This is a genomic window from Echinicola pacifica DSM 19836 (assembly GCF_000373245.1).
GTDB classification, from domain to species: Bacteria; Bacteroidota; Bacteroidia; order Cytophagales; family Cyclobacteriaceae; genus Echinicola; species Echinicola pacifica.
Window position 1 is genome coordinate 173,015 of the sequence record NZ_KB890738.1, and the last position, 230,686, is coordinate 403,700.

The 230,686-nt window shown below is 43.2% G+C and carries 173 protein-coding genes and 3 tRNA genes (2 of these 176 cut by a window edge); 87 read left to right on the forward strand and 89 right to left on the reverse strand.

The window, feature by feature from the left end; genetic code table 11:
- From hemH to B050_RS0100820, 17 genes are all read right to left on the reverse strand, one after another.
- A protein-coding gene (hemH, locus tag B050_RS0100730) for a ferrochelatase (RefSeq protein WP_018471951.1) crosses the window boundary here: on the reverse strand, positions 1–508 show its 5' end (the start). It extends 524 nt beyond the left edge of the window; 508 of the gene's 1,032 nt are visible here — the first part of the coding sequence; the start codon lies at positions 506–508; its stop codon lies beyond the left edge, outside the window.
- A 277-nt stretch (positions 509–785) separates the two neighbouring features.
- Entirely contained in the window at positions 786–2,318 is a 1,533-nt protein-coding gene (locus B050_RS0100735; RefSeq protein ID WP_018471952.1) for a RagB/SusD family nutrient uptake outer membrane protein, read from the reverse strand.
- An 11-nt stretch (positions 2,319–2,329) separates the two neighbouring features.
- Positions 2,330–5,692, reverse strand: coding sequence for a SusC/RagA family TonB-linked outer membrane protein (locus B050_RS21915; protein WP_083923227.1), 3,363 nt, complete (start codon positions 5,690–5,692; stop codon positions 2,330–2,332).
- Between the two features lie 166 nt (positions 5,693–5,858).
- On the reverse strand, positions 5,859–6,884 hold the full coding sequence (locus tag B050_RS0100745; RefSeq protein WP_018471954.1) for a FecR family protein: 1,026 nt from the start codon (positions 6,882–6,884) through the stop codon (positions 5,859–5,861).
- Between the two features lie 417 nt (positions 6,885–7,301).
- A complete protein-coding gene (locus B050_RS0100755) occupies positions 7,302–7,946 on the reverse strand; it encodes an RNA polymerase sigma factor (protein ID WP_018471955.1) in 645 nt (214 codons plus the stop codon).
- Between the two features lie 404 nt (positions 7,947–8,350).
- A complete protein-coding gene (locus B050_RS0100760; RefSeq protein ID WP_018471956.1) occupies positions 8,351–8,839 on the reverse strand; it encodes a DUF4168 domain-containing protein in 489 nt (162 codons plus the stop codon).
- Between the two features lie 320 nt (positions 8,840–9,159).
- A complete protein-coding gene (gene trxA / locus B050_RS0100765) occupies positions 9,160–9,465 on the reverse strand; it encodes a thioredoxin (RefSeq protein WP_018471957.1) in 306 nt (101 codons plus the stop codon).
- 298 nt (positions 9,466–9,763) lie between these two features.
- The gene (locus B050_RS0100770) at positions 9,764–10,318 is read right to left on the reverse strand and encodes an OmpH family outer membrane protein (RefSeq protein WP_018471958.1); all 555 of its coding nucleotides are present in this window, start codon (positions 10,316–10,318) and stop codon (positions 9,764–9,766) included.
- Positions 10,319–10,334: 16 nt separating this feature from the next.
- The gene (locus tag B050_RS0100775) at positions 10,335–10,856 is read right to left on the reverse strand and encodes an OmpH family outer membrane protein (protein WP_018471959.1); all 522 of its coding nucleotides are present in this window, start codon (positions 10,854–10,856) and stop codon (positions 10,335–10,337) included.
- 3 nt (positions 10,857–10,859) lie between these two features.
- The gene (locus B050_RS0100780) at positions 10,860–13,556 is read right to left on the reverse strand and encodes a BamA/OMP85 family outer membrane protein (RefSeq protein WP_026235512.1); all 2,697 of its coding nucleotides are present in this window, start codon (positions 13,554–13,556) and stop codon (positions 10,860–10,862) included.
- Positions 13,557–13,562: 6 nt separating this feature from the next.
- Positions 13,563–14,300 (reverse strand): isoprenyl transferase, encoded by a 738-nt coding sequence (locus B050_RS0100785; RefSeq protein ID WP_018471961.1) that lies wholly within the window; start codon positions 14,298–14,300, stop codon positions 13,563–13,565.
- Between the two features lie 82 nt (positions 14,301–14,382).
- Positions 14,383–15,153, reverse strand: a complete 771-nt coding sequence (gene porG, locus B050_RS0100790; protein ID WP_026235513.1) for a type IX secretion system protein PorG — start codon at positions 15,151–15,153, stop codon at positions 14,383–14,385.
- Between the two features lie 74 nt (positions 15,154–15,227).
- Complete coding sequence (locus B050_RS0100795; RefSeq protein ID WP_018471963.1) at positions 15,228–16,103, reverse strand: NAD kinase; 876 nt, start codon at positions 16,101–16,103, stop codon at positions 15,228–15,230.
- A gap of 14 nt (positions 16,104–16,117) precedes the next feature.
- A complete protein-coding gene (locus B050_RS0100800) occupies positions 16,118–16,783 on the reverse strand; it encodes a CBS domain-containing protein (protein ID WP_018471964.1) in 666 nt (221 codons plus the stop codon).
- Positions 16,784–17,163: 380 nt separating this feature from the next.
- Positions 17,164–17,739, reverse strand: coding sequence for an anthranilate synthase component II (locus B050_RS0100810; RefSeq protein WP_018471965.1), 576 nt, complete (start codon positions 17,737–17,739; stop codon positions 17,164–17,166).
- The gene (locus B050_RS0100815; protein WP_026235514.1) at positions 17,723–18,268 is read right to left on the reverse strand and encodes a CvpA family protein; all 546 of its coding nucleotides are present in this window, start codon (positions 18,266–18,268) and stop codon (positions 17,723–17,725) included. Before B050_RS0100815 ends, B050_RS0100810 begins: the two co-directional genes overlap by 17 nt.
- A gap of 6 nt (positions 18,269–18,274) precedes the next feature.
- Positions 18,275–18,721: a GatB/YqeY domain-containing protein gene (locus B050_RS0100820; protein WP_018471967.1), complete on the reverse strand. Its 447-nt coding sequence runs from the start codon at positions 18,719–18,721 to the stop codon at positions 18,275–18,277.
- Between the two features lie 63 nt (positions 18,722–18,784).
- Here B050_RS0100820 and B050_RS0100825 point away from each other — a divergent pair, with 63 nt between their 5' ends.
- The 4 genes from B050_RS0100825 to B050_RS0100850 all read left to right on the forward strand — a co-directional run bounded on the left by B050_RS0100825 (position 18,785) and on the right by B050_RS0100850 (position 22,769).
- Complete coding sequence (locus tag B050_RS0100825; RefSeq protein WP_018471968.1) at positions 18,785–19,504, forward strand: pyridoxine 5'-phosphate synthase; 720 nt, start codon at positions 18,785–18,787, stop codon at positions 19,502–19,504.
- Positions 19,505–19,518: 14 nt separating this feature from the next.
- Positions 19,519–20,283 carry an alpha/beta fold hydrolase gene (locus B050_RS0100830; RefSeq protein ID WP_018471969.1) on the forward strand — a complete coding sequence of 255 codons (765 nt, stop codon included), beginning with the start codon at positions 19,519–19,521 and terminating at the stop codon, positions 20,281–20,283.
- 11 nt (positions 20,284–20,294) lie between these two features.
- Positions 20,295–21,008: an SAM-dependent methyltransferase gene (locus B050_RS0100835; protein WP_018471970.1), complete on the forward strand. Its 714-nt coding sequence runs from the start codon at positions 20,295–20,297 to the stop codon at positions 21,006–21,008.
- 1,332 nt (positions 21,009–22,340) lie between these two features.
- Entirely contained in the window at positions 22,341–22,769 is a 429-nt protein-coding gene (locus B050_RS0100850; protein ID WP_018471973.1) for a hypothetical protein, read from the forward strand.
- Between the two features lie 201 nt (positions 22,770–22,970).
- On the opposite strand, the gene B050_RS0100855 is transcribed toward B050_RS0100850, so the two are convergent.
- The 5 genes from B050_RS0100855 to B050_RS23535 form a co-directional block, all read right to left on the reverse strand.
- Positions 22,971–24,308 carry a TolC family protein gene (locus tag B050_RS0100855; RefSeq protein ID WP_018471974.1) on the reverse strand — a complete coding sequence of 446 codons (1,338 nt, stop codon included), beginning with the start codon at positions 24,306–24,308 and terminating at the stop codon, positions 22,971–22,973.
- The gene (locus B050_RS0100860) at positions 24,305–27,367 is read right to left on the reverse strand and encodes an efflux RND transporter permease subunit (RefSeq protein WP_026235515.1); all 3,063 of its coding nucleotides are present in this window, start codon (positions 27,365–27,367) and stop codon (positions 24,305–24,307) included. Before B050_RS0100860 ends, B050_RS0100855 begins: the two co-directional genes overlap by 4 nt.
- A 1-nt stretch (position 27,368) precedes the next feature.
- On the reverse strand, positions 27,369–28,448 hold the full coding sequence (locus tag B050_RS0100865; RefSeq protein ID WP_018471976.1) for an efflux RND transporter periplasmic adaptor subunit: 1,080 nt from the start codon (positions 28,446–28,448) through the stop codon (positions 27,369–27,371).
- Positions 28,449–28,835: 387 nt separating this feature from the next.
- Positions 28,836–29,879, reverse strand: coding sequence for a DUF4421 domain-containing protein (locus B050_RS0100870; protein ID WP_018471977.1), 1,044 nt, complete (start codon positions 29,877–29,879; stop codon positions 28,836–28,838).
- Between the two features lie 291 nt (positions 29,880–30,170).
- Positions 30,171–30,347 (reverse strand): hypothetical protein, encoded by a 177-nt coding sequence (locus B050_RS23535; protein ID WP_018471978.1) that lies wholly within the window; start codon positions 30,345–30,347, stop codon positions 30,171–30,173.
- A 1,037-nt stretch (positions 30,348–31,384) separates the two neighbouring features.
- On the opposite strand from B050_RS23535, the gene B050_RS0100885 reads away from it, so the two are divergent.
- Complete coding sequence (locus B050_RS0100885) at positions 31,385–32,173, forward strand: glycosyltransferase family 2 protein (protein WP_018471980.1); 789 nt, start codon at positions 31,385–31,387, stop codon at positions 32,171–32,173.
- Here the strand turns inward: B050_RS0100885 and B050_RS0100890 are convergent.
- Together B050_RS0100890 and B050_RS0100895 are read right to left on the reverse strand one after the other, a co-directional pair.
- Entirely contained in the window at positions 32,170–32,880 is a 711-nt protein-coding gene (locus B050_RS0100890; protein WP_018471981.1) for a glycosyltransferase, read from the reverse strand. The two genes, B050_RS0100885 and B050_RS0100890, sit on opposite strands and share 4 nt — an antisense overlap.
- Positions 32,881–33,117: 237 nt before the next feature.
- The gene (locus B050_RS0100895) at positions 33,118–34,320 is read right to left on the reverse strand and encodes a pyridoxal phosphate-dependent aminotransferase (protein ID WP_018471982.1); all 1,203 of its coding nucleotides are present in this window, start codon (positions 34,318–34,320) and stop codon (positions 33,118–33,120) included.
- 278 nt (positions 34,321–34,598) lie between these two features.
- On the opposite strand from B050_RS0100895, the gene B050_RS0100900 reads away from it, so the two are divergent.
- Together B050_RS0100900 and B050_RS0100905 are read left to right on the forward strand one after the other, a co-directional pair.
- Positions 34,599–35,474 carry a toxin-antitoxin system YwqK family antitoxin gene (locus B050_RS0100900; RefSeq protein WP_018471983.1) on the forward strand — a complete coding sequence of 292 codons (876 nt, stop codon included), beginning with the start codon at positions 34,599–34,601 and terminating at the stop codon, positions 35,472–35,474.
- Positions 35,475–35,559: 85 nt separating this feature from the next.
- The gene (locus tag B050_RS0100905) at positions 35,560–37,701 is read left to right on the forward strand and encodes a tetratricopeptide repeat-containing sensor histidine kinase (RefSeq protein ID WP_018471984.1); all 2,142 of its coding nucleotides are present in this window, start codon (positions 35,560–35,562) and stop codon (positions 37,699–37,701) included.
- On the opposite strand, the gene B050_RS0100910 is transcribed toward B050_RS0100905, so the two are convergent.
- Positions 37,698–38,084 carry a hypothetical protein gene (locus tag B050_RS0100910; RefSeq protein ID WP_157492479.1) on the reverse strand — a complete coding sequence of 129 codons (387 nt, stop codon included), beginning with the start codon at positions 38,082–38,084 and terminating at the stop codon, positions 37,698–37,700. The two genes, B050_RS0100905 and B050_RS0100910, sit on opposite strands and share 4 nt — an antisense overlap.
- A gap of 982 nt (positions 38,085–39,066) precedes the next feature.
- Between B050_RS0100910 and B050_RS0100920 the strand changes: the two genes are divergently transcribed.
- A complete protein-coding gene (locus tag B050_RS0100920; RefSeq protein ID WP_018471986.1) occupies positions 39,067–39,837 on the forward strand; it encodes a LytR/AlgR family response regulator transcription factor in 771 nt (256 codons plus the stop codon).
- A 274-nt stretch (positions 39,838–40,111) separates the two neighbouring features.
- Positions 40,112–41,512: an MltF family protein gene (locus B050_RS0100925; protein ID WP_018471987.1), complete on the forward strand. Its 1,401-nt coding sequence runs from the start codon at positions 40,112–40,114 to the stop codon at positions 41,510–41,512.
- A 231-nt stretch (positions 41,513–41,743) separates the two neighbouring features.
- On the opposite strand, the gene B050_RS0100935 is transcribed toward B050_RS0100925, so the two are convergent.
- The 4 genes from B050_RS0100935 to B050_RS0100950 all read right to left on the reverse strand — a co-directional run bounded on the left by B050_RS0100935 (position 41,744) and on the right by B050_RS0100950 (position 46,631).
- Positions 41,744–43,219 carry a glycine--tRNA ligase gene (locus tag B050_RS0100935; RefSeq protein WP_018471989.1) on the reverse strand — a complete coding sequence of 492 codons (1,476 nt, stop codon included), beginning with the start codon at positions 43,217–43,219 and terminating at the stop codon, positions 41,744–41,746.
- A gap of 170 nt (positions 43,220–43,389) precedes the next feature.
- Entirely contained in the window at positions 43,390–43,854 is a 465-nt protein-coding gene (locus tag B050_RS0100940; protein WP_018471990.1) for a hypothetical protein, read from the reverse strand.
- 55 nt (positions 43,855–43,909) lie between these two features.
- Entirely contained in the window at positions 43,910–44,284 is a 375-nt protein-coding gene (locus tag B050_RS0100945; RefSeq protein ID WP_018471991.1) for a hypothetical protein, read from the reverse strand.
- A 166-nt stretch (positions 44,285–44,450) separates the two neighbouring features.
- On the reverse strand, positions 44,451–46,631 hold the full coding sequence (locus B050_RS0100950; protein ID WP_052308727.1) for a S9 family peptidase: 2,181 nt from the start codon (positions 46,629–46,631) through the stop codon (positions 44,451–44,453).
- A 247-nt stretch (positions 46,632–46,878) separates the two neighbouring features.
- On the opposite strand from B050_RS0100950, the gene B050_RS0100955 reads away from it, so the two are divergent.
- Entirely contained in the window at positions 46,879–47,865 is a 987-nt protein-coding gene (locus B050_RS0100955) for a D-alanine--D-alanine ligase (protein ID WP_018471993.1), read from the forward strand.
- Between the two features lie 94 nt (positions 47,866–47,959).
- Here B050_RS0100955 and metK read toward each other — a convergent pair whose 3' ends face one another.
- Together metK and B050_RS0100965 are read right to left on the reverse strand one after the other, a co-directional pair.
- Positions 47,960–49,213: a methionine adenosyltransferase gene (metK, locus tag B050_RS0100960; protein WP_018471994.1), complete on the reverse strand. Its 1,254-nt coding sequence runs from the start codon at positions 49,211–49,213 to the stop codon at positions 47,960–47,962.
- Positions 49,214–49,465: 252 nt separating this feature from the next.
- Positions 49,466–49,822 (reverse strand): YraN family protein, encoded by a 357-nt coding sequence (locus B050_RS0100965; protein WP_026235517.1) that lies wholly within the window; start codon positions 49,820–49,822, stop codon positions 49,466–49,468.
- Positions 49,823–49,947: 125 nt separating this feature from the next.
- Here B050_RS0100965 and lipB point away from each other — a divergent pair, with 125 nt between their 5' ends.
- The 6 genes from lipB (at position 49,948) to B050_RS0100995 (ending at position 55,979) form a co-directional block, all read left to right on the forward strand.
- Positions 49,948–50,667, forward strand: coding sequence for a lipoyl(octanoyl) transferase LipB (gene lipB / locus B050_RS0100970; RefSeq protein WP_018471996.1), 720 nt, complete (start codon positions 49,948–49,950; stop codon positions 50,665–50,667).
- A gap of 99 nt (positions 50,668–50,766) precedes the next feature.
- Positions 50,767–51,168, forward strand: a complete 402-nt coding sequence (locus tag B050_RS0100975; RefSeq protein WP_026235518.1) for a hypothetical protein — start codon at positions 50,767–50,769, stop codon at positions 51,166–51,168.
- 9 nt (positions 51,169–51,177) lie between these two features.
- On the forward strand, positions 51,178–51,915 hold the full coding sequence (locus tag B050_RS0100980; RefSeq protein ID WP_018471998.1) for a 3'-5' exonuclease: 738 nt from the start codon (positions 51,178–51,180) through the stop codon (positions 51,913–51,915).
- Between the two features lie 260 nt (positions 51,916–52,175).
- On the forward strand, positions 52,176–54,347 hold the full coding sequence (rnr, locus tag B050_RS0100985; protein ID WP_018471999.1) for a ribonuclease R: 2,172 nt from the start codon (positions 52,176–52,178) through the stop codon (positions 54,345–54,347).
- The gene (locus tag B050_RS0100990; RefSeq protein ID WP_044201445.1) at positions 54,334–55,326 is read left to right on the forward strand and encodes a polyprenyl synthetase family protein; all 993 of its coding nucleotides are present in this window, start codon (positions 54,334–54,336) and stop codon (positions 55,324–55,326) included. The genes rnr and B050_RS0100990 overlap by 14 nt, the downstream gene beginning before the upstream one ends.
- 23 nt (positions 55,327–55,349) lie before the next feature.
- Entirely contained in the window at positions 55,350–55,979 is a 630-nt protein-coding gene (locus B050_RS0100995) for a rhomboid family intramembrane serine protease (protein ID WP_018472001.1), read from the forward strand.
- Between the two features lie 89 nt (positions 55,980–56,068).
- Here B050_RS0100995 and B050_RS0101000 read toward each other — a convergent pair whose 3' ends face one another.
- From B050_RS0101000 to cysS, 6 genes are all read right to left on the reverse strand, one after another.
- The gene (locus tag B050_RS0101000; RefSeq protein ID WP_018472002.1) at positions 56,069–57,121 is read right to left on the reverse strand and encodes a UDP-glucose--hexose-1-phosphate uridylyltransferase; all 1,053 of its coding nucleotides are present in this window, start codon (positions 57,119–57,121) and stop codon (positions 56,069–56,071) included.
- A 58-nt stretch (positions 57,122–57,179) separates the two neighbouring features.
- The gene (locus B050_RS0101005; protein WP_018472003.1) at positions 57,180–58,331 is read right to left on the reverse strand and encodes a galactokinase; all 1,152 of its coding nucleotides are present in this window, start codon (positions 58,329–58,331) and stop codon (positions 57,180–57,182) included.
- 95 nt (positions 58,332–58,426) lie between these two features.
- Positions 58,427–59,497: an aldose epimerase family protein gene (locus tag B050_RS0101010; RefSeq protein WP_018472004.1), complete on the reverse strand. Its 1,071-nt coding sequence runs from the start codon at positions 59,495–59,497 to the stop codon at positions 58,427–58,429.
- Positions 59,498–59,857: 360 nt separating this feature from the next.
- Positions 59,858–60,895 (reverse strand): LacI family DNA-binding transcriptional regulator, encoded by a 1,038-nt coding sequence (locus tag B050_RS0101020; protein ID WP_018472006.1) that lies wholly within the window; start codon positions 60,893–60,895, stop codon positions 59,858–59,860.
- Between the two features lie 82 nt (positions 60,896–60,977).
- Positions 60,978–61,964: a M28 family peptidase gene (locus B050_RS0101025; RefSeq protein ID WP_018472007.1), complete on the reverse strand. Its 987-nt coding sequence runs from the start codon at positions 61,962–61,964 to the stop codon at positions 60,978–60,980.
- Positions 61,954–63,447, reverse strand: a complete 1,494-nt coding sequence (cysS, locus tag B050_RS0101030; protein ID WP_018472008.1) for a cysteine--tRNA ligase — start codon at positions 63,445–63,447, stop codon at positions 61,954–61,956. The genes B050_RS0101025 and cysS overlap by 11 nt, the downstream gene beginning before the upstream one ends.
- Before the next feature lie 710 nt (positions 63,448–64,157).
- On the opposite strand from cysS, the gene B050_RS0101035 reads away from it, so the two are divergent.
- The 4 genes from B050_RS0101035 to B050_RS0101055 all read left to right on the forward strand — a co-directional run bounded on the left by B050_RS0101035 (position 64,158) and on the right by B050_RS0101055 (position 69,736).
- Positions 64,158–64,628 (forward strand): ribosome maturation factor RimP, encoded by a 471-nt coding sequence (locus B050_RS0101035; RefSeq protein ID WP_018472009.1) that lies wholly within the window; start codon positions 64,158–64,160, stop codon positions 64,626–64,628.
- Between the two features lie 5 nt (positions 64,629–64,633).
- On the forward strand, positions 64,634–65,881 hold the full coding sequence (gene nusA / locus B050_RS0101040; protein ID WP_026235519.1) for a transcription termination factor NusA: 1,248 nt from the start codon (positions 64,634–64,636) through the stop codon (positions 65,879–65,881).
- A 78-nt stretch (positions 65,882–65,959) separates the two neighbouring features.
- Positions 65,960–68,977: a translation initiation factor IF-2 gene (infB, locus tag B050_RS0101045; RefSeq protein WP_018472011.1), complete on the forward strand. Its 3,018-nt coding sequence runs from the start codon at positions 65,960–65,962 to the stop codon at positions 68,975–68,977.
- Between the two features lie 525 nt (positions 68,978–69,502).
- Positions 69,503–69,736 (forward strand): hypothetical protein, encoded by a 234-nt coding sequence (locus tag B050_RS0101055; protein WP_018472013.1) that lies wholly within the window; start codon positions 69,503–69,505, stop codon positions 69,734–69,736.
- A 49-nt stretch (positions 69,737–69,785) separates the two neighbouring features.
- Here the strand turns inward: B050_RS0101055 and B050_RS0101060 are convergent, their stop codons facing one another.
- Together B050_RS0101060 and B050_RS0101065 are read right to left on the reverse strand one after the other, a co-directional pair.
- Positions 69,786–70,991: a THUMP-like domain-containing protein gene (locus B050_RS0101060; RefSeq protein WP_018472014.1), complete on the reverse strand. Its 1,206-nt coding sequence runs from the start codon at positions 70,989–70,991 to the stop codon at positions 69,786–69,788.
- 3 nt (positions 70,992–70,994) lie between these two features.
- Positions 70,995–71,984 carry an aspartate-semialdehyde dehydrogenase gene (locus B050_RS0101065; protein ID WP_018472015.1) on the reverse strand — a complete coding sequence of 330 codons (990 nt, stop codon included), beginning with the start codon at positions 71,982–71,984 and terminating at the stop codon, positions 70,995–70,997.
- Positions 71,985–72,188: 204 nt separating this feature from the next.
- Here B050_RS0101065 and B050_RS21920 point away from each other — a divergent pair, with 204 nt between their 5' ends.
- Complete coding sequence (locus B050_RS21920; RefSeq protein ID WP_169336236.1) at positions 72,189–74,390, forward strand: lamin tail domain-containing protein; 2,202 nt, start codon at positions 72,189–72,191, stop codon at positions 74,388–74,390.
- An 88-nt stretch (positions 74,391–74,478) separates the two neighbouring features.
- Here the strand turns inward: B050_RS21920 and B050_RS0101075 are convergent, their stop codons facing one another.
- Complete coding sequence (locus B050_RS0101075) at positions 74,479–75,576, reverse strand: isoaspartyl peptidase/L-asparaginase family protein (RefSeq protein WP_189458057.1); 1,098 nt, start codon at positions 75,574–75,576, stop codon at positions 74,479–74,481.
- A 191-nt stretch (positions 75,577–75,767) separates the two neighbouring features.
- Here B050_RS0101075 and B050_RS0101080 point away from each other — a divergent pair, with 191 nt between their 5' ends.
- From B050_RS0101080 to B050_RS0101100, 5 genes are all read left to right on the forward strand, one after another.
- On the forward strand, positions 75,768–76,151 hold the full coding sequence (locus B050_RS0101080; RefSeq protein ID WP_018472018.1) for a TraR/DksA family transcriptional regulator: 384 nt from the start codon (positions 75,768–75,770) through the stop codon (positions 76,149–76,151).
- Between the two features lie 2 nt (positions 76,152–76,153).
- Positions 76,154–76,714: an SMC-Scp complex subunit ScpB gene (scpB, locus tag B050_RS0101085; protein WP_026235520.1), complete on the forward strand. Its 561-nt coding sequence runs from the start codon at positions 76,154–76,156 to the stop codon at positions 76,712–76,714.
- 130 nt (positions 76,715–76,844) lie between these two features.
- Positions 76,845–78,002 carry a pseudouridine synthase gene (locus B050_RS0101090; RefSeq protein ID WP_018472020.1) on the forward strand — a complete coding sequence of 386 codons (1,158 nt, stop codon included), beginning with the start codon at positions 76,845–76,847 and terminating at the stop codon, positions 78,000–78,002.
- 247 nt (positions 78,003–78,249) lie between these two features.
- Entirely contained in the window at positions 78,250–78,531 is a 282-nt protein-coding gene (locus tag B050_RS0101095; RefSeq protein ID WP_018472021.1) for a DUF427 domain-containing protein, read from the forward strand.
- Positions 78,532–78,540: 9 nt separating this feature from the next.
- On the forward strand, positions 78,541–79,914 hold the full coding sequence (locus B050_RS0101100; protein ID WP_018472022.1) for a mercuric reductase: 1,374 nt from the start codon (positions 78,541–78,543) through the stop codon (positions 79,912–79,914).
- 76 nt (positions 79,915–79,990) lie between these two features.
- On the opposite strand, the gene B050_RS0101105 is transcribed toward B050_RS0101100, so the two are convergent.
- The 5 genes from B050_RS0101105 to B050_RS0101125 form a co-directional block, all read right to left on the reverse strand.
- Positions 79,991–80,461: a DUF4252 domain-containing protein gene (locus B050_RS0101105; protein ID WP_018472023.1), complete on the reverse strand. Its 471-nt coding sequence runs from the start codon at positions 80,459–80,461 to the stop codon at positions 79,991–79,993.
- 60 nt (positions 80,462–80,521) lie between these two features.
- On the reverse strand, positions 80,522–81,055 hold the full coding sequence (locus B050_RS0101110) for a DUF4252 domain-containing protein (RefSeq protein ID WP_026235522.1): 534 nt from the start codon (positions 81,053–81,055) through the stop codon (positions 80,522–80,524).
- On the reverse strand, positions 81,052–81,495 hold the full coding sequence (locus B050_RS0101115; RefSeq protein WP_018472025.1) for a hypothetical protein: 444 nt from the start codon (positions 81,493–81,495) through the stop codon (positions 81,052–81,054). Before B050_RS0101115 ends, B050_RS0101110 begins: the two co-directional genes overlap by 4 nt.
- Positions 81,492–81,983 (reverse strand): RNA polymerase sigma factor, encoded by a 492-nt coding sequence (locus B050_RS0101120; RefSeq protein WP_018472026.1) that lies wholly within the window; start codon positions 81,981–81,983, stop codon positions 81,492–81,494. Before B050_RS0101120 ends, B050_RS0101115 begins: the two co-directional genes overlap by 4 nt.
- Before the next feature lie 545 nt (positions 81,984–82,528).
- Positions 82,529–82,601 (reverse strand) — tRNA-Phe (locus B050_RS0101125).
- 101 nt (positions 82,602–82,702) lie between these two features.
- On the opposite strand from B050_RS0101125, the gene B050_RS0101130 reads away from it, so the two are divergent.
- The 6 genes from B050_RS0101130 to B050_RS0101160 all read left to right on the forward strand — a co-directional run bounded on the left by B050_RS0101130 (position 82,703) and on the right by B050_RS0101160 (position 90,362).
- Positions 82,703–84,037: a 4Fe-4S dicluster domain-containing protein gene (locus tag B050_RS0101130; RefSeq protein ID WP_026235523.1), complete on the forward strand. Its 1,335-nt coding sequence runs from the start codon at positions 82,703–82,705 to the stop codon at positions 84,035–84,037.
- 36 nt (positions 84,038–84,073) lie between these two features.
- Entirely contained in the window at positions 84,074–84,865 is a 792-nt protein-coding gene (locus B050_RS0101135) for a (Fe-S)-binding protein (RefSeq protein WP_018472028.1), read from the forward strand.
- Between the two features lie 317 nt (positions 84,866–85,182).
- Positions 85,183–85,671 (forward strand): hypothetical protein, encoded by a 489-nt coding sequence (locus B050_RS0101145; protein WP_018472030.1) that lies wholly within the window; start codon positions 85,183–85,185, stop codon positions 85,669–85,671.
- Between the two features lie 54 nt (positions 85,672–85,725).
- Positions 85,726–87,648: an OmpA family protein gene (locus B050_RS0101150; protein WP_018472031.1), complete on the forward strand. Its 1,923-nt coding sequence runs from the start codon at positions 85,726–85,728 to the stop codon at positions 87,646–87,648.
- A 164-nt stretch (positions 87,649–87,812) separates the two neighbouring features.
- Positions 87,813–88,976 carry an AIR synthase related protein gene (locus B050_RS0101155; protein ID WP_018472032.1) on the forward strand — a complete coding sequence of 388 codons (1,164 nt, stop codon included), beginning with the start codon at positions 87,813–87,815 and terminating at the stop codon, positions 88,974–88,976.
- Positions 88,977–89,090: 114 nt separating this feature from the next.
- Positions 89,091–90,362: a neutral/alkaline non-lysosomal ceramidase N-terminal domain-containing protein gene (locus B050_RS0101160; RefSeq protein ID WP_018472033.1), complete on the forward strand. Its 1,272-nt coding sequence runs from the start codon at positions 89,091–89,093 to the stop codon at positions 90,360–90,362.
- Positions 90,363–90,588: 226 nt separating this feature from the next.
- On the opposite strand, the gene B050_RS0101165 is transcribed toward B050_RS0101160, so the two are convergent.
- The gene (locus B050_RS0101165) at positions 90,589–91,227 is read right to left on the reverse strand and encodes a class I SAM-dependent methyltransferase (protein WP_018472034.1); all 639 of its coding nucleotides are present in this window, start codon (positions 91,225–91,227) and stop codon (positions 90,589–90,591) included.
- Between the two features lie 539 nt (positions 91,228–91,766).
- Between B050_RS0101165 and B050_RS0101175 the strand changes: the two genes are divergently transcribed.
- On the forward strand, positions 91,767–93,128 hold the full coding sequence (locus B050_RS0101175) for an acyl-CoA dehydrogenase family protein (protein ID WP_018472036.1): 1,362 nt from the start codon (positions 91,767–91,769) through the stop codon (positions 93,126–93,128).
- A 6-nt stretch (positions 93,129–93,134) separates the two neighbouring features.
- Here the strand turns inward: B050_RS0101175 and B050_RS0101180 are convergent, their stop codons facing one another.
- Entirely contained in the window at positions 93,135–93,983 is an 849-nt protein-coding gene (locus B050_RS0101180; protein ID WP_157492480.1) for a hypothetical protein, read from the reverse strand.
- A gap of 94 nt (positions 93,984–94,077) precedes the next feature.
- Here B050_RS0101180 and B050_RS0101185 point away from each other — a divergent pair, with 94 nt between their 5' ends.
- The gene (locus B050_RS0101185; protein WP_018472038.1) at positions 94,078–94,713 is read left to right on the forward strand and encodes a GDSL-type esterase/lipase family protein; all 636 of its coding nucleotides are present in this window, start codon (positions 94,078–94,080) and stop codon (positions 94,711–94,713) included.
- A gap of 284 nt (positions 94,714–94,997) precedes the next feature.
- On the opposite strand, the gene gcvP is transcribed toward B050_RS0101185, so the two are convergent.
- Positions 94,998–97,895, reverse strand: coding sequence for an aminomethyl-transferring glycine dehydrogenase (gcvP, locus tag B050_RS0101190; RefSeq protein ID WP_018472039.1), 2,898 nt, complete (start codon positions 97,893–97,895; stop codon positions 94,998–95,000).
- Positions 97,896–98,094: 199 nt separating this feature from the next.
- Here gcvP and B050_RS0101195 point away from each other — a divergent pair, with 199 nt between their 5' ends.
- From B050_RS0101195 to B050_RS0101220, 5 genes are all read left to right on the forward strand, one after another.
- Positions 98,095–99,591, forward strand: coding sequence for a M28 family peptidase (locus tag B050_RS0101195; protein WP_018472040.1), 1,497 nt, complete (start codon positions 98,095–98,097; stop codon positions 99,589–99,591).
- 688 nt (positions 99,592–100,279) lie between these two features.
- Positions 100,280–100,759, forward strand: coding sequence for a peroxiredoxin family protein (locus tag B050_RS0101205; protein WP_018472042.1), 480 nt, complete (start codon positions 100,280–100,282; stop codon positions 100,757–100,759).
- Complete coding sequence (locus tag B050_RS0101210; RefSeq protein ID WP_018472043.1) at positions 100,756–101,025, forward strand: GNAT family N-acetyltransferase; 270 nt, start codon at positions 100,756–100,758, stop codon at positions 101,023–101,025. Before B050_RS0101205 ends, B050_RS0101210 begins: the two co-directional genes overlap by 4 nt.
- A gap of 12 nt (positions 101,026–101,037) precedes the next feature.
- Positions 101,038–101,451, forward strand: coding sequence for a DM13 domain-containing protein (locus B050_RS22780; protein WP_018472044.1), 414 nt, complete (start codon positions 101,038–101,040; stop codon positions 101,449–101,451).
- 83 nt (positions 101,452–101,534) lie between these two features.
- A complete protein-coding gene (locus tag B050_RS0101220; protein ID WP_018472045.1) occupies positions 101,535–101,978 on the forward strand; it encodes a hypothetical protein in 444 nt (147 codons plus the stop codon).
- 96 nt (positions 101,979–102,074) lie between these two features.
- On the opposite strand, the gene B050_RS0101225 is transcribed toward B050_RS0101220, so the two are convergent.
- Positions 102,075–103,436 carry a DEAD/DEAH box helicase gene (locus B050_RS0101225; protein WP_018472046.1) on the reverse strand — a complete coding sequence of 454 codons (1,362 nt, stop codon included), beginning with the start codon at positions 103,434–103,436 and terminating at the stop codon, positions 102,075–102,077.
- Positions 103,437–103,509: 73 nt separating this feature from the next.
- Between B050_RS0101225 and B050_RS0101230 the strand changes: the two genes are divergently transcribed.
- The 5 genes from B050_RS0101230 to B050_RS0101255 all read left to right on the forward strand — a co-directional run bounded on the left by B050_RS0101230 (position 103,510) and on the right by B050_RS0101255 (position 109,828).
- Positions 103,510–104,853, forward strand: a complete 1,344-nt coding sequence (locus B050_RS0101230; RefSeq protein WP_157492481.1) for a dihydroorotase — start codon at positions 103,510–103,512, stop codon at positions 104,851–104,853.
- An 85-nt stretch (positions 104,854–104,938) separates the two neighbouring features.
- Positions 104,939–105,014: transfer RNA gene (locus B050_RS0101235), tRNA-His, on the forward strand.
- A 391-nt stretch (positions 105,015–105,405) separates the two neighbouring features.
- Entirely contained in the window at positions 105,406–107,322 is a 1,917-nt protein-coding gene (locus B050_RS0101245) for an amylo-alpha-1,6-glucosidase (protein WP_018472049.1), read from the forward strand.
- 11 nt (positions 107,323–107,333) lie between these two features.
- Positions 107,334–108,623: a glycosyltransferase family 4 protein gene (locus B050_RS0101250; RefSeq protein WP_018472050.1), complete on the forward strand. Its 1,290-nt coding sequence runs from the start codon at positions 107,334–107,336 to the stop codon at positions 108,621–108,623.
- Positions 108,620–109,828, forward strand: a complete 1,209-nt coding sequence (locus B050_RS0101255; RefSeq protein WP_018472051.1) for a glycoside hydrolase family 57 protein — start codon at positions 108,620–108,622, stop codon at positions 109,826–109,828. The genes B050_RS0101250 and B050_RS0101255 overlap by 4 nt, the downstream gene beginning before the upstream one ends.
- Positions 109,829–110,290: 462 nt before the next feature.
- Here B050_RS0101255 and clpB read toward each other — a convergent pair whose 3' ends face one another.
- Entirely contained in the window at positions 110,291–112,906 is a 2,616-nt protein-coding gene (gene clpB / locus B050_RS0101260; RefSeq protein ID WP_018472052.1) for an ATP-dependent chaperone ClpB, read from the reverse strand.
- A 417-nt stretch (positions 112,907–113,323) separates the two neighbouring features.
- Between clpB and rlmN the strand changes: the two genes are divergently transcribed.
- Both rlmN and B050_RS0101270 read left to right on the forward strand, forming a co-directional pair.
- Positions 113,324–114,382: a 23S rRNA (adenine(2503)-C(2))-methyltransferase RlmN gene (gene rlmN / locus B050_RS0101265; protein WP_018472053.1), complete on the forward strand. Its 1,059-nt coding sequence runs from the start codon at positions 113,324–113,326 to the stop codon at positions 114,380–114,382.
- 140 nt (positions 114,383–114,522) lie between these two features.
- The gene (locus B050_RS0101270; protein WP_018472054.1) at positions 114,523–114,993 is read left to right on the forward strand and encodes an outer membrane beta-barrel protein; all 471 of its coding nucleotides are present in this window, start codon (positions 114,523–114,525) and stop codon (positions 114,991–114,993) included.
- A 222-nt stretch (positions 114,994–115,215) separates the two neighbouring features.
- On the opposite strand, the gene murQ is transcribed toward B050_RS0101270, so the two are convergent.
- The 7 genes from murQ to B050_RS0101305 all read right to left on the reverse strand — a co-directional run bounded on the left by murQ (position 115,216) and on the right by B050_RS0101305 (position 122,103).
- Positions 115,216–116,019, reverse strand: coding sequence for an N-acetylmuramic acid 6-phosphate etherase (murQ, locus tag B050_RS0101275; protein ID WP_018472055.1), 804 nt, complete (start codon positions 116,017–116,019; stop codon positions 115,216–115,218).
- Positions 116,016–116,858: a hypothetical protein gene (locus B050_RS0101280; protein WP_018472056.1), complete on the reverse strand. Its 843-nt coding sequence runs from the start codon at positions 116,856–116,858 to the stop codon at positions 116,016–116,018. Before B050_RS0101280 ends, murQ begins: the two co-directional genes overlap by 4 nt.
- A 4-nt stretch (positions 116,859–116,862) precedes the next feature.
- On the reverse strand, positions 116,863–117,090 hold the full coding sequence (locus tag B050_RS0101285) for a cytochrome b5 domain-containing protein (RefSeq protein WP_018472057.1): 228 nt from the start codon (positions 117,088–117,090) through the stop codon (positions 116,863–116,865).
- 3 nt (positions 117,091–117,093) lie between these two features.
- A complete protein-coding gene (locus B050_RS0101290) occupies positions 117,094–118,245 on the reverse strand; it encodes a formimidoylglutamase (RefSeq protein ID WP_018472058.1) in 1,152 nt (383 codons plus the stop codon).
- Positions 118,246–118,672: 427 nt separating this feature from the next.
- Positions 118,673–119,977 (reverse strand): NADH:ubiquinone reductase (Na(+)-transporting) subunit F, encoded by a 1,305-nt coding sequence (gene nqrF / locus B050_RS0101295; protein ID WP_026235527.1) that lies wholly within the window; start codon positions 119,975–119,977, stop codon positions 118,673–118,675.
- Positions 119,978–120,106: 129 nt separating this feature from the next.
- Positions 120,107–120,949, reverse strand: coding sequence for an acetyl-CoA carboxylase, carboxyltransferase subunit beta (gene accD / locus B050_RS0101300; RefSeq protein WP_018472060.1), 843 nt, complete (start codon positions 120,947–120,949; stop codon positions 120,107–120,109).
- A 104-nt stretch (positions 120,950–121,053) separates the two neighbouring features.
- Positions 121,054–122,103, reverse strand: coding sequence for a mechanosensitive ion channel family protein (locus B050_RS0101305; protein ID WP_018472061.1), 1,050 nt, complete (start codon positions 122,101–122,103; stop codon positions 121,054–121,056).
- Between the two features lie 212 nt (positions 122,104–122,315).
- On the opposite strand from B050_RS0101305, the gene B050_RS0101310 reads away from it, so the two are divergent.
- On the forward strand, positions 122,316–123,956 hold the full coding sequence (locus B050_RS0101310; RefSeq protein ID WP_018472062.1) for a carbon starvation CstA family protein: 1,641 nt from the start codon (positions 122,316–122,318) through the stop codon (positions 123,954–123,956).
- Between the two features lie 76 nt (positions 123,957–124,032).
- Complete coding sequence (locus B050_RS0101315) at positions 124,033–124,827, forward strand: zinc metalloprotease (RefSeq protein WP_052308728.1); 795 nt, start codon at positions 124,033–124,035, stop codon at positions 124,825–124,827.
- Between the two features lie 157 nt (positions 124,828–124,984).
- Here the strand turns inward: B050_RS0101315 and B050_RS0101320 are convergent, their stop codons facing one another.
- The 7 genes from B050_RS0101320 to B050_RS0101350 all read right to left on the reverse strand — a co-directional run bounded on the left by B050_RS0101320 (position 124,985) and on the right by B050_RS0101350 (position 134,308).
- Positions 124,985–125,179 carry a hypothetical protein gene (locus B050_RS0101320; RefSeq protein WP_157492482.1) on the reverse strand — a complete coding sequence of 65 codons (195 nt, stop codon included), beginning with the start codon at positions 125,177–125,179 and terminating at the stop codon, positions 124,985–124,987.
- A gap of 583 nt (positions 125,180–125,762) precedes the next feature.
- A complete protein-coding gene (gene recQ / locus B050_RS0101325; RefSeq protein ID WP_018472065.1) occupies positions 125,763–127,895 on the reverse strand; it encodes a DNA helicase RecQ in 2,133 nt (710 codons plus the stop codon).
- Between the two features lie 363 nt (positions 127,896–128,258).
- Positions 128,259–129,758 carry a T9SS type A sorting domain-containing protein gene (locus tag B050_RS22785; RefSeq protein WP_018472066.1) on the reverse strand — a complete coding sequence of 500 codons (1,500 nt, stop codon included), beginning with the start codon at positions 129,756–129,758 and terminating at the stop codon, positions 128,259–128,261.
- Positions 129,759–130,286: 528 nt separating this feature from the next.
- Complete coding sequence (locus B050_RS0101335) at positions 130,287–131,207, reverse strand: rhomboid family intramembrane serine protease (protein WP_018472067.1); 921 nt, start codon at positions 131,205–131,207, stop codon at positions 130,287–130,289.
- Positions 131,208–131,209: 2 nt separating this feature from the next.
- Entirely contained in the window at positions 131,210–132,001 is a 792-nt protein-coding gene (locus B050_RS0101340) for a rhomboid family intramembrane serine protease (RefSeq protein WP_026235528.1), read from the reverse strand.
- A gap of 5 nt (positions 132,002–132,006) precedes the next feature.
- Complete coding sequence (gene mutL / locus B050_RS0101345) at positions 132,007–133,899, reverse strand: DNA mismatch repair endonuclease MutL (protein WP_018472069.1); 1,893 nt, start codon at positions 133,897–133,899, stop codon at positions 132,007–132,009.
- Positions 133,892–134,308: a hypothetical protein gene (locus tag B050_RS0101350; RefSeq protein ID WP_026235529.1), complete on the reverse strand. Its 417-nt coding sequence runs from the start codon at positions 134,306–134,308 to the stop codon at positions 133,892–133,894. Before B050_RS0101350 ends, mutL begins: the two co-directional genes overlap by 8 nt.
- 184 nt (positions 134,309–134,492) lie before the next feature.
- On the opposite strand from B050_RS0101350, the gene B050_RS0101355 reads away from it, so the two are divergent.
- The 10 genes from B050_RS0101355 to B050_RS0101405 all read left to right on the forward strand — a co-directional run bounded on the left by B050_RS0101355 (position 134,493) and on the right by B050_RS0101405 (position 152,801).
- Positions 134,493–137,459: a glycoside hydrolase family 3 N-terminal domain-containing protein gene (locus tag B050_RS0101355; RefSeq protein ID WP_018472071.1), complete on the forward strand. Its 2,967-nt coding sequence runs from the start codon at positions 134,493–134,495 to the stop codon at positions 137,457–137,459.
- 88 nt (positions 137,460–137,547) lie between these two features.
- A complete protein-coding gene (gene bshA, locus B050_RS0101360) occupies positions 137,548–138,687 on the forward strand; it encodes an N-acetyl-alpha-D-glucosaminyl L-malate synthase BshA (protein WP_018472072.1) in 1,140 nt (379 codons plus the stop codon).
- A gap of 154 nt (positions 138,688–138,841) precedes the next feature.
- A complete protein-coding gene (locus B050_RS0101365) occupies positions 138,842–139,471 on the forward strand; it encodes a sterol desaturase family protein (RefSeq protein WP_018472073.1) in 630 nt (209 codons plus the stop codon).
- Positions 139,472–140,071: 600 nt separating this feature from the next.
- The gene (locus B050_RS0101370) at positions 140,072–140,893 is read left to right on the forward strand and encodes an NAD-dependent epimerase/dehydratase family protein (protein WP_018472074.1); all 822 of its coding nucleotides are present in this window, start codon (positions 140,072–140,074) and stop codon (positions 140,891–140,893) included.
- A gap of 242 nt (positions 140,894–141,135) precedes the next feature.
- Entirely contained in the window at positions 141,136–143,925 is a 2,790-nt protein-coding gene (locus B050_RS0101375; RefSeq protein WP_018472075.1) for a 2-oxoglutarate dehydrogenase E1 component, read from the forward strand.
- A gap of 115 nt (positions 143,926–144,040) precedes the next feature.
- On the forward strand, positions 144,041–145,597 hold the full coding sequence (gene odhB, locus B050_RS0101380; RefSeq protein ID WP_018472076.1) for a 2-oxoglutarate dehydrogenase complex dihydrolipoyllysine-residue succinyltransferase: 1,557 nt from the start codon (positions 144,041–144,043) through the stop codon (positions 145,595–145,597).
- A 165-nt stretch (positions 145,598–145,762) separates the two neighbouring features.
- On the forward strand, positions 145,763–147,163 hold the full coding sequence (gene lpdA, locus B050_RS0101385; RefSeq protein WP_018472077.1) for a dihydrolipoyl dehydrogenase: 1,401 nt from the start codon (positions 145,763–145,765) through the stop codon (positions 147,161–147,163).
- A gap of 399 nt (positions 147,164–147,562) precedes the next feature.
- Positions 147,563–149,194: an LVIVD repeat-containing protein gene (locus tag B050_RS0101390; protein WP_026235530.1), complete on the forward strand. Its 1,632-nt coding sequence runs from the start codon at positions 147,563–147,565 to the stop codon at positions 149,192–149,194.
- A 509-nt stretch (positions 149,195–149,703) separates the two neighbouring features.
- The gene (carB, locus tag B050_RS0101400; RefSeq protein ID WP_018472080.1) at positions 149,704–152,523 is read left to right on the forward strand and encodes a carbamoyl-phosphate synthase large subunit; all 2,820 of its coding nucleotides are present in this window, start codon (positions 149,704–149,706) and stop codon (positions 152,521–152,523) included.
- Positions 152,524–152,546: 23 nt separating this feature from the next.
- Entirely contained in the window at positions 152,547–152,801 is a 255-nt protein-coding gene (locus B050_RS0101405) for a DUF4834 family protein (protein WP_018472081.1), read from the forward strand.
- A gap of 109 nt (positions 152,802–152,910) precedes the next feature.
- Here the strand turns inward: B050_RS0101405 and B050_RS0101410 are convergent, their stop codons facing one another.
- The 4 genes from B050_RS0101410 to B050_RS0101435 all read right to left on the reverse strand — a co-directional run bounded on the left by B050_RS0101410 (position 152,911) and on the right by B050_RS0101435 (position 161,203).
- The gene (locus B050_RS0101410; RefSeq protein ID WP_018472082.1) at positions 152,911–153,909 is read right to left on the reverse strand and encodes an acyl-ACP desaturase; all 999 of its coding nucleotides are present in this window, start codon (positions 153,907–153,909) and stop codon (positions 152,911–152,913) included.
- Between the two features lie 940 nt (positions 153,910–154,849).
- Entirely contained in the window at positions 154,850–156,295 is a 1,446-nt protein-coding gene (locus B050_RS0101420; protein WP_018472084.1) for a SusD/RagB family nutrient-binding outer membrane lipoprotein, read from the reverse strand.
- Between the two features lie 11 nt (positions 156,296–156,306).
- On the reverse strand, positions 156,307–159,588 hold the full coding sequence (locus B050_RS0101425; protein ID WP_026235531.1) for a SusC/RagA family TonB-linked outer membrane protein: 3,282 nt from the start codon (positions 159,586–159,588) through the stop codon (positions 156,307–156,309).
- A gap of 724 nt (positions 159,589–160,312) precedes the next feature.
- Positions 160,313–161,203 carry an SMP-30/gluconolactonase/LRE family protein gene (locus tag B050_RS0101435; protein WP_026235532.1) on the reverse strand — a complete coding sequence of 297 codons (891 nt, stop codon included), beginning with the start codon at positions 161,201–161,203 and terminating at the stop codon, positions 160,313–160,315.
- Positions 161,204–161,536: 333 nt separating this feature from the next.
- On the opposite strand from B050_RS0101435, the gene B050_RS0101440 reads away from it, so the two are divergent.
- The gene (locus B050_RS0101440; RefSeq protein WP_018472088.1) at positions 161,537–162,790 is read left to right on the forward strand and encodes a dipeptidase; all 1,254 of its coding nucleotides are present in this window, start codon (positions 161,537–161,539) and stop codon (positions 162,788–162,790) included.
- Between the two features lie 55 nt (positions 162,791–162,845).
- Here the strand turns inward: B050_RS0101440 and B050_RS0101445 are convergent, their stop codons facing one another.
- On the reverse strand, positions 162,846–164,438 hold the full coding sequence (locus B050_RS0101445; RefSeq protein WP_157492483.1) for a M1 family metallopeptidase: 1,593 nt from the start codon (positions 164,436–164,438) through the stop codon (positions 162,846–162,848).
- Between the two features lie 405 nt (positions 164,439–164,843).
- Between B050_RS0101445 and B050_RS0101450 the strand changes: the two genes are divergently transcribed.
- Genes B050_RS0101450 through B050_RS0101460 form a run of 3 tightly spaced genes read left to right on the forward strand, consistent with a single transcriptional unit; the run spans position 164,844 to position 168,676 of the window.
- Entirely contained in the window at positions 164,844–166,217 is a 1,374-nt protein-coding gene (locus B050_RS0101450; protein ID WP_018472090.1) for a hypothetical protein, read from the forward strand.
- Positions 166,218–166,229: 12 nt separating this feature from the next.
- Positions 166,230–167,813 (forward strand): BCCT family transporter, encoded by a 1,584-nt coding sequence (locus tag B050_RS0101455; protein ID WP_018472091.1) that lies wholly within the window; start codon positions 166,230–166,232, stop codon positions 167,811–167,813.
- Positions 167,814–167,815: 2 nt separating this feature from the next.
- Complete coding sequence (locus tag B050_RS0101460) at positions 167,816–168,676, forward strand: universal stress protein (RefSeq protein ID WP_018472092.1); 861 nt, start codon at positions 167,816–167,818, stop codon at positions 168,674–168,676.
- A gap of 109 nt (positions 168,677–168,785) precedes the next feature.
- On the opposite strand, the gene B050_RS0101465 is transcribed toward B050_RS0101460, so the two are convergent.
- Both B050_RS0101465 and B050_RS0101470 read right to left on the reverse strand, forming a co-directional pair.
- Positions 168,786–169,226 (reverse strand): UPF0158 family protein, encoded by a 441-nt coding sequence (locus B050_RS0101465; protein WP_018472093.1) that lies wholly within the window; start codon positions 169,224–169,226, stop codon positions 168,786–168,788.
- Between the two features lie 156 nt (positions 169,227–169,382).
- Positions 169,383–171,074: a PAS domain-containing protein gene (locus B050_RS0101470; protein WP_018472094.1), complete on the reverse strand. Its 1,692-nt coding sequence runs from the start codon at positions 171,072–171,074 to the stop codon at positions 169,383–169,385.
- A 1,108-nt stretch (positions 171,075–172,182) separates the two neighbouring features.
- Between B050_RS0101470 and B050_RS0101475 the strand changes: the two genes are divergently transcribed.
- Together B050_RS0101475 and B050_RS22790 are read left to right on the forward strand one after the other, a co-directional pair.
- Positions 172,183–173,352, forward strand: a complete 1,170-nt coding sequence (locus tag B050_RS0101475; RefSeq protein ID WP_018472095.1) for a hypothetical protein — start codon at positions 172,183–172,185, stop codon at positions 173,350–173,352.
- 278 nt (positions 173,353–173,630) lie between these two features.
- A complete protein-coding gene (locus tag B050_RS22790; protein WP_018472096.1) occupies positions 173,631–175,526 on the forward strand; it encodes a glycine-rich domain-containing protein in 1,896 nt (631 codons plus the stop codon).
- A gap of 44 nt (positions 175,527–175,570) precedes the next feature.
- On the opposite strand, the gene B050_RS0101485 is transcribed toward B050_RS22790, so the two are convergent.
- Positions 175,571–176,248, reverse strand: coding sequence for a SprT-like domain-containing protein (locus tag B050_RS0101485; RefSeq protein WP_018472097.1), 678 nt, complete (start codon positions 176,246–176,248; stop codon positions 175,571–175,573).
- Between the two features lie 313 nt (positions 176,249–176,561).
- On the opposite strand from B050_RS0101485, the gene rpsU reads away from it, so the two are divergent.
- From rpsU to B050_RS0101510, 5 genes are all read left to right on the forward strand, one after another.
- A complete protein-coding gene (rpsU, locus tag B050_RS0101490; protein ID WP_018472098.1) occupies positions 176,562–176,756 on the forward strand; it encodes a 30S ribosomal protein S21 in 195 nt (64 codons plus the stop codon).
- Between the two features lie 55 nt (positions 176,757–176,811).
- Positions 176,812–177,696: a tyrosine-type recombinase/integrase gene (locus tag B050_RS0101495; RefSeq protein WP_026235534.1), complete on the forward strand. Its 885-nt coding sequence runs from the start codon at positions 176,812–176,814 to the stop codon at positions 177,694–177,696.
- Between the two features lie 39 nt (positions 177,697–177,735).
- On the forward strand, positions 177,736–178,041 hold the full coding sequence (gene hpf / locus B050_RS0101500) for a ribosome hibernation-promoting factor, HPF/YfiA family (protein ID WP_018472100.1): 306 nt from the start codon (positions 177,736–177,738) through the stop codon (positions 178,039–178,041).
- Positions 178,042–178,174: 133 nt separating this feature from the next.
- Entirely contained in the window at positions 178,175–178,891 is a 717-nt protein-coding gene (locus tag B050_RS0101505; protein WP_018472101.1) for a phosphatase PAP2 family protein, read from the forward strand.
- Between the two features lie 212 nt (positions 178,892–179,103).
- Complete coding sequence (locus B050_RS0101510; RefSeq protein ID WP_018472102.1) at positions 179,104–180,615, forward strand: ArnT family glycosyltransferase; 1,512 nt, start codon at positions 179,104–179,106, stop codon at positions 180,613–180,615.
- A gap of 266 nt (positions 180,616–180,881) precedes the next feature.
- Here B050_RS0101510 and B050_RS0101520 read toward each other — a convergent pair whose 3' ends face one another.
- Positions 180,882–182,483 carry an ArnT family glycosyltransferase gene (locus B050_RS0101520; RefSeq protein ID WP_018472104.1) on the reverse strand — a complete coding sequence of 534 codons (1,602 nt, stop codon included), beginning with the start codon at positions 182,481–182,483 and terminating at the stop codon, positions 180,882–180,884.
- 122 nt (positions 182,484–182,605) lie between these two features.
- Here B050_RS0101520 and B050_RS0101525 point away from each other — a divergent pair, with 122 nt between their 5' ends.
- Together B050_RS0101525 and B050_RS21945 are read left to right on the forward strand one after the other, a co-directional pair.
- On the forward strand, positions 182,606–183,547 hold the full coding sequence (locus B050_RS0101525; protein WP_018472105.1) for a glycosyltransferase family 2 protein: 942 nt from the start codon (positions 182,606–182,608) through the stop codon (positions 183,545–183,547).
- Complete coding sequence (locus B050_RS21945) at positions 183,540–184,406, forward strand: lysylphosphatidylglycerol synthase transmembrane domain-containing protein (RefSeq protein WP_018472106.1); 867 nt, start codon at positions 183,540–183,542, stop codon at positions 184,404–184,406. The genes B050_RS0101525 and B050_RS21945 overlap by 8 nt, the downstream gene beginning before the upstream one ends.
- Positions 184,407–184,547: 141 nt before the next feature.
- On the opposite strand, the gene chrA is transcribed toward B050_RS21945, so the two are convergent.
- A complete protein-coding gene (gene chrA / locus B050_RS0101535) occupies positions 184,548–185,759 on the reverse strand; it encodes a chromate efflux transporter (RefSeq protein WP_018472107.1) in 1,212 nt (403 codons plus the stop codon).
- Positions 185,760–185,765: 6 nt separating this feature from the next.
- The gene (locus B050_RS0101540; RefSeq protein WP_018472108.1) at positions 185,766–186,746 is read right to left on the reverse strand and encodes an isopenicillin N synthase family dioxygenase; all 981 of its coding nucleotides are present in this window, start codon (positions 186,744–186,746) and stop codon (positions 185,766–185,768) included.
- A gap of 81 nt (positions 186,747–186,827) precedes the next feature.
- On the opposite strand from B050_RS0101540, the gene B050_RS0101545 reads away from it, so the two are divergent.
- The 13 genes from B050_RS0101545 to B050_RS0101610 all read left to right on the forward strand — a co-directional run bounded on the left by B050_RS0101545 (position 186,828) and on the right by B050_RS0101610 (position 204,158).
- Complete coding sequence (locus tag B050_RS0101545; RefSeq protein WP_018472109.1) at positions 186,828–187,595, forward strand: hypothetical protein; 768 nt, start codon at positions 186,828–186,830, stop codon at positions 187,593–187,595.
- 819 nt (positions 187,596–188,414) lie between these two features.
- Positions 188,415–190,256 carry a transcription termination factor Rho gene (gene rho / locus B050_RS0101555; protein WP_018472111.1) on the forward strand — a complete coding sequence of 614 codons (1,842 nt, stop codon included), beginning with the start codon at positions 188,415–188,417 and terminating at the stop codon, positions 190,254–190,256.
- 486 nt (positions 190,257–190,742) lie between these two features.
- A complete protein-coding gene (locus tag B050_RS0101560) occupies positions 190,743–193,298 on the forward strand; it encodes a hypothetical protein (RefSeq protein WP_157492484.1) in 2,556 nt (851 codons plus the stop codon).
- Positions 193,299–193,530: 232 nt separating this feature from the next.
- Positions 193,531–193,603, forward strand: a tRNA-Met gene (locus B050_RS0101565).
- Positions 193,604–194,122: 519 nt separating this feature from the next.
- Positions 194,123–194,308, forward strand: coding sequence for a phage integrase N-terminal SAM-like domain-containing protein (locus B050_RS23775; protein WP_052308729.1), 186 nt, complete (start codon positions 194,123–194,125; stop codon positions 194,306–194,308).
- Position 194,309: 1 nt separating this feature from the next.
- Positions 194,310–194,828 carry a tyrosine-type recombinase/integrase gene (locus B050_RS22800; protein WP_308428716.1) on the forward strand — a complete coding sequence of 173 codons (519 nt, stop codon included), beginning with the start codon at positions 194,310–194,312 and terminating at the stop codon, positions 194,826–194,828.
- 224 nt (positions 194,829–195,052) lie between these two features.
- Positions 195,053–195,259, forward strand: a complete 207-nt coding sequence (locus B050_RS0101575) for a helix-turn-helix transcriptional regulator (RefSeq protein ID WP_229802433.1) — start codon at positions 195,053–195,055, stop codon at positions 195,257–195,259.
- Positions 195,260–196,465, forward strand: a complete 1,206-nt coding sequence (locus B050_RS0101580) for a DNA cytosine methyltransferase (protein WP_018472114.1) — start codon at positions 195,260–195,262, stop codon at positions 196,463–196,465.
- The gene (locus B050_RS0101585; protein WP_018472115.1) at positions 196,465–198,753 is read left to right on the forward strand and encodes a sensor histidine kinase; all 2,289 of its coding nucleotides are present in this window, start codon (positions 196,465–196,467) and stop codon (positions 198,751–198,753) included. Before B050_RS0101580 ends, B050_RS0101585 begins: the two co-directional genes overlap by 1 nt.
- 1,649 nt (positions 198,754–200,402) lie before the next feature.
- Positions 200,403–201,242, forward strand: a complete 840-nt coding sequence (locus B050_RS0101595) for an SDR family NAD(P)-dependent oxidoreductase (protein ID WP_018472117.1) — start codon at positions 200,403–200,405, stop codon at positions 201,240–201,242.
- A gap of 1 nt (position 201,243) precedes the next feature.
- Positions 201,244–202,155 carry a helix-turn-helix domain-containing protein gene (locus tag B050_RS0101600; RefSeq protein ID WP_018472118.1) on the forward strand — a complete coding sequence of 304 codons (912 nt, stop codon included), beginning with the start codon at positions 201,244–201,246 and terminating at the stop codon, positions 202,153–202,155.
- Positions 202,156–202,328: 173 nt separating this feature from the next.
- Complete coding sequence (locus tag B050_RS0101605; RefSeq protein WP_018472119.1) at positions 202,329–203,228, forward strand: NmrA family NAD(P)-binding protein; 900 nt, start codon at positions 202,329–202,331, stop codon at positions 203,226–203,228.
- 9 nt (positions 203,229–203,237) lie between these two features.
- Positions 203,238–204,158: a helix-turn-helix domain-containing protein gene (locus B050_RS0101610; RefSeq protein WP_026235535.1), complete on the forward strand. Its 921-nt coding sequence runs from the start codon at positions 203,238–203,240 to the stop codon at positions 204,156–204,158.
- A 165-nt stretch (positions 204,159–204,323) separates the two neighbouring features.
- Here the strand turns inward: B050_RS0101610 and B050_RS23720 are convergent, their stop codons facing one another.
- The 8 genes from B050_RS23720 to B050_RS0101650 form a co-directional block, all read right to left on the reverse strand.
- Entirely contained in the window at positions 204,324–204,452 is a 129-nt protein-coding gene (locus B050_RS23720) for a hypothetical protein (protein WP_262485344.1), read from the reverse strand.
- A gap of 9 nt (positions 204,453–204,461) precedes the next feature.
- Positions 204,462–205,514 carry a bile acid:sodium symporter family protein gene (locus B050_RS0101620; RefSeq protein ID WP_018472122.1) on the reverse strand — a complete coding sequence of 351 codons (1,053 nt, stop codon included), beginning with the start codon at positions 205,512–205,514 and terminating at the stop codon, positions 204,462–204,464.
- Entirely contained in the window at positions 205,511–208,615 is a 3,105-nt protein-coding gene (locus B050_RS0101625) for an efflux RND transporter permease subunit (protein WP_018472123.1), read from the reverse strand. The genes B050_RS0101620 and B050_RS0101625 overlap by 4 nt, the downstream gene beginning before the upstream one ends.
- A gap of 4 nt (positions 208,616–208,619) precedes the next feature.
- Positions 208,620–209,726 (reverse strand): efflux RND transporter periplasmic adaptor subunit, encoded by a 1,107-nt coding sequence (locus B050_RS0101630; RefSeq protein WP_018472124.1) that lies wholly within the window; start codon positions 209,724–209,726, stop codon positions 208,620–208,622.
- A gap of 3 nt (positions 209,727–209,729) precedes the next feature.
- Positions 209,730–211,043 carry a TolC family protein gene (locus B050_RS21955; protein ID WP_018472125.1) on the reverse strand — a complete coding sequence of 438 codons (1,314 nt, stop codon included), beginning with the start codon at positions 211,041–211,043 and terminating at the stop codon, positions 209,730–209,732.
- A 66-nt stretch (positions 211,044–211,109) separates the two neighbouring features.
- Positions 211,110–212,489 (reverse strand): HAMP domain-containing sensor histidine kinase, encoded by a 1,380-nt coding sequence (locus tag B050_RS0101640; protein WP_018472126.1) that lies wholly within the window; start codon positions 212,487–212,489, stop codon positions 211,110–211,112.
- Positions 212,486–213,163, reverse strand: coding sequence for a response regulator transcription factor (locus B050_RS0101645; RefSeq protein ID WP_018472127.1), 678 nt, complete (start codon positions 213,161–213,163; stop codon positions 212,486–212,488). The genes B050_RS0101640 and B050_RS0101645 overlap by 4 nt, the downstream gene beginning before the upstream one ends.
- Before the next feature lie 345 nt (positions 213,164–213,508).
- On the reverse strand, positions 213,509–214,084 hold the full coding sequence (locus B050_RS0101650; protein ID WP_018472128.1) for a DUF6933 domain-containing protein: 576 nt from the start codon (positions 214,082–214,084) through the stop codon (positions 213,509–213,511).
- Between the two features lie 277 nt (positions 214,085–214,361).
- Between B050_RS0101650 and B050_RS0101655 the strand changes: the two genes are divergently transcribed.
- Positions 214,362–216,779 carry an alpha-L-rhamnosidase gene (locus B050_RS0101655; RefSeq protein WP_018472129.1) on the forward strand — a complete coding sequence of 806 codons (2,418 nt, stop codon included), beginning with the start codon at positions 214,362–214,364 and terminating at the stop codon, positions 216,777–216,779.
- Between the two features lie 521 nt (positions 216,780–217,300).
- Complete coding sequence (locus B050_RS0101660) at positions 217,301–218,191, forward strand: phospholipase A (RefSeq protein ID WP_026235536.1); 891 nt, start codon at positions 217,301–217,303, stop codon at positions 218,189–218,191.
- Between the two features lie 75 nt (positions 218,192–218,266).
- Here the strand turns inward: B050_RS0101660 and B050_RS0101665 are convergent, their stop codons facing one another.
- A complete protein-coding gene (locus B050_RS0101665; RefSeq protein WP_018472132.1) occupies positions 218,267–219,544 on the reverse strand; it encodes a chloride channel protein in 1,278 nt (425 codons plus the stop codon).
- 526 nt (positions 219,545–220,070) lie between these two features.
- Here B050_RS0101665 and B050_RS0101670 point away from each other — a divergent pair.
- Positions 220,071–221,294 carry a porin family protein gene (locus B050_RS0101670; RefSeq protein WP_018472133.1) on the forward strand — a complete coding sequence of 408 codons (1,224 nt, stop codon included), beginning with the start codon at positions 220,071–220,073 and terminating at the stop codon, positions 221,292–221,294.
- Positions 221,295–221,596: 302 nt separating this feature from the next.
- Here the strand turns inward: B050_RS0101670 and B050_RS0101675 are convergent, their stop codons facing one another.
- The 5 genes from B050_RS0101675 to B050_RS0101695 form a co-directional block, all read right to left on the reverse strand.
- Entirely contained in the window at positions 221,597–222,754 is a 1,158-nt protein-coding gene (locus tag B050_RS0101675; protein WP_018472134.1) for a glycosyl hydrolase family 28-related protein, read from the reverse strand.
- A 276-nt stretch (positions 222,755–223,030) separates the two neighbouring features.
- Complete coding sequence (locus tag B050_RS0101680; RefSeq protein ID WP_169336238.1) at positions 223,031–224,554, reverse strand: DUF4955 domain-containing protein; 1,524 nt, start codon at positions 224,552–224,554, stop codon at positions 223,031–223,033.
- Positions 224,555–224,613: 59 nt separating this feature from the next.
- Positions 224,614–226,179 carry a sulfatase family protein gene (locus B050_RS0101685; protein WP_018472136.1) on the reverse strand — a complete coding sequence of 522 codons (1,566 nt, stop codon included), beginning with the start codon at positions 226,177–226,179 and terminating at the stop codon, positions 224,614–224,616.
- A gap of 87 nt (positions 226,180–226,266) precedes the next feature.
- Positions 226,267–227,898: a RagB/SusD family nutrient uptake outer membrane protein gene (locus B050_RS0101690; RefSeq protein WP_169336239.1), complete on the reverse strand. Its 1,632-nt coding sequence runs from the start codon at positions 227,896–227,898 to the stop codon at positions 226,267–226,269.
- Between the two features lie 26 nt (positions 227,899–227,924).
- Positions 227,925–230,686, reverse strand: the 3' portion of a protein-coding gene (locus B050_RS0101695) for a SusC/RagA family TonB-linked outer membrane protein (RefSeq protein WP_083923228.1). It continues 400 nt past the right edge of the window; 2,762 of the gene's 3,162 nt are visible here — the last part of the coding sequence; its start codon lies off the right edge, out of view; it ends in the stop codon at positions 227,925–227,927.

Consider the following 230,686-nt stretch of genomic DNA (forward strand, 5'->3'; position numbering starts at 1 on the left):
ATGGATGATCCATAAATTTTGCGATATAACTCACCGAAGGTAGCACTTGCCACTTTCTGACGATCTCCATCACCTTCTGAATTACTGAACCATTGGTAGCAGAAGCGTATTGTGGGAATAGGGGAAGTACAATTATTTTTTTCACCTTGGCTTGGCGTAAGGCTTCCAGTCCTGTCTCTATACTCGGTGACTGATAGCGCATGGCGATCTCCACCTGATAGTCTGCGGGGCTTAGCTTTAGGCGCAGCTTATCCCGCAGGTCCTCCGTATGGTAAAGGAGTGGTGACCCTCGATCGGTCCACACCTTGCGGTATTCCGCCGCTGACTTAGGAGATCTAAAGGGAGCAATGATGCCGTTCACCAAAAACCATCGAGAAAGAAAAGGAATATCTATTACCCTCTCATCCATCAAAAATTCCCGTAAGTATTTTCGAACATCCGGCACTGCCGTGCTATCTGGCGTTCCCAAATTCACTAGCAATACCCCTATCTTAGCCACTTTATCCATTTATCTATCTCTTTATTAAATTACAAACCAAAAGTACAACCTATTGTTTCAAATTGCCAATTGATAAAATATTAGACTGATAGACAAACGCTATTTAATTAACCTGGATAAAATTTAAGAATAAAAAAAGTAATTATAATGGCAAAGAAAGGTGTACGGGCCTGATTGGCTGCTGTGATTCTATAGTTTCTAAAAAGTCATCCTCAAAAATAATGAAAAAGCTGCAAGCTCCTTCCTAGGAACTTGCAGCTAATAATTCATAGAATCAATTCCTAATTTAATAACCTGGATTTTGATCTAATAATGGATTTTGATCGATCTCTGTTTGAGGAATAGGCCATAAATACTGCTTCTGGTTAAAAACTCTGTGAACCCCATTAGGAGTCAGTTCCGTAATAGAGCCAGGGATTATTTCCTGTGGAATTAGGATATGAGCGACATTCCATCTTTTGATATCGAAGAATCTCAATCCTTCACCTGCCAGCTCTACTCTTCTTTCATGAGCGATCACCTTTCTCATTTCCTCCTGACTACTTACTCCGGCCACAGCAGGCATATTGATTCCTGGCCGAGCTCTTACCTCATTTACTGCTGCGAGCCCTTCAGCACTTGGACCACTAGCTTCATTTAGAGCCTCAGCGTACATCAAGAGAATATCTGCATACCTTATCAGCACCATATCCTGATCATTATTTGAGGCGGAAGATGGAGGAGTCTGATCGAGGAATAAACCTTTTTGCCAAAGGAAATTAGTAGGTTTCTCTCCAGCCTCCAAAGGCACATTATAATAGGGTCTATTTTCACCCACATGAATCACCGTAAGCTCCATGCGAGGATCCCGATTAATAAAGGGTTTTGCGGGATCATATAATGGTGAACTCTCAATGTCTTGACCATCCACACACTCAAATTCATTCACCAGGTCCCAAAGTGGAGCGCAGGAGCCCCAGTCGCCATACATACGATCGTATTCATGTCTCATATTTGGCGCTTCAAAGGCTATAGAAAACATTATTTCTGAGTTACCTTCCTGGGATGTACCATCGAAGATTCCTGCCCAATCCGAGGCGATTGAGAATGTCCCCTCGCTTATTATTTGTTGTCCAATTGCAGCCGCAGCCTCCCATTGTTGTTCGTATAGTAAAACGCGCATTTTCAAGCCTTGCGCACTTCCTCTTACAGCGCGCCCCGCATACGACTCATTCGGAAGATTCTCAATTGCCTTATCCAGATCACTAATGATATAGTTCATGGTTTCTTCACGGCTGCTCCTAGGCAGATAGGCATCACTCAAGGTCACTTCCTCAGGCACCAAAACCACTCCGCCAAACATCTGCAAGAGAGTCGCATAATGCCAAGCACGGATAAACCTAACTTCTGCGACATATTTCTCCTTTAGGGTTACATCAATTTCTGGTACTCTATCAATATTGTTTAGATAATAATTACAAATGGCAATGCCCTTATACGGGATCGAATAATAATCACGTACCACGCCGCCAGTGGTAGGGGTAATATCTCCAGACTGAGGAATATTAAAGGAACCAGGCCAACTGGCATTCCCGTACCCATCGTCACTTAAGCCATCTATTTGGGTCCGTAAACCTCCAAAGCCAATGGTATAATTACCCGTCACGAGGGTTTGGTACACCCCGGCCAAAGCATTTTTGGCATCCTCATCATTCCGCCAAAAAGTCTCTGAGGAAACCGCTGACAGGGGGTTTTTCTCCAAGAAATCCTCACAACTTTGAAAGCCAAATCCTAGCAATGCTATCAGCATCACAGCTTGTATTTTTATATATCTGTTCATGGTTTTCTACTTTAGAAGTTTATGGTAAGGCCTAGAGAGTGGATTTTGTTCTGTGGGTAATTAGCCATTGTCCCTGTGTTACTTATTCGCTCTGGGTCAAATCCATCCAAATCACTAAATGTCAACAAATTGTCCCCTGCATAATATACCCTTAGGTGATCTAAGCCTATTTTAGCTACAATAGATTGTGGCAAGGTGTATCCAATCTGAAGATTTTGTAACCTCATGAAGGAGGCATTTTTGAGATAATAGGTAGAAGGCGAATTAAATATCTGAGAGTTATCTTCACCTGCATATATAAGCGGCATCTCATTGGTCGGATTATCCGGCGTCCATCTATTTCTCCATTCTACAGAAGGTGGAGTTCCTTTATAGAAAGGAGCTGCGCCTTGGTTATTCAGGAATTTCTTTCCACCCTGTGAGCCATAAAACCTCGCCGAAAAATCAAAGGCTTTATATTGTAGCCCAAAATTGAAGTTATAAGTAAATGCTGGAAATGAGCCCGAGATGTGTACCCGATCATTTTGATCGATGACTCCGTCTTCATTTTGATCTTTATACTTAAGCTCCCCCGGTCTAGGCATAGGTGATTGGGTAGCAGAGGAGGCTATTTCATCCTCGCTTTGGAATATACCGATCCACTCCCACATATACCAGTCGTTATAAGGGTGACCCTCCTCATTGATCGTCACAGAACTTATCTCTCTTTCACCAAAGGAAATCAACTCATTTTTGAAAGACTGTACATTTCCTCCTACGGAGTAATTCAATTGACCCACCTGATTTCTATAATTAACCGCTACCTCAAAGCCCGTATTTCTCATCTTACCATCATTGATAATTGGCGGATTAAGGCCAATATAAGCCGGTATTTGGGCACGCCTTAGAATATTCGAGGTCTCCTTATTGAACCAATCAAAGTTTAAGGCCAATCTATCTCCGAAAAGACTTAAGTCGAAGCCTAAGTTAGTGACTGCAGTAGTTTCCCATTGAATATTTGGATTTACAAGAGCCCCAGTGGAGACTGCCGTCATTACTTCCCCATCTATGGGATAAACGCCAAATGGAAAGCTTCCATTAGCTCCGATCATCAGCACATTCTGATAGGGATAGTACCCGATATCCTGGTTGCCAAGAACCCCATGCGAACCCCTCAGTTTCAAATCAGAAAGCGCGGTAAGGTCTTGCAGAAAACCTTCCTCTGACAGTCTCCAGCCAAGAGAGACCGAAGGAAAATAGCCCCACTTATTGCCCTCCGCAAATCGCGATGAGCCATCCGCTCTGAAGTTTGCCTCCAGGAGGTATTTGTCATTGTAGGAATAATTCAACCTACTAAAGAAGGACATCATTGACCATTCTTCGGAATTGCCAGAGGTATATTGATTGGCCGCTGGGCCTGCATCGATCTCCTGTGCTGTATTGATGAAATAGGATTTTCTCCCTAAGCCTAGATTTTCATATTTATACGACTCCATCTGGTAGCCCCCTAATATCCTGAAATCATGGTTCCCTACATTCTTTTCATACGTCAAATGAGAGTATAAAACAGGGTATAGATCATTAAAAGTTTTAATATCTAAGGTGTTGGTATTCTCAATTTTGGACAGGTTGCCAGATTGGTAATTATAAGTGGAAAATTCCCCATCGAACGATTTCGTTTTATAATTATTTATGTTCAGGCCACCCTTCACTTTCCATGTCAGACCTTCTGTAAGCTTAAAGTCAATAAACGCACTGGTCTGTAACTGCAGTCCTTTTTTTGCACTTAAGACTTCATTAGCCATACCATAAGGGTTGGCTTGAAACCTATTGGCATTCACTTCTTTTTCATAGGCATTCCGTGAATATCTTCCATCAGGAAGACGAGGTGCATAGTCAGGCCCGGAAGAAAGTATGGAAGAAAAGAGGTCAAAGCCTGTATCATCGGTAATATCGTAATTAATACTAGTATTCACGCCCAACTTAATATGGTCCTTCGGCTGTGCAGTCAAGTTAATCCGTAGGTTATATTTCTCATATTGATAAGGCTTGATGGTGCCTGGCTGATTCACATATCCCAGACCTATATTAAAGGTTGTCGTTTCGCTACCTCCACTTAATCCCAGGTAGTGATTCTGGACATAGGCTGGGTTTACCATAAAATCGACCCAATTGAAGTTGGGGTAGGCAATTTCATCTGTACTGTTTTTATAGTCACTGATTTCGCTGGAGGTATATATCGGGGAGGCTCCTGCAGAATTCAAAGCTGCCTCATTGTATAGCTCCATATATTCCGCTGAGTCATAAATCAAATCAGGGAGAGTTGTTGGGCTATGCTGACCTATATTAAAGTCATAAGTAAATTTCATTTGACCCGACTTCCCTTGCTTCGTCGTCACCAGAATCACTCCATTGGCAGCACGAGAGCCATATATAGCGGCAGATGCTGCATCTTTCAATAAGGTGACCGACTCAATGTCATTTGGATTGATACCAGAAAGATTCCCTGGAATCCCATCTATAACCACTAGAGGATTTACCCCTGCCCCACTGAAAGTGCCGAAGCCTCTTACTAACATGGATACATTCTCCCCACTGGGTGCTCCAGAATTCTGGACTACCTGTAGTCCTGGCAGTAATCCCTGCAACATCGAAGAAGAGTTGGCAATTTTTCTTTTGTTCAATTGCTCATCACCAACTGTCGCTACCGCCCCAGTAAGGTTTGCTTTTTTCTGAGTACCATAGCCCACGACCACTACTTCATTCAGACCATGAAGCTCAGGCTCTAATGTCACGTTTATGATCGTTTGGGAACTTACCACAATGGTCTGCTTTTCATAGCCTAAAAAGCTAAAAACTAAGCTTGCTCCTTCAGCGACATCCAGTACAAAGCCCCCGTCGATATCAGTCACCGTTCCATTGCTGGATCCGATTTCCTTCACGGCTACTCCCGGCACAGGGTCGCCCAGCTCATCTAGTACCTTTCCAGTAATCCTTTTCATATAGTCCTCTTCCTGGCTAGGAAGTCGTACCATAGCCCTTTTCACCTCAATACTATTATTAACCTGCCGAAATTTCAATCCTAGCTGGCGACTAAGAGTAAGAAGATAGTCCTCCACAGAACCATTTTTATTACCTAGGAGGATTTTGGCATTTTTATCGATGTCCTTTAGATCGTACACAAATACAAATGCGGACTGCTTTTCCACCTCCTTAAAAAAGGAAGCTAGTTTAAGCTCCTTTTCAGTAAAAGAAACTTGCACCTCTTCAATAGATTTATACTGCCCCTTCACAGAGTTGGCAAATACAAAATTGAAAACAAGTGTCTGGATTATAAACCCATATAAGAAATACCGGGACAACATATATATTGTCTTTTGTAATTTTAATTTCATAATTTTGAAAGGTTTAGTGATTATTCATTAAGCAGCTTCTCAGGAGCATCTTCATTCCCCAATGACTTCCTCCTAGAAGCGGAAATTAAAACCAACCAGCCTATGCTGGTTGGTTTTTACTAGGGGCTATTTATCTGTATCATCATAATTATTTTGGGCGATATTTTTAAAATTTGATAGAGACCTCTTTATTCTTAATAGTATAAGTGAAATCCTCAATACTTGACATAGTCGTCAATACCGTTGACAACATCTGATTTTCAAAGGAGCCAGTAAAATTCCATGATGAAGAAGGAAGTCCTTTTTCATTTATAGAGACCCCATACCAGCGCTCCAGCTTATCTTTCACCTCTTTATAAGAGGCATTTTCGAATATCAATTTCCCCTTTCTCCATGCTAACACTTTTTCATCGTCAAATGAGGCGACCTCCATCTTCCCCGAACCAGTCACCAAGCGGTACTCCTGTCCAGGAGCCAAGGTCTCATTTTGCGTAGTCGCACGATTAGTAATCCCCACCTTACCAGTGAATAAGGATATTCTTAAGGGACTATCTTCCCAATTGGCAATATTAAATGAGGTACCCAAGGCCATGGTATTTACCTCACCAGTGTTTACTATGAATGGCTTTTCCTTATTTTCAGCCACTTCAAAAAATCCTTCTCCATGAAGTTTTACAAAACGAATAGTCGAATCAAAAGAAGTAGGGTAAGTCAAAGAACTGCCTGAATTCAGCCAAACGATGGTGCCATCTGGCAACCTGAAATTAAGCTTCTCTCCATTATTAGTGCTCTTGGAAGTCCAGGTTTGATATACTGGAGCGGGAACATTATCGACAGTATAGAATTGAAAAATGTAGGTGAAACACAAAATCCCAAGCAGGATAGCAGCCATAGTAAACCATCTGGATCTGAAATTTGGGTTTTTATCCTTGCTTTCATTAGGCGTGGAGATCTGCTCCTGCCCATCCCCTTCCTCAAGGAGCCGATTTAGCAAATCCATCTTTGTGGACTTATCAGCTTTATAAGGAATAAAATCTACCCTTTTAAGTATCTCACGGGCCATAAGCATATCCTCTCTTCTATCAGGATTTAGCTTCATCCATAATGTCCAATACCTATCCAAAATAGGAGAAGGATCATGGACCCATTTTATAAAATCCGGGTTACTTAAAAGGTCTTCAAACTTAGACATTAGCTAGCTTTATAGTTCTTGTAGAAGACAAAGAACAAGACCCCTCAAACAACGTCTAAATTTTTAATATTTTTTTTCAAATAGCCTATTGACAGATGATTTGGGATATTATTAAAAAATTCAGCCCTATTTATTGCCCTTTTAATCTCTCATAATAATACCAAGCACTGAATAAATCTTACCGCTCCAATGTGTGAGCAACTAAGCGTTGTAAAGGAATACCCTTAGTCAATAAACCGGACAAAAATGAAATCCTCGGAGGAGATAAAAGCAAATGAAAAAAATATAGTTGAGGCTGCATGGATCCTAAACAGCCCTAAAAAATGAAAATTATCCAACTAGGCTAGCACAATTCGCTGGGCTATTCAAAGCAATGCTATACTTTGATGGAGATAGCAGACCTGAGCCTCATTAACCTTAGTGGAAGGCCGAAGCAATTCCTATGATAGTAATACAGGTCATTATTTCTCTTAGGCTTTTTAAGGCTTTGTAAGCAAGGTCTCTTGCGGATTTTGGGCAAGATAAGCCCATTAACTCCTGAATTTCCACATAGCTCATTCCTTCATAAAACAGGTAAAAAATAACCTCCTTTTGCCGAGGGCTCAGTGAGTTCAATCCAAGGAGTAGCTTTTGAGCTTGTTCATTATTAAGTTGTTGATTGATCATCAATTCCTCCTGAGAAATCCCAATCTCAATAAATTGGTTAGAATCAAGGCCAGATTTTCGATTTCCCCAATTTTTCTGCTCGCGAATCAACCTCCTCTTCAAGCATCTAAATAGGTAAAACTTAATAGAATCTGTGGGACCTACTTTCGAAGCATTTTTTCTCAAATCAAAAAACACATCATGGATGGCATCTTTGGTTAAGTCATCTTTACCACATACACACATCCCAAAATTATATAAAGAATCAAAATGATCTTCATATATCCTGACAAAGGCGGCCTTGGAACCAGACTTAAATAAATCCCATAAATCCTTTTCAGAAGAATTATGAGAATTTGAAATTTTGGGCTCAATCAAAGTTTCAGTCGTAAATAAAGACTCTTCACTAACTTTCATTGTATTTCAATTAATTGACGATACAAAAACGAAATTTTTCAATCAATATCAAAATACTTATGCATCATTACGAAAAAATTTACAATTTCTTTAAACTGGACCATTTGTTATAAAAGAATTTTAAAAGGATCGCCTGTTTTAATAATGTATTCATAATACACTTTAATGGAGGAAACCGAAAATTAGCGGAGCTAAATCAAACCGGTGAGTCAAAGTGATAAAAACATCTTTCTGAATTTCAGAAAATAGCAGTTTAGGTACTTCTTTTTTTAATAGTTATGCCCTCCTCCGCCTCCAAGATCAGAGATTGGGGCATAAAAAAAGCAGGCCGAAACCTGCTTTTTTTATTCAACTATGATTTCCTGGAAAGAAACCTTAGTCGATTGCATTGCTCACTAAACACATTATTGTTGTTCTACTTTTTTGCTGATGAGTGTGTCCACTTTCGCTTTTACCTCCTGATCCTGACTATAGGCCATGGACATCTGTTGAAATTTCTCCATAGGAAGCTCTTTTTCCTTAATTACTTCCTGCGCCTGGGTTTGCATTCCCCGTTGAATATTCATGACTTTTTGCCCCGCCTTATTAAACTTGGCGATCTCTTCTGTGTCCTCAGTCGCATCAGTGATGGTCCCTCCACGCTGGGCTTGGGCTAATTCCTGAAAACGCTCCACTTCAAGTCCCTCCTCTTTTATCGCATTCATCATTTGGCCTTGAACCTCCTCCTGCATGGGAATCAAAGCCGCATTGATCTCTACAAATTTTTCGTATTCAAGGTCCGTAAAATCCGTTGTGCCGACTTCCTGGGCCTGTACATTAGTACTGAATATCAAGCCAAAACAGGCCATAACAACAGACAATGATAGAAATTTGATCTCTTTTTTAAAATTCATAATAGGTTGGTTTAGTTTTTTATCCTAATTAATACTTCATTACCTCTATAACGAACTGTGACAAGAAATATTATGCTAAAAAAGTAGGAATAATTATATTTTATAGACATCCCTGAAACTCAGGCCAAAACAGAATCTGATTATTGCTATTTATTCTCAAAAAAATAAATGTAAGCGTTAATATCAATAGGTGGATAGCGAGGCAAAATAGGATCGTACCCTTTAGGGAAGGCCATTAGAAAAATTCATTGGCTGCGGACTGAAAGATACTGTCACAAATGAAAGGTTCATTTAGAAAGGCCGCATCCGTATTCTTTAAGCTACAGGAAGCCTTTCAGGTATTTCTCCAAATCTCTTTTGGTCATCAGGCCACCTTTTCTCCATAATATCTTTCCTCGCTTGAATAGGATAAAATGCGGGATGGATCGAACGCCAAAATGTAGGGAAGCCTGCTGGTTCTTATCAATATTAATCTTAATGACTTTGATCTTACCCTCCAGCTCATCTGCTATCTGCTGGACTAAAGGGGACATGGTCTGACATGGGCCACACCAATCAGCATAAAAATCCACCAACACAGGGACATCAGAAGTCCTAATTACATCTTTAAATTTCTTCTTCGCCATTTATCTATCCTCATTTAATTCCTCAAAAATAAGCCAATACACCCTAAGTGTACTCCCCAAAACAGCGCAACTATTGGTCCAGTTCCCAATCTATTCCCTATCCAATCATTAGAGTAAGCTGATCATGTGGTATGCTAAATAGGTCCTGCACACTTAGAAAAACCTATAAGTCTCCTAGCAGCTATTCTCCTGCAACTCCCTTAGGCAGCTCTGCACTTGCACAGAGAATCGAAAATAGAAGAGGCTAAAACCAAAAAAGCCCGGCGAGCCGGGCTTTTAGATTAAGATAGTAAGTTTCTTAGTTTCCTTCTTCCGGAAGCGCCTCAGGAATTTCGATTCCTAGTTTGGCAGCCACTAGTTCGGTAAACTTATCTGCTTCTTTAGTGTAGAGCAAGATCGGAGCTTGACCAGCACTTTCAGAGAAGATGTGAGTATAGTTATTTTCCGCCGCTACAGCATTGATGGCATTAAATACCTTATTCTGTACAGGCTCCAATAACTCACCTAATTTTCTTTGGTAAGAAGACTGAGCATCTTGCTGATATTTTTGAACTTCTTGTTGTAGTTTTTGTAGCTCTTGCTCTTTAGTAGCTCGAGCTTCCTCAGTCATGGTCTGAGATGCTTGTTGATAAGCGGCTACTTCTCTTTGGAAGCTTTGGCTTTTAGTTTGAATATTGGTATCTAATTGCTTTCCATAATCCTGCATGTCAGCATCGATTTGCTGCATTTCAGGCATCAAGCTTATCAGTGCCTCCACATTAGTATAACCAATCTTTACATCCTGCTGTGCATTAGCAACAAAACCAAGGCAAAATACAGCCATAGCTGTAAGGATAATTTTCACTTTCTTCATTTGTTGTTTAATTAAGTTATTTGTTTTCTTCTATTCCTAATTCGTCAATTACGAAATCCGAATAATCATGAATCGGATTTGTATAAATCATCGATAAGTCTGCTGCTTTATCGAACATAATGCCAATACCATTCCGTTTGGCCACCTTATCAATAGCGTCAAAGATTTTTGACTGTAAAGGTGTCATCAACTCATCTTGTTTTTGGAAATACTGCCCATTTACACCGAAAGTTCTGGTATTAAATGCTCGGGCGGCTTTTTCCTGATCTCGGATCGCTTGGATACGATCCTTATACATGTCCTCAGTCAGCAGTACTTCTTCTGCTTTCAGGGCCTTGTACATCTCTGAGATTTCCTGTTCCAAATTTTGTGCCTCTTTTTTCCAGACATCCGCCTGTTTCTGAAGTTCTTCCTGGACCACTTTATAATCCGGATGCTTGTTTAAAATGTATTCAGAGTCCACAAAGCCTATTTTCTGAGCTTGCGCAGCAGAAATAAAGACCATAAACAGTAATACTATTTTAAGACTTTTTAACATCCTCTATCTAAACTGTTGACCAATTGTAAAGTGGAACATCCCTCCACTAGGTTGAAACTCACCTGGCGCTGGATCAAATCCATAACCCCAGTCAATTCCGAGCAAGCCAAAAGCAGGCATAAATATCCTTGCTCCAAACCCAGCTGACTTCTTAAGGTCATAGGGGTTAAATTCGCTATAGCTGCCCCAGTTATTTCCTGCTTCAGCAAATCCTAACAGAAATATGGTTGCTGATGGATTTGGAGAAACCAAATACCTCAGCTCCATCACGTATTTATTATAAACAATCCCACCATAAGTGGTTTCAAGTCCTGCATCTCGTTTGATCCGTCCAGGTGTGATCACTTGGTTTTCGTACCCTCTAAGCCCGATGATCTCTTGACCCAAAGAGAAGTTATTAAAGGTCATCCCATCACCACCCATTACGAATCTCTCCAATGGAATCACTCCAATCTTTTTACCATAGGATCCGAGGAAGCCCATATGGGTTCTGGCACTCACGACCATCTTGCTAGATCCAAATATAGGAGTATAGAATTTGGCATCAAACATCCACTTATGATATTCTAACCATGCATATTTCTCCTGGTCAGGAGAATCTGAATCTAAAGACTTGTTCAGTGAGGCATACGGTGGAGTGAAGTTTACACCCAGCGATATCTCTGAACCCATCCTTGGATAGATTGGACTATCCACATTGGACCTGGACACCGTGGTATTGAAGGTAAAACTCTTGGACTTCCCTGTTGGGTAGCTAAGACCAAAGTAATTACCATAATTATTAAATTCATAAAGCTGAAGCTGAAGGGAATTACTTATGCTGAAGTAATCATCCGGCCAGGTGACTCTTTTGGCAAGACCAACGGTCACCCCGGTAATCTTAAAGAATCCCGTCTCATCCCCGAAATTAGTCTGACTATAGGTATTAATCTGTCGCTGTACGGAGTGGTTAAAGCTCACGCTTAGGGCATTTGGTTTCTTGCCACCAAACCAAGGCTCGGTGAAGGAAAGGCTATAATTCTGGAAGGATCGTCCATTGGCCTGTACTCTAAGGCTTACTTTCTGACCATCCCCAACAGGTAATGGCCTCCATTTGGAGAAATCACCGATATTCTTGATGGAGAAGTTATTGAACACCAATCCGACGGTACCCACAAAACCATAGAAGCCACCCCAACCCCCAGACAATTCTATCTGATCATTTGGTCGCTCTTCCAATTGGAATACAATGTCCACCGTAGCATCCTCAAAATTAGGTCTAAGGTCTGGGTTGATAGTTTCCGGATCGAAGTACCCCACTTGTGATAGTTCTCGGATCGTTCGTACCAGAAGAGATCGATTAAATTTCTGCCCAGGCAAGATTCGGATTTCCCGCATGACCACGTGATCTGAGGTACGCTCATTTCCTTCGATGGATACGCTATTTACGGTCACTTGTGGTCCTTCGAAGATCCTCATCTCGATATCGATCGAATCCTCCGCTACGTTAACCTCATAGGCTGTAACCTGAAAAAACAGGTAGCCATCATCCTGATATAGCGAGCTGATATCATCTCCTTTGGTAGGATCATAGTTCAGTCGCTTATCTTGAAGTTCCTTATTATATATATCTCCTTTTTGGAGCCCCAATCGAGTCAGGAGCTCCTGATCATCATGGATATAGTTTCCGGTGAACGTGATATTTCTATAGTAATATTGTCTTCCTTCTTCCATTTGAAGGTCGATATTCACATTTCTTTCATCAAAAGTATATACCGAATCACTCAGGATGGTCGCATCACGATAGCCTTTGGTTTGGTAGTAGTTGATGATATTATCTTTATCGTTTCGATATTCTGTTTCATTAAACTTCGAGGAATTAAAAAAGTTAAGCTTGAAGTTTTTATTCATATACATTTTGACCTCTTCATCAGATACGGGATGAGTTTCGGTCAATGAGCTGGCGATATTTTCGGCGTCAGCATTTTTCACTCTTTCGAAGACATCTTTAAACACCCAAACACGAGCGTGTTCGTTGGTTTTCTTCATCTTCTTTTTGATTTTGCCATCGGCAATATTTTCGTTTCCTACGATGTCAATTTCATTAATCTTGACTTTGGATTTTTTATCGACTTCAAAGAGTAGCTTGACGCTATTGGGGAAGGTTTCGTCTCTTTGCTGGATGATTTTCACCTCGGTATTGAGATAGCCTTTTTCGACGAAGTATCGGACGATGCTTCTTTGAGAGCTATTGAGGACATCCTCGCGGACCACTCTACCACGGATTTGGATTTTGTCACGCAGCTCGCCTTCCTGGGTGGAGGTCACGCCGGTAAATTCGACGATGCTGAACCTAGGTCTTTCGGTAAGATCGAGGAGCAAGAAGATCTCTTCACCTTCGATTTTGGTCACTAGTATTTTGACATCACCGATGATGCCCTGAGCCCAGAGTTTCTTCAGGGCATTGGATATGGCATCACCAGGGACGGTGATATCATCTCCTACTTTCAGACCAGAAAGGGAGATGATCGCAGTTTCATCAAGAGTAGATAGCCCTACAGCTTTAATTTCAGCGATTTTATATTTTTTTGGTTTGGAATAATCCAGCTCTAAAATATCCACTGGTTTTTGCGTTGCATATTGGCTTTGCCCTAAACGAATCTGAGCATTTGCCATGCCGGCAAAAAGGATCAAGCATATAATAAGTATACTACTTCTCATTAATTTCTAAGATTTAATCTGGGCCCCAGTCTTTCCAAATCGTCTTTCCCGTTGCTGGTAATCGACGACTGCTTCGATCAGGTGCTCTTTTCTAAAATCTGGCCACAACACGTCTGTAAAATACAGCTCGGTATATGCCAGTTGCCAAAGTAGAAAATTACTTATTCTCAACTCGCCGCTGGTTCTGATCAGTAATTCCGGATCAGGAAAATCAGCGGTTAATAGTTGAGAAGATACGTAATTCTCGGTAATATCCTCTACACCAATTTGCTTGTCAGCTACTTGTTTGGCAATGTCTTTAATGGTATTGGTGATTTCCCAGCGCCCGCTATAACTAAGCGCGAGGATTAAGGTAAGACCAGTATTGGAGGAGGTTTGATGAATAGCATCTTCCAACTTGGCTTTGCCCCTGCGGGGCAACATCGATATATCTCCCACCAAGGTAAGCCGTACATTATCTTTCATAAGATTTGGTACTTGGTCGGTCAGGGTTTTTACCAATAATTCCATAATGGCATTCACCTCTAGCTTAGGCCTATTCCAGTTTTCGGTAGAAAATGTATATAAGGTCAGGTACTTTACGCCTAGTTCATTGGCGCCTTCTATGGTTTCCCGCACAGCGGCAATAGCATTACGGTGGCCAAATATCCGCTTTGCTCCTTGTTCCTGAGCCCAACGTCCATTACCATCCATAATTACTGCTACGTGTTCTGGGATTCTATCCTTATCAATCGATACCTTCATTCCAATTTTTATCCTTGGCTGTTTTTTTGGAGGTACAAAAATGCCATTTCTTTTTTAATATTCTATCCCTGAGCCCAATTAATTAATAATTAAAGCATTCTATCTGGTAGAAAGAGTAGCTAAGCGTCAATCCTAAAAAATAATACCAGTCCTTATCGGCCTTATTTCCGTAATTTACCCCGTACACTATAGCATCAGGATCGTTGGGATCTACAGGAAATCTAGGAATATAGGTTTCATTTCCCTCTATTTTGTCCAGGAAATCACTAAGTGTGGGTCTAAATCCAAATTCCAGGGAAAGGAATAGCCTATCCTGAAGCTTGTACTTGACCCCTAATCCGAAAGGTATCACGGGAGTAGAAAGGGAATAGTCACCATCATCCTCAGGAGCTAGCTCCCCGGCAAAGGTCCTGCCCTCTCCAAGGAAGAAGGTATAGCCGATACCAAAGAAGCCATAGGGTGAATACCTCACCGAGGACTGTGGCGCAAGAAAATCCAGAAAATGATATTCCATCATTAAGTGACCTTCTATCAAAGTGCCTTTGAAATAAGCATCCCGAGCCGCAGCCATGGCATCCAATGGACGAACACTGTCCGCCGCATTGATCCCCGCCAGGGCTACTCCATATCTCATACTCCAGACATTGTCAAATTTTCGTCTGCCAAACAACGTGCCTTGAAGTCCAATCTGTCCCGGGTCCAACCGCCTGATGATATCACCAGAGTAAGTCGCCACCCCCAGACCTAAGCCATATTCATTATGCTTCTGCGCATATGCCTCCTGCATGCCTGTCCCAATAAAGGAAGCAAACAAACAGAAAATCATGAGTAAATGAAACTTGACTTTTTTCAAGACGCTGCAATTTATAAAGTAGTCAACGAATAAAAAACCCGCTGAAGTATCCTGGGGGTTAATTTTTGTTAAAACTAGTTCCGCATATCGAAGCCCCAATTGAGTTTTTTCCTTAAGGTATCGAAGAAACTGTAATCGTGAAACTTCACCAAACGGGCCACGAATTTCTCTCGCCGAACGGTAAGCTTCACCGAGGCATCCACAGCCGTGGATCGCGAATCTAAAGATATAAGAAACTTCTTACTCCGCCCCTCTATCGCAAAGGTAATTTCACTTTCATCCGAAACAATCATTGGCCGGACATTTAGATTATGGGGACTTACTGGAGTGATCACAAAATTCTTGGCAGCGGGAGAGATCAAAGGCCCTCCACAGCTGAGAGAGTACCCGGTAGACCCCGTCGGTGTGGCCACAATCAGCCCATCCGCCCAATAGCTATTTAGGTATTCGCCATCTATATAGGTATGCACCGTAATCATAGAGGAGGTATCCCGCTTATGAATGGTAAACTCATTCAGGCCATAAGGCACCCCATTAAATAAGGGCTGGTCTGCATCCAGATGAATCAATATTCTATCCTGAATCGTGAAGTGTCCATCAAACAACACCTGAATGGCCTTCTCGACATCCTCCTTTGCGATGGTCGCCAGGAAGCCCAGGCGGCCCGTATTGATCCCCAATATGGGCACTTCGTACTCTCCCACCATGGATACGGTGTCCAGCAAGGTACCATCTCCCCCTACAGAGATCACAAAATCCATATCTGCTAAAACCTTCCGGTCCTTAAATACAGTGAATCCGGTAGCTTCTGCCCCGGATTTCTGCATGGTCTTTGAAAAAGACTCGGTTAAGTATAATTCAGCATTATGATCATGTAAGGCATTAATCAACTGCTCTATAAATGGTACAAATTCTTTATGAAAACTGATACCATGTATGGTTATCTTCATTCAGTTATTTTTTTTTATAAATTCAAAAATCTCATCAGGTTGTCCAGTCGATCCTGCTCCTTACTCTCCTCCATCTCCTCTTGATAATGGTCAATCACCTTAAAGCCAAACCGCTCTAGGGTGGCTTTGATATGACGGAGCTCAGTCTTATCCACCTTCAGCACCACCTTGATCTTGCTATCATCCAAGGGGTCGCTGATGAGAAAGCTACTCAGCACCTTGGCATTCTCTGACTCGATTACCCGGGCTATCTCAAACAAGCTATAATCCGTCATAAACATCGAAAGCACCAACACACCTCCCTGCGCCTGAATCGCCAGCGTATCCGCAAAGGCCGCAATGGCATCTTCCAAGGTGATGACTCCATGGTATATATGGGCCTCATCCACCACCGCCACCATATTGGTATGGTACTCACTCGCCACCCGCAATACATCGTATATATGCTTCTCTTTGGATACAAAACAGGCCTCAGACTCTAAGTCCAAATCAGAAATCAAGATATCATCCTGGTTGAGGTTATAGATCATCTCCCCGGTCACTAGCCCCTTAAAAGCACCTTCCTGGACCACAGGAAGCACATCTGTACGAATTTCTTCCATCCACGACAGCGCCATCTTTACCTTATCGGTAAGTTTCAAAGGGGGAATCATATTATTGATAAATTCGTAAGCTTGCATGATTTAAAGATATTAAATAGAATTCATTATTTAAAACTATTTTCTCACTTGCTTATTGCTTGTCCAGCGAGCAAATTATAAAAGGATTTGGACAGAAATAAGGCCTTTACCATAAGCCCTTCCAGATTATTTAACCCGAATAGCCCCTGATTGGTTTAAAAATAGCAGGGTTAATAAAGCTTTACTCCAGCCGCAAAGGCCCAAGCCCGATTCCCCTGGCTTCGCCACCCTCACAAAATAGTGACATCATCTTAGCTTTATCTAGGGATGGAGATAGAAACGATACATGCCTGGGAAATTGAATTTTTATTGGGTAAGAGAATCAATTTTGCACGAAGTGCGAATAAAACTATAACTGCTCAAGGCCATAAAAGCTCGAACTAGCTATGCTGCGAAGGAATCATCCGCGCCCAATTAGCGATCAGCTCCAGCCCATACTCCGTAAGATAGGCCTCCGGATGATACTGAATGCCCACGATCGGCAGCTGGCGATGCACCATCCCCATTAGCTCCCCATCATTGGTAGCGAGAATAGGAATCAGCACCTCAGGCAAGTCCCTAAGCACCAAAGAGTGGTAGCGGGTCACGCTAAACTTCTCCGGAAGACCTTCCAACACTGGATGTGAGTAGATTCTATTGACAGAAAACACCTTGCCATGCACTGGCAGCTTTCCTCTCTGCAGCCTAGCACCAAAATGCTCTCCTATGCACTGATGTCCGAGGCATACTCCTAGTACTGGGATTTTGTCATGATAATAAGCAAATATCTCCTTCAAATGCCCTGCCTTACTCGGCGTCTCAGGTCCGGGAGAGAGGATCAATCCTGCGAAAGTCTCCGTCTTGAGCTGCTCAAGGGGGTAATCATTGCGGACAATCTTCAAGGGGAAGCCAAGCTGCTTTATATAATCGGCGAGGATATAGGAGAAAGAGTCGAAATTATCAATCAGCAGCAGCATCAGCAGAAGGGATTACCAGTTCGTTGATCCGCTCCACGGCGTCCTGGATGACGGGAGTGATGACGCTGAGTCCATCGACCAAGAATGGCGCAAAAGGCTCAATCACTGGAAAAAGGTCGGATTTACTCAGTTGTTTTTTGGGGATATCCACCCCAAAAGACCTTGCCGCCCAGATCAGAAGGCTGATCATAAAAGCCCACTTCAACAGCCCCAATAAGGCCCCGGCAAAATTGTCAAAACCACCCAGGAGGGTCAGATCAAGGGCCTTCTTCACCATATAAGCACAAATGCGAATGGTAATGGTGACCAATAAAAAAATGATCACAAAAGAAATGAAAGGCAGCATAAAAGCAAGGCTCTCCATCTGCTGGGCTAGCATCTCTGCTCCCCAGTGCATAAACTTAAAGGCAAGAATAATCCCTATAAAAAAAGCAACGATAGATAATATCCCAATAAACAGGCCACGCTTATAACCACTATAGGCGCCAATGGCCAAGAGAATCAGTATGATAATATCTATCGCGCTCACTATATATTAAGCTAGAAGCTCTTTTACTTTTTGAGAAATCATTTTACCATCTGCTTTGCCCGCTAGTCTTTTGGTGGCCTGGCCCATGACCTTCCCCATGTCCTTAGGCCCTTCGGCACCCACCTCTGCGATGATGCTTTTCAACTCGGCTTCCACTTCCTCTTCGGTAAACTGCTTAGGAAGGAATTCGCTAATCACCTCAAGCTCAGACTGCTCAGTAGCGGCAAGGTCTTCACGGTTTTGCTGCTGAAAGATCTCCAAGGAGTCCTTTCTTTGCTTCGCCGCTTTCGTCAGTAGCTTTAGCTCCTCCTCCTCGGTCATTCCCTTCTCGCTACCTTTGGTTTCCTCCAGCATAATCATGGACTTGATGGATCTGAGTGCTCTCAGCCTATCTTTATCCCTTGCGATCATAGCCTTTTTGATCTCACTTTCTACACTTTGCTTTAAACTCATTATCTTTATGTTTATGATTTTTAAGGTGTAATTTTGAACAAAATTAGAGCATAATTTAAAAAAATGACCAAACTCAGCGTAAATATTAATAAGATTGCCACATTAAGAAATGCCCGTGGCGGAAATAATCCCGATGTGACGCAAGTAGCTCTGGACGCCGAACGATTCGGTGCGGAGGGGATTACAGTACATCCAAGGCCTGACGAAAGGCATATCCGCTATGATGATGTCATGAAGCTTAAGGAGGTGGTGACCACCGAATTTAATATTGAAGGATACCCCGATGAGCGTTTTATGGAGATCATCCGTATCGTCAAACCTGCCCAAGCCACCTTGGTGCCAGATCCCCCAAATGTGCTCACCTCCAATAGTGGCTGGGACACCATAGCCCACCAGGACCGACTGAAGGATATCATTGCCGAGCTTCACGAATATGGCACACGGACCTCGATTTTTATTAATCCTGAGGTGAAATACTTCGAACCAGCAAAACTCACCGGCACCGATCGGGTGGAGCTCTACACCGAGCCCTATGCCGTGCTCTTCCCCAATGACAAGGAGCAGGCCGTGGCCCCATATATAGAAGTGGCAAAACTTGCGCAGGACCTCGGGCTTGGCCTCAATGCTGGTCATGACCTGGACCTGGATAACCTTAAATTCCTTATCCAACGCATCCCTCATATCGATGAGGTATCCATCGGTCATGCCCTAATCTGTGATGCTTTGTACTATGGCTTGGAAAATACCATTCAGATGTATCGTCGACAATTGGAGATGGACTAATCGAAATTACTCTTATGAAATTAAATTATAAAAAAGTAGGTCAGGGAGAACCACTGATCATTTTGCATGGATTATTTGGTTCTGCAGACAACTGGCTGAGCATCGCCAAGGAGCTCGAAAATGACTTTACGATGATCCTCGTGGACCAGAGAAACCATGGAGACAGCCCACATAGTGAGGATTGGACCTATGCAGCCATGGTGCAGGATCTGGCAGACCTGATGGACGAACTAGACCTGGACAAGGCGCATCTCATGGGTCACTCAATGGGTGGCAAAACCGCCATGAATTTTGCACTTGCACATCCAGAAAAGGTAAACCATCTAATCATTGCCGATATCGCTCCACGCTATTACCCTCCTCACCACCAAAGTATACTAAAAGGCCTGAATGCAGTGGATATGGAGCAGCTCTCCTCCCGCAAGCAAGCCGATGACAGCATGGCCGAATATATACCTGAAGTGGGCGTGCGGCAATTCCTATTGAAAAGCCTCGGGAGAAATGAAGAAAGGAAATTTGTGTGGAAGATCAATCTGCCAATCCTCAGCGAGAAGATCGAAAACGTGGGTGAAGAACTCCAGGCTTTGGGAAGCTTTGAAGGTAAGACGCTATTTATGCGCGGTGCCAATTCTGACTATATCCAGGATAAGGACAAGGCGGATCTCGACCAGTACTTCCCCAACCATAAACTGATCACCATCAAAGAGGCAGGTCACTGGCTTCATGCCGAACAACCTGCGGCAGTCAGCGCCACCATCAAAGCATTTCTAAATCAATAGGCTCTCAAAAAATGAAAAAAGGTAAACTGTTTCTCATCCCGACCAGCCTGGCAGAAGGCACCTCCCAAAGCATCATCAGCCCTCAGGTAAAAGAAGTAATTACGAATACGGAATACTTCCTAGCCGAAAACCTCCGAACAGGCCGAAGATTCGTCTCAGGACTTAGGCTGGGCTTAACGATCGAAAACCTATCCTTTGAGATTTTGGACAAAAAAACCAAACCCGCTCAGCTGGATATCCTGATGAAACCCCTGCACCAAGGGCACGATATGGGCGTGATGTCAGAAGCAGGATGCCCCGGTATCGCTGACCCTGGCGCAGCAGCGGTGGCTTATGCCCATCAGAAAGGCATCCAGGTCATCCCTCTGTCAGGACCTTCTTCCATGTTCCTGGCCCTCATGGGCTCCGGATTCAACGGTCAGTCTTTCGCTTTTCATGGCTATCTGCCCATAGATAAAAAATCTCGCGGCGAAGCCATCAAAAAAATAGAAGCCGAGTCCACCGCTTATCGACGCAGCCAGATTTTTATGGAAACTCCATTTCGAAATAATCACCTCTTCGAATCCTTAATGATGCATCTCCATCCAAATACGAAACTCTGTGTGGCCAGTAACCTTACCGCTGCAGATGAATTTATCCTTACCAAACCCGTTTCGGAATGGAAAAAAATGAAAATAGATCTGCATAAGATCCCGACGGTGTTTGTACTTGATACCAATTATTAATTATACAAATTATTGGCTTATAGCAATTTACATCATAAGTCAACTAATTTAATTAAATCAGTTCCTGAATCCATCTCTTTCCGCTTAATGGATAAATGAATAAAATAAGCGCAGGTATCCTATCAGAGGTACCTGCGCTTATTTATATAATCCAACAGGTAAATTCCAAGGTGAAGAGCCAAAGATTTATTTTTTTTTGCAGCGGCGAAATGGTCTATCCGTCACTAAATAAGCCAAATTGAGGTGCATTATTAAATAAATAGCCATTCATAGGATCTAACTATTTTATTAATTATAAATAGATAAGCTATTCTTGGAAGAATAGAAAATAAATAAAACCAACCTCTGCTCAGCAGTGAAAGAATAAAACCAGAATAAATTTGCCTAGTATATCCCACCCGCTATTTGGTATAAATTAGAGTTGATCCCCACTATACCACTTTTCCTCCCTCTAGCTGCTCAAATGATCAAGGCTACGCCTAGACTCAAGTCCTTATCATGCACCTTGTCTCTGAGAGCAGAGCTATGCAATATGACAGCCTTGCTCCTTTTTAGCTTCACCACTTATAAGGTGGACCCTGCGGACTGATCGTCAGATAGAAACGTGAGCCAAAACTTAACTTTTGAAAGAACTACTCTGATTCATGTATTATATGCTTCTCTTCCCTCAAAAATCGATTAGAATACTATATTAAATCGAAGCTCCTATCATAAATCCCTCAAATCCAGAAAGTGGAGCGATTCACACTAAATTATAAAGCAGCGATAGAGGCCAAGCATAGTATTTCTATGGCAAATCGCCTTTGTTAGCAATATATCCCTTCCTGTTTTCTAAACTTTGCGCAACAAACCCTCCATGGAAGTATATAAAGAACCAAAATCAAGGTAAGAAATAGTGAATATTACAGTAGTAAGTTTTTAGAATTTATCACCGAAAAAGGCCATCTCGGAGGGAGATCGAAGGAATCATACACATACATAATTAATCAATACCCGCACTTGGAACACTCATTTTGCGTATTAACTTACCCGAGGTTTTGGAGGAATGATGCGCTTAATTCCTGATTAAGTCTTCGCTGAAAAAGGTAAATTAGTACAATAGAAATTTATAAAAATTAATCAGTGGCCATACAAAAACAACCTATTTCCACGTTATAAAGCCTAAAAATCCCTGTGTTTTTTACTTGTTGCAGGTAAAAGTCATATATAAATTAGAAAATTAAAGTTTATTTTAATAACTTTCTAGGAGAAAATCAGTTAAACAACTAGTGAAATACACCCTATCACTTCTTCAGGCACCTTGGAGAGGTATCACTTTTAAATAAAAACAAAATGTCAGAAAGTAACATCACAGACAAGCAGATCCTTGATCACCTTAATTCAAAAAAAGAGGATTTAAATCAGGAATTAAAAAAGATTGAAGTCGCTATTGCAGCATTGAATGGGCTGTCTAGCCCTAAAGCGGGAAGAGCTGGCACGACAAAGAGCATCGGAAGCAAATCAAAAGGAGCCGCAAAAAAACTTCCTGCAAAGGAGGCATTTGATAAAAATGATAAGGTAGATTATAAAATCGCCTATGCATTAACTCAATTAAAAGAAGCCAATAAGGTAGAAATCATTGAGGAGATTTTAAAACAAGAACCAGAGATGGACCAGAAAAGAGCTGAAGGAAATGTAGCGGTAAGGCTTTCTTTCTTGGTTAAGAATGACATGATCCAGGCTTCTCGCTCTGGAAGAAGCTATATTTATAGTTTATATTAATAAAAAAAATAGAGTACCTCCCATGATCAGAGGTACTCTATTATTTTCCTAATGCTTTTTTTAATCGTCCCAGGAGTAATTTTAAGATTGGGCTATTCGCTATTTCCATCTGCTCCTTTATCTCTTGCTAAGTTTATTTTTCCTCAGACAATGAGGAGACTTTCCTATAATTCTAATAATACTCTCTAATCTGCTTTAGCCTTATTCCATTCCTGGCAATACAGGATCTTCATTAGTTTGATAGAAGATTCTACCCGCGAGCCTCATGAGCTCTACTTCGGCCACTTTGGTGGAATACACCGCATCGATCAATCTACTCTCAGCATTGAGGCGATTGACCTGAGCGTCTCTGAATTCCAGGTAGCTGGTAAGTCCCGACTTAAAGCGATCAAAAGCGATCGCTGTATTTTCCTCCACCACCTTATAATTAGATTGTTCGATATCGAGTCTTCTTATGCTATTTTCATAGACATTATAAGCCCGATGAAGATCCGACCGAAGCTGCACCTCATATTGATCTAAGGTATAGGCTTGGGTCTGCTGCTGCACGCGAGCCCGCTGGATCTGCCGGTTTAAGGTAAAGCCACTGAAGATATTAATCCCCACGGTGGCGCCAAAGCTATACCCCTGACGCTTATTTTGGATCAGGAATCCTGCATCGGAATTGGACACCGATTGTCGGTAATTCCCATCCAATGCGAGGTAAGGCAGCCGCTGAGCTTGCAATTCCTTATACTGCAGATAGGCCACATTTTCTTCTCTTCTATTGATAAGAAGCATCTTATTCTGACCAAAGGCATCCTCTAATAATGGGGGCAAAGTAATATCAGGATTGATCAATACTGTATCCTGAATGGCATAATTGATCTCTGCATCCACCGCCAGGAGTTCGTTCAGGTTAATCCTTGCAGTTTGGATCACCTGTTCCTGAGAGACCAACTGGGATCTATCGGCATTGAAATCCACCTCTGCGGCGAGGTATTGAGATTTAGAACTGCCACCCAGCTCATACTGGGCCTGCTCGATATCCAGTCGCTGCTGGGACAGCGCCACGGTCTCCTTCAGCACCTCATATCTATCCAGCTCGACCGAGAGTCGGTAATAAGCATTGGCGATAGAAGCCACGGTATTTTCTATGGCCACCTTGGCCTGAAGCTCTCCGATTTCAGACTGCTCGCCTAGGCGTCTTAGCGCCACCACGGCATCATATCGAAATCCATAGATACCATTAATATTAAAGTTCTCTCCAGTGGATTTCGCCCCATTGATATTTCGCGGTTCGTTTTCACTCACAAATTGCTGCTCAACGTCCTCGGTACTGGTGGTCCGCCCATAGGTGGCATCCAGAGAAGGTAGCAAAGGTCCCAATCCAAGTTTCTTATCAATCTCAGTAATCTCCTTATCCTGTAAGGCGATTTTGATATCATAATTATTTTCCAGACCCATGGTCACTGCCTGCTCGAAGGTCAAGGTCTCCTGCGCTGAGGCGGAGGCCGCACCGATCATACATCCCAAAATGGCCAAATATTGCTTTATCATACTCTCGCTACTCTTGCTGATTTTGATGTCAAATAGGAATAAACTCCCGGAATAATGAATAAGGTCAGGAAGGTGGAAAGCACCAAGCCGCCAATTACCGAAACTCCCATAGGGGTCCGGCTTTCTGCTCCTGCCCCTAAGGCCAAGGCGATCGGTAATATCCCCAGGATCGTGGATAAACTGGTCATCAAAATAGGTCTAAACCTAGCGACCGCTGCCCCAATAATGGCATCATCCACTCCCAATCCATGTGCCTTACGTTGGTTGGCAAATTCTACGATCAAGATCCCGTTTTTGGTCACCAGCCCGATCAGCATAATGATACCAATCTGACTAAAGATATTCAGGGTAAAATCTCCCAGCCATAAGGACAATAGGGCGCCAAATAAGGCCATAGGCACGGTGATCATAATGGTCAGAGGATCCATAAAACTCTCAAACTGTGCCGAAAGCACTAGATAAATGAGGATCAGGGCAAATAAGAAGGCAAAGATCAAACTATTGGAGCTTTCACGAAATTCCTTAGACACTCCCGCCACGTCTGTCGTGAAACTGTCATCCAGCACCTCTGCGGCTATTCGATCCATCTCATCCAGCCCATCGCCTATGGTATAGCCCGGCGCCAGGCCTGCCGAAACGGTAGCACTCACGAATCGATTGAAACGATACAACTGCGGCGGGGTGCTTTTTTCACGAATCTGCACCAGGTTATCCAGCTGCACCAGCTGACCATTCTCCGCTCTTACATAAAGCATGCGCAGGTTGATAGGCTCATTCCGATCTTCCTTCTGCATCTCTCCCACCACCTGATACTGCTTTCCATTCATGATGAAATAATCAAATCGCTGACCTGAATAAGACAGCTGGAGCGTCCTTGCTATCTCCTGTACAGACACTCCTATATTCCGAGCCTTATCCCGATCTATTTCAATCTCAATTTCTGGTTTAGTAAATTTCAAGTTGATATCCGAGAACTGAAATACGCTGCTCTGGCTTACCTTATCCATATAAGTAGGGATCACCTCCTTGAGCTTATCCAGGCTCTGTGCCTGTAGCACATATTGCACAGGCAAGCCTCCTCGACGATCACCGATGGACTGAGGCTGGGAAGCGAAAGCCCTTACATCGGTCTTATTCCTAAGAATCCCCGACACCCCATCAAATACATCCTGCTGACTCAGCGTCCGCTCTGCAGCATCCACTAATCGAACAATGATGAATCCGGAATTGGTGCTCGAAGTACCAAATCCCGGGGAAGTCACAGAAATCAAGCTACTCAAGACCTCCGGAGGAATGGCTTCTTTCATCTCCACTACCAGCTCATCGATCACCCGATCCATATAGTCAAAGGTCGCACCCTCCGGTCCACTCATACTGATCCGCATCTCTCCACGGTCCTCCACAGGAGCCAGCTCGGAGGGAATAGAAGTGAATAAGGCATAAATGCCAAATCCCATCAGGGCGATAATCACAAAGGACACCCATCGGATTTTCATAAACCATAATAGGGAGGCTTCATATTTTTCATTTAACCATACAAAGAAGGGCTCGGTCACATTATAAAACCAATTGTGCTTCTCACGCTTCTTTAGTAACCTGGAGCTCAGCATTGGCGTCATGGTAAGAGCCACAAAGGAGGAAATGATTACCGCTCCAGCCACCACCACTCCAAACTCCCTAAATAATCTACCCGTGGTACCACTTAAGAATATCACTGGCAAAAACACCGCTGCCAGCGCAATCGTGGTGGCCAGTACGGCGAAGAAAATCTCTTCTGCACCTTGCTCAGCCGCCTTCATAGGCTGCTCACCCTTCTCGATCTTGGCATATATATTCTCCAATACCACGATGGCATCATCCACCACCAGTCCTATCGAAAGCACGATTCCTAGCAGCGTCAGCACATTGATCGAGAAGTCCATCACATACATAATGAAGAACACCCCGACCAGGGATATAGGTATAGTAATCACCGGAATGAAAGTGGTCCTCCAATCCCGAAGGAATAAGAAGATGATCGCCACCACCAATATAAAGGCCAAGAAAATGGTTTCCTTCACCTCATCAATGGAGCCTCGGATATATTTGGTGGAATCAAAGCCAATCCCAAGCTCGATATCGTTGGGCAGGTCTTTTTTGATAAACTCTAATCTTCTGTAAAATTCATCTACAATCTCAATACTATTGGAGCCAGGCAAAGGCACGAGCACCACGCCCACCATGGGCACGCCGTCTCTTTTGAGGACGGTACGTTCGTTTAGCGGGGCCAGCTCTGCGATGCCCACATCTCTAAATCGGACTATATTATCATTGTCCTCTTTGATGATTAGGTCATTAAATTCATCAGGAGTGGATAGGCGGCTCTTGGTCCGCACAGAGAGCTCGATGGTATGCCCTTCTATTCTTCCAGAGGGAAGCTCCACATTCTCACTTTGCACCTTATTCAGCACATCCAGCGGGGTGGCACCATAGGAAGCCATCCGGATGGGGTCCATGCGCAGACGCATAGCATACTCTTTTTCTCCCCAGATCTGCACTGCGCTGACGCCGGGGATAGTTTGAAGTCTTTCTTTGAAGATATTATCGGCGATATCGGATAGCTCAAGAAGGGATTTTTTATCGCTTTTGACATTCAGAAAAACGATAGGCTGTGAATCGGCATCAGCCTTAGATACCACTGGTGGCTCGGCATCAGGAGGAAGATTCCGCTGAGCACGGGAAACTTTGTCCCGCACATCATTGGCGGCAGCTTCCATATCTGCCCCTACATCAAACTCCACCGTGATATTACTGGTGCCATCATTAGAAGTCGAAGTCAGGGATTTGATACCTGAGATGCCATTAATTGACTCTTCGAGTGGCTCGGTAATCTGTGCCTCGATCACATCGGCATTGGCACCGACATAGGAGGTCCGCACATTGATGATAGGAGGATCAACACTGGGGTACTCCCGCACCCCCAAAAAGGTCATCCCGATAATCCCAAACAAGATGATCGTCAGGGAAAACACTATGGCCAATACTGGCCGTCTGGTACTTATGGTAGATAAACTCGCCATATCAGTTCGCTTCTTTTAGCGTGACTTGCATCCCTTCTTTTGCTTGCAATACTCCTGTCGTAAGTACCAATTCTCCCGGCTTCAGGCCCTTGGTGATTTCCACCTGACTCTCTGTCCGTACTCCGATCTCCACGGTACGCTCCTCCACCAGTCCATCGGCAGAGGCCACAAAAACCTTATATCCGCTAAGCTCCGGAATCAAGGCCTCGGCGGGGATAAGCATGGCCGTCTCATTTACGGCCAAATTAAAGCTAATATTCACAAACATACCTGGAAGGAACTTTCTATCCTTGTTTTGGCTGATAGCTCTTAAGGTCATCGTCCGAGTATTGGCATCGATCACGGGCTCATAGGCATATACCTCTCCCGACTGCTTTCCTTCCGCAGTATTATTCGAAAAACTGATGGTAGAGCCTATGGTCACCAAGTTGGAATACCGCTCCGGAATAGAAAACTGAATTTTTATAGGATCAATATTGACAAGATTAGCGATCACATCGGAGGTCCCGATTACTGAGCCCACCGATACTTGCCTCAATCCAAGTACACCATCAAATGGCGCCTTGATCACTAGTTTGTCCAGCTGGGCGCTTACGAGCTTGATATCCGCAAGAGTGGTATTGTATTGGTTTAAGATAACATCATATTCCTCCTGACTGATGGCCTCCCTGGCCAGGAGCTGCTTCTGTCGGTTTTCCTGTCCTTCGTATAGCTTCTTGGTAAACTCCAAGCGGTCCAGCTGCGCGTCAAGTTCATCCTTATTCAAGGTTATCAATGGGGTTCCCTTTTTTACAAATTGTCCCTCCTCAAAGTGAATGATCTCCACCAGGCCATTCACCTCCGCTCTTAACTCCACGAATTCATTGGGCATGATATTTCCGGTGATATTGAGGTTGTTCTCTAATCGCTCAGTTTTGATCTCTATTACTTCTACAGGAAGGGCCTTGGCTGCTGATCCGGATTCTGCCATGGCTATGGGAGCAGCCTCTTCTTTGCCAATATTAAGGCGCGGATACACAAAAATCATCGCGATGACCAATACAATGGCCACCATCACTATTATCTTGGTTGTCTTATTCATTTCCTAAATCACTAGGCTTATTATAAATGGGAATATAAATTTATCAGTTATTCCAGGCTCGCCTATATCGGCATACTCAGGGCGGTAAGGCCAGTGGCAGGGTGAATCAAAAGTAATCAGAATCCATATTCACCAAACCGACACTCCTTAAACCTTACCATTCAGCGCTATATCCTTTGTCAGGACCATTCCACTACTTAAAGTAAAGCAATTCACATTGAATAATAATAAAATAAAACACAGATGGCAAATGAATGCGATCAGTGGTATCCTATAGCAAGCTTATTGTCTATAATTAAGACTGATAATTGACAATAAACCGAAAAAATGGCAATTCCCACTCAAAAGCGAAGGCTCTTTTTAAAAAAACATCAAAAAAATGAAGTCTTACTTAAGGTAATTATAGGGGTTGATGGCATTTAGTACTTTATCTAATTTCGGCCCCGGTGCAAATCTATAAATGAAATTCAAACGGTAATTTCCAGTAACCAGGTCATTATTGAAGTCATCAGTTTTGGCTAACCTCACATTATTATACACATAGTTGGCATTGATCGCCCACTTTTTAGAATTATAGCCCGCACTGGCCTTCAGGAAGTAATTTGAGTTGACAGACCAGTTTTTTGCTTTCATCTCTCCTTCGAGTTGGGTATAATTTAGGCCCAAATTAGCGGTCGCAGATCCCATAATAAAATAATGCTGGTCAATCACCAGAGTATAGGCATAACCGATATTGGGACCAAACTCCCAAAAGGTGATCTTATCAAAATTGCGGACAGAGCCTTCCGAAAGCTGGGAGGGAATCAGGCTGCTGTCTCCTAACACCTGACCACCATACATCTCCAATCCTGCAAGTAAGGAGCCAGCAGATTTCTTCTGCCATTCCGTCTGGAGGAAAGCCGCTTTATAGGAAAATTTCTCTGCATTAAATACATACTTGACCGAGCCCCCAATCTCTCTAACCTTCATATCCGGTCGGTAATAGAAATTCTGATTCTCTAAGGCCTGAGCCCCTTCGGGTACCAAGTGATAACCCTTATAGAACTGGGCAAAACCATCTATGGCCCATTTGGAAGGATAGGCATGCACCTGCGCATCGAGGTATTTGGTTTCACCCTGCCCCTTGTCAGGATTTAGAAAACCAAAGCCATAGGCCAGGTTTAAAGTGAAGGAATTATAAGAAGCACCCACCCCCATATTAAGAGTGGAGTTGGGGCGGTATTTTAAATCTGCAAATTCTCCCGTCCGATCTTTAATGTCTAAGCCAGTATATTTCCTGGAGAAATAATACCTGCCAGTCACCAGTTCAGGAAAGCTCTCAATATAGCTGCTGTCACTAACCACCTGAGCTTTTAGGTCTTGGCCTGGAGATAATATCATTCCCATCACCACTAAAATCAATGCTCCCAATCCTATCGTATTTCCTTTCATATATCGCTTTCTTCTCAGACCCGAAAAGTATTAATTAATTAGGTCATAATACAATTTCATTCAAGAAATATTATGTAACAAAAAAGAAGCCTAAGCTTTAGGCTATGTGAATTATTATCCGATAAATCTCCACAAAGAATTTAAAGACCCTATCTCTATCAAGGGTATCTTGGATTTTATCCTTAAAGAAGTAGAATAATTGGCAAGGAATAGCCGCTCAAAAAGAAGCGTCTAATTTAAGGAATAAAGATCAGAAGGGGGAATAGAGGTGAGCGAGAAAGGTTTATATGCCTAAGCTGCTATAAAAAGCCTCATAAAGAAAAAAGTAAGTGCTCCCGATATGGTACTGGAAACCAAATACGCTTTTACAAAATATGAATTCATCCTATTCTTATAATTAAACAGAGAAAGTGTTCCCAGCAAATAGGCGGCAAACAGCAGTACGGCAGTGGTGATAGTTTGAATCATGGTCTCCTTGCATTTTAGAACTGCAAATTGGCAGAATCCTCATAGATAACAGCCTGTTTATCATTAAGTTTATGTTAACATATCACAGTGTCCCACTTAGCTCAGAAAGTAGACCTCTAATGATCGGAATCAAGTCGCTGGCATACATTTCGACTTTCTACCCCCAAGGGTAACGCTCTCTGCATAAAATAAAAATGGAAAGGCATTTTAAAACCCCTACTCCTTGTGCCTTATAATCTGGGAACATCCTGACGAAGTAATGCAGCGTGGGGTGGATAATGACATGTCGACTAAAAACGCCAAATGCCACCCTTTCGATAAGGATGGCACTTAGGTTAATTTAAAGGAGGTTTATGAAAAGTTATCCAGAAAATAACCTCCAACTTTATTACACACACTAAAAGTCCATAGTAGAAAAAGTTGCTTAATCACCCGAGACAAATGTACTAAATTAAACCTATACAAAGCAAGTAGTTCTTCCTGAAATTTTCAGATATTTTACTTGAATAATGCCAAACAATACTAAAAATGAGTAATTTTTTATCAAAAAAAAGATATATCAACCAATTATAAGGATATTTAGCCTAAAATACGGTTAAAACAATGAAACAAGACTAATATTACGCATAACGCAAGTAACATGTATTCAAAATACATTTTTAAAAACAGATCATCCATTTTATTATGGATCAAACAAATATAAAGGCTGTAAAAATATTCTCATAAATCTTCAAATATTTTATTTTTTATTCTAGACCAACCGCTCTAAAGGCCCAAAAGGCAGGGATTCTATTCTAATCCGGATCTTAATCCAACTAAAAATTCAGTTACTATTTATTCATAAAAACCATCGACCCCTGATTATATCCCAAAAGTAAGCCTACTATCAGCCCATACTACTTATCCCCTGATGATAATGAATCCCAAGCAAAGGGTATAAGCATGAAGATGGAGAAGGATAATATACTTTCTAATGAATGGAAAAGTATAGGAAAACCCTTTATATTTGGCCTAATAATTAAACTCACAAAACCATCATGAAATCACCTTCCCCACTTGTCAGCGTAGTCATTCCATGTTATAATCAGGGAAAATATCTCAAGGAAACGGTTATTTCGGTCCTAAACTCAAAGTACCGACCGCTGGAGGTGATTGTGGTCGATGACGGTTCCTCAGATGATTCTTTAGAAATTGCAAAGCAGATACAAGGTGAATTTCCAGAAATTAAGCTCATCAATCAGGAAAATGGAGGGGTATCAAACGCCCGAAATAATGGAATCGAAGCGGCTCGGGGAAGCATTATTCTGCCTCTGGATGGAGACGATCTGATTAGTGAGGAATATATCGGTGAGGCGGTGAGGGTATTAGAAGAAAAGCCGCAGGTCAAGGTTGTTTATTGTGACGGAATAAAATTTGACGAGTCCGGTCAGAAAACATGGAACCTGAAGCCTTTTGACAGGCACCAACTGGCCCTAGACAATATGATCTTTCACGCTGCGCTGTACCGCAAGGAGGACTGGAAAGCTGCCGGCAAATACTCTGAAGAGATGCGGTATATGGGCCGGGAAGACTGGGAATTTTGGATAAAGATGCTGAAAAACGAAGGAGAAGTGGAGCAACTGCCATTTACAGGCTATTATTATCGACTCACGCCTACCAGCAAACGCAAGAAAACAGCCACTTCAGAGAAGAAAAGGGAGCGGATAGCATTTCTTAATCAGCGTCATAAGGACTTTTATGATCGGGAACTCAATGGCCCCCTCCGCTTCAACCGTTCCTGGTCCAAAACCTATAATACATTCCTCAAGCTCATCGGGAAACTCTAGATTTTATCCATGCCCTTCCAGAATTTCAGGAAGTAATATTTCAGGGGATTCTTATACTTCAATTGTTTCCAGGGTCTGCTTCCATGAGGCTTATGAAGTACCGGTGTATCCATCAAGACATAGTTTTTGAAGCCCAGTTCCACGGATTTTTTGGACATAAAGGTATCATACCAGTCCTTGGCATCATCCAGGCTCATGAAGTCATAGCGTTGCAAAAACTTAGGACTAAACAGGGTACAGCAGAAGCTTAAACTCCGATTGGTATCAATCACAGGGGCCTTCACCTCCTTAAATTTCAAATAAGGAAAGTTAACTTTCTTATCATAGCCCACGGTAATGGCGCCGATAAGTCCTGCATCTGTATGCTTTTCTAGAAAATCGAGCATTTTCTCAATGGTATGATGCTCCACCGTCACATCGGACTCCACGACGAGCAGCGGAAGGCCTTGCTCTATGGCTTCCTTCTGAGCAATCTGCAGCACCAATTTATAATTTGGCGAAGGGCTGTCGGTAATATCCTCCAGGTGGACCACTTTATAGCCATGCACGCTACTATTCTCATCCAGCTGGACCTTGGTTTCTTCGGTGCTGAAGTCATTATAGATTTTATGCTCCACCGGCACGGAAGAGGCTTTGATGGCCTCAGCGGTCTCTAAGGTAGTTTCTATTGAGTTTTTTACGGGTGTAATGACAAGCGCCTTTACCATAGTCTAAAAGGATAAGGTGGTTAAGCCTAGTTTAAAGCTTAAGGATAATAAAGATACAAAGTTGATAAATTAATCCAATAACGAAACTAAAGCCAGGAGGGATTCACTGGCAGAGCACAAAAAAGTTAGAGACTTCGCAGAAACCTCTGAACTAAAGGCAGGATGAATACTGAGGGGGGAAAGCAAAAAAAAGCCCGGGCTGAAGATCATCAGCCCGGGCTCTTAGGAAGTATATGCTTAGCTAAGTTTAGCTACTGCGTCTTTGATTCTCTTCAAGGCTTCTTTCAGTTCCTCCTCAGAGGCTGCATAAGAAAGGCGCACGCAGTTTGGCGCACCAAAAGCAGCTCCTGTCACCAGGGAAACGTGAGCTTCATTGAGGATATAAAGGCAGAAATCATCTGCATCCTTAACGGATATCTCTCCTGTGGATTTACCAAAGAATGCCGTAACGTCAGGGAAGAAGTAGAATGCTCCTTCAGGGACGTGAGTTTTGATTCCTGGGATATCTCTAAGCAGTCCGAGCACCAATTCTCTTCTACTCTTATAGGCTTTCTCCATTTCTAAAGAAGGCGTCTGGTCACCAGTGATAGCTGCAAGAGCTGCACGCTGAGCGATACCAGTGCCACCAGAGGTAAATTGGCCTTGGATTTTTTCACAAGCTTTGGCCATGAATAGTGGTGCGCAGATATAACCTACTCTCCATCCTGTCATTGCATATCCTTTAGAGAAGCCATTGACGGTGATGGTACGGTCAAACATCCCCGGGATAGCCGCCATGCTGGCGTGCTGACCAGTGAAGTTGATCAATTCATAAATCTCATCAGCGATGACATAGATATTGTCATGCTTCTTCACCACATCTGCAATCGCCTCCAGTTCTTCTTTACTGAATACGGAACCGGTAGGATTACAAGGAGAAGAGTATATTACCGCCTTGGTTTTGTCGGTAATGGCCTCATCCAACTGCGCGGCAGTAGCCTTGAAATTGTTTTCTAATGTTCCTTCGATCAGGACAGGAACCCCACCAGCCAGCTTGATGATCTCAGCATAGCTAACCCAGTATGGGGAGAAGATCACGACTTCATCACCTTCGTTGATCATGCACATGAAGATATTGGCAATGGAATGCTTTGCTCCTGTAGAGAGCACAATATTTTCAGCTTTCGCATCAACGATTTTATTTTGCGACTGAAGCTTTTGAGCAATTGCTTCTCTCACATCCTGATAGCCTGGCACAGGAGAATAAGAGAAATACTTCCCTTCGTCAATCGCTGCTTTTGCAGCGTCCTGGATATGCTGAGGAGTCTTAAAGTCAGGCTCTCCCAAGCTAAGGCTGATAATGTCTATTCCTTGGCCTTTAAGCTCTCGTGCTTTTTTTGCCATAGCCAGCGTAGCTGACTCTTCCATATTAATAATACGGTCTGATAAAATACTGCTCATTTGCTTTATAATTGTTTTACTATGGTCAGTTTATTATTATTTTGCACCCTTAGTGGCCAGTCTATCCGAGAGAGCACTGCTCCTCAGACTGATGACCATTCTAATAACTGGGCAAAATTAAGGATTCTGCTTGTTAATTCTAAACCTTTCTTTTATTTAGAATATAGATTCTATAATTTCAACTATTTCCAATAAATAAGTAAGTTAATTAGGCCATTTATTGATAAATATTCCAAAAACTAAAACCTACGGAATTGCCAATCAATACTCTAAACCATATGGAACTCTCAAAAATCAACTATATAGCACTGATAGTAGTGGCATTTACCTTTATCAAAAGCAGCTGCTTGGGACAGGGTTTTGGAGAAATTTCCTCCTCTGGCTCCCGTCTGTCAGACTCTTCCGGTGTGGTCAATAGGTCATTAGTTCCTGTGACTGCACCCCTCTTATTATTTGATGATGAGAAAAGAAAGAACGAAAAGAAGGACAAGAAAAAGAAGGAGCGTAAGAACATCTATTATGGTGAGCAGACCAAAACCGCCTATGTAAGAGTGGAAGTGCAGGGAAGAAGCGAATACCAGTTGTTTCACTATACCACTCGAAACCGTATCGTCAATCCCTATATCCGCGACCTGTATTGGTATGATATCAAAGAGAGGACCGTCCGTACCTCCGGTTATACTCCAGAAGCGGGCTACCTCCTACATGGTCCCTACAAAAAGGAGCTTAACGAGGTGGTCGTGCAGGAAGGAATGTTTTATTTCGGCACCAAGCACGATCGCTGGATGACCTATGATCAGAACAATATCCTAATCAATAAGGCCAAATTTGAGGAAGGCTGGCCCAAAGATTCCAAAGTCACCTATTATAATCAAGGCGAGCAGGAAGTGGAGAAGGTCATCCCTATAGAATATGATTTAAAAGAAGGCAATTTCTTTCATTTTTATGACAATGGTAAGTTGGGAGTGATGGGAGAATACCATTATGGCGAAAAAGTGGGAACCTGGACCTGGTATTGGAATACCGAAAATGGACCGCTGGTGCGAAAGAGGGAAATTCAGTACCAGGAAGAGCCCTTCACCAAGCATTTCACCCCTTATATAAGAGCTGAATGGGACGAAGAAGGAAAGCTCATCTATCGTGATGACCGATAATCGCCTCCTCGCCAATAGTTTATCCCTCAAACCTTCACTTTTACTGGAAAATTACAGATATTAAGCAATCATTTAATTTCCCGATATGCCTTTTTTACTGTTTATGGCGTTTTTTCTTGGTTCGGCTATGGAAGTATTTCCTCAGTCCGCCCATTCTTTTTATCTCAAAACAAGCTCCTCTTCACCGTCCTATTCTCAGGATTCTCTGGCAATAGAAACCGCCATAGACCAGTCCAAGAAGCTTCATAGAAACGAGCACGATGAAGAAGAAGAATACAAACTCGCTGAGCAGGCGATCAGCCGGTCCATAGAACTGGGGGATACCCTGCTTTATGCCAAATCGCTGGATAACCTTGGGCTGCTCTACCGCTACCATCAGCGCTATGACGAGGCGGTGCCGCTACACGCAAAGGCCTATAAGCTGCTGGAAAAGCAGAAGAGCGCTAAGCTACCAAAAATGATCTATGCCAATAATGCAGGTGTCGCCAGCCGATATGGGGAGGACTTTGACATGGCGGTGTATTACTACCTGGAAGCGCTGAAAATCGCCGAGGAGGAAAATGACCTCCGCAATATCGCCATCTCCTGTAATGGCCTAGGCAATACACTCATCTACCTGCCGGGCAGGGAGGAGGATGCTTTGGCCTATTTTGAGCGATCTCTGGAGGCCGAAAACAAGCGTAATAATAGCCTGGGAGTAGCCATGAACTACCTCTCCATCGGAGATTATTTCACTGAGCAGGGCAAATATGAAAAGGCCAGAGAATACCTCGACAAATTACTAGAGATTAATATCAGCCGAAAGGATACCTTTGGTCTGGGCATCACTTATGAATATTTTGGGCAGAACTTCTTCCTGGAAGGCAAGGACCTCGATAAGGCTCAAAAGTATTTTGAACTGTCCAAAGAGCTATTTGTCAAACTAGGAGACTTACATAAGCAGGCCGACCTCACCAAACGGGAGGCAGACATCTTTCGCCAAAAGGGCCAAATCAACCTAGCCGAGGAGAACTACCTAAAAGCCTGGGAAATGGCTGAAAAAATTAAGAGTAAGGGATTGATCCAAGACGCCTCGTACTGGTTATACATCATCCATGAGCAAAGGGGCGAGCATCAAAAAGCCCTGGCCTACTTCAAAATATCAGAAAATTACCGTGATAGCCTGGCGCTGATGGATCAGGAGACGCAGATTGCGGCAATAGAAAAAAGATTTGCGATAGAGAAAAAAGAATCCCAGATCGAATTATTAGAGAAGGACAAAGACCTACAGCAAGCGCAGCTGGACAATCAGTTTAATGCACTGAAGAGCCATCGACTGGTGCTCATCCTAATGGTCATCCTGCTGTTCACGATTATTACCATCACCGTATTGCAGTTCAGAAATATAAAGGCTAAGAAAAAAGCCAATGATCTACTTATCGCACAAAATCATCGAATCAGTGAGCAAAAAGATCAAATAGAACAGGTAAATCAGCAACTGGAAGAGACCTTTGAGGAGCTGATCCAGGAGCAGCGACATAGTGAAGAAAAGCGCATTAAGCTGCTGGAAAGCAAATTTGAAAACCGCATTCAGTCCTTAGCGCTTCAATCTCTGGAGTCCCAAATGAACCCCCACTTTCTCTTCAATGGTATGAATGCGGTAAGATGGCTGGTGATGAAAAATAAAAATGAAGAAGCCAAGGAGTACATTGATACCTTTGCCCGCCTGCTAAGGATGAGCCTTACCAATAACCGAAAGAAAGCCATCAGCCTTGCCGAGGAACTGGAATCGACCAATCTCTATCTGAAAATTGAGCGACTGAGGTTTGACGGGGAGTTCACTTACCAGACCATCATCAGTCCGGAAGTCAGGACGAGACAGGTATTGGTACCACCAAAGATCCTCCAACCTGTCGTCGAAAATGCTATAAAACATGGGCTATTGCCCAGCAGAAATCCTCATAGGAAACTTATCATCGAGGTCCAATACGCAGAAGGACAGGTAACGGTCTCTGTCATAGACAATGGGCTGGGGTTCGGCAGCACGCGCTATGCCCATCATGAACCAAAACCCGATGGGACGCATTTAGGATTAAAATTGATAGAAGAGCGCTTATTGATTTTCAACCAGCAGCACGCAGATCAAGTCAGCTTCCATATAAAAGCCAACCTGGACTCAGAAGGTCAGGTTCTCGGTACCATTGCAGAAATCAAAATCTCATTCTCTGAGGCTTTTGACACCGTCTAGCTGCCCCAAAGGCGAGAAACATTCAACTGCCTACCCGTAAGAAAAGCAGGAATATCTCTAAATCTGGAGACCTTCGCCTCTTTCACTTTTAGCGGAACTGCCTTACCATCACAATCTAATAAATAGACCTGAAGTTTATCAAAGCCAGGAAAAGCATTGCCATAAAAGTATCCATGCTGAAAATCGTGCACCCTCTCGCTAGTCTCACCTTCCAAGTACAATATATAGCCTGAAAAATCTTTTTCCTGCGAAGGGCTTACCCTATACTTAAATATCTTCTGGCCAGGAATGGGCTCCACCAATACTTCGGCAATCATAGGCCCCATATTTTCCTCCAAATCTCCCTGGTTCCCTTCTACAAAATGGGCACTCCCTCTAACCATAATTCTTTCGGCCTGATTTGACTTGGGTTCGCACGAATACAGCCCCACTAAAAAAAGGAATAAGAATAAACGATTCATGATTGGTTGTGATGGAAATTATAGTTCTACAAGTAACTTTTACTTAACAAATAGAGTTCAATGAATTTCATAAACTTGATCGACGATTATTTCTGGGTTGTATTGCAAAATTTCAATGATTCCTTTTAACAAAATCCGCTCCACTTTGTTTACAAGCTTTTTAAAATTTACCTCTTTTTTTAGGCAGTACCCTCTGCCTTTTAGCAATTCACTGAGTATAAGGCATTTTATACACGGGAATGAAAAAATCTACTGCTCTGCATTGATTTTGCGCTCCTAAACCTAACCATGGCTGGAAACTAAAATATGAACAGGGTAATAGAGCTAGACACGAATGGTTGGACTTGGCGAAAGTAGTTTAAGGCAGTGGCGTAAGTCCTACTCAGAAACCATAAAGCCGAACTATACTCTTGAGAACCACAGTACAGAACACATCTTAGAGGGGATGGTCATCCATATACATAGAGCATAGTTCGGAAAAAGTGCTTTATAATCTAATGTAAACTACCTCAGGAAAGTACTATAGATCAATGATATTTCAAATAACCAAATATTACAGTGGTCTTCTAAATGAGTATTGACTGGTTTCCAGTTATTATTTGTGCCTCATATCCCTGATTTCACTTCTTCATTCTATTCGATTTTCCTTTTACTTTCAGCTAAGAAAGCCGACCCCCGTGGGCGCAGTAGCCTACAAAATCGATTGTAATGGACCATAGGCCAATTTAAAAATTGGAATTTAATGGTGAAGCACCTTAAAAACCCTAAAGTCATGCTCGAATGCCATTTAACTTAAGTATATTGTTAATTAAGTACCATTGGCAACCTGTTTAACAAATCACAGGTTGGAATTTTCCTATTTGAGCGAAAGCGATAAAACCCACAATATCAAACCCAATGACAAATGAAAGTTGGCATAATTGACGATGAGAAACACTGTATTGAGAGTTTACAATTGGAACTTGCAGGTTTAGAGGAACCTGTTGAGGTTATTTTTTGCAGCTCAAAGGTGGATGAAGGGCTTCAAAAAATCAGCGAGGAGCCTATCGACCTTTTATTTTTGGATGTTGAAATGCCGCGGGTCAATGGCTTTGAATTTCTTGATTTATTAGACAAAATCGACTTTGAGGTGGTCTTCACCACCGCCTATAGTCAATATGCGGTAAAGGCATTTAAATACCATGCCTTCGACTATCTCCTGAAGCCGGTGGCCAAGGCTGAGCTCAAAGATCTGGTCACCAAATATCAAGGAAGCCATATTGCGAAGTCCTCCGCCGAACAGCCGGAACTATTACGCTTTATCTCTTCCCTGAAAAAGGACAATATTATAAAATCAAAAATCGCGGTTCCTGTCAGTGAAGGACTGGAATTTATCAAAGTGGATGATATCCTCTATGCACAGAGTCAGAATAATTACACCATGCTTCACCTTTCGGATGGAAGCACCTTATTATTTAGCAAGACCCTAAAAGAGGCTGAAAAAACCCTGAAAAAGTATTTCTTCATGAGAATACATCAGTCCTACCTCATCAATCCCAATTATATGCGTAAGTATTTTCGGCATGATGGAGGAAGTGTAATGATGGAAAATGGTCAAACTTTACCCATCAGCCAGCGTAAGAAAGAAGAATTACTGACCTTATTTGAAGCGATCGTAAAAAATAAATCAATTTAAGCCTGCGTCCTAGTCACTCCTTCATTCCTGAAAAATAGCCGGGAAGGAAGATATTAGTTATAACCAGGAACCGATCCTTTCCCATTTGAATAATTTAGGGGCCATCGCCTATTGCCTTAGCCAAAAATATACTGTGGCAAAAGACAGTTTTGAACGATTTATATTAGGTAGATCACAGCTGTTATACAGTTAGAGACAATGTTTTGTAGAAGTGGCATAATTATAGTATAATTGGTTAATGCGCTTTTATTTATCACCGACCTAGACCTACACCATGAGATACAGACTTATACTTTTATCTGCGCTCAGCCTCCTGCTGCTGGCATGGTCCTGTAATTCGGTAGAAGAGCGCAAGAAGCCCAAGCCCCCTTTTTGGGAAAGCCCCGTCACCCTAGACCTTGAAGCCATCCAGAAAAGAGGATTTATAAGAGCTGTGGTGGACAATTCCTCCACTAGTTATTATATCTATCGGGGCCGGAGGATGGGCTATGAGTATGAACTTCTGAGAAATCTGGCTAAGCAGCTGGATGTACAGCTTAGGATAATCGTAAATAATGACATCGACAGAGCTTTTTACCTGCTCAATACTGGTCGGGCAGATATCATAGCGCTGAATCTGGTCCGGCTAGAGGAACGAGAGAAGTATGGAAATTTCACCCATAAAATAAACGCACTCTCCTCTGTGGTGGTGCAGCGCGACAATCAGAAGCCCATCACTGACATCAAAGACCTCCACAATAAGACGGTAACGGTAAGAAAATCGGCTATTTATAAAGACCTCCTTCAGGCCTGGGAAGACAGCCTGAATATCAGCATCAATATTATCGAAGAGAACAAAGGCTCGGATGAACTCGTGGATGATGTCATCCGTGAGGAGATAGAATATACCGTGGTGGATGAGGACGTGGCGCTAGTCAATAGCACCTACTATCATGAAATGAGAATGGGGCCGGAGCTGACTGATGCCACTCCCGTGGCTTGGATGGTTCGCAAAAACTCCCCTAATCTTCTCAAGTCAGTTAATAAATGGATCGATAAAGGCAAGCAATCGACTTATTTTGCCATTCTTTATGGCAAATATTTCTTAAATAAAAAGAACAGTTATCACCGCAATATCAGTCCCTTCTCCTCTATCTCTGGCGACCGTATCTCCGTCTATGATGATCTGATCAAAAAAGGCTCCGACTATCTCGGCTGGGACTGGAGGCTTCTGGCCTCTCTGGTGTATAAGGAATCAAGATTTGATACGGTGGCGACCAGCTATGCCGGAGCAAAGGGTCTGCTGCAGCTCATGCCTGTTACTCTGGAGCGATTTGGAGTCACCAACCCCAACGACCCCTATCAAAGCCTCATGGGTGGGGTGCGCTATCTAAAATACCTTGATAAATTCTGGATGGAACGAGTACCCGAAACCAACGAGCGCATCAAATTTATCCTAGCCTCCTATAATGTGGGCCATGGCCATGTCAATGACGCTTGGAGATTGTCCCTGAAATTTGGCAAAGACACCCAAAGATGGAATGACGTAGCCTATTATCTGGAGCGAAAATCCAAGCCTAAATATTATCAGGATCCGGTGGTAAGAAGTGGCTATGCCAAGGGTCACCTAGCGGTGGCTTATGTGCAGGATATCCTGAGTATCTATGAATCCTATCGAGTGCTGGTAAATCCTTAGCAAAGTCCTGCGAAGTCCGCTATTGCTTAGGATAATTTTTTACCGCATTAGAGAACCGCTCCCACTATTTTTCTTCACCAACTATGCCTCCCATTTCAAAAACGGCGATTGGTTTATGGCCAAAAAAATAGTCTCCAGCACCTCATCCTCTGCTTTCACGGGCCAGGCTCTTGGAGCCATGGACAGAGGGATTAAGTTACTGGAGACTAATAAGTCGTTTTCTGCTCGGTATTACATGCTCACTTTATCGAAGATGCCTCTGAAGCTAGTGGCTTCGGCAATCCTTCCATGAAGCTCGCTGATAGGCACACGCTCCTGCTCAGTGGTGTCACGGTGACGGATGGTCACGGTATCATCTTCGAGGGTCTGGTGATCCACAGCAATACAGAAAGGAGTTCCGATCAGGTCTTGACGCGTATATCGCTTGCCGATGGATCCCGCCTCTTCATAGATAATATTAAAGTCATATTTCAGTTTGCTGACAATTTCCTTACCTTTTTCCGGAAGTCCATCCTTTTTGGTAAGTGGAAGAATGGCTGCTTTTACTGGCGCCAGTGCCGGATGAAGTTTGAGGTAAGTTCTAGACTTTCCTTCCTCATTACTTTCCTCAGTGAAGGCATTGCAAAGGGTCATCAAGAACAGACGGTCTGCCCCAATGGAAGTTTCCACCACATAAGGGATATAGTTTTGGTTCACTTCAGGATCGAAATACTGTTGCTTCTTTTTGGAGAACTCCTGATGGCTTTTCAAGTCAAAGTCAGTGCGGGAGTGAATGCCCTCCACTTCCTTAAAGCCAAAAGGAAATTCAAATTCTATATCCATGGCAGCATTGGCATAGTGAGCCAATTTCTCATGGTCATGTGTTCTAAGCTTGTCGGCGGGAATCCCTAAGGCTTTATGCCAGCTAAGTCGAGTGGCAGCCCATGATTTATACCAATCAAGTTCTGTCCCAGGGCGAACGAAAAATTGCATTTCCATTTGTTCGAATTCCCTCATCCGGAAGATAAACTGTCGTGCTACGATTTCATTTCTGAAAGCCTTACCGATCTGAGCGATCCCAAAAGGCACCTTCATTCTAGCGGTTTTCTGCACATTGAGGAAATTCACAAAAATCCCCTGAGCGGTTTCTGGTCGCAGGTAGATGGTAGAGGAGTCTTCCGCCACAGAGCCCACCTGAGTACTAAACATCAGGTTAAACTGACGCACATCGGTCCAGTTGGTCGTGCCACTAATCGGGCAGGTGATATTTTCGTTGACGATAAGGTCTCTTACACCGTCTAAGTCTTCAGCTTCGAGGAGTTTGCCCATAGCAGAAAGAAGCTGCTGAGCTTCTTCTACTTTGCCCTCTTTCTCCATCGCAAGCGCTCGGTCTTCTATAAGAACATCGGCGCGGTACCGCTTCTTGCTGTCCTTATTATCGATCATGGGATCATTGAAACTATCCACGTGACCGGAAGCTTTCCAAGTGGTGGGATGCATAAAAATCGACGCATCGATGCCCACAATATTGTCATTTAGGCGGGTCATGGACTCCCACCAGAGTCTCTTGAGGTTATTTTTTAGCTCAACTCCATAAGCACCGTAATCATATACGGCCTGAAGTCCATCATATATTTCTGAGGAAGGATACACAAAGCCATACTCCTTAGCATGGGAGATGATATCCTTAAGTTGTGCATTTTCGGTTGGTTGATCTTTCTTTGCCATAGCCGCAAAAATAGGGAAATAGCTGGTAAGAAGGAAAATTAGACCTATGGAAAATCAAAAAATGAAGCTTTCTTCTTCCTAAGCTCCTTATAACTATTGTCAGAGCGAGAAATTACCATAGAAATGGGGTAGTTTTTGAAGGATTGAGGCATCAAAGCAGATTATTTCCCTTAGGCTGATTGACGACTTCGGTACACCATATAGCCAAGACCCAGAGTACTCAGAAAAAATATCAGTGTGGACCACTCATAGGTTCTTTTGCTGGCGGCGATGGCATCAATAGCGATATCTTTGTCAGCTAAGGCTCTCTTAAGCTTCCCGATATCCTGTTCCTGCTTCTGCGCTATAAATTTATAATCGTCTTTCTCATATTTGATTTCGGTGGTTTCAATATTCTTCAGCATTTCCAACTCATCCATAATCTGATTATCCTTCAGGACGATTCGCTCCATCCACTCATTCGTTTCCACCATATCCTTCTTGGTACGATTGCCGAATATCCCGGACTTTTGGGCTTCGGAGGACTTCCATTGCTGATGAAGCTCCTGACGTTCCTTTACTAGCTTCTGCAATTTCTCTTGGGCGGAGCTTATAAGAGGGAATAATAAGCAGCATAACAACAGTAATTTTTTCATAGGATTAGTTTTTTTTGGTCAGCCAGGGATCAAATAACGTGCCGATCACCAAGGCTCACAGTTTATACTTATCCTGTTTTTTGCGTTTGAACATCCCCTTTCTGCGCTTTTGATTGGTATAGAAATTATAAAGGTAATTTACCGCAAAAGCAGTCACGGTCAGTGGCACAAAGAAATCGGGCATCATGCGCTTGATTCCTAGCAAGATCATAAAGATGGCGATTATGGCCATTTTATAGGTAGTATGGCTTTCTGGATACGATTTGTACACTAGGATTAGGCTAAGGATTTCCACCAAAATCAAAAATAAAATCAGGTGACTAAGCATTTCCTTGCTGCTCATATCTCCTGAAAATACCGACCAGGCCGCCAAACCGGCTACCGCTACCAAACTAATCGATTGTAATGAGGTATTCAGTTTTTCTTTCATAAAGGTTGCTTTTGGGAGGTTACTGGATGAATATACTTGCTTTTGGCCATAATATCAAAAGCTAAGAGTCTCCGTCCTACTCACGGGCAGGCCTTCCAAATATATTCTACAAAAAAAGGGCGATGTAATCCATTTTACATCGCCCTTTATATATCCTTAACCTAATTTATAATTTTCTCTTGATGAAGTCAGTCATCATATTATACAGGTGCCAGGTGGTATTCCCACCATAGATCCCATGATTCCTATTCGGATAATAGAAGGTCTCAAATTGCTTATCGGCAGCGATCAGGGCATCCACCAGTGCCACCGAATTTTGGAAGTGCACATTGTCATCTCCCGTTCCATGAATCAGCAGGAAGTTGCCTTCCAGCTTATCCACATGGCTCAGTGGGCTATTGTCATCGTATCCAGAGGCATTAAGCTGAGGCGTCTGCAGGTATCTTTCGGTATAGATGGTATCATAATACCTCCAAGTGGTCACCGGTGCCACAGCTATTGCCGTCTTAAAAACATCAGCGCCCAGCATCAATGAAAGTGAAGACATATACCCACCATATGACCATCCCCAGATACCGATGCGGCTGCCGTCTATATAAGGAAGTGCGGCCAGGTAATTGGCACCAGCGATTTGATCTTGAGTTTCGAGATTCCCTAGTTGGCCGTATGTGACGTGCTTGAAGTCTCTTCCTCGTCCACCCGTACCACGATTATCCACGCATACCACGATATAGCCTTCGGAGGCAAGGTGATGATGCCAGAAATCGCGCATTCCACCCCAGGAGTTTTTCACATTCTCAGAGCCTGGACCGCCATACACATACATCAGCACCGGATACTCCTTGCCCTCATCAAAATCTGCTGGCTTGATCATATAGCCATTTAGGCGAGTGCCATCCACGGTTTCAAAGTCAAAAAACTCCTTTTTGCTCAGCGCATAGCCTTTCAGCTTTTTATTGAGCAGGGCATTATCTTCGAGCACCTTGATCAGATCACCCTTAGCCTCTTTTAGGCTCACGGTAAGGGGCGCATTGGCCGTGGAATAATAATCCACAAAATACTGATGATCCGGGCTCATATTGATCCCGTGATTTCCTTCGGCAGGGGTGAGTAAGGTCTTGCCTTTGCCGTTGAATTTCACAGCATAGAGGTTCCTATTTAGCTCAGACTGCTCAGTGGATACATAATATATTTTCTTAGCCTTTTGGTCCACTCCGATTACCTCAGTCACTTCCCAGTCACCAGAAGTCACCTGATTGATCAATTTACCGTCCTGATCATGATGATAGATATGCTTATAGCCATCCTGCTCACTCGTCCTTAGAAAGCCTTTGCCCTCTTCCAGAAACAGCAGGTTATCATTATAGTTAAGGTCCACATAGGTATCTGCCTTCTCCGTAAGGATCACTTTGCTCTTGCCAGTAGCAGCATTGGCATAAAGAAGGTCCAGCTGATTTTGAAGTCTGTTTAGACGGATAAAGGCGAGCGTATTGCTGCTTCCCGCCCAGTACATCCTGGGAAGGTATATATCCTGCTCGGCTCCGGCATCGACCAGGCGAGATTCATTCGCATTAATATCATGAATGTGAATGCTTACCTCGGCATTTTTCTCCCCTGCTTTTGGATATTTGAACTTATAATCCTGGGGATAAAGAGGCCCCCACAGTTGCATATTGTATTCAGGCACCTGGCTTTCATCGAACCGGATGAAGGCGATTTTGCTTCCATCGGGAGACCAACTAAAAGCCTGAGCCATGGAAAACTCCTCCTCATATACCCAGTCTGCGGCGCCATTGATGATATGGTTCCACTCCCCATCTTTGGTGATTTGATGGACCTCATTGTCATCTAAAGTGATATAATACAGGTCGTTGTCCATGACGAATGCCACGCGGGTATTGTCTGGAGATAAGGTGGCATAAGAGATCTTCTTGCCATCCATCAATTCCTGCGAAACCCCAGAGCTCATGTCCACCACATAAAAGATGCCTTTGGAAGACCGTCGGTAGATTGATTCCACTTCCGTGGCGATAAGGGCCTTGGACTCATCTGCATTGAAAGAATAGCTCGAGAAGTCTATTCCGAGTTTATTCCCATCAATCAGTACTGCCTCCTGCTCTCCAGTGGCCACATTCATTTTTACGACCTGGGCCTTGCCATTGTCACGCACGAGAGAAGAGTAGTACTTGCCATCCTTCATCCAGTTGATGCCATGGACGGATTTTTGACTAAAAACATTTTCTTTGAAGATGGCCTCTAAGCTCACCTTTTTTTCCTGCGCAAAAGTATCTACATACATACAGATCAATAATGCCGTCAAGGCATATATTTTAATACGTTTAACCATGTTATATATTGGATTTTATTCTGATCTTAAAGATACGTAAAATGATAGAGCCCGTATGAATTCTAAGCGCATTTTCGAAATTTTTACCCTATGCAGTCCTGTAAAGCCCGCTTTACTCAGTCTATACCCGCAAATAGGGAAGTCTCAGGGTCGGAAATAAGCCTCATACCTAAAATCTCATTAGCGCATCAAAATAAGTAAGTCGCTTCTTTTTAGTTTCTGGAAACTAGCATTTACCTTTACGCATATGAAGAAAAGAATTGCATTGGTTACAGGAGGATTCACGGGAGAATCGGTGGTTTCTCTTAAAAGTGCGGCGGTAGTCGAGCGGCATTTGGATCAGGACAAGTATGAGGTTTTCAAAATTATCATTGAGAAGACCAAATGGTTTCATCTTGCCCCTGACGGTCAGGAGCATCCTGTGGACCTCAATGATTTTTCTGTCAGCCCTCAGGGGCAAAAGATAACTTTCGACGGGGTTTTTAATATTCTCCATGGTTCGCCGGGAGAAGATGGGAAGCTCGCAGGCTACTTCGATATGCTCGGCATTCCCTACACCACCTGTGATGCCATGACCTCGGCCATCACGATGAATAAGGGCTATACTAAGGCGATCATCCAGGACATAGACCATCTTCATGTCGCCAAATCTATCCAGCTTTTCAAGAATAGTCCGGAAAACCACGATCGGGTTTTGGAGGAATTATCACTCCCCTATTTTGTCAAGCCTAATAATGGCGGAAGTAGCATCGGGATGAGCAAGGTGAAGTCAGCGGAAGAATTAGCCGAAGCCCTGGATAAAGCATTCGCCGAGGACAGCCAGGTTTTGGTGGAGGAATTTGTCTCCGGAAGGGAGTTTTCTATTGGAATATATTCCTGCCAGGGCAATATCATTGTCCTTCCGGCCACAGAAATTGTCAGTTCCAAGGAGTTTTTTGATTTTGAAGCTAAATATACGGCTGGGGTCACGGAGGAAATCACTCCAGGCAGAATGAATGAGGAGGAAATCGCAAGAGTTAACCAAATAGCTGCAAAGGTGTACCAAAAGCTTAATTGTAAGGGCGCTGTGCGAATGGATTATTTCTTGGAGCACGAATCTTCCAAGGTGTTTTTTATTGAGATCAATACCGTACCAGGTCAAACTGAAACCAGCCTCATCTCTCAACAAGTAAGGGCTATAGGAAAAGAAATAAAGGAATTTTATACGGAGATCATCGAAGAAATGTGGACATAAAAAAAGCGGCAGAAGCCGCTTTTTTTAGTTATAGCCTAGTCAAGTAAGGCCAAAGTACATTTATCTACAAACGATTGGTAAAAGATTCTCAGCCTTAGAGGCCAAACTCCTTCTTCAATCGATCCACATAGTCTAGTTTTTCCCAAGTAAACAGCTCCACATCCAAAGTAAGGGAAGTGCCGTCTGGAGAAACAAAAGTCTTCGTAACGACCTCATTTTCTCGGCCCATATGTCCGTAGGCTGCCGTTTCTTCATATATAGGGTTTCTCAATTTGAGCCTTTGCTCAATGGCATAAGGTCTCATATCGAATATTTTCTCAATTTTCTCAGCAATTTCCCCATCTTTCATAGATAGTTTTGAAGTGCCATAGGTATTGATGTATAGGCCCATAGGCTGTGCTACTCCGATGGCATAAGATACCTGCACCAGAACCTCGTCAGCAAGTCCGGCTGCCACCATATTTTTGGCTATATGCCTTGTAGCATAGGCGGCAGAGCGATCGACTTTGGAAGGATCCTTACCTGAGAAAGCGCCTCCACCATGGGCGCCTTTACCGCCATAAGTATCCACGATGATTTTCCTACCCGTGAGGCCTGCATCTCCATGAGGACCGCCGATCACGAATTTTCCCGTAGGGTTGATATGGTAGGTAATATTATCTGTAAAGAGAGCCGCAATACCTTTGCTGAGCTTAGCCTGCACCCGTGGAATTAATATTGAAATGATATCGGATTTGATCTTGGCCAGCATGGCCTCTTCCTCATCAAAATCGTCATGCTGAGTAGAGATAACGATGGCCTTGATTTTTTGAGGCACATTCTCATCACTGTATTCGATAGTCACCTGCGCTTTAGCATCTGGACGAAGGTAAGGGATATCCTTGCCTTCCCGACGAAGTGCCGATAGCTCCCTCAATAACATATGAGAGAGGTCCAAGGCCAAAGGCATATAGTTGGTCGTTTCATTAGTCGCATACCCAAACATCATACCTTGGTCACCAGCACCCTGATCTTCAGGACTGGTACGATCCACCCCCTGATTGATATCGGGAGACTGCTCATGAATAGCCGACAATACCCCGCAGGAATTACCGTCAAACATATACTCTCCTTTGGTATAACCTATCCGATTGATCACATCCCTGGCTATTTTCTGAACGTCCAAATAGGTGTCCGACTTCACTTCTCCCGCCAATACTACTTGGCCAGTTGTCACCAAGGTCTCACATGCTACCTTAGACTTTGGATCAAAAGCCAGAAAATTATCAATCAAGGCATCAGAAATCTGATCAGATATTTTGTCAGGATGTCCCTCAGAAACAGACTCTGAGGTAAATAAATAAGGCATATATCGAATTTTAATTTACATATTGAAATGGTCTGTAAAATTAAAGCATAAGCAGGAAATAAAAAACTATTACTTTGGGATTAATAATATCAGGCCTATACGCTTATTTAAGAGGTATTTATTAGGGAAAATCGGCTAAAATCGGCCTATTACACCCCAACTTTGCCCAGATTCCTTCAGGTCATAGCTACTTTCCCCTGGACTAACGCTTAAGGATAAGGGAGCAAAATAAATCAATTTTACCTCCGATAATCAATAAAAAGCATCCTGAAAATGCTTAAAACGTGTGATGTTCTTTTGATCTACATACACGCCAACGATGTCAAAACGAATGTCCTTATGCCAATCCACCTCAAATATATAATGATCAGCCGCCCGTATCACCAACTGCTGCTTACGATAATCCACAAACTCCTCTGCATAGCCAAAGCCCGTGCCACTTCTAAACTTCACCTCCACAAAAATCAATAAACCTTTGTGCTCCATGATCAAGTCAATCTCGGCATGCTTAAACCGATAATTCTGCTCCTTAAGACCATATCCCTTCGTAATCAAATATTCGGCAGCCAACTGCTCCGCCCTACTTCCGTTCTCATTATGCAGCGCCATGATTATTTTTGTTATTTTTGAAATAAATTTGTTCTTATTATAGGTAATGAATTGGCTTTGCAAGCCCTAAAGAACCTTCTTAAACGAATAAATGTTGACAATCTCAGGACAGAAAAGGCCACATCGTGAATCAAAATATCAATAAAAAAGTGAAGTTTATAGATCTCGGACAAAAAGATTATAAGGCGACCTGGGACTACCAGGAGGAATTATTTCAGGAAATTGTCGATACCAAGATCGAAAACCGAAAAAAGGGTGATGACGACCAGCAAGCCACCAAAAACTACCTATTATTCGTGGAACATCCCCATGTCTATACCATAGGAAAAAGTGGTGAATTGTCTCATTTATTATTAGATGAGAAGGCTTTGGCAGCCAAAGGGGCAACTTTCTATAAGATCAATAGGGGTGGAGACATTACCTACCATGGCCCGGGGCAACTGGTGGGTTACCCCCTGTTGGATTTGGACAATTTCTTTACTGATATCCACAAATACCTGCGGTACCTGGAGGAGGCCATCATCCTCACCCTAGCGGATTATGGCATCGCTGCGGGAAGAATCGAAGGCCTCACTGGAGTCTGGCTAGATCATATCGAGCGCAGAAGCCCGCGAAAGATCTGTGCATTGGGAGTAAAGTCAAGCCGATGGGTCACCATGCATGGCTTTGCCTTCAATATGAATGCTGATCTGGCCTACTTCAATAATATAGTGCCATGCGGCATTACTGACAAGGCCGTCACCTCATTACATATAGAACTCGGAAGGCCCGTCGATGAAGAAGAAGTAAAAGATAAAGTAAAGGCTCATTTGAAAGCCCTGTTTGAAATGGAATGGGAAGACTAATCTCATAGTCTATTCTCTGTATCGACCTTGGTTTAGTGTATATAAAGACCTTTGGGCTTAGCTGAGAAAGAGCATTTTGCAGGATTTGAATTTATTAATATGAAAAAAGACATCAACTTTCACCCGGTGACGGGTGTAAAACTTGCTATAGCAAAGACGGAGGAAAATGGATCCACTGAGTGGGGCGTATATATCATCAATCTCAACCTTATCGAGCTCTCCAATGTCATGATCACCTCCAAGGGATATGGCCTTATCGATGGGGAGGAGAAGAAGACCAGCACCCTGCGTCATATGATCACGGAGCTAGGACCTGAAAGCATGGCGAAAGTAGAGCCCATCGACCCCAATTTATTTGTGCTAAACAATGAATTTTGGGTGAGTTATTATATATTAGATCAGATATTTGACAAGAAGTTTGTCTTTGTAGAAGGCAGCATGGATGAGACCAATGTCCATCACATCCCTGAGCTGGATCTGCAAGGCGTGCTACATTCCTAACGAAAAGCTATGGCAGATTTTTTCAGTGAGCTAAAGAATATTTTATTTCTAGACCTAGAAACTGCCGCCTCCACACACCATCTGGAGGAGCTGCCGGAGCGAATGCAGGAAGAGTGGCATCTAAAAGCCTCTCGAATTTCCACTGATGAAAACATGGATGCAGCCCAGCTATATTTTGAGAAGGCAGGCATTTATGCCGAATTTGGACGGGTCATCTGCATTGGCATGGGTTATTTCTCCTATAATCCCGACCTGGACCAACTCCAATTCAGAACCAAAAGCCTGGCCTCAGCAGATGAGCATGAGATCCTCTGGGCGTTTCGGGATATTTTGGAGAAAAAAAACTGGACCTTATGTGCTCATAACGGCAAGGAATTTGATTTCCCTTATTTGTGCAGAAGAATGCTTGCGAACCGCATCCCGCTGCCTAATGTGCTGCAACTTGCAGGGAAGAAACCATGGGAATTGAAGCACCTTGACACCTTGGAGCTCTGGAAATTCGGGGATTATAAGCATTATACCCGACTGGAGTTATTGGCCTCCTTATTTGATATCCCCAGTTCGAAGGACGATATTAATGGGAGTGAAGTCAATAGGGTCTTTTATGAAGACAATAATCTCCAATCGATCCGGACTTATTGTGTAAAGGATGTGGTGGTCACGGCAAAAATATACTTGGCATTTCAAGGTCTCCCTGGCGATATGGATCTTCAGATAATCGATCTGGACACACCAGAGCAGGGCTAAGTGGCTGCTGTCGCGCACAAATAGTAAGGGTGAAATTGCACTAAAGTACAGCATTCATTGTTGTAGGACTTAGCTGGAAAGGTCAGCTGGGGTAAATTTCTCTTAGATGCTACGTTCCTCAAACCTACTCCGTATATTTGCAGCATCACCACCGCTGACCAATAGGCAAGCAGGAACCTACTCACCCAGCCTGCAAAAAATTAAAATTTTAAATAATATTCGGCTTTAAAAAGGCCTGAATCAGAAAAACATTCATTTTTATGAGCAAACAACCAAGAAAAAATAATAAAGGAAAGAAGGAAAAACCTATTTCCAATTCTGCTCAATTAGCAGATCGCATATTGAACTTTTTGGACAATAATTTTGGCGAGGAATTCGCCATCAAGCAACTTATCAGAAAACTAAATATCCGCGACAAGATCACCAAGGGTGGTGTGGAGCCAGTGCTCAATAAGCTGGTGGAAGCGGGATCGGTATCCAGGAATCCCCGAAACCATTTCTCCTCCACCAAGGCACCTGATTTTATAGAAGGCACCGTAGATTTCGTAAATCCTCGTTTTGCCTTTGTAGTGCCTGATCATAAGGCTGAAGGAGAAGAGGATATATTAGTAAAATCCCGGGATCTCAAAAACGCCCTGGATGACGACCGTGTCCGCATTCAGGTCTTCCCACAGAAGCAACATGGCCAAAAACGGGAAGGAAAAGTCTTGGAAGTGGTCAAAAGAGCCCGTGAGGAGTTTGTAGGTAGAGTAGAGATCTCTCCACGTTTTGCCTTTGTAGTCTCCGACTTCAAAAAAATGCACCATGATATATTCGTTCGTAAAGCGGACCTCAATGGCGCTCAGCATAATCAAAAAGTAATCGTCAAGATCACCGAATGGAGAGAAGACGATAAGAACCCATCAGGGAAAGTCACTCAAGTCCTGGGTGAAGCAGGAAACCACGAGGTGGAGATTCACTCCATCATGGCAGAGTTTGGTCTTCCATTTGAGTACCCCGAAGAGGTGGTGCAAGAAGCAGAGGCGATATCCGAAAAAATCCCTGAGTCAGAGATCAAAAACCGAAGGGATTTCAGAGATGTGACCACCGTCACCATTGACCCTGCAGATGCTAAGGACTTTGATGATGCCATCTCTTACCAGCGACTGGCAAACGGCAATATACAACTCGGCGTGCACATCGCAGATGTCACTCACTATGTAAAGCCAAAGACCATCCTGGAAAAAGAAGCCTATAATCGTGCTACTTCCGTCTATCTGGTGGACAGGACCATCCCTATGCTCCCTGAGAGACTCAGCAATGGCCTATGCTCATTGAGACCCAATGAGGACAAGCTCACCTTTTCATGTGTCTTTGAGATCGATGAAAATGGCGATGTACTCGATCAGTGGATTGGCAGGACGGTTATTCACTCCGACAGGCGCTTTGCTTATGAGGAAGCGCAGGAGAATATCGATAAGCAGGAAGGGGATTTTTATTCTGAACTGACCTTATTGAATAATCTTGCGAAGAAAATCCGTAAGAGAAGGTTTAAAAACGGGGCCATTAATTTTGAAACCGTAGAGGTAAAATTCAAGCTGGATGAAGATGGCACCCCTCTTGGCCTGATGATCAAGGAGCGGAAAGACATCCACAAGATGATTGAGGAATATATGCTACTAGCCAATAAGGTGGTGGCAGAATTTATCTATAATAAAAACAAAGGCAAGGACACCTTTGTTTATAGGACTCACGACCATCCTGACTTGGAACGACTGGAGACCTTCTCTAATTTTGCTAAGAAGTTTGGTCATGAGATCAATATAAATGAGGAAACCCGAATCTCCGCAACGCTAAATAAGCTAATGGAGGAGATTGTGGGTAAGCCTGAGCAGAACGTCTTGGAGCAATTGGCGATCAGAAGTATGGCCAAAGCGCGCTATACGACGGAGCCAAAAGGCCATTTTGGTTTGGCATTCAGGCATTATACACACTTCACCTCGCCGATCAGAAGGTATCCGGATATGATGGTTCACCGTCTGCTACAGCATTACCTGGATGGAGGTAAGTCCCCGGAGGAGAAAGAGTGGGAAGATAAATGTATCCATTCTTCTGAGAGGGAAAAGCGGGCGGCAGATGCCGAGCGAGCTTCCATTAAGTATAAGCAGGTAGAATTTATGGCCTTGGCAGAGGACAAAGCTTACGCTGGAATAATTTCAGGTATCACCGAATGGGGTATATTTGTAGAAATTACAGAAACCAAATGCGAAGGAATGATCCGACTGCAAGATATGCAGGATGATTATTATGAATTTGATGAGAAGCATATGCGCCTGATCGGTGCCAAAAATAAGAAAATGATAACCCTGGGTGACCAGGTAAGGGTCCGCGTAGTGAACACGGATATTGATAGAAGAACCATAGATTTGGAATTTGCAAATGACAATGACTAAAACCCATTTCAGCCATGAGCTGATGCAGCAGTTAGAACAGCACTTGGAAGGACTGTCTTACGGAGAGAATCCCAAGGAATTATATGAGCCGATTACATATATAATGAGTTTGGGGGGCAAGAGAATTCGCCCTTTACTCACGCTATTGGCTTATTCGCTATACGATAAGGACTACCAAAAAGCCCTTACGCCTGCTGCTGCAGTGGAGATCTTTCATAACTTCACCCTGGTTCATGATGATATCATGGATGCTGCTCCCCTCCGACGGGGACAGCAAACGGTGCACAAAAAGTGGAATACTAATACCGCTATTCTCTCAGGAGATGTCATGCTAGTGCGAGCCTATGAAATGCTCTCCTTTGTGCCGGAAGATAAGCTGGCCATTTGCCTGAAACTCTTTAATCAAACCGCCGCAGAGGTCTGTGAAGGACAGCAGTGGGATATGAATTTCGAGCAAAGGGAAGAAGTCTCTGAGCAGGAGTATATACAAATGATCCGCCAAAAAACCGCCGTTTTGCTAGGTTTTGCCTTGCAATATGGAGCCATACTTGGTGGCGCCTCCGTCAAAGATTCCCAGCATCTCTATGACTTTGGCGTCAATATCGGAATTGGCTTTCAGCTAAAGGATGATCTGCTGGATGTATATGCCGACAAGGCTAAATTTGGGAAACAAGTCGGTGGAGACATCCTCGCCAATAAAAAAACCTTCCTGCTGATCAAAGCCCTCGAGACTGCTCAAGGCGAGGAGCTGGACCAATTACACCATTGGCTGAATCAGCAGACTTTCCAGGCAGAAGATAAGGTGAAAGCTATCACCCAGATCTATGACAGGCTAAAGATCAAAGATATCTCCCAGGCGAAAATGGAATCCTATTTTGAACTAGGCTTCCAGCACCTTGACCAGGTGCAGGTAAATGACCATGAAGCACTCAAGGCACTCAAAGGCCTGACGCTAAATCTCATTGACCGAGAAAAATAAATTCTTCTACTTCTATTTTATTCATGGAAATCTCCGCGACCGTACTTATCATCATAATTACAGCCATCAGCACCATTATTGGATGGAAACAGCCCAATTACCTGCATGATAGCATGTTTATCCCTTACCGCATCCAAACCAATAAGGAATGGAGCCGTTTTATTCGTTCGGGTTTTATCCATAAGGATGGGATGCACCTGCTATTCAATATGATTACCTTCTACTTTTTTGGAAGGTTGGTGGAGTCCTTTTTGACCATGAAATTTGGCGCCAGCACGGGCATAATCGTCTTCGTGCTGTTTTATATCGCAGCTATCGTCATAGCGGATATTCCGACTTATCTGAAAGAGAAGGCCCACCCGGGCTACCAAGCCTTGGGTGCTTCGGGAGGCACCTCAGCGGCGGTTTTTGCCAGTATTATCCTGATGCCCATGGCTGATATCTGCCTCTTTGGCATTCTCTGCCTTCCTGGATTTATACTCGGGATTTTATTCCTTGGCTATTCAGCCTTCAAAAGTAAGCAGCAAAACGATTCCATAAATCATGACGCCCACTTGTATGGAGCCATTTTTGGAATTGCCTTTATTGTACTATTATATCCCGAGAGTCTATCCCATTTCATCGATCAAGTGGTGAAATATAGACCCTTCTGATCATGGTCAGCAGTACTCTGCCCCGGACAGTAATTATTTTCTAAGCTTTTGGGCTAAGAAATTCAGAAATGTAAAAAAAAGGGAGTCTATCAGACTCCCTTTTTTTTGTAATGTACTTTATCCTGACTCTTCAATATTTTCACGGCAGATTCAGCGGTGATATCTCTTTGTGGATTAGCTAACATTTCGTAGCCTACCATAAACTTTTTGACTGTGGCAGACCTCAACAGCGGCGGATAGAAAACCATATGCAAATCCCATTCAGGGTGCTTCTGCCCATCGGTAGGCGCCTGATGAAGCCCAGCGGAATAAGGGAAAGATACTTTAAACACATTATCATACATCACCGTCAGCTGACGGTAGGCATCGGCAAGGGCTTCCATTTGTTTCTGATCCAGCTCTGAGAGCGAACCGATAGCCACCTTAGGAGCGATCATCGCTTCAAATGGCCATACGGCCCAGAAAGGCACCAAACCTACAAAATAGTCGTTCTCAAATAATATCCTCTCGCCTTTCGCCAGCTCTTCCAGTACATAGTCCACCACCATACTACGCTTATATTTCTGGTAATAAGCAGAAAACTTCTCCTGTTTTTTGGCAGGTTCTACAGGCACGGATTCCTGAGCCCATATCTGTCCATGAGGGTGCGGATTTGAGCAGCCCATCACAGCGCCTTTATTTTCGAAAATCTGAACATAGTTGATAAAATCACGCTGTCCTAGCTCCTCATATTCCTTCTTCCATAGCGCCACCACCTTAGTGATCGCCTCCTGATCCAACTCAGGAATGGTAAGATCATGGCGTGGTGAAAAGCAGATCACCTTGCATAGCCCACGTTCGCTTTTAGCTTTAAAAAACTCCCCATCCGAAAGCTCCCCTTCGGGAATATCAGCCGTAAGCGCCCCAAAATCATTTTGGAATACAAAGCTTCCGGTATAATCAGGGTTTATCTCCCCATTGATACGGGTATTCGTGGGACATAAATAGCACTTTTCATCATATGCAGGCTTAGCAGCATCACTGGCGTCCTCCTCTTGTCCCTGCCAAGGGCGCTTCCCACGGTGGGGGGATACTTGAAGCCATTCTCCCGTAAAAGGATTATATCTGCGATGGCTATGATCTTCAAAATTAAAATCAGACATTATATTAGTATAGGTAAAATTAGGTTTGACAATTAAAAGTAAGGCTAGGCTGCTATTATCAGCTCACCCGTCTGGTGCCGTCAGTCACCGCCACCTCATAGATCTTAAGGTCTGTACCAAAGGCCTGCTTATAGGCTTCAGCGATTTGTTTTTCATATTCTTCCTTTCCAGCTTTGGTCACGAGATTGATGGTGCAGCCACCAAAACCGCCTCCCATCATCCTAGCGCCAGCCGCCAAAGCGGAGGTTTTTGCAAAGTCGGCTAAGAAATCTAGTTCCTTACAGCTCACCTCATACATCTGGGATAGCCCATCATGTGAGCCATACATCTGCTGACCAAAGCCTTTGATATCTCCTTTTTCTAATAATTCACAACCTTTAAGAAGCCGTTCGTTTTCTTCAATCACATATTTGCATCGAGTATATACCACTTGAGACACCTCTTCCTTCACCTCTTCCAACATCCCGAGGCTCACATCTCTTAGGCTATTGACGGAAGAATGCTTTTGCTGCACCGCAGCTACTCCCTCCTGACATTCCCTTCTCCGCTCATTATAGGCGGAATCTGCCAGGGAATGTTTCACCTGCGTATCGCAGAGGATGATCTGATAGTCCCCCAGATCAATCGGAAAATAACTGTACTCCAAAGAGCGACAATCCAGGCGGATGGCATGATTTTCCTTGCCCATCATGGAGGCAAATTGGTCCATGATACCGCACTGAACCCCTGCAAACTCATGCTCAGCCTTTTGGGCAAACTTAAGCATGTCTAATCGAGCCAATTCGAGGTCAAAAAGCTCACTTAAGGCCAGGCAAACGCCATTTTCTACCGCCGCCGAAGAGGAAAGTCCTGCTCCTACCGGGACATCTCCACCAAATACCAAATCAAATCCCTCCAAGGAATGTCCTGCCTGCTGTAGCTGTGCGACCACTCCCATCACATAATTACCCCAGCCTCCTTCCATACGCTCAAAATCCTCCAGATCAAAAGATAAGGATTCCTCAAAATCATAGGAAAACAAATGACATTCCTGAGTTCCATTTTTCTGCACCGCGATCACGATTTCCTTGTCAATGGCCGCAGGCAGTACAAACCCTTCATTATAGTCGGTATGCTCACCGATAAGATTGATCCTCCCCGGGGACTTCACCACGATCGGCTCTTGCTCAAATAGGGACTTAAATTTTGCTTGAATTATAGTGGGATTCATGTTATTATAATTAATGATATGCGCTTTATTTTTCTTTTACCACCGACTTGCCGGCACCAGCATCCGAAGCTCGCTCGGCGAATAACTATAGGGTATTATTCCGCAGAAAACTGGTAGCTTGTGAAGCTCTCAAATTTCTCCTGAGGCCTCAAAACTACAGATGGGAAATGCGGCTGGTTAGGGGAATCTGGAAAATGCTGTGTTTCCATGGCGATTCCTGCATGCTGAGGAAAGTTCTTGCCTTTGCCAGTCAGGCTACCATCGAAATAATTGGCAGTATATACCTGCATCCCTGGCTCAGAACTATGGACCGTCATGGTGATTCCCGTTTCTTCCGCCTTCAATTTGGCTTTTTCTTCCTCCTTACCAAAGACCAGAGTCTGATCAAGGCCATTCCCGATCTTGATCTGGGCATGGCTAGAGAAGACGGCTTCCCTTACTTTCCTAGGGGCTAGGAAATCAAATGGCGTGTCCTTTACCGATAAAATTTCACCGGTGGGAATGCTCCCCTCTATTACAGGAATATACCATGGAGCATTTACCTGCAGTTGATGATCTAGTGCGGATTGTGACAGGTCTCCGGATAAGTTGAAGTACGAGTGATTGGTGAAGTTCACCACGGTCGCCTTAGTGGTGCTAGCTTCATATTCTATTCTAAGGGCATTCCCATCCACCAAGCGATAGCGCACGGTGACCTTAAGCTCGCCAGGATAATTTTCCTCCCCGTCAGGGCTGGTGTAGTGAAATGCCACCCCATCTTCCAGTACCTCAGAGGACCATATTTTTTTGTCAAAACCTATTTCTCCTCCATGCAGGTGATGATCTCCATTAGTTTGGGCTAGCTGATAGTCTATGCCATCCAATGAAAATTTACCCTTATGAATACGATTACAGACTCTACCGACGGCACAGCCCATGAAGGCATTAGCCTTATGGTAAGCCTCAGATTTATACTCTTCAAAAGTGTCGAAGCCCAAAACCACATCGGTGAGCTTGCCAGATCGGTCTGGCACCATCAAATGGGTAACAGTGGCTCCATAATCCATAACTTTCAGGCTCATGCCAAAGTCATTGGAAATGGTAAAAAGTAAGACGTCTTCCCCCTTAGTAGTTTTACCAAAGGAGGTTTGTTGTACCTTAAGGCTAATGGGTGTTTGGGTATTCATTTATTAGGCAGTTGCTTGGTTAGTATGATAATTTCGTTGGTTTGCAATTATCAAATTAACCAATAAAAAAAGTGTAAAACAGGAAATAAATGGCCAAACTTTTAAAAAAACGTTCCCGAAAACGTTATCATTCGGCAAATTTGATAAAATATAGAAAAACCTTGGCACATGGATTACTTACCAAGCTTCTAGCAACTGCCTACTGTTCAATAGGATTTGGCGCGGCCATAATGATGCAGACCAGAGCGATATAGCTCAGTTTCACCAAGTAAGGGGAAGAATAATGTATTATTGATGAGTGGAGAAAAATGCAGGTTTTGCATCGATCATCTTCGACTAATTCCTAAAAAAAATCCGGCTTTAGCCCTTAGGCATGGCATTGTTTTTACTGGAGGAATGACGAATCACTAACTCGGTGTCTAGCACCAGGTTTTTGGGCTGAAAATCAGCTGGATTCATCAGTTGGTCGAGTAGGTTATTTGCCGCTAGACGTCCCATCTCATAGGCCGGCTGATCAACGGTACTGAGGGAAGGCTCCAGTGCATCGGAGAAAGGCATATTGGTAAACCCAACCAGTGCAATATCTTCTGGAACGGAGAGTCCCTTTGCTTTGAGGACTTTGAGCACTTCCACGGCCACAGGATCATTAAGGGCAAAAATAGCATCCGGTCTTTCTTCTTGGTCTAATAGCTCATGGGTAATCCGACGAATATCCTCATTGGTCAGGTCACTGAACTGGACATTATTATAAGGATGCTGGAGCTCGGCCTCTTCCAGTGCTTTCTGATAGCCGTCTATTCTTTTCTTGCAGATATACATTTCCTTAGGGCCGCTGATAAAGGCGATCTTTTGGCAGCCTTGCTGCAAAAGGTGCTGCACCACATTATAGGCACCTAGGCTATCATCGACGGTAACTGTGGAGACAGGGAGGTTTTCCACTATGCGGTCAAAAAGGACAAAGGGAATTTCTCGGTCAATAAGATGCTGCAGATGCTCAAAGGAGCTCGTCTCACGGGACAAAGAGATCAGGAGGCCATCCACCCTACTGGAGATCAGTGTGCGAATATCGGATTTCTCTTGCTCAAAATTCTCATTAGACTGGCAGATCATCACATTATATCCGCGTTTATAGGCGGTATCCTGAATACCACTAATATTGGAGGCAAAAAAATGAGAAGCCAGCTCTGGGACAACGATTCCGAGGGTTTTTGTTTTATTTACCCGCAGACTCTGGGCCACCACATTAGGGGTATAATTAAGCTTTTCCGCCAAGGCAAGCACTTTTTTGCGGGTCTCCAGCTTGATTTCTGGAGAATCCCGGAGTGCCCGGGAGACGGTAGAAATACTGATATTCAGCTTCAGCGCAATATCCCTAATGGTAACTTGTCCTTTTTTCATCCTATTTTCATTATTGGCTTAATGCGGCAATATCCCAGTATTTAGGAGATCCCGGCCCCCCTGGAGAGGAGGGTGAGGCAGATTATTCTTGATAAATGGTATAAAGCACCGTTTCTCCTACGGCCTTGAGGGTTCTTTTGTCAATAATATCCATATTATCCGCATGCTTATGATGATACCGTCCAAAACCAAAATCCGGTGAATAGTCGATAATATCAATCATGGGTATTTTAGCAATCTCATTTACGGCAATATGATCATCTGTAATAGCATGAGATTCGCGCATCTGAAAGAAATCACTATGGCCAATCGCATGGGCATTGTTCCATACTTTGGTGACGATATTTTTGGCATATTGCAAGGACACTCCTTCTTTATAGAATCGAGCGCCTTTGGCTCCTACCATATCGAGCAATATCCCATAATAGGCGGCATAGCCACGTTCATGAGGGTTTTTGGCCCAATATTGAGAGCCTAAACACCACCACTTGGCATCATTTCCTCCTGCTTTTGCGGACTCAGGCTTGCCGTCATCCTCCCCATCGAAGAGGATGAAATCCACTCCTACGGCAAGCTTATCTGTGCTGACGCTTATATTTCGGGCGATTTCTATTAGAACCCCCACCCCAGAGCCACCATCATTGGCCCCATCGATGGGTTCGTTGATCCTCTCAGTATCCTTATCGGCCACCCTGCGGGAATCCCAATGGGCTGCCAGGATTATACGTTTCTTTGCCGAAGGATTATAAGAAGCGATGATATTGGTAAGGTCTAGCTGCTTGCCATCATAGGCCTCAGCGGTAAACTGCTGAGCGGAGACCTCCATGCCATAGGATTTGAATTTGGCCTGCAGCCAGTCTGCGGCTTCCTTATGCTCGGGAGTATTAGGCACCCGAGGTCCAAAATCTACTTGTTTCTGAATAAATAAGTAAGCCGAATCTGCGCTGAATTCAGGCACAGGCTGAGAAGGAACTTCCACCGCCTGCTGCTGTATGCTGCTATCCTTATTACTTTCGCCACATGCTACCAGCAGCAAAAACATTGCTGCAAGGATAAGTTTATTCTTCATAAGCCCAATCTACTTTGTCTTTCATGTCTTTGACCACGATACCCATTGATTTTAGTGAGGCACGGATTTCATCGACTTTGTCGTAATCCTTGCCCAATTTAGCCTCTTGGTATAGCTTCAGAAGAAGCTCCAACAGCTGCTGCTGCTTATCTGATTTCTCTTCAAATAAACCAAGAATCTCTTCTACAAAAACGATGAAGGTCTGTATTAGTTTTTCAAAGGTTTCCTTACCAAGGGCTGCTGAACTGAGTTGTCCAGTATAAATACTATTAATTTTCTTGAGCAGGTTAAATAAGTGACCGATGGCTTGAGCGGTGTTGAAGTCATCATTCATTGCTCGGTAAGCACTATCGATACTTTTCTGCACCTGGTCCACCAGCTTTTCATCCACAGCCGTATTTTCCAGAGGCTGATATTGAAGGCTTTTGGCAATGCGCAGGCCATTTATAATTTTGATATATCCCTTCTGAGCCGCTTGGAGCGCCTCATTAGAAAAGTCCAGGGTGGACCTATAATGGGCTGTAAGAATAAAATATCGGATGGTCATCGGGGAATACGACTGGTTTAGCAGCTCATGCTTACCGGTAAATAGCTCCTGCAAGGTGATGAAATTCCCTAGGGATTTCCCCATCTTTTGACCATTGATGGTGATCATATTATTATGCATCCAGTAGTTTGCGGGATCCTGACCATGCCCCGCATTTCCTTGTGCGATTTCACATTCATGGTGCGGAAACATCAGGTCCATTCCACCACCGTGGATATCAAACTGGTTTCCGAGGTATTTGGAGCTCATGGCTGTACACTCCAGGTGCCAGCCAGGGAAGCCCATTCCCCATGGGGAGGTCCATTTCATCAGGTGCTCTGGAGCGGCATTCTTCCACAGCGCAAAATCGATAGGGTTACGCTTTTCGTCTTGCCCGTCCAAGGTCCTGCTTCCGCTCAATAGCTCTTCCACCACGCGACCAGAAAGCTTGCCATAAGGCTTCTCCTCATTGTACTTAAGCACATCAAAATACACCGAGCCATTGACCACATAGGCAAAACCCGCCTCAAGGATATCCTCGACCAGCTTAATTTGCTCAGGAATATGTCCGGTAGCGCGAGGCTCAATATTCGGTTTATTAGTATTAAGCAGATCCATATCCCGATGATAGGAATCGGTATAGTGCTGGGCTACTTCCATAGGCTCAAGCTGCTCCAACTTCGCTTTTTTGGCGATTTTATCTTCCCCTTCATCTGCATCACCTTGCAAGTGTCCTACATCCGTAATATTACGCACATAGCGCACCTTATATCCCAAATGATGCAGGTAACGGTAAACCGTGTCAAAAGTAATCGCCGGCCGGGCATGACCCAAATGCGCATCACCATATACCGTAGGTCCACACACATACATTCCCACCAAAGGTGGCTTAATCGGTTCAAAAAGTTCTTTGTCACGCTTAAGCGTGTTATAAATCTTCAGTTCTTTCGAAATCATAAAAACAAATTTAATGAAAACAGTAGGATAATAGCAGTTGATTGAAATACAAAACTATCTTTTATAATTCAAAATACATTTGATCCATGTAAAAAACTCCCCTTCCTCAAAAATAAATCCAATATGCATTCAAATATAAAGTTTCTTCACTAAACATCTAGTGAGGGCAAGAGAACAGAATCCCAAAAACTAAGGTCGTCTCCCCGAGACCATCCCCTATTTCAATCCTATTATTTGTTATGCCTAAGCAGTAATCATTATGGCTATTATGGACAATTTATTCTTAACAAAAAAGATAGAAATCAGGATCTATCACTGCATCTACTCAAAGGACAGGTCATTTGTAGGTAATTGTTTTAAGCTCAATAGGAAATTATTATCCAGGACGAAGACTTGAGGAAGGAGACTTGAGAACTTAGCAACTCATTTACAGCTTTTGAAGTGTTGATTAATAGTAATGGTGGGTTGTCGTAAGGCTTCTAAGGTATAGGATATTTTTTCCGATCCATGGTCATTTCTCAATCCATGATAATCAAAAAGGCAAAGAAGAGACAGATTATAGGATATATTGGTTAAATAAAGGCATCTGAATAATTTATTCTCAGCATCCCTACTTTTTTTACGAAAAAAAATTTATTACATTTGTATCGTATTTAGTCGTTTACAAGAGGGGACACATCGTCCCCTCTTTCATTATAGGTAAATGTAATATGAGTTTAAAGCAGACCATCGAGGAGATTGTCATCAAGCATTTGCCCGACGAGTCGCACTTTGTGGTGGAGATCATCATCAGTGAAAAGGGCCCTAAGCAGAAGATCAGTGTACTTATTGATTCGGATGAGGGCTTAAACATTGACACCTGTGCGACGGTAAGCCGGGCGGTAGGCGAGGAGTTAGAAGCCAAGGAATTGGTAGAAACGGCCTATGTGTTAGAAATATCCTCTCCTGGTCTTGACTATCCACTTACCAGCAAAAGGCAATACCAGAAGAATATAGGCAGAAACCTTGAGCTTCTTTTGGAGAATGGCGACAAACTGGAAGGGAAATTGCAGGCAGTGGGCCAAGCGGAAATCACCTTGCTAGTCAAGCAGAAGGAAAAGGGTAAAAAGGCAGTTGAGAAAGAACTCAATGTGGCTTTAGATCAAGTAAAAAAATCAATTGTACTAGTCTCTTTTAAATAAAAACAATGGATGCTAAAGTTCTGATAGATTCGTTTGCAGAATTTGCAAGATCGAAAAATGTGGATCGTCCTACGATGATACGCATCTTGGAAGATGTATTTAGAGCGATGATTCGTAAAAAATACGAAACTGACGAAAACTTTGATGTGATCATCAACGCCGATAAAGGAGACCTTGAAATATGGCGCATCAGGGAGATTGTTGACGACGATTCCGAAGATATATGGGATCACGATAAAATCAGTCACTCAGAAGCTCGCAAAATCGAGCCAGATTTTGAGATTGGAGAGGAGACTTACGAGAGGATTGAATTAGAAGATTTTGGCCGCAGAGCGGTGATGATGGCTCGACAGACCTTGATCCAGAAGATCAAGGATTTGGAGAAGGACCTATTATTCCAACAATACGAGGAGTTGGTAGGAGAGATCATCACGGCAGAGGTTTATCAGATATTGGGCAGGGAGATTCTACTTATGGATGGAGACGGCAATGAGCTTATCCTCCCTAAGGCGGAGCAGATCCAGAAGGATCGTTTCAGAAAAGGAGACACCGCCCGTGCCATCGTACATAAGGTAGAGATGGTGAATGGAAATCCAAGAATTATACTTTCAAGGACTTCACCTATATTCTTAGAAAGACTCTTTGAAAATGAAGTTCCCGAGGTATATGATGGTTTGATTACGATCAAAAAGATCGTACGAGAGCCAGGAGAGAGAGCAAAAGTGGCAGTGGAATCCTATGATGACCGCATTGATCCAGTAGGAGCTTGTGTTGGAATGAAGGGAAGCCGTATCCATGCAGTCGTTCGTGAGTTGCAGAACGAAAACATCGATGTGATCAACTATACTGACAATCTGGAGCTATATGTATCCAGAGCGTTGAGCCCTGCCAAGGTAAGTTCTATCCAAGCAAACGAAGAAGAAAAGCGACTTTCTGTATTTTTAAAGCCTGATCAAGTATCTTTGGCAATTGGTAAAGGCGGATATAACATCCGACTGGCCAGCCGTCTAGTAGGATATGAGATAGATGTATTCCGTGAGTTGTCGGGATATGAAGATGAAGAAGACGTGGATCTGTCCGAATTTTCGGATGAAATCGAAGCATGGATAATTGCAGAATTGAAAAAAACCGGTTTGGATACTGCCAAGAGTGTATTGGCACTTACAGTGGCAGACCTGACCCGAAGAACGGAACTCGAGGAAGAAACCGTCGAGGAGGTCTTCAAAATTTTGAAACAAGAGTTTGAACAGTAAATATTACCTCAAGGAATCGCAATAATTCCCTGGGGGATATATATTTACATCAAAAAAATTAGCAATAGGTTTTAGCGTATGTCAGAAGAAAAAATGATGCGATTGGGCCAGGTAGCCAGAAAACTCAACGTGGGCATTTCCACGATTGTGGATTCTATGGCGAAAAAAGGCTTTGATGTAGAGAGCAACCCCAACTCCAAAATCAGCCAGGAGCAGTTTAGCATGCTGGCCAAGGAGTTTAAGTCCTCTGCGCAGGACAAAGAGGAAGCCTCTCACCTATCGATAGGAAAACGTCATAATGAGACGTTTACTATCAAGGCAGAGTCAGAGACCATCCCCGAAGAAGCAAAAAAAGAAGAACCGGCTAAAAAGCCAGCACCTGCCCCTGAAGAAAAAAAGAAGGAGCAGCCGGATACTCCTGTGAAGGAGAATAAGATTACCTCCGAAGCTGAAAAGCTTCCTGGAATCAAGGTGCTGGGAAAAATCGATCTTGGTCAAAAAGGCCAAGCAAAGAAAGAGGAGCCTAAAGCCGAAAAGCCAGAAGCTCCCAAGGCCGAGCCTAAGCCTAAGGAAACTCCTCAGGCCGAAAAGCCCGTAGAGAAAAAGCCGGAACCTGTTGCGGAAAAACCTAAAGAAACACCTCAGGCTGTGAAGCCTCAGCAAAAAGAAGACGCTAAACCTAATACATCTCCTGAAGCTGGGAAGCCACAGGAAAATACCGCATCAAAAGATTCCTCCAAACCTAAGGAGAAACCTGCTCAAGCTGCTCCGGCAAAACCTCAAGCTAAAGAACAAAAGCCTGCTGAACCCGCTAAACCAGAAGCTAAACCTGCACCAGAAGCTAAAGAAGTAAAAATCGAAAAGCCTGATGACAGTAATAAAGTCATCTCCGCTAAGGCTGATGCACTGAAAGGCCTCACGGTATTGGGCAAAATAGAGCTTCCCAAGGACAGACCTAAGAAAAAGGCAAAACCCGTAGCCTCCTCTGATGAGCGCAATAAGGATAAGAAAAAACGTCCTCGTAAGCGTATCGATAAGCCAGGAACTGGCGGACCTGGTAGCCCTCAAGGTAATAGACCTGGAGGACCACAAGGTAACAGACCGGGAGGTGACAATAGAAATAGTGGCCCAGGAGCCCGCAAACGCCCAGTAGGTGGTGGCGCTAAAGGAAAAGGCAATAGCCGATTCCAAAAAGCTGAACCTACTCAAAAAGAAATCCAAGATCAGATCAAACAAACTCTTGCCAGACTGCAAGGCGGCGGAAGATCTGGTGGCGGCAAGAAAAACCGTCGTGATAAACAACGCGACCGTGTCAAAGATCAACAGCACGAAGGACAAGAGGAAAGCAAAATCCTTAAGGTAACTGAGTTTATCTCAGCCAATGACCTCGCTTCATTACTGGATGTAACGGTAAACGAAATCATCTCAGTATGTATGTCCCTAGGCATGTTCGTATCCATCAACCAACGTCTGGACGCAGAAGCCATCACCATTATCGCAGATGAATTCGGCTACGAAGTCGAATTCACCAAAGCAGATGAAGATGAAGAAACGACCGAAGTGGAAGATGCACCGGAAGATCTGGGACCACGTGCCCCAATCGTGACCATCATGGGTCACGTCGATCACGGTAAAACATCCTTGCTGGATTATATCAGAAGTTCTAAAGTAACCAGCGGCGAAGCAGGGGGAATCACCCAGCACATCGGCGCTTACGATGTAAGAACAGACAATGGCGACAAAATCGCCTTCCTTGATACTCCAGGTCACGAAGCCTTTACAGCAATGAGAGCCCGTGGTGCCAAAATCACCGATGTGGCCATCATCGTAATCGCAGCGGACGATAGCATCATGCCTCAGACCAAAGAAGCCATCAACCACGCTCAGGTAGCGGGCGTTCCGATGATCTTTGCGATCAATAAAGTAGATAAACCAAACGCCAACCCTAACAAGATCAAAGAGGAACTCGCTAATATGAACCTCCTGATCGAAGAATGGGGCGGTAAATATCAGTCTCAGGAAATCTCTGCAAAAACTGGCCAAGGAGTCGATGATCTCCTCGAAAAAGTATTGCTCGAAGCAGAAATCCTGGAACTAAAAGCTAATCCTGATAGAAAAGCTGTTGGTACCGTGGTGGAAGCATCACTGGACAAAGGCCGTGGATATGTATCCACCGTCATGATCCAAAACGGAACTTTGAAAATCGGCGATATCATGCTCGCAGGTCAACATTACGGTCGTGTGAAAGCGATGTTTGATCACCTTGGACAGAAAGTACAGGAAGCTGAACCTTCTACCCCCGTACAGGTGCTCGGACTAAGTGGTGCCCCTCAAGCTGGTGATATCCTCAAAGTGTACGAAACAGAAAGAGAAGCCAGAGAAATCGCCAACTCCAGAGAACAAATCAACAGGGAACAAAGTATGCGTACCAAAAAGCATATCACCCTGGATGAAATCGGAAGACGTCTGGCTATCGGTAGCTTCAAGGAACTCAATATCATCATCAAAGGTGATGTGGATGGATCCGTGGAAGCACTTTCCGATTCCCTATTGAAACTATCCAAAGATGAGGTGAGCGTAAGCATCATCCATAAAGGGGTAGGTCAGATCTCTGAATCAGATGTATTGCTTGCTTCTGCCTCTGATGCTATCATCCTAGGCTTCCAGGTAAGACCTTCTACTTCCGCTAAGAGATTGGCAGAACAAGAGGAAATCGAAATCAGACATTACTCTATCATCTACGATGCCATCAACCAGATCAAAGATGCTATTGAAGGTATGCTCGAGCCAGAATTTGAAGAATTTATCACTGGTAATATCCAGGTGCGTGAAGTATTCAAAATCTCTAAAGTGGGTACTGTAGCGGGATCCTATGTGACCGATGGATATGTAACTCGTAAAAATAAAATACGAATTATCCGAGACGGTATCGTAATCTATGACGGAGAAATCGATCAGTTGAAACGTTTCAAAGACGATGTGGCCGAAGTGAAAGCTGGTTATGAATGTGGTATCTCCATCAAAGGATTTAACGACATCAAACTGGAAGACACTATCGAAGGGTACGAAATGCGAGAAATCAAACGCAAAAAATAAAGTACTTTATATACATTCATTGGAAAGGGCAGTTTATTATATTCTGCCCTTTTTTTATTTCCAGATCCTCCGCCGCTCCACCATAGCCAGTCCCCAGCGATCATCTTTTCATCTCAGCCTCTAGGACAAGGCACCTCAATCTCCTATAACTATTACGCCCTCAATCCACAGCATAAGCTATTGCTTCTGATCACTGAGTACCTTATTTTCGTAAGCTTACTGCATAATATATTATTGCACCCTAAAAAAATATACCCAAGCCCCCTATGGCCATTGCATTGCTCCTATTATTGAAAACCCTGGCTTATACTTCTCTCATCTGTATGGTGCTGGGATATATCAAGCCTATATGGATGCTCTGGTTTCTGGATCAAAGTAATCGATGGATGGTAATCAAAATTTATGGAACATTTACCACCCTATTTTTCGTTTTATATTACTTATTAGAACACTTTCTGTTTTGAGACCTGAATAATTGGTGCTTCCACTTCAGGAGGTGGATTTGTAGAATTAAACCAATAAATAATGAAAAGTACACCAATATCCTTTAGTCATTACGATCAGCTAAAAGCCTGGGCAACGCTCGGTAAAGTCTGTGAAATCAAGTATGTAAGGAACAATCAAATGCTAAAAGCGAGCTCCAAAATCGTTGACATCAGAAATGTAAATGGTCATGAATATCTTTTTGGGGAAGACAGCCTGGTGGTGAGACTAGATCAGCTAATCGCCATCAATGGTCTCTCACTAGAACAACATTAGGAATTTTCTACCGCCCACTCCTTCCAGTGGGCTTTTATTTTGCCTGGACTTATTCATCAACTTTCCTGCAATGATAGGCTGCGGCTCTTCCATCCATAAGCGTACAAGCAATTAGGAAATCTTCCCCACCGTCTTTCAATTTATACTTCTGCTTGATCGCCTCCGCCTTCATTGGATGGTTTCGGCTAAGGACATTGACAGTGCCAGTATTAAATTTCTTTTTTAGGGATTTCTTATCCAACTTCACCTCTTCCATCACCTCAAAGACCCTTCCGGGAATACCATCGGATAGAACATCGCCTGAATAGAGATGGGTGTGAGTATGGAGTTTGGCAAGCTTATATTGCTGCGCAAAACTCTTAAAAGCTCCCGACTTGAGTATGGCAACATTAGGAATGACCAAATAGCGGCCCGGCATACCGAGGGCCACCTGAACCTCCGCTTCACTTTCGAAATCAAAGGTAAAGGGCTTAGGGTTTTGGGAGCTGAGTTCCCAGGCATAAATGGGGCAGCTTAAATCTTGTGAGGCCTCAGCCCTCCAGATCAATAGCACTTCTTTCACCTCATTTTTATGAGCGACCACATGCAGCTCGGTGATTTCCGGAAGTTCTCTAAGGGCTTCTTTCAGGTCCAGCATCGGTGAAGCCTTAATCATTACCACCTTGGCCTTTGAGCTGAGCAGGGGCCAGTGGCTGCACACGTCCGGCTCGCAATCTCCCAATCGATATAATTTCTGATTATGACCTCCACGTCTAGCTGGGTCAATATTGATAACATCAAACTGCTCCGAGCAGCCGCTTAGGAAGTCGATAGCATCGGCATTAATAGTTTGATATTTATCCGAATCCTGGGACAGTTTCGAAAAGTTATAGGTTACAATGCTCGCAAGGTCCTCCTCCCGCTCAATATAGGTAATATGTGAAAAGTCCTGGCCAAGCAGGAAAGTGTCCACCCCAAAACCGCCAGTGAGGTCAATGAGAGAATGGCCATTTACCAAGGATCTTTTAAAGTTTGCGGTCTCCTCGGAGGAGCATTGCTCCAGGGAGATTGATTTTGGAAAAATGACAGAGGGATTTGCGGCCCATAAGGGCAGCTTGGATTTGGCTCTTTGCCTGGCGGCAATTTGGCCTACGGCAAGCTTAATGTCGAAGGTATTCTTCTTCGAATGACGTAAAAGCAATTGTGCAGGATCTTCCTGAAGATGATCCTGCACAAATTGAAATAATTCTGAGGTATAGTGCTCGGTAATTGCCAAGACTTATACCATGCTATGTTCTACCAAGTATTCGGCAATCTGAACCGCATTGGTTGCAGCGCCTTTACGAAGGTTATCAGCCACCACCCACATATTTAGAGTATTGGGCTGAGACTCATCTCTTCTTAATCTACCCACGAATACCTCATCTCTTTTATGGGCATTCATCGGCATAGGATATACATTATTAGCCACATCATCCTCCACGATCACTCCTGGAGTAGCTGCCAAAATGTCCTTCACCTCCTGAAGATCAAAATCCTCCTTGAACTCAACATTCAAGGATTCAGAATGACCTCCCATCACGGGAATTCTCACTGTGGTGGCGGTCACCTGAATAGTAGGATCATTAAAAATTTTCTTGGTTTCATTGATCATCTTCATTTCCTCTTTGGTGTAGCCATTTTCCTGGAACACATCAATATGAGGCAATACATTGAGGTCAATTTTATGCGGATAGCACTTTTCACCCTCAGTGCCAGCACGCTCATCCATAAGCTGGTTTACAGCTTTGATGCCACTCCCAGTAACGGACTGATACGTGGATACCACCACTCGTTTGATACCATATCTATCTCTCAACTTACTAAGAGCAAGCACCATCTGAATGGTGGAACAGTTAGGGTTGGCGATGATGCGATCGTCTATTTTCAGATCTTTTGCGTTAATTTCAGGAACTACCAGTTTTTTTGTAGGATCCATTCTCCAGGCAGAAGAATTATCCACAACGATGGTACCTGCCTCTGCAAATTTCGGGGCCCACTCCTTAGAAGTGTCGCCACCAGCAGAGAATATAGCAATGTCTGGTTTTTCTGCTACAGCTTGAGAAAGTCCAATAACTGTAAATTCCTTACCCTTATATTCAATCTTCTTACCTGCAGACCGCTCACTGGCCACGAGTAATAATTCGTCAAAAGGGAAATCGTGCTCCGCTAGCACTTCTAGAATCTCCGAGCCCACTAGTCCAGTGGCTCCTACAACAGCTAATTTCATGATTGAAAACTTTCTATTTATTAATTTTATTGTTATTTTATTCTTTACTCCAAATCAAAAAATTTTGAAATGGATTTGAATGGGCTTGCCTCATATCTTTTACCAATCAAAAGTAAAATCTATTCGACAATCCAGTTTTTGTACCTGTTACCCTCGCCGGATAGGACGAGCACTTTTTATTCTAAGAAATTAAATTTCGAACCAATGAAAAATAAACTTCTTACTCTTCTAGTGTATTTGGCTTCGGTGATTTCCTCAGAATCCCAAGGATACGCCTCCTTAGCCTATGGCAAAATGCAAAGTACTGTTGCCTCTTTGCCAGCTATTATTTTTAGTGCCGCAAGTTACGGAAAATCATTCACTAACGAAGGAGAATACCACAAAATAAATCACGAAATCGATCCCCACAAAGGCGCTTTATCACTACTACAGGAGCAAAATCCTTTCAGCAATTCCCAAAGCCCACCTTTGGATTCCCTCCAACTGACCAAAGTGACCCTGTTGGCGGCGCAGAAAATCCTCTTATCCTTTAATCAATCCCTCGATTCTACCTTTGTGGTGATTCCAGACTCCTATACCGTCAATGGCCAGACGCCAAGTGAAGTAAACTGGGGCCAATTTAACCACCAGGTAATCCTAAGCTTGGACCAAGCCCTGCGGCCTAATGAGAATATTCAGGTCTATATAAAGGATCTCTATTCCTCTGAGGGCTTTCTTTTGACGCCAGTCCATACCTCCACTCTCCTGCGCCAAAGCAGCAGCCTAGGCTTCAAGGATCTCGTCATCAATGAGATCATGCCTGGGCCAAAATCCATCAATCCGCTGCCCTATGCTGAATATGTCGAAATCTTTAACCCCAGCAGTAAATCGATATCGCTTGGAGGATTTGTCCTCAAAAACGCCAAAAGAAATGGCCTTTTGCCTGAGGCTAGTATTGCTCCTGGCGAATACCTCATCCTCTGCCCTGTGGGATATGAAGAGGCTTTTGGGGCCTACGGCAAGGTAATTCCCATTCAGAAATGGCCCAGATATGTCAATGGTGGCGACAAGGTCTTCCTCTATGATGAATCTGGAATAGTAATCGACAGCCTGAGCTATTCCAAAAGCAGCTATCAAAGCTCAAGGCAGTACAGTGGCGGACTGAGCTTGGAAGTGGTCAATCCTTATTTCAAATGTGATCAAAGCCTGCTATTACGTGCATCCGAAGATGCAAAAAAAGGCAGTCCGGGCAAGCAAAATTCTGTATATGACAATACCCCAGATCAACGTGGCCCCATGCTCCTACAGGTCAAGGTGATCGATAGCCTTAGTCTCGAATTGGTCTTTGATGAAAATATTGCCTCCAACCTCACTTACGGAGACTATCCCATCACTCCATTCCTCGCTATCAAGTCAATTTTCTTTAAGCCGGGGAGTCAAAACCAATTATTTATTAGCCTGGAGGAACCTATAAAAGAAAAAACACTCTATAAGATCGAATTAAAAAACCTGTTTGATTGCTCAGGAAACTCCCTGCAAAAGGAATATAGCAGCCTCCCTTTCCAACGCCCCTCCATCGCCATACAAGGTGATATTATCATCAATGAGCTCCTCTTCAACCCCAGATCTGGCAGCCCAAAATTCGTGGAGATTTATAATAATTCACCAAAATTCATCAATCTCCAGGATTGGAAACTGGCCAATCTAAAAGAAGCCGAACTGGATAGTAAAAAGGTCATAAGCACGGAGACACTTATCCTTGCCCCCTTTGACTATATGGTTTTTTGCACAGACTTGGGCCTTCTATATCAGGAATATCCCAAAGGAAAGCCTGACAAATGGCTCGAGCTATCCAGCCTACCAAGCTATCCGATAGCAGGAGGTACGGTGGTAATTCTCAGCCCTGAGGAGGAGGTGGACGAGCGATTCACCTATAGTGAGGACCTTCACCATCCGCTTTTACAAGACTCAAAGGGCGTATCGCTGGAGCGAATTTCACCAATAGAACCTGCACTAAACCCAGACAACTGGCATTCGGCCTCTTCCTCTGTAGGATTTGCGAGTCCTGGTTATAAGAACAGTCACTTTATGGAAGGGGAAACCGCCGGTATGGGAATCATCATTGAGCCGAAGGTATTCCTCCCTGAGGCCGTGGGAGAGCAGCCATTCACCACTCTCAATTATATTCTGGACAAGCCAGGCTATACCGGCACCATCCGGATCTATAGCACTCAGGGCATGCTTGTACGCACCATCTGCTCCAATGCTCTATGGGGAGCTCAGGGGTTCTATACCTGGAATGGCCTGAGCGATCAGGGAGCACGGCTCCGCCCGGGATACTATGTGGTGCTTACGGAGATGGTGCATCCTTCCGGGCAAATCATCACGCTCAAAGACACAGTGGTCATAGGCAGTAAAATAAAATAAGTAGGTGACACAATTATATTTATCGTATCCGGAAAGATGATCCCACAGCCTATTCAGAGCTATAATATAGAGAATAAGGCTATGATCGCTATAAGCCTTCCTCCTCATCTCCATAGATGAAAGTTTTTGCCTCGCCCTTCTGTCGGATATATCCCCTATACATTCCTGCGGAATTAAAAGGCATAGCAATATTTCCAAAACGGTCAATGCTAATCACCCCGCCACTACCGTCCATTTCCACGAGCTGCTCCATGACCACCTCATCTGCGGCCTCAGAGAGCGATTTATTCCCATACCTCATAATGGAAGCGATCTCATGAGCGACCACATTTCTGATAAAAAATTCCCCGTGGCCCGTGGCGGAAACAGCGCAGGTGGCATTGTCAGCATAAGTACCAGCGCCAATTACCGGCACATCCCCCACGCGCCCATACCGCTTATTGGTCATCCCTCCAGTGGAGGTGGCTGCCGCTATATTGCCATGCTGGTCCAGAGCCACCGCACCCACGGTGCCGTATTTACGGTCATTAAAATAGGGGTCCTCCAGTTCTAGCTGCCGGATAGAGGAATGATCCAATTGTTGTTTTTCCGTTTCACGGATTTTCATTAGTTGCTGATATCTTTTTTCATCTCTAAAATACCCAGGATCTACAATTTCCAGATTTTGCTCGCGGGCAAACTGCTCTGCGCCGCGCCCCACCATAAATACATGAGGGCTATTGATCATCACTTGGTAAGCCCCCTGAATGGGACTTTTGACAATGGTAAGCTCGGCTACAGCGCCAGCATTTCTATCCCGCCCATCCATGATAGCGGCATCCATTTCATTACGGCCATCATGAGTAAATACAGCTCCCCTTCCGGCATTGAAAAGCGGTGAATCCTCCATGACCTGGACGGCTGCTATCACCGCTAAGGTGGCCTCACCACCATTCTCGAGCACTTCAAAGCCAGCGTTTAGGGCTTCTTCTAGTTTTTGGCGATATTCTTTTTCCTGCTCAGGCTTAAGATTTTCTCTTTTGATAGTGCCTGCCCCACCATGTATGGCCAGCGCAAAGCCCTTTAGAGAATCTTGCTGCGATAGGGGCTCCTTTTCTAATATTTCTTTTTCATTGCTTTTTGGCGAACAGCCTTGTCCAAAAACTAAAAACAACCCAATGATCCAAAACAGATATCTACCTTCCATAAAATTAAAATAAATCATTTTCAAACCTTTTCCGTAATTATACAATATAGTAAATCAGATAACTTAATAATAAAATGAACTAGCATGAATTATGCAGTTCATATTTTTTCTTTCCAAAACTCCACCTTATTTTAGGGAACTTTTTGAAAGAAGAAAATCATTTAGACATCATCATGTAACGCCGTAGAATTATGAGTCAAGAAGAGAAAACATCCTATTCCAGAGATGAATTAAAAGAGTTTGAAGAATTAATCATGAGTAAGCTGACCGTGGCGAAAGGGGAATTACTTTCTCTTAAAGAGACGTTAAGCAAAAAAAATGATAGTGGAACAGATTTCACTGCCTCCACCTCCAAATTACTGGAAGATGGTGCCGACACGCTAGAGCGTGAGAGCTTAAGTCAGCTGGCAGCGCGTCAGCAGAAATTTATCATCAATCTTGAGAATGCTTTGATCAGAATCAAGAATGGTACCTATGGTGTATGCGTGGATACTGGTAAGCTTATCGCCAAAGAAAGGCTAAAAGCAGTGCCCCATACCATGCACTCTATTGAAGCAAAACTATCAAAGAAATAAAGGTGGAATTTCTTCACAGACATATTGAAGCATTGATATTCTGTTCACCGTCTCCGTTGGGCCTGGATGAGATCCAGAAATGCCTGACGGAGATGTTTGAGTCAGAGGTACCCAAAGAGCATGTGGAAGAGGCCATCACCGATCTACAGCGGAAATATCATGAGGATGAATTCAGTTTTGCGCTAGAGCACCTAGGCAACGGCTACCAATTCCTCACTAAACCTGCCTACCAAACCAGCATCTCTATATTGCTCAAGCAGCAATCCACCAAAAGGCTGTCTGTGGCTCAGATGGAAACACTCTCCATCATCGCCTATAAGCAGCCGGTCACCAAAACAGAAATGGAGCATATCCGCGGGGTAAACTGTGACTATTCGGTGCAGAAATTACTCGAAAAGGAACTGATCACCATAAAAGGAAAGTCTGACAGCATTGGCAGACCCTTGCTATATGGCACCAGCGATAAGTTCATGGAGTATTTTGGCATCAATAGCCTAAAAGACCTTCCCCAACCCAAGGATTTCAACCCCGAAGAAAATCAGATTGGCATTGAAAAAGACTAATAAATATTTTCATTGACTTCGTATTTTAATTGAATAAGTCTGTATCTTTGCAGCCTCATTTACACGGGCATCAATTCACTAAGAATGAAGCCTTTATATAATCAAAATACAGCAGAGATGCTGCAACATTATGAAAAATCAGCGCAGAAACAGCCGGAACGATCAAAAGGACTTCTCAGGCAAGCCAAAAGAAGAAAGAAGAGATCCGAAAAGCGCCCATTCTAAAAGCCGCAGACCCGACAGCAACTTCCGCAAAGGGAAACCTGAGGACGATTCCAAAACCAGAAGAGACAGCAGCCCATCCACGGGATTCTCTCCATTAAAGAAATTCAGCAAGTCTGCAGACCATGACACTCGAAGAGATGACAGTCGCCAGGGACCAGACAACCGACGCCCGGTATATAAGGGCAGAGGAAAAGACCAGAAGCCGGTTTTTGCCTTCGAAGAGCAGGACGAACGCAGCAAAAGCAAAAAACCAACGAAATTTAAGCCTGGCAAATTCACCAAAGGTGCCTATGCTCCTCGTGAACAAAAACCAAAATACAACCTCAAAAATGTAAAGGCTGGACCTGGCCGTACAGAGGAAATCCGACTCAATAAATACATCGCCAACTCGGGAATCTGCTCCAGAAGGGATGCCGATAAACTCATAGAAAACGGCGAAATCCAGGTCAATGGCCAGGTAGTCACTGAGCTGGGCCATCGCGTAATGATTTCTGACTCGGTGATCTACCGTGGCAAGACCATCAATCCAGAGAAGCCTGTCTATGTCTTACTAAACAAGCCAAAAGACTTCATCACCACGACGGATGACCCTATGAACCGTAAGACGGTCATGCATTTGGTGGAAGGCGCTTGTGAAGAGCGAATATTCCCGGTAGGAAGATTGGATAGAAACACCACTGGACTGCTCCTGTTTACCAACGATGGTGATCTGGCGTCTAAGCTTTCGCATCCTTCTCAGAAAATCAAGAAAATCTATCAGGTTACTCTTGACCAACCGATCACCAATGTCCATGTAGAGGCGATTCAGGAAGGCCTGACACTCGAAGATGGCCTGGTACAGGTAGATGATATCCAGATTCTTTCCAAGGACAGAACTATCCTGGGTATGGAAATCCACGTTGGCAAAAACAGAATTGTAAGAAGAATATTTGCTCACCTAGGCTATGACGTGGTTCAGCTGGACCGTGTAACCTATGCAGGCCTTACCAAAAAAGACCTCTCTCGAAGCAATTGGAGATACCTTACAGAAAAAGAAGTGATCAATTTGAAGTTCTTCAAATAATCACCCATCAATAGTTACAAATCTTATAAAAGCGCTATCCATTTATTTGGGTAGCGCTTTTTTTTGCCTTCTACTCAAGATCTCCACACCTCCTTCGCCAAACAGCCCCATCCTCAGCCGAGCTTCCGGGAGATAAAACCGTGAAACTCAATAGACAATGAAGTCCTAAGGACAAAAAACATAGAATAAACAACTTAGACTACCGTATAAATCGTTAAATTAAACCATAACCTAAATCAAATAAACCATGAAAGCCACTTGGAATGGTCAGACTCTTGCGGAGTCAGACGAAACAATCATAATTGAAAACAATCATTATTTTCCGCCTACCTCTATTCAAAAAGAATTTTTCTCTTCTTCCGAGACCACCTCTTCCTGTCCTTGGAAGGGTGAGGCTAGCTATTATTCCATTACAGTGGGTGATAAGACCAACAAAGATGCCGCCTGGTATTACTTCCAGCCAAAAGAAGCGGCCAAGGAAATAAAAGGATATGTAGCTTTCTGGAAAGGCGTTGAAATAACCAAGTAAAGACACTATATGAAAAATTACGATGCTATAATCATCGGAGCAGGACAAGCAGGAATGCCACTGGCAAAGAAAATCAGCAGCAAAGGCCAGACGGTCGCCTTGATAGAGCGCCGAGCCATCGGAGGCACCTGCATAAATGACGGCTGCTCCCCCACCAAAACCATGGGAAGCTCTGCAAAAGTAGCTCATATGGTTTCCAGAGCGGGAGATTTTGGAGTAAACATAAGCGGCTACACCATCGATCAGCAAAAGATCAAAGCACGCAAGAATGAGATCATCGAACTGTTTCGTGGTGGGGCTGAGAAAAGCCTCGAAAAGCAGGATGAAATTGACATACTTTTAGGTGAAGCTTCTTTTGTGGACAATCATCATATCGACGTCGCTTTCCCAGATGAAAGTACTCAGCGCATCTATGGCAAAAGGATTTTCATTAACTCTGGTACCTCACCACGAGTTCCAGAGATCAAAGGGCTGAAAGAATCTCCTTTTTTGACCAGCACCAGTATAATGGAGCTTAACGAAACTCCCGAGCATCTGATCATCATGGGTGGCGGGTATATCGGGCTGGAATTTGCCCAGATGTTTCGCAGATTTGGCAGCAAGGTCACCATTATTGATCGGGGAGATCGACTCGTAAAGCAGGAGGATGAAGACGTCAGCGAGGAGGTTTCTAAGATCTTTCAGGAAGATGGCATCGACCTATGGTCCGATTCAGAAGTCTCTGAGGTGAGCTATAAGGACGGATACACTCTGAAAATCAAAACCTCCAAAGGCGATAAATCCATCAAAGGATCGCACCTTTTGGTGGCCGTCGGCAGAACGCCCAACATCCCCAAGGGAATAGAAAATACCAAAATTACACTTTCCAAATCAGGACATATAGAGACGGATGACTACCTCCGTACTGGCGAGAAAAAAGTCTATGCGCTAGGAGATGTAGCAGGAAGTCCCCCATTTACCCATATCGCTTACCATGACGCTCATCTGGTCTTCCAAACCCTCTATCAGGAAAAGCCTGTCTCTAAGCAGGACCGTTTGGTACCTTATTGTATGTTCATTGATCCTCAACTGGCGCGAATTGGGCTAAATGAACAGGAGGCCAAGAAAAAGCAGATCAAGTATAAGTCAGCAAAATTCCTCATGGAGCATTCCGGGCGGGCCTTAGAAACAGATCAGACCAGAGGTTTTTTCAAGGTCTTGGTGGATCCAAAATCCAAAACCATCCTTGGCGCCACCATCCTGAGTATGGACGGAGGAGAGATCATGGCAGTCTTACAGATGGCTATGCTGGGCGGCATCACCTACGACACCATTGCGAGCATGCCTATCGCCCACCCTACTCTGGCCGAAAGCCTAAACAACCTGATGATGCAGCTCGAATAAGCACATTTATCGACACAAAAAAGCCGGAATGCTATCTATAGCGTTCCGGCTTTTTATATCCCTAAAGTCCCAGTGATCAAGGCAAGGAATTAGCAATCGCCTCGCTCTCAAATTCGCCCTGAAGCTCCACGACCATATAGTCTTCCTCAGTATTCCCGATCAAAAGCACCAAGTCAGAAATAATATCATCCCCCTTGGAATAGATCAGAATCTCACTGTCCTTCTCAGACATTTCCATCATAAGCTCATAGTTTTCCCTTTTGAGCCCTTTTTGCAGCTGTTTGAAATCTGACTGAGCAGTGCTCAAGGATACCGGCAACTTAAAAAAACGCATAGCATCTACTGATTTAGTCATCGCCTTGATGCCCTGGCTATCGAAATCAAAGTCTAATCCATCCGCAAAATCAAAGAAATTCCCCGATAGATTGAGGTTAAAGAAATCCTCCTCATCCTGATATTTTTCATAGAGAGACTGTACACTCTTGCTCTGGGCATGGACTGCGCCAAAAACAAATAAACTCAAGATTAATGCAAATAAAGTCTTCATAATATATAGTATAATGTAAAGGTGTAAATTCATCTTTTCTTCCAATGGCCCAAAGGCACCTTACTCTTTCTTACCGGAGCGATAAGCATCCATCCCGGGGATATCCGTCTTTTCGGCGAGGATATTTAAATCCTGATAGGTAAAGCTCCCCAGCATACTCAATAGGGTAAACTCATTCTTACTTCCAGATAACATCAGGAGTTCTGCCACCTTCCCATTTTCCTCCCTTACCATAAATTTGAGGCTGCTTTCCTTGTCTTGCACATCCATAAGGTCCTCATACTTGTTTTTATTCAGGGTCCCCATAGCTTCGTTATACAATTTGAATCCATCGACTTTTTCACCGCTTAGGATCCGGATCCCTTTCACCTTACTGATCAGTTCCCCCAGGTCTTTGGCATCCTTATCACTATCCGTATCTGCGGAGGACTTCAAGAAGCCGCCAGCCATCTGCATCATTTTAGGGCTGATATATACCCTGGAGAATGCGTCATTCTCCATATGTTTGGAGAAGAATTTTACGATGGCATCATCCTGCGCAAACACGGCAGTGCTCATCATAACTAATACAATTATGCTTATCCATTTTTTCATTTCTCCTCCTCGTTTTTATATTTTTGATCCATATTAAACCACTCATGGGTGGTATTTAGGTATTTAATATCTTCCATTGACCTCAGTGATGAGGTTCCTTTATTCATATTCCTATGAATGAGCGCAAAGGCTTCCATGACATTGGCGTAAGCCTCCTCCTCTGCCATCCTCTTCTGCTGCTCAAAGATCAGCCAGCCAAAGGTCAAAAACACTGTCGCTACAGCTGCCACTCGAAACCACCAAATATTCTTTGACTTGAAAAAAGGCTTTTCATCCCGCACAGGCTCCACAGAGCCTATCGTTTCTAAACCTAAAAAGAACATCTTCTCCTCCTCATAGCCTTCTTGCTGAGCAAGCAGACGTCTCAGCTCCTTTTCCTCCTCCAGGGTGGTTTCACCTTCGTAATAGCGGTATAATAACTTCTCTACTCTGTCTTTCATGCTTTCCTTCTATTGACCATAAACGACTGCAATTTTTTCCTTGCTCTAAACAAATTTACCTTCACCTGCTCCACAGACAGCTCCATATACTCAGAGATCTCCTCATAGGTCAAGCCCTCCACTTCGCGCAGCTGAAACATCTCCTGCTGCTTTTGCGGCAGTTCCTTCAGAAATTGGAAGACCATCTTCACTGCTGGTGATAGATCCTGCTCCATGGCCGGGTCTAATTCTCCGACTTCCTCTTGATTTTCGAGAACCACCCATTTTTGGCGATCGCGATGCTTCTGTAAACATTGATTCTTCACCACCCGAACCATCCAGCCATGTGGATTCTCCATTTTCTGAAGAACATCTCTTTGGCCCCATGCTTTCTCAAAAGCCTCATGCACAGCATCCTCTGCTTCCTCCTTATTACGGAGCCAGAGGTATGCCATGCGGAATAGCTTCCCTCGCATGGACCAGATATATGCTTCAAAAAAAGTCTTCATTTATAGGGGTAATGATCCCAGGTATCGTTTGTTACAATTTAACTCAAAAAAATCTTTAGACTCTTAAAATCCCTAGGTCTAACCTATCTATTAAGCCTGCTCCTGACTATTCTCACAGCGTAGACCTCTTTAGGGAAAAAATGAATTCAGGTGATCTGTCTTTTTTAGCTGGCGCAAAATTGAGATTCCCCAAGGGACATTCCTCCTTCTGGTACCTAATAATATAGAACCGCATGGTAAAAAAACGGCAGCGGTCTCAGCACTATCCTGAATGGTTTCTGAGCGCTTTGTATTTTACCAGAAAAAACATCGAAGTGACCCCCCTTCGGGCAATGGCCAACTATAAAACTTCCATTTATATATCCGGGATTCAAACAAAATAGGTTAATTTTAAATTATAGTTCTAGATAGTATGCATGCGTACCATCTTCTGCAAATAAAAAATTCAACCTCAGCAAGGATAAGATGAAAGATATAAGAATATTCGGCCAAAAGGCACACAAAATAAAGGGCATAAAAAAAGCCTTGAATTTCTTCAAGGCTTGTGGTGATGAGTGGGCTCGAACCACCGACTCACGGATTTTCAGTCCGATGCTCTACCAACTGAGCTACATCACCGTTGTAAAGTGATGCAAAGGTAACCAATACTTTTTTGGATGCAAACCTTGAGATAAAAAAAATTGAAGCAAAATTAAGAGACATACATTAAATTATTCACTATGAGCATTTTACCACAGGTAATTTTTTTCCTGATTTTCTCAGTTGCTGCTTACTTCCTTTTTCAGAGAGTTAGTTACTTGAAGAGGAATATTATGCTAGGCAAAAAGGAAAAGAGGAACGATCAGGCAGAAAAGAGATGGAAGACCATGCTATTGGTGGCCTTTGGGCAGCAGAAGATGTTTAAAAGATGGGTTCCGGCATTTCTCCATTTATTGGTATATATAGGCTTTATCGTCATCAATCTGGAGGTAGCCGAGTTTATCATTGATGGATTTACGGGACAGCACAGGATTTTTGCGCCATTGCTGGGAGGGGCCTACACCGTAGCGATGAATGCTTTTGAGTTTTTGGCCGTAGGGGTGCTGGTTTCTTGTCTGATATTTTTGGTCCGTCGGAATATCACCAAGGTACCTCGCTTAAGTATGTCTGAGCTGAAAGGCTGGCCAGCGATGGACGCCAATTTGATTTTGATCATCGAAATCACTTTGATGATGGCGATCCTTAAGATGAACGCCGCAGATCAGATTCTTGCTGAGCGGGGTGTAGACCATTATTTGCCGATAGGCAACTTATTCTTCAGTGGCCTTCTCCAGCCCATCATGCGGGGATTTAGCACGGAGTTTCTGATTTTTGTGGAGCGTGCCGCATGGTGGTTCCATATCGTAGGCATATTAGCATTTGCGATTTATGTCACTTATTCCAAGCATCTTCATATTTTCCTGGCATTCCCCAATACTTGGTATAGTAATCTTAAGCCTAAAGGCGAAATGAAAAATATGCCAGAGGTCACCAATGAGGTGAATATGATGCTGGGCATCCCTTCGGAAGCAGGCGCGGAAGCTCCGGCGGAGATCGGCCGATTTGGAGCCAAGGACATCAATGACCTGAGCTGGATCAATATCATGAACGCCTACTCATGCACCGAGTGCGGTCGATGCACCGCCGAGTGCCCAGCCAATATCACAGGCAAGAAACTCTCTCCACGGAAGATCATGATGGACGTGAGAGATCGGACGGAGGAAGTCGGCAAAAGCCTGGACGCCAAAGGTGCTGGATTAGTAGATGGGAAGTCCCTGCTCGGCGACTATATCAGCCAGGAAGAGATCAATGCCTGCACCAGCTGTAATGCTTGTGTGGAAGCCTGCCCGATAAATATCGACCCCTTATCGATCATCCTCGAGATGCGCAGGTACACGGCCATGGAGGAGAGCGGCTCCCCGGCTCAGTGGAACGCCATGTTTCAAAACATGGAAACCAGCTTTTCTCCGTGGAAATTTGCCCCAACAGACCGCTTCAACTGGGCTGATAAGGTAAAGGATGAGGAAATAAAATAGTATTGAGATCAAACGTGAATTAGAAAAAACATATATATGTCAACTTATAAGGTACCTACCATGGCCGAGATGGCCGCTGCTGGCGACTCCCCTGAAGTTCTCTTTTGGGTGGGATGCGCAGGATCATTTGATGAGAGATATAAAGCCGTGACTCAGGCTTTTGTAAAAATCCTCAATAAGGTAGGCGTGAGCTTTGCAGTGCTCGGCCCAGAGGAAGCCTGCACCGGAGACCCAGCAAGAAGAGCAGGAAACGAATTCCTATTCCAGATGCAAGCCGTAGCCAATATTCAGGTAATGAATGGCTATAATATCAAGAAAGTGGTCACCGCTTGCCCTCACTGCTTCAACACCATCAAAAATGAATATCCAGCCCTTGGCGGCGACTATCAAGTCATCCACCATAGCCAATTTCTCCAGTCACTCATCAACGAGGGCAAAATCAGCTTGAAAGGCGGAGGGGAATTTAAGGGTAAAAAAATAACCTTCCACGACTCCTGCTATCTTGGCAGGGCAAACGACGTCTATGAAGCGCCAAGAGAAATCATCAAAGCCCTGGATGTGGAACTGGTGGAGATGAAAAGATGCAAAACCAAAGGCCTATGCTGTGGTGCCGGTGGAGCTCAAATGTTCAAAGAACCAGAACCGGGCAAAAAGGATATTAATGTGGAGCGGACAGAAGAGGCATTAAATACAGGTGCCACTACAATAGCCGTGGGCTGCCCATTCTGCTTGACCATGATGACTGATGGGGTGAAGAATAAGGAAAAAGAAAATGAGGTAAATGTGGTGGATTTGGCAGAACTAATCGCAAAAGACCAAGGTCTCTAGTCATGCTTACCTGCTCCAGCCTTCTTCAAATAATTACTCTCTAAGGAAAACTCATTCCTATAAATCAGGTGAAATTTCAACTCATCATATAATGAGGGTATGGGGAGTTTCTTCATTAGCTAGTCTTTAATTCGTTTGGTAAGCGGTAGGGAATACCTTCCCCCTGAGAAAACGCTGAAAAATTACTGGCTCTCTAAGCGAAGTATTAATTGGAGATAAGGGGAAAAATTAAAGAGAATAAGAATCATTTATTTATCTTTTGACGTTTTAGAATAGAAGTCTAGAAATAGCATAAATATTCCAGAAAAATATCAACTATGTATATACCATTCGAACAGTTACCGGAACGGTCTCGCATTTGGGTTTATCAATCGAATAGGAAGTTTAATGAGGAGGAACAAAGCCTCATAGAGGACCGGCTGACCGCCTTTTGCAATCAGTGGAATACCCATGGCCAGCAGATGCCTAGCTCCTTCACCATCGAATATGGTCAATTTATAATCATGGCGGTGGACGAATCAGGCTTAGGCGCTAGCGGCTGCTCCATAGACAGCTCGGTACGGACGCTGCGGGAATTGGACGAGGTCTTGCAGGCTGACTTACTGGATCAAGGTAAAATCTCTTACCTAAATGATGCAGATGTGGCCGTCATCAAATTACCTCAAATAAAGCAGGTCGTGCAAGAAGGGGAATTAAATGCAAGCACTAAAGTCTTCAATTCCCTATTGAAAACAAAGAAGGATTTGACGGACAATTGGCTCATACCAGCAAGTGAAAGTTGGTTAAACCGATATTTTAATAACTAATACTATTAAAAGTGATATATTAGAGGAAAGACTACTAGAATATTGCCTGATTGTATGATGAAAAATTATTTTCTAAGTTTCTTTTTATTCTCCCTCATCCTAGGAGGCTGCAAAAGCCTCGAACAGCAGGGAGAAAGCCAGTTTGCAGCAGGGGAATACCAATTGGCGATTGGCACTTTTTCCAAAATACTTGCTGAAAAACCTGAAAATACTCAGGCAAACTTCTATGTAGCCGAAAGCTATCGACTCTCCAACAGGATTGAGAAAGCCCTGCCTTTTTATGAAAAGCTAATTGAGGAGGAAGGAAGCTTCGAAAATCACTTCTATGCCGCTCAAAGCCTCAGGGATCAGGGCGAATATGAAAAAGCGGCCGAGGCTTACCTCGCCGCAAAGGATGTTACAAGCAGTGACTCCCTCATGAAGCTAGCCTCCACAGCTGCTAAAAACATGCAATTAGTCAGTGAAATCACCGACTATTGGCCGTACCATGAATTGGTTAATTATGAGCTTCTAAACAGTCCCGGAATTGATTATGCACCTATAGTAAGCGAAAAATTCCTTTATTTCACCAGTAGCAGAGGCGCCAGTGGGGCTTATCCTGCCACTGGTCAAGGCTATACCAAGCTGTTCAGATCTCGGGCAGACGGCATCAAGGTAGATGTGCAAAACATCCAGCCACTTCCTGAGTTCCAAAATGAGCAAAATCTAAACCAAGGGGCTATAGCCATCAGCCCTGACGGTAACACCATCATATATGCAAGAGGCAATAGTCTCAGCAAAAAAGACCTTCCAGAAGTCAACTTATTTGCCTCTTATTTCCGCGGAGGTGGATTTACAGAGCCCATTTGGCTGCCTGTCAATGAAGAAGAATATTTCTGGAACTCCACTCCGGCGTTCAGCTTGGACGGCAAAAGCCTGTATTTCGCTTCCAACCGACCGGGAGGTTATGGAGGGACAGACCTTTATAAAGCCGAAAAGCTGGCAAATGGCAGCTATGGAAACCCCGTAAACCTCGGCTCTTCTATCAATACCTCCGGCAATGAGATGTTTCCACGTCCGATGGGAGAGCAATTGTTTTTTGCCTCCGATGGACATCCGGGATTGGGTAAGCTAGACTTATTTGTAGCCGAAACGAAAGAGGGAAAGCTAAGTGTTATCAATCTTGGTAAGAATATCAATTCGAAAGGCGATGATTTTGGACTATTCTTCACCAATTACCCCAAGGAGGGTTTTATTACTTCCAATAGGGAAGGAGGCGTAGGAGATGATGATATCTATTATTTCCAGGACAATACTCCAAAACCGAAAATCGTCAATATTCTCCTGAATGTACAAACACTACAAAATACTCCTGAAGGGCAAATAGTGCTCCCAAGAACTAGGGTGGCCTTATATGACAGTACCAAAAAGGCAGTAGGCGGAGATTTCTCCAGCGAGGCCGGTAAGCTTCGCTTTACTTTATCGCCGGAATCTGACTATAGCATAGTCGCTTCAAAAAACGGATATTTTGCTAAAAGCATAAGCTATAGCACGATCGGGAAATCGCCAGCTCCAGAAGACCTGATCCAAGATGTCACTAATATCACCCTGGACACCACCATTGTGCTGGACCAGCTGGAACTTGAAAAAGCCATCGTCTTAGAAAACATATATTACGATTTGGATAAGGCTACGATCCGGCCAGATGCCGCAGTAGAACTTAACAAATTGGTGAAAATCCTGATGGATAACCCAGAGATTAAAATTGAGCTGAGCAGTCACACGGATAGTCGAGCTACAGACGCCTATAATAAGGACCTCTCTCAACGAAGAGCGGAGTCTGCCGTGAACTATCTGGTATCGCAAGGCATCGCTGCGGAGCGATTGGTAGCCAAAGGTTATGGCGAGGAGCAGCCTATCGTGGCTGAGGCCAGCACCGAAGAGGACCATCAGCGAAACCGACGAACAGAATTTAAGGTAATCGAAATCGAACAATAGTATTATTCTACCTTAATTACCTCATTGCCAAAGAGCGTGCGCCTACCTAATAGGCCACGCTCTTTGGCTATTATGCCTTCCAAGGACAACATTCATCAATATATTTTCCCAATCCTTTCCAAAATCCTTAACTTTGCCTAATTATTAACCTAGTCGATATACTGATGGACGAAAGATATATGCAGCGGGGAGTTTCTGCCTCCAAGGAAGATGTACATAATGCGATTTCCAAACTGGACAAAGGCTTGTACCCCAAGGCATTTTGCAAGATCGTGGAAGACACACTGGGCAATGACCCAGCCTATTGCAATGTCATGCATGCAGATGGCGCTGGCACCAAATCCTCCCTGGCCTACCTTTATTGGAAAGAAACCGGGGATCTATCGGTGTGGCGAGGGATCGCACAGGATGCCATCATTATGAATATCGACGACTTGCTCTGTGTGGGTGCCATCAATAATATACTGGTTTCCTCCACGATCGGAAGGAACAAAAACCTCATCCCTGGCGAAGTCATCAGCGCTATTATCAATGGCACTGAAGAAGTACTGCAAACCCTCCGTGACAATGGCGTCAATGTCGTGCTTACTGGAGGGGAGACAGCCGATGTCGGAGACCTGGTTCGTACAGTAATCGTGGACAGTACCGTCACCTGCAGAATGCGTAGAGATGAAGTCATTTCCAATGACCGTATTCAGGCTGGCGATGTCATCGTCGGGCTGTCCTCTTATGGCCAGGCCAATTATGAGACCAGCTATAATGGAGGTATGGGCAGCAATGGCCTTACTTCTGCTCGTCATGATGTCTTCAATAAAGTTCTAAAAACAAAATACCCGGAGAGTTTCGATGCTGCTGTACCTGAGGAGCTGATCTATACGGGTAAATATAATCTTACTGACCCTGCTCCAGGCACCTCAGTGGATGTGGGGAAACTAGTACTCTCTCCTACGCGTACCTATGCCCCCATTATGGTGGAAGCGCTAAAATATCTCCGTCCTCAAATACACGGTTTGGTCCATTGCAGCGGTGGTGCTCAGACCAAAGTGCTGCACTTCGTAGACGATGTACATGTCGTGAAAGACAATTTGTTTGAGACTCCCCCATTATTCAAAATCATCCAGGAGGAAAGTGGAACGAGCTGGCAGGAAATGTACAAGGTCTTCAATATGGGTCACCGTATGGAGGTTTATCTGGAAGAAAAATATGCCGAAGAAATCATGGACATTGCCGAGACCTATGGCGTAGATGCCCAGATTATCGGTAGAGTAGAGCCCCATGCTGGCAAGAAGGTCACTATCAAAAGTGAACATGGAACTTTTGAATACTAAGCATTAGGCTTCAGCCGGCTTATTTCTGCACCTAAGTGTTCTGAAATGGTAAAAAAACTCTTAACAATACTGGCCTGGATTTCAGGCCTTTTACTGTTATTGGCTCTTCTGCTAATGACTAGTGTGGATTGGGCACCAGCAGAGGACAAGGCTTATTTTAAGCACTCTCTCGCTCAGCTTCACAGCTTGGATTATGCCAGCAGCGAAGGCCAGGAATGGCTAGCAGGATGGGCAGCGGCCAATTCCACCCCACAGGAAGCCGTGGACTTGGTAGGCTATAAGCCTAGAGGTAAATATGAGTTCGTCCAAGACAGTAGCTTTGTGAAAGCCTTAGTCATTGGGAATGGAAAACAAAATTCATTGATCCTCAATTACGAATTGCTGATCGTCCATCCGGCACTATCCAAGGCCGTAAATGAAGCTATCGAAGCGGCTAAGCTTCCTCTTCAGCAGGTGTACTTTACTGGCACCCATACCCATAGTGGAATGGGGGGATATATGCCAGGCATCATGGGCAAAATTGCCTTTGGCGGCTATGATGAGAATGTCGTAAACCTGCTGGCCGAACGCTCTGTCCATGCGGCCAAAAAAGCCATTGCCGAAATGGAAGCGGTAAGCATCACCTATCAGAAACAAGAAGCCTCCCAATTTGTCGCCAATCGGTTTATTCCTGATGGCCCCATTGACCCGTATATTCGTCAGCTAATCTTCACCAAGAAAGACGGACGGAAAGGAACATTCTTTACCTATACCGCTCATGCCACCTGTCTTAACAGCCAGTTTATGGGTTTGTCTGGAGATTACCCTTATTATCTCACTCAGGAGATGAAGAATGATTTTGACTTTGCCCTATTTGCCGCAGGCACGGTAGGAAGTCATAGACCTCTCCATCAAGGTAGAGAAATCGATGATATTAAAGCCTACGCCCACCAATTAGACAGCCTGATGGAAACCTCTGCCGCTATCGGCCTGGACACGATCGAAAGTAAAACCATGTCCCTGGCGACTTTCACCCCCATACTTCCTGAAGCCAACTACCGCCTATCCGATAATATCCGCCTCCGCCCATGGGTCTTCAACAATCTATTTGGGGACACCAATGCTCATTTTGATGTGCTCCAGATCGGGAATACACTGATGATTTCCTCCAGCGGGGAGATCTCCGGCATGTTTTATCAGCACTGGGAAAAAGCCGCCAAGGCAAAAGGACTTAATCTAATCATTACCTCCTTCAATGGTGGCTATATGGGCTATATCGTGCCTGATCAATATTATAATCGCAGCTATTTTGAGGCTAGAGACATGAATTGGTTTGGCCCCTATAGTGGTTCATTTTATGATCAGATCATAAGCTCATTGATCAAAAAAACCACTGTCACTGATTAAGCAATGTAGGGCTTCATAGGTCTGATATTTTGCATCTTCACCAGGACATTAAAGAGACCTTAAGCCCCTACCACACTCCACTTAATAATTATTAAACCGCATCTTATAGTTTTTGAGCTCAAAGGAGCCCACTTCTATTTTGAGACATGACAGGAATAGACACTGCCTCGCTCTATATGCCTAGCCACCATTCATTATTAGGGACAGGTTACCTCTGGATAGAGCGTTAAGCATTTGTCTTTTGGTACAATAAGGCTTTAATCCATCCCTTCTTAAAGGACTGCTGACGCAATAAGGTATAGCCTTCGGCAAAAAAATAGTCCTCCACCTGAGGTAAATTATTCCTCGGATTTTGAGTAAATAAACGGAAGAATAGAATCATCGATTGGGTCATCCATTTTCTGCTGGCCTTATTGGTAAATTCAGCCACGAGCCATTTGACATTCTCTGAGGCCCTTTGTTCGATTGCCTGAAACAGCTTTTCTATATCCTTATCCACCAATACATCCAAAAGGTATTGAGTAATCACCAGGTCCACTCTCTCCTCGGGAAGCGCATCAAAATCTCCCTGGTGCAAAAAAATCACATTATTATGGGCATTTTCACCGGACTTGCTGATTTTCTCCTGGGCCATCTGGATCATCCTTGCGGAAGCTTCCACAAAATACACCCTTCCAGCCGAACCCGCTCTGTCGGAGATTTCCTTCAAAACACCTCCGGAACCGCCTCCTATAAATAGCACGGTATCCCCTTCATTTACCTCCTCCAAAAATGCCCTATGACTCGCAAAAAACTCTCTTCCCAGCGCCATATAGGCCAGAGAATCGTATATCCCAGCCAGCTTATCGTATAGGTTTAATTTCATTCAATTTGATTCTTTTGGGGTAAAATCCAGTTTTGATCTCAAAATAACATCTAATCTGCGAAATTTATCTTATAAAATAAGCCATGCGCAGAAAATAGGTATAAAAGAACCTCTTTGCCGAAGTTTTTAAGTTTCTCCATATACTCCTCACTTTTGCAGAATATGATATGGAATATTTTTGTATCTTAAAATCAATATTACAGGGCAAAATATACCAGTTTTGCCCCTTCATTAATATCCTAGTGACCCTGGTTCGACTGAAGATCCTGGTCAAAACAAGAGGAAACAAGGCCTTTAAAGCAATAATATTTCTTAGTGATATAAGCAATAAGAAAGCTGGAGTTTTGATGAGTATTCGTATTGACCAAATAATAAATGACTATACTTAGTGAAAATCACCTATATAAAGCCTCAACAATTCCTTTTGGCCTAATTTCTGAATGGCATAAATAATCAGGGCGAAAAATAGTATTGCTCAGTGTATAGTAATATAAACTAGGCACTGAGAATTAGAAGAAATTTATAACAACCCAAGATATATGAAAAACTTAATGCAATCATTCAGCAATATAAAATCGCTGATCAAGAGTATAGATTTTGCAAAGCTCAATGAGCTATCCCAGAAGGTAGATCTCAATGAGATGGTAGGTGTGGTATCCCAAATGAGTGAGGGCGACCTTGCCAAGATGATGAAAATGATGAAAGGCGGCAGCGGCAAGAAGCGCGAGTTGCCTGCGGTAAATGGGGATTTTTACAGTTTAGAGAGCACTTTGCAGCCCCACGAAAAGGAGATAGTGCTGAAGGTGCGGGAATTTATGGAGAAGGAAATCAGGCCCATTGCCAATGAGTACTGGAATAAGGGGCATTTCCCTATGCATATTATTCCTAAGATGGCGGAGCTAAATATTGCAGGGCTTACCTATAAGGGCTATGGCTGCCCGGGGCATTCAGCTTTGCTAGAAGGGTTTTTGGCTATGGAGATGGCGAGGGTCGATACTTCGATGTCCACCTTCTTTGGGGTGCAATCGGGTCTGGCCATGGGCTCCATCTATGTATGTGGTTCGGAAGAGCAAAAGCTGGAATGGCTCCCCAAAATGCAGAAGATGACTGTAATCGGTGCCTTTGGGCTAACTGAGCCTAAAGTGGGCTCTGGGGTAGCGGGAGGCCTTACCACCACCTGCAAGAGGGAGGGTGATGAATGGGTCATCAATGGCCAAAAGAAATGGATTGGCAATGCCACATTCTCAGACATTACCATCATCTGGGCGCGGGATTTGGACGATCAACAGGTGAAAGGTTTTATTGTGCGAAAGGACAACCCTGGATTTCATGCAGAGAAAATTGAAAATAAAATGGCCTTGAGGACTGTTCAAAATGCCTTGATCACGATGAAGGACTGCCGAGTGCCTGAAAGTGATCGCCTGCAAAATGCCAATTCCTTTAAAGACACCTCTGAGATCCTCCGCATGACCCGAGCAGGCGTGGCCTGGCAGGCAGTAGGCTGTGGACGCGGAGCATATGAGGCCGCTCTGAAATACACCAATGAGAGGGAGCAGTTTGGAAGGCCTATCGCGGGATTCCAGTTGGTGCAGGACCTACTCGTGACAATGCTGGGAGACCTTACTGCCATGCAAACCATGGTATATCGTCTATCGAAAATGCAGGATACGGGAGAGCTAAAAGATGAACACGCCTCTCTGGCCAAGGTTTTCTGTACCTTAAGAATGCGGACCATTGTGGATCATTCCCGAGAATTATTTGGAGGCAATGGCATTCTGCTTGAATATGATATTGCAAGATTTGTAGCTGATGCCGAAGCTATCTATTCCTATGAAGGCACCAAGGAGATCAACTCACTAATTGTAGGAAGAGCGATCACAGGACATAGCGCCTTTGTATAGTACTTACTAATGCACCAAAAATAAGAGAAATGGCAGGAGGTATGCAGCGTCTATCTGCCTCCTGACTTTTTCTCGACTCTCGGCCGGTTGAAAGAAAGCCCACACATGCACCAGAAACATGACCAGTAAGATCATCAAGTGGATATAATAAAAGGAATTTAATACGAAAAACAATCCAGAAAGATAGGCCAATTCCACCCACATCAAGCCCTTCAATAAGCTATGGATAACCGGCGCACCCAGTACGCTGACAATGGATCCCAAGCGATCCCTTTGATCACATTCATGATCTACATAGGACAATAGCAATAAATTAAACCATGCCATCAAAAAATACCCAAAGGCAAAATACCAAAACACTCTAGGCACACCTTCATTGACAAATCTGACCATGGGCACTAGTGTGATCCCAGCAGTATAGAATGCTGCGGTAGTGATTTCCTTCAAAATGGTTACTTTCTTGCCAAAGAACTTCAGGAAAACAATATTTCCCACGATCACCGTGCCCAAGAGCACACCAAAAGACATTAACCGTGAAAATTTAATATAGTCATAAGCCAAAAACAGTGCAGTGATAATCACTAATACCAGCCAGACTAAAAGCTTATTAAAATTCACTTGATGGAAAAGATGCCTTGCAGAGCTTGCTGGGCCGGTAATATTCCGGGCATCCATGAGATGATCAAAGGTATAAATCCCCCATACCGCCAAAGCCATCAGCATATATACCACAGGGGTAAATGACAGGTCTAGCAAATGCTGAAAGAAAAACAATCCCGCACAAGCTCCCAATACCACATCAAGTGACAACCATTGAAAATAGTTGTAGTATCTATTTAGTTTTTCGCTTTTCACAAAAGTAAATATACAATACCTAAGAGAGTTTTCGAATGATTGCATATATTTAAGCGGAATAATTTACCAGCCTTAACAAATAACCGTGATATTTATGAAAAAATTACTTTTTGGTTCCACAGCCCTCCTATTATGTTTATTTAGCTTCGTGAGTTTAGCGCAGACCAAGGTGGCCTGTGTTGGCAATAGCATCACCCAAGGCCCGGGAAGAGATAATCCAAACAGCTGGCCATTATTAATGCAGGAGGTTTTAGGAGACGCTTACGAGGTCAAAAATTTTGGTGTTAGTGGCAGAACATTATTACGAAAAGGAGATCACCCTTATTGGGAAGAACCTCAGTTCCTGGAGGTGCAGGATTTCCAGCCGGATATAGTAGTCATCAAATTAGGCACAAATGACTCCAAACCACAAAACTGGAAGCATAAAGAGGACTTTGTGCAGGACTATATCGATATGATCAATGCCTTCAAAGGACATATGCCAGAAGAAGGAGAAGTATATGTATGTATTCCGGTGCCGGTCTTCAAGGATAATTTTGGCATCACCGAAAGCGTCATGGTAGATGAGATGATGCCAATGCTCAAAGAAATCGCTAAAGCCACCAATTCAAAAATGATAAACCTCTACAAACCTTTTAAGAAACATTCGGACTGGTTTGCAGATGGCGTTCATCCCAATACGGATGGAAACCGACTGATCGCTAAGGTGGTCGCTAAGAAGATAAAATAAGAATATATCTTGTACATCAGCCCTCCTAAAGTGCATTGGCTCTAAGAGGCGATACTATTCAAGAACGAAAGACCTCGCAATGGATTCAATTATAGACGGTCTATTAATTAGTATTTTAGGCTTTTGCCACGAGTATAGATTTCCTAGCTTATAAATCACCAACATTATTTGGGCTCCTCCATTAGAGGAGCCTATTTTTATTTATAGTGATAAAATCCCTTTAACCTAAAAAAGCTGTGAACACCAGGCTCACAGCTTTTTATTATTTTCAGTATTTACACTTCTTAAGACGCTACTTCATCTTCGTATTCCTCGGTAGGGATACAGCTACACACTAGGTTTCGGTCACCATAAGCGGAGTCTATTCTCCTTACAGTAGGCCAGAATTTGCTATTGCGGACGTAGTCAAGCGGATAAATTGCCTTTTCTCTAGAATAAGGGAAGTCCCACTCATCCTGCATCACCATATTAGCGGTATGCGGAGCGTTTTTGAGAACGTTATTTTCCGGATCAGCTTTGCCATCTTCGATTTCTTTGATCTCAGCTCTGATGGAAATGAGGGCATCGCAGAATCGATCCAGCTCGGCCTTGGTTTCTGACTCCGTAGGCTCGATCATCAGGGTACCAGCCACTGGGAAAGAAACGGTAGGAGAATGGAAACCATAGTCAATAAGACGCTTAGCGATATCTTCCACTTCAATTTCCACGGCTTTGAAAGCGCGGAAATCAACGATCATCTCATGCGCTGCACGACCTTGGGTGCCGGTATATAATATTGGGAAGTACTCTTCCAAACGGGCTTTGATATAGTTGGCATTTAGAATGGCCATTTGAGTGGCATTCTTCAGGCCATCTCTGCCCATCATGGCGATATAGGCATAGGAAATTGGCAGGATGCTGGCGCTACCGAATGGAGCAGCAGAAATTGCCGAAATAGGGGTTTGTCCGCCTGTTTTGACGATAGGGTTGCCTGGCAAGAAGGGTGCTAAGTGCTTAGCTACACAGATCGGCCCCATACCTGGTCCACCGCCACCATGTGGGATGCAGAAGGTCTTATGCAAGTTTAGGTGACAGACATCAGCACCAATTACTCCTGGGCTGGTCAATCCTACCTGGGCGTTCATATTGGCACCGTCCATATATACCTGACCACCATTTTCGTGGATTATCTGGCACATTTCACGGATAGCCTCCTCAAAAACCCCATGCGTAGAAGGGTAAGTCACTAGGAAGGAAGACAGCTCTTCCTTATGTTTTTCGGCTTTAAGCTTCAGGTCCTCCATGTCGATATTGCCTCTTTCATCACATTTCACGATCACCACTTTCATCCCTGCCATGACAGCAGAGGCAGGATTGGTACCGTGAGCAGAAGAAGGGATCAAGGCGATATTTCTATGGTTTTCGCCACGACTTTCGTGATAGGCTTTGATGACCATCAGTCCAGCATATTCACCTTGTGCACCGGAGTTGGGCTGCAAGGAAGTTTCTGCAAAACCAGTAATCTCAGAAAGCCAGTTTCTAAGGTCCTGGAAGAGCTCGTAATATCCCGCCGCTTGATCCTGAGGCACGAAAGGGTGCAATTGACCAAATTCTGGCCAGGTAACAGGGATCATCTCGGCGGTAGCATTCAGTTTCATGGTACAAGAACCAAGAGAGATCATGGAATGCACTAGGGAAAGATCCCTATTCTCTAGTCTTTTGATATATCGAAGCATCTCATGCTCTGAGTGGAAGGCATTGAAAATCATATGCTCCATATAAGCGCTGCTTCTCTCCAAGCCTTCAGAAACCACGAAATCCAGCTGCTCCATAAGGGGCTTCAGGTCCACGAGGTCTGCGGCATGATGAGTAGTTTTGGCAAATACTTCAATGATTTCTTGAACATCCTCCACCGTTTTGGCTTCATCAAAGGCCAGATAAACATAGCCTTCCTCATAGCGGAAGTTCATTTCTCTGGATACGGCAAAAGCCTGAATTTTGGATTGCTGGACATCGTCCGCTTTGATCTTAATGGTATCAAAGTAATCTTTATTTTCTTGGGCAAATCCTAATTTCTCTAATCCTTGAGCGGTAAGCTTGGCCAAGCCATGGATTTTTGCAGCGATATCCTTTAGGCCTTTAGGGCCATGATATACGGCATACATCCCGGCCATCACTGCCAGCAGCACCTGAGCGGTACAGATATTAGAGGTAGCACGTTCTCTTTTGATATGTTGCTCTCGGGTCTGCAGGGCCATTCGGTAGGCTTTATTGCCATCCCGGTCCACTGAGATCCCTATTATTCTTCCTGGCACCTGGCGTTTGAAAGCCTCCTGGGTAGCAAAATAAGCGGCATGAGGACCGCCAAAGCCCATTGGGACGCCAAATCTCTGTGTGGTACCTACGACCACATCCGCCCCCATCTCACCAGGAGGGGTGAGCAGTGTCAGAGAAAGTAAATCGGCAGCAAAGGCAGTATAAACCTCATTTTCCTTCGCGGCACTTACCAGCTCCTTATAGTTTATCGCTTCTCCGTCTGCATTAGGATATTGAAGCATCACCCCATACAGTGCCGGATCGGTAAGATCCAAATCAGCGAGAGCACCTTCTACTAGCTCAATGCCAACCGGCAAAGCACGGGTTTTTAGTATTTCTTTAGTTTGGAGGAATACTTTCTCATCCACAAAAAACTTAGCGGCCTTCTTTTTGTTTTTTGGCCGAGTAGCGAAGAGCATATTCATTGCCTCAGCAGCCGCAGTACCTTCATCCAAGAGAGAGGCGTTTGCCATCTCCATACCGGTAAGATCCATGATCATGGTCTGGTAATTCACCAGAGCCTCTAGTCGCCCTTGGGCGATTTCTGCCTGATAGGGAGTATAAGCAGTGTACCAGCCAGGGTTTTCCATGACATTTCTCAGGATCACCCCTGGAGTGATGGTATCATAGTACCCCAGACCGATAAAAGATTTATAAATTTTGTTTTTTGCTGCTAGCTGACGGAAATCCCGCAGGAAGACCATTTCAGATTTAGCCGAAGGCAGATTTAAAGGCGCTTCCAGCTGAATAGCCTTGGGGATGGTTTGATCGATTAACTCATCTAAAGAAGAGGCACCAATTTTGGCGAGCATCTCTTTGACATTTTGACCTGAAGGGCCATTGTGTCGATCTTCAAACCTTACGGAGGGGGTCAAATCAATTTTCATATTCCAGATAATACGTAGTATACTTGGGTGGTAATCCTTGTTTTGTACAGTGCTGCAAAGGTATAAATTATTGACCGATAATGATTTTCTTTTTCAATATTTATACGGAATAACTAGCCTATTTGACCATTGGTTTTACTCTTTTACAAAATAATGTCTAGCTTTAAGGCCAAAATTGATTTATAACTCAAATATAGGCATGAAGAGAAACCCTATTTTGGCAACTGCCATCGGACTGATTTTATCCTGGCAAGCCACAGCACAGCAAATGCCAGTTGCTGAAAAATATGCTGGCACCATCACCGACACTGACCTAAAAGAATACCTCACTTACCTAGCTTCTGACGAGCTCGAAGGACGGGAAACAGGAGAAAAAGGCCAGAAAATGGCAGCAGAATACCTTGTAAATTTCTATAAGGAAATAGGTCTAGAAGGACCTGTGGACGGCCAATACACACAACCTTTCTCTTTGGTAAGTGTGTCCTATGGCGATATAGAACTGCGCGTGGGCAAGGACAAACTTGTTAATAATGAAGATTTTGTTTTCGTCGGAGACGGAAATATCAAGCGATCAAAATCTGAATTAATCTTCCTAGGCCTGGCCAACGAGGAAAATCTTGAGAAAATAGATGTCAAAGGTAAATTTGTGGGCCTTTGGGCAATCGGTCAGCAGGCTGGAAGCTTAATGGATAAAATCTGGGAAGCGGGTGCCGAAGGGATCATCGTGGTGACCATGGAAGGTCAAGCGAACTTTGACCGTCTAGCAAACCGATACAAATCCCTAAGTGGTAAAGGCCGTCTGGGATTCGAAAAACCAACCGAGCAAAAGCCGGTATTCCTAGTGAGCTCTGATAAGATGGCCAGCTTATTTGGCAAATCCGTAGAGGAGCTGAAAGAAGCCGCCAAAACCTCTCCTGAGTCTGTCGCTACCCAAAAAGTACGCTATAAAATCGAGAAGGAATTAGAGGAAGTCCCTACTGAAAACGTCATGGGATTCCTGCCTGGTACGGACAAGAAAGACGAAATCCTCGTGGTTTCCTCTCACTATGACCATATCGGCATCAATAGTAAAGGAGAGATAAATAATGGCGCAGATGATGATGGATCAGGTACGGTATCTGTAATGGAAATCGCACAGGCATTTGCCACCGCCGCCAAAGAAGGTAATAGCCCAAGAAGATCTGTACTTTTCCTGAATGTAACAGGCGAAGAAAAAGGCCTGTTGGGCTCTGAATACTATACGGACCACCCTATTTTCCCTCTGGAGAATACCGTCAACAATATCAATATTGATATGGTGGGAAGAATAGATTACGAATACCAAGAAGCTGAAAACCAAGACTATGTTTATGTGATCGGCTCAGATATGTTGGCTACCCAGCTTAAGACAATCATTGAATACAACAATATCACGCATACCGACCTTATCCTGGATTATAGATATGATGCTGAGGATGATCCGAACAGGTTCTACTATCGTTCTGACCATTACAACTTCGCTAAACACAATATCCCTGTGGCCTTCTTCTTCAATGGAGTACATGATGATTACCATCAGCCAACGGACACTGTGGACAAAATCGAGTTTGAATTAATGGCCAAAAGAGCCAAATTGATATTCTACACCGCATGGGACCTCGCTAATAGAGAAAAAAGAACCCCTGTGGACGGCAGCAACGACCGTGGCGAAAGATAAAGTATCCTGAGGAGGTAGGCCGAAAATTAAAAGCCTGACCCCGAAAGTAAAAAAACCGCAGATCTGTCGATTCTGCGGTTTTTTTATTTACCACCAGGCCTGCTTTAATCGCAATCGACTGAAGAGAGCCCCACATTTTTATTGCCCACAAAGATTTCTTATAACACATGATCAGCTTATAAAATGATGTTACCATCACTGTTTATTATAAAGTGAGAAATTAAGAAGATAGGGTTGCCGGTTTTCTTCTTTTAGATTTCTTAATAAGAATCCCGAAATCTGGCACTCGGAGGAGCTAAAAGCTAGAAAATTATTTTAATCATAAAAATCGGCCATTCCCCATAGTATTAGGGCATTTTGGGAATTTTAGCGTGGAGCCATTTTGCAGCCATTTTTTTTTGCGTATATGTGAGTATATGATAAATTTTTTAGCCCATGGTAATTGCTTAATTTTCATACCTAACTACCTAACAATCGTTTAATTACGCCAATAAAACCCTCATTTGGAGCTTGGTTTTTCAGGATTAAAAATTGAAATCTCATTCCAATTAGGGCCGCATAAAAAAGGCCTGGGGATCCTATATCAAGAAATCATTCACATCTCCTTTCCCATTGGCCAAAATGCATCCTACAAGCAAAAAGGACCATGCATTTAATTAAAAACCTAACTGTACAACTAACAAAGCCTATGTCAGCATCAATAAGTGCTACTGAATTTCGAATCGTGAATTGGATTGGTCCTGATGGAAATAAGCACGAGGAATACCGACTTGCGGATTATGAATCCCATTTCAAAATAATTTTCTGCTTCCAGCATTGGTGTCCTGGCTGCCACAGTGCGGGATTCCCAAACCTCCAGAAGCTATATGATACCTTTAAGAATGATCAGAAATTTATGTTCTTCGCCATCCAAACGGTTTTTGAGGGTCATAAGGTGAATAGCTTCGATAAGCTTCGCGAAAATCAGCTGAAATATAAATTACCCATTCCCTTCGGGCAAGATGAGGGTACCGCTTCCGGTCATGAATTATCCACCCTCATGCAGGATTATAAAACCAGAGGAACCCCTTGGTTCCTATTTATCGATGAAAATAACAAAGTGCTATTCTCCGATTTCCATATCAATATCGATGCAGCTTTGATCTTCCTTAAATCTAGAAAGTCATGAAAAACATAGAACTCATCCATGAACCTAATCATTCCCTATTTATTCTAGAAATCAATACGGTGTTCTCTGGTAAAATCGAGTATAATAAAAAGGGAAAAACGCTTCTTCTCAATCATTCCGAAATCCCTCCATCTCTCAGGCATCAGGGGATCGGCAAAATCCTAGTGGATGAGACCATAGCGGCGATTCAGCAGCTAGGGTACAGCTACGAGGCCCAGTGTTCCTATATAAAGTACCGATTAAGCCAACAAAACAAGCAATCCTAAACCCCTGAAAAGATGAAAATCATCGTACTATTTCTCATCCTATTATCTGCCCAATTCATGAATCAAACTCAAACTAGCTCCAAACTAACTTGGGAGGCCAGAACTTATAAGGTATTTGGCACCTGTAGCTTTGAAATGACTGATAATGGTCTTCAGCTTAATTTTCATGAGGATTTCACCACTTCTAATGGCCCGGATCTAAAGCTCGTGCTTAGCAAAGTCCCCTTGCATAAAATCGCCAATAGAGATGATGTCACCCAAGACGGTCTGGTGATCGCTCGACTTCGATCCAATAAAGGAGCTCAAAGCTATGCATTACCCGATTCCATCAATATGGGGCAATATAAAAGCTTGCTCATCCACTGCGAAGCCTATAGCGTGGTTTGGGGAGGGGTAAGCCTGCCAGACCATCTCATGGAGGAATAAATACCTCCTATATCCAAACGCCTTTTTCACTATAATGTGGACAGAAAGGCGCTGTATTAATCAAAAGAAAAACAACTATCCCTATGGACAAAATAGAAATTAAAAAAGCACTGATCGAGCTCGAAAAGAATAATTTGGATCATGCCTCCATGACTCATGAGGACTTTCTAAGTCAAAACCAATTGAAGCGTGATGATGTAATCGATTTTGATGATCGCTCTCATTATAAAGAAAGCGAAGGCCTCGCTAACAGCCTAGATCATCAGATTCACGAACATGAAGCGCATCTAAAAACATTGGAAAATATCCCCTTCACAGCGAGTACCGTGGTGGAGCCTGGGGCAGTGATTTGCCTGAATGATCGCCGGATGGTGGTGGCGGTAGCTAAGCCAAGTTTCATTTTGGGAGGGCATCATTATCTTCCCATCTCCACGGATGCACCGATTTATAAACTATTAGAGGGAAAGAAAAAAGGAGATCGTTTTAGTTTTAACGGACGGGACTTTACTATTTCGGACATCTACTAGCCCTGCAAAATATATAAAAGTAAACCAGCTATAGCCCCAGGGTAATAAGGGGCTATAGCTGGCTTTTAATGAGTATTAAGGATAGCAAAAAGGAATTTATCGTTTTCCTCCTTTTTTCTTGAGCTGATTCCTGTTCTTTTTGGCTTTGCTATTTTTATTTCCACGCACTTTTTTCTTCTCAGGATTAAAGTGAGGGTTTTTATTTTTCCGCTCTTTTTTATCGTGAAAAGCCCCCTTATAATCGGGGTCATTTTTACGTTTTTGACCATCTATCTCTCGCTCATAGCCTTGCTTCTCAGCAAATGGGGTTTCGGTAATATCCACTTCCTTAGGGATAAAAGCCTCAGGAACCTCCATCCGAATGATTTCCTGAATCTTCTCGAAGTGATATACCTCCGCCGGGTTTATGAAAGTAATGGCTTTACCTTCATGTTCCGCCCTTCCGGTACGTCCCACACGGTGCACATAATCTTCATAAATAAGAGGCACATCAAAATTCACCACATGACTGACCATACTGATGTCCAGTCCTCGAGAGGCCACATCGGTGGCCACAAGGATCCGAACCTCCCCACTCTTAAAGTCATCCACGGAATTAATCCTGGTATTCTGCCCTTTATTAGCATGAATCACCCGTATTTCCCCATGCTTCCTCCGCTCTAAGTAGAGGAAGACTTTCTCAGCTGTTTTCCGAGATTTGGTAAATACGATGACCCTATTGATGGATTCATTCTGTAACAAATAATCCAGCAGGTTAATCTTAGTTTTTATATTCGGAACGTAATACTTGGTTTGGCTTACGGTATCGGCGGTGGTGGCCTGCAATGCAATCTCTATACGCTCAGGGAATTCCAAAAACTCCTGAGAGATTTTCTCCACTCGATCCGAGAAGGTGGCTGAGAAAAGCATATTCTGACGCTTGACAGGAATCACCTCTAAGATCGAGCGGATCTGAGGCATGAAGCCCATATCCATCATCTTATCTGCCTCATCCAAGATCATGGTCTTAATATTACGAACGAAGATCTCGCCTTTACTATAAATCTCCAAAAATCTACCAGGAGTGGAGACGATTATATCAACGCCTTCTTGGATGATCTCAATTTGCGTCTTTGGGCCTAACCCTCCATAAAGAGCTACATAGCGGAGATCAGTATGTTTACCTAACTCTATTATGGCTTGTTCAATTTGAATCACAAGCTCTCTGGTGGGGGCCAGGATAAGCGCACGAGGATGATCTCCTTGTGCATATTTGACCTTCATCAATAAGGGAAGCACAAAGGCCGCGGTTTTACCTGTACCGGTCTGCGCGATGCCAAGGATATCATGCCCTGCCAAAGCCATGGGAATTGTTTTCTCCTGAATCGGAGTAGGCTTGGTATATCCCGCCTCTTTTACTGCTTCCAACAGTTGTTTGTTCAATTTAAAATTCTCGAAAGTCTGCGGGCTATCGGACATGATTTATTATTTTTAGCTTCTAATACAATTTTAAGGAACTCAAGACTCCTTCAAACTCCAATAAATGAAAGTTATGACGAAGCGTATTTTGATCACAGATGCAAATATAGTAAATGAAGGCAAGATTACCCGAGGCGATGTCTATATACAGGACGGGATGATTTTTTCCGCTGGGGCTGATCTCAAAAACTTCGAGGCTGATTTGACCATTGAGGCAAAGGGAAAATACCTATTCCCGGGCTTGATCGATGACCAGGTACACTTTCGGGAGCCGGGTCTTACGCATAAAGCCGAAATCTATACAGAGGCAAAAGCGGCTGTTGCAGGTGGGGTGACCACATTTATGGAAATGCCTAATACTGTACCACAGGCGACGACCTTAGAATTGCTAGAAGACAAGTACAAGATCGCTTCCGAAAAATCCCTAGCCAACTACTCCTTTTACCTGGGAGCGACCAATGACAACTTGGAAGAATTGCTCAAGGCTGACCCCTCAACAATTTGTGGGATCAAGGTTTTTCAGGGCTCCTCCACAGGCAATATGTTAGTGGATAACCCAGCTACGCTGGAAGGGATATTCGAGAAGTGCCATATGCTGATCGCCACTCATAGTGAGAATGACAGCATCATCAAGACCAATTTTGACAAATACTATAAGGAATACGGCGATGATATTCCGGTAAAATTCCATCCAAAAATCCGTTCGGCAGAGGCATGCTATGATGCCTCCAAGCGGGTGGTGGACCTCGCGAGGAAGCATGGTACTAAGCTTCACATCCTTCATATCAGCACTGCGAAGGAAGTATCGCTGTTTGACAACACCTTGCCACTTGAAGAAAAAAGAATCACAGCTGAGGCCTGTGTCCATCATCTATGGTTTTCTGAGGAGGATTATGAGGATAAGGGAACTTTGATCAAATGGAATCCTGCGGTAAAAACGGCTGATGACCGTGATGCCATCCTTCAGGGAGTCCTAGACGGGAATATAGATGTGATCGCCACCGACCATGCTCCGCACACCTTGGAAGAAAAGAGCAAGCCTTATACCCAAGCTCCCTCTGGCGGACCTTTGGTTCAGCATAGTTTGGTGGCCTTATTGGAGATGTACCATCAAGGCAAAATCACCTTGGAGCAGATCGTTGAAAAAGCCTGTCATAACGTGGCTATCTTATTTGAAATCGACAAGAGGGGCTTTATTCGCCCGGGATATCATGCAGATTTGGTACTGGTAGATTTGGATGATCCATGGGAAGTAAGCCGGGAGAATGTACTTTCTAAATGCGGCTGGTCGCCATTTGAAGGGCAGACCTTCCAGTCAAAAGTGAGCCATACAATTGTTTCCGGACACTTGGTGTACGAAAATGGTAAGTTTGACGAATCCCAAAAGGGGCAGAGACTTAAATTTTCCAGAAAATAATTAGATCAAAGTATTGTATATAAAAAATCAGTGTATTACATTTGCAATCCAATCAGGGATAAGACCTGATTAAATATAGATAAATGGTGGTTGTAGCTCAGTTGGTTAGAGCGCTGGTTTGTGGATCCAGAGGTCGTCGGTTCGAACCCGATCTTCCACCCCCTAAGCCCCTCAATTTTTGAGGGGCTTTTATTTTTTCATCAATACCAAGTTTATAAAACGGCACATTATTTGTCAGAAAGATTCTATCATCAAAAATATTGTAGCAATGTTTACATTATTCAAACAACGGGCAAGCATCCCCAAGACAAAGACAGTAAATTTGAAAGACATTCAGCTGTACATGGCGAAATTCGAGGAGTCACTTAGGAATTTTGAGGAGGTTCAAAAGGAAAATATTAAAACTCTTACTCGATAATAGTCCAAAATTCATATTAATGGTAAAAAGGTCATAATTTAGTGACCTTTATTTTTTTACAAACAGTTTTTCTTTTCGGAGTATTGGGGTATTTTTATAAGTCTCGTAAAAATACTTTTAAACCACAATATTCCATGAGCTACATCCACTTTGATAAGACGGAGTTAATCAACCTAAATTATTCACTGGAAAAAGAAACTATTCGCTCCAACCGGTCCGGATGCTACACCAGCACTACCATCATAGGATGTAATACCCGAAAATACCATGGATTGTTAGTGGCTCCTCAGCCACAAATCGATTCTCAGCTGCATGTACTCTTGTCCACCATCCATGAGACGGTGATCCAGAGAGGTGCAAGCTTTAACCTTGGCATTTGTAAATATCCTGGCAATTATTCCCCCAGAGGGCATAAATATTTGGAAGATTATAGCTCCGAACCCATTCCTAACCTCATGTACCGCGTCGGCGGTGTAGTGCTTCAAAAAGAAATAATCTTGGATACTACCGCTGATAGGATGATGATAAAGTACACGTTGGTCGATGCTCACTCTCCTACCAAGCTACGACTGAGTCCATTTTTGGCCTTTCGAGGCTATCATGATCTCTCAAAAGCCAATACCTACGTCAATAAAAGATACCTCCCCGTAGAACAAGGCGTGCAATTCAAACTTTATGACGCTTATTCCCCACTCTCCCTTCAACTATCCAAGAAGAATGAGTTTGTCCCTGCTCCCGACTGGTACTATAATATAGAGTATATCCGGGAAAAGGAGCGAGGCTATGAATACCTGGAAGACTTATACGTACCAGGCTACTTCGAGGTGGAGATCGAAAAAGGAGAATCCATTATCTTTTCGGCAGGACTTGAGGAAGCCACGGCTTCTTCACTTGAGAAGGCTTTTGACCGGGAGCTCAAGCGCCGAACGCCTAGAGATAATTTTGAAAACTGCCTTAAAAACTCTGCGGGGCAATTTATCAGCAAGCGAGGAGATGAAACCCGAGTCATTGCGGGATTCCCATGGTTTGGATGGTGGGGAAGGGATACTTTTATCGCCTTACCTGGCCTGACCTTGACCCAAGGCAATAATGACACCTTCCTAGAAGTCATGAATACTATGTCTAAGGACATACGGGGAGCACTATTTCCTAATGTAGGAAGCGGTGTTGCCACCAATATGAATACCCTGGATGCTCCACTCTGGTATTTCTGGGCCTGGCAGCAATATGACAAATACACTGGTGACCGTAAAACTATCACTGAGCAATACCTTCCAAAACTACGAGGCATAATAGAAGGCTTGCTTGCTGGAACTGAATTTAATATTAAGGTATTGGACAATGGGCTCCTATATGGCGGGCAGGACGGCATCGCATTGACCTGGATGGATGCAGTGACCACAGACGGTCCTGTCACTCCACGTATCGGGTGTCCAGTAGAAATCAACGCACTTTGGTATAATGCGCTATGTTATTTTTATGAGCTCACAGAAGAGTCTTTTGCCAAAGAGCTGGCCGAAAAGGTCAAACATGCTTTTGTAGAAAACTTTTGGTCAAATGATAAAAAATACCTCGCAGACGTAGTAAACGACAGGCACAAGGACTGGTCGATTCGTCCGAATATGGTATTTGCCACCTCACTCCCCTACAGCCCCCTCAACGAAAATCAAAAAGCGGCAGTCTTAGAAGTTGTAAAGACAAACCTGCTTACCACCCGAGGATTACGCACACTTGCCCCGAGCAACGCTGCATACAAGGGCTATTATCAAGGAAATCAATACCAACGCGACAATGCCTATCATCAAGGAACGGTCTGGCCATGGCTGCTGGGTCACTTTGTAGAAGGATATCTTAAGATCCATGGGAAAAGCGGCAAGAACATGATCGAAAAGTTGATCAAGGGATTTGACGATACCATGGCTCAATATGGCGTTGGAACCATCGCAGAAATCTACGATGGGGATCCGCCACACCGTCCCAAAGGGGCCATTTCACAAGCTTGGAGTATTGCGGAATTGCTTCGCATTAAGGAATTAGTCAATCACTATTAAATTTACTTTTTATGAAGGTATTAATGTTTGGATGGGAATTTCCACCTCATATCTCTGGTGGATTAGGCACGGCTTGTTATGGCCTGTTGAAAGGGATGTCGCATTATGATCATGAAGTTATTTTTGTGGTTCCAAAACTCTGGGGCGATGAAGACCCATTGGCGGATTTTGTTAATGCCAGTGATATAGAAATAGATTACCGCGAAAAGCGGTTTAAAGAAATATGGAAAAACCTGACTTATCTGGAAATAAGCTCCTTCCTCGTTCCCTACCTGGGGCCAGAGGAATTTTCGAAGTTCACAGATAAATCACTGCACGACGGTACGGATGTAGATGAAAGCATCTTCGCCAATAAGTTTTCCTTCAGTGGAAAGTATGGTAAAGACCTTATCATGGAAGTTTCCCGCTATGCTTTAGTTGCGGGACAAATCGCTAAAAACAAGGAGCACGACATCATACATGCCCATGACTGGTTGTCCTTCCCAGCGGGAATTGCAGCGAAGCGCCTCAGTGGAAAACCACTGGTGGTACATGTGCATGCCACGGAATTTGATCGCTCTGGAGAAAGTGTCAATCAAAGAGTATATGATATCGAACGATCAGGAATGGAAGAGGCGGACCATATCATCGCCGTGAGCCACCTGACCAAAAAGACCATTGTCGCGCGATACGGTATTCCTGAGGAGAAGGTGACGGTGATTCATAATGCCGTGCTGGATACTAGCATCATCTCCAGCATTGCCACGAAGAAGGTACCTGAGAAGATCGTTACTTTCTTAGGAAGAATCACCTTCCAAAAAGGACCGGAGTATTTTATAGAAGCCGCTAATAAAGTGCTGAAAATAGATGATAACGTCCGCTTCGTCATGGCGGGCTCTGGAGATTTGCTCAATAGGATGATTGACCGAGTGGCAGAACTCCGCATTGCCACCAAATTCCACTTCACCGGCTTCCTAAAAGGAGACGATGTGGACCAGATGTTTGCGATCAGTGACGTCTATGTCATGCCTTCTGTCTCTGAGCCCTTTGGGATCTCACCGCTGGAAGCCGTGAGACATAATACCCCGGTGATCATCTCCAAACAATCCGGTGTATCTGAAGTATTAACCAATGCCATCAAAATAGATTTTTGGGATATTGACGCTATGGCAGACGCAATTTTTGCACTGTTGCATTATCAGGGCATTTCCACCATGTTTCGCCAATGCGGAAGTGAGGAGCTCAAGAAAATGAAATGGGAACACGTAGCTGAAAAAATCTTTGCCCTTTACGAAAAAACCTTAACTGTAACACAACCATGAGAACCATCTGTTTTTACTTCCAAGTACATCAACCTTATAGACTAAAACCATATAGATTCTTTGACATAGGCGAGGACCACCATTATTGGGATGACTTTGCCAATAGGAGCATTATGAGAAAGGTAGCCGAAAAATGCTATCTCCCGATGAATGCCCTTTTACTGGAGCTTATCGAAAAATATCAGGGTAACTTTAAGGTTAGTTTTTCTCTCTCCGGGGTTTTTATGGACCAAATGGAGGAGTATGCTCCCGATGTCCTCGAGAGCTTCCAGAAGCTCGTGGCCACTGGCCATGCAGAACTTCTAAATGAAACTTACGCACACGCCCTGTCAGCCCTGAAAAGCAAGGAGGAGTTTCATGATATGGTCCGTGCACAGCAGGAAAAAATCAAGAAACTATTTAATGGCTATACGCCAAAAGTATTCCGTAATACCGAGCTTATTTATTCTGATCAAATAGGAGAAATGGTCTCCGAATTAGGCTATGAAGCGATTTTGACGGAAGGTGCCAAGCATATCCTAGGCTGGAAAAGCCCTAACTATGTGTACTGCAACGCCATCGAACCTAAACTTAAGGTATTGCTGAAAAACTTCCGTCTTAGTGATGATATCGCCTTTAGGTTCGGAGAAAAAGGCTGGGCTGACTGGCCTCTGACCACAGATAAATTTGTGGATTGGATCAATCAAATCCCTCAAGAAGAAGAGGTAATAAACCTATTTATGGATTATGAAACCTTCGGTGAGCACCAGTGGGCCGAAAGCGGAATATTTGAATTTATGCGTCACCTTCCTGAGGCCGTATTCCATCATTCCAATTTCACCTTCTCCACCCCATCTCAGGTAGTGGCAGAAGTACCTCCTGTAGGGAAAATCCACGTTCCAGTACCCATCTCATGGGCAGATGAAGAAAGGGATCTTACTGCCTGGCTAGGCAATGACCTCCAAGATGAAGCCTTTGACCGCCTCTATGAGCTAGAGCCTTTGGTAAGACAATCCCAGGATCCTCAGATCCAAAAAGATTGGAAATACTTGCAGACTAGTGATCACTTCTATTATATGTGTACTAAGTTCTTCTCAGATGGAGATATCCACGCTTATTTTAGCCCGTACGAAAGCCCCTATGAAGCCTTCATAAACTATATGAATGTGCTTAGTGACTTTATGCTACGTCTGAAAAAAGAGCAAAAAAATATCGTATCTGAATAAGATGCGGTAGCCAAATCAATACACCTTAACCGAAGAAGATCCCTTCTCTGGTTAAGGTTTTTTTTTAGCCCTCCGGAAATGCCCAAAAACCTTATCGGAAGGATATTAATTTTTATTCCAAATGGCTTATCGATCCATAGCCGCCATTATTTTTGTCCGCAGCCTGTACGGTGATAGCTAATGCTATTGACACTAACTCAAATACTACAATATGACCTGTGGAAACCTAGCTTACAGGCAGGGTAATCGGAGCAAGCCCTAACCTTTAGCGAAACAGTATCGGGAGGAGTCGATCAAAATCCATCAATGATGAGTGTGAAATTCAGAGGAGAAAAAAACAGTCGATGGGTGGATAAAATCATCATTCAAGCTTAATCCGCAGGTCTAATTTCCGTGCTCGGAATCCTATACAGCTACCGCTATAGTATAATAAAAGAGCCGACTTTCGCCGGCTCCTGTGATTTATTCTACCTCGACATTTTCCAAATTCTTGAAGTAAATCTGCTTATCAGCATCCAAATCCACCAATACGGCAGAATCGTTTTTGATATAGCCACTGAGTATTTGCTTAGAGAGCTCATTCAGCACAAGGCGCTGCATGGTCCGCTTCAATGGTCTTGCTCCAAACTGAGGATCAAATCCCACTTCTCCCAGATAATCCAAAACCTCCCTAGTTGCGTCGATCTCTATCCCTGCATCGGATAATCGTTGCTGTATTTCTCTCCACTGGATATCCACAATCTTTCTGGTCACCTCTCGGTTCAAAGGCTCAAACATCACGGTCTCGTCTATTCGATTGAGGAACTCGGGTCTCACCGACTGCTTCAATAGTTCATAAACCTCCGCTTTGGTATCCTCCAATATCTGCTCTTTATTCCAATCTTCAATATGCGAGAATCGCTCTTGAATCAATTGAGAACCGATATTAGTGGTCAGAATGATAATGGTGTTTTTGAAGTTTGCCACACGGCCTTTATTATCCGTCAGTCGCCCATCATCCAATACTTGCAGCAGGATATTAAACACATCCGGGTGGGCCTTTTCGATCTCATCCAGCAAGATGACTGAATAGGGTTTTCTTCTAACCGCCTCGGTCAGCTGTCCACCTTCATCGTATCCTACATAGCCTGGAGGCGCTCCTACGAGTCTGCTGACGGCATGCCGCTCCTGATATTCAGACATATCAATGCGCACCATGGCGTTATCATCATTAAATAGATAGTCAGCAAGGGCCTTGGCGAGCTCAGTCTTACCCACGCCCGTGGTTCCCATAAAGATAAACGAACCAATGGGTCGCTTAGGATCCTGGAGACCTGCACGGCTTCTCCGCACGGCGTCCGATAGGGCGGTGATAGCTTCCTCCTGGCCGGCAACTCTTTTCCCGAGCTCCTGCTCGAGATTAAGTAGCTTCTCTCGCTCACTTTCTATCATTCGAGAAAGTGGAATTCCCGTCCATTTGGCCACAACTGCCGCCACATCCTCAGCATCTACCTCTTCCTTCAATAAGGGAGATCCTTCCTGCATCTCTTTAAGCTGCTCCTTGAAAGAATCAAGCTTTTTCTCTGCCTCGGTGATTTTGCCGTAGCGTATCTCTGCCACCTTACCCAGGTCACCAGACCGCTCGGCCTGATCAGCTTCCAACTTCAGCTTATCGATACTCTCCTTCTCCCGGCGTATGCCCATGATTACCGCTTTCTCACTCTCCCATTTGGCCTTTACTGTCTGCCGCCTTTCGGAGAGCTCGGCAATCTCCTTGCTTAATACTGACTCCTTGTCTTTATTTTTTTCTCTTCGGATTGCCTCTCTTTCGATCTCTAGCTGCATGATGCGCCTATTGAGCTCATCCAGCTCCTGAGGCAATGAGTCTATCTCCATCCTTAACTTGGCCGCCGCCTCGTCCATCAGATCAATGGCTTTGTCGGGTAGGAAACGATCCGAAATATAGCGCTGGGAAAGCTCTACCGCCGAGATCACTGCATCATCTTTGATTCTCACACCATGGTGAAGCTCATATTTATCCTTGATACCTCTCAGGATCGAGATGGCATCCGCAGCATCAGGCTCATCCACGATGACCGACTGGAACCTTCTCTCAAGAGCCTTATCCTTCTCCACATACTTCTGGTATTCCTTGAGGGTCGTGGCACCTATCGCATGCAGCTCACCCCTAGCCAACGCTGGCTTCAGTAGGTTCGCGGCATCCATGGCCCCTTCACCTCCGCCACCCGCACCGATCAAGGTGTGAATCTCGTCTATAAAGAGTATAATCTGCCCATCCGAATCAGTCACCTCTTTGATCACCGCCTTTAGCCGCTCCTCAAACTCGCCTTTGTACTTTGCACCAGCCACCAATAGGCCCAAATCCAGAGATATCAAAGTCTTTGACTTAAGGTTTTCGGGCACATCACCACTCACTATCCGCTGAGCTAACCCCTCAACAATAGCCGTCTTACCCACACCTGGCTCACCCAGTAGAATGGGATTATTTTTGGTTCTTCTTGCCAAAATCTGTAAAACTCGTCTGATTTCTTCATCACGACCAATTACAGGGTCTATCTTCCCCTTCTTGGCGAGCTCATTCAGGTTTTTGGAGTACTTTTCCAAGGATCTATATTTCGCCTCAGCATTAGGATCGGTGACCTTACTGCCTTGACGTAACTCCTTGATCGCTTCTATCAGCTGTTTCTCAGAAACACCTTGGTCCTTCAGCAGCTGTGCGGTCTTATCGGACCCCGACAATATCCCCAGTAGCAGGTGCTCTATGGCGACATACTCATCCCCAAATGTGTTGAGGTAGCTCTTTGCTTTTGTCAATACCTGATTTCCTGAATTGGATAGATACGGCTGCTGACCACTTACCTTTGGAAAACTCCCTATGATCTCCTCAAGCCTCTGCTCTACTTGCTTCTTGTTTACTCCTAATTTCTTGAAGACAAAATCTACCACACTTTCATCTTCCAGGAGAATTCCCTTCAGTAAGTGCGCTGGCTCTATCGCTTGCTGCTGCTCAGCCAAACAGAGTTCGGCTGCCTTCTGAACCGCCTCCTGCGTTTTAATAGTAAATTGCTTGAAATCCATTATATCTAGTCTTTTGTTATCTAATGTGTATTAGGCTCAATTGCCATTCCTCCACATTGAATCAAAAGCTACACCAAAGGCAGTTTTTCGAGGATATAGGAAATGATGTCATAAATCCCACCTCAACAATGCTTATTTAGGACTTTTTGACAGGAATTTTGTATTTTATACCGACATTTTGCCTTGAATCCTAGCTTTCTTACCTTCCATATATATAATCTCAATTCGTAGGGGATTAATTAGTTTTAATTGAAAGGAACTGAAGTATCGGATGGCAGGGGTCTATTCATGATCCACAGAATATTAAGTGGGATAATCCCATCTATTAAAGAGGACTATATACTTAAAAGATTAGAATAGATGAAGGGCATAATATAATTTTGCTGTAAACTCAATAGTATTTTTTACCTTTGCAGGATGGAAAACGGGGAAAAGAAAGACATACGACAATTAAGCCTCAGCGATTTGGAGGATTTTTTTGTAAGTCAAGGCGACAAGAAGTTCCGAGCCAAGCAGGTTTATGAATGGCTGTGGAATAAGTCGTTGAAGAATTTTGACGATATGACCAATATTTCTTTGTCCACGAGGGAGATGCTAAAGGAAAACTTCATCATCAACCATATCCATGTGGACCTCATGCAGCATTCCACTGATGGCACGATCAAGAATGCGGTAAAACTATACGATGGTAGAATAGTGGAATCTGTCCTTATTCCCACCACTAAGAGAATCACCGCCTGTGTGTCCTCCCAGGTAGGATGCAGTTTGGATTGCAACTTCTGTGCTACTGCCAGGCTAAAAAGGATGCGGAATCTCAATCCTGATGAAATCTATGATCAGGTGGTCGCCATTAAGGAAGAGGCTGATAAATTCTTTGATCGCCCCCTCACCAATATTGTTTTCATGGGGATGGGCGAGCCACTACTTAATTATGGGAATGTGCTCGATGCCATTGACAAAATCACCTCTCCCGAGGGACTGGGCATGTCTCCGCGGAGAATCACCCTCTCCACCGTGGGCATCCCAAAGATGATCAAACGCTTGGCGGATGATGGGGTAAAATTTAACCTGGCCCTCTCCTTACACTCCGCCATCAATAGCACACGGAGCAAACTGATGCCGATCAATGATCGTAGTCCATTGGAAGAGCTCGTTGATGCGCTTAAATATTGGTATTATCATACCAAGCGTACCGTTACTTATGAATATGTGATCTGGGAAGGAATCAATGATGATGAAACTCATGCGCGCGCATTGGCGACCTTCTGTAAGCATATCCCCTCTAAGGTCAATATCATTCAGTACAATCCGATTGACGAAGGGGAGTTCCGTCAAGCCAGCCCGGAAGCTGTAGAGATGTATGTGCGTATTTTGGAAAATCAAGGAATTGTCGCTAAGGTCCGAAAATCAAGAGGTCAGGATATCGATGCCGCCTGCGGTCAATTAGCGAATAAAAATGAAGTCGCAGAAATATAACTATTTACGTATTATTTTATCTATTTTCACAACTTCTTAGTAGGGGAAACGTTTCTCAAAGGAGATTTCTTTTAGGACTTATTTTGTGCCATTCAGGTGTAAGTCCATCATTTTATGCAACAAACTAAACTTTTACCCATATGAAAAAGCTATTATTACTAGGATTATTTGCGTTCACCGTTTCATTTGCTCAAGCTCAGTCTCCAGGGGACATCCGCTTATCTGCGGGGGCTGATTATGCATTTGACTTAGAGACTTTTGGATTGAACTTTGGTGGTGAATACCTCTTCACAGACAAAATCTCCACTGCCCCGAACTTCACCATTTATTTCCCTGACGGGTATAACAGCAGTACCCTAAATGTCGATTTTCGCTATTATTTTACTGAGGATATTCTTCAGTGGTATGGCCTTTTAGGATTTACTAATAACTGGGTTACATTTGATGCTCTTGGGGTCAAATCAACCGGTAGCGCTGCTGGTGCCAATATAGGAGCTGGTGGCGTACTGAAGTTTACTGACAACCTTGCTTTCAATCCAGAATTGAAATATCAGGCGATGGACAATGGCCAATTTGTACTAAAATTTGGGGTCGTTTATTTCCTCAGATAAATACACAATCTACCATTATAACGAGAGTGAAAGACCCAAGCTCACAATGAGCTAATGCGCTCCTCTCTCGAAGGTACTCAAAAAAAAAGCAATCTACCACTCCATAGTCAGGGACTATTGAGCCATAGATTGCTTTTTTTAATGGTTGGAATTCTATTTACCCTAGCTCTGAAGGGTATTACGAGTAAAAAAATTAATATCCTACACTAAAACACAAAGTGCTTATTTTTCCAAGTCTTTTAAGGCTTCACTTACTGATCCAAATTGCAGTAATTTCTCACGGGCTACCTTTTCTTCAAGACCAGTGGCATCCATAATCATTCCTACCCCTCTCTCCACCAATTTGTGGTTTGAGAGCTGCATATTCACCATTTTATTACCTTTTACTTTGCCAAGTTTGATCATCACAGCGGTGGAGATCATATTGAGCACAAGTTTCTGTGCGGTCCCTGCTTTCATGCGAGTACTTCCAGTCACAAATTCCGGACCTACGACCACTTCTATAGGGTACTGCACTGCCTCAGCAAGTGGCGAGCCGGCATTACAAGTGATGCATCCAGTAAGCAATCCTTCTTCCCTAGCCTTCTCCACACCTCCTATGACATAAGGAGTACTTCCAGAAGCGGCAATACCGATCACTGTATCGCCTTCTTTTATTCCATTAGCTTTTAGGTCTTGCCAGGCTTGCTCGGCATCATCTTCGGCATTCTCCACGGCTTTGCGGATCGCAAGATCACCACCAGCAATAAGTCCGATCACCATATCATGAGAAACCCCATAGGTGGGAGGACATTCAGAAGCATCTAAGATTCCCAATCGACCGCTGGTGCCCGCACCAATATAAAACAGCCTACCTCCATTTTTCATTCGCACCACTATCTCCTTGATCAGGCCTTCTATCGCAGGTAAGACCTGCTGTACCGCCATGGGAACGGTCATATCTTCCTTATTGATATTGGCGATCAATTCCGCCACCTCCATGGACTCTAGGTTGTCGTAATTAGAACTGCTTTCTGTCGTTCTCATAAGTTGTTTTTGTGATATAAAGTAAGGCCCGCAATGGGGCTTTCTAAAATCAAGTGTACATGTATATTCAAATCTGCGGCCGCTTTTCGCAGAATATCACTATTATAAAAGGCTACTGAACCTACAAAACTCACTGGCTTATCCTCAAAATTGGCATAGCGCATCACGTGCATCTTAAAGAAATCCTGAAAGCTATTATAGTATAGCAAATAACAGTAAGGGTCATGAGTATGCTCTGTAATAAATCGGCAAAAACTCGCCATATACCGACCGGGAAAAGGTTTTCGATAAACGTTGTCCTGAATGATCTCAGCGGTAAGCTGGAAACGCTCAATCACTGCCTCTTTCAAGGAAGCAGGCATATCATCGTTTATAAAATCTCTGAGGAATTTTTTGCCTATATAGCCTCCTCCACCCTGATCTCCAAGAATATAACCCGGCGAAGGCCGCGAATCAATAATGTCCTTCCCGTCATAATCGCAGGAATTAGACCCCGTACCCAGGATACAGGAGATCCCCGCATCATGCCCGCAGGTGGCGCGGGCTGCGGCCAGCAAATCATGATCCACGTGAATTTCTGCTTGGCTAAAGAGGTTTTGGAGGGTTTTCACTACCCCCGCCTTATTTATAGGCGTCGAGCAGCCTGCACCGTAATAATGCACAGACTTTACATCTTCCTTTAGATTTAGCAGAAACTCATCATTAAGCTCAGTAGCCATCTCCTCAGGAGTCTGATAATAGGGATTAAACCCCACCCCTCTAAATTGGCTGACCTGTCCTTGTTCATCTATTCCTCTCCAGTCAGTCTTGCTGGATCCACTATCTGCTATTAACCTCATGTGTCTATCCTAATATTCCTACAGTTTCAAATTTCTCAAACACCTGCTCAGTATGGGGTGCATCGGCTAGCTCATCTGTCAGATCCTGTCCTGCCCAATGTTCATAATGCTTGCCATTTTTCCATAGGCGGCTATCACTCACATCGTAGATTTTGCCTAAATAGGCCACCCAAATTTCAGGTTTGTCCTGCCCATTCCTAAGAGCAAGCTGTTGTTTGCTATACGTCTTCATGGATCAGAATAATTTCAGTTGTGCATTGATCCATCGTTCAGGAATTTCACCTCTTTGGGCAGTCTGGTAGTCCTGATAACTACAAGGGATAATAGTGTCCCGCTCAAATTTCTCCTTCACATTTTGAGGGATCTCCATCCACCACTTACCACTAAGGTTACTCTTATAAAATATAATGGTGGAAGGTTTCGAGTCCAAACTCACCGTATATTTTGTATAGTCATTACTCCTGAAGGACAAGCTATCCTTGCGATGATAAAAGCCCTCCACAAAATACCATACCATGGTCGCTACGACAGAGGCGGTCTTATACCTTCTATCATCATAAGACGGCTGATAACCGTATATGCCTACGGAGCTAAGCTTCTCGTTCATCCCCGCAAACCAACATATCTGGCAGGCTTCTTCCGCAGTAAGCCCAAATGGCTGGGCATCATATGCACCGGGAGCATCTGCTGACTGGATGGCTGAAATATCAATACTCAATAAGTCGGCATTCCTAATCAATGGCTCCACTTCCTTAAACCCATCCCTTAACTGACCTAAACGTACATGATCAAAATACAATTTTTCCATGACATTTACCAGATCTCTATCAGTCAAAAAGCTTTGGTAGGCCAGCTGGGTGTAGTTAAATAGGAAGTTGGGCTGATGGAGGATGATGTTCTGAGAATGTACTTCGAAAGGTGCTCCTTCATCTTCCATATCGATTTTGGCATCGACGGTAAGCATGCTCACCAATTTCTTCATCCCCTCATAGCTAAGGTACTGACCATAATCTAGGTCATGCCCCCCACCAATATAAATGGGAAGAATCTGTTTTCTCATCAGGTCCTCGCCTATATTTTGAATGCGATTATAGGTCTCTTTAAGATCAACGCCTGGCCTTAGGTTTCCTAAATCGGCGATTTTGTAATGTGATTGCCCCTTCTTCAGGTGATATAGCTTCTTTCGTATTTCAAATGCCGCCAGCTCCATCGAATCGCCCTCCACCAAGCCACGGGTTTCCTCCAGGCCGATTAATGCGATCTGAATACCAGAGAGATCTGGAAATAGCTCCCCGTGATAGTGTATATGTTTAAAAAAGGAATTATGAGCATATTTCTGCTGCGTGATTGACTCAGGGACTGGGTCAAAAAACAATTTGAAATCCATAGGGCTAAATAATTTTTAGTATGGTCATTTCTCTCGATCAAAAGCCAGCCTCACCAGCATTGACCTACTGCGAAAAGGGACTATCTAACGATCAAAGTGACAGTAAAATTAGGTAAGCGCATCAGGGCGTAGAATTGATTGGTATAGGAGCTTCCGCTATAATGGTAAGGCCATTTGCCAAGCTTCAATACTCATATCACAGACAAATAACCCAGTCTTCACTTCTGCACTAAAACTAGCAGCCTTCTAAGCCTCAAAAGAGCTTTCCAAGGGAAAGGACGGTATCTATTCCAGATCGGCCATCCTTCTACTAATTTCAGGATGAAGAGCAAACCCACCTAATGCGCGATTCTAGGTCAAAAATAGTCAAAAAAGGAGATGGAATAAAAAAAGGCCTTGCAAATGCAAGGCCTTTTTTTGGAAAGATTTAACCACCGAAGTCATCAAATCTGATATTTTCTTTTGGTACACCCATATCATCGAGCAGCTTAAGTACCGCTGAGTTCATCAATGGAGGTCCACATAAGTAGTATTCTACCTCATCTGGCTCAGGGTGACTCTTCAGGTAGTTATCATATAATACCTGGTGAATAAATCCTACATAGCCATCGGCTTCTCTGTCTTCAAGGGACTTTTTGATTTTCCAATTGTCTTCAGGAAGAGGCTCAGATAAGCCGATATTGAAGTTGAAGTTAGGGAAATCTTTTTCTATATCTCTGAAGTGAGGAACGTAGAATAATTCTTTTTTGGATCTACCACCATACCAGTAAGAGACTTTTCGGTCGGTCTTTTCGGTGTGGAACAGGTGGAAGATATGCGATCTCAATGGAGCCATACCAGCACCACCGCCGATATAGATCATTTCTCTTTGCGTAGGGTTGATATGGAATTCACCGTAAGGTCCGGAGATGGTTACTTTATCGCCAGGTTTACGAGAGAACACATAAGAAGAACACACGCCAGGATTGACATCCATCCATTTGTTATTCGCTCTATCCCAAGGCGGGGTGGCGATACGAATGGTCAGCATCACGATATTTCCTTCTGCAGGGTGGTTAGCCATGGAGTAAGCACGGAAGAGTTCTTCGTCATTTTTCATCACGAGATCCCATAGACCAAACTTATCCCAATCGGACTGATACACATCCCCAGGGTGGTTCAGCTCAGGATGTGGATCGATTTCCATATCCTTAAAGTTTACGGTAATTACCGGAACGTCAATCTGAATATATCCACCTGATTCGAAATCCAAGGTTTCTCCTTCTGGGAGTTTAACTTTAAATTCCTTGATAAAGGTAGATACGTTATAATTGGACATTACTTCGCATTCCCATTTCTTGATACCGAAGATTTCTTCAGGGATACGAATTTTCATATCCTGCTTTACCTTCACCTGGCAAGAAAGTCTCACATTGCTCTGCTGCTCTGCGCGGCTTAGGTGACCTACTTCGGTAGGTAGCACTTCGCCACCACCTTCTTCCACGGTGCATTTGCACATGGCGCAGGTACCTCCACCACCGCAAGCGGAAGGAAGGAAGATCTTACGATTACCCAAGGTGGACAGCAGGGATGAACCTGCAGAGGTCACTAAGGGATTAGACTCATCACCGTTGATGATGATTTTCACGTCTCCTGAAGGTACCAGTTTTGACTGGGCAAACAGAAGAATGAAAACAAGTAGCAATATAATTAAAGTAAATGCTACAATTGACGTAATAATTACTGAACTCATTTAATAATGCTTTTTCTAGTTCTCTTTCAGTATTAAAATTGCCCTATAAGGGGCACACAAATATATTTAATATTCCCTAAACTCGGCCACCTATTGGCTAAATTTTACACGGAAATACCTGACAATACATTAATTGCTCAATAAATTCACCAAAGTGGTCAACTTACTCTTCAGCTGACGACGGTCCACGATGAAATCCAAAAAGCCATGCTCAAGAACAAACTCAGCGCTCTGGAAGCCTTTTGGGAGGTCTTTTCCGATGGTCTCACGAATTACGCGAGGCCCTGCAAAGCCTATTAGAGCTCCTGGCTCAGCGATATTAAAATCTCCAAGCATCGCATAGGAGGCGGTCACACCACCCGTCGTCGGATCAGTGAGCAAGGAAATATAAGGCACCCCTGCCTCACTGAGCTGAGCAAGCTTTGCGGAAGTCTTCGCCATCTGCATTAAGCTAAATCCTGCTTCCATCATCCTCGCTCCACCAGATTTGGAGATCATTAGGAATGGCACCTTGTTCTTCAAAGCGTAATCAATAGCACGGGCAATCTTCTCCCCTACCACTGAGCCCATAGATCCACCGATAAATCCAAAATCCATACAAGCCACCACCAAAGGACTTCCATTCATCTTACCATGCGCAGAACGCACAGCATCTTTGAGATTGGTCTTTGCTATAGTAGCTTCTATTCTTGAAGTATAAGGTTTGCTGTCCACAAAGTGAAGCGGATCAGCTGAGGTCATATTTTCATCCAACTCCTCAAATTCATTATCATCAAAAAGAATCTCAAAATATTCCTTCGAGCCTATTTTTACATGATAATCATCGTCCGGACAAACGTAAGAATTGCTCTTAAGCTCGCGAGTGTGAATGATATTTCCTTTTGGAGTTTTGAACCACAGCCCATCAGGCGTGTCCTTTTTCTCTTGTGTCGAGGTCTTTATACCTGCGTCTTTTCTCTTAAACCAAGCCATATGTTGAAGTTTTAAGGCTGAAAATTTCTCTTCAGGACTACAAATTTATAGGTATTATCCGGTAAATAAAACGAAATGTAGCATTCTAGTAGGAATGCCTTTATTTAAGTAGTTTCTACGCCCTCTTTCTGATTCATTACTACCCGTGTTTTTGGGAGTGATTCCGGATAATTTTGCTGAATATACGTGATCATTTCTTCCCGAACCAGACATCGCAAATCAAATGCCGTCCCACTGTCCTTTGCACTCATCAAGCAGCGCAGCTCCACCGTACTTTCTTTCACATCCGTCACCTGGAGCACCTGCACTTTCTTGTCCCATAGACTTGACTGACTTAGGGTATTCTTCAGATGCTGCCGCAGCTCCTCCACGGGGATGGTATGATCCACATATAAAAATACAGTCCCCAGAATATCGGCGGTGGTCCGCGTCCAATTCTGGAAAGGCTTCTCCAAGAAATAATAAATCGGCAACACCAACCTGCGCTGATCCCAGATACATACCACCACATAAGTGAGATTTATCTCCTCTATCTTGCCCCACTCGCCTTCCACCACCACTACATCATCTATCCTAATCGGCTGAGTAAAAGCAATCTGAAAACCCGCGAGCAAATTGGCGATCGACTTCTGCGCAGCAAGACCGATGATAATCCCCGCCACACCTGCCGAGGCAAGGATCCCCTGACCTGCCTCCCGAGCAGCCTCAAAACTCATCAATATGGCCGCTACCGCCACCACCACAATCACCACCACGACCATTTTCTGAATAAAACTCACCTGGGTATATACCCTCCTTTCCCTTAGATTATCCTCCTTAGAAAAAGAATGTGTCTCCAGAAAATAATACTTAAGCACATTTATAAAAGTCACCAGGATCCAAGCGAGGTTTATTATAAATAGCACATTGAAAATGGTGTACTTGCTGAGTACCGCCCACTCTTTTGGTGAAATAATAGGCTCCAAAATAGGAAATAGAATGAAGAATAATCCCCAGCGTAGCGCCTGACTCATGGCATTGATGGCCTTCCCGCCCGAGTGAGACTTGGGTTGATAAATCAGCTTTACCAAGGGGCGAAATAATATTCCTACAAATAAATGGCTCCCTACCAATAGCCCCAGCCCAATTAGAACAAACATTATTTTGTCATTCATCACAATTTATGGTTTAGTGGATAAAGTATTAGGCTTACTTTTGGGTTTAGTGAAAATAGTAGAAGAAAAGCGATGTCATTTGTTAAAATCATTGCTTATGATATAACAGATTAATTACATTTGTTGTTTATAAAAATCGCTGACGCAAAATAAATACCAGCCTATTCTCCTTTTATAAATTAAAGGAATTCAATTTAATATCCAAAATCACCATGAGCTTAGCCCCAATAGTTATTATTTCTGCGATTATATTGATCCTAGCCTATATTTTTTACGGAAAATATGTGTTCAAAAAATTCGATCTTAATAATAATAGGCTCACACCCTCCCATAAGCATGAAGATGGCGTAGATTACGTTCCTAGCAAGCCTATTGTGGTTCTCGGCCATCACTTTGCCTCTATTGCAGGCGCTGGCCCTATTGTGGGCCCCATCATCGCAGTGACCTTTGGGTGGATTCCAGCAGTGATATGGATCTTGGTGGGCGGCATTTTCTTCGGCGCCGTACATGATCTGGGCAGCATGGTCGCCTCCTTACGTACAGATGGCAAGTCGATTGGGACTATTATCAAAAATAATATTGGTCAGCAGGGAAAGCAGCTTTTTATGCTCTTTAGCTTCTCCACTTTGATCTTAGTCATTGCTGTGTTTGCGGATATTATTGCCAAAACCTTTATAAATACACCTGGGGTCGCTTCCGCTTCCATACTATTCATCTTCTTAGCCGTAGGCTTCGGGCTGGTCACCAAGCGCGCAGGTAATAATAAATCACTCTTTATCATCCTGACCATCGTTGGCGTCATCCTCATGTATTATTTCGTGTACCTGGGGACACTAATCCCTTTTGACCTGGACTATCAGATCTGGCTATATGTCCTTTTGGGCTATGCATTTATTGCTTCGGTGACTCCCGTTTCCTTATTGCTTCAGCCTCGTGATTACCTTAATAGCTTTTTACTTTATGGTCTGATCATCCTTGCCGTCCTAGGCGTATTGATCGCCAATCCCGAAATCAAAATGGATAATCAGGTGCATTTCAAAAGTGAAAACCTGGGTTTTCTCTTCCCCGTACTCTTTGTGACGATTGCCTGTGGAGCCATCAGTGGTTTTCATTCTTTGGTAGCATCTGGAACCACCTCTAAGCAGATCGACAAAGAAAATGACGCCAAAGTGGTGGGTTTTGGAGGAATGCTAATCGAATCCTTCCTAGCCATCGTTTCGGTGGGAGCGGTAATTGTTCTTTCGCGGGATGAGTACCAGACCGTCCTTACCAGTAAGGGCCCCGTGAGTATGTTTGCTGATGGACTCGGCAATATGATGAGCACTCTTGGCATTCCCGAGCAACTCGCGGTAAGCTTTGTGGCGCTCACCGTTTCGGCCTTTGCGCTGACCACCCTGGATACCTGCACACGCCTTGCTCGATTTACCTTCCAGGAATACTTCGAAGGAATGGAAGGCCCCGCAGCCAAAACCCTTTCTAGCAACCGCTATATCAGCACCAGCATTGTCGTCATCTTATCCATACTGCTGATCAGCTCAGGAGGATTTGCCACGCTCTGGCCATTATTTGGCTCTGCAAACCAGCTCCTTGCTGCCCTTGCCTTACTTGCCGTCGCGGTCTGGCTGATGAAGAAAAACGTCAAAGCCAATTTTGTGCTTATTCCGATGTTTTTCATGTTTGCCGTCACCCTAAGCTCCTTAGGCTTATTTGCTTGGAAAAATTTCCAGGACAATGCCTATCTTCTTGCGCTTATTGCCTCGGGGCTGTTTATACTCTCTATCGTGCTGATCATACTTGCCAGGAAAAGCCTCACCCTAAACAGCTCAGTACCAATAGGTACAAACAAAAACTAAGTTGTTCTGGATTTTGGCCTAAGCTTTGTTTAATTCTAATAATGTCCCTATTTTGGGAAATTAAACAAGGTTCCAAATGCATTTATCTACACTTAAACCACACTTTAGTAAGTTTTTTCCTAGTCTATTAATTCTATTAGTAGCTTCCATCCTCTCCGGCTGTATGAATGGCTCCGAGGTGGATGAAAGGCTGGAAAGCATCAGAGACGCCAAAAGAGCCCCTGGCACTAGTGCTAAAGAGATCCTAAGTGAAGAAAAATTCAAAAGCATCTGGCTGGAAGTCCATTATATGGAAGGTTTTCCACCAAGTGCTTCTGCCCTGTCCAATCTCGAAGACTGGATCCTAAAACATACTAACAAATCTCAAGGGCTGGAATTGACCTTGAAAGAAATTCCCGCAGCGGGTCAGGATAATTATTCTGTGACAGAGGTGAGAGAAATCGAAGACCAGAATAGAACAGCTTATAATTTTGGAAATAAGTTGGGAATGTATATCCTCATCCTTGATGGATATTACGAAAAAGATACCGATACCCAAGCAAGTCTGGGCTTTGCCTACAGGAATACCTCCATCGCCTTGATGGGCAAACGAGTAGATGAAAGGTCCGGGGGATTTGCCAAACCCGACTTAGAAACACTGGAAACTACCGTCCTGGAGCACGAATTTGGTCATCTGATGGGCTTAGTTAATCTTGGCGCCTCCATGGTGAACGAGCATGAAGATGATGACAATTCTGGCCACTGTGACAATGGCGAATGCCTGATGTATTGGGCGGTGGAGTCTAGCTATATCTATAACCACTTCGGAGGAGAAGTCCCTAAGCTTGGAGCCAACTGCCTTGCAGATCTCAAAGCGGCAGGAGGCAAATAATCTTCAGTACCTAAATTATATTTAGCCAGTCTGTGCTTTTCTGTGGTCGTGGGTCCATCAAATCCCTAATTCACCTGACCTTGTGCCTGATTACAATGAGCTTCATTTCCAATAAGCTATAATAACTCTATTCCACTTACCCCATTATTCGCTGAACTTAGCGATCAGCATACTCAAAGCAGGAAATACGTGAGACGATCCTTTTGTCCTGGGTTTCTCCAATAAAAATAATCACGGCAGTTAGAACTTTGCTCTTTTCCATCTCAGCAGCAGCATGCTCCATTGTATCCTTAGTGCTTTTCGTTCTTTCATTTTGATTTGGCCTTCGGCCAAAAGAATACTTTCCATTCATTAAGATTTTCTTATACCATCCCATCTGGATGCAAGAAACAGATTAAAATAATCGCACCAGCTTTATTATAGGCGTCCTTATGAAAATTGAGCTTTTATAAATCCTCTATTGATCATGTGGAAACAATTACAATCTATGAAAATGGCCAATAAGTTCTACAAACGCAGCACGCTTATGGTAAATAAGAAATTCAAGTAGATGCAGAAACGGCTGGATGACTGCTTATAGGAAAAAAAATTAGAGGCCTTAAAAAGTAAGTTTAAAATGGCCTCTAGATAAATCGTTAAAACACCTAAAACAAAGTGGAAAAAGTTGCTTAATCACCCTGACCCAAAGGTAGGGCTAAATATCTTTCCAAAAAATACCCCAAATTGGGTATTTTTCGAGCAAAGTTTGGCACGGCCTATCCTAAACCATCCCACTTTCCTCCATTTTTTGTTTTGTAAAAACACTTTAATCAAAATATTAACTTAAGAACCAGCACTTACTTTAAAATTATTATTCGCAAGGTAATGGAGCCTTATCTAGGCCGCAAAAAAGACTTCATCGACTTAAGGTTTCTTATCCAGCTTCAATAATAAGGTCAAAATTCCTTAGCCAAAGCCACCTTTATTTCAAAATAGCTATAGCGCTCCCCAAAATGTTCTTTTATAGGTTTCAGAAATTTTGCCTCCTGTCGTCTGGCGAACAAACGAATATTCAGCAGATCATCTTTTCCCACAAATTCCTCTTCTGCTATTTTCCCATCGACCACCAGCTTTACCAAGTGCTCTTCAATAGTCATCAGCCCCATTCCTCTTTCTTTGGCAATTTCAAATGGGTTTAAGCCATTTTTGTGAAGCATCATGGTTGCCTTAACCGTGCTACTACTTCTAGAACCGCCCTTCGAGCTAGTTTTTTTCGCCGAGCTGGCGCTTAGTTTTTTCTTTGATTTGAGCTGGTGTTTTTCAGCATAGGCTCTTATTTCTTCGATGAAGCTTGGGCCATAGCTGGCCGCCTTGGTCTTGCCCACCCCGGAGATATCCAAAAACGACTCAATATCCAAAGGTACATATGTGGCCATATCGGTAAGACTGGCATCTGAAAAAATCACATATGGAGGGACATTCTCCTCCTTTGCCAATTCATAGCGAATATTTCTTAAATGATCAAAAAGCCCTTCATCATAGGTCGATTGTTTCTTCCTATTACTTAGGGACATCTTCATGCTAAGCATAAACTTCCCCTTATTCTTCAGTGTGGACCATCCCAAAGTGGTCAGCTTAAGAGTGGGAAATTGAGTACCGGCTTCTGCCAGATAGCCCTCTCTGGCCAGTTGCTGCCCCAGAGTTTTCCAAAACTCATCTGACTTATCCTTCCCTATACCATAGACCGATAGCTGACTATGCTCCTCCTGTATCTTGGCTGACTGAGAACCTCTGAGTATAAGGACGGCATAGCCAAGACCAAAACCCTCCTTCAGCCTGACGATGGTGGATAATAGCATCTGAGCAGGAACCGTCATATCCTGTTGATTATTTTTCCCGAAGCATATATCACAATTTCCACAGTCTTCGGATTGCTGCTCTCCAAAGTATCCTAACAAATACCTCCTACGACAGACACTACTTTGGCAGAAATCTTTCATTCTGCTCAGCTTGGTAAGCATGACATCGGCATATTCCGGATTCTCAGCATTGTCCACCATACGCTGGAGGATCATATAATCCGAAAAGCTATAAAACATCAAGGCCTCACTGGGCAGCCCATCTCTTCCTGCCCGCCCCGTCTCCTGATAATAACCCTCAATATTCTGAGGCATATTCATATGCGCCACAAAGCGGACATTGGACTTATCTATCCCCATCCCAAAAGCAATGGTGGCCACCATGATCTTCACTTCATCTTTGATGAATAGCTCTTGATGTCGGGCACGCACCTCCCGATTGAGACCAGCATGGTATGGCAAAGCGGAGAGACCAGCAGCTTGCAACTTTTCGGCCATCTCATCCACATTCTTCCGTGATAGGCAGTAGATAATCCCTGAGTTACTTTGCTGGAGTTCCAGAAACTCCAGAAGCTTGTCAAATGAATTGCTCTTAGGAATAATACGATAGGTTATATTGGCCCGGTCAAAACTACTGATAAACCATTTTGGCTGGGCGAGCCCGAGCTTTTCGGCGATGTCAGTTCTGGTCTGGCGGTCTGCGGTGGCAGTCAATGCGACAAAGGGAACCTCAGGAAAGGCCTTTCGTAAATCCCCAATCATCAGGTAATCTGGTCTGAAATCATGTCCCCACTGCGACACACAGTGAGCCTCATCTATGGCCACCAAAGCCAGGTTACTATCCTTTAATTGATCTTTTAGTGGATAATTACCTCCAAACAACCGCTCAGGCGCGACATAAAGCAATTTTAATTTCCCCGAATTGATTTCCTGATTTACATATCGCTGCTCACTGGAACTCTGAGACGAATTAAGAAAAGCCGAGGGAATCCCCACCGCATTTAAAGCATCCACCTGGTCTTTCATTAGAGCGATCAAGGGGGAGATCACGAGCGTAAGCCCCTCTTTCACCATGGCGGGTATTTGGTAGCAAAGCGACTTCCCACCGCCCGTAGGCATCAGCACAATGGTGTCCTGATGAGACAATATACTATCTATGATAGATTCCTGCTGTCCGCGAAATTGATCATAACCGTAATAACTCTTAAGTATTTCCTTTGGGGTAATCATCTGCCTACTTTCATTGCTGTCCAATCGGTAAAGTTAAGGATCTTTTAGCGCTGGAGTAAATCGAAAATTGATAAAATATGACGATTATAACCTTTTAAAATTTAAGCCTGACCACCCACCTCAGACTATCAACTCAATACCAACAACTTACACCAACAATCGCCTACTACAGACCTGTGGGAAAGAGAAGGATGAAGGTGTCTTTCAGGCAATTTCATTTCAATAGCTTCCTTAGCTGAATACCTGCGGCTTCCATCCTTTAGTCTCCCTTCTTGATTCCCTGATGGGGCAAACATGCCCTTTTGCAAAGCACTTTATTTATGATTTGACTTAATCTGAAAATACTTCAGAGAAAAATCCATTTTATCTTTTGATCAATTTGAAGACCCGGTTATCATTTTCACCTCTTATATGAATGATATATATACCCGGCAATAGTCTAGCATTCCAGTCCGATAGGTCAATTGTTTGTTCATATATCACCGTTTGCTTATCATATAGAAGTGTAGAACTATTTCCTCCATACAAATAAACATGTACTGGCTTACCCAAGAAAGCTTCTAAGTGGCATTCAATGTATAGTTTATTTCCATGAGAAGGATTGGGAAATAAAACGCAGGTATTCTTCATTCGTAGAGTATTAAACTTCACAGAAACCACCTTGGTCAATTCTTCCTCCCCATCCAAGTCCACTTGGCGCACCTGATAATAACGCCTGCTTCCTATCCATGGGCTAGCATCCTCAAAAAAATATTCACTACCTATATCCGTCCAGCCTACTGCCTCCACTTTCCCTATCACCTTAAAATCATCCGCAAAATGGAGGCTTCTTAAAATCTCAAAATGGCTGGACTCCCACTCTTTAGTGGTGCTCCATCGAATATGCACCTTTTGGTCGTCCTTCAAAACGGCGGAAAAATCCTTCCAAACCACAGGCAAAATACATTGATCTTCAAAGAAACGCCCACTATGATCAACGGAGGTGCTGATCCCATCAGGAAAAGAATAACAAGTATATACAGTAACATCGTCCGCCATAATAGATGCCCCAGAACCATTGGTATCCATTTGTCCACCGACCTCCACCACACTTGCTCCGTCAGCATCACCACCTTCATCATAATCCCCAATAAAAGTAAGGCTAGAGTTACCATTCATCTCTAACGTACCATCCGTATCCGAAGCTATCACCATAGCCTCTTCTGACACCCTAAATTCCAAATCGGAATTCCCACGCACAATGATACTTGTCGTAATGAAGGAGCCGTCCACATCGATCACTGCTTTATCCAAACTATTATTGCCTGGTGTCTGGATGTCGGTGGTACCTGAGATGAGCACCCCCGAATTAGAGTCTATGGTAAGGGAGCCCCTGCTACCCATGAATAAATTGCCTGCACTTATGATAGAAGTAATATCTTCCGAGGGTAACCTACCGGGGTCCCCCACCACTGCGAAAGTGGAGCTCCCCGTAATTCGCATGGCCCCTCCTATATCCATCGTACTATTTGAACTATTCATTTGGATGGTCAAGGCAATGCCGTTGGACAGGCTTACATCTCCCGTGAATACCAGTTTACTATCATTGTCTATAAAGACACTAGTGTTGCCGGGAAAATCCATCGAGCCCGGATAGGATAAATCTTCAGGAATGGTAATTATAACCTCACAATTGGCATTTCCAGGGGGAAAGGCATTAGTCACAGGGCAGCCCCCGGGAATCTGACTGCTCGTCCAGCAGTTTCCGTCAGTCCATACTCCAGTGCATCCTGGATTGGACGAATTGTACAAATAATTTTGCGCAAAAACATGCTCCTGAATCAGGCTTGTAAATACAAGAAATAGGAGGGTTACACGAATCATTTGAACATCAAGCAGGATACAGCAAAAATTACCACCAATTGGTTATTTTGAATAAAAATAATTAAAACTCACCAATAAAATAGTTATTTCTAAGCCACTGATCATTTTATCTTGGCTGTAATGTGCCAATTCCTAAGGAATTCGACTAAAGCCATCGAAAAACCAGTCGTCATTCAAAAATCACTCAGTTCATCAATGGGACAAAAAGATATATTAGCCGAATAAATCACGGAACGTAAATCCAGCTCTGAATAAGGTTGATAATTGTATTATTATGAAGCTTTAAAAATGACTAATCACAAAATAGCCCAACGCTTATAAATTGAAATGGGCTTAGGCTATAAGTGAATCAATAAATCAACCCCTTCCAAATGCAACTGAATATATTCCGAGGCAATCCTATGCTACCTCCGACTATATGCTATCGTGGCCTTTAGCTAATTGAAAAAAAAAGAAAAACCGCTCCAGACCTGCTACACGAGCTAAGATCCAGAGCGGTATAAGGTTGATCCTTATAAAGCAGAACTTTTACTTATTCGAATATTCGAATAGTTTTCGTTTTTCTTCTTTGGACAGGCTATCATAGCCTTTATCTGCTATCTTATCGAGAATACGATCAATTTCTTCCTGGGTAGTGGCCGAATTACTGCTTGATTTTACTTCAGAGTCCTTGAGAGGCTCACTTTTATAAGGAGGATTCTTTTTTCTATAGGAGACTTTCACATTAGGTCTTCCGGCTATAATACTTTCAAAAAACCTCCCCACAGCCTGCACAGGCACTCCAAGGTCGGTTCCTTTGCGAAGCAAAATAATATAAAAATAGCCCAGCGCAGCACCACCTAAGTGAGCCAGCTCACCACCGGCATTACTTCCTGTGCTATTGGCAAAGGCAATAATGACGTAGAATATAGCAATGTATTTAATCTTCACATCCCCTAAAAGCAATAGGCGGAAGGAGGTATCTGGGCTCAGCGTGGCAGCGCCTACCACTATCGCATATACCCCTGCACTTGCGCCAAGCATCAAGGCGGCATCCCGTTGTTCGATAAAGTAGGGTGCAAAATTATACATGATTAAGTACAATAGCCCACCTGCCAGGCCCCCAAGAATATATAGATTGGCTAATTTTCTACTTCCCAAAAACTCCTGCACCATCAGCCCAAACCAATACAAAAAGAGCATATTGAAGAGGATATGAAAGAGCCCCTCATGTAAAAACATATAGGTGAAAATGGACCAAGGCTGTAGAATAAGGCGGTCCAGGGCGGCCGGCATCATGAGCTTGGACATTATCTCCTGATAAATCCCCTCTGCTCCGCCAATGGTGAGAAATACTTTCAACACTAAAAACACCAGAAACACCAGGATATTAATAGCCATAATTTTATATAGACTATTATCCTTTTGGGTAAAAGCATTCTTAAGGTAATACCAAAATCCTCCGTACATAATTAATAAAAGCTAGCTCGGTTCTTTTTCCAAAATAATACCAATACGGCACCAATAAGTAAGCCACTAAGGTGAGCAAAATGTGCCACATTATCTGCGGGATTGCTCACCACTATATTATAAACAGTATATAGACCATAAAAGGTTACCATATATTTTGCCTTGATGGGGATGGGAGGGAAGAGCAGAAACAGCTGGGTATTCGGAAACAACATCCCAAAAGCCACCAAGATCCCAAACAATGCGCCGGAGGCTCCCACCATCGGCGTATTCCCCTTATCCTGACGCACCTTGTTCATGCTATTTTTGGCCTCCTGAATATACGTTTCATTATCAGGATTACGGCTAAATTCGTCAATAAAATCATATACTGCCGAATTGTATAAATAGCTGTTTTCTGAAACAAATTTATTGAATACCTCAGGATCGGGGTCATTATAGAAGGCCTCCACTTGGGTATTGAGCTGGTTCATCTGATAAGAGGTATATCCCGCATATAGTACTCCAGAACCGATCCCGCAGACCATCCAGAGGATCAGTAATTTTTTGGGACCTAAAAACTGCTCTAGTAAAGGCCCAAAAACAAACAGTCCAAACATATTGCTAATCAGATGCCAGAGGTTGGCATGCATAAACATATACGATAAGAACTGAAAAGGCTTAAAATAACTGCTCTGAATATAATAAAGCGGAAACCACATTTGAAGCACTGGCAGCAGGTAAGATGCCACGACAAATAGGCCAACGTTGATGAGCAATAAGTTTTTGACAACGGGTGTTAAGGATCTGAACATAGATATTATTTATCGAAAAAACTCTGAATTCTATTTAAATCAAGTTTAACAAAGGTTTTGTTCCCTGAAAGTCCATAATTTGGATTTTGGCAGGCAAATAATTGTCCCACCAGGGTTTCCATTTCCTGACTATTCAGTTTTAGGCCACGTTTGATAGAGGACTTTTTGGCCAATGATCGCGCCAGATTTTCCTTGGTATCCAAGGAAAGCTCAGATTTGAAATGCTTAAATTGCTCCAACAGCCCCTCAAAAAGGGCTTTTTCATTATTAATAGAGACATCCGCGGGCACCCCCTTGATAAGAAGGGTATTCTTTCCAAATTCCTCAATCACAAAACCCAGACGGCTAAGCTCCTCATGCAGACCTACGGCCAAGGTATAATCGGCCATGCTCAAATCTATGCTTTGTGGGAATAGGCACTGCTGTGATGCTCCTCCGGAATTTTGAAGTTGACGAATATACCTTTCGTATAATATCCGCTCATGACTCGCCTGCTGATCAATAAGTAATAAGCCTGTCCCTAGCTGGGTGACGATATAGCTCAGCTCTACCTGAAAGGTACTTCCTTTAGAAGCCTTCTCTGCGGGGCTAGGTTCCACCCAATTGTGCAAAGTAGGCTCTCTTTCCACCTCATTGGCCTTGCTGCTGAAGGTCAGGGTCTCGGTGTCTGGATCTGAATTGGCATCTGAATCAGTCGCTGCTCTCATAGCCGAAGCACGTAAATCATCTACTGAGGAATCTACCCCTTCAAACATCCTCTCCCACTCAGAAGTATCCTTCTTTTTGTAAAGTGGAGAAGTGAAGGTTTTATAGCTATTCTCTCTACCGACCTCCTCCTGCTTGGCAAGATCATTTTTCCAATTTTCTGAAAAGTTCACATCCATGCTAAAATCCAGGGTGGGCACCACATTATGGGCGCCTAGAGCTTGCTTGACGCCAGCCCTTACCACCGAATAGATCGTTCGCTCATCGTCAAATTTGATTTCTGTTTTGGTCGGATGGACATTTATATCGATATGCGAAGGGTCAATTTCAAGGAAAAGCACATAAAACGGGTGCTGGTCAGCACTCATAAGCCCTTCATATGCATTGGCCACTGCATGGTGCAGGTAGTTACTTTTTATATAGCGGTTATTTACGAAGAAATACTGCTCGCCACGTGATTTCTTAGCATTCTCGGGTTTGCCGACATAGCCTTTTATCTTGACATGGGGAGAGTCCTCCTCGCAATACACCAGCTGAGATTGGTAGTTTTTGCCAAACATCCCCACAACCCTCTGGCTTAGTTTGCCAGCGCCCAATTTATAAAGCTCCATTTCATTATGCATCAGGCTAAAGCACACTTCTGGATATGACAGCGCCACGCGCTGAAACTCCTCCACGATATGCTTCATCTCCACGGGATTGGACTTGAGAAAATTCCTTCGTGCAGGCACATTAAAAAAAAGGTTTTTTACGGCGATGGAAGTTCCCACCTGGCAGACCACGGGCTCCTGCTTCTTCACTTCTGATCCTTCTATGCAGATCATGCTGCCCAGCTCCTCATCAGCAGTTCTGGTCTTCAACTCCACTTGGGCCACGGCCGCGATGGAAGCCATCGCTTCCCCTCTAAATCCAAAGGTGCGGATGGCAAATAAATCTTCTGAGCTTCGGATTTTGGAGGTGGCGTGCCGCTCAAAGCACATTCTGGCATCTGTAAGGCTCATTCCTTTGCCATTATCGATCACCTGAATAAGCATTTTCCCTGCTTCCTTCACCACCACTTGAATATCGGTCGCTCCCGCATCGACGGAGTTCTCCATGAGCTCCTTCAATGCCGAAGCCGGCCGTTGTACCACTTCACCTGCAGCAATCTGATTGGCAATCGCGTCAGGCAAAAGTTGGATAATGTCACTCATTCTTTTTTCCTTTCATTCGTATAAAAAATAAGACCGCAGCGATGCCTAATCCTATATACAATAGTATATAAAGTGCATCCGGTCCCCAATATAAATAGCCAGTAATCGTCCCTACCAACACGAGAAGGATCATTAGCCGGATCATTCCTGCACTGCTCAGCAGATCTGCAGGCTTATTGCGAATGGGGCCACCCTGTGTAAACGCCCCTCGTATAGAGGAATTACCCTTGGAACCATAAGCAGCCTCAATCTCACTCCTCCTCTCGGGAGTCAACAAACCCTCAACCTCCAGCTCCTTTTTGATTCTGGAGGTACGCTGTTCGATTTCTTCTTTGACTGGATCATAGTGCCTGGCATGTATTTCAAAGCGCATGGGCCTGGCTGTCCTAAATATTGATGGAAATTTCATGATGAAAATTAATTCAGTTATACTTTACTTACGTACATTGACATAATCAATGTTGTGGTTATGCCTAAATTAATGGACAGATGCCTGAATATTACGTATGTTTGAAGATCAATAGTAGCTATAAGCTAACTGTAATCTATACAAAGTTATTTTAAATTTTAAGCAATAAAAATTAATCAATCGCATGAATCGAAAAGTTTGGAGTATTGCCCTGATCATTGGGGCAATTTTGTGTGGGGGCATATCTTTTTCATTTACTTCTGATCGTGAGGCCATTACTAAGGACCCACTTCGCACGCAGGATGCAGAGGCGCAGCTAGCCTGGGTAGATAGTGTTTTTAATACCATGACTTTTGAGGAGCGTCTTGGGCAGCTATTTATGGTCGCTGCTTATTCTAATAAGACCGCAAGCCATAAGCAACAAATCGCTAATCTCATCAAAAATGAAAATCTTGGCGGTCTGATCTTTTTTCAAGGTGGCCCCAAAAGACAGGGAAATCTCACCAATTATTACCAATCTATCAGCAAAGTACCTCTATTCCTCGCCATGGATGCAGAGTGGGGCGTAAGCATGCGGCTAGACTCCGTCATGAAATTCCCAAAGCAAATGACCCTTGGCGCCATCCAAGAGGAAGACCTGATCTACGAAATGGGAACTGAAATTGCCCGACAATTCAAAAGCCTCGGAATGCATATCAACTTTGCACCAGTGGTGGATGTCAATTCTAATCCTGACAACCCTGTCATTGGCTATCGGTCTTTTGGAGAACAAAAGGAAAATGTCACCCGCAAGTCCGTGGCCTATATGAAGGGGCTGCAGGATCATGGGATTATGGCCAATGCTAAGCACTTCCCCGGCCATGGTGATACCGATGCCGACTCCCATTATACCACCCCCGTCATCAATAACTCCGCAGATCAGATCAAAAACATTGACTTATACCCCTATCGGAAATTGATCCAGGAGGACCTCATGAGTGTCATGGTTGCACACCTGCATATCCCCTCCCTGGGGACTAGCTCAGGCATGCCCACCACACTGAGCCCTGATGTGGTCAATCAGCTTCTAAAGAAAGACCTCGGCTTCCAAGGCCTAGTCTTCACAGATGCTCTGAATATGAAGGGAGTCAGCAGCCTGCATCCTCCCGGAGAGGTGGACTTGCTTGCCCTGATGGCGGGCAATGATGTATTGCTCTATGCAGAAGATGTACCTCGCTCCAAAAAATTGATCTTACAGGCTGTGGCCGAAGGCAAGATCAGCCAGGAGGAAATCGACCTGCGCATCAGGAAAATCCTTAAAGCGAAATATTGGGCAGGGCTGAACCACAGCCAAAAAGTGGAAACCAAGAAACTGACCCAACGACTAACGACCTACGACACTCAGGCGCTTATCGAACGGCTCTATGCAGCCTCCATGACCCTGGTCTCCAATAAGGGCGATTTCCTACCCATCAAAAATCAAGATTTGCTTAAAATGGCCTCCATCACCATTGGGGATGATGGGGAGACCTTCCGGGAATATCTGGACAAATATGGGGAGTTTAAGCATTTTAAATTAAACCAAAATAGCAATAGCCAGAACTATAAAGCCCTTGAGGAGAACCTCAGAGATTATAATACCATCGTGGTGGGTGTGATGGATGTCAGCAATAGTCCACGAAGGAAATTTGGCATCAAAGAATCAGACATGTATTTCCTCCAGGAGCTAAGCGAAAAGTATAATGTCATCACTGTTTTATTTGGCAATGCCTATGCGGCCAAATACATGGACAAGCTGCCCAACCTGCTCATTGCTTATGAAGAAAATGACTATACCGAGAAGCTGGCACCACAGGTGATCTTTGGGGCACGCCCTGTAAATGGCGCCCTTCCGGCGACGGTCAGCGATAAGCTTCCCGCAGGCCAATCCATCTCTTTGGAAGCCATTGGCAGATTAGGATATGCTGAGCCAGAGAATGAAGGCCTGAATAGCCTAAGCCTAAACGGCATTGATGAGATCGTAAACGCAGCAATCCGCCGAAAATCCACTCCTGGAGCAACGGTCCTAGTGGCCAAAAACGGTAACGTGATCTTTGAAAAGGCATATGGGTACCTAGACTATAATAATACAGAGCCTGTGACCACGCAGACCATTTATGACCTGGCCTCCATCACCAAGGTCATGGCCACCACCCAAGCCATGATGTTTCTCTCCAGCCGGGGACTGGTAGATATGAATGAGCCGATCGGGAAATACCTGCCCGAGCTGAAAGGCACCAATAAGGAAGGGCTTCTCATCAAAGATATCATGGCTCACGAATCAGGCCTGGCACCGTGGATTCCTCATTATACCAATACCATCAAGTCCGGCAACTGGGATTCCTATTATTATCATAAAGAGAAATCTGAAGGCTATGACCTGCAGATCTCCAGCCATATGTATGGCGCCAACTACCTCCCGGATAGCGTCTGGAAGTGGACGGTGGCCTCTGATTTGAGGCGCTTGCCTGCTGGAAAAAAAAAATACGATTATAAGTATTCAGATGTGGGGATGTATCTTCTTCACCGCTTGATCGAGAAGTCCGTGAATCAGCCCCTCAATGAATTCCTTGAGCAAAATTTTTATCGCCCATTGGGGATTTATTCTCTCATCTACCACCCTTTGGAGAAGTTTGAGCCTGGCCGTATCGCCCCTACCGAAAATGACCTGATCTTCCGCAAGGATCTCATCCGAGGCTATGTCCATGATCCCGGGGCAGCGATGTACGGCGGAGTGGCCGGCCACGCAGGCCTCTTTGGTACCGCCCATGATATGGCCGTGATGATGCAGCTGATGCTTCAGGGAGGAAGCTATGGCGGGGTAAACCTCATCGACAAAAACACCGTTAGTGAATTTACAAAGCGCCAATCCAAAGAAAGTCGTCGTGGCTGGGGCTGGGATAAGCCCGACCCAGAAAAGGGAAAAGGCGCCTCCGCGGGCAAATTGGCGAGCAAAAAGAGTTTTGGCCATACGGGATTTACAGGTACTGCCGTATGGGCTGATCCAGAGGAGGATCTCATTTATGTTTTTCTTTCCAATAGAGTTTATCCTAATGCCAGCAACAACTCACTGCTGAGAGATAATGTAAGGACGGATATCCACGACCTCATCTACCAGTCGATGGTAAAATGATTAAAAGTTGGGGCGATATGAACAAAAATTCCTTATGTTAGGTTATAGCTTCAACATTTGAGAAAATAAGATTTTTAATTCGAAAATCATGAAAATTGGAATTATATGTTATCCTACCTTTGGTGGGAGTGGTGTAGTGGCCACCGAATTGGGCAAAGCCCTAGCCAAAGAAGGACATCAGGTTCATTTCATCACGTATAAGCAGCCTTCCCGACTTGATTTTTTGAGTGAAAATCTATTTTATCATGAAGTAGCCATCAAGAGTTATCCTTTATTTGAGCATGCACCTTACGAGCTGGCGCTGGCCAGCAAGATGGTGAATGTGGTGAAATTTGAGAAACTCGATGTATTGCATGTTCACTATGCTATACCCCATGCTTCTGCGGCTTATATGGCTAAGCAGATCCTCAAAACACAGGGGATCACCATTCCCGTGGTCACCACACTGCACGGTACAGACATCACCTTGGTAGGCAAAGACCCCAGCTACGAGCCTGTGGTCACCTTCAGCATCAACCAGTCCGATGGCGTAACCGCTGTATCCGAAGACCTGAAACACGCTACTTACGAACTATTCGATATTCAGAAAGAAATACAAGTGATCCCTAACTTCATCGATCTGGATCGCTTCAAAAAACAAAGAAAAGAGCATTTCAAAAAAGCTATATGCCCCAATGACGAAAAACTGCTCGTCCATACTTCCAACTTCCGGAAGGTAAAAAGAGTAGAAGATGTCATCAAGGTATTTTATGAGGTGCGAAAGAAAATCCCTGCTAAACTATTGCTAGTAGGCGATGGCCCTGAGCGGGACAAAATGGAAAGACTCTGCCGCGAGCTGGGTACCTGTGAGGACACACGCTTTCTTGGCAAACTAGACGCTGTCGAGGAAGTGCTGTCTGTAGCGGATTTATTTATGATCCCCTCCGAAAAAGAAAGCTTTGGACTTGCCGCCCTGGAGGCCATGGCCTGTGAGGTCCCGGTACTGTCCTCAAATGCCGGCGGTATCCCTGAGCTAAATGTCGATGGAGAAACAGGCTATGCCTGTAATGTGGGTGATATCCCGGATATGACCACCAAGGCCCTTCACATCCTTGCAGACGAAAACCTTCCCGCCTTCAAAAAAAGAGCTTTGGAGCGAGCAAAAATGTTTGACGTTTCAAAAATCCTCCCTCTCTACGAGGACTTTTATAGAAAAACCATTCTCCAGACACGGGAACTTGCGAATTAAATGATTTATATCATTATTTACTATAAAGTATAGGCCCTTTTGAAATCAAACCGTTAAATTTGTGAGAAATTCCAAAGCAGCCCCCTGCACCGCTTTACCTAATAACATGGTAAACAGGGAATTAACAAACAATTCAATAAAATAAACGAATAGGATGAAAAAAATTGGAAGACTGGATAAACCCGATAATAACGGCTCGGCACATATGTTCCAGAATCCCATCCTGGAAAAAATGTCCAGAACTCATATAAGCATTCCAATTGTGATGTTTATGGTGATAGGTATAGTCTCTTTTTATTATGGAGTGACCACCACTACTATTCCATTAGCGACGGGCTTACTGCTCGTAGCGGTAGGATGGTTGGTATTTACATTTGTGGAATATTTTATGCACAAGCATTTCTTCCACATGATCCCAAATACTCCTTTTAAAGACAAACTGCAATACTCTGTACACGGGGTGCACCACGATTATCCAAAAGACAAAGACCGCTTAGCCATGCCACCATTTATCAGTGGCCTATATGCATGCATCTTTTATTTTGTATTTACATTAATCATGGGGCCTTATGCATTGTTTTTCCTCCCGGGATTTCTCATTGGATATGCCATGTATTTAGGGGTTCACTTTATTGTGCATGCTTTTCAGCCACCCAAAAACTTCCTGAAAGTCCTTTGGGTAAACCATGCCATACACCATTATAAAGACCCCGATGTAGCCTTTGGTGTTAGCTCACCTTTATGGGATGTGATTTTGGGTACTATGCCTAAAAAAGACAAATAATCTTTAAACCTTCTTTCTTCAGAGAGAAGGTTTTTTTTATCCATTTTTAGTGGTGTAATGGAGCCTGATTTTTAATATTTTGAAGCTTGGTATCCCATCCGATAAACAAGCTATTTTATCAATGATAAATAGCCAGTTCTATAAATACAAAACCATTAAAGAGGATGGATACAATGAAATCTAAAAATTAAATGGCTCAGCGATGCTTCAGGAAAGACCTCCATGAGGTTATATGTTGATAACAAAGAATATAATTAGGACTTCTTCCACCCCAAGGGGTTCTCATACTTCTCCGTCTAACTTTTTCTATTATACATTCGATCCAAATGGGACCAATTAATAGCTAGTTTTATAGAAACAAAGTCATTAAAGTGGAAGGATACCTTCACCTATCCACCAAGCAAATACTTATGAAAGGTTAATGGGATTTATCGTATGATGCCTTGGCCCTACTTAATGGCAATTTGCAAAGTTTTTTCTATATAGGGCAAATTCGTCATTTCTGAAGATTATGTCTAAATTCATTTTAGGAAAGAATTTAATGAATGATTAGGCCTATACATGGTTTTTTCAGCATCTTGTAATTTCACATCTTAAGTTATGAAAATAAGTATTATAGGCCTTGGTTGGCTGGGATTGCCCTTGGCAAGATCTCTGGTAGAGCAGGGTCACCACATCTTAGGAAGCACCACCTCTAATGAGAAGCATCAGCGATTGCTGGAGGTGGGCCTTGATAATGTCGTATTTCGGCTTGAGCCCCATCCGGTGGGCAGGGACTTCAACAGACTTTTTGAAGCGGAGCTTGTCATTATCAATATCCCTCCAAAAAGACGAAGTAATCCAGCCACTTTTCATCCCGAGCAAATCAAATACCTCAAATCTCTGCTGGAGCAGGCAGGAGTTAATAAGGTGATTTATACCAGCAGCACCTCCATCTACCCCGATGCTAATCAAAGCATCAATGAGGACTTTGCCTTGAACGCAGAGAATACGGGGAATATCACCATGTATCAGGCTGAAAAGCTTCTCTTGGATATTCCCGTCTTCCAGACCAGCATTATCCGATTTGGAGGCTTACTTGGGGTCGATAGAGTTCCTGGACGTTATTTTTCAGGAAAAGACAATGTGGATGGTCAGTTACCTGCCAACTATATTCACCAAGCTGACGCAGTCCGTATGATCGCACATCTTATAGAGAAAGGTCTTTGGGAAAAAGTATATAATGGAGTCTGTCCATCACATCCCGCAAAGCGAGAAATATATGAGCAGAATGCATTAGACCTAGGTTTTGCTCCGCCACGAACTTATAAGGAGAATCAGCAGTCTCCATGGAAAATAGTCGATTCGGAGGCAATATTATCCACGGGTTTTGAGTTTCTGTATCAAAGCCCTTTGGACTTTACTTATGTTGAGCCAAAATAAATATTTCTTTATTATAAAAAGTTTTTTGACTTAAAAGGGTTTTATTAGGGGATGAAATCCAAACCTCCTTTCAAATTCGACCAAAAACCAAATTTATATTAAGTATTAATCAACATAAACCATAGATAATTTCAGGGTACAATTACCAATTTATTGAAAATCAGACTAATTTGTTTATGCGAATATACGGTTTTATAAAAAATGCATAATGATATATATTTGCAAAGCGAAATAAAAAACTCATGGACAAATATTCATACATTTCCAATGCCCATGTAGCTTATATAGATGAGCTATATGACGACTACAAAAAAGACCCAGAATCTATAGACCCAAGCTGGAAAACCTTTTTCGACGGTTTTGACTTTGCGATCACCAAGTATGGTGAAGACGCAGAAGGAGGAGCTACGGCAACTTCCAGTCCTGCCCAGAATGGCGCCTTGGCAACCAAGGGAACCATCATGGACATGGAGCAGCTTCCTAAAGAAATCAAGGTACGCGCGCTGATTCACGCCTACCGCTCTCGTGCTCACCTCCGGTCAAAAACCAACCCTGTAAGAGAACGAAGAGACAGAAAAGCACTTATCGACCTAGAAGACTTTGGTCTTAGCAAGGCTGATCTGGACACCACTTTTCAGGCTGGACACGAAATAGCCATTGGCGATGCCAAGCTGAGCAAGATCCTTGACTCACTGAAGAAAATATATGAAGGCTCCATGGGATTCGAATTCTTGTATATCCGTGATCCGGAGATGCTGAATTGGCTCAAGGAGAAAATTGAAAAAGAAGCCCTTACCTTCAATCCACCGGATGAAGAAAAGAAGAGGATTTTATATAAACTGAATGAAGCGGTAGTTTTCGAAAACTTCCTTCACACCAAATATTTAGGGCAGAAGAGATTTTCACTCGAAGGTGGTGAGAGTACCATTCCATTTTTGGATGCGGTAATCAACTATTCTGCGGACTTAGGAGCGGAGGAAGTGATGATCGGCATGGCCCACCGCGGCAGGCTGAATGTCCTAGCCAATGTAATGGGCAAAACCTATGAGCAGATTTTCTCAGAATTTGAAGGTACTGCCAAGCCTGACCTTACCATGGGTGATGGTGATGTGAAATACCATATGGGTTTCAGTAGTGAGATCAGCACGCCATCCAATAAGAAAATCAATTTGAAGCTTGCTCCAAACCCATCACACCTGGAAGCTGTAAATCCAGTGGTTGAGGGATTTGTGCGTGCCAAGATCGATCATCAGTACGAAGGCAATAAAGATAAGGTGGTACCGATCCTCATCCACGGGGATGCGGCTGTTGCTGGCCAGGGTATCGTCTATGAGGTGACCCAGATGGCGAACCTGAAAGGTTATAATACCGGGGGCACGATCCACTTTGTAATCAACAACCAGGTGGGCTTCACTACTGATTTTGATGATGCAAGATCCTCCATCTACTGTACTGACGTCGCCAAAATTATCGATGCACCGGTAATTCACGTCAATGGAGATGATCCAGAAGCCGTGGTATTCGCAGCAAAAATTGCCGCCGAATTTAGACAGCGATACAATCAGGATATCTTCGTGGACATGGTCTGCTACAGACGACATGGTCATAATGAGTCCGATGAACCAAAATTCACCCAACCAAATCTTTATAACCTCATCAGCAAGCATCCTAATCCTAGAGAAATCTATAATAAGGAGCTTCAGGAAAGAGGGGATGTGGACGCAAAGCTTGCCAAGCAAATGGACAAGGAGTTCAGACAGCTCTTGCAGGACCGTCTGAATATGGTAAAAGAAAAACCTTTACCTTATAATTTTTCCCCTTTTGAGCAGGCCTGGAAAGAATTAAGAAAGTCAAAACCAGAGGATTTTGACCAATCTCCAGAGACCTTCATTTCGGAAGATTCCATCACCACAGTGGCCAATGCGCTGACCACGCTTCCTAAAGGCTTCAAGCCTATCAAGCAGATCGAAGCGCAGATGAAGCAACGTAAGGACATGTTCTTCAGCTCAAAATCCCTAAACTGGGCTGCAGCTGAGCTATTGGCTTACGGATCATTGCTATTGGATGGAAAAACAGTTCGTCTGACAGGGCAGGATTGCCGCCGAGGCACCTTCTCTCACCGTCATGCTGTATTACACGATGCCAATACTAATAAGTCCTATAACTCCCTGAAGGAGATGAAGGAAAGCAAAGGCCAGTTCCATATCTATAACTCCCTGCTATCCGAATACGCGGTATTGGGTTTTGAATATGGCTATGCTATGGCCAATCCGGATTCCCTAACCATATGGGAAGCCCAGTTTGGTGACTTCGCCAACGGTGCCCAGACTATGATTGACCAATTCATAAGCTCTGGAGAATCCAAATGGCAAAAAATGAACGGCTTGGTAATGCTCCTGCCCCATGGCTATGAGGGCCAAGGCCCTGAGCACTCCAACGCCCGACCAGAAAGATTCCTTCAGCTATCTGCTGAATACAATATGGTGGTATCAAATATCACCGAACCTTCCAACTTCTTCCACTTATTGAGAAGACAGTTGACCTGGGAATTCAGAAAACCATGTATCGTGATGTCTCCTAAATCATTGCTTAGACATCCGAAGGTAGTTTCTCCTTTGGAGGAATTTACCCAAGGGCGATTCAGGGAGATCATTACCGATACGGAGGTGAATGCAAAAGACGTGACTCGCGTATTGCTATGCTCTGGCAAGATCTATTATGATCTGGCTGAGGCACGTGAGAAAAACAAGATTAAGGATGTGGCCATCATACGAGTGGAGCAGCTTCACCCACTTCCTGAAAAGCAAATCGTGGAAGCGGTAAAATCCTTTAAGAAGAATAATGAAGTGGTATGGGTACAGGAAGAGCCAGAAAACATGGGCTATTGGACCTTTATGATGCGGGCATTGCTGCGTGACTTCCCTATGGATGTGATCGCCAGAAAAGCCAGCGCTTCTCCAGCAACGGGCTATTTCAAAGTCCACCAGGAAGAGCAGCAAAACATCATTAATCAAGCATTAAGAATCAAGTAATCCCCCGGCACCGAATGTACTATTCGGTGCCAGTTTTGGGTTAAATTTTATTATTATAAATCAATAATCAGAAATTAACCTTAAGCCATTAGGTTTGGGGGAAAAACAAAACGCCATGAGTTTAGAAATCAAAGTTCCCGCGGTAGGGGAATCCATAACTGAAGTAACCATAGGCCAATGGTTTAAAAACACCGGTGATTACGTTGAAATGGACGAAGTTATCTGTGAATTAGAATCTGACAAAGCGACTTTTGAGCTTACTGCTGAGGCAGCAGGCGTCCTTACCGTAAAGGGAGAAGCCGGAGACACCCTGGAGATAGGGGAAGTAATCTGCGAGATAGACACCAAAGCATCCGCTGGTGACAGCAAGCCAGAGGCAAGTGAAAAAAACAATACTGAAGATAAGAAAACAGAAAGCAAACCCGCTTCTGAGAGCAAGTCCGGCAAAACCGGTGAGGTAAAAGAAATGGTGGTACCCACTGTAGGTGAATCCATCACGGAAGTAAACCTGGCTACCTGGCTAAAGGGAGACGGGGATTTTGTGGAGCTGGATGAAATCATCGCTGAGGTGGACTCTGATAAAGCCACCTTCGAATTGCCCGCAGAAGCCCGAGGCATCCTAAGGCATGTAGCAGAAGAAGGAGACACGCTGGAAATAGGCGGTTTAATCTGCAAAATAGAAATTGTGGATGGAGATGCACCAGCAGAATCTTCCGAGGAGGCTTCCAGTGCTGAGGCTAGCGGTAGCGATACCCAGGGATCGGGGTCCTATGCTGAAGGCCATGCCTCTCCTGCGGCTGCAAAAATCCTTGCCGAAAAAGGAATCAAAGCTCAGGATGTGAAAGGCACTGGCAAAGACGGCAGAATCACCAAAGAAGACGCCGAGAAAGCTCAAAAACCAGCTGCAAAACCTGCCGCAGAGAAAACAGCCCCTAAGGCAGCTGCAGCAGAAGCACCTGCTGTGACTGGAGATAGAAATACCAAGAGAGAAAAAATGTCCTCTCTAAGGAAAACAATCTCCAAGCGTCTGGTAGCGGCGAAGAATGAAACCGCTATGCTTACGACCTTCAATGAGGTCAATATGAAGCCAATCATGGACCTTCGGAAGCAGTATAAGGAGATGTTTAAGGAAAAACATAATGTCAACCTTGGCTTTATGTCCTTCTTCACCAAGGCCGTTTGCGTGGCGCTTCAAGAGTGGCCTTCTGTAAATGCCCAAATTGATGGCACCGAGATCATCTATCACGACTTCTGTGATATCTCTATCGCCGTATCCGCTCCTAAAGGTTTGGTGGTGCCGGTAATCCGTAATGCGGAGAAACTTTCTTTTGATCAGGTAGAAAAAGAAGTGGTAAGACTTGCTACCAAAGCCAGAGATGGTAAGCTGACCATTGAGGAAATGACGGGAGGAACCTTCACCCTCACCAATGGTGGGATATTTGGATCTATGATGTCCACTCCTATCATCAACCAGCCCCAATCGGCCATCCTTGGGATGCACAATATAGTAGAGCGACCTATGGCGGTAAATGGTGAAGTGAAAATCTTACCAATGATGTATATCGCACTATCATATGATCACAGAATCATCGATGGACGTGAGTCTGTAAGCTTCCTGGTAAGAGTGAAGCAATTACTGGAAGACCCTGCAAGATTACTTCTAGGAGTATAATCTTTGCTATCCTAAATATGCCATTTTCTATACTATTGCAGTATTGGGGAAGAGGAAGAAGAGAGCGAGCAGCGGCATATTGGGAAGCGTCCTACTCAACACCGTAATTTAATTAGCAAGGAGCCGGTCAGATGGCTCCTTGTACAAAAATTAAAACCACAAAAAATGAAATACGACTTAATCGTAATTGGATCCGGGCCAGGAGGATATGTAGCGGCAATCAGAGGCGCTCAGTTAGGCATGAAAACGGCCATAATCGAAAAATACCCAAGGCTAGGTGGCACCTGCCTTAATGTAGGCTGTATCCCTTCCAAAGCGCTATTGGATTCTACGGAGCATTATTATAATGCTGCTCACACTTTCGAAACCCACGGGATAAACCTGAAGGAGCTCAAAGTGGATCTCAAGCAGATGATCTCTAGAAAAGAAGATGTGGTCAAGCAAAATGTCGATGGCATCTCCTATCTGATGAAGAAGAATAAAATCGACGTTCATCAGGGAGTAGGCTCATTTGTGGATAAGAACACCGTAAAGGTCACCAAAGATGATGGGAAGTCTGAGGAGATTACGGGTAAGAATATTATCATCGCTACGGGGTCAAAACCGAGTAGCCTACCATTCATTGAAATTGACAAAGACAGAATAATAACATCCACGGAAGCTCTGAAACTAACTGAAATACCAAAACACTTCATCGTCATAGGCGGTGGGGTCATCGGTATGGAGCTGGGATCGGTATATGCTCGTATGGGGGCTAAGGTGTCTGTGGTGGAATATATGGACTCCTTGATCCCTTCTATGGACAAGACCATGGGCAAGGAACTTCAGAAGTCACTGAAGAAACTTGGCTTTGAGTTTTTCTTAAAACATAAAGTCACTGGGGTGAAGAATGCCGGTAAGGAAGTGACAGTGACGGCAGAAAACAGCAAAGGTGAGTCTGTAGAGATCAAAGGCGACTATGTCTTGGTATCGATAGGCAGAAAGCCTTATACAGAAGGACTCAATGCTGAAGCAGCTGGCGTGAAGATCAACGATCGCGGGCAAGTGGAAGTGGATGAGCACCTCAAAACCTCTACAGATAATATCTTTGCGATCGGCGATGTGATCAAGGGAGCAATGCTCGCGCACAAAGCGGAGGAAGAGGGGATATTGGTAGTGGAGCAGCTTGCTGGACAGAAACCACATATTAATTATAATCTTATCCCTGGCGTGGTTTATACCTGGCCAGAAGTGGCTGCTGTCGGCTATACAGAAGAGCAGCTCAAAGAAAAGGGCATAAAATACAAGGCAGGCAAATTCCCATTCATGGCTTCGGGCAGAGCTCGGGCATCTATGGATACGGATGGTTTGGTAAAAGTCCTAGCAGATGCAGAGACGGACGAGATTCTAGGCGTGCATATGATCGGACCACGTACAGCAGATATGATTGCCGAAGCAGTGGTGGCGATGGAATACAGAGCCTCCGCAGAGGATATCTCTAGAATGTCCCATGCGCACCCTACCTATACAGAAGCTTTCAAAGAAGCATGTATGGCCGCCACCGATAACCGGGCGATCCATATATAAATTCATAAATAGTAGAAATTACCTATTCAAAAAGCAGAGCTCGCAAGGCTCTGCTTTTTTTATTTCATTTTTTTAATCATTCAAACACATAAAAAAGCATCTTGTGTTTTTAGCCTATTAAGGAATCATATGGTTTATAGGAAATGTACAATTTTTAACTTGGAATAATATCTAGCTAAATTAAAACAATTGTTTAATGTAGTATTTACTTAGAATTGTACCATAAAAAAATCGAAACATAATTCTGATTCTTTCGTTCAAATAGTATATAAACATATTGAATGCCAGTATTCTTGATAAAAAAAGAATATAATTTTATAGGAAGGAATATATAAAAATATATACCTTTGCATTTATAAACACTATAACACCATTAATACACACGTAACTCCCACTAGTATGAAAGCTAAATGGTTATTATTTGCAGGCTTATCTGCCACAATGTTATTTTCTTGCGAAAGAGATAATGCTCCCGGAACTGGGGACGAAAATATAGTATTAAATACCGATTCTCAAAGCTTAAGCACCAGGCTATCTAAAGAGACATCAGGCGTAGTGGGCATTTCCTCTGCCAGCCAGGCTGACGCTCGTAGTAAAGTAGGTACTGAACTCGAGGAAGCAGTAAATCTTCCATTGGAGCTAATCGCTCAGGCGGCCGCACCGGTATTTGAAGGAAATACGCTTCAGGCCACTCACGTAGACATCGATGGAAACTATGCCTATGTTACCTATAACACTCGCGGAGAGAAATACCTAGGTGCGATAGACATCTTTGACATCAGTAATGTATTATCCCCAGTGATCACTAGTCAAGCCATCTTCACAGGCGCTGACCTTAATGCAGTAAAGTATGCAGACGGCAAACTTTATATCGCCTCTGCAGTGGATATCTACGATGACTACGGAGTAGAATCACCTGCCAATTTGATTACTGTATCTACAAGCGGTGGAAAATTCACCTCTGACTTTACTTTCACTTCCATCTTAGGAAATGCCGGCATGGACGTGACATACGCTAATGGTTATGCCATCACTGCCTCTGGTGCAGACGGTGCCGTAACGGTAATCGAAGGAAGCTCCAATACACAAGTGAAGCTACAGGAATTTCCTGAAGCAATAGGAATCACTGTGGATGGCAACGGAATTTACGTTTTGGATGCTCAGCAAGGTGTAGTTAAATTCACTGGATCTGACTTGACAGAAGCGTATTCTATCACGATCGGCGACGATTATGAGCAGTCTAAGAGAACCATGGATATCCACGGAACCACCCTTATCGTATCTGAAGGTCCTCGCGGAGCTGGCTTATACAATACGACTGATGGAAGCATGGTAGGCACTATCGAAATCCCTGTTCTAACAGAAGGAATCGATCCAATAGAGATCGTAACTAATGCTGTAAGTTCAAACAGCACTCACTTATTCATGGCCAATGGCTCTGCAGGTGTAAGTGTAGCCGAATTTGGCGATGCTGCCCTGGCTTCTACCATGGGTGTATTAGATCTACTAGGATCTTCTAACTTTGTAAAAGCAAACAACGAATACTTATTCGTAGCCTCAGGACTAGAAGGATTACAGATCCTTAAGTTGAACCTGGCTGATGAGAGCAGTATCGCTTGTGAAGACCTTCCTCAGTACAAAGGTAGCGCTTGGTTAAACGTGAATTCTGGTGAGCCACAAGGATACTCTGGTTCCCTATCTGTAAACGGACTTAATATTAATGATGACTTCACTTATTGTGGTTCATTGGCCGTGAAAGAATGGGCAAACGTAAACTCAGGTGGTACTTTCAATATGAAGGGATCCATCGTAGTAGGGCAATACAAAAAAGAATCAGGTCTTAATATCAACGACACTATGATCATCGAAGGAAGCATGGTAATCTACGGTAACCTGGTACTAAACAGTGGCGCCACCCTACAATTCTCTGGAGCAGGAAACTCTCTAACGGTATATGGTAACGTTTACCAAAACGCTGGATCTTCCATCACAGGAGATTATACTGACACTGAAGGAAACGTCAAAAAATAAGGAATCAACTTGATTCAAAGCCAAAGGCTGCCTTTCTTAGAAGGGCAGCCTTTTTTATTTTTAAGCGAATATCATTTGGGTATTTATATGTTATTCACATGGCCCTCAAAGTTCCATAGCTCAGCGGGGAATATCCATCCGGCAGCATGAGGCAGTTTCCTCCTTCTAATCCGCAATAATCGATGACAATTGGTAGAATATTCCTTAAATTAGGGGCTAAAGTTCAAAAAGGCTTATTCTTTTTTGCGTTAAAAAACAGTGTCATTAAAGGAGTCAAGCCGGGGGAAGCAACAACTATATGGAGGGACAATAGTACCTTATAAGGTAAATAGACCCATAAAATGCTGGAAACAATTTAATTGATCAGAAGCTGAATGCCTCCCTCCTTTACATTTAAGAAGTAGGCGAAGAACAATGTTTTTTGCAATTATACCCGCTACTTTCAATATTTTACTTAATTTTGCACCAATTTAGCCATAAGTAAAAAACTTATCCAAACCTCTCATAGCATGCCTAAAGACAAAAGCATTAAACATGTACTGATAATCGGAAGTGGTCCGATCGTAATTGGTCAAGCCTGCGAGTTTGATTATGCCGGCTCCCAAGCCGCCAGGTCCTTAAGAGAAGAGGGGATCATCGTCACCCTGATCAACTCTAATCCTGCCACGATCATGACTGATCCTGTTACAGCGGACAATGTTTACCTGCTTCCATTGGAGAAAAAATCGATTATAAAAATTCTTGAGGAGCACCCTGACATTGACTGTGTCCTTCCTACTATGGGAGGACAGACCGCCTTGAACTTAGCGATCGAAGCAGATCAAGCCGGAATCTGGGCCAAGTACAATGTACGGATGATCGGAGTGGACATTGATGCCATCGAAACTGCTGAAAACAGGGAAAAATTTAAAGCCCTGATGGAAGAGCTGAACGTAGGAGTATGTATCGGTAAGACCGCTACCAGCTTCCTGCAAGGCAAGGAAATCGCTCAGGACATCGGCTTCCCCTTAGTCATTCGCCCTTCTTATACCCTAGGTGGTACTGGTGGAGGCTTTGTAGAAAAAGAGGAAGAATTCGAAAAGGCCCTTATGAATGGTCTGAAAGCCTCTCCTACTCACGAAGTATTGATCGAACAGAGTATTTTAGGTTGGAAGGAATACGAACTAGAAGTTCTGAGAGATTCCATAGGAAATATGATCGTCATTTGTTCTATTGAGAACTTTGACCCTATGGGAGTACATACAGGTGACTCCATCACGGTGGCTCCTGCAATGACTCTTCCAGATACTGTCTATCAGGAAATGAGAAATCAGGCCATCAAAATGATGAATGGCATTGGTAACTTCGCTGGTGGATGTAATGTACAGTTCTCGGTATCTCCAGATAACCAAACGATAATAGGTATTGAGATCAACCCGCGGGTATCCAGATCCTCTGCCCTGGCCTCCAAAGCTACAGGTTATCCTATTGCTAAAGTGGCTGCGAAACTAGCCATCGGCTATAACCTTGATGAGCTTCAAAACTCCATCACAGGAACTACTTCCGCCTTCTTTGAGCCAGCTATCGATTATGTAATTGTAAAAATCCCTAGATGGAACTTTGACAAATTCAAAGGCTCTGACCGCCGATTAGGATTGTCTATGAAGGCCGTGGGAGAAGTAATGGGAATCGGAAGAAACTTCCAGGAAGCATTACAGAAAGCGTGTCAGTCACTGGAAATCAAACGAAATGGACTCGGCGCTGACGGAAAAGAGCTTAAAAATCAAGAAGAGATCCTATACAGCCTGAAAAACCCAAGCTGGAATAGACTTTTCCATATCTATGACGCCTTCAAGCTAGGTATATCCTTCCGAACGATTCATGACCTCACCAAGATCGATAAGTGGTTCTTGAAGCAGATTGACGAGTTAGTTCAGCTCGATGTTAAGCTTGACAAATATACATTAGACAACATCCCTAAGGAGCTGATGATGACGGCTAAGCATAAAGGATATGCTGACCGCCAGATCGCCCATCTTTTGGGATGCCTAGAAAGCGAAGTCTTCCATAAGCGTCGTGAAGAAATGGGGATCAAGCGTATCTACAAACTTGTGGATACCTGTGCTGCAGAATTTGATGCACAAACCCCTTATTTCTACTCTACCTTTGGTGATGAGAATGAGTCGATTGCTTCTGATCGTAAGAAGGTGATCGTGCTTGGTTCCGGGCCTAACCGAATTGGCCAAGGCATCGAATTTGATTATTCTTGCGTGCATGGTGTACTTGCTGCCAAAGAATGTGGCTACGAGACCATCATGATCAACTGTAACCCTGAGACGGTGTCCACTGATTTTGACATTGCGGATAAGCTCTACTTTGAGCCTGTATTCTGGGAGCATATCTACGAGATCATTCTTCACGAGAAACCTTATGGGGTGATCGTTCAGCTTGGTGGCCAAACGGCCTTGAAGCTAGCTGAAAAACTAGAAAAGTATGGAATCAAAATTCTAGGCACTAGTTATGAAGCCCTAGACCTTGCCGAGGACAGAGGTGAATTCTCCAATTTGCTAAAGGAAAATGATGTTCCTTATCCTGAATTCGGAACGGTACACTCCACTGATGAAGCTTTGGAACTGTGCAAAAAACTTGGATTCCCTTTATTGGTACGTCCTTCCTATGTATTGGGTGGCCAGGGAATGAAGATTGTCATCAACGAAAAAGAACTGGAGCAGCATGTGGTGGAAGTGTTGAAAGACATTCCTGACAATGAGATCCTCTTGGATCACTTCCTTGAAGGGGCCATAGAAGCTGAGGCTGACGCGATCTGCGATGGCGAGAACGTATATATCATCGGTATCATGCAGCATATTGAGCCTGCCGGAATTCACTCAGGCGACTCTTATGCGGTCCTTCCTCCTTATAATTTGGGAGACCTGGTGATCAGACAGATTGAAACTTATACAGAGAAGATTGCTCTAGCCTTGAAAACCGTTGGCCTGATCAATATTCAGTTTGCCATCAAAGACGATAAGGTGTACATCATCGAGGCCAATCCAAGGGCTTCTCGTACGGTACCATTTATTTGTAAAGCCTATCAGGAACCTTACGTAAACTACGCCGTTAAAGTGATGTTGGGTGAAAACAAAGTCACTGACTTTGACTTCAAGCCTGTCAAAAAAGGGTATGCGATTAAGGAGCCAATATTCTCATTCCACAAGTTCCCAAATGTAAACAAAGAGCTTGGGCCTGAGATGAAATCCACCGGTGAGGCGATATACTTCATTGATGATTTATTGGATGATTATTTTCTGAAGATATATTCAGAGCGTAACCTTTACTTAAGTAGATAAAGTAAAACTAAAATAGAAGTGTTTTGTTAAAATTTCTGATCGTAATTCTCGGAGTAGGCTGGCTATTGGGCCAGCTTATCCGATACTTCCTTAGATCTAAAGTTGCCAAATTTGCCCAACAGGTCAAAAAAGCAGCGGAAGAAGAACAACGTGCCTCCAGAAAACCTCAGGAGGAGGGTGAAGTTCATGTGGACTTCATTCCTAAGACCTATCAAGAAAGAAGGACTAAGGACATCAAAGGCGGGGACTATGTTGACTATGAAGAAGTGAAAGAATAGCCCTCAAAACACCAAATAAGCTAAGGTCCACACCTTAGTAATAGCATAAAAAAAAGGAACATTTTTCAATGTTCCTTTTTTTTATTTATATGAATAAGCAATGCCTGATTTATTTGAGCCAGGCAAGGCTAATTTCGTCAGGAGTTTTCATACGATCCGCTAATCTCATATACCTGGAAGATAATCCTGCAAGGTATTCTTGAGCTTTGGCAGCTGCACCATCTAATCCTGTAATATTTTCAATATCCCACAGTTTTACCAAATGGTCTATAATTCGGGCATAATCCCAGCCGGTGTAAACGCCGATTTTTTGGGTGATGGCAGAGAATTGATCAAAAAGCGTTGGGTTCTTGCCACCCTCAGCCATAAGCACTGCTGGCATTACGATCTGCTTCCTCATCATTTTCTCAAAAGCGAGCACGCCACCATTAGGGTCAATTTCAAGGATTCTTGACATGAAAGACTTATATGCCTTTTCGTGACGAGCTTCGTCACCGGCGATAGTCTTACAAATTCTTGCCAATACTATATCTCCAGCTTTGTCGGCTAGTTTACCTGTATTCACATGACTCACTTTGGTCGCTCTCTCCTGGAAGGAGGTATAAATGATCGCTTGATAAGGATCTTTATCTGATTTGGGATCAAAGCCATTATAGATCAATCTATGGATGGTCTGCTCCACTTTTTTCATATCTGCTCTGCCCGAAAGGTAGAGGTATTTATTGAGTAAGTCTCCGTGACGATTTTCCTCGGCAGTCCAAGCTTTGGACCAGCGTACCCAACCTCTCTCACTGGTAAGGCTACCGTCAGGGTTTACCCCCTCCAGCAGGTTGAAGTAAGTCTGATAACTGGGAAGTGCTTCCTCAGTGATCATATTACCGATCAATGAAGTGATGATGGTATCAGGAATACCTGCGGCTCTTTCTTGAAGCAATTTCACCTCGTCAAAAGCTCCTGGATCTCCCATAATAGGTAGAAAGTCCGTTGGCTGCCAGCATTCATCAGGATCTACCAACACATTATCTACTGTCTCACCTACCAAGTCATCTATCTGATTGATGACCTCTAGGTTTTTTTCCAATTCATAATTAATGGATGTATCTTTCATAATTTTCAATAAGTCTTAAGTGCAAAATTAAAGCCTACACCTGCAACACAAATTTCTTCCTCGGCATCGGCTTTCAGGAAGCGTGGTATTATAAGGAAACGAATTAAACTATTGGAAGTTGCTCAGCAACCAGCCAATCCCTAACTGATATTTTCCTTTCCAACCGATGAAAAATCCATCTTCACCGGAATCCCTCTCCCCTCCTTAACAAAAGAAAAGAGAAAAACGTTGGGGACTTGTACGCTTATATTACAACAGAATATTCCACATTGACTATAATAACTTCTTTAAGGGCAAGCATTATTTGGCTCACCTTAATTTCTCATCACAATTTAGCCAATAATAAGCAAGTCGCATAATTAAGACAAAAAAATCTAATTTTTACACTTATATAAAAAAATAATCCGCCAACCCGACACTTTTGTGGCAAAACAGTGCTAAAACCGCTATGCAACCCATTTCCAACCATAAATGATCATTTTCTACTCATAAAAAGTAATCCTCATTATATAGCATTCTTTTACTATTCCAGTATCATTGAATGGCCAAAGCAGCCATTGATTTATAAACCATATACTCCTGATTTATTCCCTTAAAATTACCTTGCCTACCTACATCTACTATAGCCAATAAAAGAAGAGCCTCAGCGCCTGACTCCACTACGAATTAGCCTACTTCAATAATGCCCCATTCCATATGCAGCATTACCTGCATAAGAATATCTCTAAAATGTTGGCACTTCTATATAGTAGAAAGAATCATTTTATGATATTGGGCTCCATTCTTAAACAAGGTGAAAAGGCAAGGTATCGCCATCATTTTAAGGCTTCAACCTCTTATTTGATTCCCAGATTTATTCTTTCAATAAAAAAAAGCTGCCAATCAAAACCAAAGGTCTCAATTGGCAGCTTTGCCTTATCTATAATAAACTATAAATGGATTAATTAAGGTCCCAGAATAGCTTGATATCAGGCTCATCACCACCCATAGCGGCCACAGCTTGATCATAATTTGATTCATTCACGTTTTGCTCTGGAGTAGGGTAAGGATATCGTACGGGGATATCTCCGTATTGCATTTGGTTAGGGATATTCAGGATTGGATAATCCAACCTTCTCCATTCGGTCCAGGCATCATAGCCCCTATTATAGAGAGCGATATATTTCTGCATGCCGATCTTCTGCTTATAATCTCCGGCCGCTGTAGCATAGGCCACAGAAGGCTGAGCCATATAAGCATTGATCTGGTCCTGGGTGATACCAGTACCTCCGGCGTTTACATTCACACTAGACCAATACCTGATGGAGGCATCGATGGCATTATTATAATGCGTCGCTGCAGTACCCGTGATAAAACCTCTTTCTACTGCCTCAGCTCTCAGAAATTCCACCTCGGCATAATCCATAATAATTGATGGAAAATCAGCATCTGTTTGGTTAGGGTTGACATGAGAGAAGTTGGCATAAACATTAAAGTTACCGTATTCACCACCCACATAAGCACCGTTGATAGGAGTAAAGTAAAACGCCAATCTTGGATCGCTCAGATCATTCATAAAGTCCACAATGGTATTAGCGGCTACATAATCATTCCTTCCACTCTGCACTAAGGCTTCCCAAACCGGGTTGTTATTTGGCGGAGCAACTATAAACTCAAAGGTAGTGTTTAAGGCCGAAGACATTAGGGCATTAGGAGACGCCTCACTTACCAACTGAGAAGCAGTGGTGGGGTCAGAATCTGCCAATAACATTCCCATCTTCATTTTCAGGGAATTAGCAAATGCATACCAACCTGCCATATCACCTTTATAAATCAAATCGCCAGTAGCTTGACTTCCAAATCCATCCTCTATGCTCATATCAGAAATGGCAGCATCCAGCCTCGCCAGTAAGTCCGTATAGATCACCTCTTGGTCATCATAAGCAGGAAAAGAGTTTTCGAAGTCCAATGCCTCAGAATAAGGGATATTGCCAAATGTGGTCACCAGAGTGTACCATACATAGACGTTCATCACCTCACCCACTGCAATATGATTGGTTCGTACATTTTCATTTAAGTAGGTCTGATCCTCTAAGACCAGTCTGCCAAATTCCTGTAGATCGATCAATACGTCTCTATAGAAAGATCTCCACCAAATATCGGGAGTTCCTCCATTTTGGAAATCGTATCTACTTTGATCAATATACTGCACCTCTGCCCACTGCTGAGCGAGGAGGCGATTGATTCGAGGATCGGTATAAAACTCTGCCATTTCCTTTTGGGAATTGGAGAGCAGCGTAATTGCGGGGACTTCAGAAGCCTCTTTTGTTATGGCATTTTTGTCCGTCAGGCCATCACAAGCGGTGAGGGCAAACGCTCCTATTAGGATATATATTAATTTCTTCATAATGTTCTTTCTTAGAATTTAAGGCGTAGATTAAATCCATAGGTTTTTGTCGTAGGGTATGCCCCACTTTGGTACCCTTGGTTATTACCAGCTCCTAAGCTTTCTTCAGGATCAGAATATGGCATGTTTTTATGGATGATCCATAAGTTTCTACCAATAAAGGAAACGTCAATTCCCTGAACCCCTTGAATTTTATCCACAAAAGACCGTGGGAAAATATAAGAGATGGATAAACTTCTCAATTTCACATAGCTAGCATCGTAGATGTATTTGCTATTAGGATTGCTACCAGCATATCCCGACTCACCAAAGTTTGAAAGATCCAGACGAATATCATTTGCCTCTCCGTTTTCGAAGACCCCTGGAAGGATCACCCCACCAGAGTTACCACCTGCCTGCTCATAACCAGTGATTACTCCATCATTGTTATAAATAGGATATCTTCCAAAATCTCCTGATCCACCATCCGTAGAAAGCGGGTCTCTCATATTATTTCCTAATTCATTTGGCAAGGCGGTCTCTGGGTATAAACCAGTGGCATCACCGTACCATCTATCAAGAGAGAATACATCTCCACCTTTTTGGATATCGATCAGGAAGGACAGGGTAAAGTTTTTATACTTTAAAGCGTTATTGATCCCTCCGTACCAGTCGGGATTGATATCCCCTATAATTTTATTGGCTTCAGTGGAGACCATATATCTACCACTCTCGTCAATGGTAGGCATTCCAGTGGCTTCATCACGGATATAATCACGTCCACGGATGGTCCCATAAGGCTGGCCTACAGCGGCATTTAGAGATACACCACCTTGAAGACTGGCTAATTCCAAGTTTGTGTTTTCACCATTCAAGGAAAGTACTTTACTATTATTCTTGGTCCAGTTTACATCCATTTTCCAAGAGAAATCTTGGCTTTCAAGGATGGTAGCAAAAGCGCTGATCTCCCAACCTGCATTTTGAAGTTCACCAGCATTCACATATCTAGAGCTAAAGCCAGTGGCGGTAGAGGTAGTTACTGGGATAATTTGATTGACCGTTCTTGTATCATAATAGGTCACATCAAATCCATACCTAGCATCCATGAACGTCATTTCTGTACCGATCTCGAAACTTTTGGTTAATTCAGGCAATAGGTCAGGATTGTTTTTGCTGTCTGGCATTGAGAATAAGGGTACATCTCCAAAGCCTGTAGGCTTATAATATACGTCTTGTAGCACCTGAGGCGCAGCCGTATTACTTACTTCTGCATAGTTAGCTCTAAGCTTACCGAAGGTAAACAGCTCCTTATTCTGTAAAAACTCAGAGAAGATCAAGCCACCTGAAACAGATGGATAATAGTAACTATTATTCTCTGGAGCAAGTGAGGAGGCCTGGTCTCTACGGATGGTACCATCAAGGATGATATAATCACGATAAGTAAAAGTAGCTCCTGCAAATACACCATTCACCTGAAGGGTAGATTCCACTTCATCAGGTGCCTCAATAGGATTCAGTGAGTTAGATAATGAATACAGATTTGGAACCACCAGGCCACCATTAGTGCTAGCGTTGATGGAGTTGATCTGGGTATTTCTAATATTCCCTCCCAAAAGACCTGTAAACTCAAGGTCCTCATTGATGTCTTTATTGAAGTTCATCAATAAGTCATAATTATACTCTTTAAACGTTCGGTTAAATCTACCATAGCTTGCTGGATCTAAACTCCCAACAGCGATACGCTCTTCTTGTTCTTCACTATAAGTATCCAGGGACACACGACCCATGATATTTACCCAATCGGCAAGATCATACTTCAGGGACATATAACCCAGGGTACGAATTCGCTCGTCATTTTGGTAATTTCTATATCGAGTCCAATAAGGATTATCCGTATAAGCAGGCTTTTGGGCGCTTTCATTAGACCAGTTCCAAGTCGCATTGCTATTGGTCGCAAAATATTCGGATTCTAATTCTTTCACATCCACGTTTACCGGCCACCACTGACGGAAGGACTGGTTTACGTTTAGTCCACTATATCCGGTTCCATAACGGCCTAAGCCCTCATTGATGGAAAAGTTTACCGATGCGGTCGCTGTAAGTTTATCCATAATATCATAGCTTCCAGAGAAGTTTACGATATTCTTTTTCATCTTACTATTAGGCAAAATACCCTCTTGGACGTTTCTGGTATAGCCTAATTTATAATAGCCTTTATCCGTTCCTCCATTCAGCAAAACACTGGTACTGGTAGATACCGGGCTTTCATAAAATTCAGCGGGGGTATTTTTAGCAGCTTGCCAGGTGGTCGGCTGCTGATAAAACGCTGAAGCAGGATTGACAGATTTCCAATCATACACCTGCTGGCTAGGGTCAAAAGCCTCTCCATAAGAAGCGTCATCACCATAATAATAGAATGGAATAGAGGAGTCAAATCCTTCAACATCCTTATAATAAAAGGAGGAACCATAACCCGCACCATATTGATTTTGATATTCTGCGAAGGTGCTTTTGTCAATCTTTCCGAAAGTAACGCCGGCATTGACGGTTACGCCAAGTCCTTTACCTCCTTTTTTGGTGGTAATTACGACCACTCCATTACTGGCGCGGGAACCATATAAGGCCGTTGCAGCAGCACCTTTCAGTACGTTGACTGAGGCAATATCATCTGGATTTATATCCGAGGCTGCATTACCGTAATCGTAGCCTGTTCGACCTCTCGCCTGATCCTTAGTATTGGTGATTGAGTTATCCACTGGTACTCCATCGATCACAAATAGCGCTTGGTTACTTCCTGTAAGTGAAGAAGACCCCCTGATCACTACATTGGAGGATCCACCCAGATTATTGCTGCTTTTGATGTTTAGACCCGCCACACGACCAGACAACTGGTTAATAAAGTTGGGGTCACGGGTTTCATTAATCTTGTCACCATTGACAGACTGCGCAGCATAAGGAAGTTCATTTTTACTTCTCTCAATACCCAAAGCGGTAACGACCACCTCATTCAGCTCCTCAGCATTGGAGTCCATTACCACATCGATAACGCTTCTGCCGCCAATAGGGATTTCTTGTTTTGACATGCCTATAAAGGAGTAGATCAAGACCTCTCCTCCAGCTGGCACATTGATATCATACTCTCCGTCAAGGTCTGTGATAGCACCTGTTGACGTTCCTTTGACCAGGATACTTACGCCTGGTATGGGCTCTCCATTCTCTGATGAAGTAACCGTCCCCGTCACTGTCCTTGTCTGTGCAAAAGAATATTGCATAAACAAAGTCAGGAAGAGACCTAATAGTACACTTTTTTTCATATGCGGTTGATTTGATTTTGCTCCAAAGTATACATCCATTTTCGAAAAAAAAACTTTACGATTTTTTAACATTGGATTTCAACAATTGAAACTCATAACAAACTATTGATTTTAAGTAATTTAACATTCAATAAATTATTATCAAAAAAAATTGTCACTATCTAATAAAAATTATAACCAGAGCCACCATCATTCCTCCAAGCAAATCACCCCTATTGCCATATTAAAGATCATCCACCACCATGGATACAAAATAATATATCTTGTTTTTACATAAACTTAATTTATAATTCTAAGTTTCCGATATATAATATTATATAAAATTGACCAATACGTTATCTCCCTTATATTTGCGACCAGAAATATGGGTAACCAAACAAAATTCTGATTTATAATTAAACCCACAATTGAATTCTTTACATAAAACGGGAATAAATCGGCTAAAATTTCACCCAATATTACCTCCAATGACTGAAATAATTCCTACTAAAAAACCTGTTTAACTCAAAATTGAGCCAGATTCTACCTGTATCAGGTACTATACACCAGTGGTGATCGTAAATTTTTTATTTGAATAATACCAAAACAGGCCAAATTCGTCCTCAGCCCATATAGTATCCAAATCAGGGCCTTTTGGCCTTAAAAAAACAAAAAATCCCCAAAGCGAAAGCATCACCTTGGGGACTTGAAAGAAATTAATTTCTTAATACTAGCGCTCTAAAAATCAGTATTCCAATTTATAAGCAGCCACTTTATTTTTAAGAAAGGTAGGAACTAGTACGATCTGCTCTTCCTCTAAATATCCTATGTCAGCCGTATTGGATCCCATATCCTTGGTATCTAATAGTTTTGTTTCTTTATCACCCTGAACAATCCATATTTCTCCAGACCATTTACTCGCCAGATAATCATCATCCCCCAAGATTATCAAGCCATCACCACCGGTCACGACTGAATTTAGAACCTCATGATTTCCTTCAGTATCATAGCGTTTGAGCCCGGCTTTGTCAAGCCCATATAAGACACCACCATCCCCTACTCGAAGGCCATTTATCCCCACTTGCCCTTCAGCAACCAAGGTAATCTCGCCATTTTCTAATACGTGAATTTTACCATTTTCCATATCAGAAAAATAGACCTTCCCCTCAGCAACATCAATATCATTCAGGAATTTTGCTCCTTCCAGAGGATAAGTATTAGAAATCTCAGCTTTTTCGATATCTATCTCTACGATCTCGTCGATATTGGTAACATACAGCTTACCATCCAAAATCCCCATCCCCTTAGGAGAATCAATTCCAGTCACCCAATCTCTTTCTAAGATTTCACCGTCTTTGGAAATGATAGAAATAGAACCTTTACCGTCTTTTTCTCTAGAATCTCCCTCGATATTTGACACGTAAATCGTGCCCGTGTCAGGATCCACCAGCACCGACTCACAAGTAGTCAGTTCTTCCGGAGTCTCCCATAATAGGGTTAAGGAAGGCTCCACTTCTTCCTCAGTCACTTCAATAACTTCTTCATTGGACTCTTGCTTATTGGACTCTCCACATTGCCAAAATAGCAAAGGAGCAGCAGCCATCAGCAATAGGGGCTTACAGTTTGTCATTTTCATAATTATTGATTTTTAAAATTATTGATACTAAAAATTTGAAAAACTTATTTTAATTAACCTTCTATAAGAGCAGAACAGGAAGTAGTATCTACCTAATCTCTCTATTATTACCGAATTTCGATAAAGTTTTTGAGAGTTTCAACTCTAATCCTTCATGATCTGCCCAGCTATCTTACTATCTTTCCTATGATTCCGACACCCTTAACTAAGAAAATAAGGTACAATCGCTAAAAATCAGCTCATAAATAAACCTCTTAATTGCCATTTATCACTAAATAATAGTGTGATCAGTATAAAACCTTTAATTTGGGGGTACATCATAAACCATACCGCATGAACAAATCTCTATTATCTCAGGGCCTAGGCCTGTTACTAGCTGGCACCATCGCCTGTTCCCCAGAGGAAGTGATGGTCGATTATCAAAGCATGAGCGATGCAGAACGCCTGGAGGCGGCCACAGAAATGGCGCATCATACCATCATCGTGGACGGCCACGTGGACTTACCTTACCGGATGAAGGTGGGGGGATTTACCCTCCAAAGGGAGGTATTAGATGTCTCCACACGCACCGATGGAGGAAACTTCGACTTCCCCCGCTCCAGAGAAGGGGGACTGGACGCTCCATTTATGTCCATCTATCTTCCGGCAAGGTATCAGGAAATGGGAGGAGCAAAAAAATTGGCTGACTCCCTAATCATGATGACCAAGAGGCTGGCTGAAACCTGGCCTGATAAATTCGCCATGGCTTATAGCCCTGATGATATCGAAGCCCACTTCAAGGAGGGCAAAATCTCCCTTCCAATGGGAATGGAAAATGGAGCTGGCATCGAAGACGATATCGCCAATGTCGGCTACTTTTATAAGCAAGGCATCAGGTATATCACCCTTACCCATGGCAAAGACAACCTGATCGGGGACTCTTCCTATGACACCAGCAGAACGCATGGTGGACTGACCGCCTTCGGTGAGCAAGTAGTGAAGGAAATGAACCGCGTAGGTATCATGGTGGATATCTCCCATGTATCAGATGACACCTTTTACGATGTGATGGAGCTTACGGATGTCCCTGTGATCGCCTCTCATAGTTCCTCCCGAAAATTCACGCCAGGCTTCGAGAGAAATATGGATGATAAAATGGTCGAGCTTTTAGGCAAAAAACAAGGAGTGATCATGATCAATTTTGGTGGAAGCTTCATCGATGGTGATTATAATGAACGTACTGCAGTCGTAAGAGAGCATATCGTAAATTGGCTGGCTCAAAACAACCTGAGTCGCAGTGACTCCGCAGCACAGGCCTATATCGAGCAATATACTCGCGAAAACAATGTGTTTCCGGATGTCAGCCTCGTGGCTGACCATATAGACCATGTTGTGGCTATCGCTGGCATCGATTATGTAGGTTTTGGCTCCGACTTTGACGGAGTGGGAGACTCTCTGCCAAACGGCCTGAAAGATGTATCTATGTATCCTAATCTTATCGCCGAACTTCTTAAGCGCGGTTACTCCAAAGAGGATATTGAAAAAATCTGCTATAAAAACGTATTCAGAGTATGGCGAGCCGTGGAAGCCGCCTCTTCTGCTTCCTAATTACTATCAATAAATCAACTAATAAGGGTTTCCTGAATCGGTATTCAGGAAACCCTTATTTTTCAAACATATACCAGTGATTAGGATCAATCTCTAACTCGGTATTACTTTTTATCCTCAAATTATTTTTGGAAATCTCCAGTACTTCTATTCCTTCGGAGGTCTTTACCTCCACAGGAAGCGAAAGGTCCACATTTGAGAATTTTATATCATAGCGGTTTTTACGTTTCTTGCTGATCTTGATTTCTGGAAGCTCTGTGGTGTATAAGTACAGGTCAAAGAAAGGCTGCAGGTCACGCTCCGTATGCTCTTGGAAATAACCTGTAAAGTCCTCCGTATCCACCTGATTGCCGTAGGTGAATCGTGGATCTGAAAGGAAACCCTGAAGGAGCTCAAAGAACACCTGGTCTCCTACTAAAAACCGAAGGGAATGCATCACCAAGGCACCTTTAGTGTATATATCTGAGAAATAAGCCTCAGAACTGCCAGTAGGCTTGGTGCTCACGAGTGGCCGCTTGTTCTCCATACTTTCCATGGCTGTGGCGATCTCTTTTTGGTAAGCTTCCTCGCCGCCATGATTGAGATAAAATAACATATCGCCATAAGAGCATATACCTTCATGAATCCAAAAATCCTTCCAGTCCGCCACCGACACTTTATTTCCCCACCACTCATGCCCCAGCTCATGGTGAAGCAAGCCGTCAAATTCTACCGGTCCTACCTTTGTAAACTGAAAGTTATTTCCATAGCCGTTGATAGTCTGATGCTCCATACCAAGGTAAGGAGTCTCCACCACAGCGGCCTTATCTTGAGCAAATGGGTAAGGACCGAAATATTTTTCCTGGCTAGCCATACTCGTCTTAAACACTTCCATCAGTTGAGAGGCTTTGGCACGGTTCTCCTGCAGCACATAGACCTCCATGGGGATGCGCCCACCATCTACTGAAGTTAGGGTATCCTTTAGCTGCGCAAATCTCCCCATGGTAAAATTCACATTATAATTGCTAATAGGATAGTGCGTGGCCCAGTGGAAATAATTATACCCTCTAGCTTCGGCCTGATTCAGCAGTCGTCCATTGGCGGCCACAGTATAAGGGAAAGGAACTTTTATATATAAATCAAGGCCATTTTCAGGTTTACTGGAAGGATGATCCAGGCAGGGCATAAAAATCCGCCCTCCTTCTAGTTGAGAGGACAACCCCACCCAGTGTGCGCCTCTCCCATCTCTGGCCCAGGTAAATCCCCCCGACCATGGGGGATTTACCGCCACAGGAGGTTTGCCACGATACTTCACCTTCACCTTATTCGCTAAGCCTGTACCATAGATATCTAATAGCTCCCCTTCATGCCTAAAGTCCAGAGATACAGAGTCCACCTCCACACTCAGCACCTTATAATCGGACACCAGATTCAACCTTAAAGTATCCAGCGGCTGCAAAGGCCGAAAGGTAATCTCCATACTGCCATCGATCGCTTTAATCTCAGGCAAAATCTGTAAATCGAGGGAATAATGAATGATGGAAAACTGCTGCTGCAGAGGATCCATCTCTCCACCCCAGCCTTTGGAGACTCGCTGGGCATGGGCTTGTGGCCATAAACTCCCCAGCAGGATGATCATATATAATGCGGCAAACTTAAATCTGTACATAAAAAAACGTATTCATACTTTGTCAAACTGCTTTCTATTATTCCGAGGAACTTAGTCCTTCTGAAAAAGAAATGCTATACCTATAAATATATTATTAATACATGGATAAATAACAAATCAATCGAGCAAGTCCACGAAATAGATCAGTTATTAATTGGGAAAAACAATAAAAAAAACTACTTTTAATCAGTACCCTTTTTGATTTCCCTTGATTATCAATTGACTATTTACTCTTTCCGGAATTCCTTATAGCACCCTAGCGAAAAGAAAACAAAGCCTCCTAGTTTAGGTTAATAGTTGAGTTGACAAGTTTGAAGTTCCATTTTAATTGAAGGAGAGTCCTTCATCGATTTTATCTATGCTCTGGATTTGGCAGTCTGCATAAAAAGGAAAATCACTATCAATATGGCATCTAATTCCATCACTTTTAGGCTTATATTTTTCTTTCTATTCCTGACCCTTGCTTACCACACTGCGTCTGCAATGGTTTTATCCAGGATAAGTCATCCTATAGATAGTAATTTTGTAAAACCGCAGGTGGGATTTGGCTTTACCCATGATTATGGAACGCAAAAATCTACACTTGAAAACACTATAAAATCATCCCTGGAGACCAATAAGGACACTTCCTGGGTGAGAATGGGGGGAGCCCTGCGGCTAAACACCATTTATGCGATCTATGAGGGTCAGACCTTTCCTTTAGGGACTTCCGGGCGAAATGAATGGACCTGGGACACCTGGCGGATAAATGTAGATTCCTATTCCAAAGGAATCCAATTTGCCTTTGAATACCGGTTTTACCCCACTTTCAACACTCACTTTGTCAAATATGGCTGGCTAGGATATAAATTTACAGACAATACGAACCTGCAGATCGGCATCACCCAAGTACCCTTCGGATTACTTACCTATGCCTCCCACAGTTGGTGGTTTCAGGCACCTTATTATCTGGGCTTAGAAGACAACCATCAGATTGGTTTCAACTATACCCATAATCTGGGAGACTGGGATTTCAACTTTGCTTATTTTCCACTCTCCGAGCCACGCGGCACGAGCGACCCTGCATTCGGCCCCTATTCCAGCGCGAGGTATTCCTATGATGTGATCCCTGTGGATGGCAATAGTAATATCGAGCGGCATCAAATCAATATTAGAGCGCAGCGAAAAATAGAAAACTGGAAACTAGGGCTCTCCCTCCAGCATCAGGAAATTTACAATCAGGTCACCACAAATAATGGCAATCAATTGGCGCTAGCCCTTCATGGCGAATGGGACTGGTCGAGATGGAATTTCAAGTCCGAGCTGATCTATTATCGATATCATGATGTCCGAGATGATGACCAGCAGCTGCTGAGCAGCGTGCAGATGGGCGCCTATGGCTTTGGCAGCTATGATGTAGCCTCCGAGGCGGTAGTTTATCTCGCAGGTATTGCCTATAGCATTCCAGTTTCTTGGGGGCCAATTTCAAATATTCAAGTCTATAACGATTATAGCCTGGTTCAAAAAACAGGTTCCTTCCCGATTCGAGGCGTCAACAGTCCCTTCGTGGCGACTCAACAGAATGTGCTGGGAGCCCTGCTTACCGCCGGAAAAATCTACACTTACCTAGATATGGCCTCGGGGTATAATCACCCATGGATCAGCGATTCCTTTGGTGGAAACGCCCTGGGTCCGGGCCGAGGCGAGCAATATAATGAACCTATTTCTGACCAAAACCCTATAGACCCGACACCTGGCTGGAATACCAGGATCAACTTAAATATTGGATATTACTTCTAAACCCACCGAATAATGAACAAAAAATACTTCGACGTGCATGCCCCTGTGTTTTGGCCTGCCAGTATTCTTATCGTAATTTTCATTGCGATTACGCTGGTGGTAGGCGAGCCCATGGAGCAGATTTTCACCAAGATTCAATTTTTCATCACCGACAAGACCGGCTGGTTATTCATCCTGTCCATCAATGCCTTTATCATTTTCTGCATTTACCTCGCTTTTAGCAAATACGGAAAAATCAGGTTGGGAGGGAAAAATGCTGAAACGGAATTTTCCACTTCCTCCTGGTTTGCCATGTTATTTAGTGCAGGCATGGGCATTGGTTTATTGTTTTGGGGAGTAGCAGAGCCTGTGACGCATTATGCCAAGCCTCCTGTGGGGGAAGCCTTCTCGATTGACGCTGCTGAGCGGGCCATGAGCCTGACATTTATGCACTGGGGTTTCCATGCCTGGGCCATCTATGCGGTAGTGGCACTGGCCTTAGCCTTCTTCACCTTCAACAGGAAATTGCCCTTAACGATACGCTCCATCTTTTACCCGATTTTGGGAGACCGTATTTATGGTTGGATCGGAGATGCGATTGATGTGATGGCGGTATTGGCCACCTTATTTGGCTTAGCGACTTCCCTGGGGTTTGGGGTTCGCCAGATAAATGGGGGCTTATTTTACCTCTTTGAGATCCCTATAAGCGTCCCGGTGCAGGTGATGCTTATATCTGGAATCACCGTATTGGCGACCATCTCTGTATTTACGGGTCTGGACAAGGGTGTGAAGATTTTGAGTGAATGGAATGTCAGGATAGCCGGATTACTATTGATATTTGTAGTGGTCGCAGGCCCCTCGCTATATATATTTCGGGGATTTATCCAGAATTTGGGCATTTATCTAAATAATTTCATCACTGTATCCACCTGGACGGAGGCCTATGCCGCTAGTGAATGGCAAGGCAGCTGGACGGTTTTTTATTGGGCATGGTGGGTTTCCTGGTCGCCATTTGTAGGGATGTTTATTGCCAGGATATCCCGAGGCCGTACGGTGAGAGAGTTTATCGCCGGGGTGCTTATCGTCCCTGCTTTACTCACTTTCTTCTGGCTCACGGCCATGGGTGGGAGTGCCATCTATATGGATATGCAAATGGAGGGTCATGCTTTTGCCAAGAGCGTCATTGCTGACGAGGCCACGGCCTTATTCGTATTCCTCCACGAATTTCCCATGGCCAAGCTTGGCTCTGGAATAGGAGTTATCTTGGTGATGAGTTTCTTTGTCACCTCCTCAGATTCTGGGTCCCTGGTGATTGATAGTATTACTGCCGGAGGCAAGCTAGACGCACCTGTGGGACAGAGAATATTCTGGGCACTTACAGAAGGGGCGGTGGCCGCAGCCTTACTTATAGGCGGGGGGCTGAGTGCCTTGCAGACCGCCACCATCACCACGGGATTGCCATTCCTGATCATATTGCTGATCATGTGCTATAGCCTCTATCGGGGATTGCAAAAAGAGCATGCCAGGAATGAAGCCTTAAATCAGGAACGAGATAAGAAATCCTATGAGGAAAATCTCGCTAGAATTATTAAGAAAAACATTGAAAAGGGCAAATAGAGATGAAAAACCTAAAGAAAATAGCCGTTTGTGTGGACCTGACTGATATGGACAGCATCCTGCTGAACTATATTAAAATAATGCATGATGTCTTTCAGTTTGAGAGCTTGACCTTACTCCACCTTATCGAGCTAGAGGAGCTCTCCGATGAGAGCAGTGCACTGATATCTGGACTAGGCAAGAGCATCAGCCAGATGCTGGAGGCGGAGATCGATGAGATCGTCAAGGATCACCTACACGACACTCGGGAACACATCTCCATCCATGTACACTCAGGAGGTGATGTGGAAGATTTTGCAGACTTTATTGACCGCCAAAAGTTTGACCTGATGGTTTTAGGCAAAAAGAACAGTTATCCTGGATCGGGTATATTGAGCGGCAAGCTCGCCAGACTCACCGACTGCGATATCCTATTCATGCCTGAAATCGCCCACCCTTCCTTTCAGCATATTCTGTTGGCCTTGGATTTTAGCTCTTATTCAGACAAGGTCATTCGTCTGGGACAGGGTCTTCAGGCCCATACGCAGGGATTACTCCAGCCTCTGCATGTGATCAAGGTAGGCATGCAATACTTCCCCTATATCAAGGATCATCACATACTCAGCAAGCATCGTGAGGATGAAGCCCTGAATGAATATAAACGGTTTCAGAAGAAATACGGCATAGATTCTAAAATCACTTTCCTGCAGGATAACGAGCAGCATATCAGCCGGCAAATCTACAATCAGGCGATCTTTACAGCTGCAAATCTGATTATTGTCGGAAATAAAGGTAAAAAGGATGAGGGCGATCTGCTCATAGGAAGTGTGGCAGAGCAGCTTATCGCCTCGGACAAAAGTCTTCCCATCTGGATCGTGAAATGATAAGGCACAGCAAATCCTGTCACAATAAAGTGGCTTTATAGATACTTATTAGGTTAGGGATTTCGTGCAAATAGAAAAGGGGAAGACTTGAGTAGTCTTCCCCTTTTTATTACTCTTCCATTGTATTATAGCTATCGATCTGTTCCAGCACCCAGTCTTTGTATTTCTGGAGGCGGAATTCTTGCCATTTCGTATGGTATTTGCCAGATTCCTCTATCAGGAAAGTAAATCGCTCCATGGCTTTACTTTTGGTGAGGGCATCGTATAAGTCTTCCTGAAAACTCTTGTTCTCCACAAAATTCTCCGCAAACTGATCCATGATATAGGATTCCTGAGCAGGCTCCATCTTCACAAATTCAGCATAATTATCAGGATCAGAATCTATTTCATCCAACAGATCTTCCTCTTCAAGCGTTAGATTTTCATTGAAATTCTCCTCTTCATCGGGGAGATGATGGATAACCTTTTTATCCTCTTGGTAATAACAAATCTTGCCCTTCAGTAATAAGTGGGCAATGGAATCAATTTCTTTATCAGTTAGCGTAAGCATTGCTTGTTTTATATAAAAACTAAATTTGTTAGAAAAATAAGTAAAGCACCTTAAAATCAAAAATGAATACGTTCTAATTATTGCATAAAGATCAATATTTTTTTATTAAAACCCTCATTCCATCTTCAAATGCTTCTGAAGCCCTACTCTATTATATCATAAATGGCGCACTTTATCTACCTTTTCGACGATTTTGTGGATTACATCATCAAGTTCCTTACATGAAACCATTATTTCATCCATCAGATTTACATCCACCTCCTGCTCCACGCCAAATTCTTTAATGTAACTGGAGATCGCCATCAATCGGGTAAGTGGTGCACGTACCTCATGGGATTGCATCCAGGTGATCTCACTGAGTTCCCGATTCTGATTTTCAATTTTCTCGATATACGATTTCACATTAGTCACATCCTGCATGGTTCCCACCATCCTGACCGCCTCTTTATTTTCATCAAAAACCAGATAACCCTTATCAAATACATGAGCAAAGGATCCATCTGCTTTCCGATAGCGGTAAGTATCTTCCCATCTTTCATCGCTAGCCTTCTGGGTATGCGCAAAGATTTTCTTCACCACTCTATCGCGATCATCAGGGTGAATATTATCCACCCAATGCTCCAAGCTGGATCGGCCGTTATGAAGATTATGTCCAAACAGCTCATTATAGTTTTCGCTCCAGCTGAACTCATTCTGCGTCAGGTACCATTCCCAGACCGCCTCATCGGAAGCTTTACGCACAAAGTTATAACGCTTGTCGTAAAGCGAAATCACACTCGCTGCCATGCGTAATTCCGTCACATTATTTAGCAGCAAAATAATTCCGTTCTGATTTTTCTCAAAATCAAACGGACTGGCAGTAAACAGCACATGAATATGATCTCCTATCAAGCTGCGTAAGGTCACATTTTGATAGGTAGATTTTTCTTTATTCGCCACCTGCTCTCTTATATCCTTTACAAATTCAGCATATCGGTCCTCACTGTCAAAAAACTCACTCATGGACCGTGGTAAGGTCCCCGGCTGATCACAGCCTAAAAGTTCCTTAGCGCTAGGATTGATATAGATCATCCTCAAATCTGGCGATAGAATAATCACCCCATTTTCTATCTGGTTGACAATGGTCTCTGATTGGATTGCACTTGAGAAGTCAAATAATTGGTATTTACCTAGGGCAACCACCGCTGCGACGGACAGCAAGGTGATCGAAGTGGAGGTAACAGGGACATCGGTAGCGCCAAATAGCGGAAATATCAACTGGGTAGTAATCCCCTGAACCACAGGAAAGATCCCTCCCAAAAACAAGGCCATCAATGAGGTCCTTTTTGAATGGGTCAGGCCGGGGCTGAAATAGGCATACAATAATGCTCCTAAACAGATCAAAGCCAGAAAGGATATCCATGCCCTGCCAGCCACATCCTGCCAGTTGTCTCGCATGACTGGAATAAATCCCCAGCGAGAGTCATACATCATAGGTATATTGCTCACGTCGGTCATATAGCATACATATAATATGACGGTGATGCCATATAAGCTAGCCAAAAACAGTCTTTTCCTAATGTATTTATTACCGATATGGAGGGCAATAAAGTGAAACATAAAAATACAAATAAACTTCCAGCCAAAGTCCATGGACCGGGAGAAGAATACAGCCTGTTCTGAGCTGATATTTAAGCGCATTGCCGTGTCCTGCAGCTGCCATACAATCAGGGTCACCAGAAAAAGCAAAAACACATTCACCTCCCTCTTACTTGGATATAACCATAAGATATAGCCAAGAATTCCCATATTAAAAATTGCGGGGATTAATGAAATCGATACATAAAACCAACTTATATCTTCGAGCATATATACTGATTGCCTACTAAATTTTGAGGCTTAAGACTTATTAATATTCATTATTAATTAATTGAAATCATATACAAAATTGCGCCATAAGTAATCTCTTATAAGTATTTCATATACACTATCATAAGTAAACATACAGAAAAAAACCAACTATTCCAGCATTTTAGGTCTCAAAACCTAAAAAAGCAAGCGCTACATTTTTGCTTACAAACCACTCATTATAAGCAACTTAATTGCCCTCACTTAAATATTGCTCATAATACCAGTTTTAAGTAATCTTAATATAGCAATACGCGCAATATCATTCAAATTTTACCACATTTATGTAGCTGTGCTGCTAATCAAGGAAAATCGTCCGAAAGTGATTTGTAACAATAATAAGGCGTGGAAAAAAACCGTCTATAGGTAAAATCTAGTACCTTAGAACTAATTCAGAAAAAGAAGAGGGCGATGTAATTGGTAAATTTAGTATATTTTCACGACTCCATTTACCTATAATTAGTCTCCATCATTTATCCCCGTTTAATTTTTTATTGTAGAAAAGTATTTCTATTGCTCTCAGCAAAATTCATTTTTTTTGGAAGGTGATTGAATTTACGGATCAATATTTTAACTCCCAGGAATGAGGCTCCTACAGCAATGGGTACACAGGTACTATAGGCCTAATTGCATAGAGACTCCATTGCACTTCACTTTCGCTACACGAAGCTCCACCATTTAGTTTCTACCCATGCACAAAACCCGATCAATCAATGTGCCTAAGCTTCTATATTAGACCACTTGTACTAATAATATTGATATCATAAGTAGTCAACCTTTCTAAAAACTTCTCGTAAGTAGATACTAATCTGTCACTTAAATAATAAAATTTACCAAGTGATAAATACCTAAAATATACGAAAAGTGATTATTTGTAGTCAAAACGACATTATCATGCTACGAAATAATACCTAATTTCGTTTATTCAAAAAATACTACCTATATTTGTATCCCAACGACAATTACTTGTCACCCAAGACCTAATCGCCGTTAAATCAGACTCACAAATAGTCTGGCAGCCCTAATAAAATACCAGTTTGAATATTTCGCCTATTTATCTTAGGTTATTATGATCGATACTCTACTCATACGCATAAAAGCACTATGGCTTTCCATTCTTGCGAGAATTTACGGAAGATTAGTCCAGGTTGATGCCCTAAACACGCTAGGCAACTTAGGCACTGATGGCCAAAGAAATGGTTTACTCTTAGTGATAGGCCTTAGCATCTTATTTAGCATCGCTACCCCGGGCACTTCTCATGCACAATGTGAAACTATAACACTAAATGGGACTAATTATACTGTAACAGTAAACCTAAGCTTAACAGAAATCATCGTTAATGGAGATAACTGCCCTTATGGATATAACTATGATGTGGGGGTCGAATACTCCGTGGTATTTGGAGGTAGCTCTCCACCACCAAATTTGGACAACTTACAAGGCAATATTCACTGCGGAGGCCAAAACCTCTTTTTTAGCATCCCTACGAACGGATCTGGCAGCTATGTGGTATCCAATGGAAACCAATATCAGGGTGACTGTGACGTGCCTCCTACGCTCGAAGCACTGAGCTGCAATCGCCTTACCCTCAATTCCAGTGGCCCCGGCATGTCCTACTCATCCACCTCAACGACCTGTGAGCACGAAAATACCCTTCCTGTTATCTGGAATGAATTCCAAATCTCCTACTCTGGAAATACCAAGGCCGTGGACCTGAGCTGGTCCACCTTTAAGGAAACTTTCAATGATGTATATATTATTGAGAGATCCTATAACGGTATTTCGGATTGGGAGCAAGCGGGAGAAATAGAAGGCGCTGGATGGTCGGATGAATTGAAATATTACACCTTCCAGGACATCAAGCTCCCTGCTCAGGGCGGAGGAAGAATGTACTATCGTATTAAGCAAGTCGATCTTAATAATGCATTTACCTATAGCAAAATAGTCGCTGTCGATATCCCCAAACTATTCTCTGCCAAAACCTGGACAGTCTATCCTAATCCTGCCAAAGGACAAGCGGTAAACCTGGCCTACCAAGGCCAAACCTTCAGCAACTCCCACGAAAAAATCACCCTTAAGGCATTTAATGCCACTCAGCAGTTTGGCAATATCACTGTATCAAATCCACAGGAAGCTGATATAGCGCTGAAAACTCTTCTACAGAACTTTCAGTCTGGATTGGTTATCGTCGAAATTAGCTGGGGCGACCAACTGGAAAGACATAAGCTCATGCTTTAATTTATATAGGCCAGCATTTAGCAGCGGCCTATATAAATTCACACTCTATTTTTTATAGGTAAATATTACTTAATTCGAGTGATCGTTTTTCACCTGCGGTGCAATAGTATTCATCCATATTATCCTAATTACCTCACCCTACTCCATATATCCTAGGTCGGGAATTCGAAAGCCAACCTAGTACAAACTACCTAAAACCATTAATAAACTACATGAAAATTTGCTAAATATGGGTTGATGCTTATTTTTGCACTCAAGCTTAACCCACACATTTATTAATGCATTTTACCAGGATTATAAAGAGTTCTCTATTAAGCTATTACCAGTTTATTATTACTCTTTCCTTACTATTCTTCCTACTCGCCGGGCCAGTCCGAGCACAATGCTCCAAAACCGTATCGGTGACTACCAATAGTGGTAGCGTCCAAATAGAGCTGACCATGACCGATATAGTGATCACTAATAACTATTGTCCCTGGGGCTATAATTATGGAGTAAGGATTGATTATAAGGTCATCATCTCCGATCCCTCTTATTCCTTCTGGACGCTTCAGGGCAATGTACTCTGCGAGGATGGAACAGACGAGACATTCTTCAATCTGCCAAATGGTGGCGGCTCGGGCTATGTCATTTCTGCTAATAACGACTATTCCTCTTGTGACACCAATCCCCCAAAACCCACTCCTAGCGATCTAGGCTGTGAAACCTACAGACTACAGATAGAAGGTCCAGGAGTCCCCGCCGATCAGAATCAAATCGTCATAAGCACCTGCGAAAACAGCAATAACTGCGTGGAAGTGGTCCAAATATCAGAAACAGAGACCGTATATATTTACCGATGTGACGGGCCATTCACGGTTCCCTCCACCTTCGATGACGCAGAAGTACTGGTGGTGGCCGGTGGCGGTGGCGGCGGTAATGGTCGAAGTGCAGGCGGAGGTGGAGCAGGCGGCATGCAATACAGCCCCGTATCACCACTAAATGCCGGCCAGACCTATCCTGTCTACGTGGGTCTCGGAGGAATGGGTGCAAGCACTAGCAGCAGCACAGGCGAAAACGGCCAAAATTCCTCCTTCAATGGCATCTCTGCCATCGGCGGCGGCGGAGGCGGATCAAATCACTCCAACTCAACCTATCAGCTCGGAAGAGCCGGTGGATCTGGCGGCGGCCACTCCAGCGATGCTAGTACTAGCACCCGAAGCTCCTCAAGCCAGGGAAACCAGGGTGGCATCGGAAGAACTGGCAATGGCCAGGCCCGCTCCGGCGGTGGCGGCGGTGGAGCGGGAGGAATAGGCACCTCCGGAAATGGATCGAGCGGCGGCAATGGAGGCGCTGGAGCTTCCTCCGCCATCCTCAATGGGATCAGCACCCAGGTAGGAATCACCAATGTATTTGCCGGTGGTGGTGGCGGAACGGGTCACCCGGGACAAGGTAATAATCAAGGAACAGGAGGAAGCGGAATAGGCGGAGCAGCCGAGGTAGGCATCGGCGGTATGGCAGTACCTTTTACTGGATCCGGCGGCGGTGCGGGCGGAACCAAAGGCGGAAATGGAGCCGATGGTATCGTAATCATCCGCGTGCGTATGTCAGCCCTCCCCATCAGCCTCCAATCTTTCCAACTCAGCCAAATTATCCAATCCACAGCCATTCAACTGGACTGGTCCACATTCTACAGCACAGACATCCGCTACTTTGAGATCCTACGATCTTCCTCGGGAATAAATAATTTCGAACTAATAGACATCCTATCGCCCTCTTCCATAGATAATCAGACCAATCGGTTCTCATTCACAGACTTCTCCCCTCCCAAAACCGGTGACAGGATCTATTATCAAATCTCATGGATAGATGCCCTTGGCACAAGGCACTATTCTTCGGTCCTCAGCACACAATTGCCAGTAAGCTCCTCAAAGGACTATTGGAAAGTCTATCCAAACCCAATAGTTTCGGAGGACTTTCATGTCAGCTGGAATTCATCGAAAAACAAACCTGAAACGCCCATCCATTTCCGCTGGTATTCTCCTTTGGGTGAGGTATCAGAGTTCACCGTTAATAATTGGAGCGAGCTAATGCCAAAAACGCAGCAATCCATCCGCGAACTTAATGAAGGTATCTGGATATTGGAGATTAGTTGGGAGGGGGAAATAGAACGTAAAAAATTGATCCTTAAATAAAGGAGACTATCTGGCCATCTAAAAGCAGAATGCCGAGGAACCGATTAGGGTTTGGCTAAAACGGGGAGAATTTCCGCATGCCCAGAAATCAAATACTCCCGGCCCGTATGGACCTCCTGGCATAGGACCCGGGTCCTCCGCGAGGAAATTTTCTTAAACCTCCGACCCTGGAAATCAAAATCATTACCAAGTCCAAGATCATTAAGATAAACGCTGGGCTCCTGCTGGCTCTTGTCCTTATCATACTTTCTAAGCTCCTTGATCAACCAGAAATCTGCCCCCGAGCTGGCTTTGGGGTTTTTCATATGGTGTCGGAGTGGCACCAATATATCCTGAGGAAAGACGCTGCTGTTGAGCATGGGAAACATCAGCTTCTGAAAAATCATTTTCCACTCCTTCCCATGAGGCTTAATGCTAAGGCCATAGTGTAAATAAGCCTTATGATGCGCGACTTCATGGATATAGGTAATCAGAAATTGAAAAGGATTCAGGTTATTATTAATGGTGATGGTCTGAAAGGCCGCATCCCTTCTATACCTAAAATCACCCAGTTTACTTTGGCGATTTCGGCTAAGCTGAAAATTAAAAGGGCTAGCAATCCATAGTTCCATGGCATAGTCCACCGCTGCAGAAGGGAGTTTTCTGTCGAATATCTTTTTGATGGTTTCTTTTGCTGAATTACTTTGCCCCATATAAAGCATAAAAATAAGTTGATAAAGCATCGATTCCCACCATTCTCCACCAAAAATCTTTGCAATTAGAAAAGTGAATGCGCTAAGCCAGCCCTTGGGATAGGGTGCTTAGGATCCAGGAAGATCCATTGCTTATGCCCCATGATTAAGCTGTATCCAGGCCTAGTCCATCCCTGCCTTCACGATATTAAACTACTGATATTAAGAGTTTTTCAACTTAATACAAATGGATAAAGGGCTAATAGGCCTCAGGTTCGGTGAGTAAATCCCAGTTAAAAAAGCTTCAATAATAGTATATTCAATTATTCTTTTTACCTTTGCAGCCGAAAGGAGGTGTAAAAATATGATCATAGTAAACGTAAAAGAGAACGAATCAATTGAAAAGGCGCTAAAACGCTTTAAAAAGAAGTTCGACAGAACCGGAGCAATCCGTGAACTGAGATCTCGTCAACATTTTGAGAAGCCTTCTATTAAAAGAAGAACTGAAGTCATCAAGGCTGCCTACAAGCAGAGAATGAGAGACGCTGAAGGGAATTAATATTTTCTTTCCTTCTTGAAAATAAATGAGCATATTGGCGTATAAATTCGCCGATATGCTTTTTTCATTTATAAACTACCTAGAACACGAAAAGCGAGCCAGTGCGCACACCGTACTTGCTTATCGCAAGGACCTGGAGCAATTTCAGGACTTCATTCGTACCTCTTTTGGTCAGGAGACGCTAGAATCTGCGGATCATGGAGAAATCAGAGCTTGGGTAGTGGACTTAGTGGAGCAGGGCTTATCCTCCACGACGGTCAACCGAAAAATAGCCACATTACGATCCTATTATAAATTTTTACTCCGAGCGGGAGATATAAAAAAGGACCCCACTTATAAAATAAAAGCCCTAAAAACCCCAAAAAAATTACCGGAATTTGTTCAGGAATCTGCGATGAAGAAGGTCCTCAACGAGCTCGAATACAGCAAAGACTTTGACGGTCAGCGAGATAGAATGGTGATGGAATTTTTATACCTCACGGGGGTTCGACTTTCCGAATTAATAAATTTACGCTGGTCGGACATCAATTTAGGAGACGCATCAGTAAAAGTTCTTGGCAAAAGAAAAAAGCAACGAATAATCCCCTTAACTCATCACTTATCCAGAAATATAATTTCGTACAAGAAAGTATTTAAAGAAACATTTTTAAATGTAAACGAGAGTGATTATTTTATCGTTATAAATGGAAGAAAGCAAGTTTACCCTATGAAGATTTACAGAATTGTGAGGCATTATTTGGACCTTTTTGCGCAGACTTCCAAGCGCAGCCCTCACTTGCTGAGGCATACGTTTGCTACACATCTGCTCAATAAGGGTGCAGACCTGAATGCTGTAAAGGATTTACTAGGACATGCGAACCTCGCTGCTACGCAGGTTTACACTCATAATTCAATGGAAAAATTAAAGGCCGTGTTTGATCAAGCACATCCAAAAGCCTAAATACCTAAATGAAAGTTTAACTTTTAAACTGTTAACACTATGAAATTACAAATGCATTCCATCCATTTCGACGCTGATCAAAAGTTGATAGACTTTATTCAGAAAAAAGCCGATAAGCTGGATACGTTTTATGATAACATCATCGACGGAGAGGTGTTTTTAAGGCTAGACAAAAATGAAAAAAACGAAAATAAAATCGTAGAAATAAAACTCAATCTCCCCGGCAAGCAGCTGTTTGCCAAAAACCAAGCTGACTCCTTTGAAGCTGCTACAGATGATGCAGTAGAAGGTCTTCGCCGTCAAATCAAGAAGTTTAAAGAAAAGCTAGTATTAGCTAGACAATGACAATATAACCCAATTCCAAATAATGCAATCAAAACCCGCTCAAGTGAGCGGGTTTTGTTTTTTTAACCTAGCCATGATCTTAGCTTAACCACCATTTGCTCTGCACTTTATACCTTTGGATAAACAATGATGAATGAAAAAGAAATCTATACCTGAAGTATTCTTATTTATCTATTTTTTCACTTTGATAATTGGCGGGATTGTTTTACTGAATGCGCCCAAAGGGGATTATGAGCTTTTTTTGAATCGGCATCACTTTTTTACAGCCGATTTATTTTTTTCCTGGATCACCCACTTAGGTGATGGCCTGGTTTTTCTGGTGGTATTTCCCATCTTATTGATCTATCGATTTTCTCATGCCCTGCTATGCGTCTTCACGGCCGCCATTCATATGCTGGCCTGTGTGATCCTTAAGCGCTTTGTATTTGCAGGTTCACCAAGACCAGCCGAATTCTTCAAGGACATTGACCTCGTGCAAGTAGCTGGGGTTCCCTTATACCATTGGCACTCCTTTCCTTCCGGCCACACTGCCACTGCTTTTGCTCTTATGACGATGCTTGCCATGCTCTACCGCAAAAACTTTCCATTACAATTTATTTTCGCCGGACTTGCAATTCTAGCAGGGTTTAGCAGGGTATATCTAATGCAGCATTTTATCGGTGACGTCCTCGTGGGCTCCATGATTGGAGTGGGCTCTGCCATGGCCGCCCGCTGGGTGGTGCGGACTCAGCTGAAAGGAAAAGCTTTCAAAAAAGGCCTAATTCGCAAAAAGAAAGTTCCACTCTCCGACTTACACCCCGGATACCAAACCATAAAAGTGGATATTCGCCAATGGAAATGGCCATTCTAAACCCTACTCTTCCCTAACCAAAGCAAGGTTCTCCCCTTGTACTTCCCCGCCAGATCTGAATCAGAAACTGATCCCTGAGGTACTTTTCCTAATAAAGCTGAAGGGTATATATAAAAGCTTTTTGGCTTTAATTAGTGGTTTTGTTAGCGCTTTTTGGCAGTTTTGTGCTAGGAATCAGGTTTACCACCCTTTTCTAGTGAAAATAACTAAAAATGAAAGACACCAAGAGCTATAGAATTTACCTGCTAATCATTTTGGCGGTGATTTCCTTTTTCAAAATTCTATTTACAGCCACCAGCCCCCTCAGTTTATTTTCTGAGGAGACCCAATATTGGTTATGGTCTCAAAATATGGATTGGAATTATTATTCCAAGCCACTGATGGTGGCTGTTTACAACTATATCTTCACGGGTATTTTTGGGAATACGGGGGTAGCGGTGAGGCTAAGCGCCGTCTTGTTCTCCGCCGGCACGGCATGGATAGTTTTTGAGCTCGGACAGAAGATGTTCAGCGAGGCAAAAATAGGCTTTTGGGCGGCTTTAATGCTGGTGGTGATGCCTTATTTTCATCTGGCCTCTTTCTTTCATACCACGGATTCTTCCCTCTTATTCTTTTGGGCCCTGAGCTTCTACTGGCTGTGGATGGCTACAGAGACACAGAAAACCAGCCACTGGATTTACGCTGGATTAGCCAGCGCCATGGGCATGCTCTCAAAAAACACCATGGTTTTGGCCATTCCTCTGATTTTCTTATACCTCCTTCTTACTGATGCCAAGCAGCTAAAGCAAAAAGGCTTTTACCTGTTTTGCCTGGTTTTTGGGCTATCATTCATCCCGATTCTGGTCTGGAACTTTCAGAATGACTTCGTGACCTTCCGTCACGTTGGCACCCTTGGTGGCGTAGAAGGCGAGAGCAAACCCTTTGATCCGGGAGAATCCATAAAATACATCTCTGAATATGCCGGTGGGCAGCTGGCGATTATATCCGCCTTTTTTATTCCTTTCTTATTCATGTCCATTCGCCGAATGGTTAAGCTGAAGGAAAGGCAACTGTTATTTATCCTGCTTCCCGCAGTTCTCGTATGGGCATTGTTCTTTATGATCTCCATCTTTAAGCGGGTTGAGGTAAATTGGCCTGCCTTTGCTTATGTAAATCTCAGCCTTGCCATGGCTTATGTCCTTCATCTTGCTTCGGCCAGCTGGCGCAAATATGCGATATATGCCACGGCGATTTCAGGGATTCTGCTGGTCTTGATCATGAAACCTGCAGTCCTTGACACCGTAGGTTTCAAGAAAGTCCTGAGACCAGACAAGGATCCTTTGGCCCGACTGGCGGGATATCATGAACTCGGGGAACGCGTGGATACCCTGATCGATTCCCTGCAAATAGGACCTCATTTTATTTTCAGTGATAGCTATCATATTGCCTCAGAATTGGCCTTTTATGTAGAAGGAAACCCACAGACCTATACTATAAACCTAGGCCGTAGAAAAAATCAATTTGACCTCTGGCCCGGAATAGGGCAGTTCGAAAACCAAGCTTATACCGGGATATTCGTCCAGTGGAATACCACCGAACGCCCTGAAGTGGGGAAGGGTTTTGATAGATTACTTCATAAGGAAACCCAATATGCCAGTTACCGAGGGGATACAGTACGGGTTTTTAGCATAGAAGTCTATGAGAATCTCCACCATATCGAGGAAGTAAAAACTACTTCCTATTAAACCCTAGAACTTGCTGGCGGGGATTTAGGGATGGCAAAAAATTTAGCGATCATTTCTATACCCTCAGCGGCTCAGTGGATTAAAATCATTATTCCCCGGGGCTTCTTTGAAGGTCACTGTGGAGAAAACTTAGTAGGAAATAACCACCTAAGGGTCTGCTGGGATTGGGAGCTTCCTGACTTCAGATCTTCGATAAATAGCTGGAAGTGAAGCTATATTTTTGCCGCCAGGCAAAAAATCAACTCCCAAATCAGGTAAAGGGAAGCCTAAAGATCTGGATCACTATCTAAGGAGGCAGGCATGAGCTTCAGCACCACGGTAATGGGCGGCTCAAAGAGGTCCTTCCCCTCATGGATGATCTCATAATGAAGCCCAAGATGATCCAGCTCAGACAAAAACCGCTTACGGGTAATTAAGAAGCCATCAGCCCTGGGTGGATCCGGCACTTTCATCAGGTCCTCGATGGGACGTTGAAGGTAAAAAGAGAAGCCCGGATTAAATATTTTATAATAAAACACTTCTCCCGACTTCACCTCAGCAAGCTTCGCCGCCAATACAGGGTTCTGCTGGTCCAGCATAGGAAATCCATACCAAAAAAACACCAGTGTCACCACGATAAATCCTCCCCCCATACTAGCGGCTAGTCTTCCCAGTTGCCGCTGCTTATAAGAATAATAAATTAATGGCAGCACCATCCATGGGCTTGCAAAAGCTATAAACAAAGCCGGTTTTATTGTCAGGGAAGGATCTGATTTTAGCCCATAATAAATGGTAAATGGAAGAATAATTAGCAAAATCACATATATCAGACTGGGCCAGAACATCGCTTTTCGAAGCTGATGCTTCTTTAGTCTCCCCAAATAGCAGCCCACCAAAATTGCCAAAAATGGATAGGCGGGCACGGTATAATTGGGAAGCTTGGTCCCTGCGAACATGAAGAAAAGGACAATGGTCGCCGCTACCACCAGGGCAAAAGTCGTCACCCGCTGTGCTCGAAACTTAATGCTATACCAAACACTCTGCGGCAGAAACACCGCAAAGGGGAGCATCCCTGCAATCACATAGCCCCAGGTGAGCCAAAAACCGCCCCCATGCCCTTCCATAGGCGCCGAAAAGCGGCCTAGATTATGCTTAAAAAAAAACTCCTGCAACCATACTCCATCCGTCTTGATGGCCACCAGCACATACCAGGGAAGGGCTATCGCAAAAAATACCGCCAGTCCTAGCGGGTTAAAAATCCTCAACAAGCGCTTCCCATTAAGCATCTGACTGATCAGCCCATAACTGAGCAAGGCGATAAAGGGAATCAGCACCCCCACAGGCCCCTTGCTGAGCACCGCCAATGCTAATGAGGTATAAGTAATCAACATCAAAGGTGTATTCCTAAATCCAGATAAGGTCCAGCGATAAAAAGACAACATCCCGGCGCACATAAAGAAAATCAGGAAAGGGTCTGGCACGGCCATATGAAACTGTATATACCAGTGCAGGGAAGAGCTCAAGGCCAGCAGCGTAAATAGCCCCGCCTTCACTCCCGCCTGTTTGCGCACAAATCGATACACCATATAAGTGGTCAGGAAGCCAAATAATGCAGGAAAAAACCTTGCGGCAAACTCATTGATGCCAAAGATCTTATAGGCCAAAATGAAGAAATAATAATGAAGGGGAGGTTTATCAAAGCGGTACTCCCCATTGAAGGTCGGAATTACCCATTCATGGTGATGCATCATCTCTATGGCGGCAGTAGCATTTTTTGCCTCATCCAGGGCATAAATACTCAAGCCTTGGAGATTCGAAAAATGCAGGATTAGGGCCACGACTAGAAGCAGTCGCTCGGCGACAATCCATTTATTAGCAGGCTTTTCCATAGAGCTAAATTACCGATGCCTGGGCAGCCAAATGTCACTAAAGCGTTAACAAACCGTTAGGTTTTGATTATACGGCTTGGTGAGGGGTCAAAAAAGCCGTAATTTTGAGCAAATTTTAACGTATGATCCCCTTACAGCTCTCCTTAGTAGTCACTGTTTATAATGAAGAGGACAATATCAAGCCTCTGCTAGACGCAATTTACACTTCCCTATCAGGTATAGAATACGAACTAATCCTGGTGGATGATGGCTCTACGGATAGGACTGTTGCGGAAGCAAAACAATGGTCTAATGACCGTACTCGGGTTCTGATTTTTAATATGAACTACGGGCAGACCACTGCTCTTGCCGCAGGCATCGATTATGCCAAAGGCGAGTACATCGTCACCATGGATGGCGACCTCCAAAACGACCCCTCCGATATCCCTATGATGCTTCAGAAAGCAATAGACGAGGATTGGGACGTGGTCGCTGGTGTACGTGCCAATCGTCAGGATGGGTTTGTTCTTCGTAAGATCCCTAGCAAATTTGCCAACTGGATGATTCGTAATACTACCAAGGTTTATCTCAAAGATTATGGCTGCAGTCTGCGTGTATATAAGGCACATATCGCACAGAATATGGGGCTATATGGTGAGCTTCACCGCTTCATCCCCGTGCTGGCAAAGCAGCAAGGCGCCCGAATGACCGAAGTGGATGTAAAACATCATGCTCGTATCCACGGCACCTCAAAGTATGGCCTGAACAGGACCTTCAAGGTCCTGGCCGATCTTATTTTGATGCTGTTTTTCCAAAAATACCTCCAGCGTCCTATACATCTCTTTGGCGGACTGGGATTGCTGGCCATGATCACGGGAATTTTGATCAATATGTACCTGCTGGTGCTCAAGCTCCTCGGGGAAGACATATGGGGCAGGCCTATCCTGCTGGTAGGATTGATTCTGGTCCTCGGTGGCCTACAGCTGATCACCACCGGTCTGGTCGCAGAGATCATTGTAAGAACATATTTCGAGTCGCAAGACAAGAAAACTTATACCGTAAAAGAAGTCTATCAAGGTGAATAAAAAAGCCTTAAAGCTGGCCCTCAAACTGCTCCTTACGGGAGCGGCCATCTACCTGGTATTTCGGAAGATCGACTTAGAAGAAACCTGGAGCTTGGTAAAGAAGCTCCAGGTTCCTTACCTGCTTGCCGCTATTGCTTTTTTTGCGCTATCCAAGGTCATTTCTTCCCTTCGACTCAACTGTTATTTCCGCGATCTAGGATTGCAGCTTGTCGAGCGCCAAAACCTCAAACTTTATTGGATTGGAATGTTTTATAATCTATTTCTCCCCGGGGGAATAGGTGGTGATGGCTATAAGGTATATTGGCTGAAGAAGCGCTATGCCGTGAAAGGCAAGAAGCTCGTGGCGGCAGCATTACTGGACCGGCTGAGTGGCCTGGCCGCCTTGGTATGGCTGATGCTGGTGCTTTGGTTTTTTGTGGACCTCGACTGGCAGCCCCCCAGCTGGCTAGATCCCGATTGGATCGCCTATTTGGGCTTGGTAGCTGTGCCTGTGGCATTTTGGCTGATGGTAAGAGGGTGGTTTCCATCATTCAAAACTTCCTTTCTCAAGACCGCTGGTTTGTCTTTGATGGTGCAGGGCTCTCAGCTCGTATGTGCTTATTTTATTTTGCTGGCACTTAGCATTCATACCCAGCTGATCGCCTATCAATTTGTGTTTTTGGTCTCCTCCATTGTGGCTGTATTGCCCTTGACCATCGGTGGGGTCGGGGCTAGGGAACTCGTATTTATTCTTAGCCATGATTATATGGGCATAGACAAAAACGCTGCGGTGGCCTTTAGTTTATTATTTTTCCTGATATCCGCAGCCGTCTCCCTCGTCGGGGCAGGCCTCAAAATGGACGATCCTTCTCAGAAATAATCCTCCATCCATAGCCTACGAATGCAGGATTCAGGTCATTTATTGCTGCTTCAGACAAGGCTGAAATAATCAGACGCATAGGTCAATGCAATAGATTACCGCCCTGATTTTTTATAATTGGCCTGGGCCAAAAAAAGGTGATCATCCGATCAGGTTATTCACGACCAGTTGATATCCCAGTCCCACCACTATGCCCCCGATGATGATAAATGGGGAGGGGATTTTGGTAAATTGAAGCAGGAGATAAGTGCCGATGATGGCGAGAATATTGAAGGTATTGGCAGGCATGGGCTCAAAGAGCAGGTAAGCGGCAGCGATAAGCATCCCACAGCTGACGGCATTGATTCCCTCCAGCGCAGCGCGTACAGGACGGTATTTCTTCAGTTCGTCCCAAAACCGAATGACGAAGAAGATCAGGAAGGTACCTGGCAGGAAGATCCCCGCAGCGGCAATCAGGCCACCGGTAATGGCGCCTCCCAGTCCCATTTCCCTCATGGACAGGGCACCGATATAAGAGCTAATGCTGAATGTGGGGCCAGGGACTCCCTGAGAAATCGCATATCCGGTCAGGAATTCCTCCGAGCTAAGGTAGCCTTTGAATTCCACAAATTCGGTATATAGATAGGGCACCAGCACCTGTCCACCGCCGAATATCAAGCTGCCGTTACGATAGAAGTTTTCGAATAATCGGATAGGCAGCAATTGCGTAAAATGCCCCAGGGTAGCGGCAGAAATCAGCACTCCGCCCCATAGGAGGAAGTTTGCCCATTGGATTTTGATCCCGGATTTCTCTTCTATTTTGGGGTGTTTATTGAATTTGAGGGAGGTGGATATCCCTCCGGCCACCAGCATAATAGGAAAGATAAAGGGGGAATTATAGAAGAAAGCCACGAAAGCTGATAGCAGCATGAGAATCATGGCCTCGGTGGTTTTGACCATCTTTCCGATGGTCTTCTGGGCGGCATAGATGATAAAACCGATGGCCATAGGCTGGATAAACTTCGCAAAATCCAAGGCCCCTTTCGTCTGGGTCTGCAAGAAATCCACCAATACGGCAGCACTAGTCATGATAATGGTGGCAGGCAGTATCCATACCAGCAGCGAGAGGTAAGCCAGATTTGGTCCACCCACCCGATATCCAATAGCGGAGATCGTCTGGGTGGAAGTGGGCCCTGGTAGTACCTGGCAGAGGGCGTTGAGTTCCCACAGCTCTTCCTCAGTAATATAGCGTCTCTTACGAACCATGATGTCCAGCACCATGGCCAAGAAGGCCTGAGGACCACCAAAAGCCGTTACCGACAAGGTGAGCACATCTTTTAGATAAAGATAATATTTTACTTTCCGGATGGTCACCTTAGCTTATTTGCGGAGCCCAAGTTCTCTCAGACGCTCTTCCAAGAATTCCCCGGCGGTGGCATCGTCGAAAGCCTTTGGATGCTGCTCATCTACACAGTCTGCAAGGCAGGTAAGGTCCATTTCCGCCCGCGGATGCATAAAAAATGGAATAGAATATCGGCTGCTATTCATTTTTTCACGTGGTGGATTGACCACACGGTGGATGGTAGATTTTAGTTTTTTGTTGGTATGACGCTCGAGCATATCGCCCACATTTACGACCAATTGATCAGGAAGGGCGGTGATAGGAATCCACTTTCCGTCCTTCCTCAACACCTGCAGACCGTCTGCACTTGCCCCCATGAGCAGGGTGATCAGATTGATGTCGCCGTGCTCGGCAGCTCGTACTGCATCTTCAGGCACTTCCTCGGGATTTTGGATGGGGAAATAATGGATGGGACGAAGGATGGAATTCCCATAAGCGACCTTATCTTCAAAATATTCCTCGTCTAGCTCCAGATGCAAGGCAATCGCCCGGAGCATGGCCTTACCGGCATTTTCTATGGTATTATAAACCTCCAGAGCGACCTCCTGAAACTCAGGAACCTCTGATGGCCATACATTTGCCGGATATTCTTTTTTTATTGGATCAGTATCGGGAATAAGACTAAGATCCTGACCCACATGATAAAATTCCTTTAAATCCCCAGTGTTACGTCCTTTTGCATGTTCTTTACCTTTGCCGGTATAGCCACGCTGATAGCCGATTTCCGGCTTTTCGTACTTGGTCTTCACCTCATCCTCCAAGGCAAAAAACTGCTGAATGGCAGCATACAGTTTGTCTTGCAATTCTTGGCTTAGCCCATGGTTCTTAATGGCCACAAAGCCTATATTTTGGTAAGCATCACCTAGTTTATTGACGAAGGCAGCTTTTTTTGCCGCATCACCACTGGTAAAATCCGCCAGATCTAAGGATGGAATTTCATTATATAAGATTTCGCTCATGTCAGGTTCATTTTATCTTGCAAGGTAAAAATTTTATAGGAAAATTAAATATCTTTAAGCTACGCCAATTATCCTATTCTTATGAACTTTAAAATAAACCTTTGTTTAGTAACCTTAGTATCATTGATATGGGCCTGCGATTCTAAACCCAATTCGCAACAACAAAATCTTAGCGCAGAGAAGTCCAGCCCTAATCCCAGCCCTGAAGAAAGCGTAAATTTTCACCTTCCCAGCCCAAGTGCCCCACATCCTGATGCTATGCTGGAATTACATCGCCCCTTAGAGGACGAGCAGTTTGCCGAAGGCAGTATTCCCTTTGAATTTAATATAAAAAACTACCCCTTTGAGCATGGCAGAAAAGGCTTTCAGCTCATGGTCATCGTCAATGGAAATGATCCTACGGGCTATAATATGCCCATTTTTGAGCATGAGCTAGAGGCTGGGCATTATAAAATGGTGGCCTTCCTCGTGGATGAAGAAGGCTATGCCCTAAAGGAATATGGAAACTACCTAGACAGGGAATTTGTCGTGGGGGAGGTGACGGCTCCCTCAGAAGAGGAAACAGCATTTTTGGCGATCAATTTCCCTAGACAAGACCAGCAATACACTCAGGAAGAGCCGGTGGTGGTGGACTTCCTCGTCACTGACGCAGAGCTAGACCCAAAAGGCAGCAAGGTTCGTCTCTCCGTGAATGGCCATACCTATAATGCTCACAATCACCAACGAGTGCACATTGATGGGCTTCCAGCTGGAGAGCACCAGCTAGTCGCCCAGCTAGTGGATCAGGAGGGAGAAGCCTTACCCGGTAAATATTCCCAGTGCCAGAAATCCATCATGATCCAACCTTAATTGGTGCTATGGCAATTAGGCCTGCTCGGCGCAAAGTCGATCTACTTTTTAGTGTAAGTAGTAGTTCAAATGCGCGTATTGAAGGGAATAGCGTTGGGAGCAAAAGTTGAGTTTCTTAATTAAACAGTATTTGGCAGCAATTATATAGTGCATTAGCGGATAGTGGGCTTGGACTATTGCAGTCAATCGGAGCTAACTGATTGGCACAAATGGCAAATATAAATTCACCTAGCAATCTTTTTAAGGTAAATAATAAGGGTAAGTTGGTGCTTATCAGCAAAAAGAGTTTTACCTTGCTCCTATTCCAGTGATTGCAATAAGCTATTGCATCATAGGAATGGCGCTAAAGAAAATCCACATTTTGTAATTTGCGCAGAGGAATAGCCTTACAAATCCAAGGCCTATTTAAATATCACCTTAAGAGTACAGCTAATCTTATTATTTTCCTTCGATTATATAAAGTGATTGAAGAAAAAAGATTAATCAGATCGATTAAACATTAATCCCTCTCATACCCCTGAGTATCACTATAAACAAAGCGTTTATTTACAGTTAGCCCCTAAAAAATAGCCGTAAAAATTAATAGTTTACTGGCAAAAAGTATATGATCATGAGTATTTTAACCGTTATAATGACATCCTACAGCAAAAAGTTTGCGTATTAAAAATGCTTACTGTAATATTGTGAAGTCAAAAAGTTCAAAACCCACGCCCTGTGGGTCCATCTTATTTCATAAGACACCTTTTTATACCAATCAATTAATAAAGTCACAGTACTCATTTCTATTTAATCACATCAAGTACCTCTTATACGTTTTTTATGTATAATATTGAAGAACTAAAAATTAGATTGCTCTCCGAATTGAAGGAGATCGCAGAAGACCTTGGGGTCAAGAATTATAAATCGCTCAAAAAAGATGACTTAGTCTACGCGATTTTGGACCAGCAAGCAATCACCCCTGAAAAAGCCCTTCCTAAGAAAAAGCCCGCCAAAGCAGAAATTGAGAAATCCGAAGTCGAATCCGTCGCCGAAACCAAAGAAGAAGCTATAGCTTCCTCCCCAGAATCACCGAAAGAGGCCCCTGCCGAGAGCAAGCCCAAATTCAAGCGACAAAACGTGACTGAGATCAAAAAAGAAGAGGTAAAGGAAGATAGCAAACCTGTCAAAAAAGACGCTAAGCTAGCTCCACCCAAGCCTAATCCTCGCAAGAGAGCGAATGACAAAGCGCAGGAACCTCAAGCAGAGACGAAGCCAGCAAATAAAGTGGAAGCTAAGCCTGCCCCTAAAGCAGAACCAAGACCTGCCGCAAAATCTGAGCCTACTCCTGGCGATCAGCCCAATGCAGATGACGGCAAATCACGCAGCTTCCGACCGAGACGCAAAGCCGTCGTGGACGAAGAAGCTCAAAGAATCGCTACCGAAAGAGGCCAGGAAACTGAAGTCGAACTTCCTAAGCGTAAGAACTTTAAAGACACCCAGCCAGATGATAGCCAGCCTTCTACTGGTGGTGGGATGAAGAAAAAATATTCCGTGGCCGTAAAGGAATTTGACGGAATTATAGAAAATGAAGGAGTACTTGAGATCATGTCCGACGGATATGGCTTCCTTCGTTCTCTGGATTATAACTACCTCGCTTCTCCAGATGATATTTATGTTTCTCCATCGCAGATCAAGCTTTTTGGCCTGAAAACGGGAGATAATATCAAAGGTCAAATCAGACCTCCAAAAGAAGGAGAAAAATATTTTGCCTTATTAAAGGTATCTTCTGTGAATGGTAAGACCACTGAGGAGATCCGTGATCGGATTCCTTTTGAATACCTTACCCCTTTATTCCCAGAAGAAAGATTAAACCTCACCACTCGAGCAGATAATCTCTCCACTAGAATCGTGGATTTATTTGCCCCAATCGGAAAAGGACAACGTGGCATGATCGTAGCCCAGCCAAAAACGGGTAAAACGGTATTGCTACAAAAGATCGCCAACGCCATCGCAGAAAACCACCCTGAATGTCACCTTATGATCTTGCTGATCGATGAGCGACCAGAAGAAGTAACGGATATGGCGCGTTCTGTAAAAGCAGAAGTGATCTCCTCTACTTTTGATGAGCAGGCTGAGAGACATGTAAAAGTATCCTCAATGGTACTGGAAAAAGCCAAGAGAATGGTAGAATGTGGACACGATGTCGTGATCCTACTGGACTCCATCACTCGTCTGGCAAGAGCCTATAATACGGTGGTCCCTTCCTCAGGAAAGATCCTTTCCGGTGGTGTAGATGCCAACGCTCTTCATAAACCTAAGCGCTTCTTTGGCGCAGCCAGAAACGTAGAAAACGGAGGCTCACTTACCATCATTGCTACAGCCCTAGTGGAAACTGGCTCTAAGATGGACGAGGTGATCTTCGAAGAATTCAAAGGTACTGGAAATATGGAACTTAGCCTGGACAGAAAACTCTCCAACAGACGTATCTATCCAGCTATCGATGTGCCAGGATCTGGAACTCGAAGAGAAGACCTATTGATGGAAAAAGAAGAGATGCAAAGAATCTGGATTCTGCGTAAGCTGATGTCCGATATGACCTCACAGGAAGCCATGGAATTCCTTCTTCAACGTATGAAAGGAACCCGCGATAATGCTGAATTTTTGATCAGCATGAATGGCTAATGTTAAAGTATGCTAAAATTACCAGCCCCAAGCTTAAAAGCTTGGGGCTTTTTTGTGGATTATGAATTTTGTTTTCTGTCGTTTTTTACCAAAAATATGCTTTTTAAAATATTATTTGGTAAAATTTTTATTTTATTACTTTTTGTTTTATCTATGTGATATAAAACGTTGATCACCAAAGATCGTATTATTCAGAGGGTTAGGCACAAACCCATGACAGCGATCGGGCAATTCTCTAATTGTCGCCGCAAGGCAAAAGAACTAATCAAGGTTTTACAATTACCCAAAATTAACCCTTAATAATCGCAAGGCAACTGGTCAAAATCACTAGACCCAAACCAGTAACTTCCGATTAAAGGTTCCTTGATTTTTGCACTTCAGAACAAAGACAGATTCGAGTGAAGAATGATCCTGATGGAAGAGTTGAAGAAGCAAATTGAAACCAAAAACAATAATGACATCTTAGCCAATAACCATGGTGATGGCATGAACGATACAACAACCAACTATTTACCACAATTACTAAAGATACTCCTAGCACTATTCTGCTTAGGAGTATTCTTTGTTTCCACTACTCTGCCTGCCATGGCCGAGGGATCCGGCACCTGGGGTACCGCCACAGATCGCCAAAGCTGGTTATGGATTCCCGAATACAGCGAAGCCAATAGCGCCACCAATAACCACGGCTACGGATCCAGAGGATATATGATGCTGCCCTCCACCGTCCCCAACTATAATCCAGATCACCGCATGTACGTATATGTGAAAGATGGCGAAACAGTCTATTGGGGATTCCGGAAATTTGACGGAGCCAATACTATCAGGGTACGTTGGTATTATGATAGCTCAGACACTGGCTTCTTCCCTCAGGCCACCAGCGGACCATCGTACCGATTGAAAGATGACGAAAGCTATAATGCCAAATCTGCCGGAGGCACCACCGGCCGCCCAGCCAACGGAATGGCCGCAGCGATCGGACCTACCGCCCTTCCAGGTAATTCCGGAGGATACAGCGCTTACTCCTTCACCAATGACACTGGCGCAGATCGCGCATTCTGGGTAGAAATCTCCGGTGACGACTCCTTCAAAATGAGCTATTGGGATGTCACCGTGGCCGAAGGATCCATAGAAAAACCAGGAAGACTCTACTGTAAATACTGGAGTGTCTTCAATGAATTGGCCGTAGAACTGGGCCAAACCAACCAATACTCTTTTCATGATAATTTTGGATTTTACGTTCCTGTAGATGATAATTTCGGAGGAACAGGCGATCAGTATTTTGTGAAAAATGCCAACTTTGGTCGCTCAAACGGAGGATATGTAAATTTCTTTGCCAATCAGGATGGCCCGAGAAATGACACCGGAAGCCACGTGGAAAACAGAAAATCTATCATTGGAGTATCCAGCAACTATCAGTACCCATTATTCCTTAATGATCCGGACCTTGAATTTTGGCCAACCACCGATGTACCAAACGCCTCTTTGAATATCACCTATGAGGAAAAAGAGCCTATCGGAAATGGTGGACATGCCTGGGTGGATATCAGCATCAGCCTTCCTGGTATCGTGGATGTGCTGATCGATCTGGACGGCAATAATACCTATGACGAGGGAATCGACATTGTCATCAGTGAAAGGTATGATGCCAGTGGAAATTACCAGATCTATTGGGATGGCAAGGATGCCAATGGCGATGTGGTCACCAGTGGCTCAAAAATTGGCGTGTTTGCAGCCGTGATATTTGCCCCTGTCCACTTTCCAGTATATGATATGGAGCAGAGTCTTGGCATCACCATCACCAATGTACGCCCCGGCAACCCTGAGGACAATGCCATCTATTGGGACGACTCTCCACTTCCTCGAGACGGGGAGCCTGGCTTCTCGGCCATCACCTCCACATCAGGCACCAGTGCAGTATCTGCAGAGGTGAATGTCACTGGCGAGGCTGGAACGTCTCATATCTGGCATTCCGATAGTAATAAGGGTTTTGGCGAAAAAAACACCATCAACACCTGGGCAGCCTCCTACTATGCCGAGGTTCAGGAAGAAGATGAATACCTATACCTTACTTATCAGGGCAATGTATATGAGGATGATAATGGCCTGGAGGATGGCTTAGTATCAGGCATCGGCACCAATCTGGAAGGACAACTCTATGTCCTCATCGTGGACGCCGATGATAAAGTCATCAACTCCGCAGCTGTAGCTTCTGATGGATGCTATTCTATAGACCACATTCCAGATGGCAACTATAAGGCGGTGCTCTCCACCAGCAATGCAGCTCATGGCGAGCCTAGCCCGCTACCCTCCCTTCCTCAGCACTGGGAAAACAGCGGGGAGCAACTAGGTACAGAGCCCGGCGTAAATCTCTATGGAAATGACGGAGTCCTGGGTGCATTTTCCTTAGAAAACACCTCTGTGGTGGAAGCCAATTTTGGATTAAGAACTATGGGAACCCTACCTGTAATCTGGGAGGATTTTGAGGCAGAATATAACGAGCAGAAAAACGTCATCGCCCTGGAATGGACCGTGGCAAAGGAATGGGAAAATAGTCATTATGAAATCGAGCGATCCACATTAGGCCTATCAGACTTCATAAAAATCGGCGAGGTAACGGCCATAGGCTGGTCAGACGAGGCCATTGATTATAATTTTGAGGATGCCACCGCCAGTCAAAACTCTGGGAAATGGTACTACCGCATCCGTCAGGTAGATCTCGATGGCAGCGACAGTTATAGCTCCGTATTGGCAGCGCAGATGCCTGTGCAAACTTCCGAAGGCCCCACTTGGAGCATCTACCCCAATCCCGGCCATGCCAGTGAAATCAATATTGCTCTAAACAAATTCAGCAGTTATAATGGAGAGCCCCTGCACTACCGCCTGGTAAGCTCCCTCATGAGCACTGACCTCTATTCTGTCAGTAGCCCTAACCTACTCAGCCAGAGCATTCAGGAGACCTTGACGGCCTTTCCTTCGGGATTAGTGATCGTGGAGGTTCTCTGGGCTGATCATACCGAGCGCCTAAAGCTGATGCTACGCTAGTACCCATTGCAATTTGAATTGCCCAGGGTTCTGGCCTGGTATTTGCGCTAAATTAAACAGGGAATAAAAGGGTAAATCACGCTTTAGTAAAAAAATCAAAATTATTCTTAGCGATGATTTGGTTTTGTAAATCAGAACCCCTACTTTTGTATCACAATAAAGGAAAACAGGTATCGAGCAAGTCGATATTTCCTTACCAACAAAGATAAAAAAGCGAAAGCTAAAGATATATCGCGGGATGGAGCAGTTGGTAGCTCGTCGGGCTCATAACCCGAAGGTCACTGGTTCGAGTCCAGTTCCCGCTACTACAAACCCCTTATACGTCAAGTATTTGGGGTTTTTTCTTTTTATATACTTTTTAAAAAATGGTCATAGAGTGGAAATTGTGGTTGATGGTTTTTTAAGACTTAAATGCATTTTTCATTAATTCCATCTCATTTCTTAGAAAACTTACATCAATCGCAATTTGTTGCTACTGGCCTACATTCTGCCGAATTGTATTGATAATGGCATTGGCTTCTTTTTCTTTTAACCGAAAATAAGGAGCGACTTCCCGTACCAGACCTAAATCCAAAGCAATGTCATTTTCTGAAATATTAAGCTTTAGACCTATGGAGTGCCCAAAGTTAAGGCTATTTTAAAACGGGATTATGGCATAACAATGCACCTCAGGCTATAGAAAGCTACAGAAAAAGAATACTTCCTGTCGGCTACCGAGCTTGTCCGGAGGCATACTTTCGGAAGCTTGAGTTGCGAAAATATGCATTAACATCCGCCAAAACGTATATTGCCATATTTAAAAAGTTTATCAACCATTATAATNCATGGAACTGATTGCATTGTACGAAAATGAAATCAGGAAATACTTACAGTACCTGGTGCATCAGAATAAATCTGATTCCTATCTGAATCAGGCCATTAATAGCATTAAGTTTTATTACGAGGTTGTACTTGAGATGCCCTCACGATTTTATTCAATAGAGTCCTATAAAAAGGCAGAAGTTGCCTGATGTGATCAGCGTGGAAGAAGCAAAAGCAATGATAGTAGCTACTGAAAATTTAAAGCATAAGTGTATTATTTCTATACTTTATTCGGGAGGATTAAGAAGAAATGAGCTCCTCAACCTGAAAATTAAAGATATTGACAGTAAAAGGATGTTGATTCATGTAAAAAACGGGAAAGGAGAGAAAGATAAGTTTACCTTATTGAATAACGCTGTGCTAACAAATTTGATCAAATACTATACCAAAGAAAAGCCCGTGAAGCTTTTATTTGAAGGTTCAAAAGGTGTTCCCTATTCAGTTTCCAGCGTAAAAAAAATAGTGGATAAGGCAGCTTCACTTGTAGAAATAAAGAAAAAAGTAACGCCGCATACCCTCCGCCACAGTTTTGCCACGCATTTACTTGAAGCGGGAACAGATTTGCGCCATATCCAAGTTTTGCTGGGCCACAATTCCAGCAAAACTTCAGAAATTTATACGGATGTTCCTAAAAAATCATTCAAAAACATAAGAAAATTGTTAGATTAAGGTATTATTGTAAGGCAAATAAAGTGCACTGTGCACTTTATTCGTACGTTACCTGCAAGCTAAAAAGCCAACCGCACGATCAAGCACATTTTATTTTGCTCGTGCCTCACAAAATAAAAATAGCTTTCACTTCCCCACCGCAACCCGAAAAGAAACATAATTAAAGTCAATTTTATTCCGAATAAGTTAATATATTTGCGTTAAACACAAAGAAATTGACTAAAGTGGAAATCAATAGGATAAAAGTTGCTCTTGCTGAAACAAGAAGAAAAAACAAATGGCTGGCTGAACAAATCGGAAAAGATGAATCAACTATATCTCAATGGTGTACTAATGCTAGACAACCATCTTTGGAAAATTTATTAAATATCGCTAATGTCCTAGAAATTGACATTAGAGATTTGTTATGCTCAACTAAAGAAAGTGCTTAAATGAACGATTCTAAAACATACATCGATTTGTTTTCAGGTTGTGGAGGGCTTTCACTCGGACTTCATAATGCTGGATGGAAAGGTGCATTTGCAATTGAAAAAAGCGAAGATGCTTTTAAGACCCTTGAACACAATCTAATCAAAAAGAAAAAACACTTTGATTGGCCAAATTGGTTAGAGCAAAAACACCACGATATAAATGAAATTTTAGATAATAATTCTACTGACCTGATAAAATTGAGAGGTAAAATCGATTTGATAGCAGGTGGACCACCTTGCCAGGGGTTTTCAATGGCAGGAAGAAGAATTGAAAATGATTCTAGAAACGATTTAATTAATTCCTATATAAAATTTATTGACTATGTAAAACCAAAATTAATTTTCTTTGAAAATGTTAGGGGTTTTACTCTCGGTTTTAAAAACAACGACAAAAAAGGGAAAGCTTATTCAACTCACGTAGTTGAACAACTTCAAAATTTAGGTTATTCTGTGAGAGGTCAATTAATTGATTTTTCTAAATATGGTATTCCTCAAAAAAGAACAAGATTCATTTTGGTCGGAATTCAAAACGATTTTATTAACGAAAATCCATCTATAAATAAGGATAGTTTTTTTGAAGGAATTGTAAATAATAAAGAAGCTTTTTTAGTCAATAAAAATCTTACTCTTAATCCTACATTAGAAAATGCGATTTCGGACTTACTTCAATCTAATGGGTTTGTAGATTCTGAAACGCCAAACTTCAAAGAAGGAGTTTATGGAGAAGCTATATCAAACTATCAAAAATTTATTAGAAAATATAAGAGAAAAAATAGTAGAGTTGATAGTCATAGGTTTGCAAAACATACAGAAACAATACGAGCTAGGTTTAAAATTGCTTTGGATGAAAATTTAACAAGTTCTGCTTATAGAGAAAGGTTTCAACTTAAAAAGAGTAGCACAAAAATTCTCGAAGCTAGTAAACCAACACCAACTATAACAACATTACCTGACGATTATATTCACTACTGTGAGCCAAGAATTATGACTGTACGTGAATATGCAAGGATACAATCATTTCCAGATACATATGAGTTCAAAGGAAAATACACGACAGGAGGAAAAAGAAGAACTCAAGAAGTTCCAAGATATTCACAAATTGGTAATGCAATTCCACCTTTATTCGGAGAGCAAGCAGGATTGATTTTAAAACAGCTTATTTCCTAATGCAGAAAACACCTTTACAATTTAAAATTAGTTCTGCATTAAAGAACATCATTGGAAGTGATTTAATTAGTGATGATTTCATTGCTGTCTTTGAATTAGTAAAAAATTCATATGATGCTCACGCCACAAAAGTTGAAATAACATTCGAAAATATTTATTCCGATAATGCCAAAATCATAATAAAGGATAATGGTAAAGGAATGAACTATGACGATTTAATTAACAAGTGGCTTTTTGTTGCTTATTCTGCTAAAAAAGAGGGAACAGAAGAAGATAGTTATGATTACCGCGATAAAATTAAGGTAAAAAGAGCTTATGCTGGTGCAAAAGGAATCGGTAGATTCTCTTGCGACAGACTTGGTGGCGAATTATATCTTGAAACTATTAAAGATGAACCAAATTCAAAAGTTGAAACATTGCTCACACAATGGGACAAATTTGAAGGTAATCTTAAAGAAGAATTCGTAAATATTAGTGTACTTCACGAAACTATTAAAAATAGTAACTACGACATTAAACACGGAACTGTTCTTGAAATTTCAAACCTTAAAAGCGAATGGAACAATAAGAAATTTTTAGACCTTAAAAATGCTCTTGCAAAACTTATAAATCCAAACACTCAAATTCAAGAAGATGAGTTTACAATAGAATTAATCGTACCTGATGAACTTATTAATGACCAAAAGGAATCTGAATACCACAATATTGTAAACGGAGAAATACAGAACTTAATTTTCGAGACTTTAGAAATTAAAACCACAAAAATCGTAAGTAAAGTTCTCGGAAAAGACAAAAAGAAAATAGAAACTTCATTAATTGAAGGAGGAAAGTTAGTTTATAAAATTATCGAAGAAAACAAGTATGAAAACTTGTTTAATGTGGATTGTGAACTTTACTTTCTAAATCATTCAGCTAAAATTACTTTCAAAAAAAGAATGGGAGTTGATTCTGTTAGCTATGGTCATATTTTCGTTTATAAAAATGGATTAAGAATTTACCCTTATGGAGATAGGTACGAAGACCCATTAAAAATGGATAATCGTAAAGCTCAAGGATATAATAGATATTTAGGAACCAGAGAGACGCTAGGTTATATTTCAATCAATGAACCCAATGAAGAATTACGAGAAACTTCAAGTCGTGGAGATGGACTAATAAAGTCAAAACCATATTTTGAATTAGTTGATTGGTTTTACGACAATTTAAGAAGACTTGAAAGATATATTATAGATATAACAAATTGGGGAAATGATTTATCAAACGAAGACTATATTAAATTAGGCGATAAAGGTCAGCGCGAGGCTATTGAAAACCTAATTGAAAACCTTACCAAATCTAAAGGAATTATTTCTTTTGAAGTTGCACCAGAGATTTTTGAAATAATTGACAAAAAACAAAAAAACTCAACAAAGAATACTCTAACAAAAATAAAAAAGCAGTTAGAGAGTGATGATTACGATAAAAATTCTATCGTAGAAAGTATTTCCAAAATAGAAAAAAATCTTGATGACCTAAAGAAATCTAGTGAAGAAGCTGGAGAAGAAGCATTAGATACGTTAATCAAAAATGATGAGTTAGAAACTAATTTAGAAACTGAAAAGAAAAAAGGTGCTTTTCAAGGAGCCTTAATTGGTACAGACAAGGAGAGAATCGTTGGTTTACAGCATCAAATTTATCATTCTTCAAGTAGAATTACTAGAAATCTTAAATTACTTATCCAGCATTTAAGTCCTAAAAATCTAGATGTTAAAACCCAAAAATATATTAAAACAATTTCTTTAGAAGCTTCTAAAATTAGTTCAATTGCAAACTTTGTAACCAAAGCCAATTTCAACTTAAAGGCTTCAGAAATAAAGACTGATTTGGTTGACTTTATTAAGGATTATATAAATGAATTATATCTTTTAGAAGATAAAGTTATTGATACATCAATGGACATTATCATTGAAGATGATTTTAAAGGAGAGTTTATAAAGGAGTTTAGACCTTTGGAAATTACAACAATCATTGACAATTTAATTTCGAATTCAGAGAAAGCTAAAGCAACTATAATAACTTTAAATTTCAGCAAGAAAAAATCTTTGCTTTTAATCAATTTTCAAGATAATGGAAAAGGCATTCCTCAAAAGCATATGGATAATGTTTACGATTTAGGTTATACAACCACCAATGGTTCTGGAATTGGTTTATTTCAAGTAAAAGATTTGGTTAAAAACAGTTTAAAAGGAGATATTGATATTGAATCAGAAGAGAAAAAAGGCACCTCTATAAAAATAATGATAGGATGAAACTAGAATATAAAATACTTTGGCTTGACGACCAAATTCAGGACTTTATTGATGATGAAATGATTCAAGATGTGGAAGAATATTTAATTGAGCAAGGTTTTCAACCAAAAATTATAACTGTTTCAAAATCAGAAGATTTTTTCAAATCTTTAGATGATTCTTTTGATTTACTTTTAACTGATTATCACTTAAACGATATCAACGGAGATGAAGTGATTAAAAAAATTCGTAGCCAAGAGTTTTCTGTGTTATCGGAAGTACTTTTCTATACTGCCAAAGCAGACTTAAAAGATACCGACAAAATNAATCGAGTTAGTTTTTTAGAGACAAATACGCTTCTAGGAGACCACAGAGAATTAGTTTTACAGGCAACAATAAGTCTAATTGGACTTACATTAAAGAAATTCCAGAACATAATAGCAATGCGAGGAATGATAATGCACGAAACAAGTTCCCTTGATGTCGAAATGATTGAAATAATCAAAAAGGCATTAAAAAATGAGAGCTTAAATTTTGAAGAGGTATCCATATCAATTTATGACCAACTAATCGATTTATTCACCAAAAAAACTGAATTTGTTCAAGAGTGTAAACGAAAAATGAATTTCAATCAGTTGACAAAGGACAACTTCGTTTATAGTGCAAAGTATAAAATACTAACACTATCAAAAATTCTTGAAGACTTGAAAATGACAGATTTCTCTACTGAATATGATTCTGAAATTAACTCAATTAGGAATAAGTTTGCTCACGCAGTTTTGAAAAAAGACGAAAACGGAAGAGAGTTTTTTAAACACCAAGAAGACGGAATTGATTTCAATGAAAAACTCTGTAAAGTAATTAGGGAAAATATAGTAAAGCACAAATCAAATTTAGATGAATTGAAAGAGCGAGTTTTAATTAAGCCCTAGCTCTGTTCAAGTACATTTAAAGTTTGCTCGTGCCTCACAAATTTAAAAGAGCTTTCACGCCAACGCTCAGATCTGAACTAACCGAAAACCTCGGAAGACCAAGCAGAACATGGAAAGCCAGCTGCCAATCGAGTAGACGGCCGTGAGCAATAAGCCCACGGCGCGCCTCTCACACCACCGTACGTACGGGTCTCGTATACGGCGGTTCATTGAATCTGAGGTTGCGTATTTAAGTAGTAGTCGAGCATCGAATTGTACCTTTTCGCCTTAGTCTTGATAAGGTGTGAGTATTCCACTTCATAGTATACCACTATTCCAGAGCAAAGTATACCAGTGATTCCAGGGGGAAAGTATACCAGTAAACAGGTTTTCGATTTGGTATTATTTCCTGTTTGTATGAACAGGTACCTCTCTGGTTTTATCTGACATTCCGGCATAAAGTATACCATTGAAAAGTTTTAATCAGTGGCTATTTAATTTGGTGATAGTAATCAACTTTTACCAAAGAGTATGGTGGATATTCTGGACAATACTGACCCCTGTTCCGGTCATATTGCCCCCTCTAAAAATGGGTTTGGTTGACAGTGAAGTGCTTCGAAATCGCCACCTTCGGGTAGCTGCAAACCGTTAGCGGTAATAAGACAAACCAACTGTAATCTTGAATTTTAATACGTTTATCCTTGATTTGAAAACTTTCTAAATAGGTATGCTCCGTAAATTTGTAAAAAAACAAATATTATGAGTACACAGAAAGTTTGGTTTATTACTGGAGCCTCTAAAGGTATGGGGCTTGAAATTACAAAAGCAGTTTTAGATAATGGCGATAAAGTCATTGCAACTTCGCGAAATACGGAAGCGCTCTTAGAAAAAATTGAAGAATACGAAGGAAATTTGCTCCCCATAAAGCTGGACATCACCAAAGAAAAAGAGGTTAAAAATGCTATTTCAAAAGGCATAGATGAATTTGGACAAATAGATGTTGTGGTTAATAATGCAGGGTATAACCTGTTGGGTAATATCGAAGAAATAAGTGATGCCGAGTTTAGAAAAACAATGGATGTTAATGTTTTTGCAATGACCCATATCATCCGAAATGTTTTGCCACACCTACGCAAGCAAAAATCGGGGCATATTATTAATATCGCATCTATGATGGGTTATATGAGTTATCCTGCTAACGGTAGCTATAGCGCTTCAAAATATGCGGTTATTGGACTATCAGAAGCACTTGCTCAAGAAGTCGCTCCTTTTGGCATAAAAGTAACTATCCTTGCTCCAGGAACATTTCGTACAAATTTTATGAATGTGGACAGTCTGAATGTTGCGAAAAATAAAATAGACGCCTATAATTTGGATAAACAGGTTGAACAGTTTACGGGGTTTGATGGTAAGCAATTAGGAAATCCTAAAAAATTAGCAGCCGTAGTACGTAAACTTGCAGAAATGCCGAATCCTCCCTTGCATCTTCCTTTAGGTTCTGATAGTTATAATGCCATTTTGCAAGTTCGCAAAAACGAAAAGGAAGAAATGGAACAATGGAAATCCTTATCTTTATCTACTGATTTTCAAGAAAAATAATATGAAAAAAGCTGCTCCATATAAAATTGAATCCATATCTGAACTTCATAGATTATTCAATTTGCCAAAACCAATTCATCCTTTAATAAGCGTGATTGATTTTGAGCATTTGAAATTCGATTCTAATGAAATTTGGAGCAGTTTTTATTATGATTTCTATTGTGTAGCGATTAAAAAAGAGGCTTCAGGCAAGTTTCGGTACGGACAAGGTCATTATGATTTTGATGAAGGAGTAATGAGTTTTACCAAGCCAGGTCAAATCTTTTCTGTTACAAATCTTGCAGATGACCCTAAGTCAGGATATATGATGGTTTTTAAACCTGACCTAATACGGTATTATGAATTGGGCAAACATATTGGTAATTATGGATTTTTCTCCTATTCCACCGCAGAAGCGCTTCACCTTTCTGAAAAAGAAGACCATATCATTACGTCCCTGATGCATCAAATGCAAGATGAACTAAAAAATAACATTGACCATTACAGTCAAGATTTAATAGTGTCGCATATTGACTTGCTTCTGAATTACGCAAAGCGTTTTCATAATAGGCAGTTTTTGACACGAAGTTCTGTGAATAATGATATTGTCATAAAAATGGAAGAATTAATGGATGTGTACCTAAAAAGTGATGCTACACTATCGGGTGTTCCAACGGTCAACTATTTTGCAGAAAAACTCAATATCTCTCCTAATTATTTAAGTGATTTACTGAAAAATGCTACCGGCAGAAATGCACAAACCCATATTCAAGAATCCATAGTTAGAAGAGCGAAAGAACTACTTTCCACAACTAATCTTAGCATAAAGGAAATTGCTTATGATTTAGGGTTTGAATACCCACAATCATTCAGTACTATGTTTAAAAAAAACACACAACAAACACCCTTGCAATTCAGGGCATCATTTAATTGAAAAATTTCTACTGCTTGCAAAGGATTTAAAAATCAGCGGGTTTAGTTATTAAGTGAAAGAAAAAGAATAGACCTTACATTAGCCTACAAGAATCATATATTTGGCTACAAACACCCTTCTGTTTCTGCGGAATTTTGTTGAGCGATTTTGCAATACACATAAAAACAGAAAAGATGAAAATTACACTTGCAGGTTCATTAGGCCACATCGGTAGACCGCTAACGCAGGAGTTGGTACAAAAAGGACATTCAGTAACGGTGATAAGCAGTAACGCCGAGAGGCAAAAAGACATTGAAACTATGGGAGCTACAGCAGCAATTGGCTCTTTAGATGATGTTGATTTTATTACTTCAGCATTTACAGGTGCTGATGCTGTATTTTGTATGGTGCCACCGGCAAACTATTTTGACCATAATCTTGATTTGCTAGCCTATTATAAAAACTTAGGACATAACTACGCACAAGCCATAGCACAAAGTGGAGTGAAAAAGGTCGTTAATCTAAGTAGTATCGGAGCTCATATGAAGGAGGGTAACGGCATACTTCAGGGTACTTTTTATGTGGAAAGCATACTCAATGCATTACCTTCAGATGTGGCAATTACTCAAGTTCGTCCTACCGAATTTTATTATAATTTGCTGCCGCAAGTTCATTCCGCGAAGGAAAATGGTTTTATAGCTTCTAATATTAAAGGTGAAGTTATAAATGCTTGGGTATCACCCACGGATATTGCTAGCGTGATTGCCGAGGAGATTACTTCAAAACTTGCTGGACAAAAAGTACGGTATGTGGCAAGTGATGAACTTACATACAATGAATTGGCAAAGATCTTAGGTCATTCGATAGGAAATCCACACTTAAAATGGGTTGCCTTAGCGGATGAACAGCTGAGTGAAGGCTTGAAAGCTGCCGGCATGCAACCAGCCATTGCAGAGGGTATGACAGAAATGTATGCAGCTATAAACAGTGGTTTACTGTACGAACATTACAACCAACATAAACCCAAAAAGATGGGCAAGGTCAAGATGACAGATTTTGCTCAAGATTTTGCTGAAGCGTATAATCAACTGTAGCTATAGAATATGAAAAACTCACCGCCTCAGCATTTCAAAACAATTAGCGAATACCATCGATTCCGAGGTTTACCTAAACCAGAACACCCATTGATGAGTGTTATAAATTTAGATGAAATAAGAATTCTTCCAACTGATGAGCAAACCAGTTGGATATTTGACTTTTACTCTATTGCTTTAAAAAGAAACATTGATTCTACGGTAAAATACAAATATGGTCAACAAACCTTCGATTTTGATGAAGGCATAATGTTTTTCATTGCTCCCAAACAGGTTTTTTCGGTCGAAACAGAGGGAAACTATAAGCTTTCGGGATGGATGCTGCTCATTCATCCCGATTTTTTATGGCAAAGTCCATTGAGAAAAGGCATAAAACAATACGAATTCTTTAGTTATTCGGCCAATGAAGCCCTACATCTTTCAGATAAAGAGGAGACCACAATAATCAATATTTTCCAAAGCATACAACAGGAATATGTTTCCAATATTGATAAGTTTAGTCAGCCCCTCATTATTGCCCAGCTAGAAGTGTTACTAAATTATTCAGACAGATTTTATCATCGGCAATTTATAACCAGAAAAATATACAACCATACCCTATTAAATCGTCTGGAAGAAATACTTAATGAATATTTCAATCAGGACAGTTTGATAGAAAGTGGATTACCTACAGTTCAAAGTATTGCTAAAGAACTAAATGTATCGCCTAACTATCTTAGTGGTTTGCTAAAGACCTTGACGGGGCAAAGCACACAACAGCATATTCACGAAAAATTGATTGAGAAAGCAAAAGAAAAGTTATCAAGCACCAACTTCTCAGTAAGTGAAATTGCGTATTCATTGGGCTTTGAACATTCACAATCGTTCAGTAAGCTATTCAAAACAAAAACAAGCTTTTCGCCTTTGGAATATAGACAGTCATTTAACTGAACAAAAGGGCAAAGAAGCGAAACACACAACCCCATATTTCAACCCCGATTCGGTTACAATTAACCTTGATTTGGAAACCTCTACTTTTTAAAGAAGGTCGAGTTTTGCATTGTAGAACTTAAAAAGATAAAACAATGCAAAAAGTGTGGTGGTGAGCCAAGATATTTAGAAGACCCCCTGCCCAGAACTGGCCCTGCGTGTTTGCCCCTTACGGCTGTCCCTTGCGTGCTCCCAGTCCAGTTCCTGCCATCCACAGTTCAGGAAGTAATAAGCTTCCTTGGATGTCTTTTTCATCCTGCAACATTAGGTATTCAGAAGGCCTGTATCAATATGTTGGTTGTCGGACGGATATGTATTTTTAACTTTAGCACGAGAGTGATCTCTTGCAAGATTATTTGCTTTGAAACTGATAAGTAAGATCTGAATAGAATGAAACAGCATCAAAGGTATCAATATCATTCCGGCACCTGGTAAGCCCACAAATATCAGATTAAAGAACACCGTGCCATGTACCAACGATTTTTTTGTGCCGCAGAATTGTGCCGTGATCTGGTCTTCTTGGTTAAATTTTAACCACTTGGAGCTAAGACCAGTTATCTGATACACCACCGTAAATAGTGCAAGAACAGCAATAAAAATAACTGCGATATCAGGCCAAGCCATATCTACAAAGAGATTTGTAGCAAAAGAGTGAGAAAAGGAATTGTAGATAATCAGCAAAATGATGCTCTTATCGAAGGTGGCTAACTGCTTACTGAACCGTTGCCCATATTTGCCCAACCAGCGTTGAAGTAAAATTCCTAGAATGACAGGTAGGACAATTTCCAGTGCCAGCTGTAGATACAATTCTGAAAAGTCGAATCCCTCCAATTTGCTTTTAATTATCAAACCCAGCCAAAGCGGAGTAATGAAAATACCGATTAATCCGGAGATGCTGGCATTAAAAATAGATGCAGGAATGTTTCCTTTTGCCATCGAAACCATCACTACCGAAGATGACACGGTGGAGGGCAAAACAGCAAGGAAGAATATTCCCATCCAGATTAGCTCTTGTTGCTCATTATGGATAAAGGGATAGAATATCAGGACTAGCAGTGGAAATAAAAGGAAAGTACTTAGCTGGATTAGAATATGCAGCTTCCAATTTTTGAGGCCCGCTGTCAGTTTCTCCGGGCTCAGTTTTAATCCATAAAAGAAAAAGATCAGGGAGATTCCCAAAGACAAAACTCCATTTATTGGAAGCTCCTTCAAGGCTGATTTTTCGAAAGGAAAGAAATAGGCAATTACAATCACCAGTACTAATCCAATGAGAAATGGATCCAGTCTGAATTTTCCTAAGCTAAATGTTTTTTTCATGAGTGCTTACCTTTATAATTGTTTCGATAGGCGTAATACACGATTTGAGGAAGAATAGTAATGGATAGAATCATACATACAATTAAGCCACCCACGATCATGATGGCCAGTGGTTTTTGTATTTCCGAACCCATACCTGTAGAGAGAGCAGCGGGCAATAATCCCATAGATCCCATCAGTGCGATCATCAAAACGGGTCGGATTCTGTTGTAAACTCCATTGGAAATAGCCTTGTGAAGTGGAATGCGTTCGGCCATGTTTTGCTTGATATTCCCGATCAGTACTATACCATCAATCGTCGCCACACCGAAGAGAATGATAAATCCTATCCCGGCCGAAATACCAAAAGTCGTTCCTGTGATCCAGAGCGAAAAGAAGCCTCCGATAAATGCAAATGGTATTACAATCAGAGAGACAAGTGTATCCTTGAGATTTCCTTCGAAATTCAACCAAAGCAAGAACGTTATTAACAAGAGTGAGATAGGAATGATGTACATCAGCTGCTTAGTAGCTCGCTCCTTACTTTCAAATTCACCAGCCCAAGTCACCTTCGTGGTTTCTGGAAACTCCACATGCTCATCCACTTTGGCTTTGGCCTCGGCGATGGTGCTTCCCAAGTCACGACCTTCTATACTGAATCCAACGGCAATGTATCTGCTGCTTCCTTCTCGGTAAATGAAAGTTGGGCTAGTATGGAAGTCGATGGTGGCGATTTCCCGAAGTGGCACTTTCTTCCCATCTTTGGTTGGAATAAGAATTTCCCCGATTTTCTCCTCGTCATCCCGATACTCTTTCATAAATCGGATTCTCACATCAAACATGCGCTCATTTTCGAAGAATGTCGTGGCAGCTCTTCCGCCAATTGCCATTTCTATTACCGCCTGAGCATCACTCATATCTACGGCGTATCTGGCCATCTTGTGATCGTGAAGCTGAATGCGAAGTTCAGGAAGACCGATGTTTCGGTATACGTTTAGATCTTGAATCCCTTCCACATCTTTGATACTTGCTGCCACCTTGTCTGCGTAATCTTCAAGTTCGAACAGATCTTCTCCGAAGATTTTAATAACCAATGAGCTTTTTACACCCGCCACATATTCTTCCACATTATCCTGAATTGGCTGACTAAACCCAAACACAATACCTGGGTAAGTCTGGAGTGAGGAACGCATTTGATCGATCAGCACCTCCTTTTTGATGTCCCGAGTCCATTCTTCTTCCGGATGGAGCTCAATGTGGAATTCTATATTAAAGAAGCCTGTAGGATCCGTTCCGTCATTTGGCCTACCCACTTGCGCCAGCACAAATTTCACTTCATTAAATTCACGAAGTGAAGATTTCATTTCCTTACTTAGCCGATTGGACTCTTCTAGGTTTACACTATTGGGTAAAGTGGCACGTACATAGACCGCACCTTCATTGAGTTTCGGAAGAAATTCTGTACCAATATTCATGAATCCTACCCCACTTATCACAATTAAACCAACGAAAATAGCTATCGTCACTTTTCTGTGTTTGGTGCTCCACAGGTATAGTTTAAACAGGCCATTTCTAAAGGATCGGGTAATTAAATTGTCTTTTTCCTGAATGTTTTTTGTCAGCAAAACTTTACACATCGCCGGCACATAGGTCAAGCTAAGTATCAATGATCCCAACAAGGCGAAACCTAGGGTGAATGCTAGTGGAGAAAACATCTTACCTTCTACCTTTTGGAAAAAGAAAATCGGAAGTAATGCCACGATTAGTATAAGCAAGGCAAACATTATGTAGGAAGCCACACTTCCAGCGCTGCGTTTGATAATCCCTGACTTGGAGATCTTATTGAAGCGCTCAAAGCCCAGCTCATGTGCCCGCTTCTCCAGTCCTACAAATGTCCGCTCAGCGATTACCAGAGCTCCTTCCAGTAGTAATCCAAAATCCAAAGACCCCATGGAGATTAAATTAGCTGGCATATCCAACATCCTCAATGCAGTGATGGCAAAGAGAAAAGATAGTGGAATAACTGAGGCCACGATCAGCGTTAGACGCCAGTTGTACAAGAAAATAAAGACGATAATGGAGACTAAAACAATCCCCTCGATTAGGTTTTTGGTAACGGTGCTTACGGTCAGATCGACTAATTTTGTACGGTCAATGAAGGGCTCTATTTTTACATCTGCCGGCAAAATCCGATTGTTCAGGTCGTCGATTTTATCTTTGAGTCTCTCGATTACTTCACCGGGATTTTCTCCGCGAAGCATGATGACGATCCCTTCTACCAGGTCTTCTTCATTTTGCAAACTTGCGATTCCCAATCTTGGCTTCGCCGATACTTGCACTTCTGCCACGTGCTTCACCAGGATAGGATTGGTTCCTTTTACCTCGATGAGAATATTTTCTATATCCTCAATACTTTCCAGCAAACCAACTCCACGTACCACATACGCCTGACTTCCACTTTCGATGATGTCTCCGCCAACGTTAATATTACTTTTGGCAACAGCCTCATAGACTTCCAGTGGTGAAAGATCGTAATTGGCGAGTTCTGTTGGATTAATTTTAATCTCATAGGTTTTTTCTTCTCCCCCAAAACTTACTACATCCGCCACACCTGGAACAGCTACCAGTTCCCGTTCGATTACCCAGTCATGGATAGCTGACAACTCACCGATTGGCTTTTTACTCTTTAGTACATAGCGGAATATTTCACCTGTTGCACCATAAGGAGGCTCTATTTCAGCGTCGGCTCCTTCAGGGAGATCTGCACTTTGAAGTCTGTTTGATGTGTATTGCTGGGCATAAAAGTCATCGATTTCATCTTCGAAGATGACCGTGACTACTGATAATCCAAAGAGGGAAATAGAACGAACATCAGACTTTTTGGGGATGGTGTTCATTTCCTTCATCAGCGGAAGCGTGATGAATTTTTCTACTTCTTCTGCGCTTCTTCCAGGCCATTGGGTAATGATTCGAGCCCGCGTATTGGTAACATCCGGGAATGCTTCTATCGGAGTATTCATATAACTGATCACACCTGCTATAAATAGTAGGCCTGTCAGGAAGAATACGATAGTAGAGTTTTTGAGGGCAAATCCGACGATTCCCTGTACTAATTTTTGCATGCTCTTAGTTTTGGAAATTTTTCAACTGCTCGTAAACCAACAATGCATTCGTGGACAGGATTTTTTCACCTTCATTCAACCCACTGCTGAGGTACGCAATACGCTCGTTTTTACTTTGTATGTCAATTTTTCTTATCTCAATACTGCATTCATTTCGGTACACCAATGCAAAATATTGATTGGCATCGAAAATAAGATTTCCAATAGGAACTCCAATAGCAGAGCCAGTAGCATCCTTTGCTACATAGACATCTACAAGCATTCCAGGCTTAAGTTTGAGGTCTGTATTTTCAAGTACTATCCTGGCTTTCAGCACCCTAGACTCCGGGTCAAGTACTTGAGATATTACAGATACTGTACTTTTTAGCCTCATATCTTTGTAGGAAAGATTCCTGACTTCCGCCTCCATTCCTTTGCTGATGTGATTTACATTGGATGCATACACATTGGCCATCACCCAAATTTCCTCAAGATTAGCTATGGTAAAAAGTGGATCACCTTGTGAAGAAATTTGAGTGCCACCCACGATCCGCTTGTCTGTGATGATGCCTGAAACAGGTGATTTGATATGAAAAACCCCATCAACTTCACTTGGAGAAAAGAGGTTTAGATTGTTAGTTACCCGATTCAATTCGTTTTTCAATATGTCCAGTTCACTTTGTGCCTCCAGTAAATCTTTTTGCGAAGATATCCCGCTTTCATACATGGATTGCGTTGATTCGAGCCTCTTGGTTACTACTCTCAATTGCGAGTGCAGGGACTTTTGCTCCGACTGCATAGAAGTAAGCTCAGTACTTTTTAGCTCAGCCAATATCTGGCCTTTTTTCACTTCCTCCCCGATGGAGAAATTGGTTTTGGTGATGATACCGCTTACTAATGAAATGAAACTGAGAACATTATCTGGATTGGTTTCCACGGAGCCAGTGAGGTGTAATTTCTCGATGACGGGTTGTTCAGTAACATCATAAAAACCCACTTTACTTTTAAAATTTTCCGTAAGACAGTAGCTAGTAGGTTTTACTATTACTTCCTCAGGTGCCTGAGTACAGCTGACAGTAAACAGGCAGATAGATATTACGACCAATAGCGTTCTATAAGAGTTCTCTTGCATTTTTTAGTTGAATAAGTCTGTTCCCAATGAATAGTTGAATTCCTCTGTTTTCTTCTGGATATCTAGTTTATTTCCGAGAATGATTGTTTTATTTTCCAAATAGGCCTCCATGAAATCCAGGAAGGCTAGCATTCCGATATCTCTATTTTTGAAGTTATAGACATAGCTTTCCAGTAAATCGTCGAGTGTCTGTTCATAGTCTGGCTCAATTTCATTATATAATTCGATGCTTTTTTGAAGATTTTGCCAAGAAAGGATCAGTTCATTACTAACCTCCTGAGCCTTATATTGGGAGAGTAGTTCTGTGGTTTTTAAAGCATATTCAGCATGTCTGATAGCCCCTTGGTTACGATTAAATACCGGTAAATCAATTGTAAGTCCTAGTCCAAAAAAGTTGTAAAGAAAGTTACCTCCTCTATCATATCCAGCCTTTAAAGTGATATCAGGGACGCGCTGTGCCCGCTCGTAGAGGTAGTTTTTCCGCGCATATTCCTGCCCCAAAACTTTTAGTTTATAATCCGGACGAGATTCCAGGGCTTTCGCAGAAAGATCACTCAAATTGAGGTTTTCAAATTGATTGATTTCCAGATCAAAATCATGATCAGTCAATACCAGAACTATATCAGAGGGTAGATTGAGGAGTAATTTGAGGTCTTTTTGTTCGCTGTGAATCTCAACGTTTAGATCGTTGATAGTTTTTACTATTTCCAATTCGGCAGCTTTTAGCCGTATATATTCTCCCTGAGGCACATTTCCCAGCGATACTTGATTGTTGTAGGCAATAGAGAGTAGCCGGATAGATTCCAGCTGTGTTTGGTATAGGTTTTTGGAAAACTGAAGGTATTGCAAATCGCTAAGACTGTTTCTAAATTCCAATTTCAATCCACGAAGCAATTCTTGAAAGTATTCAGCAGCCATCGACTCATGTACCTGCTCCCGATCCACGAGTTTTTTGCGCTTTCCAGCAGTTTGAATTAACTGTTCTATTGAGGCTGAGATTTGTTGATTTTTGCCAAAATTTCCTGATATAGGAGGAAGACCCTCGCCAAAATAACCAGTACCATTTAGGCCGTTGACAGAGGTGCCGATATTGATTTCATCGATTTCAAAGCTGGGATTGGGCCATAACTTTGCCTGCATCGTCAATGCTTCCGCCTGGGGTATTTTCAGCTGTTCAGCCATAAGTAAGAGGTTCTCCGCCAAAAACCTTATTTCACTTTCTTGCCTGCTTAAACGGATGGTATCCTGGGCAAGACAGTAAGAGTGGGCAAAAAATAGAAGAAATAGGCTTGTAAGAATGTACTTTTTGATGTCCATATTGTGATAAATTGATGAACAAAAGTAGATTCAATGACCTTAAAAAGACCTTAATTAGGATAAAGATTACCTTAAGGGAAGTTTAATAGAAAAAATGTTTTTGTTACTTATGCTACTTTCATAATGGATGGTTCCACCTGCGAGTTGGATGATTTTTTTGGTCAGTACAAGCCCCAGACCAAACCCTAATTTGCCTTGACTGTTTTTTCCTCTAAAAAAATGCTCAAATAAGAGTGGCTTCTCATTTTCCAACAGCTGTGGACCAGAGTTGGAAATTGATACCAGAATCTCCGTTTCTGATTTACAATTGACCGAGATCGTCGCACATTTATTATCACTATAGGCGATGCAGTTGGAAAGCAAATTCTGGAAGGCTTGCTTGAGCAATACCGCATTACTCATGATTTCCAGTTGCTTCTCCTGCATTTCGTCCCCTTCATAATCTAGTTGGAAATCAAAGAAGAAGTCAGGTCGGATAGTCTGCAGGTCCGCCATCAAATCAAACAATATCTCGTCCACACGTATTGAACTCATCTCCAGCTCCTGGCCAGCTTCTATTTTTGAAATCTGCAATAGGCTATGTATGATTTCTCCCAGAAACTTGGCTTTATAGGCCAATTGGGACAGCTGATCAGCCAACTGATCGTCACCCAATTGATCTTTTAATCGCTCCAATTCGGACACCAGCACAGAAATAGGTGTTTTGAGTTCGTGGGAAATATGCTGCACAGCATGCTTTTGAAATACCATCGATTCATTCGTTCTTCTAAGTAGCTGATTGAATCGTTCGTAAAGCTGGTCGATTTCCAGTGAGCCGGAGGCAGGGAGTGTTAGCAGTTGATTTTCGCTGGGATTAAAATTGAAATGGTTGATATCCTCCGAAAGCTGATCGATAGGCTTTGCCAATTTTTTGGATAGAAAAAAAGAGATCAGTACTATGGTTAGTAGGATACCGATGAAGATCAGCGACAGGGTGTTTTTAAGAAAATCCAACTTAGTAAGACCATATTCGTCGTAGGCTTTAGAGATAGCATAAAAGCTCTTACCGTCTTTATCATAATAGGTTCCGATGACGTCATAATCACCTTCTTTCGTCTCTAGCCAGATGGATTCCGGAGAAAGAGCATTGAGAATTGATTCAGATTCTTGAATAGACAAATCATCGAGGCTGGAGAAAATCAATGACTTTTCGTCGTCAAAAATCATCAGTTTCTCATCAAAAAAATCATTAATTGTGAGTTCATCCATCGACTTGGAGAGATTCTCACTTTTTTCCTTATACTGTGAAATCAGGTTTATCGTCAAGATGATCTTGGCCTTTTGTCTTTGCTGAAATTCCTCCTCTCTATAGGCTGAAAATAAGATGAATACCGCTGTTAAAGAAACCGCTGCCAGTATGGTAACCGCCGTTACAAAGTAGATCAAAATACGATTTCTAATTCTCATAAGACCTCTAGATAATACCCATAGCCTACTTTGGTTTTAATAGATTGGGTCTGGAAAGGCTTGTCGATTTTTTTGCGAAGAAAGTTGATATAAACCTCAATTGTGTTAGTGTTGGCATCCATGGACGTCCCCCAAATTTCGTGAATCAATTCTCTTTTTGGCACAATTTCCCCAGGGGTCTGGGCAAGCTTTTTCAAAATTTGAAATTCTCTAGGAGTAAGGCTAATCTCAGTTCCGCACTTGGTTACTCGACTTTTTCCCTGATCAATGGTCAGTTCATCGATGACAATTTTTTGGTTTACTTCAGCTTTTGCCCCAGCTCTTTTTAATAGAGAATTCACTCTTAAAATTAATTCCCGCATGAAAAATGGTTTGCTCAAATAATCATCCGCACCGGAATTATAGCCTTTTATTTTATCTTCTAACTCACTAAAGGCGGTTAGGATGATGACTGGAGTCAATAAATTATAACTTCTGAATTCATTTAGCACATCAAATCCATTTTTACCGGGAAGGCTAACATCCAAAATTATACAATCATATGAATGCTGTCTCAAGGTTTTTTCAGCAAGCAAACCATCATAAAATATGGAAACTAGAAAACCTTCTGCCTTCAGCGCTTCAGAAATATTGGCGCTCAAAATAGGGTCGTCTTCGATTAGTAGGATTTCCATGGATATGAAGGTAATCCATGTTTTAATTTTGGAAAAGTATTACAACAATTAAATTATATTAAACAGTAAGCATTTTTTAGATGGATCTTTTCCACCCAAATACACCCCTTAAATTTTCATTGTATTTTATTAGGAGAATATTAACTGGTCGGGCTTGGCATCACCTTCATCCCCAATTGAGATAAACTATAAACTTCCATTTTTCAGATGGTCCAACTGGATTTTTTTAATTCTGATAAATTGATTTTGTAATCGACTGACATTTAAATAGATACTATCAAACTTCTAACAAAAAAAGCAATTGTTTAAATATGCTTTTATATAAAGGTGTAAAGGTGCGACTATTTATATGAATCCATCCAGCAAATTCGGATCAGTGGGTTTGACCGAATTTGAAGTGAAGTATTGCTTGAGGATCTTTTCCATTTCCTCTCTCGGTTTGGTAAGGTTGGTGTATTTGGCTGCGCCATCCAAACTGAAGACACTGTCATTTAGGTAAGCGTTGATTTGAGCAAGGCTTGGATATAAAACACTTCCATAATGACATTCAATTGCATACAAACTTTGGTTCATATAACCCAATGCGCTCCGATCCGCATCCGTAGGGTGAAAGCTGATTTCGTCCAAAAGCCAATTGATTTGTTCTTGGGTTGAGTTAATCCCGTCCACTGCTAGCTGCAGTTGGAACTCCTGGCTGATTTTCTCTTGAATGTTGGGCAAATCTTTGGCAGTGATATTTTCCAGAATTACGGTATAGTGGGTTTTGGGATTATATAGCAGCCAGTTTTTTCTTCGATCAATATAAAAAATCGTAGCATTCCACTTCCCAAAAACTCCTGTAATTTCGGTAGAACTGGTAGGAATAATTTGCTTTTTGATCAGTTTTTCCAGCTTTTTACTGACGTGGATAGGTGTGGGCATGGCAGTTCGATTTGAACTGTAAAGATAGGGATTTTGAGATTTCTCTGGGTTGATTGGGGCTATCCTTCTGCTTGACTTTTCACTTCCATCCTGAGCATGCTAGTGAGTTTAAAATTAGGTTTTTGATTTTTTTTCTAATAATATGGCAAGGCTTAATGAGAGAGAGCTCTTCCTACCACTTCCTAATGATTATTTAAGTGGGTTTCCTGCAGTAATCATCGACCAGCTTTTCTTATATTAAGCCTACGAGAGTAACCTGAACCTTGAACCTACCGAAATGAACTCCTTGACTTTGCTTATTACCTGTGGTGTTTTGGCCTTCTTTGCATGCACAAGCACTCCCGACCAGGAGCCGCTAAGCCTGGCAGAGGATGAGCGTGCCAAGTGGATAGAGGATGGTATAGCTCTTCCCGAAAGTGATTCTTTGTATTATCTGGAACATCCCTCCCCTTTATTTAGAAAGGAGTTCAAAGCCACTAAACTGGTGAAATCAGCCAAGCTGAGCATCACGGCAGCGGGCTATTTCAAAGCTTCTGTCAATGGGGCCGCCATCAAGGAAAATGTCCTTGATCCTGCCTGGACGGACTTTAGTAAGCGCATTTATTATTCAGAATATGATATCAGCTCCCTGATCGAGCAGGGGGCAAATTGCCTTGGCGTATCCCTAGGCAATGGCTTTTACAATCCTCTTCCATTACGAAAGTGGGGAAGGCGTAACCTAAGAAAGGACCTGACTGTGGGCAAGCCGGTCTTCATCGCAAAACTCCTTATCCAGTACGAGAATGGCGATACCGAAGAAATCGTAACAGACAGTTCGTGGAAATATACCCTCGGCCCAATCATCAAAAACAGCGTTTATATCGGCACTGCTTACGATGCCAATCGGGAGGTGGAAGGATGGAATATAGCTGGGTTTGATGATGAGGAGTGGAAAGTGGCGACGATTGGCCGTTCTCCCGGCGGCAAACTTGAAAAGGCGTTTTTCCCAGCTGTTGCAATAAAACAGGAGATCATTCCAGTTGATATTCGATCTCCGGAAAAGGGCCTCTGGGTGGTTGATATGGGGGTAAATTTCACTGGAACGTACCGAATCAAATTGGCAGGAAATGCAGGGGACACCATTTCCTTCAAGTTTGGCGAGCGCATATACGAAGATGGAAAGGTCAATCCGATGACCACCGTGACGGGCCAGATAAAACGGCCAGGCATAGGTGGTCCTGGAGCCCCGGCTATTGCCTGGCAGACGGACAGTTATATACTTGGGGATAAGAAGGAGCAGTGGTTTAACCCTGATTTCACCTACCATACCTATCGGTATATGGAGGTAAAGGGTCTGAAAGAAAAGCCCAAAACGGAGGACATTCGTGGCCTATTTATGCACAGCGATGTGATCAATCAAAACAGTTTCTCAAGCTCCTCCCCTTTGCTTAATGACATTCAGGAGGCCTCAAAGAGGACGTTTTTGGCCAATCTCGTGAGTGTTCAGTCGGACTGTGCCGCCAGGGAGAAATTTGGCTACGGGGGGGATTTGAATGCAACGAGTGAGACCTTTATTTATAATTTTGATATGCAGTCTTTTTATCGCAAAACGATTTACGATTGGGTCGATGCGATGAAGGATTCCACCTTTGTCGATACCGCCCCCTTCACTGGTGTGGAGTATTGTGGCATTAGCTGGGAGTCGGCATATTTGACTACCCAGTATTATTTATACCTTTATTATAATGACACTGACCTCATTCATGAGCTTTATGATCTCAATAATAAATGGATGGATAAAGTAGCTAGGATTCACCCTGAAGGTCTGGTCTCAGAGGGACTGAGTGACCATGAATCCATGGAACCGGTCCCCGTGCAGCTTACAGGTACCAGTCATTATCTCCAATGTGCGCGTATCATGGCCACATTTGCTAAGGAAATGGGAAATGCGGAGGATGCGGATAAATATGAGAAACTAGCCAATCAACTTAAAAATCAGATCAGAGCTGAATATTGGGACAAGTCATTCTCAGGAGAGATCAATAAGCAAACCCTATTTTCCACCCTGCTTTATCATAAGATAGTGCCGGAGGCGGAGGTTCCTGCGGCCTTCGATTCACTGCTAGTAGCGATAAGGAATGGCCCTAGCCAGCATCTGAATACCGGAATATTCGGGACCAAGTATGCCTTAGAAGTCCTTGCTGAATATGGCTCTCCAAACGCCGTATTTGATATAGTAAACAGCAGGGACTATCCTGGTTGGGGATATATGATCGATCGGGGAGCCACCACGATATGGGAAACGTGGAAAGAAAGTGACAATACTTACTCCAATGCCCACCCCATGTTCGGAACGGTTTCGGAGTGGTATTACCGGTGGCTAGCAGGTATTCGTCCGGACCCGGAAAAGCCCGGATTTAAGGAGTTTTATATCAGCCCCACCAACCCTGAAGGGCTGGAATCAGCAAGGGCGGTTTATAATTCTCCCTATGGAGAAATAGTATCAAAGTGGCACAAACAAGCATCGGAGGGCTATTTATACGAAATAAGCGTGCCTAATGGCTCCCTAGCCAAGGTAAACCTGCCCTTTCGCCCATCCCAATCCATAACAATCACCACTGATAATGGACAAAAACCCGAAACCGAAATAGAAGGTCTGCAAACTGGCCAGTTTTCTTTAACAGAGGGAAAATATATAATAAAAGTGGGGGCTTAGAAAAGATCGACCCTGACTACACCCCTGCATCGATCAGGGACTGAAGATCTATCTGCAATTAAGAGGTGGAATCATAATTTCAAACTTCCTACTGGGCCTCCAGCCAAACTGAGGCCTAGTAAAAATAACCAGCGAGTAAAATCCAATTCTTTTTTTAGAAATAATAGCCTCGGGGAAACAAATAATTTTATCCTAGAATGACAGAATAAGTTCTAAAAACTGATAAAAACTCATTTCACAGCAAATTTTCTATCAATTATCGTAAGAATGGGGTCCTTGAGGCAGCACTATCACCTGGGAATCAAATTACTCAAAGCATTGCAGAACATTCTTCCTCCCTTCCCTAACCTCTTCTTGCTAAAAAGACCCTAAGGCATTTATCGGAAACTTATCCAAATCTCGGAAATAGCTGTATTTTTGGGCTGGTAATGGTGTTTTAATGGGGAATCGGGTTTGGTAGTGGACTTGATTTTTTATTAAATGCCGGCTGATTCTTTTTCTGAAAATCTAAATCATAATCTATGAGGTTATTTTTATTCCTGATTATTCTCTGTTTGTTTACAATTCCAGTTTTTTCGCAAGACTTGCTGCTGACTGATAATAAGTTTTTGGCCAAAACCATGTCGCAGCGATGGGAGCTTGATGAGCCGGATAAATTGGGGACTTTCCGATTGACTTCGTATAACCCCTTTTATATTACCGCCGGCCGGCGGACAAATAGTCCGAATACCCTTCCCCAAAGCGAAAACCCATTGTACTCGGCCTCGGAGTCTAAGCCTTATAATAACTATGAGGCGCGGTTTCAGTTGAGTTTTAAGACTAAGGTACTGCAATCTTTCTTATTTGGTCATGGAGATTTGTGGTTGGGATATACGCAGGTGGCTCACTGGCAGATCTATAATACGGATCTCTCGCGGGCCTTCAGGGAAATGAATTTTGAGCCGGAACTGATTTTAAATTTTCCTATAAACTTTAATTTTATTGGTTTCAAAGTAAAAATGGCGGGTGTAGGTTTCAATCACCAGTCAAACGGTCGCGATCTGCCCTATTCCAGAAGTTGGAACCGGGTGATGTTTCATATCGGCATGGAAAGAAATAATCTACAGATATTCCTAAAGCCTTGGATACGTCTCGTGGATGAGGAGGATGAAAATCCCCTGATCACTGACTATATCGGTCGAGCGCAAGCCAATGTGATCTATAAGATTAAGAAGCATAATTTTTATGTGGTGGGGACCAATTCCCTGTCTTTTCCTGACAATCACGGCAGCATCCAGTTCAATTATATTTACCCAATAAAAGCCCACCTAAGGGCCCAATTGCAGATTTTCAATGGCTATGGTGAGACCTTGATTGATTATAATCACAAACAGACCACTGTCGGTCTGGGCATATCCTTTGTCGATTGGTAATGAGCCCTAACACAAGCCATGCACTCCTAGCGCCTCAAAATGGCACTGCCTGACATTCTCGGACGGGGAGGACTACTAATGGCTTTCTTCTTTCTGCATTTGGGATTTTATAAAGGGCACTTTAGGTGCCAGAAAGTATCCGGTGAGGCTGGCGAAGAATATGGGGATAAAATACTGAAACCCGGTAAGGGTGGCCAGCAGGATCGTGGTGCTCATCGGAGTCCTCGTGACGCAGGCATTTATCGCCGCCATACAGCTGATCATAGCCAGAGAAAGGCTTACCTCTGGTAAGAAATGGTGGATGATTATCCCCAGGGTTCCTCCCACAAAAAACAATGGAATGATAAATCCACCTCGCCAGCCAGAGGTCACAGTGATGGAGATGGCGATTAGCTTAAACACAAGTATTGCGATCAGGAAGCCAATGGAAACCTCCATTGACAGGAGCTCATTGAGCTCATGGTGGCCAAAATACCGGGTCAGGGGAAAGTAAAAAGCGATAATCCCCAGCAGAAGTCCACCAATAAATGTCTTAATATATATAGGGGCGCTCAAGGCTGCAAATATCGATTTCCACAGCTTGGTACAATAGATAAAAGACCATCCGATCATCGCTCCCAGTAAACCAAAAATAAGGGCATAGAGGAAGTCAAACTTGTCAGACATCTCGTAGGTCGGGAAATCCCAGATTGGCCCCAGGCCAAGATGGACGACCAAGGCAAATATGATATAACTAAAACTACTGGCGACGAATGCGGGGATGATGGCTTTATAATATTCCACGGCATGCTTATAATGCAGAATCTCCAGGGAGAACAAACTCCCTCCCAGCGGAGCGCCAAACAGCGCCGTAAATCCCGAGGCCATCCCAGCAATACTCAGCGAACGAAGCGCTTCCCCTTTGAGCCTAAAGAGCTTTCCGAGCAGGGTACCGGTAGATCCCGTAACCTGGACAAGCGGAGCCTCAGGACCGAGGCTTCCTCCAGAGGCCACACAGAGCAGGGAAGACAGGATCATCGAGGGGTTGTTTTTGGGGTCCAATTTCCCTTTATTAAACCTTATATTATTGACGATCAAATGGATCTCTCCGGGATCGCCGATCCAGTGAATGATCAGTCCCGCAGCCAGACCGGCGAAAGCCATAAGCGGTATCACCGTCCATCCTGTGAAAAATGCCAACCCATGGGTCATCCATTCGAGAACTATCCAGTAGGCCCCAGCGATTAATCCACCCAAAATCCCCAATAAAGCCCATAATAAAAATGACCTGCTGAATACAAAAGGATTAAATTCTATGGACTGATCCAATATGCTCCCGTAGGAAATGAGTTTTTTCTTATTTTTCAGTTTCACTATACTCTCTTTTTTTACCTAATCATCCGACCTATACCTCCTTGATTTGTACTCTAAAACAAAGGCAGCGATCAACTCATAAGTAATTCAAATGGCCTGAATAATTCTTATACCCTATCCTTCACCTCAAATACGACGGAAGAGATAAGTAATTTTGACATAATTAACCCTAATTAATAAGAGCAATTTTACAAAAATAAGGTATAAACTACTATTAGCCTATCATCTGCATTGAAAATACACACCTTCCCTTAGGCTTCTATTCTTTTTTCGCTGAACATTGAAATAATAATTCACTCTAATACAGCTATTTAAGTGCAAAATCCAAAAATAAGGGAATGTAATACAATCTCCTATGCACACCGCAATACGCCATGAAAATAGGCTGCAAAATTTATTTACTTTAAATTTTTTATTGAGCAAATAAATTTATATTTAATAATTATACTCCATTCAAAACCTTTAATTTTTACTAAAGTAAGGTATTAATTAAAGTTGTTTCTATATCCCATCTCTACTTATAGCTATGAAAAAATGCTTATTCCTCTGCCTATTTCTATTCTGCTCCTCCCTTGCTTTCTGCCAAATAGTTTTTGAAAAGGCCTATTATATCAATAACCAAGGCGAAAAAACCGAAGGTTTTATTAAAAATGTGGATTGGAAAAATAATCCCAGCCATTTTGAATTTAAAGCCAGCCTAAATGATGATTCCGAAACACTAGGGCTCGATCAGGCAAGGGAATTTGGATTTGGCCAGTCGCTAAGATACCAAAGAGCCAAGGTATTAATTGACAAGACTGTCTTTTCTGTGCAAGAGGAGAGCTCGACAAAGGAGCCTGTTTTAGTGGAAGAAACCTTGTTTTTAAACATTCTAATAGAAGGTCAAGCAAGCTTGGGACTGTATGTAAATGGGAATTTACGTAAATACTTTTACAGTCATGACAATGGGGATTTTGAGCAGCTCATCTACAAAAAGTATAAAAATGAGAAGGGTGCTATTGCTACAAATAATAAATTCAGAGAACAAATTTGGCTAAACCTAAGGTGTGAAGCCTTAGAAATGGATGAGGTAGATGTTTTGAGCTATACCCACAGGCAATTAATTCATGTATTTGAAAAGTACAATGAATGCCAGCAAGTCGCTTATACCAAATATACCAATATTCAAAAACGGGAACTCATCCACCTCAGCCTGAGGCCAAGGTTTACTTTCAACTCCCTAATCAACGTTGTACAACCCTCGTTTTCTACATCTAATGAATTTGACCCCACTGTTTCCATTGGTCTGGGGATAGAATTCGAATATATATTACCCTTTAATAATAACAAATGGAGTCTGGTGGTCGAACCCACCTTCCGAAATTACAATCAGTCAATAACTTTTGAGACCTCTCAAGTATCTGGTGGATCGGTTTCGGGGAGGTTAGCCTATACCTCCATCGAGCTGCCTTTTGCACTGCGGCACTATTTCTTTATTAATCCTGAATCAAAGATTTTTGTGAATGGGGGGCCTGTATTTGACTTTGGCCTAAACTCATATCTGCAATACCTCCGCCCAGATGGCAGCGAGTACAATTATAACGATCTAATTGGGAATGTGAATTTGGCCATTGGGTCGGGGTATAAGTACAAAGATAGATACAGCTTAGAACTACGGTATTTCACCAGCCGCATTTTATTAGGTAAGGTGGTCTCTTATGAATCAAAATACCATGCATTCTCAGTGATTTTTGGCTATACCCTTTTCTGATAGGGGCCGGTCACAAACAAATTGTCACGCACCAAAATCAAGAAAAATCACCCCGATTCCAGCATCCGAAAGGAGCCTGAAGTCAGGGTGATTTTGGGGTAATAGGCCAGCAAATATGCCTGATTAATACTACCAGTGATTAAAGGTTCGATGGAGAAGAATTATTATTGAATTGCTATACCAACCGAATCCATACACCGCTGCTATCTGATAAATTGTAGCCGCTTCCGCTAATATTAATCACTTCCCCTCCGGCATTTCTAGGGTCAGAAGACTTAAGATTTACTAGCTGCAATCACTTATTAATTGCCTGTGACAGCATAAAGAGTAGCCCCGCTGGGCGCTCCACCACTGTAAGGAGTGAAGTTATCGAGAATTGCGGTATGACCGATGGGCTTCACCATATGAGGACCATAGTAAACGGTGGCTGCATCGCTCCAGGGAGACAGTGGCGCCTCCTCCATATTATGATGATAGCATTGATTGCCATATACATAATTAGGTTTCTCAGAAAGGGTATGCTGGCTGGACCAAGGACCCATGATCGCATAGTAGTTTTCCCACATATCAGCAGGCAGCGCAATGAGGTTTTTTTCCACCAAATTATCCCCACCATCACCAGTATGGAAGCTTAATTCCTGCTCAAATTCATTATCATATACTACATTAAATTTGGCATTGGCTCCTTGGATAGAAAAATGGCGTAAATGCGTAAAATAACAGCCTGTGATGAGGTTATCGGCATTTAGGATCATAAGGTAACCTTGGGCACCTCCACCTTTATTATGTACACCATCCACGTGGAGATCCCTTAGGGTGGTATGCGTGGCATTTACCCAAACGGGATGCATCGCACTATTCAAGATTGTAACATTATCGAGAAAGCAGTCAATGGAATTTTTAAACTTGACGGACACATTGCTATTATTTGGGAGCTCGCTATTGGCACTTCCCAGCCCAAAATTCCAGGCGTACTGTGGGGTACCCCAACCACCCTGGATGGTGATATCATAAATACCGGATTGACTTATGCCAGTATTAAAGAAAAAGGCATTGCCGCCGGTCATCGTGATGGTGCATACCACTCCGCTGAGGCTCTCACCCACCAGGAAAACGTCACTTTTCATATTGATAGAGCTGTCAATGGTATAATTACCATTTGGCAAATAAACATACTGGCCAGAAGGGCAGTTATTGATGGCCTGGTTGATGGCTGCGCTGTTCATTCCCGTCACGGTTGCTCCTAGCTGCAGGCTATCCTTGATAGGGATTCCACCTCGGACACCCGCATTTGCCCAGCGCTCCATCTGGGGATAGTCCGCATCGAATTTTCCTGGATCGACGCTCGCTCCGGCACCTCCAATGCGAGGTAGAGAACTCATGGTGACATGGTGGTTTTGCATATCCAGGGTGCACGCACCCAATAGCAATAAGAATACGAATAAATAGTTTGTGGTCATTTGGGTATTGGTTAGAATGAATAATAATTAAAATCAAGAATGGACGAGTAGAGGAGTCCACTTCAATAGCGAGACGCTATTTTCTAATCAACAATTGATGCGATTGCTGAAGCAATATCCTGCTGATAGTTGCAGGCAAGACACACCAAAGCCATTATAAAGCTGGAAAGGCCTTATTAGCAGGAAGAAGGCTTTGGCCTATTTTCCGCAGAATGACATGCGTAAAATCTTTTTTATCTTAAAGTCTCCGAAAGAAACTTGTGGATCCTTATAGGTTTATTGACTTAGGTAAGCGGGAATCTTTTTGCCACGCTGTGTTTTCTGGAAGATAAAAAGAGATGCTGGCTGCACGGGAATACCCCAGGAGTGCATTTCCCCGACGCTTTCCTGCACAAAACTGGTTCCTTCTCCTCTGTATCCCACGATTACGGGGTTTATGGCTGTAAGTGGCCCATAGAGTTTCTCGGGATGACCTTCATATAATTCCCAGAAGTCAAAGTCAGGCCTTGGCCTTGCAGTCTGGGTGAAGTTCCAAAACACCAATCCTCCCATATGGTTGGGAAGATTTTTATAGTTGGCTCCATGGCTGGCCCTTCCGACCGAATCCCCATCAAATCCCGCCATGACACACTGGTCAAACAGGGTATTTCTAGGGAAATCACCGTGGAGATCGATGCCGCGATTGATTCCTTCAAATCTAAAGATCACACTTCCCACGGATCTGTGGGAGGCATTTGGACCGTGCCAGGCATTTGCCTGATCCTCACAATAAGCCATCAACGATCGGGTGCTGGTATGAAAGCCAAAGCTGGAATGTCCGCCATTTCCTTTCACGGCGCAGCGCACTATCGTGCCGCAGAGAGAGCCACTAAAATTAGCGGCAGCGCTCACATCGCTGAAGCTTACTTCCTTGACCCAGGAGTTGAAAGTCCGCGACATGCTAATGCCCGAAAAGCCAGAATCATGGATGGCATCCAGGTGATGCACAAAGTCCTCCTGAAAATTGCCTCTAAAGTGTATCTTTTCGAAGCCACAGTTTTGCAATAAGCTCAGCTTACTTATCTCCCAGGGATCGTCTGCCGACAGGTCCATAGTAATAGGCGCTATGAGCGTCAGAGTATGGCCATCGGCGGACTTTACCTGATGAAGCTCTTCTGCGGCGGCTCCTCTTTCATTGATCCGGCTCCATATTTCTCTGGTTTTTTTGCCTTCGAGCAAGGGCTCATTTAAGAAAGTACCCACGGCAGCAATCCTGATAAAATCTCCAGGCCGAAGATTTACCGGGGCAGAAAAGGTAAGCACCTCAGTGCCTTCTTTTGCATCTTTGGCTAAGCGGGGAAGGGGCTCTGAATCATGGGGAGCCCTAAACTGAATCATGGCAGGAGTGCTATAAATTTTGGCTGGATCGGCGGGCTCCAGGTGCCATTTCATGAAAAGCTCTGTGCCTCCAGGACCATCTCCTGTCCCTCTCAGCACCACATTATCCGCCTCCACCATTAAGCCTGTGGCATTGCCCGCTTCTTCATTCAACAAATAACGTCCCGAGCCAAATAATACAATCCCTCCTTTGACCGAGGCCGCATTTATTGCCGCTTGGATCGCCTCGGTATCGGAAAGATTGTCATTGGCAACAGCGCCATAATCCTCCACTTTAAAAACGGGAAACGCCTCCATGGAGGGCAGATCACCCTCGCCAAAGTTATATCCCGCATAGGAAAAATCAGGCAAGTTCATCTCAAGCACCTCCACAGTCGCTTGCTGTGCCGCCAACTTCTGGATGGGGTTCGATAATAGAACCATTAGGGTTAGGTATTTTATATAGCTCATTATTTTGGGTAGTGTTTATAGGTGGTAATCAATCAATTATAAGTCAGGAAATCAGAGCAAACCCCTTCTTGGTACCATCTATCATCGGTCTTAATAAGGAGTTGTGTCAATTGACTTTTAAGGTCCTCCCTTAAGGAATTATCCATATCCTTTAGGGCAATTCTATTCAGCTGATAGGGATCTTTGATATTATCATAGCAATAGACCTCATTCACATACCCTTTCTTTTCACTGACCACAAAGGTGTGCTTCTTGGTATATAATCCCCTAGAATCATAATTCATTATCAAGGCCGAAGAGGGCTTAGCCAGGGGGCTATTTTCTTTGCCTCTAATGAGCTCAGCATGACTCGCCCCTTGGACGCCAGAGGGAATTTCCCCTTCAAAGCCTGCAAGGCTCACCAGCGTGGGGAGCACATCTGGTACGCTGACGATATAATCTTCCACCTTATGCTTGAGTTTTTTACCCCACTTGACCATAAAGGGTATGTTTAATGATTCTGATTCCAGGACCAGTTTCCCTTGCTTTCCATGGCTACCGAGCATCTCCCCGTGATCCGAAGAAAACACGATTATGGTATTATCAGACAGCTCCAGTTCTTCCAGCTTATCCAATACCAGACCGATATAATGGTCCACAGCACTGACATTGGCGAAGTAATAAGGGGCATAATTCCCCACGGAATCATCGCTATTCCCTCGAGCCAGCAGATGATCCAAGTTGACGGATCCCTCTTCTGTGTACTGGTCATAATACTCCATTTTGGTGGATTCGGGTGTCCACGGGTTATGTGGCGGATTTAAGGACCAAATCATAAAAAATGGCTTTTCCGTATCCCTTTGTTGGTGGGTATTTTCGAGATAGTCTATGATTTTTTCGGCTTCAAATTCGGCAGAAAACCGCTTTGGCATATAGAGTTCACCATCTTCTTTTCCTTCCACCACCTTAGGGTCACTGGAGTAAACCATCGGATTAAAGTGGTCATCCTTGATCATCTGCACAAAATAGTCTATGCCATGGCGGTCAGGCCCTGCGGGAATATAAGTATCATAACTATTGATATAATGCCCTCCCGGGGCTTCTGTCGATCCTGTATAAGTACCCTCCTGGGTAAATAGCGGGTCATTTCTTAACCAATGGACTTTACCAAAATAAGACACATCGTAGCCAACCTCTGCGAATACATCGGTCATACAGACCATATCGGTTTTTAAGGAAACTTCCCGGTCTTTATGGCAGTTTGCGGTGACCCCATTATGATCAGGATACCTTCCGGACATCATCATTGCCCGATAAGGGCTGCATAATGGAAAATTGCTGACGGCATTGCTAAATACCACCGATTCGGAAGCCAGGCGATCCAAGGCTGGGGTGACCACTGGATCTGGCTTTCCCTGAATGTATTCGTCGTAGCCTGGCGCGGACCAGATCCCAAGGCTAAAATTCCTAAATTGGTCAGGGAAAATAAATATAATATTGGGCGCTTCTTCTTTCTGATCTGCCTGGCTGCTGCAGCCTGAAAGCTGGCAGGCCATGAGCACAAGCAGGAATATGAAAGGCCATCTGTTTTTTGATCGAGTCAATTTTATAAATTCCATATTTTACTTTTCCGTTATTCAACTAAGTGGCAAATAAAGTAATCCTCCTCTGATTACCAGAGGAGGTGATCACAATAATCCCAATAATTATTCTGGATACCCCGGATTCTGAGTCAGGTTTTTTCCTCTCTCCAATTCAGAAGTTGGAATAGGCCATAGATAATGCATGGCAGGATCAAATATCCTCACCTGATTAATAATATTTGGGTTGAAGTCCACCGTATTGCCCGCATCCACGGTCAAACCATATACGCCAAAGCCCTCATTGATCTCAATCATGCTATTTCTCCTCATATCAAAGAAGCTCCAACCTTCCATCGACAGCTCCACCATACGCTCTCTATAGATATCTGCCATGGTGATGGCGCCAGCAGTATAAAGCGGCAGGTCCTCTGAGGCTCTTGAGCGAATGCTATTAATCGTCTGGTCCAAAATGGCTTGGGAAACGGTCTCTGCTCCACCATCTCTCATGGCCACTGCTTCCAGGTAATTGAGCAGTACATCTGCGTACCTAAAAATAATATAATCCAATGGGGAATCTCTACTTTGGGAGGTCTCGGCACCCGGAATGACATACTTACGCATATGCATTCCCACCTGGGAATGATTGACCGCCTGGAAGTCATGTGGATAGAGGATATCATCGTCCAGCTTATCCTTAAAATGTGACCCGGGTCTTAGGATGGTATGATCTAACCGAGGATCGCGTCCTTCAAAATAAGCATATACATCATCAGGAATCCTGTCGGGATCCTCGTTTATATAATCCACACCTTCCACGGGATTTTGGATAATTCTCTCAAATTGGTCCACATACCAGCTGGTGGGCTGCATCCAGGACCAGCCATCGGCGGAGGCGCTTCTGAAGGCATACATTTTCTCGAAATTCCCACCTGATTCGGATTCATTCCTAAAGATATGCTCCACATCGAAGATGACTTCCTCATTATTTTCATTGGTGGTACTTATCACATCCTCATAATTGGGCACTAGGCTGTATCCCATGCTCATGATCTGCTCAGCAGCCGTGGCCGCCGCGGCCCAGTCTTTTTCGAATAGGCCTATCTTCATCCGCAAGGCCAAAGCCGCTCCCTTGGTCGCTCTTCCAGTCTGCTCCTGGCCAGGCACCGGCAGGTGATCCACGGCAAATAGCAGGTCCTCCTTCATCAGCTCCACGACCTCAGATACTGGGGCTCGGTAGGCATCGGCATCCTGAGCGGTGGGTACTGTGATGAATAATGGCACATCGCCATAGACCTCTACTAGCAGATAATAATACATGGCTCTTAAGAAGCGGGCTTCGCCAATCATAATATTCTTACGCTCTTCGCCATTTTCTCCTTCGAAGGGAATCTCATCAATATGCACCAAAAAATCATTGGACCTTACGACCCCTTTGTACATATTTTCCCAAAGCTCATTTACGATGCGGTTGTCCGGATTATGAACACCCTCTGCGATCTGTCTATATACCCCATTGCGGGAGTTTCCCAGTGGAGTAAATAAATCAAAAAGACCCAGGGTGGCCCAGCCTAAGCTCTCATTTCCGGTCTCCAAAGCATCATATATCGCGGTAAGTCCGGCGATAGCGTCATATTCATTGGACCAAAAAGAGTCCGCTGATAATGCGTCATTTGGATTCTTATCTAGGAATTCCTGGTTACATGCCAAGCAAAGCAGGCATATCACCATTATATAAGTATGTTTTAACTTTTTCATAAGGATAGTTTTTTGGTAATGGATCATTATAACCTAATGCTCAAGCCGAGGCTAGTGGAGCGGACGTTTGGAACTTCCGTCGCAGAGCCAGTTTCTGGATCAAATCCCCATTCTTCATTGGTTATCGTGAACACATTTTCCATGCTGAAGTAAACCCTAACATTTTGGAGCTTAAACTTGCCAATGATTGATTCGGGAAGAGTATAGCCTAGTTGCAGGTTTTTGACTCTAAAAAACGAGACGTCCTTGACCCAGAAGGAAGATACATTTCCATTCAAGCCTTGCATAGCATCCTGATTCAGGCGAGGCAAGCTGCCATCCGGGTTTTGCTCTGACCAGGCGTCATCCACCCATCTTTGGTGCAGCACCCCTCTGTCACTCCACTCTATCGGTCTCACTCCTGTGCCAAAGGTATTCATATCCTGATCTGCCACTCCCTGTAATACCAGTCCAAAATCGACTCCTTTTAGTTCCAGTGAAATCTTGCCTCCATAGCTATAACCTGGAATTCTATTGCCAATAATGACCCTATCATCACTGTCTATCACGCCATTGCCCGCATCGGGAATGCCATCATTATTGGTATCAACGGTAAGCTGATCCTTAAATTGGATATCTCCTGGGGAGGTATTGTTTTGATGTCTAGGAGCGGCTTCTATTTCATCTATAGTCTGGAATAAGCCTACCGCCTCCAGTCCATACCAGGACTGGTAGGGATATCCTACCTGCGTGCCCCCTGTCTGAATATCCTCGAAATAATCCGTCACCTCATTATCCAATATAGTCAGGTGGCCAGAGACATTATAGTTGAGCTGACCAATATTGTTTCTATAGCCAAGGCTTAATTCTACCCCTTTGTTTACCATTGAGGCGAGGTTTACAGTAGGGTTTGCTTTATTCCCTAGAAATTGTGGAACGGGCAATCCAGTAAGTATGCCATCGGTTTTTCGGTTAAAATAATCAACGGTAAAATTTAGTTTTCCATCAAAGAATGCCGCATCCAATCCAATATCGGTGGTGGTGGTTTCTTCCCATCGGATGTCTTCATTGACCAGTGAAGTCTGGGCGATGCCCGTATATACTTCCCCGCCGAAGGAGTAATTCTGATTTAGATTATAGGTGGACTGATAAGGGTAGTTTCCGATTCTATTATTCCCCAGTCTTCCCCAGGACGCTCGGAGCTTCAAATTATCTATAAAGGAGATATTGCTCATAAAAGCCTCCTCAGAGATATTCCATCCTGCCGAAAAAGCGGGGAAGTAACCCCATCTATTCTCTGCCTGGAACCGGGAAGATCCATCGGCTCTGAAATTTATTTCAGCAAAGTACTTTCCTTTATAGTTATAATTAAACCTTCCAAAGTAAGACTGCAAAGCCCACTCCACGGTGTTTCCGCTGGCTCCAGCCACCAATAATCCCGCATTGATTGCGGTCACTTGATTATTTTGGTATTGGTTTTTGGTCACAGATACATAGTCATCGCGATAATTTAAGCGTTCAAAACCGCCCAGTAGCTTAAAGGAATGGTCATCAAAGGATTTTTGGTATTCCAGCAGGAGATTGGAGGTGATCAGGTAGTCCTGGTCCTGACGAGAGGTGGAAGATCGGCCAGAGGCCAAACCAAATTCTCGAGTGACTACATCCCTTTGGAAATCCCAAAGGTCCCATCTTTTTGCGAAGGTATTTCTAAGTTGGTTATTATAGTTTAGAGATACTTTGGCGGTGGCAGTAAGGCCTTCTATCATTTCCCAGCTAGCAAAGACACTACCCAGGATCCTTTTCTGATTGATATCATCATCACGATTCATCACCGCCCCATGTGGATTAGTGATTGTGCCCACTGCCGGGTGCTGTGCGCCGCCCCATCTTCCATCTGGGTGCTGCATACTAGGGATGCCTGGCACGGTGCCTAGGTCAATCGTATTATCCCCAAGTGCATTGGGAACGACATCCGACCATCTAAAAAACATATCGCCACCGACCTTGACTCCTTTTACTATTTCCGATTGAAGGTTGGTCCTTACCCCATAGCGCTTTATATTATTATTGAGCACCAGTCCATCCTGATCCAGATAACTCATGGATAGCCTGTACTGAGTGGCAGCTGTACCGCCAGTGACTGATAGACTATGAGATTGGATCCTTGCCGTGCTTCCCACTTGCTCATCGTACCAATCGACATTGGGATAGAGCAGAGGATCATTAGGATTGTCCCGCCAGGCCTGTATCGCGGCAGCATTGAAGATCTCGGTACCTCGGTTGATATTGGCTTGCTCCATATATAAGCCAAAATCACTGACGAATTCCGGCATTCGGGTACTTTTTTGCCATCCTGTATATCCATTATAGGATAGTGAAACTTTCCCTTCCTTGCCTCTTTTGGTGGTAATTAGTATCACCCCATTGGCACCTCTGGAACCGTATATGGAGGCGGATGCTGCATCTTTAAGGATAGAGATATTTTCGACATCATTAGGATCAATATCATTCATAATCCCTGTTCCTTCGGAAGGAATACCGTCCACCACGATGAGCGGGTTAGTATTATTGAAGGTGCCTATTCCACGGATTCTAATGTTTGCGCCGTCGCCACCTGCCACGCCGCCGTTGGCCTGACTCACCACCACGCCCGGGGCCAGCCCTGACAAACCTGCACTAATATTAGTGATAGGCCTGGATTCTATGTCTTGATTATTGATGGTACTGACAGAGCCAGTCAGGTTTACCTTCTTCTCGGTGCCATAGCCTACGACCACCACCTCTTCCAGCGCCTTGATATCGACCTGCA

Coding starts and splice junctions, on each gene's coding strand:
- B050_RS0100860 (WP_026235515.1), bottom strand. CDS start 27,367: ATGGCGAGTTTATCTACCATAAGTACCAGACGGCCAGTATTGGCCATA.
- B050_RS0101320 (WP_157492482.1), bottom strand. CDS start 125,179: ATGAATGGAAAGTATTCTTTTGGCCGAAGGCCAAATCAAAATGAAAGA.
- B050_RS0100755 (WP_018471955.1), bottom strand. CDS start 7,946: ATGAAAGTTAGTGAAGAGTCTTTATTTACGACTGAAACTTTGATTGAG.
- B050_RS0101270 (WP_018472054.1), top strand. CDS start 114,523: ATGAAAAAGCTATTATTACTAGGATTATTTGCGTTCACCGTTTCATTT.
- B050_RS0101285 (WP_018472057.1), bottom strand. CDS start 117,090: ATGAAGACGTATAGCAAACAACAGCTTGCTCTTAGGAATGGGCAGGAC.
- B050_RS0100925 (WP_018471987.1), top strand. CDS start 40,112: ATGAGATACAGACTTATACTTTTATCTGCGCTCAGCCTCCTGCTGCTG.
- B050_RS0101100 (WP_018472022.1), top strand. CDS start 78,541: ATGAAAAATTACGATGCTATAATCATCGGAGCAGGACAAGCAGGAATG.
- B050_RS0100900 (WP_018471983.1), top strand. CDS start 34,599: ATGGAACTCTCAAAAATCAACTATATAGCACTGATAGTAGTGGCATTT.
- B050_RS0101465 (WP_018472093.1), bottom strand. CDS start 169,226: ATGCTTACGCTAACTGATAAAGAAATTGATTCCATTGCCCACTTATTA.
- B050_RS0101185 (WP_018472038.1), top strand. CDS start 94,078: ATGAAAAAATTACTTTTTGGTTCCACAGCCCTCCTATTATGTTTATTT.
- clpB (WP_018472052.1), bottom strand. CDS start 112,906: ATGGATTTCAAGCAATTTACTATTAAAACGCAGGAGGCGGTTCAGAAG.
- B050_RS0101595 (WP_018472117.1), top strand. CDS start 200,403: ATGAGTACACAGAAAGTTTGGTTTATTACTGGAGCCTCTAAAGGTATG.
- B050_RS0101290 (WP_018472058.1), bottom strand. CDS start 118,245: ATGGATTTCAAATTGTTTTTTGACCCAGTCCCTGAGTCAATCACGCAG.
- B050_RS0101225 (WP_018472046.1), bottom strand. CDS start 103,436: ATGTCCGATAGCCCGCAGACTTTCGAGAATTTTAAATTGAACAAACAA.
- B050_RS0100910 (WP_157492479.1), bottom strand. CDS start 38,084: ATGGTTAGAGGGAGTGCCCATTTTGTAGAAGGGAACCAGGGAGATTTG.
- rnr (WP_018471999.1), top strand. CDS start 52,176: ATGAGCAAACAACCAAGAAAAAATAATAAAGGAAAGAAGGAAAAACCT.
- nusA (WP_026235519.1), top strand. CDS start 64,634: ATGGATGCTAAAGTTCTGATAGATTCGTTTGCAGAATTTGCAAGATCG.
- B050_RS0101035 (WP_018472009.1), top strand. CDS start 64,158: ATGAGTTTAAAGCAGACCATCGAGGAGATTGTCATCAAGCATTTGCCC.
- lpdA (WP_018472077.1), top strand. CDS start 145,763: ATGAAATACGACTTAATCGTAATTGGATCCGGGCCAGGAGGATATGTA.
- hpf (WP_018472100.1), top strand. CDS start 177,736: ATGAAATTACAAATGCATTCCATCCATTTCGACGCTGATCAAAAGTTG.
- B050_RS0100745 (WP_018471954.1), bottom strand. CDS start 6,884: ATGTCTAAGTTTGAAGACCTTTTAAGTAACCCGGATTTTATAAAATGG.
- B050_RS0101650 (WP_018472128.1), bottom strand. CDS start 214,084: ATGCCCACACCTATCCACGTCAGTAAAAAGCTGGAAAAACTGATCAAA.
- B050_RS0100885 (WP_018471980.1), top strand. CDS start 31,385: ATGAAATCACCTTCCCCACTTGTCAGCGTAGTCATTCCATGTTATAAT.
- rho (WP_018472111.1), top strand. CDS start 188,415: ATGTATAATATTGAAGAACTAAAAATTAGATTGCTCTCCGAATTGAAG.
- B050_RS0100995 (WP_018472001.1), top strand. CDS start 55,350: ATGGAAATCTCCGCGACCGTACTTATCATCATAATTACAGCCATCAGC.
- B050_RS0100940 (WP_018471990.1), bottom strand. CDS start 43,854: ATGAAAAAATTACTGTTGTTATGCTGCTTATTATTCCCTCTTATAAGC.
- B050_RS0101600 (WP_018472118.1), top strand. CDS start 201,244: ATGAAAAAAGCTGCTCCATATAAAATTGAATCCATATCTGAACTTCAT.
- B050_RS0101165 (WP_018472034.1), bottom strand. CDS start 91,227: ATGAAATTAAACCTATACGATAAGCTGGCTGGGATATACGATTCTCTG.
- gcvP (WP_018472039.1), bottom strand. CDS start 97,895: ATGAAAATTGATTTGACCCCCTCCGTAAGGTTTGAAGATCGACACAAT.
- B050_RS0101425 (WP_026235531.1), bottom strand. CDS start 159,588: ATGAAAAAAAGTGTACTATTAGGTCTCTTCCTGACTTTGTTTATGCAA.
- infB (WP_018472011.1), top strand. CDS start 65,960: ATGTCAGAAGAAAAAATGATGCGATTGGGCCAGGTAGCCAGAAAACTC.
- B050_RS0101580 (WP_018472114.1), top strand. CDS start 195,260: ATGAACGATTCTAAAACATACATCGATTTGTTTTCAGGTTGTGGAGGG.
- B050_RS0101130 (WP_026235523.1), top strand. CDS start 82,703: ATGAGCATTTTACCACAGGTAATTTTTTTCCTGATTTTCTCAGTTGCT.
- B050_RS0101160 (WP_018472033.1), top strand. CDS start 89,091: ATGACTAGTGTGGATTGGGCACCAGCAGAGGACAAGGCTTATTTTAAG.
- B050_RS0101630 (WP_018472124.1), bottom strand. CDS start 209,726: ATGCAAGAGAACTCTTATAGAACGCTATTGGTCGTAATATCTATCTGC.
- B050_RS0101475 (WP_018472095.1), top strand. CDS start 172,183: ATGATCGATACTCTACTCATACGCATAAAAGCACTATGGCTTTCCATT.
- B050_RS0101685 (WP_018472136.1), bottom strand. CDS start 226,179: ATGGAATTTATAAAATTGACTCGATCAAAAAACAGATGGCCTTTCATA.
- B050_RS23775 (WP_052308729.1), top strand. CDS start 194,123: ATGGAACTGATTGCATTGTACGAAAATGAAATCAGGAAATACTTACAG.
- B050_RS0101335 (WP_018472067.1), bottom strand. CDS start 131,207: ATGTACGGAGGATTTTGGTATTACCTTAAGAATGCTTTTACCCAAAAG.
- B050_RS22780 (WP_018472044.1), top strand. CDS start 101,038: ATGAAAATCATCGTACTATTTCTCATCCTATTATCTGCCCAATTCATG.
- B050_RS0100895 (WP_018471982.1), bottom strand. CDS start 34,320: ATGAGCAGTATTTTATCAGACCGTATTATTAATATGGAAGAGTCAGCT.
- B050_RS0101690 (WP_169336239.1), bottom strand. CDS start 227,898: ATGAAAAAGTTAAAACATACTTATATAATGGTGATATGCCTGCTTTGC.
- B050_RS0101150 (WP_018472031.1), top strand. CDS start 85,726: ATGATGAAAAATTATTTTCTAAGTTTCTTTTTATTCTCCCTCATCCTA.
- B050_RS21915 (WP_083923227.1), bottom strand. CDS start 5,692: ATGAAATTAAAATTACAAAAGACAATATATATGTTGTCCCGGTATTTC.
- murQ (WP_018472055.1), bottom strand. CDS start 116,019: ATGAGAACGACAGAAAGCAGTTCTAATTACGACAACCTAGAGTCCATG.
- cysS (WP_018472008.1), bottom strand. CDS start 63,447: ATGATTTCGAAAGAACTGAAGATTTATAACACGCTTAAGCGTGACAAA.
- B050_RS0100870 (WP_018471977.1), bottom strand. CDS start 29,879: ATGAAAGGAAATACGATAGGATTGGGAGCATTGATTTTAGTGGTGATG.
- carB (WP_018472080.1), top strand. CDS start 149,704: ATGCCTAAAGACAAAAGCATTAAACATGTACTGATAATCGGAAGTGGT.
- B050_RS0101075 (WP_189458057.1), bottom strand. CDS start 75,576: ATGGAAGGTAGATATCTGTTTTGGATCATTGGGTTGTTTTTAGTTTTT.
- B050_RS0101455 (WP_018472091.1), top strand. CDS start 166,230: ATGAACAAAAAATACTTCGACGTGCATGCCCCTGTGTTTTGGCCTGCC.
- B050_RS0101410 (WP_018472082.1), bottom strand. CDS start 153,909: ATGAAAGATACATCCATTAATTATGAATTGGAAAAAAACCTAGAGGTC.
- B050_RS0101625 (WP_018472123.1), bottom strand. CDS start 208,615: ATGCAAAAATTAGTACAGGGAATCGTCGGATTTGCCCTCAAAAACTCT.
- B050_RS0101010 (WP_018472004.1), bottom strand. CDS start 59,497: ATGAATACCCAAACACCCATTAGCCTTAAGGTACAACAAACCTCCTTT.
- B050_RS0101525 (WP_018472105.1), top strand. CDS start 182,606: ATGATCCCCTTACAGCTCTCCTTAGTAGTCACTGTTTATAATGAAGAG.
- B050_RS0101520 (WP_018472104.1), bottom strand. CDS start 182,483: ATGGAAAAGCCTGCTAATAAATGGATTGTCGCCGAGCGACTGCTTCTA.
- B050_RS0100905 (WP_018471984.1), top strand. CDS start 35,560: ATGCCTTTTTTACTGTTTATGGCGTTTTTTCTTGGTTCGGCTATGGAA.
- B050_RS0101675 (WP_018472134.1), bottom strand. CDS start 222,754: ATGACCACAAACTATTTATTCGTATTCTTATTGCTATTGGGTGCGTGC.
- B050_RS0101355 (WP_018472071.1), top strand. CDS start 134,493: ATGAATCGAAAAGTTTGGAGTATTGCCCTGATCATTGGGGCAATTTTG.
- B050_RS0101195 (WP_018472040.1), top strand. CDS start 98,095: ATGAAGAGAAACCCTATTTTGGCAACTGCCATCGGACTGATTTTATCC.
- B050_RS0101450 (WP_018472090.1), top strand. CDS start 164,844: ATGGCATCTAATTCCATCACTTTTAGGCTTATATTTTTCTTTCTATTC.
- B050_RS0100890 (WP_018471981.1), bottom strand. CDS start 32,880: ATGGTAAAGGCGCTTGTCATTACACCCGTAAAAAACTCAATAGAAACT.
- B050_RS0100810 (WP_018471965.1), bottom strand. CDS start 17,739: ATGCTGCTGCTGATTGATAATTTCGACTCTTTCTCCTATATCCTCGCC.
- B050_RS0100785 (WP_018471961.1), bottom strand. CDS start 14,300: ATGAAGGTATCGATTGATAAGGATAGAATCCCAGAACACGTAGCAGTA.
- B050_RS22785 (WP_018472066.1), bottom strand. CDS start 129,758: ATGATTCGTGTAACCCTCCTATTTCTTGTATTTACAAGCCTGATTCAG.
- B050_RS0101115 (WP_018472025.1), bottom strand. CDS start 81,495: ATGAAAGACAGAGTAGAGAAGTTATTATACCGCTATTACGAAGGTGAA.
- mutL (WP_018472069.1), bottom strand. CDS start 133,899: ATGAGTGACATTATCCAACTTTTGCCTGACGCGATTGCCAATCAGATT.
- B050_RS0100800 (WP_018471964.1), bottom strand. CDS start 16,783: ATGCAAGCTTACGAATTTATCAATAATATGATTCCCCCTTTGAAACTT.
- B050_RS0101315 (WP_052308728.1), top strand. CDS start 124,033: ATGCATTTATCTACACTTAAACCACACTTTAGTAAGTTTTTTCCTAGT.
- B050_RS21920 (WP_169336236.1), top strand. CDS start 72,189: ATGAAAAATAAACTTCTTACTCTTCTAGTGTATTTGGCTTCGGTGATT.
- B050_RS0100820 (WP_018471967.1), bottom strand. CDS start 18,721: ATGAGTTTAAAGCAAAGTGTAGAAAGTGAGATCAAAAAGGCTATGATC.
- B050_RS0100760 (WP_018471956.1), bottom strand. CDS start 8,839: ATGAATTTTAAAAAAGAGATCAAATTTCTATCATTGTCTGTTGTTATG.
- B050_RS0101350 (WP_026235529.1), bottom strand. CDS start 134,308: ATGAAATTTCCATCAATATTTAGGACAGCCAGGCCCATGCGCTTTGAA.
- B050_RS0101000 (WP_018472002.1), bottom strand. CDS start 57,121: ATGTCTGATTTTAATTTTGAAGATCATAGCCATCGCAGATATAATCCT.
- B050_RS0100850 (WP_018471973.1), top strand. CDS start 22,341: ATGTCAGAAAGTAACATCACAGACAAGCAGATCCTTGATCACCTTAAT.
- B050_RS0101210 (WP_018472043.1), top strand. CDS start 100,756: ATGAAAAACATAGAACTCATCCATGAACCTAATCATTCCCTATTTATT.
- B050_RS0101435 (WP_026235532.1), bottom strand. CDS start 161,203: ATGAAAATGACAAACTGTAAGCCCCTATTGCTGATGGCTGCTGCTCCT.
- B050_RS0100735 (WP_018471952.1), bottom strand. CDS start 2,318: ATGAACAGATATATAAAAATACAAGCTGTGATGCTGATAGCATTGCTA.
- B050_RS0100835 (WP_018471970.1), top strand. CDS start 20,295: ATGAAAAAAGGTAAACTGTTTCTCATCCCGACCAGCCTGGCAGAAGGC.
- B050_RS0100965 (WP_026235517.1), bottom strand. CDS start 49,822: ATGGCGCTGCATAATGAGAACGGAAGTAGGGCGGAGCAGTTGGCTGCC.
- B050_RS0100975 (WP_026235518.1), top strand. CDS start 50,767: ATGAAAAAAGACATCAACTTTCACCCGGTGACGGGTGTAAAACTTGCT.
- B050_RS0100990 (WP_044201445.1), top strand. CDS start 54,334: ATGACAATGACTAAAACCCATTTCAGCCATGAGCTGATGCAGCAGTTA.
- B050_RS0101375 (WP_018472075.1), top strand. CDS start 141,136: ATGGACAAATATTCATACATTTCCAATGCCCATGTAGCTTATATAGAT.
- B050_RS0100950 (WP_052308727.1), bottom strand. CDS start 46,631: ATGGTTAAACGTATTAAAATATATGCCTTGACGGCATTATTGATCTGT.
- B050_RS0101245 (WP_018472049.1), top strand. CDS start 105,406: ATGAGCTACATCCACTTTGATAAGACGGAGTTAATCAACCTAAATTAT.
- B050_RS0101105 (WP_018472023.1), bottom strand. CDS start 80,461: ATGAAGACTTTATTTGCATTAATCTTGAGTTTATTTGTTTTTGGCGCA.
- B050_RS0101470 (WP_018472094.1), bottom strand. CDS start 171,074: ATGCTCGAAGATATAAGTTGGTTTTATGTATCGATTTCATTAATCCCC.
- B050_RS0101660 (WP_026235536.1), top strand. CDS start 217,301: ATGAGGTTATTTTTATTCCTGATTATTCTCTGTTTGTTTACAATTCCA.
- rlmN (WP_018472053.1), top strand. CDS start 113,324: ATGGAAAACGGGGAAAAGAAAGACATACGACAATTAAGCCTCAGCGAT.
- B050_RS0101540 (WP_018472108.1), bottom strand. CDS start 186,746: ATGAGCGAAATCTTATATAATGAAATTCCATCCTTAGATCTGGCGGAT.
- accD (WP_018472060.1), bottom strand. CDS start 120,949: ATGGCTTGGTTTAAGAGAAAAGACGCAGGTATAAAGACCTCGACACAA.
- B050_RS0101310 (WP_018472062.1), top strand. CDS start 122,316: ATGAGCTTAGCCCCAATAGTTATTATTTCTGCGATTATATTGATCCTA.
- B050_RS0100825 (WP_018471968.1), top strand. CDS start 18,785: ATGACCAAACTCAGCGTAAATATTAATAAGATTGCCACATTAAGAAAT.
- B050_RS0101135 (WP_018472028.1), top strand. CDS start 84,074: ATGTCAACTTATAAGGTACCTACCATGGCCGAGATGGCCGCTGCTGGC.
- B050_RS0101175 (WP_018472036.1), top strand. CDS start 91,767: ATGAAAAACTTAATGCAATCATTCAGCAATATAAAATCGCTGATCAAG.
- B050_RS0101645 (WP_018472127.1), bottom strand. CDS start 213,163: ATGGAAATCCTACTAATCGAAGACGACCCTATTTTGAGCGCCAATATT.
- rpsU (WP_018472098.1), top strand. CDS start 176,562: ATGATCATAGTAAACGTAAAAGAGAACGAATCAATTGAAAAGGCGCTA.
- B050_RS0101610 (WP_026235535.1), top strand. CDS start 203,238: ATGAAAAACTCACCGCCTCAGCATTTCAAAACAATTAGCGAATACCAT.
- B050_RS0100830 (WP_018471969.1), top strand. CDS start 19,519: ATGAAATTAAATTATAAAAAAGTAGGTCAGGGAGAACCACTGATCATT.
- B050_RS0101110 (WP_026235522.1), bottom strand. CDS start 81,055: ATGAAAAAATGGATAAGCATAATTGTATTAGTTATGATGAGCACTGCC.
- B050_RS0101145 (WP_018472030.1), top strand. CDS start 85,183: ATGTATATACCATTCGAACAGTTACCGGAACGGTCTCGCATTTGGGTT.
- B050_RS0100955 (WP_018471993.1), top strand. CDS start 46,879: ATGAAGAAAAGAATTGCATTGGTTACAGGAGGATTCACGGGAGAATCG.
- B050_RS0101365 (WP_018472073.1), top strand. CDS start 138,842: ATGAAAAAAATTGGAAGACTGGATAAACCCGATAATAACGGCTCGGCA.
- B050_RS0101255 (WP_018472051.1), top strand. CDS start 108,620: ATGAGAACCATCTGTTTTTACTTCCAAGTACATCAACCTTATAGACTA.
- B050_RS0101420 (WP_018472084.1), bottom strand. CDS start 156,295: ATGAAGAAATTAATATATATCCTAATAGGAGCGTTTGCCCTCACCGCT.
- B050_RS23720 (WP_262485344.1), bottom strand. CDS start 204,452: ATGAAAAAGACATCCAAGGAAGCTTATTACTTCCTGAACTGTGGATGG.
- recQ (WP_018472065.1), bottom strand. CDS start 127,895: ATGATTACCCCAAAGGAAATACTTAAGAGTTATTACGGTTATGATCAA.
- bshA (WP_018472072.1), top strand. CDS start 137,548: ATGAAAATTGGAATTATATGTTATCCTACCTTTGGTGGGAGTGGTGTA.
- B050_RS0101055 (WP_018472013.1), top strand. CDS start 69,503: ATGAAAAGTACACCAATATCCTTTAGTCATTACGATCAGCTAAAAGCC.
- B050_RS0101090 (WP_018472020.1), top strand. CDS start 76,845: ATGAAAAATCAGCGCAGAAACAGCCGGAACGATCAAAAGGACTTCTCA.
- B050_RS0101620 (WP_018472122.1), bottom strand. CDS start 205,514: ATGAAAAAAACATTTAGCTTAGGAAAATTCAGACTGGATCCATTTCTC.
- B050_RS0101640 (WP_018472126.1), bottom strand. CDS start 212,489: ATGAGAATTAGAAATCGTATTTTGATCTACTTTGTAACGGCGGTTACC.
- B050_RS0101440 (WP_018472088.1), top strand. CDS start 161,537: ATGAACAAATCTCTATTATCTCAGGGCCTAGGCCTGTTACTAGCTGGC.
- B050_RS0100855 (WP_018471974.1), bottom strand. CDS start 24,308: ATGATAAAGCAATATTTGGCCATTTTGGGATGTATGATCGGTGCGGCC.
- B050_RS21955 (WP_018472125.1), bottom strand. CDS start 211,043: ATGGACATCAAAAAGTACATTCTTACAAGCCTATTTCTTCTATTTTTT.
- B050_RS0101390 (WP_026235530.1), top strand. CDS start 147,563: ATGAAAGCTAAATGGTTATTATTTGCAGGCTTATCTGCCACAATGTTA.
- B050_RS0101230 (WP_157492481.1), top strand. CDS start 103,510: ATGACGAAGCGTATTTTGATCACAGATGCAAATATAGTAAATGAAGGC.
- B050_RS0100920 (WP_018471986.1), top strand. CDS start 39,067: ATGAAAGTTGGCATAATTGACGATGAGAAACACTGTATTGAGAGTTTA.
- B050_RS0101305 (WP_018472061.1), bottom strand. CDS start 122,103: ATGAATGACAAAATAATGTTTGTTCTAATTGGGCTGGGGCTATTGGTA.
- B050_RS0101495 (WP_026235534.1), top strand. CDS start 176,812: ATGCTTTTTTCATTTATAAACTACCTAGAACACGAAAAGCGAGCCAGT.
- B050_RS0101205 (WP_018472042.1), top strand. CDS start 100,280: ATGTCAGCATCAATAAGTGCTACTGAATTTCGAATCGTGAATTGGATT.
- B050_RS0101005 (WP_018472003.1), bottom strand. CDS start 58,331: ATGAATCCCACTATAATTCAAGCAAAATTTAAGTCCCTATTTGAGCAA.
- B050_RS0100795 (WP_018471963.1), bottom strand. CDS start 16,103: ATGAAGATAACCATACATGGTATCAGTTTTCATAAAGAATTTGTACCA.
- B050_RS0101545 (WP_018472109.1), top strand. CDS start 186,828: ATGAACTTTAAAATAAACCTTTGTTTAGTAACCTTAGTATCATTGATA.
- B050_RS0100980 (WP_018471998.1), top strand. CDS start 51,178: ATGGCAGATTTTTTCAGTGAGCTAAAGAATATTTTATTTCTAGACCTA.
- trxA (WP_018471957.1), bottom strand. CDS start 9,465: ATGGCGAAGAAGAAATTTAAAGATGTAATTAGGACTTCTGATGTCCCT.
- B050_RS0101095 (WP_018472021.1), top strand. CDS start 78,250: ATGAAAGCCACTTGGAATGGTCAGACTCTTGCGGAGTCAGACGAAACA.
- nqrF (WP_026235527.1), bottom strand. CDS start 119,977: ATGAGTTCAGTAATTATTACGTCAATTGTAGCATTTACTTTAATTATA.
- B050_RS0101120 (WP_018472026.1), bottom strand. CDS start 81,983: ATGAAGACTTTTTTTGAAGCATATATCTGGTCCATGCGAGGGAAGCTA.
- B050_RS0101280 (WP_018472056.1), bottom strand. CDS start 116,858: ATGAGGTTAATAGCAGATAGTGGATCCAGCAAGACTGACTGGAGAGGA.
- B050_RS0101020 (WP_018472006.1), bottom strand. CDS start 60,895: ATGAAAAAAGGACAAGTTACCATTAGGGATATTGCGCTGAAGCTGAAT.
- B050_RS0101680 (WP_169336238.1), bottom strand. CDS start 224,554: ATGGTTCTATTATCGAACCCCATCCAGAAGTTGGCGGCACAGCAAGCG.
- B050_RS22790 (WP_018472096.1), top strand. CDS start 173,631: ATGCATTTTACCAGGATTATAAAGAGTTCTCTATTAAGCTATTACCAG.
- B050_RS0100935 (WP_018471989.1), bottom strand. CDS start 43,219: ATGGCAAAGAAAGATCAACCAACCGAAAATGCACAACTTAAGGATATC.
- B050_RS0101505 (WP_018472101.1), top strand. CDS start 178,175: ATGAAAAAGAAATCTATACCTGAAGTATTCTTATTTATCTATTTTTTC.
- B050_RS0101510 (WP_018472102.1), top strand. CDS start 179,104: ATGAAAGACACCAAGAGCTATAGAATTTACCTGCTAATCATTTTGGCG.
- B050_RS0101025 (WP_018472007.1), bottom strand. CDS start 61,964: ATGAAGAATAAACTTATCCTTGCAGCAATGTTTTTGCTGCTGGTAGCA.
- B050_RS0101485 (WP_018472097.1), bottom strand. CDS start 176,248: ATGCTTTATCAACTTATTTTTATGCTTTATATGGGGCAAAGTAATTCA.
- B050_RS0101670 (WP_018472133.1), top strand. CDS start 220,071: ATGAAAAAATGCTTATTCCTCTGCCTATTTCTATTCTGCTCCTCCCTT.
- B050_RS0101065 (WP_018472015.1), bottom strand. CDS start 71,984: ATGAAATTAGCTGTTGTAGGAGCCACTGGACTAGTGGGCTCGGAGATT.
- odhB (WP_018472076.1), top strand. CDS start 144,041: ATGAGTTTAGAAATCAAAGTTCCCGCGGTAGGGGAATCCATAACTGAA.
- B050_RS23535 (WP_018471978.1), bottom strand. CDS start 30,347: ATGATTCAAACTATCACCACTGCCGTACTGCTGTTTGCCGCCTATTTG.
- B050_RS0101605 (WP_018472119.1), top strand. CDS start 202,329: ATGAAAATTACACTTGCAGGTTCATTAGGCCACATCGGTAGACCGCTA.
- B050_RS0101155 (WP_018472032.1), top strand. CDS start 87,813: ATGGACGAAAGATATATGCAGCGGGGAGTTTCTGCCTCCAAGGAAGAT.
- B050_RS0100770 (WP_018471958.1), bottom strand. CDS start 10,318: ATGAAGAAAGTGAAAATTATCCTTACAGCTATGGCTGTATTTTGCCTT.
- metK (WP_018471994.1), bottom strand. CDS start 49,213: ATGCCTTATTTATTTACCTCAGAGTCTGTTTCTGAGGGACATCCTGAC.
- B050_RS0100775 (WP_018471959.1), bottom strand. CDS start 10,856: ATGTTAAAAAGTCTTAAAATAGTATTACTGTTTATGGTCTTTATTTCT.
- B050_RS0101460 (WP_018472092.1), top strand. CDS start 167,816: ATGAAAAACCTAAAGAAAATAGCCGTTTGTGTGGACCTGACTGATATG.
- B050_RS0100945 (WP_018471991.1), bottom strand. CDS start 44,284: ATGAAAGAAAAACTGAATACCTCATTACAATCGATTAGTTTGGTAGCG.
- B050_RS0100865 (WP_018471976.1), bottom strand. CDS start 28,448: ATGAATAAGACAACCAAGATAATAGTGATGGTGGCCATTGTATTGGTC.
- B050_RS0101655 (WP_018472129.1), top strand. CDS start 214,362: ATGAACTCCTTGACTTTGCTTATTACCTGTGGTGTTTTGGCCTTCTTT.
- B050_RS0101220 (WP_018472045.1), top strand. CDS start 101,535: ATGGACAAAATAGAAATTAAAAAAGCACTGATCGAGCTCGAAAAGAAT.
- B050_RS0101585 (WP_018472115.1), top strand. CDS start 196,465: ATGCAGAAAACACCTTTACAATTTAAAATTAGTTCTGCATTAAAGAAC.
- B050_RS0101340 (WP_026235528.1), bottom strand. CDS start 132,001: ATGTTCAGATCCTTAACACCCGTTGTCAAAAACTTATTGCTCATCAAC.
- B050_RS0101560 (WP_157492484.1), top strand. CDS start 190,743: ATGAACGATACAACAACCAACTATTTACCACAATTACTAAAGATACTC.
- B050_RS0100780 (WP_026235512.1), bottom strand. CDS start 13,556: ATGAGAAGTAGTATACTTATTATATGCTTGATCCTTTTTGCCGGCATG.
- B050_RS0101080 (WP_018472018.1), top strand. CDS start 75,768: ATGAGTCAAGAAGAGAAAACATCCTATTCCAGAGATGAATTAAAAGAG.
- B050_RS0101370 (WP_018472074.1), top strand. CDS start 140,072: ATGAAAATAAGTATTATAGGCCTTGGTTGGCTGGGATTGCCCTTGGCA.
- B050_RS0101445 (WP_157492483.1), bottom strand. CDS start 164,438: ATGTACAGATTTAAGTTTGCCGCATTATATATGATCATCCTGCTGGGG.
- B050_RS0101250 (WP_018472050.1), top strand. CDS start 107,334: ATGAAGGTATTAATGTTTGGATGGGAATTTCCACCTCATATCTCTGGT.